Annotated in this window: 189 protein-coding genes, 3 tRNA genes and 3 pseudogenes (2 of these 195 only partly in view); 100 read left to right on the forward strand and 95 right to left on the reverse strand. The window is 66.0% G+C overall.

Annotated elements, in window-relative coordinates:
- On the reverse strand, positions 1 to 34 hold the 5' end (the start) of the coding sequence (locus tag ACSQ3N_RS11800) for a PAS and helix-turn-helix domain-containing protein (protein WP_056168618.1). 512 nt of this gene lie to the left of the window's left edge; 34 of the gene's 546 nt are visible here — the first part of the coding sequence; it begins with the start codon at positions 32 to 34; its stop codon lies beyond the left edge, outside the window.
- Between the two features lie 76 nt (positions 35 to 110).
- Here ACSQ3N_RS11800 and ACSQ3N_RS11805 point away from each other — a divergent pair, with 76 nt between their 5' ends.
- The 6 genes from ACSQ3N_RS11805 (at position 111) to ACSQ3N_RS11830 (ending at position 7,360) form a co-directional block, all read left to right on the forward strand.
- Positions 111 to 848, forward strand: a complete 738-nt coding sequence (locus tag ACSQ3N_RS11805) for a CoA transferase subunit A (RefSeq protein ID WP_056168621.1) — start codon at positions 111 to 113, stop codon at positions 846 to 848.
- Positions 849 to 850: 2 nt separating this feature from the next.
- Positions 851 to 1,489, forward strand: coding sequence for a 3-oxoacid CoA-transferase subunit B (locus tag ACSQ3N_RS11810; protein WP_436146347.1), 639 nt, complete (start codon positions 851 to 853; stop codon positions 1,487 to 1,489).
- A 249-nt stretch (positions 1,490 to 1,738) separates the two neighbouring features.
- The gene (locus ACSQ3N_RS11815; RefSeq protein WP_436146348.1) at positions 1,739 to 2,338 is read left to right on the forward strand and encodes an ECF-type sigma factor; all 600 of its coding nucleotides are present in this window, start codon (positions 1,739 to 1,741) and stop codon (positions 2,336 to 2,338) included.
- Positions 2,335 to 5,028 carry a protein kinase domain-containing protein gene (locus ACSQ3N_RS11820; RefSeq protein ID WP_436146349.1) on the forward strand — a complete coding sequence of 898 codons (2,694 nt, stop codon included), beginning with the start codon at positions 2,335 to 2,337 and terminating at the stop codon, positions 5,026 to 5,028. The genes ACSQ3N_RS11815 and ACSQ3N_RS11820 overlap by 4 nt, the downstream gene beginning before the upstream one ends.
- A gap of 203 nt (positions 5,029 to 5,231) precedes the next feature.
- A complete protein-coding gene (locus ACSQ3N_RS11825; protein ID WP_436146350.1) occupies positions 5,232 to 6,257 on the forward strand; it encodes a glycoside hydrolase family 5 protein in 1,026 nt (341 codons plus the stop codon).
- A 2-nt stretch (positions 6,258 to 6,259) separates the two neighbouring features.
- On the forward strand, positions 6,260 to 7,360 hold the full coding sequence (locus tag ACSQ3N_RS11830; protein WP_436146351.1) for a glycoside hydrolase family 5 protein: 1,101 nt from the start codon (positions 6,260 to 6,262) through the stop codon (positions 7,358 to 7,360).
- Positions 7,361 to 7,433: 73 nt separating this feature from the next.
- Here ACSQ3N_RS11830 and ACSQ3N_RS11835 read toward each other — a convergent pair whose 3' ends face one another.
- From ACSQ3N_RS11835 to ACSQ3N_RS11845, 3 genes are all read right to left on the reverse strand, one after another.
- Positions 7,434 to 8,015, reverse strand: coding sequence for a hypothetical protein (locus ACSQ3N_RS11835; protein ID WP_436146352.1), 582 nt, complete (start codon positions 8,013 to 8,015; stop codon positions 7,434 to 7,436).
- Between the two features lie 160 nt (positions 8,016 to 8,175).
- Positions 8,176 to 8,469 carry a DUF4148 domain-containing protein gene (locus ACSQ3N_RS11840; protein ID WP_396505370.1) on the reverse strand — a complete coding sequence of 98 codons (294 nt, stop codon included), beginning with the start codon at positions 8,467 to 8,469 and terminating at the stop codon, positions 8,176 to 8,178.
- A gap of 76 nt (positions 8,470 to 8,545) precedes the next feature.
- On the reverse strand, positions 8,546 to 8,833 hold the full coding sequence (locus ACSQ3N_RS11845) for a hypothetical protein (RefSeq protein ID WP_056168637.1): 288 nt from the start codon (positions 8,831 to 8,833) through the stop codon (positions 8,546 to 8,548).
- A 499-nt stretch (positions 8,834 to 9,332) separates the two neighbouring features.
- Here ACSQ3N_RS11845 and ACSQ3N_RS11850 point away from each other — a divergent pair, with 499 nt between their 5' ends.
- From ACSQ3N_RS11850 to ACSQ3N_RS11870, 5 genes are all read left to right on the forward strand, one after another.
- On the forward strand, positions 9,333 to 10,637 hold the full coding sequence (locus tag ACSQ3N_RS11850; RefSeq protein ID WP_056168648.1) for an HD-GYP domain-containing protein: 1,305 nt from the start codon (positions 9,333 to 9,335) through the stop codon (positions 10,635 to 10,637).
- 123 nt (positions 10,638 to 10,760) lie between these two features.
- Positions 10,761 to 11,165 (forward strand): VOC family protein, encoded by a 405-nt coding sequence (locus ACSQ3N_RS11855; protein ID WP_056168651.1) that lies wholly within the window; start codon positions 10,761 to 10,763, stop codon positions 11,163 to 11,165.
- Positions 11,166 to 11,297: 132 nt separating this feature from the next.
- Positions 11,298 to 12,188 (forward strand): translesion DNA synthesis-associated protein ImuA, encoded by an 891-nt coding sequence (imuA, locus tag ACSQ3N_RS11860; RefSeq protein ID WP_156372082.1) that lies wholly within the window; start codon positions 11,298 to 11,300, stop codon positions 12,186 to 12,188.
- Positions 12,148 to 13,656: a Y-family DNA polymerase gene (locus tag ACSQ3N_RS11865; protein ID WP_056168653.1), complete on the forward strand. Its 1,509-nt coding sequence runs from the start codon at positions 12,148 to 12,150 to the stop codon at positions 13,654 to 13,656. Before imuA ends, ACSQ3N_RS11865 begins: the two co-directional genes overlap by 41 nt.
- A 174-nt stretch (positions 13,657 to 13,830) precedes the next feature.
- Positions 13,831 to 17,124, forward strand: a complete 3,294-nt coding sequence (locus tag ACSQ3N_RS11870) for an error-prone DNA polymerase (protein ID WP_056168655.1) — start codon at positions 13,831 to 13,833, stop codon at positions 17,122 to 17,124.
- A 28-nt stretch (positions 17,125 to 17,152) separates the two neighbouring features.
- Here ACSQ3N_RS11870 and ACSQ3N_RS11875 read toward each other — a convergent pair whose 3' ends face one another.
- Together ACSQ3N_RS11875 and ACSQ3N_RS11880 are read right to left on the reverse strand one after the other, a co-directional pair.
- Positions 17,153 to 17,668 (reverse strand): M23 family metallopeptidase, encoded by a 516-nt coding sequence (locus ACSQ3N_RS11875; RefSeq protein WP_056168663.1) that lies wholly within the window; start codon positions 17,666 to 17,668, stop codon positions 17,153 to 17,155.
- 133 nt (positions 17,669 to 17,801) lie between these two features.
- The gene (locus ACSQ3N_RS11880) at positions 17,802 to 20,174 is read right to left on the reverse strand and encodes an AsmA family protein (protein WP_436146353.1); all 2,373 of its coding nucleotides are present in this window, start codon (positions 20,172 to 20,174) and stop codon (positions 17,802 to 17,804) included.
- A gap of 217 nt (positions 20,175 to 20,391) precedes the next feature.
- Between ACSQ3N_RS11880 and ACSQ3N_RS11885 the strand changes: the two genes are divergently transcribed.
- A complete protein-coding gene (locus ACSQ3N_RS11885) occupies positions 20,392 to 21,300 on the forward strand; it encodes a pseudouridine synthase (RefSeq protein WP_436146354.1) in 909 nt (302 codons plus the stop codon).
- A 185-nt stretch (positions 21,301 to 21,485) separates the two neighbouring features.
- Positions 21,486 to 23,504, forward strand: coding sequence for a Cache 3/Cache 2 fusion domain-containing protein (locus ACSQ3N_RS11890; protein WP_436146355.1), 2,019 nt, complete (start codon positions 21,486 to 21,488; stop codon positions 23,502 to 23,504).
- 24 nt (positions 23,505 to 23,528) lie between these two features.
- On the opposite strand, the gene ACSQ3N_RS11895 is transcribed toward ACSQ3N_RS11890, so the two are convergent.
- Positions 23,529 to 24,407 carry a helix-turn-helix transcriptional regulator gene (locus ACSQ3N_RS11895; RefSeq protein WP_056168670.1) on the reverse strand — a complete coding sequence of 293 codons (879 nt, stop codon included), beginning with the start codon at positions 24,405 to 24,407 and terminating at the stop codon, positions 23,529 to 23,531.
- Positions 24,408 to 24,501: 94 nt separating this feature from the next.
- Here ACSQ3N_RS11895 and ACSQ3N_RS11900 point away from each other — a divergent pair, with 94 nt between their 5' ends.
- Positions 24,502 to 25,233, forward strand: a complete 732-nt coding sequence (locus tag ACSQ3N_RS11900; protein WP_056169339.1) for an aspartate/glutamate racemase family protein — start codon at positions 24,502 to 24,504, stop codon at positions 25,231 to 25,233.
- A gap of 134 nt (positions 25,234 to 25,367) precedes the next feature.
- Complete coding sequence (locus tag ACSQ3N_RS11905) at positions 25,368 to 28,049, forward strand: excinuclease ABC subunit A (RefSeq protein WP_436146356.1); 2,682 nt, start codon at positions 25,368 to 25,370, stop codon at positions 28,047 to 28,049.
- A 195-nt stretch (positions 28,050 to 28,244) separates the two neighbouring features.
- Here the strand turns inward: ACSQ3N_RS11905 and ACSQ3N_RS11910 are convergent.
- A tRNA-Gly gene (locus ACSQ3N_RS11910) sits at positions 28,245 to 28,318 on the reverse strand.
- Positions 28,319 to 28,567: 249 nt separating this feature from the next.
- Between ACSQ3N_RS11910 and ACSQ3N_RS11915 the strand changes: the two genes are divergently transcribed.
- The 3 genes from ACSQ3N_RS11915 (at position 28,568) to ACSQ3N_RS11925 (ending at position 32,169) form a co-directional block, all read left to right on the forward strand.
- Positions 28,568 to 29,461 (forward strand): sulfurtransferase, encoded by an 894-nt coding sequence (locus tag ACSQ3N_RS11915; RefSeq protein ID WP_436147947.1) that lies wholly within the window; start codon positions 28,568 to 28,570, stop codon positions 29,459 to 29,461.
- Between the two features lie 184 nt (positions 29,462 to 29,645).
- Positions 29,646 to 30,857, forward strand: a complete 1,212-nt coding sequence (locus ACSQ3N_RS11920; protein WP_436146357.1) for a YeeE/YedE family protein — start codon at positions 29,646 to 29,648, stop codon at positions 30,855 to 30,857.
- 166 nt (positions 30,858 to 31,023) lie between these two features.
- Positions 31,024 to 32,169 (forward strand): ROK family protein, encoded by a 1,146-nt coding sequence (locus ACSQ3N_RS11925; protein WP_436146358.1) that lies wholly within the window; start codon positions 31,024 to 31,026, stop codon positions 32,167 to 32,169.
- 107 nt (positions 32,170 to 32,276) lie between these two features.
- Here ACSQ3N_RS11925 and ACSQ3N_RS11930 read toward each other — a convergent pair whose 3' ends face one another.
- From ACSQ3N_RS11930 to ACSQ3N_RS11965, 8 genes are all read right to left on the reverse strand, one after another.
- Complete coding sequence (locus tag ACSQ3N_RS11930; RefSeq protein WP_436146359.1) at positions 32,277 to 33,767, reverse strand: NAD-dependent succinate-semialdehyde dehydrogenase; 1,491 nt, start codon at positions 33,765 to 33,767, stop codon at positions 32,277 to 32,279.
- Positions 33,768 to 34,125: 358 nt separating this feature from the next.
- Positions 34,126 to 34,800 carry a GntR family transcriptional regulator gene (locus ACSQ3N_RS11935; protein ID WP_056168681.1) on the reverse strand — a complete coding sequence of 225 codons (675 nt, stop codon included), beginning with the start codon at positions 34,798 to 34,800 and terminating at the stop codon, positions 34,126 to 34,128.
- Positions 34,801 to 34,972: 172 nt separating this feature from the next.
- Positions 34,973 to 36,367, reverse strand: a complete 1,395-nt coding sequence (locus ACSQ3N_RS11940; RefSeq protein ID WP_436146360.1) for an FAD-dependent oxidoreductase — start codon at positions 36,365 to 36,367, stop codon at positions 34,973 to 34,975.
- Positions 36,364 to 36,642, reverse strand: a complete 279-nt coding sequence (locus tag ACSQ3N_RS11945) for a 2Fe-2S iron-sulfur cluster-binding protein (protein WP_056168687.1) — start codon at positions 36,640 to 36,642, stop codon at positions 36,364 to 36,366. Before ACSQ3N_RS11945 ends, ACSQ3N_RS11940 begins: the two co-directional genes overlap by 4 nt.
- On the reverse strand, positions 36,639 to 37,760 hold the full coding sequence (locus ACSQ3N_RS11950) for an NAD(P)/FAD-dependent oxidoreductase (protein WP_056168691.1): 1,122 nt from the start codon (positions 37,758 to 37,760) through the stop codon (positions 36,639 to 36,641). The genes ACSQ3N_RS11945 and ACSQ3N_RS11950 overlap by 4 nt, the downstream gene beginning before the upstream one ends.
- Positions 37,761 to 37,935: 175 nt before the next feature.
- Complete coding sequence (locus ACSQ3N_RS11955; protein ID WP_056168694.1) at positions 37,936 to 38,889, reverse strand: 4-hydroxyproline epimerase; 954 nt, start codon at positions 38,887 to 38,889, stop codon at positions 37,936 to 37,938.
- Between the two features lie 166 nt (positions 38,890 to 39,055).
- A complete protein-coding gene (locus ACSQ3N_RS11960) occupies positions 39,056 to 40,204 on the reverse strand; it encodes a branched-chain amino acid ABC transporter substrate-binding protein (RefSeq protein WP_056168697.1) in 1,149 nt (382 codons plus the stop codon).
- A gap of 113 nt (positions 40,205 to 40,317) precedes the next feature.
- Positions 40,318 to 41,235 carry a dihydrodipicolinate synthase family protein gene (locus ACSQ3N_RS11965; protein ID WP_056168700.1) on the reverse strand — a complete coding sequence of 306 codons (918 nt, stop codon included), beginning with the start codon at positions 41,233 to 41,235 and terminating at the stop codon, positions 40,318 to 40,320.
- A 343-nt stretch (positions 41,236 to 41,578) separates the two neighbouring features.
- Between ACSQ3N_RS11965 and alaS the strand changes: the two genes are divergently transcribed.
- The gene (gene alaS / locus ACSQ3N_RS11970; protein ID WP_436146361.1) at positions 41,579 to 44,206 is read left to right on the forward strand and encodes an alanine--tRNA ligase; all 2,628 of its coding nucleotides are present in this window, start codon (positions 41,579 to 41,581) and stop codon (positions 44,204 to 44,206) included.
- Between the two features lie 411 nt (positions 44,207 to 44,617).
- Complete coding sequence (locus ACSQ3N_RS11975) at positions 44,618 to 47,623, forward strand: HD domain-containing phosphohydrolase (RefSeq protein WP_436146362.1); 3,006 nt, start codon at positions 44,618 to 44,620, stop codon at positions 47,621 to 47,623.
- Positions 47,624 to 47,699: 76 nt separating this feature from the next.
- On the opposite strand, the gene ACSQ3N_RS11980 is transcribed toward ACSQ3N_RS11975, so the two are convergent.
- From ACSQ3N_RS11980 to ACSQ3N_RS12000, 5 genes are all read right to left on the reverse strand, one after another.
- Positions 47,700 to 48,749, reverse strand: coding sequence for a GGDEF domain-containing protein (locus ACSQ3N_RS11980; RefSeq protein WP_056168709.1), 1,050 nt, complete (start codon positions 48,747 to 48,749; stop codon positions 47,700 to 47,702).
- Positions 48,750 to 48,783: 34 nt separating this feature from the next.
- Positions 48,784 to 49,542: a tRNA (guanosine(46)-N7)-methyltransferase TrmB gene (gene trmB, locus ACSQ3N_RS11985; protein ID WP_235507388.1), complete on the reverse strand. Its 759-nt coding sequence runs from the start codon at positions 49,540 to 49,542 to the stop codon at positions 48,784 to 48,786.
- Positions 49,539 to 50,552: a tRNA glutamyl-Q(34) synthetase GluQRS gene (gene gluQRS / locus ACSQ3N_RS11990; RefSeq protein ID WP_082516942.1), complete on the reverse strand. Its 1,014-nt coding sequence runs from the start codon at positions 50,550 to 50,552 to the stop codon at positions 49,539 to 49,541. Before gluQRS ends, trmB begins: the two co-directional genes overlap by 4 nt.
- A complete protein-coding gene (locus tag ACSQ3N_RS11995) occupies positions 50,549 to 51,691 on the reverse strand; it encodes an NAD(P)/FAD-dependent oxidoreductase (RefSeq protein WP_156372083.1) in 1,143 nt (380 codons plus the stop codon). Before ACSQ3N_RS11995 ends, gluQRS begins: the two co-directional genes overlap by 4 nt.
- Before the next feature lie 111 nt (positions 51,692 to 51,802).
- Positions 51,803 to 52,741, reverse strand: coding sequence for a LysR family transcriptional regulator (locus ACSQ3N_RS12000; RefSeq protein WP_056168716.1), 939 nt, complete (start codon positions 52,739 to 52,741; stop codon positions 51,803 to 51,805).
- A gap of 105 nt (positions 52,742 to 52,846) precedes the next feature.
- Here ACSQ3N_RS12000 and ACSQ3N_RS12005 point away from each other — a divergent pair, with 105 nt between their 5' ends.
- The 5 genes from ACSQ3N_RS12005 (at position 52,847) to ACSQ3N_RS12025 (ending at position 56,221) form a co-directional block, all read left to right on the forward strand.
- Positions 52,847 to 53,548: a pirin family protein gene (locus tag ACSQ3N_RS12005; protein WP_056168719.1), complete on the forward strand. Its 702-nt coding sequence runs from the start codon at positions 52,847 to 52,849 to the stop codon at positions 53,546 to 53,548.
- A gap of 79 nt (positions 53,549 to 53,627) precedes the next feature.
- The gene (locus ACSQ3N_RS12010) at positions 53,628 to 54,041 is read left to right on the forward strand and encodes a DoxX family protein (protein WP_056168722.1); all 414 of its coding nucleotides are present in this window, start codon (positions 53,628 to 53,630) and stop codon (positions 54,039 to 54,041) included.
- A gap of 180 nt (positions 54,042 to 54,221) precedes the next feature.
- Positions 54,222 to 54,776: a flavodoxin family protein gene (locus tag ACSQ3N_RS12015; protein ID WP_056168725.1), complete on the forward strand. Its 555-nt coding sequence runs from the start codon at positions 54,222 to 54,224 to the stop codon at positions 54,774 to 54,776.
- 85 nt (positions 54,777 to 54,861) lie between these two features.
- Positions 54,862 to 55,269, forward strand: a complete 408-nt coding sequence (locus ACSQ3N_RS12020) for an OsmC family protein (protein ID WP_056168728.1) — start codon at positions 54,862 to 54,864, stop codon at positions 55,267 to 55,269.
- Between the two features lie 61 nt (positions 55,270 to 55,330).
- The gene (locus ACSQ3N_RS12025; protein WP_056168731.1) at positions 55,331 to 56,221 is read left to right on the forward strand and encodes a pirin family protein; all 891 of its coding nucleotides are present in this window, start codon (positions 55,331 to 55,333) and stop codon (positions 56,219 to 56,221) included.
- Positions 56,222 to 56,398: 177 nt separating this feature from the next.
- On the opposite strand, the gene ACSQ3N_RS12030 is transcribed toward ACSQ3N_RS12025, so the two are convergent.
- The 4 genes from ACSQ3N_RS12030 to ACSQ3N_RS12045 form a co-directional block, all read right to left on the reverse strand.
- The gene (locus tag ACSQ3N_RS12030; protein ID WP_082516943.1) at positions 56,399 to 57,241 is read right to left on the reverse strand and encodes a sulfurtransferase; all 843 of its coding nucleotides are present in this window, start codon (positions 57,239 to 57,241) and stop codon (positions 56,399 to 56,401) included.
- A 174-nt stretch (positions 57,242 to 57,415) separates the two neighbouring features.
- A complete protein-coding gene (locus ACSQ3N_RS12035) occupies positions 57,416 to 58,270 on the reverse strand; it encodes a MinD/ParA family protein (RefSeq protein ID WP_056168733.1) in 855 nt (284 codons plus the stop codon).
- Between the two features lie 10 nt (positions 58,271 to 58,280).
- The gene (locus ACSQ3N_RS12040; RefSeq protein WP_056168736.1) at positions 58,281 to 59,051 is read right to left on the reverse strand and encodes a GGDEF domain-containing protein; all 771 of its coding nucleotides are present in this window, start codon (positions 59,049 to 59,051) and stop codon (positions 58,281 to 58,283) included.
- An 83-nt stretch (positions 59,052 to 59,134) separates the two neighbouring features.
- A complete protein-coding gene (locus ACSQ3N_RS12045) occupies positions 59,135 to 60,820 on the reverse strand; it encodes a SulP family inorganic anion transporter (RefSeq protein WP_436146363.1) in 1,686 nt (561 codons plus the stop codon).
- Between the two features lie 145 nt (positions 60,821 to 60,965).
- On the opposite strand from ACSQ3N_RS12045, the gene ACSQ3N_RS12050 reads away from it, so the two are divergent.
- The 4 genes from ACSQ3N_RS12050 to ACSQ3N_RS12065 all read left to right on the forward strand — a co-directional run bounded on the left by ACSQ3N_RS12050 (position 60,966) and on the right by ACSQ3N_RS12065 (position 64,215).
- A complete protein-coding gene (locus ACSQ3N_RS12050; RefSeq protein WP_056168741.1) occupies positions 60,966 to 61,457 on the forward strand; it encodes a BON domain-containing protein in 492 nt (163 codons plus the stop codon).
- 93 nt (positions 61,458 to 61,550) lie between these two features.
- Entirely contained in the window at positions 61,551 to 62,786 is a 1,236-nt protein-coding gene (locus ACSQ3N_RS12055) for a PLP-dependent transferase (protein ID WP_436146364.1), read from the forward strand.
- Positions 62,787 to 62,882: 96 nt separating this feature from the next.
- On the forward strand, positions 62,883 to 63,779 hold the full coding sequence (locus tag ACSQ3N_RS12060; protein ID WP_436146365.1) for a DUF2189 domain-containing protein: 897 nt from the start codon (positions 62,883 to 62,885) through the stop codon (positions 63,777 to 63,779).
- A 247-nt stretch (positions 63,780 to 64,026) separates the two neighbouring features.
- Positions 64,027 to 64,215: a hypothetical protein gene (locus ACSQ3N_RS12065; RefSeq protein WP_056168746.1), complete on the forward strand. Its 189-nt coding sequence runs from the start codon at positions 64,027 to 64,029 to the stop codon at positions 64,213 to 64,215.
- A gap of 2 nt (positions 64,216 to 64,217) precedes the next feature.
- Here ACSQ3N_RS12065 and ACSQ3N_RS12070 read toward each other — a convergent pair whose 3' ends face one another.
- Positions 64,218 to 64,946, reverse strand: coding sequence for an arylesterase (locus ACSQ3N_RS12070; RefSeq protein ID WP_436146366.1), 729 nt, complete (start codon positions 64,944 to 64,946; stop codon positions 64,218 to 64,220).
- A gap of 73 nt (positions 64,947 to 65,019) precedes the next feature.
- Between ACSQ3N_RS12070 and ACSQ3N_RS12075 the strand changes: the two genes are divergently transcribed.
- The 4 genes from ACSQ3N_RS12075 to ACSQ3N_RS12090 all read left to right on the forward strand — a co-directional run bounded on the left by ACSQ3N_RS12075 (position 65,020) and on the right by ACSQ3N_RS12090 (position 69,051).
- Positions 65,020 to 65,733 carry an ABC transporter ATP-binding protein gene (locus tag ACSQ3N_RS12075; RefSeq protein WP_436146367.1) on the forward strand — a complete coding sequence of 238 codons (714 nt, stop codon included), beginning with the start codon at positions 65,020 to 65,022 and terminating at the stop codon, positions 65,731 to 65,733.
- 247 nt (positions 65,734 to 65,980) lie between these two features.
- A complete protein-coding gene (gene rlmB / locus ACSQ3N_RS12080; protein WP_056168752.1) occupies positions 65,981 to 66,727 on the forward strand; it encodes a 23S rRNA (guanosine(2251)-2'-O)-methyltransferase RlmB in 747 nt (248 codons plus the stop codon).
- A 162-nt stretch (positions 66,728 to 66,889) separates the two neighbouring features.
- Entirely contained in the window at positions 66,890 to 67,615 is a 726-nt protein-coding gene (locus ACSQ3N_RS12085; RefSeq protein ID WP_436146368.1) for an SIR2 family NAD-dependent protein deacylase, read from the forward strand.
- Positions 67,616 to 67,884: 269 nt separating this feature from the next.
- Positions 67,885 to 69,051: an ABC transporter substrate-binding protein gene (locus ACSQ3N_RS12090; RefSeq protein ID WP_436146369.1), complete on the forward strand. Its 1,167-nt coding sequence runs from the start codon at positions 67,885 to 67,887 to the stop codon at positions 69,049 to 69,051.
- 131 nt (positions 69,052 to 69,182) lie between these two features.
- Here ACSQ3N_RS12090 and ACSQ3N_RS12095 read toward each other — a convergent pair whose 3' ends face one another.
- The 5 genes from ACSQ3N_RS12095 to ACSQ3N_RS12115 form a co-directional block, all read right to left on the reverse strand.
- Positions 69,183 to 70,139: an aldo/keto reductase gene (locus tag ACSQ3N_RS12095; protein WP_436146370.1), complete on the reverse strand. Its 957-nt coding sequence runs from the start codon at positions 70,137 to 70,139 to the stop codon at positions 69,183 to 69,185.
- Positions 70,140 to 70,262: 123 nt separating this feature from the next.
- A complete protein-coding gene (locus ACSQ3N_RS12100) occupies positions 70,263 to 70,901 on the reverse strand; it encodes a chromate transporter (RefSeq protein ID WP_436146371.1) in 639 nt (212 codons plus the stop codon).
- On the reverse strand, positions 70,898 to 71,506 hold the full coding sequence (locus ACSQ3N_RS12105) for a chromate transporter (RefSeq protein ID WP_056168768.1): 609 nt from the start codon (positions 71,504 to 71,506) through the stop codon (positions 70,898 to 70,900). The genes ACSQ3N_RS12100 and ACSQ3N_RS12105 overlap by 4 nt, the downstream gene beginning before the upstream one ends.
- Before the next feature lie 355 nt (positions 71,507 to 71,861).
- A complete protein-coding gene (locus ACSQ3N_RS12110; protein WP_436146372.1) occupies positions 71,862 to 72,146 on the reverse strand; it encodes a DUF6150 family protein in 285 nt (94 codons plus the stop codon).
- A gap of 106 nt (positions 72,147 to 72,252) precedes the next feature.
- The gene (locus ACSQ3N_RS12115) at positions 72,253 to 73,587 is read right to left on the reverse strand and encodes a DUF2254 domain-containing protein (protein WP_082516945.1); all 1,335 of its coding nucleotides are present in this window, start codon (positions 73,585 to 73,587) and stop codon (positions 72,253 to 72,255) included.
- 679 nt (positions 73,588 to 74,266) lie between these two features.
- Between ACSQ3N_RS12115 and ACSQ3N_RS12120 the strand changes: the two genes are divergently transcribed.
- Positions 74,267 to 74,758, forward strand: coding sequence for a GAF domain-containing protein (locus ACSQ3N_RS12120; protein ID WP_056168772.1), 492 nt, complete (start codon positions 74,267 to 74,269; stop codon positions 74,756 to 74,758).
- Positions 74,759 to 74,862: 104 nt separating this feature from the next.
- On the opposite strand, the gene ACSQ3N_RS12125 is transcribed toward ACSQ3N_RS12120, so the two are convergent.
- The 4 genes from ACSQ3N_RS12125 to ACSQ3N_RS12140 all read right to left on the reverse strand — a co-directional run bounded on the left by ACSQ3N_RS12125 (position 74,863) and on the right by ACSQ3N_RS12140 (position 81,774).
- On the reverse strand, positions 74,863 to 75,888 hold the full coding sequence (locus ACSQ3N_RS12125; RefSeq protein WP_436146373.1) for an IPTL-CTERM sorting domain-containing protein: 1,026 nt from the start codon (positions 75,886 to 75,888) through the stop codon (positions 74,863 to 74,865).
- Between the two features lie 169 nt (positions 75,889 to 76,057).
- On the reverse strand, positions 76,058 to 79,102 hold the full coding sequence (locus ACSQ3N_RS12130; RefSeq protein WP_436146374.1) for a beta strand repeat-containing protein: 3,045 nt from the start codon (positions 79,100 to 79,102) through the stop codon (positions 76,058 to 76,060).
- Positions 79,103 to 79,546: 444 nt separating this feature from the next.
- Positions 79,547 to 81,184: an ATP-binding response regulator gene (locus ACSQ3N_RS12135; RefSeq protein ID WP_436146375.1), complete on the reverse strand. Its 1,638-nt coding sequence runs from the start codon at positions 81,182 to 81,184 to the stop codon at positions 79,547 to 79,549.
- Positions 81,181 to 81,774: a response regulator gene (locus ACSQ3N_RS12140; protein WP_056168795.1), complete on the reverse strand. Its 594-nt coding sequence runs from the start codon at positions 81,772 to 81,774 to the stop codon at positions 81,181 to 81,183. The genes ACSQ3N_RS12135 and ACSQ3N_RS12140 overlap by 4 nt, the downstream gene beginning before the upstream one ends.
- A 432-nt stretch (positions 81,775 to 82,206) precedes the next feature.
- Here ACSQ3N_RS12140 and ACSQ3N_RS12145 point away from each other — a divergent pair, with 432 nt between their 5' ends.
- The 3 genes from ACSQ3N_RS12145 (at position 82,207) to ACSQ3N_RS12155 (ending at position 88,485) form a co-directional block, all read left to right on the forward strand.
- The gene (locus tag ACSQ3N_RS12145) at positions 82,207 to 84,039 is read left to right on the forward strand and encodes an FG-GAP repeat protein (RefSeq protein ID WP_436146376.1); all 1,833 of its coding nucleotides are present in this window, start codon (positions 82,207 to 82,209) and stop codon (positions 84,037 to 84,039) included.
- The gene (locus tag ACSQ3N_RS12150; protein ID WP_082516946.1) at positions 84,030 to 84,752 is read left to right on the forward strand and encodes an FG-GAP repeat protein; all 723 of its coding nucleotides are present in this window, start codon (positions 84,030 to 84,032) and stop codon (positions 84,750 to 84,752) included. The genes ACSQ3N_RS12145 and ACSQ3N_RS12150 overlap by 10 nt, the downstream gene beginning before the upstream one ends.
- A gap of 541 nt (positions 84,753 to 85,293) precedes the next feature.
- Complete coding sequence (locus ACSQ3N_RS12155; RefSeq protein ID WP_436146377.1) at positions 85,294 to 88,485, forward strand: IPTL-CTERM sorting domain-containing protein; 3,192 nt, start codon at positions 85,294 to 85,296, stop codon at positions 88,483 to 88,485.
- Positions 88,486 to 88,503: 18 nt separating this feature from the next.
- Here ACSQ3N_RS12155 and ACSQ3N_RS12160 read toward each other — a convergent pair whose 3' ends face one another.
- The gene (locus ACSQ3N_RS12160) at positions 88,504 to 89,475 is read right to left on the reverse strand and encodes a LysR substrate-binding domain-containing protein (RefSeq protein ID WP_436146378.1); all 972 of its coding nucleotides are present in this window, start codon (positions 89,473 to 89,475) and stop codon (positions 88,504 to 88,506) included.
- A gap of 153 nt (positions 89,476 to 89,628) precedes the next feature.
- On the opposite strand from ACSQ3N_RS12160, the gene ACSQ3N_RS12165 reads away from it, so the two are divergent.
- The 4 genes and pseudogenes from ACSQ3N_RS12165 (at position 89,629) to ACSQ3N_RS12180 (ending at position 94,927) form a co-directional block, all read left to right on the forward strand.
- Positions 89,629 to 91,002, forward strand: a complete 1,374-nt coding sequence (locus ACSQ3N_RS12165; protein WP_056169355.1) for a D-serine ammonia-lyase — start codon at positions 89,629 to 89,631, stop codon at positions 91,000 to 91,002.
- 100 nt (positions 91,003 to 91,102) lie between these two features.
- Positions 91,103 to 92,085 (forward strand): annotated as a pseudogene (locus ACSQ3N_RS12170) (Bug family tripartite tricarboxylate transporter substrate binding protein).
- Positions 92,086 to 92,137: 52 nt separating this feature from the next.
- Entirely contained in the window at positions 92,138 to 93,721 is a 1,584-nt protein-coding gene (locus tag ACSQ3N_RS12175; protein ID WP_056168815.1) for an amidase, read from the forward strand.
- A gap of 42 nt (positions 93,722 to 93,763) precedes the next feature.
- Positions 93,764 to 94,927 (forward strand): NAD(P)/FAD-dependent oxidoreductase, encoded by a 1,164-nt coding sequence (locus ACSQ3N_RS12180; RefSeq protein ID WP_056169359.1) that lies wholly within the window; start codon positions 93,764 to 93,766, stop codon positions 94,925 to 94,927.
- A gap of 121 nt (positions 94,928 to 95,048) precedes the next feature.
- On the opposite strand, the gene ACSQ3N_RS12185 is transcribed toward ACSQ3N_RS12180, so the two are convergent.
- From ACSQ3N_RS12185 to ACSQ3N_RS12195, 3 genes are all read right to left on the reverse strand, one after another.
- On the reverse strand, positions 95,049 to 95,264 hold the full coding sequence (locus ACSQ3N_RS12185) for a YjfB family protein (protein WP_056168820.1): 216 nt from the start codon (positions 95,262 to 95,264) through the stop codon (positions 95,049 to 95,051).
- A 168-nt stretch (positions 95,265 to 95,432) separates the two neighbouring features.
- On the reverse strand, positions 95,433 to 96,848 hold the full coding sequence (locus ACSQ3N_RS12190) for a dihydrolipoyl dehydrogenase (protein ID WP_056168823.1): 1,416 nt from the start codon (positions 96,846 to 96,848) through the stop codon (positions 95,433 to 95,435).
- Between the two features lie 86 nt (positions 96,849 to 96,934).
- Positions 96,935 to 97,522 (reverse strand): IMPACT family protein, encoded by a 588-nt coding sequence (locus tag ACSQ3N_RS12195; RefSeq protein WP_056168827.1) that lies wholly within the window; start codon positions 97,520 to 97,522, stop codon positions 96,935 to 96,937.
- A gap of 336 nt (positions 97,523 to 97,858) precedes the next feature.
- On the opposite strand from ACSQ3N_RS12195, the gene ACSQ3N_RS12200 reads away from it, so the two are divergent.
- Positions 97,859 to 98,050 (forward strand): hypothetical protein, encoded by a 192-nt coding sequence (locus ACSQ3N_RS12200; RefSeq protein WP_056168829.1) that lies wholly within the window; start codon positions 97,859 to 97,861, stop codon positions 98,048 to 98,050.
- A gap of 37 nt (positions 98,051 to 98,087) precedes the next feature.
- Here ACSQ3N_RS12200 and ACSQ3N_RS12205 read toward each other — a convergent pair whose 3' ends face one another.
- Positions 98,088 to 98,612 (reverse strand): GNAT family N-acetyltransferase, encoded by a 525-nt coding sequence (locus ACSQ3N_RS12205; RefSeq protein ID WP_056168832.1) that lies wholly within the window; start codon positions 98,610 to 98,612, stop codon positions 98,088 to 98,090.
- Positions 98,613 to 98,687: 75 nt separating this feature from the next.
- Positions 98,688 to 99,617 carry a bifunctional helix-turn-helix transcriptional regulator/GNAT family N-acetyltransferase gene (locus ACSQ3N_RS12210; RefSeq protein WP_056168835.1) on the reverse strand — a complete coding sequence of 310 codons (930 nt, stop codon included), beginning with the start codon at positions 99,615 to 99,617 and terminating at the stop codon, positions 98,688 to 98,690.
- Between the two features lie 259 nt (positions 99,618 to 99,876).
- Between ACSQ3N_RS12210 and ACSQ3N_RS12215 the strand changes: the two genes are divergently transcribed.
- The gene (locus ACSQ3N_RS12215; RefSeq protein WP_056168838.1) at positions 99,877 to 102,300 is read left to right on the forward strand and encodes a YgiQ family radical SAM protein; all 2,424 of its coding nucleotides are present in this window, start codon (positions 99,877 to 99,879) and stop codon (positions 102,298 to 102,300) included.
- Here ACSQ3N_RS12215 and ACSQ3N_RS12220 read toward each other — a convergent pair.
- The 4 genes from ACSQ3N_RS12220 to ACSQ3N_RS12235 form a co-directional block, all read right to left on the reverse strand.
- Positions 102,284 to 104,797: an EAL domain-containing protein gene (locus ACSQ3N_RS12220; RefSeq protein ID WP_436146379.1), complete on the reverse strand. Its 2,514-nt coding sequence runs from the start codon at positions 104,795 to 104,797 to the stop codon at positions 102,284 to 102,286. The genes ACSQ3N_RS12215 and ACSQ3N_RS12220 overlap by 17 nt on opposite strands.
- Before the next feature lie 314 nt (positions 104,798 to 105,111).
- Positions 105,112 to 105,579 (reverse strand): hypothetical protein, encoded by a 468-nt coding sequence (locus tag ACSQ3N_RS12225; protein ID WP_056169365.1) that lies wholly within the window; start codon positions 105,577 to 105,579, stop codon positions 105,112 to 105,114.
- Between the two features lie 186 nt (positions 105,580 to 105,765).
- Positions 105,766 to 106,491, reverse strand: coding sequence for a DUF1294 domain-containing protein (locus ACSQ3N_RS12230; protein ID WP_056168840.1), 726 nt, complete (start codon positions 106,489 to 106,491; stop codon positions 105,766 to 105,768).
- A 14-nt stretch (positions 106,492 to 106,505) separates the two neighbouring features.
- Positions 106,506 to 107,420, reverse strand: coding sequence for a CoA transferase (locus tag ACSQ3N_RS12235; protein WP_056168844.1), 915 nt, complete (start codon positions 107,418 to 107,420; stop codon positions 106,506 to 106,508).
- Positions 107,421 to 107,577: 157 nt separating this feature from the next.
- Here ACSQ3N_RS12235 and ygiD point away from each other — a divergent pair, with 157 nt between their 5' ends.
- Positions 107,578 to 108,483, forward strand: a complete 906-nt coding sequence (ygiD, locus tag ACSQ3N_RS12240; RefSeq protein ID WP_056168847.1) for a 4,5-DOPA dioxygenase extradiol — start codon at positions 107,578 to 107,580, stop codon at positions 108,481 to 108,483.
- A 470-nt stretch (positions 108,484 to 108,953) separates the two neighbouring features.
- Complete coding sequence (locus ACSQ3N_RS12245) at positions 108,954 to 109,808, forward strand: CHASE3 domain-containing protein (RefSeq protein ID WP_436146380.1); 855 nt, start codon at positions 108,954 to 108,956, stop codon at positions 109,806 to 109,808.
- A gap of 32 nt (positions 109,809 to 109,840) precedes the next feature.
- Here the strand turns inward: ACSQ3N_RS12245 and ACSQ3N_RS12250 are convergent, their stop codons facing one another.
- Entirely contained in the window at positions 109,841 to 110,428 is a 588-nt protein-coding gene (locus tag ACSQ3N_RS12250; protein ID WP_235507390.1) for a nucleotidyltransferase family protein, read from the reverse strand.
- A gap of 34 nt (positions 110,429 to 110,462) precedes the next feature.
- Entirely contained in the window at positions 110,463 to 111,659 is a 1,197-nt protein-coding gene (locus ACSQ3N_RS12255; protein ID WP_056168856.1) for an amino acid aminotransferase, read from the reverse strand.
- A gap of 105 nt (positions 111,660 to 111,764) precedes the next feature.
- On the opposite strand from ACSQ3N_RS12255, the gene uvrB reads away from it, so the two are divergent.
- From uvrB to ACSQ3N_RS12335, 16 genes are all read left to right on the forward strand, one after another.
- Positions 111,765 to 113,855 carry an excinuclease ABC subunit UvrB gene (gene uvrB / locus ACSQ3N_RS12260; RefSeq protein WP_056168858.1) on the forward strand — a complete coding sequence of 697 codons (2,091 nt, stop codon included), beginning with the start codon at positions 111,765 to 111,767 and terminating at the stop codon, positions 113,853 to 113,855.
- Positions 113,856 to 114,107: 252 nt separating this feature from the next.
- Positions 114,108 to 114,644, forward strand: coding sequence for a Fe-S cluster assembly transcriptional regulator IscR (gene iscR / locus ACSQ3N_RS12265; protein WP_007851285.1), 537 nt, complete (start codon positions 114,108 to 114,110; stop codon positions 114,642 to 114,644).
- A gap of 108 nt (positions 114,645 to 114,752) precedes the next feature.
- Positions 114,753 to 115,973 carry an IscS subfamily cysteine desulfurase gene (locus tag ACSQ3N_RS12270; RefSeq protein ID WP_056168861.1) on the forward strand — a complete coding sequence of 407 codons (1,221 nt, stop codon included), beginning with the start codon at positions 114,753 to 114,755 and terminating at the stop codon, positions 115,971 to 115,973.
- Between the two features lie 34 nt (positions 115,974 to 116,007).
- Complete coding sequence (iscU, locus tag ACSQ3N_RS12275; protein WP_056168864.1) at positions 116,008 to 116,412, forward strand: Fe-S cluster assembly scaffold IscU; 405 nt, start codon at positions 116,008 to 116,010, stop codon at positions 116,410 to 116,412.
- Positions 116,413 to 116,434: 22 nt separating this feature from the next.
- The gene (iscA, locus tag ACSQ3N_RS12280; RefSeq protein ID WP_056168867.1) at positions 116,435 to 116,758 is read left to right on the forward strand and encodes an iron-sulfur cluster assembly protein IscA; all 324 of its coding nucleotides are present in this window, start codon (positions 116,435 to 116,437) and stop codon (positions 116,756 to 116,758) included.
- Positions 116,759 to 116,858: 100 nt separating this feature from the next.
- Positions 116,859 to 117,377: a Fe-S protein assembly co-chaperone HscB gene (hscB, locus tag ACSQ3N_RS12285; RefSeq protein WP_056168870.1), complete on the forward strand. Its 519-nt coding sequence runs from the start codon at positions 116,859 to 116,861 to the stop codon at positions 117,375 to 117,377.
- A gap of 78 nt (positions 117,378 to 117,455) precedes the next feature.
- A complete protein-coding gene (hscA, locus tag ACSQ3N_RS12290; RefSeq protein WP_436146381.1) occupies positions 117,456 to 119,327 on the forward strand; it encodes a Fe-S protein assembly chaperone HscA in 1,872 nt (623 codons plus the stop codon).
- Positions 119,328 to 119,408: 81 nt separating this feature from the next.
- Positions 119,409 to 119,747, forward strand: a complete 339-nt coding sequence (fdx, locus tag ACSQ3N_RS12295; RefSeq protein ID WP_056168874.1) for an ISC system 2Fe-2S type ferredoxin — start codon at positions 119,409 to 119,411, stop codon at positions 119,745 to 119,747.
- An 85-nt stretch (positions 119,748 to 119,832) separates the two neighbouring features.
- Positions 119,833 to 120,546 carry a DNA polymerase III subunit epsilon gene (dnaQ, locus tag ACSQ3N_RS12300; protein ID WP_056168877.1) on the forward strand — a complete coding sequence of 238 codons (714 nt, stop codon included), beginning with the start codon at positions 119,833 to 119,835 and terminating at the stop codon, positions 120,544 to 120,546.
- A 37-nt stretch (positions 120,547 to 120,583) separates the two neighbouring features.
- Positions 120,584 to 120,658: transfer RNA gene (locus tag ACSQ3N_RS12305), tRNA-Val, on the forward strand.
- 52 nt (positions 120,659 to 120,710) lie between these two features.
- Positions 120,711 to 120,785: transfer RNA gene (locus ACSQ3N_RS12310), tRNA-Val, on the forward strand.
- A 246-nt stretch (positions 120,786 to 121,031) separates the two neighbouring features.
- On the forward strand, positions 121,032 to 122,069 hold the full coding sequence (locus ACSQ3N_RS12315) for a histone deacetylase family protein (RefSeq protein ID WP_056168880.1): 1,038 nt from the start codon (positions 121,032 to 121,034) through the stop codon (positions 122,067 to 122,069).
- A gap of 50 nt (positions 122,070 to 122,119) precedes the next feature.
- Entirely contained in the window at positions 122,120 to 123,217 is a 1,098-nt protein-coding gene (locus ACSQ3N_RS12320; protein WP_056168884.1) for an NAD(P)/FAD-dependent oxidoreductase, read from the forward strand.
- A 137-nt stretch (positions 123,218 to 123,354) separates the two neighbouring features.
- Positions 123,355 to 123,660, forward strand: a complete 306-nt coding sequence (locus ACSQ3N_RS12325) for a DUF883 family protein (RefSeq protein WP_056168886.1) — start codon at positions 123,355 to 123,357, stop codon at positions 123,658 to 123,660.
- A gap of 42 nt (positions 123,661 to 123,702) precedes the next feature.
- A complete protein-coding gene (locus ACSQ3N_RS12330) occupies positions 123,703 to 124,098 on the forward strand; it encodes a phage holin family protein (RefSeq protein ID WP_056168890.1) in 396 nt (131 codons plus the stop codon).
- Positions 124,098 to 124,430: a hypothetical protein gene (locus tag ACSQ3N_RS12335; RefSeq protein WP_056168891.1), complete on the forward strand. Its 333-nt coding sequence runs from the start codon at positions 124,098 to 124,100 to the stop codon at positions 124,428 to 124,430. Before ACSQ3N_RS12330 ends, ACSQ3N_RS12335 begins: the two co-directional genes overlap by 1 nt.
- 116 nt (positions 124,431 to 124,546) lie before the next feature.
- Here ACSQ3N_RS12335 and ACSQ3N_RS12340 read toward each other — a convergent pair whose 3' ends face one another.
- Positions 124,547 to 125,602 carry a quinone-dependent dihydroorotate dehydrogenase gene (locus ACSQ3N_RS12340; RefSeq protein WP_056168894.1) on the reverse strand — a complete coding sequence of 352 codons (1,056 nt, stop codon included), beginning with the start codon at positions 125,600 to 125,602 and terminating at the stop codon, positions 124,547 to 124,549.
- Between the two features lie 47 nt (positions 125,603 to 125,649).
- Between ACSQ3N_RS12340 and rpiA the strand changes: the two genes are divergently transcribed.
- Positions 125,650 to 126,339, forward strand: a complete 690-nt coding sequence (gene rpiA / locus ACSQ3N_RS12345) for a ribose-5-phosphate isomerase RpiA (RefSeq protein ID WP_056168897.1) — start codon at positions 125,650 to 125,652, stop codon at positions 126,337 to 126,339.
- Between the two features lie 108 nt (positions 126,340 to 126,447).
- Here rpiA and ACSQ3N_RS12350 read toward each other — a convergent pair whose 3' ends face one another.
- The 5 genes from ACSQ3N_RS12350 to ACSQ3N_RS12370 form a co-directional block, all read right to left on the reverse strand.
- The gene (locus tag ACSQ3N_RS12350; protein WP_082516952.1) at positions 126,448 to 127,101 is read right to left on the reverse strand and encodes a glutaredoxin family protein; all 654 of its coding nucleotides are present in this window, start codon (positions 127,099 to 127,101) and stop codon (positions 126,448 to 126,450) included.
- An 86-nt stretch (positions 127,102 to 127,187) separates the two neighbouring features.
- Positions 127,188 to 129,233: a M3 family metallopeptidase gene (locus ACSQ3N_RS12355; protein WP_056168900.1), complete on the reverse strand. Its 2,046-nt coding sequence runs from the start codon at positions 129,231 to 129,233 to the stop codon at positions 127,188 to 127,190.
- 116 nt (positions 129,234 to 129,349) lie between these two features.
- Complete coding sequence (folD, locus tag ACSQ3N_RS12360; protein WP_436146382.1) at positions 129,350 to 130,204, reverse strand: bifunctional methylenetetrahydrofolate dehydrogenase/methenyltetrahydrofolate cyclohydrolase FolD; 855 nt, start codon at positions 130,202 to 130,204, stop codon at positions 129,350 to 129,352.
- A gap of 88 nt (positions 130,205 to 130,292) precedes the next feature.
- Positions 130,293 to 130,919, reverse strand: coding sequence for a response regulator transcription factor (locus ACSQ3N_RS12365; protein ID WP_056168907.1), 627 nt, complete (start codon positions 130,917 to 130,919; stop codon positions 130,293 to 130,295).
- Positions 130,916 to 133,468: a PAS domain S-box protein gene (locus tag ACSQ3N_RS12370; RefSeq protein ID WP_369817158.1), complete on the reverse strand. Its 2,553-nt coding sequence runs from the start codon at positions 133,466 to 133,468 to the stop codon at positions 130,916 to 130,918. The genes ACSQ3N_RS12365 and ACSQ3N_RS12370 overlap by 4 nt, the downstream gene beginning before the upstream one ends.
- A gap of 176 nt (positions 133,469 to 133,644) precedes the next feature.
- Between ACSQ3N_RS12370 and aceE the strand changes: the two genes are divergently transcribed.
- From aceE to lpdA, 3 genes are read left to right on the forward strand one after another with little or no spacing between them, the layout of a single operon-like run.
- On the forward strand, positions 133,645 to 136,362 hold the full coding sequence (aceE, locus tag ACSQ3N_RS12375) for a pyruvate dehydrogenase (acetyl-transferring), homodimeric type (protein ID WP_436146383.1): 2,718 nt from the start codon (positions 133,645 to 133,647) through the stop codon (positions 136,360 to 136,362).
- An 18-nt stretch (positions 136,363 to 136,380) separates the two neighbouring features.
- A complete protein-coding gene (aceF, locus tag ACSQ3N_RS12380) occupies positions 136,381 to 138,078 on the forward strand; it encodes a dihydrolipoyllysine-residue acetyltransferase (RefSeq protein WP_436146384.1) in 1,698 nt (565 codons plus the stop codon).
- A gap of 15 nt (positions 138,079 to 138,093) precedes the next feature.
- Complete coding sequence (lpdA, locus tag ACSQ3N_RS12385; protein WP_436146385.1) at positions 138,094 to 139,977, forward strand: dihydrolipoyl dehydrogenase; 1,884 nt, start codon at positions 138,094 to 138,096, stop codon at positions 139,975 to 139,977.
- 125 nt (positions 139,978 to 140,102) lie between these two features.
- Here the strand turns inward: lpdA and ACSQ3N_RS12390 are convergent, their stop codons facing one another.
- A complete protein-coding gene (locus tag ACSQ3N_RS12390; RefSeq protein ID WP_436146386.1) occupies positions 140,103 to 141,053 on the reverse strand; it encodes a hypothetical protein in 951 nt (316 codons plus the stop codon).
- A 366-nt stretch (positions 141,054 to 141,419) separates the two neighbouring features.
- Between ACSQ3N_RS12390 and ACSQ3N_RS12395 the strand changes: the two genes are divergently transcribed.
- Positions 141,420 to 142,841, forward strand: a complete 1,422-nt coding sequence (locus ACSQ3N_RS12395) for an aspartate kinase (RefSeq protein WP_056421489.1) — start codon at positions 141,420 to 141,422, stop codon at positions 142,839 to 142,841.
- Positions 142,842 to 143,172: 331 nt separating this feature from the next.
- Here the strand turns inward: ACSQ3N_RS12395 and ACSQ3N_RS12400 are convergent, their stop codons facing one another.
- The 7 genes from ACSQ3N_RS12400 to ACSQ3N_RS12430 all read right to left on the reverse strand — a co-directional run bounded on the left by ACSQ3N_RS12400 (position 143,173) and on the right by ACSQ3N_RS12430 (position 150,021).
- Entirely contained in the window at positions 143,173 to 144,528 is a 1,356-nt protein-coding gene (locus tag ACSQ3N_RS12400; RefSeq protein ID WP_436146387.1) for a four-carbon acid sugar kinase family protein, read from the reverse strand.
- Positions 144,529 to 144,531: 3 nt separating this feature from the next.
- The gene (locus ACSQ3N_RS12405) at positions 144,532 to 145,809 is read right to left on the reverse strand and encodes a ribulose-bisphosphate carboxylase large subunit family protein (protein ID WP_436146388.1); all 1,278 of its coding nucleotides are present in this window, start codon (positions 145,807 to 145,809) and stop codon (positions 144,532 to 144,534) included.
- 247 nt (positions 145,810 to 146,056) lie between these two features.
- On the reverse strand, positions 146,057 to 146,599 hold the full coding sequence (locus ACSQ3N_RS12410; protein WP_056168930.1) for a VOC family protein: 543 nt from the start codon (positions 146,597 to 146,599) through the stop codon (positions 146,057 to 146,059).
- Between the two features lie 146 nt (positions 146,600 to 146,745).
- The gene (locus ACSQ3N_RS12415; protein WP_436146389.1) at positions 146,746 to 147,540 is read right to left on the reverse strand and encodes a transporter substrate-binding domain-containing protein; all 795 of its coding nucleotides are present in this window, start codon (positions 147,538 to 147,540) and stop codon (positions 146,746 to 146,748) included.
- Positions 147,541 to 147,594: 54 nt separating this feature from the next.
- Positions 147,595 to 148,422 carry an amino acid ABC transporter ATP-binding protein gene (locus tag ACSQ3N_RS12420; protein WP_436146390.1) on the reverse strand — a complete coding sequence of 276 codons (828 nt, stop codon included), beginning with the start codon at positions 148,420 to 148,422 and terminating at the stop codon, positions 147,595 to 147,597.
- A gap of 14 nt (positions 148,423 to 148,436) precedes the next feature.
- Positions 148,437 to 149,108 carry an amino acid ABC transporter permease gene (locus ACSQ3N_RS12425; RefSeq protein ID WP_200926918.1) on the reverse strand — a complete coding sequence of 224 codons (672 nt, stop codon included), beginning with the start codon at positions 149,106 to 149,108 and terminating at the stop codon, positions 148,437 to 148,439.
- Positions 149,109 to 149,316: 208 nt separating this feature from the next.
- The gene (locus ACSQ3N_RS12430; RefSeq protein WP_436146391.1) at positions 149,317 to 150,021 is read right to left on the reverse strand and encodes an amino acid ABC transporter permease; all 705 of its coding nucleotides are present in this window, start codon (positions 150,019 to 150,021) and stop codon (positions 149,317 to 149,319) included.
- A 276-nt stretch (positions 150,022 to 150,297) separates the two neighbouring features.
- Here ACSQ3N_RS12430 and ACSQ3N_RS12435 point away from each other — a divergent pair, with 276 nt between their 5' ends.
- Positions 150,298 to 151,374, forward strand: a complete 1,077-nt coding sequence (locus tag ACSQ3N_RS12435) for a LacI family DNA-binding transcriptional regulator (protein WP_121508696.1) — start codon at positions 150,298 to 150,300, stop codon at positions 151,372 to 151,374.
- Positions 151,375 to 151,413: 39 nt separating this feature from the next.
- On the opposite strand, the gene ACSQ3N_RS12440 is transcribed toward ACSQ3N_RS12435, so the two are convergent.
- On the reverse strand, positions 151,414 to 155,988 hold the full coding sequence (locus ACSQ3N_RS12440) for an AAA family ATPase (RefSeq protein WP_436146392.1): 4,575 nt from the start codon (positions 155,986 to 155,988) through the stop codon (positions 151,414 to 151,416).
- 648 nt (positions 155,989 to 156,636) lie between these two features.
- On the opposite strand from ACSQ3N_RS12440, the gene ACSQ3N_RS12445 reads away from it, so the two are divergent.
- Both ACSQ3N_RS12445 and ACSQ3N_RS12450 read left to right on the forward strand, forming a co-directional pair.
- Complete coding sequence (locus ACSQ3N_RS12445; RefSeq protein WP_436146393.1) at positions 156,637 to 157,782, forward strand: RDD family protein; 1,146 nt, start codon at positions 156,637 to 156,639, stop codon at positions 157,780 to 157,782.
- 67 nt (positions 157,783 to 157,849) lie between these two features.
- On the forward strand, positions 157,850 to 159,454 hold the full coding sequence (locus ACSQ3N_RS12450) for a hypothetical protein (protein ID WP_436146394.1): 1,605 nt from the start codon (positions 157,850 to 157,852) through the stop codon (positions 159,452 to 159,454).
- 47 nt (positions 159,455 to 159,501) lie between these two features.
- On the opposite strand, the gene ACSQ3N_RS12455 is transcribed toward ACSQ3N_RS12450, so the two are convergent.
- Positions 159,502 to 160,485, reverse strand: coding sequence for a DMT family transporter (locus ACSQ3N_RS12455; protein ID WP_436146395.1), 984 nt, complete (start codon positions 160,483 to 160,485; stop codon positions 159,502 to 159,504).
- 175 nt (positions 160,486 to 160,660) lie between these two features.
- Here ACSQ3N_RS12455 and ACSQ3N_RS12460 point away from each other — a divergent pair, with 175 nt between their 5' ends.
- Positions 160,661 to 161,551 carry a LysR family transcriptional regulator gene (locus ACSQ3N_RS12460; protein ID WP_436146396.1) on the forward strand — a complete coding sequence of 297 codons (891 nt, stop codon included), beginning with the start codon at positions 160,661 to 160,663 and terminating at the stop codon, positions 161,549 to 161,551.
- Between the two features lie 108 nt (positions 161,552 to 161,659).
- Here ACSQ3N_RS12460 and ACSQ3N_RS12465 read toward each other — a convergent pair whose 3' ends face one another.
- Complete coding sequence (locus ACSQ3N_RS12465; RefSeq protein ID WP_436146397.1) at positions 161,660 to 162,127, reverse strand: RidA family protein; 468 nt, start codon at positions 162,125 to 162,127, stop codon at positions 161,660 to 161,662.
- A 180-nt stretch (positions 162,128 to 162,307) separates the two neighbouring features.
- Here ACSQ3N_RS12465 and ACSQ3N_RS12470 point away from each other — a divergent pair, with 180 nt between their 5' ends.
- Positions 162,308 to 163,246, forward strand: coding sequence for a LysR substrate-binding domain-containing protein (locus ACSQ3N_RS12470; protein WP_436146398.1), 939 nt, complete (start codon positions 162,308 to 162,310; stop codon positions 163,244 to 163,246).
- A 40-nt stretch (positions 163,247 to 163,286) separates the two neighbouring features.
- On the opposite strand, the gene ACSQ3N_RS12475 is transcribed toward ACSQ3N_RS12470, so the two are convergent.
- Positions 163,287 to 164,048 carry a DeoR/GlpR family DNA-binding transcription regulator gene (locus ACSQ3N_RS12475; RefSeq protein WP_436146399.1) on the reverse strand — a complete coding sequence of 254 codons (762 nt, stop codon included), beginning with the start codon at positions 164,046 to 164,048 and terminating at the stop codon, positions 163,287 to 163,289.
- A 97-nt stretch (positions 164,049 to 164,145) separates the two neighbouring features.
- Between ACSQ3N_RS12475 and ACSQ3N_RS12480 the strand changes: the two genes are divergently transcribed.
- Together ACSQ3N_RS12480 and ACSQ3N_RS12485 are read left to right on the forward strand one after the other, a co-directional pair.
- Entirely contained in the window at positions 164,146 to 164,568 is a 423-nt protein-coding gene (locus ACSQ3N_RS12480; RefSeq protein ID WP_056169379.1) for a hypothetical protein, read from the forward strand.
- Positions 164,569 to 164,588: 20 nt separating this feature from the next.
- Positions 164,589 to 165,185: an NUDIX domain-containing protein gene (locus ACSQ3N_RS12485; protein ID WP_056169382.1), complete on the forward strand. Its 597-nt coding sequence runs from the start codon at positions 164,589 to 164,591 to the stop codon at positions 165,183 to 165,185.
- Positions 165,186 to 165,286: 101 nt separating this feature from the next.
- Here ACSQ3N_RS12485 and ACSQ3N_RS12490 read toward each other — a convergent pair whose 3' ends face one another.
- Complete coding sequence (locus tag ACSQ3N_RS12490) at positions 165,287 to 165,538, reverse strand: GlsB/YeaQ/YmgE family stress response membrane protein (protein WP_056168968.1); 252 nt, start codon at positions 165,536 to 165,538, stop codon at positions 165,287 to 165,289.
- 334 nt (positions 165,539 to 165,872) lie between these two features.
- On the opposite strand from ACSQ3N_RS12490, the gene ACSQ3N_RS12495 reads away from it, so the two are divergent.
- Complete coding sequence (locus ACSQ3N_RS12495; protein ID WP_436146400.1) at positions 165,873 to 166,859, forward strand: class I SAM-dependent methyltransferase; 987 nt, start codon at positions 165,873 to 165,875, stop codon at positions 166,857 to 166,859.
- Here ACSQ3N_RS12495 and ACSQ3N_RS12500 read toward each other — a convergent pair.
- The 3 genes and pseudogenes from ACSQ3N_RS12500 to ACSQ3N_RS12510 form a co-directional block, all read right to left on the reverse strand.
- Entirely contained in the window at positions 166,846 to 167,070 is a 225-nt protein-coding gene (locus ACSQ3N_RS12500; RefSeq protein ID WP_056421354.1) for a DUF2798 domain-containing protein, read from the reverse strand. The genes ACSQ3N_RS12495 and ACSQ3N_RS12500 overlap by 14 nt on opposite strands.
- Positions 167,067 to 167,642 (reverse strand): annotated as a pseudogene (locus ACSQ3N_RS12505) (flavodoxin family protein); the annotation flags it as partial. The pseudogene ACSQ3N_RS12505 and the gene ACSQ3N_RS12500, both read right to left, overlap by 4 nt.
- A gap of 82 nt (positions 167,643 to 167,724) precedes the next feature.
- Positions 167,725 to 168,225: a DUF2938 domain-containing protein gene (locus ACSQ3N_RS12510; protein ID WP_436146401.1), complete on the reverse strand. Its 501-nt coding sequence runs from the start codon at positions 168,223 to 168,225 to the stop codon at positions 167,725 to 167,727.
- Between the two features lie 87 nt (positions 168,226 to 168,312).
- Between ACSQ3N_RS12510 and ACSQ3N_RS12515 the strand changes: the two genes are divergently transcribed.
- A complete protein-coding gene (locus tag ACSQ3N_RS12515; RefSeq protein WP_436146402.1) occupies positions 168,313 to 168,738 on the forward strand; it encodes a helix-turn-helix domain-containing protein in 426 nt (141 codons plus the stop codon).
- 109 nt (positions 168,739 to 168,847) lie between these two features.
- Here ACSQ3N_RS12515 and ACSQ3N_RS12520 read toward each other — a convergent pair whose 3' ends face one another.
- From ACSQ3N_RS12520 to ada, 6 genes are all read right to left on the reverse strand, one after another.
- A complete protein-coding gene (locus ACSQ3N_RS12520) occupies positions 168,848 to 169,345 on the reverse strand; it encodes an EVE domain-containing protein (RefSeq protein WP_056168988.1) in 498 nt (165 codons plus the stop codon).
- Positions 169,346 to 169,636: 291 nt separating this feature from the next.
- The gene (locus ACSQ3N_RS12525) at positions 169,637 to 170,431 is read right to left on the reverse strand and encodes an ankyrin repeat domain-containing protein (protein WP_156372089.1); all 795 of its coding nucleotides are present in this window, start codon (positions 170,429 to 170,431) and stop codon (positions 169,637 to 169,639) included.
- Positions 170,432 to 170,433: 2 nt separating this feature from the next.
- A complete protein-coding gene (locus ACSQ3N_RS12530) occupies positions 170,434 to 171,324 on the reverse strand; it encodes a hypothetical protein (protein WP_156372090.1) in 891 nt (296 codons plus the stop codon).
- Between the two features lie 367 nt (positions 171,325 to 171,691).
- Positions 171,692 to 172,342, reverse strand: coding sequence for a DNA oxidative demethylase AlkB (alkB, locus tag ACSQ3N_RS12535; RefSeq protein ID WP_056168993.1), 651 nt, complete (start codon positions 172,340 to 172,342; stop codon positions 171,692 to 171,694).
- A 162-nt stretch (positions 172,343 to 172,504) separates the two neighbouring features.
- Positions 172,505 to 173,260: a 2OG-Fe(II) oxygenase gene (locus tag ACSQ3N_RS12540; protein WP_056168996.1), complete on the reverse strand. Its 756-nt coding sequence runs from the start codon at positions 173,258 to 173,260 to the stop codon at positions 172,505 to 172,507.
- Complete coding sequence (ada, locus tag ACSQ3N_RS12545) at positions 173,257 to 174,423, reverse strand: bifunctional DNA-binding transcriptional regulator/O6-methylguanine-DNA methyltransferase Ada (protein ID WP_156372109.1); 1,167 nt, start codon at positions 174,421 to 174,423, stop codon at positions 173,257 to 173,259. Before ada ends, ACSQ3N_RS12540 begins: the two co-directional genes overlap by 4 nt.
- Before the next feature lie 369 nt (positions 174,424 to 174,792).
- On the opposite strand from ada, the gene ACSQ3N_RS12550 reads away from it, so the two are divergent.
- A complete protein-coding gene (locus ACSQ3N_RS12550) occupies positions 174,793 to 175,305 on the forward strand; it encodes a DUF3592 domain-containing protein (RefSeq protein ID WP_056168999.1) in 513 nt (170 codons plus the stop codon).
- Between the two features lie 103 nt (positions 175,306 to 175,408).
- Here ACSQ3N_RS12550 and ACSQ3N_RS12555 read toward each other — a convergent pair whose 3' ends face one another.
- A complete protein-coding gene (locus ACSQ3N_RS12555) occupies positions 175,409 to 178,243 on the reverse strand; it encodes a DEAD/DEAH box helicase (RefSeq protein WP_056169002.1) in 2,835 nt (944 codons plus the stop codon).
- A gap of 142 nt (positions 178,244 to 178,385) precedes the next feature.
- On the reverse strand, positions 178,386 to 179,324 hold the full coding sequence (locus ACSQ3N_RS12560; protein WP_200926909.1) for a helix-turn-helix transcriptional regulator: 939 nt from the start codon (positions 179,322 to 179,324) through the stop codon (positions 178,386 to 178,388).
- A 148-nt stretch (positions 179,325 to 179,472) separates the two neighbouring features.
- Between ACSQ3N_RS12560 and ACSQ3N_RS12565 the strand changes: the two genes are divergently transcribed.
- The 3 genes from ACSQ3N_RS12565 to ACSQ3N_RS12575 all read left to right on the forward strand — a co-directional run bounded on the left by ACSQ3N_RS12565 (position 179,473) and on the right by ACSQ3N_RS12575 (position 182,951).
- A complete protein-coding gene (locus ACSQ3N_RS12565; protein WP_056169004.1) occupies positions 179,473 to 179,949 on the forward strand; it encodes a DUF3237 domain-containing protein in 477 nt (158 codons plus the stop codon).
- 87 nt (positions 179,950 to 180,036) lie between these two features.
- Entirely contained in the window at positions 180,037 to 181,059 is a 1,023-nt protein-coding gene (locus ACSQ3N_RS12570; RefSeq protein ID WP_056169006.1) for a Bug family tripartite tricarboxylate transporter substrate binding protein, read from the forward strand.
- A gap of 182 nt (positions 181,060 to 181,241) precedes the next feature.
- Positions 181,242 to 182,951, forward strand: a complete 1,710-nt coding sequence (locus ACSQ3N_RS12575; protein ID WP_082516960.1) for a DUF6351 family protein — start codon at positions 181,242 to 181,244, stop codon at positions 182,949 to 182,951.
- 98 nt (positions 182,952 to 183,049) lie between these two features.
- Here the strand turns inward: ACSQ3N_RS12575 and ACSQ3N_RS12580 are convergent, their stop codons facing one another.
- The 3 genes from ACSQ3N_RS12580 to ACSQ3N_RS12590 all read right to left on the reverse strand — a co-directional run bounded on the left by ACSQ3N_RS12580 (position 183,050) and on the right by ACSQ3N_RS12590 (position 184,674).
- Positions 183,050 to 183,565 (reverse strand): hypothetical protein, encoded by a 516-nt coding sequence (locus tag ACSQ3N_RS12580; protein ID WP_056169011.1) that lies wholly within the window; start codon positions 183,563 to 183,565, stop codon positions 183,050 to 183,052.
- Between the two features lie 71 nt (positions 183,566 to 183,636).
- Entirely contained in the window at positions 183,637 to 183,888 is a 252-nt protein-coding gene (locus ACSQ3N_RS12585; protein WP_056169392.1) for a GlsB/YeaQ/YmgE family stress response membrane protein, read from the reverse strand.
- A 120-nt stretch (positions 183,889 to 184,008) separates the two neighbouring features.
- On the reverse strand, positions 184,009 to 184,674 hold the full coding sequence (locus ACSQ3N_RS12590; protein ID WP_056169014.1) for an adenylate/guanylate cyclase domain-containing protein: 666 nt from the start codon (positions 184,672 to 184,674) through the stop codon (positions 184,009 to 184,011).
- A gap of 103 nt (positions 184,675 to 184,777) precedes the next feature.
- Here ACSQ3N_RS12590 and ACSQ3N_RS12595 point away from each other — a divergent pair, with 103 nt between their 5' ends.
- Positions 184,778 to 185,167, forward strand: a complete 390-nt coding sequence (locus tag ACSQ3N_RS12595; RefSeq protein ID WP_056169395.1) for a hypothetical protein — start codon at positions 184,778 to 184,780, stop codon at positions 185,165 to 185,167.
- 105 nt (positions 185,168 to 185,272) lie between these two features.
- Here ACSQ3N_RS12595 and ACSQ3N_RS12600 read toward each other — a convergent pair whose 3' ends face one another.
- Complete coding sequence (locus ACSQ3N_RS12600; protein WP_056169017.1) at positions 185,273 to 185,845, reverse strand: C40 family peptidase; 573 nt, start codon at positions 185,843 to 185,845, stop codon at positions 185,273 to 185,275.
- A gap of 205 nt (positions 185,846 to 186,050) precedes the next feature.
- Between ACSQ3N_RS12600 and ACSQ3N_RS12605 the strand changes: the two genes are divergently transcribed.
- Both ACSQ3N_RS12605 and ACSQ3N_RS12610 read left to right on the forward strand, forming a co-directional pair.
- Entirely contained in the window at positions 186,051 to 187,211 is a 1,161-nt protein-coding gene (locus tag ACSQ3N_RS12605) for a PQQ-dependent sugar dehydrogenase (RefSeq protein WP_082516961.1), read from the forward strand.
- A 144-nt stretch (positions 187,212 to 187,355) separates the two neighbouring features.
- A complete protein-coding gene (locus ACSQ3N_RS12610) occupies positions 187,356 to 187,958 on the forward strand; it encodes an isochorismatase family protein (protein ID WP_056169020.1) in 603 nt (200 codons plus the stop codon).
- 260 nt (positions 187,959 to 188,218) lie between these two features.
- Here ACSQ3N_RS12610 and ACSQ3N_RS12615 read toward each other — a convergent pair whose 3' ends face one another.
- Positions 188,219 to 189,040, reverse strand: coding sequence for an MmyB family transcriptional regulator (locus tag ACSQ3N_RS12615; RefSeq protein ID WP_436146403.1), 822 nt, complete (start codon positions 189,038 to 189,040; stop codon positions 188,219 to 188,221).
- Between the two features lie 112 nt (positions 189,041 to 189,152).
- On the opposite strand from ACSQ3N_RS12615, the gene ACSQ3N_RS12620 reads away from it, so the two are divergent.
- A complete protein-coding gene (locus ACSQ3N_RS12620; protein ID WP_056169025.1) occupies positions 189,153 to 189,614 on the forward strand; it encodes a hypothetical protein in 462 nt (153 codons plus the stop codon).
- 15 nt (positions 189,615 to 189,629) lie between these two features.
- On the opposite strand, the gene ACSQ3N_RS12625 is transcribed toward ACSQ3N_RS12620, so the two are convergent.
- Both ACSQ3N_RS12625 and chrA read right to left on the reverse strand, forming a co-directional pair.
- A complete protein-coding gene (locus tag ACSQ3N_RS12625) occupies positions 189,630 to 190,823 on the reverse strand; it encodes a sensor histidine kinase (RefSeq protein WP_056169027.1) in 1,194 nt (397 codons plus the stop codon).
- Positions 190,824 to 191,093: 270 nt separating this feature from the next.
- Positions 191,094 to 192,482: a chromate efflux transporter gene (chrA, locus tag ACSQ3N_RS12630; RefSeq protein ID WP_436146404.1), complete on the reverse strand. Its 1,389-nt coding sequence runs from the start codon at positions 192,480 to 192,482 to the stop codon at positions 191,094 to 191,096.
- A gap of 524 nt (positions 192,483 to 193,006) precedes the next feature.
- On the opposite strand from chrA, the gene ACSQ3N_RS12635 reads away from it, so the two are divergent.
- Complete coding sequence (locus tag ACSQ3N_RS12635; RefSeq protein ID WP_436146405.1) at positions 193,007 to 194,968, forward strand: propionate--CoA ligase; 1,962 nt, start codon at positions 193,007 to 193,009, stop codon at positions 194,966 to 194,968.
- 780 nt (positions 194,969 to 195,748) lie between these two features.
- Here the strand turns inward: ACSQ3N_RS12635 and ACSQ3N_RS12640 are convergent.
- Entirely contained in the window at positions 195,749 to 196,843 is a 1,095-nt protein-coding gene (locus tag ACSQ3N_RS12640; protein ID WP_436147948.1) for an IS5 family transposase, read from the reverse strand.
- 314 nt (positions 196,844 to 197,157) lie between these two features.
- On the opposite strand from ACSQ3N_RS12640, the pseudogene ACSQ3N_RS12645 reads away from it, so the two are divergent.
- The 3 genes and pseudogenes from ACSQ3N_RS12645 to ACSQ3N_RS12655 all read left to right on the forward strand — a co-directional run.
- Positions 197,158 to 198,324: pseudogene (locus ACSQ3N_RS12645) on the forward strand (pyridoxal phosphate-dependent aminotransferase); the annotation flags it as partial.
- An 84-nt stretch (positions 198,325 to 198,408) separates the two neighbouring features.
- Entirely contained in the window at positions 198,409 to 199,125 is a 717-nt protein-coding gene (locus tag ACSQ3N_RS12650; protein ID WP_156372024.1) for a hypothetical protein, read from the forward strand.
- A gap of 62 nt (positions 199,126 to 199,187) precedes the next feature.
- Entirely contained in the window at positions 199,188 to 199,778 is a 591-nt protein-coding gene (locus ACSQ3N_RS12655) for a MalM family protein (RefSeq protein WP_082516852.1), read from the forward strand.
- Positions 199,779 to 199,855: 77 nt separating this feature from the next.
- Here ACSQ3N_RS12655 and ACSQ3N_RS12660 read toward each other — a convergent pair whose 3' ends face one another.
- The 4 genes from ACSQ3N_RS12660 to ACSQ3N_RS12675 all read right to left on the reverse strand — a co-directional run bounded on the left by ACSQ3N_RS12660 (position 199,856) and on the right by ACSQ3N_RS12675 (position 207,083).
- Positions 199,856 to 203,713, reverse strand: a complete 3,858-nt coding sequence (locus tag ACSQ3N_RS12660; protein WP_436146406.1) for a sensor domain-containing protein — start codon at positions 203,711 to 203,713, stop codon at positions 199,856 to 199,858.
- Positions 203,714 to 203,870: 157 nt separating this feature from the next.
- Positions 203,871 to 204,797 (reverse strand): DMT family transporter, encoded by a 927-nt coding sequence (locus ACSQ3N_RS12665; protein WP_056166400.1) that lies wholly within the window; start codon positions 204,795 to 204,797, stop codon positions 203,871 to 203,873.
- Entirely contained in the window at positions 204,794 to 205,393 is a 600-nt protein-coding gene (locus ACSQ3N_RS12670) for a methylated-DNA--[protein]-cysteine S-methyltransferase (protein ID WP_436146407.1), read from the reverse strand. The genes ACSQ3N_RS12665 and ACSQ3N_RS12670 overlap by 4 nt, the downstream gene beginning before the upstream one ends.
- A gap of 64 nt (positions 205,394 to 205,457) precedes the next feature.
- Positions 205,458 to 207,083 carry a DNA-3-methyladenine glycosylase 2 family protein gene (locus ACSQ3N_RS12675; RefSeq protein ID WP_235507332.1) on the reverse strand — a complete coding sequence of 542 codons (1,626 nt, stop codon included), beginning with the start codon at positions 207,081 to 207,083 and terminating at the stop codon, positions 205,458 to 205,460.
- 158 nt (positions 207,084 to 207,241) lie between these two features.
- On the opposite strand from ACSQ3N_RS12675, the gene ACSQ3N_RS12680 reads away from it, so the two are divergent.
- The 3 genes from ACSQ3N_RS12680 (at position 207,242) to ACSQ3N_RS12690 (ending at position 210,873) form a co-directional block, all read left to right on the forward strand.
- Positions 207,242 to 208,630, forward strand: coding sequence for a phosphomannomutase/phosphoglucomutase (locus ACSQ3N_RS12680; RefSeq protein ID WP_056166396.1), 1,389 nt, complete (start codon positions 207,242 to 207,244; stop codon positions 208,628 to 208,630).
- A 72-nt stretch (positions 208,631 to 208,702) separates the two neighbouring features.
- Positions 208,703 to 209,494 (forward strand): carbon-nitrogen hydrolase family protein, encoded by a 792-nt coding sequence (locus tag ACSQ3N_RS12685; RefSeq protein WP_056166394.1) that lies wholly within the window; start codon positions 208,703 to 208,705, stop codon positions 209,492 to 209,494.
- On the forward strand, positions 209,491 to 210,873 hold the full coding sequence (locus ACSQ3N_RS12690) for a 3-deoxy-D-manno-octulosonic acid transferase (RefSeq protein ID WP_056166389.1): 1,383 nt from the start codon (positions 209,491 to 209,493) through the stop codon (positions 210,871 to 210,873). Before ACSQ3N_RS12685 ends, ACSQ3N_RS12690 begins: the two co-directional genes overlap by 4 nt.
- Before the next feature lie 112 nt (positions 210,874 to 210,985).
- On the opposite strand, the gene ACSQ3N_RS12695 is transcribed toward ACSQ3N_RS12690, so the two are convergent.
- The 6 genes from ACSQ3N_RS12695 to ACSQ3N_RS12720 form a co-directional block, all read right to left on the reverse strand.
- Positions 210,986 to 212,293 carry a TolC family outer membrane protein gene (locus ACSQ3N_RS12695; RefSeq protein WP_235507331.1) on the reverse strand — a complete coding sequence of 436 codons (1,308 nt, stop codon included), beginning with the start codon at positions 212,291 to 212,293 and terminating at the stop codon, positions 210,986 to 210,988.
- 126 nt (positions 212,294 to 212,419) lie between these two features.
- On the reverse strand, positions 212,420 to 212,761 hold the full coding sequence (locus ACSQ3N_RS12700) for a rhodanese-like domain-containing protein (RefSeq protein ID WP_056166381.1): 342 nt from the start codon (positions 212,759 to 212,761) through the stop codon (positions 212,420 to 212,422).
- Positions 212,762 to 212,796: 35 nt separating this feature from the next.
- Positions 212,797 to 213,510, reverse strand: a complete 714-nt coding sequence (locus ACSQ3N_RS12705; protein ID WP_056166378.1) for a protein-L-isoaspartate O-methyltransferase family protein — start codon at positions 213,508 to 213,510, stop codon at positions 212,797 to 212,799.
- Positions 213,511 to 213,551: 41 nt separating this feature from the next.
- On the reverse strand, positions 213,552 to 216,746 hold the full coding sequence (locus tag ACSQ3N_RS12710; RefSeq protein WP_056166373.1) for an efflux RND transporter permease subunit: 3,195 nt from the start codon (positions 216,744 to 216,746) through the stop codon (positions 213,552 to 213,554).
- A 15-nt stretch (positions 216,747 to 216,761) separates the two neighbouring features.
- Positions 216,762 to 217,937, reverse strand: a complete 1,176-nt coding sequence (locus tag ACSQ3N_RS12715; protein WP_056166370.1) for an efflux RND transporter periplasmic adaptor subunit — start codon at positions 217,935 to 217,937, stop codon at positions 216,762 to 216,764.
- A 2-nt stretch (positions 217,938 to 217,939) separates the two neighbouring features.
- A complete protein-coding gene (locus ACSQ3N_RS12720) occupies positions 217,940 to 218,650 on the reverse strand; it encodes a TetR/AcrR family transcriptional regulator (RefSeq protein ID WP_436146408.1) in 711 nt (236 codons plus the stop codon).
- A 348-nt stretch (positions 218,651 to 218,998) separates the two neighbouring features.
- On the opposite strand from ACSQ3N_RS12720, the gene ACSQ3N_RS12725 reads away from it, so the two are divergent.
- The 10 genes from ACSQ3N_RS12725 to ACSQ3N_RS12770 form a co-directional block, all read left to right on the forward strand.
- Positions 218,999 to 219,799: a GntR family transcriptional regulator gene (locus ACSQ3N_RS12725; RefSeq protein WP_436146409.1), complete on the forward strand. Its 801-nt coding sequence runs from the start codon at positions 218,999 to 219,001 to the stop codon at positions 219,797 to 219,799.
- 49 nt (positions 219,800 to 219,848) lie between these two features.
- Entirely contained in the window at positions 219,849 to 221,051 is a 1,203-nt protein-coding gene (locus tag ACSQ3N_RS12730) for an ABC transporter substrate-binding protein (RefSeq protein WP_436146410.1), read from the forward strand.
- Positions 221,052 to 221,149: 98 nt separating this feature from the next.
- On the forward strand, positions 221,150 to 222,022 hold the full coding sequence (locus ACSQ3N_RS12735; protein WP_436146411.1) for a branched-chain amino acid ABC transporter permease: 873 nt from the start codon (positions 221,150 to 221,152) through the stop codon (positions 222,020 to 222,022).
- Positions 222,019 to 222,990: a branched-chain amino acid ABC transporter permease gene (locus ACSQ3N_RS12740; RefSeq protein WP_436146412.1), complete on the forward strand. Its 972-nt coding sequence runs from the start codon at positions 222,019 to 222,021 to the stop codon at positions 222,988 to 222,990. The genes ACSQ3N_RS12735 and ACSQ3N_RS12740 overlap by 4 nt, the downstream gene beginning before the upstream one ends.
- Positions 222,980 to 223,750: an ABC transporter ATP-binding protein gene (locus ACSQ3N_RS12745; RefSeq protein WP_436146413.1), complete on the forward strand. Its 771-nt coding sequence runs from the start codon at positions 222,980 to 222,982 to the stop codon at positions 223,748 to 223,750. Before ACSQ3N_RS12740 ends, ACSQ3N_RS12745 begins: the two co-directional genes overlap by 11 nt.
- Positions 223,747 to 224,463, forward strand: coding sequence for an ABC transporter ATP-binding protein (locus tag ACSQ3N_RS12750; RefSeq protein ID WP_436146414.1), 717 nt, complete (start codon positions 223,747 to 223,749; stop codon positions 224,461 to 224,463). The genes ACSQ3N_RS12745 and ACSQ3N_RS12750 overlap by 4 nt, the downstream gene beginning before the upstream one ends.
- 21 nt (positions 224,464 to 224,484) lie before the next feature.
- Positions 224,485 to 225,435: a tripartite tricarboxylate transporter substrate binding protein gene (locus ACSQ3N_RS12755; protein ID WP_436147949.1), complete on the forward strand. Its 951-nt coding sequence runs from the start codon at positions 224,485 to 224,487 to the stop codon at positions 225,433 to 225,435.
- Entirely contained in the window at positions 225,432 to 226,709 is a 1,278-nt protein-coding gene (locus tag ACSQ3N_RS12760) for a 3-isopropylmalate dehydratase large subunit (RefSeq protein ID WP_436146415.1), read from the forward strand. Before ACSQ3N_RS12755 ends, ACSQ3N_RS12760 begins: the two co-directional genes overlap by 4 nt.
- Entirely contained in the window at positions 226,706 to 227,209 is a 504-nt protein-coding gene (locus ACSQ3N_RS12765) for a 3-isopropylmalate dehydratase (protein WP_436146416.1), read from the forward strand. Before ACSQ3N_RS12760 ends, ACSQ3N_RS12765 begins: the two co-directional genes overlap by 4 nt.
- Positions 227,202 to 228,271, forward strand: the 5' portion of a protein-coding gene (locus ACSQ3N_RS12770; protein WP_436146417.1) for a hydantoinase B/oxoprolinase family protein. Its footprint extends 643 nt past the window's final position; the window shows 1,070 of its 1,713 coding nt (coding positions 1-1,070); its start codon is at positions 227,202 to 227,204; its stop codon lies beyond the right edge, outside the window. Before ACSQ3N_RS12765 ends, ACSQ3N_RS12770 begins: the two co-directional genes overlap by 8 nt.

The following is a 228,271-nucleotide window of genomic DNA, read 5'->3' on the forward strand; positions in this document are numbered from 1 at the left end:
CCATGTCGAAAGCCAGACGGTAATCAACGTCCATGGTACAAGTCTTTACGAGAAACTACTTATGCAGATACGTAGTATCGTAGCGCATCCCAATTCATAAGGAGATCGTGGTGAACAAGATATTCCCCTCGGCTGCCGAAGCCCTCAAAGGCGTGGTGGCAGATGGCCAACTGATGGCTGTCGGTGGCTTCGGGCTGTGCGGTATTCCGGAGGCCCTGATCGATGCGCTGCGCGATTCTGGCGCCAAGGATCTCACCGTGATCTCCAACAATGCCGGTGTCGACGGCTTCGGCCTGGGCAAGCTGCTCGAGACGCGCCAGATCAAGAAAATGATCTCGTCCTATGTGGGCGAGAACAAGGAGTTCGAGCGCCAGTACCTGGCCGGCGAGCTGGAACTGGAATTCACGCCCCAGGGCACGCTGGCCGAAAAGCTGCGCGCGGGCGGCGCGGGCATTCCGGCCTTTTTCACCAAAACGGGCGTGGGCACCATCGTGGCCGACGGCAAGGAACTGCGCGAGTTCGATGGCGAAACCTATGTGATGGAGCGCGCCCTGGTGCCCGAGGTCTCCCTGGTCAAGGCCGACGTGGCCGACAAGTCGGGCAACCTGCGCTTCAACCTCACCGCGCGCAACTTCAACCCCGCAGCCGCCACTGCCGGCAAGGTCTGCATCGTCGAGGTGGAAAAGATCGTGGAAGTGGGCGAACTGGCCCCCGACGACATCCACCTGCCCGGCATCTACGTGCACCGCATCGTGCTCAATGCCAACCCCGAAAAGCGCATCGAAAAACGCACCATCACCGAAGCGCCGCGCGACCCCGCGGCTCAGACAGAGAAAGCAGGAGCCTGACCATGCCGTGGACCCAAGACCAGATGGCCGCCCGTGCGGCGCAAGAACTCGAAGACGGCTTCTACGTGAACCTGGGCATCGGCATCCCCACGCTGGTGGCCAACTTCACCGGCGACAAGGAGGTGTGGCTGCAGTCTGAAAACGGGATGCTGGGCATCGGCCCCTTTCCGACCGACGACAAGGTGGACCCGGACCTCATCAACGCCGGCAAGCAGACGGTGACGACCATCAAGGGCTCGTCCATCTTTGGCAGCGACCAGTCGTTTGCCATGATCCGTGGCGGCAAGATCAACCTGTCCATCCTGGGCGCCATGCAGGTCAGCGAAAAGGGCGACCTGGCCAACTGGATGATTCCCGGCAAGATGGTCAAGGGCATGGGGGGGGCGATGGACCTGGTGGCCGGCGTCAAGCGCGTGATCGTACTGATGGAGCACGTTGCCAAGAAGAAGGACGGCACCGAAGACCTGAAGATCCTGCCCAGCTGCACGCTGCCGTTGACCGGCGTGGGCGTGGTGGACCGCATCATCACCGACCTGGCGGTGCTGGATGTGACGCCCGAGGGGCTGAAGGTGGTGGAACTGGCACCCGGCGTTGCGTTCGACGCGCTGCAGGCCAAGACGGGTGTGAAGTTGATCGCTTGATCTCTTGATCTCTTGACCATGTGATCGTGTGATCGTGTGATCCCAGCGAGCGGGCCATGTCCCGCAGTGCTGTATGCAAGGCCGGGCACCCGTGGGTGCGCCGGCCTTTGTTGTTGCTGGGGAAAAGGTCCGTGGGCCAGGCCGCGCCTGCGCGCCCTTTGTGTCAAAACGTAGGAACACGGCGGGCACTGCACGTTCGCCCCTATGATCGCGCCGAACCAATCCGGGCGCCCCATGTCATCGCTTGCCTTGTCCCCACTCTCCCTGTCCCAGCCTCCCATCACGCAGCTGCTCAATGCCTGGTCTGAAGGCAAGGACCAGGCGCTCGAGCGGTTGATACCGCTGGTTTATGGCGATCTCCAGCGCATCGCCCAGTTCCATATGCGGGGTGAGCGCGACGACCATGTGCTGCAGCGGACAGCGCTGGTCCACGAGGCCTTCATGCGCCTGGGCGAGCAGCGCGGCAACGTGTGGGCCTCGCGCAGCCAGTTCTTCGGCTGGATGTCCACGCTGATGCGCCGCATCCTGGTGGACCACGCCAGAAACCGCGATGCAGTCAAACGCGGCCGCGGCGCCACCGACAAGAGCCTGGATGCCTTGCAGGAGGACGCGCCCGAGGACATGCTGGCGTGCGCATCCAGCGAGCAGTGGCAAAGCCTGCTGCACCTCGACCAGGCCCTGGCCCGCCTGGAGCAGCTCGATGCACGGCAGGGCAGGGTGGTCGAACTGCGATTCTTCGGGGGGTTGTCGGTAGAGCAGACCGCCGAAGCGCTCAAGGTGTCCGAGGCCACCGTCAAGCGGGAATGGGCCACCGCCCGCGCCTGGCTGCTGCGCGAACTGAACCCGTGACTGGCACAGCCAGCCCGGACAACGCCGCGCAGGCAGCGCGCTGGCAGCGGCTCAAGCGCATCCTGGCCGACGCGCTGGAGATGCCGGCCGAGCAGCAGCAGGCCTTCCTCGCGCAGCACGCGCACGACGCCCATGAGCTGCACGAGTTGCTGTCGCTGCAGGCCGCAGGTCAGTCTCAGAGCCCGCTGCTGGATGCCGGATCTGGCGCCATGCTGGCCGAGGCCGTGTCGGCCCGGTTCGGTGCCGACTGGTTGGGGCGAGAGCTGGGCAGCTACCGGCTGGTAGAGCTGATCGCCCGCGGCGGAATGGGGCAGGTGTACCGCGCCGAGCGCCTGGACGGCGCGCCCGGCGGCGACGTTGCCATCAAGCTGGTGCGGGACGGCTTGGGGAGCGGGGCTCTGGCCTCGCGCTTTTTTGCAGAGCGCGAGATATTGGCCAGACTGCAGCATCCGAACCTGGCGCGGTTGCTCGATGGCGGGGTGGCCGACGGCGTGCCCTACCTGGTGATGGAGCTGGTGCATGGGGAGCCCATCGACACGTACTGCCAGCGCAATGCGCTCACGCTCGAGCAACGCATCGCACTGTTTCAGACCCTGTGCGGCGTGGTGCACTACGCGCACGGCGAAGGCATCGTGCACCGTGACCTGAAGCCGGACAACGTGCTCGTCACACACCACGGCGACGTGAAGCTGGTTGATTTCGGCATCGCCAAGAGCCTGGGCAACCAGCCCCAGGCCGGCACCGCCACCACGGTGCGGGTGATGACCCTGGCATGCGCCAGCCCCGAGCAGGTGCGGGGGCAGCCGATCACCCCGGCCAGCGACGTGTATTCGCTGGGTGTGCTGCTGTACCAGTTGCTGACCGGCCAGGCGCCCTACCGGCTGGACGCAGCCAGCGACGACCTGGAGGTGCGCAAGGCCATCTGCGAAACCACGCCCGTGCGCCCGAGCCGGGTGGTCACCGGCGCCGCGCGCCAGGCGCTGGGCCAGGGCGTGGATGCGGTCGTGATGAAGGCGCTGAGCAAGGAGCCCGGGCAACGGCAATCGAGTGCGCTGGCGTTGTCGCAAGAGTTGAGCGCGTGCAGGCATCGCCTGGCGCAGGGCCAGCGCAAGACCTGGGCTGGCGCGGCGGTGGCATTCGTTCGCCAGCGACGAGCCCCTGCAGGCGCGGTGGTGGGGGCCGGCGTGCTCGCCCTTGCGGCCCTGGCCGTTGTGGCATGGGGGTGGCATGCGCGGGAAGTCTCCAGCCAGCAGGCGCACCAGTTGCAACAGGTGCAACAGGTGCATCAACTGCAGCAGCTACAGCAGTCGCTGGAGTCTTCACTGGCGGAAATCGAGGCTGGGCAAGAGTCCCTGGTGCCGGCCAGCCAGCAGCGCGCATCCATCGCGCATGGGGTTGCGCGGCTCGCAGAGCTGAAAGATTGGATGGCCACGAACGGCCTCAGCGCCCAGCCGGCGCTGCACATGGGCATCGGAATGGCCTATGTGCGCATTGCACAGGTACAAGGCGGTCCGCAGGGAATTCATCTGAACGACACTGCAGGCGCCATGGGCAACTACGCCCTGGCGGTGGCGGCGCTCGACACGGCCCTGAATCACCAGCCCGACGGGGACACTGCGCGCCGTGCCCGCCAGGCCAAAGCCATGGCGCACAGCGGCTGGGCTCGCTTGCTGCAGTGGGAGGGCCAGTACGACGAGGCGAAATCCATGGCCGCAGAGGCGGTGGCAGACGCGGCGGGCATCGCCCAAGCCGACGTGGCGGATGAGCAAGGGCGCCTGCTGTTGGCCCGCGTGCAGCTGGACTTTGCCCACGTGCTCGCGAGCCAGCAGAAAGAGGCCGAAGCGCAAGCGGCGCTGCACGCTGCGCTAGCCCTGCTGGAGGCCGTGTCGCCAAAGCACCCCATGGACCCGAGCGTGGCCGAGGTGCTGGCGGACGCCCATGTGTTGCGTGGGCAGCGGTGGATGCACGCAGGCTCTGGCACGGCCTCCCAGGCAGGACATGCCGTGGACCCGGGGCACGTCGGACAGGTTGCACAGGCTGTACAGACCGTACATACCATACAGACTTCTCGCAGCGCAGAAGAGGCAGCCAAGGCGTTCCAGCAAGCAGAAGACGGGCTCGAGCCTGCCGTGCAGGCACAACCGCGCAGCGTCCGATTGCAGTGGCGGCTGGCGCTGGTGCGGCGCGATGGGGGCGTAGCGCTGTGGCGCTTAGGCCGTGAACGCGAGGCCCTGGCAAACATCCAGCGGGCACAGCAGCAGCTGCAGGCGCTGCACCAGACGGCACCCGATCAGCCATTGCTGCAGCTCGGCGTGGCCGAGGTGTCGCTGGCGTTGGGAGACATCCTGCTGGCAACCGGGACTGCCGATGCGGCTGTGCAGGCCCTCGCGCCCGCGGTGGCGCTGTGGACAGACCTGGCACCGTGGCCTTCCTCCGACAGGCGGGCACAGCTTCGGCATGCGCAGGCGCTTTATGCCTTGGGCAAGGCGCTGCTGGCGCGGGCACCCGTGTCGTCGAACACGCTGAACGAGCCCATTCCGGCTGACTGGCTGCAGGCCTGCGAGAGCTTTGGCCGCAGCCTGAAGCTTCTTGCGCCCATGCAGCCGCGCTGGCCCGGTGATCCGCTGGTGCCCGATGCAGCCCGTGTGCTGGAAATGCGGCAGGTGCTTCGCACCTGCCCGACCGCGTGATGCCGGGAGGCCCGCTGGGCGGGGATCGCGTCGCGCAGCGCTGGCCTTGGTGTGCGCAGGCGCTGGTTTTGTGGTTCGTGCCACTGCCACTGCCACTGCCGCTGCTATTGATACGGATATCGATGGCGATATTGGTACCGCTGCTTTTGCTGAGTGCAGGCATGCGGCAGGCCCAGGCGCAAAACTCGCCATCGGCCGCTGTAATGGCCCCTGTCGCCAGCCAGCCCATGGGCGCCGGGTCTGGTGCATCGCGCAAGGCGTGGGCCACGTCGGCGGCGTTGTCACGTGGCATCAACCTGACGGTGTATGCCGCGCCGCGCGAGGGAGACTGGGGCCTGCGCATGGACGACCAGTGGATCGACACCCTGGCCCAGGCAGGCTTTCGCAGCGTGCGGCTGTCGGTGCGCTGGAGCAACCACGCTGCCGCAAGCCCCGATGCGCTGCTCGACGAAGCCTTTGCCCGGCGCATCGACCGGGTGGTGGATGCCCTGCTCGCCCGCGACTTGCGGGTGGTCATGAACATGAGTTTTTACAGCCAGCTCAGCGGCTGGCCGCTGGACGAAGGCGAGGCTCCCGTCGCCGCCCGCGTCGTGCGCACGCGCTTCATCAACATTTGGCGGCAGTTGGCCCGGCGCCATGCGCATCGCTCGGATCGCCTGGTGTTCGAGCTGTACAACGCGCCGCAGGGCCCGCCGCAGCAGTGGAACAGCCTGGCCGCAGCGGCGCTGGCAGGCATCCGGCAGAGCAACCCCGTGCGCATCGTCGTCATTGCGCCCCTGCGCAATGAAGCCAGCCACCTGGCGGATTTGTCATTGCCCCGCGACCCGCATCTGGTGGTTGCCATTCACAACCGGGAGCCACGCACGTTCACGAACCAGGGCCTGCCCTGGTTTGCCGGTTCCGACAAATGGCTGGGTACGCACTGTTGCGACGAGGCTCAGCGCGTGTCGCTCGAACGCAATCTCGACCTGGCCAAGGCGTGGTCTGATGCGCATCGCTATCCCCTGTGGCTCGGGTCTTTTGGCGCAGCCAGCACGGCGCCCATGGAGTCGCGGGCCCGGTATCTTCGCCTGATGCGCGAGGCTGCCGAAGCGCGTGGCATGGCCTGGGCCCATGCGGATTTTGCGGCCAACTTCAATGTGCGCGACCCGCCGCTGGACTCGGGCATCTACGACGTCGTGAAGCGGCAATGGCACCGCCCGTTGCTCGACGCGCTGCTCGGGCCATGAGGATGAAGATGCGCTGTGGCACGGGCTCGTGCTTGGCGGCCGTGGGCCTGTGGCTGGCCCTGCTGTGGGGTGGTGCAAGTGCGCAGGCCCAGGCGCTGCCATCGCCACCATCTACTCCATTGACGTCATCGCCACTACTGGGCGCTGCGTCCGGGGCTTCACGGCAGGCATGGGCCGCGGCTGCCGGGTTGTCGCGCGGCATCGGGCTGGTGGCGGCGCTGGAGTCCTCCACGCCACTGTCGGAAGGCAGAGAGATCGCCGACACCCTGGCGCAGGCGGGCTTTCGGTCCGTGCGGCTGACGGTGCCGCAGGCCTCCTTGCGCGCATTGGCCGGGCTGCAGAACCGCGAGCAGGCGGCGCGCCTGACGGTGCTCGATGCCATGGTCGATGCGCTCCTTGCGCGTGGGCTGTCGGTGGTGCTGGCGCTGCGCGACGAGCCGGGGCATGGGGCCGCCGCTTCGGCCGTGCAAGACAAAGGCGGGTCTGTGGGCCCGGCAAGGCATCGTGAAGCGATGGTGATCTGGCAGCACCTCGCGCAGCGTTATGCCACGCGGCCTCAGCGTTTGTTGTTCGAGGTGTCTCTGGTGCCGGGCGGGACTGGGGCGGTCAAGAACCAGCGCATGTCCTCGCTCTTGAAGGCCATCCGCCAGAGCGATGCCACGCGGGTCGTGGTGGTGGGGTGGAGCGAGGCTGTCGGCGTGTCGGAGCTACGTGTGCCTGCCGACAGGCATCTCATCGTTGGCATCACGCATGCAGAGCCTTTCCGGTTCATCCGCCAGGGCGCGCCGGGCGTTTCCGGGTCCGACCTATGGCGCGGCAGCACGTGTTGCAGCCCACAGGAAAAGCAGTTGATGGCATTGCCGCTGGACATCGTGCACGCCTGGTCGCTGGAGCACCGCTACCCCGTGTGGGTGCAGGAGTTCAGCTCCTACCAAAATATTCCTGCCGAACTGCGCGCCCGCCATGCCCGCCTGGTGCGCCAGGCCGCGGAGGAGCGTGGGTTGCCGTGGGCGTACGGAGATTGGTCCGGCGAGTTCGGTGTGTACGACCCCGTACGCCGCGAATGGGAGCCTTCGATGCTGCGCGCCTTGACGGGGCCTTGATCGGGCCTTTATCGGTTCTTGAAGCCAGGGTGCCTTCAGGCCGGCGGATTCTCACTGCACCGGGTGCCGTGTGTCAGGACACCCACCAGTCCTGTACCAGGAAAGGCGCGCTCTGCCCAGGCACTGACACCATGATGTGCCCGCGGCCACACAGCGGGCCGCAGCGGGTTCCCAGGTAGCGGATGGCCACCGCAGCGGCAGGGCGCTTGTCGCCCGCCACGAGCACGGTGGCCGAACCCGCCTCCAGAGCCGCCAGCAGTGTGTACTGCGCCTGGGCATCCAGCGTGGTGACCGTGTGCGAGCAGCCGTGAGCGGTGGCGGTGGCAGTTGCCGCGGCCAGCAACGCAGCGGCACGCTGGCCTTCGATCAATGCCATGCGTTCGGACTCGGTCGTCCATTGCGCAGGCCGCGCGGCAGCCCTGGCCGCCAGTTCCTGCGGGTCGAGCAGCACGGTCACGCGGCCCAGCGGGACTGCAATGCACGGCTGGGGTGGTGCAGTGCGTTGGCTGACCATGCGGGTCTCGTCCACGTCCGTGCCAGAAGGAGGGCGGACGACCGGGGCTGCAGTGAGGGCCGTGGAGACAAGCATCAGGGCGATGGAAAACAGCGTGCTGCGGTACCGCGGATACGCCGATGGGGGCAGGGTCTCTGGCATGGGCAGCAGCGGGGTGGCCGAATGGGGGATGTGAAGCGCCTGTGATGGCCGCTGTGCATTGTGCAAAGGCCTGGACCAGGAGTCTACCGTCGGCAAACGCGGCGCCCCAAGCAAAACGGGCTCCGAATGGAGCCCGTTGAGGGTGGCAGTCAGCCGCGAATTACATCGCGCTGATTTCGCCCGAAGGGATCGTGCCGGTGCGCACGGCTTCAGCAGCCTGGGCGCGCACTGCAGCGCGGTCAGCCGTGGACTTGTAGGTCACCACGCGCGAACCTGCGGGCTCGATGCTGCGGGTCTGGGCGACGGTGGAGGCTTCGGCAGCCACTTCAGCGCGGGTGCGGTTCGTTTCAAACTTGGTGGCGAATTGCGAAGCGTCGGCTTCGTCAGCGTGGGCGCCGAAGGCAGCGAAAGCGGACACAGCGGCGATGGAGAGGAAACGTGCGGTCTTGTTCATGATGAAAGTCCAGTGTATTTTTTAGAAATCAGGTTTTTATAAAGAGAGTCAGGAAGCTGAATCCGTCGGATTCAGATCAGCCTTGCTCACCCGAAGGGATCTGGCCGGTGCGCACAGCGTCAGCAGCCTGGGCACGCACAGCAGCGCGGTCAGCGGTGGACTTGTAGGTCACAACGCGCGAACCTGCTGGCTCGATGCTGCGGGTCTGAGCAACGCTCGAAGCTTCTGCAGCCACTTCAGCGCGGGTGCGGTTGGTTTCGAACTTGGACACATATTGCGAAGCATCGGCCTCGTCGGCTTGTGCACCGAAGGAAGCGAAAGCGGCAACGGCGGCGATGGAGAGGAAGCGTGCGGTGTTGTTCATGATGGAAGTCCTTGAATTAAATGAGCGTCTCAAAAAAACCGGAGAGAAGACAAACAGGTCGATGCTTCCTGCCGGGTTCGGTGAGTCGCCTTGCGGGTTCGGCTCATCGATGGGTTGAACTGTACGCGGATGGACGCTCAAGAAAAACCACCGAGTCGCGAACTAACTGTTCCAGTATTGGAAACAATCGGCGCGGAACTTTTCAGGGTTTACCCGCCACATACCGCTGGTGGGGGCTTTTCAGGGGTACCTATGGTGGAAACCCCTTATGCGATTTCGGGACAGTGAAATCGTACAGAACATGCTGTTTTCTGGCGGTGTCGGCTGGCAGAAGGCCTGCAAAGCGCCGGGTCTCCTACCTCCCATCTCTTGCCATCCCCTGCCATCTCTTCCCATTTGCACTTGATGCATCTCAAGGCTTCAAAGGCTGCGGCATCTTTGTGGTCCTGGCAGGCGGGCGAAGGTCTTATATTCGAAGGCCACCATTTGTGCCCTTTGCATGACCGAACCTTCCGTACCGGCAGACATCGATACCGCAGACAGTCCCCACTACCTGCGTGCCCTGACCGACATGGCCGACCGGCGCACCGTGGTGGCCGATGCAGCCATCTACACCGACAACGGCATCAAGCTGGTGGAGAAGGGCACGCGCATCGACAGCCGGCTGTACGACCGGCTGGTGCAGCACAAGCTGCGTGAGCCCATCGATCGGCACTTGTCCATCGAGAACCCTGTGGATGTGCCGGCCCTGATGGCCGCAGCCCAGGCGCTGGTCGAGCAGGAATCACTGCCCAACATGCTGGCCCAGGCCCTGGGCTCTGGTGCGCGGCTGCTGTCGCCGCTGCGAGCGGTACCGCTGCCGGCCCCCATGGCCTGCAAGCTCACGGTGATGCGCGAGCAGCGGCCGGAGTTGTTCCAGCACAGCCTGCAGATGATGACGGTGGCGCTGTTCCTGGGGTTCAAGACCGGCCTGGGAGAGCGCGACTGCGCCACCCTGGCCGCCGCCGCCTTGCTGCACGACCTGGGGGTGCTGCACATGGACCCGGCCTGGAGCGACCCGGACCACAAGGTGGTCGGCGTGCAGCGCAAACACCTGGTGGCGCACCCCATCACGGCCATGCTGATGATCCGGGACACCCGGGCGTATGCCAAGGCGGCTGAAGTGGCCGTGCTGGAGCACCACGAGCGCATGGACGGCAGCGGCTACCCGCGGGGCCTGGCGGGTGGGGACATCACGCCGCTGGGGCGCATTTTGTTGCTGGCCGAGGTGGTGGCCGCCTTCTACGAAAAATACGAGGACATGCCGGCGCAGCGGCTGTCGCTGGTGCTCAGGCTCAACCACCGCAAGTTTCCGGCGGCGCTGGTGGCCTGCATCCTGCCCCTGCTGCAGGAAGAAGTGGCCCGTGAATCGTCGCTCATGCCGCTGGGCAACGATGCCCCACGCCAGATCGAACTACTGGCCGAGGCCTTTGCCTACTGGGACAGTCTCAAGGCCGCAGTGCCGGGCGGTGCCAAGGCTTTGCCCGGCAGCGCTTTTGCATTTGCCGACGCCCGTCTGCTGGCCTTGCAGAAGACCTTGCTCGAATCGGGCTCCCATCCGCGGCAGCAAAGCGAACTCATGGCCCAGCTCGACGGCGATGCCATCGGTCTGGCCGAGGTGGCCCTGGTAGGCCGTGAAGCGCTGTGGCAGCTGGAAAGCATCCTGAACGCCTGCCACCGCCGCTGGCCCCAGTTGGCCGACCGTGCCACAGCAGAAGACACGGCCGTGGCCGACTGGTGCGACTGGGCTGTCCGCAGGCTGTAGTGGGCAGGACGCGCGAACATGCGCGCACAGGTGGCGAGGACACGTGGCCGTAGCGCGGCAGGCGGGTGGCGTTGGCCCGCGCGGATTTCATGCACATCGGAGATCTGAGATAGGAGGCTTGAAATGATCGACCACACAGGCATCACCGTTTCGCAACTCGGGCGCAGCCGGCAGTTCTATGAGTCCGTGCTGTCCACGCTGGGCTACGGCGTGACGCTGGCGCTGGAGGATGCCGTGGGCTTTGGTGCCCGGGCCCTCAAGCCCGGGGATGATCCGGGAGGGGATTTCTGGATCTCCGCCGGTCCACCATTCACGCCCCGCTCGCACATTGCGTTTCGCGCAGACAGCGAGGCCCAGGTGGTCGCATTCCACCAGGCGGCGCTGGCTGCGGGCGGCAGCGACAACGGCGCACCGGGCCTGAGACCCCGGTACCACGCGCAATATTTCGCTGCCTTTGTGCTCGACCCGGACGGCTACAACATCGAGGCCGTTTTTCATGGTGGGAGCGCTGCGCCCACCACGTCTTAGAGCAGCAGGTTCGTGCAGGCGCAGTCTTCCGCTGCGGTCAGGCGCCTGAAACAATCTGCTGAATTTTTGGGAGGTGCGGCAAAATACTGTGTATATTTACAGTATTGATGTTGTTGAAAGACGCCCCTTCCCATGTCTGCGCTGCCCATTCCCCGCCGGATGGTCGCATCCGATCTGCCGTCCGCCGTACCCGGCGTATGGCATGCGGATTCGCTGGGCGCGAGCTTGCAGCAGACCCAGCCGTCGGGCTATGCGCTGCTGGATGAGCAGCTGCCAGGCGGGGGGTGGCCGGTGGGTGCGCTGAGTGAGGTGCTGCAGCCTTTGCCCGGTTTGCACGAATGGCAGCTGGTGCTGCCAGCCCTGGCGCAGGCCGTGGCCGCGCGCACCGGCGCTGTGGTGGGCGTGGCGCCGCCGTATGAACCCTTTGGCCCGGTGCTGCAGGCCCGCGGGCTGGCTGCCCAGCGGTTGTGCCTGGTGCAGGCCGAGGGCGCCTCTGCGCTGTGGGCCGCAGAGCAGGCATTGCGATGCCGCGACGTGCTGGCCGTGATGGCGTGGCTGCCCCAGGTGCAGCCTGCCGCACTGCGCAGGCTGCAGTTGGCGGCCGCCCAGCATCAGCAACTTTTGTGGGTCTTCCGGCCTTTGGCGGCGGCTCCGCAGGCGTCGCCGGCCTTGCTGCGGCTGCAAGTGCAAACACCGACCCCGCAGTCAGGGCGCGGGCAGGGGGCGCAGGGCGATGCCTCTGCATTCCCTGCGATGCAGGTGCAGATCCTCAAGCGCAGAGGTCCCCCGCTGATGCAAGACCTCTACCTGCCCGGATGCCACCCCAGGCTGGCCCACGAACTACACGCCCAGGCCGCGCGCCGGCGGGCCCTTCATGAGGCCGCACACGGCATGGCTGTGTCCGCACCATCCCCGGCAGCTGCAGGGCTGCGCAGTGCGGACGTGGCGTGGGTGTCCCAAGCCGGCCCAGAGAGGAGGGGGCATGCACTGGATCGCACTGCCTTTGCCACGGTGGCAGGCTGATGCGCCCGCTGCCCTGGCAGACGCCACCGCCGTGGGCTGGTGGGCGCTGCGCTTTACCCCCCGGGTGGCGCTGGTGGATGGTGATGCCTTGCTGCTCGAAGTCTCCACCACCGAGCGGCTCTGGGGCGGGCGCGAGACCTTGCTGAGACAGGTGTGCGAGGCCTGGGCGCTGGCGGCTGAGGCGGCTGTCGATGCCGGTGCTGGTGCTGGTACTGAGGGCCTGCCGCCGCCTGGCCCCTCGCTCGTCTGGGGTTGCGGCCCTACCGCGCTGCTCGCGCAGGCGGTGCTGCGGATGGCGCTGGCCGGGCGGGCGCTGCCTGCCCGCATGCCGCAGGGCCTGCCCCTGCACACCCTGACGGCGCTGCGCCCCCATGTGGCCAGCCTGGAGCGCATGGGTTGTCGCACCTGGGGCGCCTTGCAGTCCCTGCCGCGCGCAGGGGTAGCGCGGCGCTTTGGTGCTGCCGTACTGCAGGTGCTGGACCAGGCCCTGGGCGATGCCCCCCAGGCGCACAGCTGGCTGGAGCTGCCCGAGGCATTCGTGCTGACGGCCGAGCTGCCCGCCTTGGCCGAGTCGGCCGATGCGCTGCTGTGGAGCGCGGGCCGCTGTCTCACGGTGCTGCAGGGCTGGCTGCAGGCGCGCCAGCAGGGCGCGCTGGGGCTGGAGCTGGCCTGGCGGCACGACCTGCGCCGCATCGACGGCGTGGCGATAGCGCCCACGTGTGCACTGCAGGTGCGCACGGCGCAGGGCACCCAGGACATGGCGCACCTGCGGCGCCTGCTGTCAGAAAACCTGACGCGCACCCAGCTGGCCGCGCCCGCCAACCAGATCACGCTGCGCCTTCTGGAGTCCGCACCGCTGCAGCAGCGCAGCGCCAGCCTGCTGCCCCCGGATGACCGCCGGGGCGGTGACGATGCCGCGGGCGCATCGGCCGAGGCCCTGCACCAGCTGCTCGAGCGCCTGTCCGCCCGCCTGGGCACCGACCGCGTGCTGGCCCCGGTGCTGCAGGCCGACCACCGCCCTGAGCACATGCAGCAGTGGCGCCCGGCGGCAGAGGTGCTTCGCGTGGCAGTGGCCACAGGCCGCTCTGCGTCCAGGGCGGCGCCCATCCATGCTGCAGATGCCGCCCTCGATGCCACGCCCGATGCCTTGCTGCAACCCACCTGGCTGCTGAACCCGCCGCGGCGCCTGGCGGTGCAGGGCAACCGGCCGTGCCACCACGGGCGGCTGCGCCTGCTGGACGGACCCCACCGGTTCGAGGCGGGTTGGTGGTGCACGGCCGAACAGGAAAAGGAAAAAGACCCGACCCACCCTGGCACCGGTCTGGCACTGCGCGACTACTTCGTGGCCTACAACGATGTGGCAGGGCTGGTGTGGGTGTTTCGGGAGCGCCTGGCACCGATGGCCGACGGCGCGCAAGCGGTGGTGGTGCGCCCGCACCGCTGGTTTCTGCACGGCATTTTTGCTTGATGCGGCAAGGGCTACTTCGGTGGGATCGGTCTCTTCATCTTTCAACGCGGTGGCGGCAGCGGCTGATGCTGCTTGTCCCATCGCTGTTGTCCCCGTGTGTGCAGCGGCCCTGGTTTTTGCCCGTGCCTTTGTTGCTGCCTTCGTCTTTTGCCTTGTCGCCGCGGGGATTTCCCCATGAGCAAGCCGGTGCCCCCAACCCCCAACGGCGCTGGCTCTGGTCGCTTGCCCGACTACGCCGAGCTGCACTGCCTGTCCAACTTCAGCTTCCAGCGGGGGGCGTCGCACCCGCAGGAGCTGGTCGAGCGGGCAGTGAAGCTGGGCTACCGGGCATTGGCACTGACCGACGAGTGCTCGGTGGCCGGCGTGGTGCGGGCGAAAGGGAAGGCGGAGGAACTGGGCCTGCATCTCATCGTCGGCAGCGAGTTCCTGTGGGGGGACCTGCGTCTGGTGGCGCTGGCGCGCGATGCCGAGGGCTGGGGCAATCTGTGCGAGTTCATCACCGCAGCGCGCGCCGCCGCACCCAAGGGCCAATACCACGTGGGCCCGGGCAGCCCGTTTGGTTTGCTGCAGGGTTGCGAGCTGCTGCTGGCGCCCATCAGGTCGCGCTTTGATGCTTCTGATTTGATAGCTGTCAGCGCTTGTGTAGCAAGCGGTAGGGCACAATTTGACGCTGGTTTTGAAGGCCATGTCTGGCTGGCTGCCGAGCTGCACCTGGCGGCGGACGATGGAATGTGGCTGGCTGCGCTGCAGCAGGTGGGGGCCGAGCTGAACCTGCCGCTGGTGGCCGCAGGCGACGTGCACATGCACGCCCGCTCCCGCAAGCCGCTGCAGGATGTGATCACCGCCGTGCGCCTGGGTTGCACCGTGGCCGAATGCGGCTTTGCGCTGCAGGCCAACGCCGAGCGCCACCTGCGCCGGCGCGTACGGCTGGCGGGCCTGTACCCGCCGGACCTGCTGGCCGCTACGCTCACCGTGGCGGGGCGCTGCACCTTCAGCCTCAACGATGTCAAGTACCAGTACCCGCTGGAGACCGTGCCCGAAGGCATGACACCGGCGCAAGCGCTGTCCTGGCTGGTGGAGTCGGGCGTGCAAGGTCATTACCCGGGGGGCGCACCCGACGCCGTGCTGGCGCAGATCCGCAAGGAGCTGGACCTGATCGCGTTCTGCAAGTACGAGATGTACTTCCTCACGGTGCACGACATCGTGCGCTACGCGCGCGGCGAGGGCATCCTGTGCCAGGGGCGCGGCTCGGCGGCGAACTCCGTGGTCTGCTACGTGCTGGGCATCACCGCAGTGCCGCCCGAAAACACCAATCTGCTGTTCGAGCGCTTCATCAGCAAGGAGCGCAAGGAGCCGCCCGACATCGATGTGGACTTCGAGCACGACCGCCGCGAAGAGGTGATCCAGTATATCTATGGCAAATACGGACGCGACCGCGCTGCCATTGCCGCCGTGGTCACCTGCTACCGCACCCGCAGCGCCTTGCGCGACGTGGGCAAGGCGCTGGGCGTGGGGCCTGCGCTGGTGGATGCGTTTGCCAAGGACCACCACTGGTTCGACGAAGAGATTGCCACCGACCGGCTGCAGGAGCTGGCCGAGGCCGTGGGCACGCCGCTGCACCGGCGCACGGCCCAGCTCTGGCTGGACCTTGCGGCCGAGCTCATCGACTTTCCGCGCCACCTGAGCCAGCACGTGGGCGGCTTCGTGCTCACGCAGGGCAAGCTCACGCGGCTGGTGCCGGTGGAGCCTGCGAGCATGGACAACCGCTCCGTCATCCAGTGGGACAAGGACGACCTGGATGACATGGGCCTGCTCAAGGTGGACGTGTTGGCGCTGGGCATGCTCAGCGCACTGCGCCGCTGCTTGAACCTGCGCGCAGTTTTGCGCGGCGAGCGCTGGGGCCTCAAGGACATCCCGCACGCCGACCCCGCCACCTACGACATGATCTGCGCTGCCGATACGGTGGGCGTCTTCCAGATCGAGAGCCGCGCGCAGATGAGCATGCTGCCGCGCCTGCAGCCGCGCGAGTTCTATGACCTGGTGGTGGAAGTTGCCATCGTGCGTCCGGGCCCCATCCAGGGCGGCATGGTGCACCCGTACCTGAAGGCACGAGAGCGCAGGCGCAGGGGCGAGCCGCTGCAGCTTGAAAAGCCCGAGCTCGAAACCGCGCTGGCGCGCACGCTGGGCGTGCCGATCTTTCAAGAGCAGGTGATGCAGATCGCCATGGTGGCCGCAGGCTTCAGTGCCGGCATGGCCGACGACCTGCGCCGATCCATGGCGGCATGGAAGCGCCGGGGCGGCGTGCACCGCTTCGAGCGCCCGCTCGTCGGCGGCATGGAGGCGCGTGGCTACCGCACGGAGTTTGCCCAGGCCATCTTCCAGCAGATGCTGGGCTTCGGCGAATACGGCTTTCCGGAAAGCCATGCCTACAGTTTTGCCCTGCTGGCCTACGCCAGCAGCTGGCTCAAGTGCCACGAGCCCGCGGCCTTTCTGGCGGCACTGCTCAACTCGTTGCCCATGGGGTTCTACACCGCATCGCAATTGGTGCAGGACGCGCGCCGCCACGGCGTGCGGGTGCTGCCCATCGACGTGACCCAGAGCGATCTCGACTGCACGCTGGAGGGCGACCTGGAGCACCTGCGGCCCCACAAGGGGCTGCAGGCGCCGCCCCTGCCGCAACCGGCGGTGCGGCTGGGCCTGCGCCTGGTGGCCAGCCTGCAGGGAGATGCTGCCGAGCGCCTGGTGCAGACGCGCCTGGCAGGCCCCGCCTTTGCCAACACCGAAGACCTGGCCCTGCGCGCGCAGCTGAGCCAGCAGGACCTGCAGGCGCTGGCCGCGGCCGATGCACTGGCCAGCCTGTCGGGCCACCGGCGCCAGCAGATGTGGGAGGCTGCTGCCCAGCATGCCGCGCCGGCCCTGCTGCGCGATGTGCCGGTGCACGAGGCGCCGCTCGCGCTGCCCGCCGCACCGGAAGGCGAAGAGATTCTGTTCGACTACGCCGCCACCGGCTTCACCCTGCGCCGCCACCCGCTGGCCCTGCTGCGCCCGCGCCTGGAGCGCTGGCGGCTGCTGAGCGCGCTGCAATTGAACGCCATGCCCCACGGCCGCAAGGTGCGCGCATGCGGCATCGTCACCGTGCGCCAACGCCCGGGCACGGCCAAGGGCACGATGTTCGTCACGCTCGAAGACGAGACCGGCCCGGTCAACGTGATCGTGTGGCCGTCGCTGGTGGACGCCTGGCGCAACGCGCTGCTGCGCTCACAGCTGCTGGCGGTGGAGGGGATGTGGCAATGCAGCGTGCCGGAAGGTGGTGCTCCAGGGCAGGGCCATGGCCCGTCTTCATCATCGCCATCGCAGGGCCCGGCACCGATGGTGGTGCGCCATCTGGTGGCCCAACGCTTCAAGGACATGACTCCGCTGCTCGGGCGCATGGCCCAGGCCCTGCAGGGCAGCCGGGATTTTCATTGAGGCGCCTGTGCACTGGCCCCGTGGAAACTCACCGCTCCAGCAGGTAGGTGTGCGGGTCGATAAAAAACGCCTTCTTGTAGCCCTGCGTGGAGCCATCGGCCTTCCACGGCGCGGGCAGCATCCGCACGATGGAATAGTGCAGGTGGGGCGGCTTGCCCTGCGCGTTGCCGCTGGCGCCCAGCGTACCGATGGCGCTGCCGGACGCCACCACAGACAAGGCCCCGGTCTGGATCGAGTCCAGGTGCGCAAAGTAATGCAGCCGCCAGCGGGGCCCCAGCACCAGCACGACCTTGCCGCCTTTGGAGATCTCGCCCGTATACAGCACGATGCCATCCGTGGTGCTCAGCACGGGCGTGCCCACCTTGCCGAAGATGTCGATCCCCTTGTGCACACCCGAGGTGCCCCAGGGCTCGAACCAGAATGATTGGGGGTTCCAGTCCCGGGCCGATGCTCCGGCCACGGGGATGCGGATGCGCTCAGGGAGCAGCAGGCCGACCACCAGCACAGCCAGCAGACCCAGGCACAGGTTTCTTGCAATTTTCATGAACGGGCAACGCGAATGCGCCGGGGCGCGAGAGCGCGATTATTCCGCGTGGCAGGGGGAGGGCAGGAGTTGGGTCGCTGTAGCGCAGGGCAGGGCTGTGCGTGCGGCCCATGCCCTGGCCCCCCTGTGGGGCTCAGCGTGCGGTCGCTGCCTTGCTGGCCGCTTGCCGCGCAGGTTGCGACGCAGTCCCCGCTGCACCCTGGGCGCCCGGCTTCACGGGCTGCTTGCCCAGATCCAGCAGCGGCTTGCAGTGCGTGTCATCGTCGGCCGCCGGCACAGTCACCGGGATCAGCGCCAGCGCCACAGGGGCCACGGCCGCGGCCACCACCGCAGCGCCCGCGCGCAGCAGCAGCGGGCCGGCTTCCACGCCGACGTCGGGGTTTCCGAAGGTGCCCTTCACGTACAGCGGCGAGCGCAGCGAGAAGAACTTCCACTCCAGCGACTCGGGCTTGATGCGCAGGTTCAGCTCCTCGGTGCCCAGGTTGATGGTGCCGGTGGCCTCGATGATGGCGTCGTCGGTGCTCATCTTCACCACGCGCGTGGTGGCCAGGCCCTCCACCACCGTGAAGTCGGCCACCGCGCAGCGCAGGTGCACCTCCTTGGTGTCGCCAAAAAGTTTGCCCACCACAATGCTGCCCACGTTCAGCGCGGCCAGGTCCAGCATCTGCTTGCTCAACGTGCCCTCGCGCACATACAGCCGCATCTCGCCAGTGCCCTTGCCCAGCAGGCCGGCCACACTGTTGCCGGTGCTTTCCAGGGCGATGGCGCCATCCATGCGGCCAAAGCTCTTTTTCATGAGCTGCACCTTGGGGAACAGGGCCGACAGCTGCAGGCCCTGCACGGTGCCCCGTATCTGGGCCTTGAGCGGCGCAGCGCGCCCGTCGATGCTCACCTGCGACTCGATCTTGCCCTCGGCCACGCCGAAGGTCAGCGGCGCGAGCTTGAGCTGTGCGTTCTCCATCACGGCATGCACGCTCAGGTCTTGCAGCGGCAGGCTCTCGGGGCGGATGATGTGCCGGCCCTTGAACACGATGTCCATGTCCATGGCGTTCCAGCGCTCGGCCGCAAATTTCGAGTCTGGCAGTACCTTGCCCTTGCCCACCCGTTCGCGGCCGCGGTTGGTGTTGTCGGGCTTGCTGGTGCCGATGGTGGGACCCAGGTCCGCCAGGCGCAGCTGGTTGGACGTCATCGTGCCGGTCAGGCGCGGGCGTGGCTTGCCCGATGTGTACTTGAGCGATCCGTGCAGATCGCTCTGGCCCACCTTGCCGTCGAAGTTGTCGTACTGCCACACGGCGCGTTCAGGCTCCAGGCTACCGGTCAGGCGGCCATCGGTCTCGAACGGCGGCGTATTGGGCAGCACCAGCCCTGTCACTTCGTACAGGTCGGCCATGCTGTCGGCCTTGAGCAGCACCTGAAAGTCCAGCCCCGACAGGGCGCCCGGATTGGCCAGAATCCCTTCGGCCGACAGCGCCACGCTGCCTGCGCTCGCGTCGATCTGCAGCGGGTAGTTGACCACCTTGTTGCGCAGGCTGATCACCTGGCCCGCGCGTCCCTGGCCCTTGATCTGGGCCTTCATGTAGCGGCCTTCCAGTTCGAACCGCAGACCGTAGGGGACAGCCTCTGTGCTGCCGACGGCGGTGTTGCCCGCGGCGCTACTGCCTGGGGCCGATGCAGCGGCAACCGATGGCGCGGCGGCCTCCGACGACGCGCGGGCGGGTGCAGAAGCCTTGGCAGAAGCCGCTTTGGCGGACGAAGCCGTGCTGCCCTGGGCAGCGCGCCGCTTAGGAAGCTCTGGCGCGGTGGTATCCAGCCGGGCACGCACGTCCAGGTCTTTCATCCCGTCCGCATAGGCGAGAACCCCCTGGTGCACGATGAGGCGGTCCACATCGAAGGACCATCCGCTGCTCGGCCCATCCTTGCGCTTGAAGGTCCAGTTGTTGCTGCCGTCGGCCGTGCGGGCGAAGGCGATGTCCGGGCCCGCGAGGTCCACGGTGTCGATGGCCACATGCTGGCCCAGCAGCGGCCACAGGCTCAGCGTGGCGGTGGCACTGCCGATGCGGGCCATGTGGGTGCGGGCTTCGGCTTCCTGGGTCGATGGACCTGCCTTGCCGGCTGCTGCCTTGCCATCGGTGCGCCGAAATGGCGGAACGAATGCATCGGGGTTGTCCATCACGAGGTTGTCCGCCTTGACGGTGACACCGGGCAACCAGCGCTGCCATCCATCCTCCAGCGGCTGGGGCCAGCGCCAGGCGACCGACAAATCCCCTTCAATCGCAAAGTGCCGCCCCGTGGCCTCGCTCACCTTCGCGTTCACCCACGGCTTGGCGCGGTTCCAGTCCATGACGGCGACCAGGATGGCCAACACCACCAGCACGGCGAGCAGCAGACCCAGCAGCCACAGGCCCCAGATCGCCACGCGTTGCACAGGGCTGCGCGCCGTGCGCCGGGCAGCTGTGTCCGAAGCTGACGGGCGGGCGGGAGAAGGATGGATGGAGTCGGAAGGCATGCAGCGAAGGGTGATGGAGAAATGGTTGCGTGGGGGTCATGCGCCTGGGCGAACGGCGATGCGGCTGCGCAGGCCGGCCACTGGGGCCCGGTGCCCAGGGGCTGCACCATGTACGCGATGCTAGACCGCATCGCCGCAGACTGCGGCCCTGCGCTGCCAACTGCCGCCGTTGTCCTACAGTCCAGGCTTTGCTGCCGCCGCACCTAGAATGCGCGCCATGCACAACCCCCGCCACGCCTATGTCCCGCCCCCGCGCGACGGTGTAGGGGCCAGTTGCGTGGTGCTGCCCAGCCATGGTGTGGGCAGCATGCTCGACTTTCTTGCGCAGCGGCTGCAGGTCGTCTCGCGCACGGAATGGCTGCGGCGCCTGCAGGCGGGCGATGTGGTGGATGAGCGCGGGCAGACCGTGCAGCCCGACCGGCCCTTCGAGAGCGGCCTGCGGGTGTACTACTACCGCAGTCTGGACGACGAGCCCGCGCTGCCGTTCACAGAAACCGTGCTGTACCAGGACGAGCACCTGGTGGTGGCCGACAAGCCGCATTTCATGCCGGTCACTCCTTCGGGCCGCTACCTGCACGAGACGCTGCTGGTGCGCCTGAAGCACCGGCTGGGCTTCCCAGAGCTGTCGCCGCTGCACCGCATCGACCGCGACACTGCGGGCCTGGTGCTGCTGTCGGTGCAGCAGCACACCCGGGGCGCCTACCAGGCCTTGTTCAGAGACCGGCAGATCACCAAGCACTACGATGCCATTGCCCCCTGGCGCGCCGACATCGGCTTTCCCCGCGAGCACGCCAGCCGGCTGGAAGAAAGCGCGCAGTTCTTTCGCATGCAGGAGGTGCCGGGCGAGCCCAACAGCCTGACCCGTATCGAAGTGCTGGAAGTGGCCGAGCCCTGGGCGCGCTACCGGCTGTCGCCAGTGACCGGCAAGCGCCACCAGCTGCGCGTGCACATGGCGGCCCTGGGTTTGCCTCTGCGCAACGACCCGTTCTACCCCGTCGTGAATGACCCGCCCGAGGGTGACTACTCCCATCCCTTGCAGCTGCTGGCGCGGTCGCTGGAGTTCTGCGACCCAGTCACGGGCGGGATGCGCAGGTTTGAGACGGCTCAGTCACTGCCGCTGGGCTGAGCCGCGATCGGGGGAGGCGCATGCCCGGGCCAAGCGGAGGGCTGCCCGATGGCGCCCAGCAATACAAGGGTTTTCCCTATGTGCTAAAGGCCATTACGCGGTGTGTGGTTTTGTGTTTTGCAGTAGATGCGGTACTTTTAGCGGCCCCGATGCACATCGCTGCATAAATTACAGAAAAGCACAAGATGACTTCATCAAACATCCGCCATTCCGTGGCTTTCAAGCTGTCCCTGACAGCATTGCTCAGCCTGCTTGTGGTGTTGCTGGTGACCATGGGCCTGGTCAGCGTGCTCTTGTGGAAGGATTTCGGGCGGCTCTCACGCGACGACGGCGTGCAGTACGCGGCCCAGGTGCGCACCCTCGTGCAGTCGTTCGATGAAACGGCGCAAGAGCAGGCCAAGCGCGACTTCGGACTGTTCAAGTCCAGCCTCTCAGGCAAATTCGAAGTCAGCGAAACACCGGGGGCCGACGGCAAACCCGAAGCAGTGCTGTCGTTTGAAGGCGCAGCCCTGAACGGCGACTTCCAGGCCGTGGACAAGTTCACCAAGGACAGCATGGGCGGCGTGGCCACCATCTTCGCGCGCTCTGGCGAGGACTTCATCCGCGTCACGACCTCGCTCAAGAAGCAGGATGGAGACCGTGCCTACAAGACGCTGCTGGACCGCAAGCACCCTGCCTACGCGCTGATGAACGAAGGCAAGACCTACATCGGCCGTGCCAACCTGTTCGGCCGCGACTACATGACGGTGTACGAGCCCATCCGCGAAGGCAACCGCACCATCGGCATCTTGTTCATCGGCTCGGACATGGGCCCCATCCTGACGAAACTCAATGCCGTGATGGCCGGGCAAAAGCTTTACACCACCGGCGCGGTCTACTCGGTCAGCCTGGCGGCGGGCCCATCACGGGGCAATGTGTTCGGTCTGGCAGGTGCGCCGGTCAAGCTCGACGAGAAAGACAGCGACGCCAAGGCCTGGATGGCATCGCTGGAAGGCATCGAGCAAACAGGCTCGTTCGAGTCGACTTGGTCGCCCCGCCGCACCGGCGCGGGGGACACCGCTCAGCGCTTCGTGGCGGTGGAGCGCTACAAGCCCTGGAACCTGGCCATCGTGGCCGAGGCGCCATTGACCGAAATGATGCAAGAGGCGCGCACCGTGCTTACCTGGCTGTGGCTGGGCGTGCTGGTGGCGCTGGTGCTGCTGGCCGCAGTGCTGGTGTTCGTCACGCGGCGCCTGGTGGGGGCCCCGGTGCAGCAGCTGAGCACCGCCTTGGGCTACCTCGCCCAGGGCGACTTGTCACACGCGGTGTCGGTGCGGTCCCGCGACGAGATCGGCACGCTGGCCGAGGCCATGGAGGGCTTTCGCCGGCGCCTGGTCGAGAGCCTGAGCACCGTGCGCACCAGTGCCGACAGCGTCTCTGCCGCCAGCACCGAAATCGCCCAGGGCAACCAGGACTTGTCGGGCCGCACCGAAAGCCAGGCCAGCTCGCTGGAGCAGACTGCCGCCAGCATGGAGCAATTGGGCGCCACCATCCGGCACAACGCAGACAACGCGAGCCAGGCCAACCAGCTCGCGGTGGGTGCCAGCCAGGTGGCCACGCGCGGCGGCGAGGTCGTCTCGCAGGTGGTGTCCACCATGAAGGACATCCATGCCAGCAGCAACCGCATCAGCGACATCATCGGCGTGATCGATGGCATCGCCTTCCAGACCAACATCCTGGCGCTGAACGCCGCCGTGGAAGCCGCCCGTGCCGGCGACCAGGGCCGGGGTTTTGCGGTGGTGGCTGCCGAAGTGCGCAACCTGGCCCAGCGCACCGCGGCGGAGGCCAAGTCGATCAAGGAACTGATCGGCGCCAGCAGCGCCATGGTGCAGCAGGGCTCTGCCCTGGCCGACCAGGCGGGCACCACCATGCAGGAGGTGGTCGGCGCCATCCGCCGCGTGGCCGACATGGTGGCCGAGATCAGCTCTGCCAGCCGCGAGCAGACCGCGGGCGTGGGGCAGGTGGGCGAGGCGGTGACCCAGCTGGACCAGACCACGCAGCAGAACGCCGCCCTGGTCGAAGAAATGGCCGCTGCCGCCAGCAGCCTGCGCACGCAGGCGCAGCACATGGTGTCGGCGGTGGCGCAGTTCAATCTGGGCGGGGCAGGGCATGCGGGCGGCTCGCCATCGCTGTCGCTGCCGTCGTCCGCGCCGGCGCAGCGCTGAGCGGCGCCCGGCCCCACCCCGGGGTCAACCCCGCACGGCGGTGGCCTTTGAGGCTGCCGCGTATTGCCCGGGCGTTTGCCCCAGCACCTTGCGAAACGCCGTCCCCATGTGCGACTGGTGGGTGAAGCCGCAGTCCAGTGCGATGGACGCCAGCGGCTCGGTGCCGCGCCGTAGCAAGGCGCGGGCGGCCTGCACGCGCGTCTCGACGATGAAGGCATGGGGTGTCATGCCCACAAGCTGCGTGAATTCACGCAGGAAACGCAGGGGCGCCTTGCCCTCGGCCTGCGCCAGTTGCGCAATCGTCAAGGGCTGGGCGTGGTCGCTGGCAATGCGGTCCAGAACGCGTCCGTAGACGGTGCGCAATGGCCGGTCGGCGCCGCTCTTCCTGCCAGAGCGCTTGGCCCAGCCGTCGATTCCATCCAGTCCATCCAACCCCGCTAGGCCCGTTGAGCCCACTCGCCCTGCCAGTCCAACAAAATCCAAAGTCGCCTGCTCGACGGCCAGCGCATCAGGCGCAGGTTCCAGCAACAGCCGCCGCAGATGCTGAGCCGCCAGCAGCGCCTGGGCATGCCCCGTCCCCTCAATACGGCGGTATGCACCGCGGTGCCCGCCAGGCTCCTCTACAACACCGCCGGACCAGCGCACCACCAGGTACTCGCCACCCGTCGCGGATTCAGAGAAAACATCTACGCCGGGCGGTGTGTATGCCAGCGTGCCGGGCCAGGTGTCGAAGTCCTTCCGGCGGTCGGAGCCGATGGCGTGCACGCCCCGCTGGCGCTCCAGCGCCATGCCCACGGAATGCGTTCGCACCGGGTCGCTGGCGCTGTAGGGACTGCGGCTCAGCAGCGCCACCTGCAAGTCTTGCAGGGCGTTGGCATCCAGAATGAGGGGGTGGTCTGGCATCACGGGGCCGGGGCAACGGGGCAACGGGGCAACGGAGTAGCGGGGCTGAAATTTCATGATATCCGCCCGCCACATGCCCATCGATACTGCCCGCATGAACACCCCCGCACACCAGGGCACCGAGAGCGCCCGCACCATCGGCCTTATCGGCGGCATGAGCTGGGAATCCAGCGCCGAATACTACAAACTCATCAACCAGGATGTGCGCAGCCGCCTGGGGCCGCTGCGCTCGGCCCGCCTGCTGATGTTCAGCGTCGACTTCGGGCCCATCGAGCAGGCGCAACACGCAGGTCGGTGGGACGACCTGGCCGGCATGCTGGAGGGCGCCGCCAGGCGTTTGCACCGCGGCGGCGCGGACTGCGTGGTGCTGTGTACCAACACCATGCACAAGGTGGCAGACCGTATCGCGGCGGCGGTGCCCATTCCCTTCCTGCACATCGCCGACCCGGTGGGGCGCGAGGCCGCACGCACCGGGGCGCAAGTGCTGGGCCTGCTGGGCACGCGCTTCACCATGGAGCAGCCCTTCATGCGCGAGCGCCTCGCGCACGACCACGGCCTGCAGGTGCTGGTGCCGGATGAGCCGGACCGCGCCGAGGTGCACCGCATCATTTATGAAGAGCTCTGCACGGGCGTGGTCCGCGATGCGTCCCGCAAGACCTACCAGCGCATCATCGAGTCGCTGGCGCAGCGCGGCGCGCAGGCCGTGGTGCTGGGCTGTACCGAGATCACGCTCTTGATCCAGCCGCAGGACAGCGTGCTGCCCGTGCTGGACACCACGCGGCTGCACTCGCAGGCGGCGGTGGACTTTGCGCTCGGTGGCCGCTGATCCATCACCGCCATCCGCACAGGGGCCGGGTGTCCACCACATGAAGATGCGGCGAACGCCTGCACGAAGAGGCTGTGTCGTAGGCAATGATCCGGGGTTCATTCACCTTCCACAGCCTCGTGCTGCAGCGCCCCATGCCCAAATCCTCGCCCATTGCAACGGACCCTTCTGCTCGCGGCATGGTGCGCGTGCGCGGAGCCCGTGAGCACAACCTCAAGGACGTGGATGTGGACATCCCGCGCGATGCGCTCGTGGTATTCACGGGCGTGTCGGGATCGGGCAAGTCATCGCTGGCCTTTGGCACCCTGTTCGCCGAGGCGCAGCGGCGCTACCTGGAGTCCGTGGCGCCCTACGCACGCCGCCTGATCGTGCAGGCCGGCGTGCCACAGGTCGACAGCATCGAGGGCCTTCCCCCTGCGGTGGCGCTGCAGCAGCAACGGGGCACACCCAGCACGCGGTCTTCAGTGGGCAGCGTCACGGGCATATCGACCCCGCTGCGCATGCTGTACTCGCGCGCCGGCCGCTACCCTGCAGGCCAGCCCATGCTGTATGCGGAGGATTTTTCGCCCAACACGCCGCAGGGCGCCTGCCCGCATTGCCATGGCCAGGGGCGCGTGTACGAGGTGACCGAGCAATCGATGGTGCCCGACGATTCGCTGACCATCCGCGAGCGCGCTGTGGCCGCGTGGCCCACCGCGTGGCAAGGGCAGAACCTGCGCGACATCCTGACCACGCTGGGCCACGACGTGGACACGCCCTGGCGCGACCTGCCCAAGAAGCTGCGCCACTGGATCCTCTTCACCGACGAGCAGCCCACCGTGCCGGTGTACGCAGGCTTCAACGTGGCCGAAGTCAAGGATGCGATCCGCCGCAAGCTCACCCCCAGCTACATGGGCACCTTCACCGGGGCGCGCCGCTACGTGATGCACACCTTCGCCCACAGCCAGAGCGCGCTGATGAAAAAGCGGGTAGCGCAGTACATGGTGGGCACGCTGTGTCCGGTGTGCCATGGCAAGCGGCTCAAGACCGAGGCGCTGTCGGTCACTTTTGCCGGGCACGACATCGCCGCGCTGGCACAGCTGCCGCTCAAGGCGCTGGCCGACCTGCTCCGGCCCGCCGCAGAAGGCAGGCTGGGCGAAGGTGAGCCAGAACTGAGCGGCCGCGCCACCCGGGCACGCAAAAAGCGCACTGCCCCTGGCGATGCGCATGCGGCGGCGCCCGACGTGCACCGCACGCACTGGCTGTCTGAAGAAAAGGTGATGGCTGCGCAGCGCCTGGCTGCAGAGGTGCACCGGCGCGTGCTGGCGCTGATCGACCTCGGCCTGGGGTACCTGTCGCTCGACAGGTCCACGCCCACGCTGTCGCCGGGCGAGCTGCAGCGGCTGCGCTTGGCGTCGCAGCTGTCATCACACCTGTTCGGCGTGGTCTACGTGCTGGACGAGCCCTCGGCCGGCCTGCACCCTGCGGACGGCGAGGCGCTGCTGTCGGCCTTGCAAAACCTCAAAGCCGGCGGCAACTCGCTGTTCGTGGTCGAGCACGACCTGGCCACCATGCAGCGCGCCGACTGGCTGGTGGACGTGGGCCCCGCCGCTGGCGAAGGCGGTGGCGAGGTGCTCTACAGCGGCCCGCCCGCCGGCTTGGCGAAGATCGAGCGGTCGCAAACCCGGCGCTATCTGTTTGGCGACGGCCATGCCGGTGTTGGCGGTGGTGCTGCCCCGGTGCACGCGCCGCGCCAGGCCCAGGACTGGCTGCAGCTTGAAGGCATCACGCGCAACAACCTGCAGGACCTGGATGTGGCTTTCCCCCTGCAGTGCATGACGGCGGTGACCGGTGTTTCCGGCTGCGGAAAATCCAGCCTGGTCAGCCAGGCCCTGCTGGAGCTGGTGTCGGCGCACCTGGGCCGCCCGGTGGTGGCAGACCCAGAGGACGATGCAGCCGACGCATCGGCTGCAGACGGCGCAGCCTTTGGCTCCATCCCGCTGGTAACAGCCGCTGCCACGGTGGGCCGCCTGATCGCTGGCAGCGAAGGCATCAAACGCCTAGTGCAGGTGGACCAGAAACCCATCGGGCGCACGCCGCGCTCCAACCTGGCCACCTACACCGGCCTGTTCGACACCGTGCGCAAACTCTTCGCCGCCACACCCGCTGCGCGCAAGCGGCGCTACGACGCGGGGCGGTTTTCATTCAACGTGGCCAAGGGGCGCTGCGAGACCTGCGAGGGCGAAGGCTTCGTGAGCGTGGAGCTGCTCTTCATGCCCAGCGTGTATGCACCATGCCCCGCATGCCATGGCGCCCGGTACAACGCCGCCACGCTGGAGATTGTGTGGAACGGCCTGTCCATCGCCGATGTGTTGGGCCTCACGGTCGATGCGGCGTGCGACGTCTTTGCCAACGAGCCGCAAGTGCTGCGCCCGCTGGCCGTGCTGCGCGACATCGGCCTCGGCTACCTGCGCCTGGGCCAGCCCGCCACGGAGCTCAGCGGTGGCGAGGCGCAACGCATCAAGCTGGCCACGGAGCTGCAGCGCCAGCAGCAGCGCGGCGGAACGCTGTACGTGCTCGATGAGCCCACCACCGGGCTGCACCCGGCCGACGTGGACCGCCTGCTCGCGCAGCTCGATGGCCTGGTTGAAGCGGGCAACACGGTCGTCCTGGTAGAGCATGAGATGCGCGTGGTGGCCGCCTGCGACTGGGTGATCGACCTGGGCCCCGGTGCGGGTGATGAGGGCGGGCGCATCGTGGCGCAGGGCACTCCCCAGGCCGTGGCATCCAGCCATGGCAGTCGCACGGCTCCGTATCTTTCCAAGGCCTTGGTTTGATACCTCGCAAGTGGCACTGAAAGGTTGCACGTGGTCAGGTGCCGGCCCCAAGTTAACGCATCGTCCAGCGGCAGCAACGGCCGCGGCACAAAAACAAAGAGCCTGTCACGTCATTCCCATTTTCAAGCGGGTATGCATGGCAGGCTCTGGGCGAATCGCTGACGATACAGTCGCCAGCGATCAGGGCGAGAAATCTGGAGCGGGTGAAGGGAATCGAACCCTCGTATGAAGCTTGGGAAGCTGCCGTTCTACCATTGAACTACACCCGCGAAGGCTGCAATTATAGGCAGCATCTGCCGGGGTCCAGAACCCCCGTCCACCCAAGCGCGCAAAACGCATATTCATAGCCGATCTTGTTGGTTGGGCAGATGGGCTGTGCGCCCTAAATTCCTTTCACCTGCTGCACACCGGCGCAGGTTCTCTTCACAGACTTGGAAAGGACGCCCATGACAGCCCCACGCAACCCTTCAACACGTTCCACCTGGAGCGCCTGGCTTCGCACCTGTGTGGCGGGCAGCATGGTGGTGTGGGGCGGGGCTGTGCTGGCTGCCACGCCCATCCCGGCCGGCCCGCTGGTCAGCACCGAATGGCTGGCGCAGAACCTGGACAACCAGCAGGTGCGCATTGTCGAGGTGAGCGTGAACCCGGGCCTGTACGAGCGCGGCCACGTGCCCGGCGCCGTCAACTTCTCGTGGCACCAGGACCTGAACGACCGCGTGCGCCGCGACATCGTCAGCAAGGAGGGCTTTGAAGCCCTGCTGTCCAAGGCCGGCGTGTCGCCCGACACCACCGTGGTGCTGTACGGCGACACCAACAACTGGTTTGCCGCCTGGGGCGCGTGGGTGTTCGACATCTATGGCGTGAAGAACGTCAAGCTGCTCGACGGTGGCCGCAAGAGGTGGGAGGCGGAGAACCAGCCGCTCAACAACCGCGTGCCTGAGTTCGCCGCCACCAGCTACAAGGTCGGCCCGGTCAACACCCAGCTGCGCGCCCGTTTGTCGGACGCACTGGCCGCTGCCGAGGGCAAGACCAACGCCAAGCTGGTGGACATCCGCTCGGCCGATGAATACAGCGGCAAGATTTTTGCGCCTGCTGGTGTGCCCGAACTGAGCATCCGTGCCGGCCACATCCCCGGTGCGGCCAACGTGCCCTGGGGCCAGGCCGTGAAGGAAGACGGCACCTTCAAGTCTGCGGATGACCTCAAGAAGCTCTACGCCAGTGCTGGCGTGGACGGCAGCCGGCCCATCATCACGTACTGCCGCATCGGCGAGCGCTCCAGCCACACCTGGTTCGCGCTGTCCAAGATCCTGGGCTACAACGTGAAGAACTACGACGGCTCCTGGACGGAATACGGCAACTCGGTCGGGGTGCCCATCAACAACCCGGCAGGCACCGTTTGGGCGGCCAAGTGAATTGGAGAGAGTGAAGCGACGATCGAGAGACAGCGAAAGTCTGCGACCAGTCCACGGCTTTTGGTAGGGGGTCTCTTTTACAGCCCGCTTCGTGCGGGCTTTTTTTTGTGTGTACCTGGGGCCTGCGTTTGTCGGGCATCCATTCACATCGTCTCACCGGCCCCGTTGATCCATCCACTGACCTATGCGCTCTTCATTCCGATTTCCCCCGGGCACGGCGTGGCTGGCCTTGACCCAGCTGGCCGCCCTGGTCGCCGGCGCCCAGTGGCTGCAGGGCCAGGCGGGCGGGCGCACTCTGGTGTTCGCACTGGCGTGTGGTGCGGTGCTGGGCATCGTGCTGCAGCGATCGCGCTTTTGCTTTTACTGCCACGCGCGCGACTGGTTCGAGGACCGCAACCCGCGGGGGCTGCTGGCCATCGTGCTGGCGCTGGCCGTGGGCGTGGTGGGCTACACCGTGGTGCTGGGCAGCTGGCTGCCCGTGCCGCAGCCCGGCAAGCTGCCGCCGGACATGCACATCGGCCCGGTGAGCTGGGTGCTGGTGGCGGCGGGGCTGTCGTTCGGCGCGGGCATGGTGGTGTCGGGTTCGTGCATCAGTGCGCACTGGTACCGGCTGGCCGAGGGTTCTGTGGTGTCGCCCTTTGCGCTGGTGGGGTCGGGGCTCGGATTCATCCTCGGCTTCAAGACCTGGAACGGCCTGTACAGCGCCAGCGTGGCCGATGCGCCGGTGGTGTGGCTGCCGGCGCACCTGGGGTACGGCGGCGCCCTGCTGGTGCAACTGGGCGTGCTCGCGCTGGTGGCTGCGTGGCTATGGCGCGGCTTTGCGCGTGAGGCTGGCGGGCCGCGTGCGGGCGGCGTCCCTCCGTTGCCCGAGGTGTGGCGCAGCCTCTGGACGGGGCGCTGGCACTACTGGGTGGGCGGGCTTGCCGTGGGCCTGATCGGCGCGTTCGCCATCGTGCGCATGCGGCCCCTGGGCGTGACGGCCACGCTGGGCGGTGCGGCACGGCAATGGGCGCAAGGGCAGGGGTGGATACCGGCCCGGCTGGACGGGCTCGACGGCTTTGCGGGCTGCGCCACGCTGCCGCCGTCCACCTGGCTCACGCCCAATGCGCTGCTGTTGGCCGGGCTGGTGGCCGGGGCCTTCGTGGCGGCGTTGGCCAGCCGCCAGTTCGCGCCGCGCTGGCCCACTTGGCGCGATGCGGCGCGGGGCCTGTCGGGTGGGGTGCTGCTGGGGTGGGGTGCGATGACGGGGCTGGGCTGCACCATCGGCACCTTGCTGTCGGGTGGCATGGCGGGGGCGCTGTCGGGCTGGGTGTTTGGCGCTGCGGTGTTCTTTGCGGTGTGGGCGGGGCTTTGGGGCCAGCGTGTGGTCCGGCAGCGGGGTTTTGGCGCGCGTTGAGCCTGTTCGCCCAGGTCCTCCCGGGGCCTTAGTCCATGGCCTTCCTAGGGCCATTGCGGCCTGCGGTCCCGTGCGCGGTCACGGCGTTGGCTGACGCGCGAATACCGGTCACTGCGGCACGATGCCTGCTCGGCCCCGCGTGAGGGCCCACCGCGAGAGGGCATGAATGGCTTCGAAGGACACTGGCAGCAAGGAACCCCGCACCGGCAAGGGGAGCGAAAAGCAGGACGACAAGGACTCCAAGGCCCAGCGCGAGCTGGGCATCCTCGGCCCTCACGGCGACATGAGGCTGGCGTCCGTCATCATCAATGGCTACAGCCTGGAGCTGCGCGACCGCGAAAGCGACGGGTTCGTGGGCGACGTGGCCAGCGGCACCGCGTTTCGCCACATGCTCGATGCCTGGCGAAAGCTCGTCACCTCCATGTCAGGCAAGGACCCCTTCGGCAGCAAGGCCACGCGCGACTTCTCCAAGAAGCAACTGGACAAGCTGGCCGACAAGAACGACGACGCGGCGCACGCCCTGGAGCAGGCCGCCGAAGACTACGCACTGCAGCTTGCCGGCGTGGTGCAGCGCTTCATGAAGCAGCCCACCTGGCGCGATGTGGAGCGCGTCATCCTGGGCGGGGGCTTTCACCAAAGCGAGTTCGGCAGCCGCGCCATCGACCGGGTGCGCGACATCCTCAAGGCCGACAAGACCCCGGTGGAGCTGCACACGCTGCACCACCACGCCGACGAGGGCGGCCTGATCGGCTGGGTGCACCTGGCGCCACCGGCGCTGCTGCAAAGCTACGACGCGATCCTGGCGGTGGACATCGGTGGCACCAACGTGCGCTGCGGCATCGTGCAGACCCACCTGCACCGCGCGCCCGACATGTCGCTGGCCGAGGTGGTGCGCCGCGAAAAATGGACGCACAAGGACGACAGCCCGCGGCGCGATGAACTGGTCGAAGGCATCGCCGAGCGGCTGGAAGACCTGATCGCCCATGCCGAGAAAAAGAAGATCGCGCTCGCACCCTACATCGGCGTGGCCTGCCCCGGCCTGATCGTGGAAGACGGCTCCATCGCCGGGGGCACGCAGAACCTGCCCGGCAACTGGGAGAGCACCCGCTTTCACCTGCCGCGCGACCTGTGCGAACGCCTGCCCACCATCGGCCACGGCCGCACCCAGGTGTGCCTGCACAACGATGCGGTGGTGCAGGGCCTGTCGCAGCTGCCCTTCACGCAGGACGTGAGGCGCTGGGCGGTGCTGACCGTGGGCACGGGGCTGGGCAATGCAAGCTACACCAACCGGTCACCGGTCGGTGATGAGTGACAATTTGAATAACAAATGCCGCTCGCGCCCGGTGCGCAAGCGGCAGTAGCTATCGAAATGATAGTGATCGGCGCAGGGCACACGGCCCTACGCTGACGCGGCCGGCGTTACTGCTGGATGTCCCCCAGGCACAGGTACTTGATCTCCACGTAGTCGTCCATGCCGTGGTGCGAGCCCTCACGGCCCAGGCCGGACTGCTTGACGCCGCCGAACGGCACATGCTCGGTGGCCAGCAGGCCCACGTTGACGCCCACCATGCCGTACTCCAGCGCCTCGCCCACGCGGAAGATGCGGCTCACGTCGCGGCTGTAGAAGTAGCTGGCCAGGCCGAACTCGGTGTTGTTGGCGGCGTCGATGGCCTCCTGCTCGGTCTTGAACTTGAAGACCGGCGCGAACGGGCCGAAGGTCTCTTCGCGTGCACACAGCATGTCGGGCGTGGCGTCGGCCACCACGGTGGGCTCGAAGAACTGGCCCGAACCCAGGCTTTGCAGTCGCTGGCCGCCGGCCACCACCTTGCCGCCCTTGGCCAGCGCATCCTGAACGTGGCGCTGCACCTTCACGAGCGCGGCTTCCTCGATCAGCGGGCCCTGGTTCACGCCGGCCTCGAAGCCGTTGCCCACCTTGGCGGTTTTGACCTTGGCCGCGAACTTGGCCACGAACTCGTCGTACACGCCTTCCTGCACGTAAAAGCGGTTGGTGCAGACGCAGGTCTGGCCGGCGTTGCGGTACTTGCTGGCGAAGGCTCCTTCGACCGCGCTGTCGATGTCGGCATCGTCGAACACGATGAAGGGCGCGTTGCCACCCAGCTCCAGCGACATCTTCTTGACCGTGGGGGCGGACTGCGCCATCAGAATGCGGCCCACCTCGGTGCTGCCGGTGAAGCTGATGTGGCGTACCACGTCGCTCGCGCACAGCACCTTGCCGATGGCAATCGAGTTGTCGCTGTCGGCGGGCAGGATGTTGAACACGCCCGGCGGAATGCCCGCGCGGATGGCCAGCTCGGCCGCGGCCAGGGCGGTGAGCGGGGTGAGCTCGGCCGGCTTGATGACCACGGGGCAGCCTGCGGCCAGCGCGGGCGCGACCTTGCGGGTGATCATGGCCAGCGGGAAGTTCCAGGGCGTGATCGCGGCGCACACGCCGATGGGCTGCTTGAGCACCATCAGGCGGCGGGTGTTGTCGAACTGTGGCAGGATCTCGCCGTTCACGCGCTTGGCCTCTTCGGCAAACCATTCCACAAAGCTCGCGCCGTAGGCGACCTCGCCCTTGGCCTCGGCCAGCGGCTTGCCTTGCTCGGCGGTCATGAGGCGGCCCAGGTCGTCCTGGTTCGCCATGAGCAGGTCGAACCACTTGCGCAGGATGATGCTGCGCTCCTTGGCGGTCTTGCGCTTCCAGAGGCCCCAGGCCTTGTTGGCGGCGGCAATGGCCGCCTCGGCGTCGGCCGGGCCCAGGTTGGCCACGTCGGCGAGCTTCAGGCCCGTGGCCGGGTCGTTCACGTCGAAGCGGCTGCTGCCCGCCACCCATTGGCCGTCGATGAGGCCGTCGGTCTTGAGCAGGCTGGGGTCGTTGAGCTGGGCGAGGGGGGATGTCTTCATGTCCATGGGAATGCTTCCGGATAGGCGAAGGATTGGGGCACAGAGTGCGCGGACTACGGGTGTCGTAGGTGGCGGCCAGAGCCTCTGCTGCGTGGGTAAAGGCTAGCACGGAGCGACGTCGCGGTTGTCACCCATGCGGCACTGGCATGAGCGACTGGGCCGGTGAGGACGGCTGGAACGGTGGGGGCGGATATACCTGCCTACTGCTGGTGCGGCCGCGCCAGCCGCAGCGAGGACAGATGAGGTGGCGGTGCCGCCAACTGGGCTGCAGCGCTTGTTGGTTAAGCGTAAGATGCTATGAAAAAAGTAGTAAAGACGTACCAGGCACAGTAGACTTGTCATCCGCCTGCCCGCAATGCAAGCTTCACCGGTCGATGATGTGCCGCGCAAACCGCTCCAGGTAGTCCAGCAACTGCTCGGCACCGGCCACGGCGTGCGCTTCGTCACCGCTGGCGATGCCCTGGGCCAGGTGCATGTGGGCGCGGGCCCCTTCGGACACCTCGCCCTCGTGCTGGTAGGCGTACCAGAACCGCCGGCACTGCACGATGAGCGGCTGCACGCTTTTGACGGCGGAATGGTTCTGGCAGGCCTGGTGCACCACCACGTCCAGCGCGTGGTCGGCCTGCATGTAGTCGTCCAGGTGGCCGCGCGCCGCGGCATCCACCATTTTCTCGGCGCACAGCACGATGGCCTGGCGCTGCGGCGCGGTGGCGCGGCGGGCGGCGCAGGCGGCGATCAGGCGTTCCAGCACACGGCGCGTCTGGATCACGTCCAGGTGGTCCGCCAGGTCGATGTGCGACACCAGCAGCCCGCGCCGCGGCTGCTGCGCGATCAGGCCGATGGACACCATGCGCAGCAGCGCCTCGCGCACGGGAGTGCGGCCCAGGCCGGTGCGTTCCACGATCTCGGCCTCGACCACCGGTGAGCCGGGCAGCAGTTGCAGCGTGGAGATCATGGTCTCGATGACGTCATAGGCCACGTCGGCCGCGCGCCGCTTGAGGGCCGGGTCTCGCTGGGTGGGGGCGCTGCGGATGGTCATGGAGGGCGTGTCCGGTGTTGTAAGTGTTGTGTTTGGAACGGAATCTTAGTGGCCTCAGGGTATGACCCCGCGGGCGCCACGGCAAGCAGCGCGTGTGCGCGGGGGGGGGCTGATGTTGCTCGATGGCAGTGGAGGCGCGAAAGGGGACCAGCCACCGCGCAGTGGCGCCTTGTCAACCGGTGTGCCGCGGGGCCTCGTCGGCACGGATGCCCGTTGCTGCCAGCGTGCCGATGCGCACGGGCGCCAGCAGGTGCCGCGGCGGGGCGGGCGTCCACCCCAGCAGGTGGTGCGTGGCTGCGCCGCAGATGCGGCCCTGGCAGGCGCCCATGCCGCAGCGGGTGTGCAGCTTGGCGTCGATCCAGCCGGTGCGCTGGGCAAGGTCGGCGTAGCGCACGTCTTCGCAGCGGCACACCAGCGTGTCCGGCTCGGCCAGCCGGCGCAGCGCGGGCTGCAGCGCAAAGTGCCGGTGCAGCGCGTCCGCAAAGGCATGCCAGCGGGCGCGCTCGGCGTGCAGTGCGCGGGCGGCGGCGATATCGCCCACAGCGATGTGGCCGGCAATGGCACCTTCGGCGCGCGAGCGCTCGCTGCCGCCAAAGCCGGTGCACTCCCCCGCGGCCAGCAGGCCCGGCACAGGATCGACGGGGTGTGGTTCGCCGGGGCCGTGGGCGGCGCCACCGCGCAGCAGTCGCTGGTCCGCATCGACCGCCAGGCCCTGGCGCTCGCTCACGCGCCCGCCAAGCATCTGGCCGAGTTCGGTGTTGGGCACCAGGCCAAAGCCGCAGGCCAGGCGGTCGCAGGCGACCTGACGCTCCTGCCCGCCCTGGCGGAGCGTGACCGACTGCACCGCGCTGTGTAGGTTGTGGGCGCCGTGGGCGCGCACCACATGGCTGTCGGCGCGGTACACCGCGGGCAGCAAGGCTGCGGCCTGTACGGCCTTGCCCGGCCAGCGCACCAGGCTGGCACCAAAGCGGGCCAGCGCAGTCCAGGGGGCCTGCTCGGCCACGGCGACGACCTGTGCGCCGGCTTGGCGGGCGGTGCGCGCAGCCGCCAGCAGCAGCGGGCCGCTGCCCGCCACCACGATGCGCTGGCCGGCCACCGGCAGGCCGCCCTTGATGAGGGCCTGCAAGCCGCCGGCGCCGGTCACGCCCGGCAGCGTCCAGCCGGGGAAGGGCAGCAGCAGTTCGCGCGCGCCGGTGCACAGGATGATCTGGCGGGCGTGCTGCACCCAGCCGCCCTGTGCGTCTTCGAGCCACAGCGCATGCAGGCCCGCGCTGCGCGCCGTCTGCTCGGCCAGGCCCACCACGCGCGTGCCGCAGCGCAACTGCACATGGGCGTGGCGCTCCAGCGCTTTGCGTTGCTGCCGGGCGGCGGGGGGCAGCGTGACGCCCGGGCCGTCGCGCCAGATCTGGCCGCCAGGGGCAGGGTTGTCGTCCAGCAGCACGATGCGTGCGCCGCTGGGCGCAGCCGCCAGCGCGGCGGCCAGCCCGGCAGGGCCTGCGCCCACGATGAGCAGGTCGCAGGTGGAGGGTGGGGCGTCGGGGGATGCGGTGGGAGTGGCGGTGGTCATGGTGGGCTGCTGTTCGCGGTCTGCAAGCCGGTGGCCACCTGCATGCCGTCGCGGCACAGCGTCTGGCAGGCCAGGCGGCGCACGCCGTCGATCTGCACGCGGCATTCGTGGCAGATACCCATGCCGCACAGCGGGGCGCGCACCTCGCCGCGCACCGAGCGGCGCGTGGCGCCCGGCGGCTGCGCTTGCGCCAGGGCCGCGGCCACGGTGGTGCCGGGGCGCACCTGCACGGAATGGCCGTCCAGCGACAGGGTGATGGTGGCGGGGTCGGTCATGCCTGCAGCGATGCGAAACGGTGGGCTGCGAAGGGCGCAGCGTCGAGCGGCAGCGGGGTGCCCGTGATCTGCGCAGCCAGCAACTGCGCCGTGGCCGGTGCGGTGGTCACGCCCAGCCCCTCGTGGCCCACGGCCAGCCAGAGGTGCGGGCGGTGCGGGTGCGCGCCGATGATGGGCAGGCCATCGGGCGTGGCCGCGCGAAAGCCTGTCCAGGTGCGGATGGCGTTCAGGTCGGCCAGGCCCGGCAGGTACTCCAGCGCGCGCTGCAGCATGCGCGCCAGCACGGCGTCGTTGACCGCCGGGTCGGTGGTGTCGAATTCGCGCGACGAGCCGATCAGCAGCTGCCCCGTAGGCCGCGGCTGCACGTTGAAGGCCACCGACGTGCCGTCGCTGTGGTGCGCGCTGGTGATGTAGCCCAGCTCCACCAGCTGGTGGTGCACGGTGCCGGGGTAGCGGTCGGTGATGAGCAGGTGGCCCTTCTTGGGGCGCAGGGGCAGGCCGGGGCACAGCGCGGCGGCGTGGATGCCGCTGGCCAGCACGATGGCGCCCGCCTGGCGCGTGCTGCCGTCCCGCAGCGTGGCGCACTGGCCGTCGATGTGCACGACCTCGGCCTCTTCGATGCACAGACGGCCAGGGCCGCCGTGCAGGGCGGCGTCGTCCAGCAGCCACTGCGCGGCGCGCGGGGCGTACACCACGCTGTCAGCAGCAACGCGCAGGGCACCGGCCATGCCGGGGCGCAGTGCCGGCTCGGCGCGCGCCAGGGCGGCAGCGTCGAGCAGTTCGCAGTCCACGCCGTGGGCTTGCAACGTGGCGCGCTTGTCCTGTGCGGCCTGCAGCTCGGCGTCATTGGCGGCCAGCCACAGCGTGCCGCAGGCGCTGAAGGCGCAGCCCGCATCCATGCGCGGCGCCCAGGTGTGCCAGAGGTTCAGCGACGCTTGGCTGAGCGCGAGCTCCGCCGGGTTGTCGTCCATCAGCACCAGGTGCCCCATTCCGGCCGCAGTGGCGCCGCCCAGGCGCGCGTCGACGATGCGCACCGACAGCCCGGCCTGCACCAGCGCGTGCGCGCAGGCCGCGCCGATGATGCCGGCGCCGATCACGAGGACATCGGTGTGCTGCATGGCAGAAAAGTACGCAGTGCGCTGGGGGATGGATTGCAGGCGTTCACGCCGTTTCGTGTCGCCAACTGCCGGTGGACAGCGCGCGCTCCGAGCGCGTGGACGGCCAGCAACGGCCGCCCTGCAACACAGGCCGTTGTCCCCCTGGGGGGAAGGCGCGCAGCGACACCGGGGGCCTTCACAGCTTGATGCCCCAACCGAAAGGGTCGTTGTCTTCGATGAGCAGCGTGGCCTCGGCGCTCATGTGGGCACGGCCGCGCAGGGTGGGGATGACCTTGCCGCCGCCGTCAACGGCCAGCGTGTAGCTGGCCTCGAACTCGCTGCCGATGATGCTGGCCTGCCGCCACACCTGGCCCGGCTGCAGCTTGCCGTCGGCTGCGAGACATGCCACCTTGGCGCTGGTGCCGGTGCCGCAGGGCGAGCGGTCGTAGGCCTTGCCGGGGCACAGCACGAAGTTGCGGCTGTCGGCCGGGTCATCGGTGCGGTCGTCGTCGGCAAAGAGTTCGATGTGGTCGATCTCGCCGCCGTTGTCGCCGCGGATGCCCTGGTCCTTCAATGCCTGCTGGACTGCGAAGGTGTAGGCCGTCAGGGCATCGAGGTTGTCGCTGGCCACGCGCTGGCCGTGGTCCGCCACCAGAAAGAACCAGTTGCCGCCCCAGGCCACGTCGCCCACCACGCGCCCATAGCCCGGCACGTCGACTGCCAACTGGTGGTGCAGGCGGTACGCCGGCACGTTGCGCACGCTGACCGAGCCGTCATCGTGCAGCGTGGTGGTGACGGTGCCCACGGGCGTCTCGATGCGGTGCTCGCCCGGCGTGATGCGGCCCAGGTAGGCCAGCGACGCGACGAGGCCGATGGTGCCGTGGCCGCACATGCCCAGGTAGCCGGTGTTGTTGAAGAAGATCACGCCCGCCGCGTTGGCAGGGTCTTGCGGAGCGCAGAGCAGGGCCCCCACGATCACGTCGTTGCCGCGCGGCTCAAGCACCGTGGCCGCCCGCCATGCATCGTGCTGGCTGGCCAGCAGCGCGCGGCGCTCGGCCATGCTGCCTGCACCCAGGTCGGGAAAGCCGCCAACGATAAGCCGCGTGGGCTCGCCGCCGGTGTGGGAGTCGATGATCTGGATGCGTTTCATGGTGGCGAGTCGATGAGGGTTGTGAGGTTCTGGACGAATTCGAAATCGTAGCGGGCGCAAGATAGCGCGCCGGCCAATACCAGTGCCCCCGCGCAAGGGCCGCCCCGCCGCGCTGGGGGCGTCCCCCCTCGGGGGGGAAGGCGCCGCAGGCGACTCAGGGGGGGCTTCAATAACTCGCCAAGGGAAAGGGCGCAGCGTTGCGGAAGGTCAGCACCGTGATGGGCGCCTGCTTCAGATTGCCCTTGTCATCGTAGGCATAGGTGCCGGCCACGCCCTGGTAGCTGGCGCTGTACATCTGCGCGCCCACCTTCGCGGGCTGGGTGGAGTTGGCCTTTTGCATCGACTCGCCCATGAACATCACCTGGTCGTAGTAAGACGCCGCATACGCGTCGGCATCCAGCTTGAAGCGCGCCTTGTACTTGGCCTTGAAGGCCGGGCCGTTGGCGGCTTTGTCGAGCATGGTGCCGCCCTGTGCGCAGAACACGGTGTCGTTGACGGCGTCGCCGCCGAGCTTGCCGACCTCGGGGCTGCACAGGGTGTCGCCGCCCAGCAGCTTGGCGGTCAGGCCCAGCTGCTTCATCTGCCGCGCCATGGGGGCCGCCTGCGGGGCATAGCCGCCAAAGAAGATCGCCTGCGGCTGCTTGCCCTTGAGGCTGGTGAGGATGGACAGGAAGTCCGTGGACTTGTCGGTGGTGAACTCCTGGCCCACCACGGTCAGGCCCTGCTTCTTGGCCTCTTTGGTGAACTGGTCGGCCACGCCCTGGCCGAAGGCGGTGCGGTCGTCGATCACGGCCACCTGCTTGACCTTCATCACCTGGGCGGCGTACACGGCCATGTTGGAGCCGATCTGCGTGTCGCTGGCGATGATGCGAAACAGGTTCTTGTAGCCGCTCTCCGTCACCTTGGGGTTGGTGCCCACGGTGGACACCATCGCACCGCCGTCGCTGTACACCCGCGACGCCGGGATGGCCACGCCCGAGCAGTACGGGCCCATGACGAACTTCACGCCGCTGTCCACCAGCTTTTGCGCCACGCTGACGCCGGTGCGGGCGTCGCACTGGTCGTCTTCGGACACCAGCTCGAACTTCAGCACCTTGCCTTCGACGGTGATTTTTTTGGCGTTGAGCTCCTCGACGGCCAGGCGCACGCCGTTCTCGTTGTCCTTGCCCGCAAAGGCATTGGGGCCCGAGAGCGGGCCGCTGTGGCCGATCTTCACCACCTGCTCCTGGGCGCTGGCGTGGTGGGCGTGGCCGGCCAGCATCAGCGCGGCGATGGCGGCAGGGGTCAGGGCGCGAAATCCGAAAGTACGTGTCATGGGAAACCTTCTGAACAGGAGCCACCTTGTGGGTGTGCGGTGAGGGAAAAGGCCGCTGTCGTCTGGGACCCGGCGGTGCGGCCCGGCGGTGCGGTCTGGCAGGTCGGGCCTGCTCAGGCCACGGACTGGTACTGGGTGGGGCGGGTGTCGAGCGCCTTCTTCACCACGCTTTCGACGAACGCGCGCTCTTCGCCCACCAACGGCAGGCGGGGGCGGCGCATGTGCTCGGTGCCCACGCCGACGAGTGCGTCGATGAGCTTGAGGTTTTGCACCAGCTTGTTCGATACATCGAGGTGCAGCATCGGCGTCATCCACTGGTACAGCGGCAGCGCCTCGGCAAACTTGCCGGCCTTCATCAGGTCGTACAGCGCCACGGTCTCGCGCGGGAAGGCGCAGCCCACGCCAGCCAGCAAGCCGTCGCAGCCCAGTGCCAGGCCTTCGTAGGCCAGGTCGTCCACGCCCAAAAAGAGCTGGTAGCGGTCGCCCACGGTGTTGCGCAGGTCGGTGATGCGGCGGATGTCGCCCGTGCTTTCCTTGATGGCGGCGATCCACTCGCAGTCGGCCAGCTCGACCATGTGCTCGGGCTTGAGGTCCACGCGGTAGGCCACGGGGTTGTTGTAGACCATCAGGGGGCGCTGGGCGGCGCCCGCCATGGCGCGCACATTGGCCATGGCCTCGCGGGCATCGGCGACGTAGATCACCGAGGGCATGACCATGTAGCCGGCCACGCCGAGCTTGTTGGCGCCGTCGATGTAGCGCAGGGCCTCGCGGGTGCTGGTCTCGGACACGTTGGCCAGCACCGGGATGCGGCCGTCGGCGGCGTCGAGCGCGATCTTGGCGACCTGGAGCTTTTCTTCCAGGCTGAGCGTGCTGGCTTCGCCCAGCGAGCCGCAGGTCACCAGGCCATGGATGCCGTTGCGGATCTGAAAGTCGATGTGCCGGGCCGTGCCCTCGGCGTCGATGGACTCGTCGGCGTGGAACTTGGTGGTGATGGCGGGGAAGATGCCTTGCCAGCGGGGTTGGGGGTTCACGGATGCTCCTTCAGGGGTGAGGTTGAAGCGCTGCTGCTTCGGTGGATTTATAAATATATTAACAACATATCTAAAATTCACAAGCGGGATTTTCAGCAGGGCAGGAGGGGGACTGCAGCGCCAGGGCACACCCGCAGAAGTCCGTGGATTCAGTGATGGGGAGTCATCGCCTTGGTTGAGGGCGGAGGGTTTTTGGACCCTGATGGCTTGAGGTGCCCGCCTGTCGCTGCCCAACCACGGCCCCCATGGAGAGCAAACCTATAATGAAAGGTTGGTCCCGATGGGCGGCCCGCAGGCATTGGCCTGCAGGGCGGCCTGCTGTGTGAAACCACTCCTACACACCATGAGCACTCCCACTTTTTCCGTCGCAGACATCCGCAAGTCCTTCCTGGACTTCTTTGCCTCCAAGGGCCACACCATCGTGGCGTCGAGCCCGCTGGTGCCCGGCAACGACCCCACGCTGATGTTCACCAACTCGGGCATGGTGCAGTTCAAGGACGTGTTCCTGGGCACCGACAAGCGCCCGTACAACCGGGCCGTTTCCGTGCAGGCCTGCCTGCGGGCCGGCGGCAAGCACAACGACCTGGAGAACGTGGGCTACACCGCCCGCCACCACACCTTCTTCGAGATGCTGGGCAACTGGTCGTTCGGCGACTACTTCAAGCGCGAGTCGCTCAAGTGGGCCTGGGAGCTGCTGACCGAGGTCTACAAGCTGCCCAAGGAGCGCCTGCTGGCCACCGTCTACCAGGAAGACGACGAGGCCTATGACATCTGGACCAAGGAAATCGGGCTGCCGCCCGAGCGCGTGATCCGCATCGGCGACAACAAGGGCGGCCGCTACAAGTCCGACAACTTCTGGATGATGGCCGACACCGGCCCCTGCGGCCCCTGCTCGGAAATCTTCTACGACCACGGCGACCACATCCCCGGCGGCCCGCCCGGCAGCCCCGATGAGGACGGCGACCGCTTCATCGAGATCTGGAACAACGTGTTCATGCAGTTCGACATGGCCGCCGACGGCTCGGTCACGCCGCTGCCCGCGCCCTGCGTGGACACCGGCATGGGCCTGGAGCGCCTGGCCGCCATCCTGCAGCACGTGCACAGCAACTACGAGATCGACCTGTTCGACGCACTGATCAAGGCCGCTGGCCGCGAAACCGGCGTGACGGACCTGGACAACAAGAGCCTGCGCGTGATTGCCGACCACATCCGCGCCACCGCCTTTTTGGTGAGCGACGGCGTGATCCCGAGCAACGAAGGCCGCGGCTACGTGCAGCGCCGAATCGTGCGTCGCGCCATCCGCCACGGCTACAAGCTGGGCAAGAAGACGCCGTTCTTCCACAAGCTGGTGGCCGACCTGGTGCGCCTGATGGGCGATGCCTACCCCAAACTGCGCGAGCAGGAGCAGCGCATCACCGAGGTGCTCAAGGCCGAGGAAGAGCGCTTCTTCGAGACGCTGGCCAACGGCATGGAAATCCTGGACGCCGCCCTGGCCGGTGGCGCCAAGGTGCTGCCCGGCGATGTGGCCTTCAAGCTGCACGACACCTATGGCTTTCCGCTGGACCTGACCAACGACGTGTGCCGTGAACGTGACGTCGAAGTGGACGAGGCTGGCTTCAAGGCCGCCATGGAAAAGCAGAAGGCCCAGGCCCGCGCTGCCGGCAAGTTCAAGATGGACAAGGCGCTGGATTACACCGGCAACGCCAACCAGTTCACCGGCTACGACCAGCTGGCCGAAACCGCAAAAATCGTCGCCATCTACGTGGACGGGACCAGCGCTGCGGCCCTGAAGACCGGCCAGACCGGCGTGGTGGTGCTCGACACCACACCCTTCTACGCTGAAAGCGGCGGCCAGGTGGGTGACGAAGGCACCATCACCAGCGGCTCGGCCCGCTTTGCGGTGGGCGACACGCTCAAGGTGAAGGCCGACGTGTACGGCCACCACGGCACGCTGGAAGAAGGCACGCTGAACGTGGGCGACACGGTGCAGGCCGAGGTGAACACGGCCCTGCGCGCCGCCACGGTGCGCAACCACTCGGCCACCCACCTCATGCACAAGGCCCTGCGCGAAGTGCTGGGCAGCCACGTGCAGCAAAAGGGCAGCCTGGTGAACGCCGAGCGCACCCGCTTCGACTTCGCACACAACGCCCCGGTGACGGATGCGCAGGTGCGCGAGATCGAGCGCCTGGTGAACGAGGAAATCCTGGCCAACCACCCCACGCAGGCCCGCGTGATGGACATCGAATCGGCCCAGAAGACCGGCGCGATGATGCTGTTCGGCGAGAAGTACGGCGAGACCGTGCGCGTGCTGGACATCGGCTCCAGCCGCGAGCTGTGCGGCGGCACCCACGTGCAGCGCACGGGCGACATCGGCCTGTTCAAGGTCGTGGCCGAAGGCGGCGTGGCCGCGGGCGTGCGCCGCATCGAGGCCGTGACCGGCATCAATGCGCTGGCCTACCTGCAGCAGCTTGAAAGCACCGTCAACCAGGCGGCCGGCACGCTCAAGACATCGGCGACCGAGCTCAATGGCCGCATCGGCCAGGCGCTCGACAACGTGCGTGCGCTGGAGAAGGAAGTGGCGGCCTTGAAGGGCAAGCTGGCCTCTAGCCAGGGCGACGAGTTGGTGAACCAGGCGGTGGAGATCAAGGGCCTGAAGGTCCTGGCCGCTGCGCTGCCGGGCGCCGATGCGAAGACCCTGCGCGACACCATGGACAAGCTCAAGGACAAGCTCAAGACCGCCGCCATCGTGCTGGCAGCCGTGGACGGCGACAAGGTCCAGATCGCTGCGGGCGTGACGGCCGACAGCGTGGGCAAGCTCAAGGCCGGCGAGCTGGTCAACTTTGTGGCCCAGCAAGTGGGCGGCAAGGGCGGCGGCAAGCCTGACATGGCCATGGCCGGTGGCACGGATGCGTCCAAGCTGCCTGCAGCGCTGGCATCGGTGACGGGCTGGGTGACGCAGCAGCTGGGCTGATCGGCGGGTTCTGGACCACGTGGCCGGGCTGACGTCTGGCCGAGGTGGTCCGAGTGGTCCAGAGACCGATCCAGGCGTTGGCGCAACGAAAGAAGTCGTCACGCTGGTGGTCGGTGGGGCTGAGGCGTTTGCCGAGCACATCACGGGAAAAGGGGCACTGCCCCTTTTTTTGCGCCTGGCCGATGCGCCAGTGCCCGACCGAATCGCGCCGAGTCCTACCGAGTCCTACTGACAGTGAATGAGTTCGGAGGAGTTTGACTGCGCTCGACAGCACCTGTTTGCGCGTCACCTTGGTTGCTGCTGTTGTGCGGGTCTGACTGCGAAGGGGGATGTGTCACGGCAGGCCATCGCACTCTGCCCATGCCAAAAAGAGAGTGACGCACTACAGCCTTTCGCCCTACATTGCGGCGGATGGACTCACCGCGCCCGTCCCAGTCCCAGCCGCTGCCGCCGGGCACCGGTGCGCGTCAAGCCCGCCCCGCCAGGGCGGCAGACGAGCTGCCCTGGTGGCGCCGCATCACCGTCCCTTTCGAGGTGCTCATCGCCTCGGTCGTGGTGCTGGCCATGCTGCTGCTCACGGCGCTGCTGGTGTATCAGGTCGGCACCGGTGCGCGGCAGGCCATGATCGATGCGTCCGATGAGAACGCGCAGCACATCAGCCAGTTGATCAGCGAGCGGGTGCACCGCATCGTGGACCCTGCGGACGCCACCATCCGCCTGCTGGCTTTCGACCCCATCGCTGCGGCCGCCAGTTTGCCCGCACGCCTGCTGCGCCTGCCGGTGCTGGCCAGCCTGCTGGAGCAGAACAAGCTCTTGTCCGCCGTGTTCATCGGCTACCCCGACGGGCAGTTTCTGCTGCTGCGCCCCATCCGCAATGCGGCCCTGCGCGCACGGCTGGAGGCCCCTGCCGAGGCCGCGTACCTGCTGCAGTCGATGGCGCGGGAGCGCGGCGGTGCCAGCACCGTGGGCCGCTGGAGCTACTACGACGCAAAGCTGCGCCTGATCGATTCGGCCGTGCGGCCCGAATACCGGTACGACCCGCGCAGCCGGCCCTGGTATGCCGACGCGGCGGTGCAGAAGGCGCAGGTGCTCACGGCCCCCTATGTGTTCTTCACCACCCAGGAGGTGGGCGTGACCCTGAGCCAGCCCACCGACGATGGGCGCGCGGTGCTCGGCTTGGACGTGGCCCTGACCGACCTGGGCACCGAGATCGGCAGCCTGCGCCTGATGCCGCGCACCGAAATCGCCGTGGTGGACCCCGATTTGCGCGTGCTGGCCTACCCCGACATGGCCCGCGTGCTGGTGCGCAGCGAAGACGCTGGCTCGCCCCGGCTGGAGCTGCGCACGCTCAGCGCGCTGGGCGTGCCCAGCCTGCAGGCCCTCCAGGCGATGGGGCTCAAGGCCGGGCCGTCCCACCGCTTCATGGCCGACGGCGAGGAGTGGCTGGCCAAGGTGCTGCCACTCACCTCGCCCCGCCGGCAGGGCCTGCAGGTCCTGATGGCGATCCCGACCCGGGAATTGCTCTCGGGCGTGAACGACAACCTGCGCCGCCAGGTCTGGCTGTCGCTGGGCTTGATCGCGCTCATGTTGCCGCTGGGATGGCTGGCCGGGCGCAGGGTGGGGCGCAGCCTGTCGGGCTTGGCCATTCAGGCCCAGGCGCTGGCAAGGTTCGACTTTCGCCGGGCGGCGGTGCGACGGTCGCCGGTGCGCGAGGTGCGGGCGCTGGGCCAGGTGATGGACCGCATGTCGGAGACCATTCAGGAGTTTCTGGACATTACCCACCACATCAGCGCTGAGTCGCGGCTGGACCTGATGCTGTCGAGCGTGCTGTTCGAGCTGGTGCGCGCCACCAGCTGCACCGGCGGGGCCGTGTACCTGGTGGAGCCGCAGCGCGCCGGGTTGCTGCGCACGGCCCGCTATTGCGAAGACCCGGACCACCAGTCGCGCTACCCGGACCACCTGCCGATGGGCCACTTCATCAACCATGGCGAGCCGCAGCCCGGCGATGAGCACGAAGACGACGATGCCGAGACCGCCAGCCACCACCGCGTGCTGCGGGTGCAGCTGCGCACGCGCGACGGGCAGCCGCTGGGCCTGCTGGTGCTGCGCTACCGGGTAACGCAGGGGCGTGAAGAGGGGCGGGAAGAGGACGTGCACTTTAGGGCGTTTGTCGAGAAGCTCTCGGGCACGCTGTCGGTGGCCATCGAGACGCGCAGCCTGATCGAGGGGCAAAAGAAGCTGTTCGACGCCGTCATCCGCCTGATGGCCGATGCCATCGATGCCAAGAGCCCCTACACCGGCGGCCACTGCGACCGGGTGCCGCAGCTGGCCGAGTCGCTGATGCAGCGCCTGTGCGATGCGACCGAGGGGCCGTTCGCCCCTGTGGCGATGACCGATGCCGAGCGGTATGAATTCCGCCTGGGAGCCTGGCTGCACGACTGCGGCAAAGTCACGAGCCCCGAGCACATCATCGACAAGGCCACCAAGCTCGAAACCCTGCACAACCGCATCCACGAGGTGCGCATGCGCTTCGAGGTGCTGTGGCGCGATGCGGAGCTGGATTACTGGAAGCAGCAGGTGGCGGGCGTGGACCCGGTGCGACTGCAGCGCGAGCTCTTGCAGCGGCGCGACCGGCTGCAGGAGGAGTTTGCGTTTGTGGCCCGGTGCAACGTGGGTGGCGAGTTCATGGACGATGCCGACGTGCACCGCCTGGCAGCCATTGCGCGGCAGGTGTGGCAGCGGCACTTCGATGATCGGCTGGGCCTGTCGAAGGCCGAGACGGCGCGCCTGGCCAAGGTGCCCGTGCGGCCCCTGCCGGCCAACGAGCCCTTGCTGGCCGACCGGCCGGAGCACATCGTGCCCTGGGGTGACCGGCGCCCGCCGGTCGAGGCGGGCAACCCGGCCAACCGGTGGGGCTTTGACATGACGCTGCCCGCGCAGCAGGCGCACCTGGGCGAGCTGCACAACCTGTCCATCCGGCGCGGCACGCTCACGGCGGAAGACCGTTTCAGGATCAACGACCACATCGTGCAGACCATCGTGATGCTCAGCGGCCTGCCGTTTCCGCCGCACCTGGCGCGCGTGCCCAGCATTGCCGGGTCGCACCATGAAAAGCTCGATGGCACGGGCTACCCGCGCCGCCTGGCAGCGGCCGACCTCACGCTGGCCGACCGCGTGATGACGCTGGCCGATATCTTCGAGGCCCTGACCGCCGCCGACAGGCCCTACAAGCCGCCCAAGACGCTGTCCGAGTCACTGAAGATCATGGCCCACATGGTGCGGGACCGGCACATCGATCCGGAGGTGTTCCGCTTCTTTCTGGAGAGTGGTGCGTGGCGCGACTATGCGCTGCAGTTCCTGCCCGAGGCGCAGCGCGATGCGGTGGATGTGGAGGCGATCCTCGCGTCGCTGGAGTGAGTGTGGCAACCCGAGCCGGGCGCTACGGGTGGTGCAGCTCGGTTGCGGGCTTGCACCCCTTCAAGCAGCCCAGCGGTCAGAACAGCTCGACGTCGTCGTTGGCGACCTTGGCCGCCAGCTGGCCGCTGGACACCAGGTCGTCGTAGAAGCACACCTGGTTGCGGCCGTGTTCCTTGGCGTAGTAAAGCGCCTGGTCGGCCTGGCCCAGAATTTCGACCGGCGAGCCCTGCGAAGTGCTCACGAACCCCAGGCTCACCGTCACGGTGCCTACCTGCGGGAAGTTGTACTCCTGCACCGCCATGCGAAAGCGGTTGAACACGCGGTGCGCCGTGCTGAGCGTGGTGGAGCGCAGCAGCACCACGAACTCCTCGCCACCGAAGCGGAAGATGCGGTCGTGGCTGCGGAACGAGGTGCGCAGGATGTTGGCGATCAGGATCAGCACCTCGTCGCCGTACAGGTGGCCGAAGCGGTCGTTGACCTGCTTGAAGTGGTCGATGTCCACCACGGCCAGCCATTGCTGCACGGGCTCGCTGGGCAGGGGGCCTTCTTCGGGCGCAAAGGATTCGCTGATGGCCGCTGCATTGGCGCTGGCCAGCGCGGTGGCATGGCGCGAGAACTGTTCGTCGAAGGTCTTGCGGTTGAACAGGCCGGTCAGCGCGTCGCGCTCGCTATAGTCCAGCAGGCTCTGGTAGTTCTGGTAGACCTGGAACACGCCCTTGAGCACGTCGAGCTTGTGGGCCGAGAACGGGCGGGACTGCGTGATCTCAAGGCACGTGCTGACCTTGTCCTGCATCCACACCGGCAGCCACAGCACGTACCGGCCCCTGCGGGGCGATGCCAGCGCGCTGTCGCCGTGGTTGGCCACGCATTCGCGCAGGGCGGGGTATTGGTCCAGGGCTTCGCGGCGCGGGTCGGCGGCGGCTTCGGAGTCGGTGGACACCAGGTTGCCGTTGTCGACCCAGGTGCGCGGCCTCACGTGCGGCACGCCGGCGTGGGTGAAAAGCTCCAGGGCCCTCACCTCGACGATGCTGCTGAGCTTTTGCAACGTGGACAACACCGACACTTCCAACCGCAAGTGATCGCGGTGGCCGGTCATCTCAACCAGATTCTGGAGAATGGGCTTCATCGGGGATGTACGTTGGGCCAGCGAGGACACGTTGTCAATGGCGTCTTATGAACACAACATCCCACACACCGTGCCCGAGCCGCAATCCGCGGTTTTCGAACTTGGTGAGGGGTCGGTAGTCGGGCTGTGGGGCAAAGGCTTCTGCAGTGTTCTGCAGCAGCGGCTCGGCGCTCAGCACCTGCAGTATCTGTTCGGCATAGGGCTGCCAGTCTGTGGCGCAGTGCAGATAGCCGCCGGGCTTGAGGCGCGCAGCCAGCTTGGCCACCAGCGGCGACTGGATCAGGCGCCGCTTGTTGTGCTTGGTCTTGTGCCAGGGGTCCGGAAAGAAGATGTGCACGCCGTCAAGGCTGCCCTCGGGCAGCATGTGGTCGATGACTTCGACCGCGTCGTGCTGCAGGATGCGGATGTTGGTGAGCTCCTGCTCGCGGATGCGCTTGAGCAACGCGCCCACGCCAGGCTCGTGCACTTCGCAGCACAGGAAGTTGTCGTCGGGCCGCACCCGGGCGATGTGGGCCGTGGCCTCGCCCATGCCAAAGCCGATCTCCAGCACCAGGGGCGCGCTGCGGCCGAAGGTGGCGGTGGCGTCGATGGGGGCTGCGGTGTAGGGCAGCACGAAGCGCGGGCCGAGATCTTCAAAGGCCTTGGCCTGGCCGGTGGTCGTGCGACCGGCGCGGCGCACAAAGCTCTTGATGGTCTTTGGGTGGGTCACACCGGCGGGAATGCCACTGGTGGTGGCGGGGGCGACGGCAGGGGCTGCGTCGGCGGGGGCTAAGGCGGTGTTCTGTTCAATCACGGTGCGCCATTGTAGTTTCGTCGCCACGCTGAAACCCATGCTTGTAACGCGTCTGAAATGCAACCAGTGTTTGCATCCAACACACCGGGCAGTCCCAGCACGCTGGCCGCTTGTACCGAGGCCTGCGCCGGGCTGCTCAGGTCGAGGGCTTGGGCGCCATTTTGCTTGGACAGCTTTTCGCCGTTCTCGCCACACACCAGGGCCGTATGCAGGTAGCGGGGCGTGGGTACGCCCAGGGCCTGCTGCAGCAGGATCTGGCGCGGGGTGTTGTCGGCCAGGTCTTCGCCCCGCACCACGTCGGTGATGCCTTGCGCAGCGTCATCGACCACCACGGCCAGCTGGTAGGCCCACAGGCCGTCGGCCCGGCGCAGCACGAAGTCGCCCACGGTATCGGCCACGTTCTGCTGCTGGGGGCCCAGGCGGCGGTCTTGCCAGTGCAGTGCGCTGGTTGCTATTGAATTAATAGCTGCTTGCGCTTGCCCATCAGGCGGTAGAGGCCTTTTTTGCTTGAAATCGTGCACATTGAACCGCCATGAGCGCGCCGTGCGGCCCCCCAGGCCATGGCGGCAGGTGCCGGGGTAGGGCAGCGCCGCATGCCGCTCACGCGCATGGCCCAGGGCTGCCTGGGCGTCCTCGATGTCTTTGCGGGAACAGGCGCAGGGGTAGGCGTCGCCTTGCGCGATCAGCTGGTCCAATGCCTTTTGGTAGAGATCGCTCCGCGCGGACTGCCACACGGGCGGTGCGTCCGGCACGAGGCCACAGGCCGCCAATTGCTGCAGGATGAAGGTGTCGGCGCCGGGGATGCAGCGGGGGGTGTCCACATCCTCGATGCGCACCAGCCACTGGCCGCCGTGCGCCCGCGCGTCCAGCCAGCTGGCCAGCGCCGCTACCAGCGAGCCCGCATGCAGCGGGCCGGTGGGCGACGGCGCAAAGCGGCCGATGTAGCCGTCGATACTGCGGCCGACATGGCCGCCGAGTTGCAGGCCCCCCGGGGGCGGGCCAGCCGTCATGCCACGGCGAGTGCCAGCTCCAGGCCCGACACGAAGGCGTCTTCCACACGGTGCCCCAGGCACCAGTCGCCGCAGGCACCCAGGCCCATGCCGGCGTCCCACAGATGGGTCTTGCCCAGGGGGTGGGTGGTCTGGGCATAGCGCCAGCGGCGCGTGTCCGCATGCGCAGGCTGCGCGCGGATGCCGGTCACTTCGGAGAAGGCCTTGAGGAGCTTGGCCTGCACGCGGGCTTCGTCGTCTTCCAGGTGTTCGGCCGACCAGGCGGGGCTGGCCTGCACGGTCCAGCGCTCCACCACGTTTCGGCCGGGCTTGGAGGATTCGCGGGCCAGCCAGGCGATGCGGTGGTGGGTGCTGCGTGCGGCGTTCCACTGCGGGCCGAGCGTCGTGAGGCCGGGGCGCACGGCCTGCGGGTAGGCCAGCATCAGCGTCCAGCAGGGGGCGATGGCGACGGTGGACAACGGGTCGGACAGGGGCGTGTCGATGGCGGAGCTGGCCAGCAGGGCCTGCGCGGGCACGGCCGGCTGGGCCAGCAGCACGGCGTCGAAACCGGCATAGACGTGCTGCGTACCACCGGCGCCTTCGGTGCGCAACTGCCAGCCGGAAGCGTTGACGGCGTCGCGCTCGATGCGCGAAACGCGGGTGTCGGTGATCAGCTGGCCCGCCAGGCGCAGCGGCTCGGCCCAGGTGGCCACCAGCGACTGCATGCCGGGGCTGGCCACCCAGTGCGCCTCGCGGTGCGGCAGCCCTACGGCGGCCACGCGGCCTGCGGCGTCGAGCACCTGCACGGAGTTGGCGCTCCAGCGCTTGCATACGCCGGGCACGGTGTCGATGGCGCGTGCAAAGCGCGGGTCGCGCACGGTGAAGTACTGCGCGCCCGCGTCAAAGTTGCCAAAGGGGCTGTCGATGGTGGCGGTGCGGCCACCGGCGCGGGAGGATTTCTCGAACACCGTCACGCGGTGGCCGGCCTGCACCAGGGTGCGTGCGCAGGCAATACCGGCCATGCCGGCGCCGATGATGGCGAAGTGGCGCTGGGGCTTGCCAGACGCGGTAGTGGGGGCTGCAGGCGCTGCCTGCGGGGTGGAAGCGGGGGCGCTGGTGCGTCGGAGCCGTTTGGCGGGGAGGGGATCAGGTTTGCTCATGGAAGGCCTTTCGGTGACGGTCGACAGGTGAAATGCAATGCAAAACCAACAGGACAAAACCAACAGGAACCACTCTACACGCGGCGCTGCCTGCCTGGCGGCTTGATCGGGTCAGAAGTGATGGTGGTTTTCCAGCAGTGCGCGGCGGGTGGCGGCGCTTTGCAGCTGGGCCAGCCACCACTGCAGCGCGCGGCCCGGTGCGGTAAAGCCGGGGCCGCCCCAGGCATAGTGCACGCGCACGTTGCGCTCGGGGCGCGCCACCTGGCGAGCGACCAGGCGGCCGGCCTCCAGGTAGGGGCGCACCATGGGCTCGGGCAGAAACCCCCCGCCCAGGCCGCGCAGCTGCACGCGCACTTTGGCCTGCATGGTGTCCACGGTGAGCACGTCCTGCCCGCCCAGCAGCCCCATGGTGGCGCCGCCGCGCGTGGCCGAGTCCGCCACGGCCACGGCGCGGTGCTGCAGCAAGGTAGCGTCGGTGATCGGCTCGGGCACCGTGGCCAGCGGGTGGTGCGGCGCCACCACGTAGATGAAAAGCACGTCGCCCAGCGGTGCCTGCTGCAGGCCGGCGATGCTGGCGCCAGGTACAGACACGCCGATGGCCAGGTCCGCGCGGCCCGATGTCAGCGCCTCCAGCGTGCCGGTCATGATGCCGTCGCGCAGCTTCAGGCGTGTGGGCGGCGCCATGGCGTAGAACGCGTCCACCAGCTCCAGCATGGTGTGGGGCGAGATGATGCCGTCGACCGAGATGGTGAGTTGGGGTTCCCAGCCCGTGGCCACGCGGCGTACGCGGTGGGCGACGGCGTCGATGTCCTGCAGCAGCCGACCGCCTTCGCGCAGCAGTTCCACGCCGGCCTCTGTGGGCTTGGCCTGGCGCGCGCTGCGGTCGAACAGCAGCACGTCCAGCGCATCCTCGATCTGCCGCACGCGGTAGGTCAGAGCGCTGGGCACCAGGCCCAGTTGCCGCGCCGCGGCGGCAAAGCTGCCGGCCTCGGCAATCACCTGCAGCATGGCGAGCGCATCGGGGGTGAGGACATCGCGTGCGTTTTGCATGGTCACGCCATGGTAATTCAATTTTTTTGAACATTGCCATCAATCCAGCAGCGCCTGCGTGGCCACCCGCAGTTCTACAGTGGGGACTTGAAAGGAGCACACACCATGCTGACTGTTCGCAAATCCCAGGACCGCGGCTACGCCGACCACGGCTGGCTCCAGTCGTTCCACAGCTTTTCGTTCGCGGGCTACTACGACCCCGAGCACATGGGCTTTGGCAACCTGCGCGTGATCAACGAAGACCGCATCGCTGCCGGCAAAGGCTTTGGCGAGCATGGCCACCGCGACATGGAAATCATCAGCTACGTGCTGTCGGGCGAACTGGCCCACCGGGACAGCATGGGCAACGTGAAGGCGATCCCGCCGGGCGACGTGCAGCGCATGAGCGCGGGCTCGGGCGTGATGCACAGCGAGTTCAACCATGCCGACGGCCGCAGCACGCACTTTTTGCAGATCTGGATCGAGCCCAACGTGCGCGGCATCGCACCGGGCTACGAGCAAAAGAGCTTTGCCGACGCCGACAAGCGCGGTGCGCTGCGCCTGGTGGCATCGCCCGATGGCGCGCAGGACTCCGTGCGCATCCATGCCGATGCGGCGGTGTACGCGGGCTTGCTCGACGCGCAAGAGGCCGTCACACTGGCGCTGAACCCCGCACGCAAGACCTATGTGCACCTGATCCGCGGTGTACTCGAGGTCAACGGACAGCCCCTGTCGGGCGGCGATGCCGCGCTGATGGAAAACGAAACCGCCTTGTCGTTGACCCATGGCCACGACGCCGAGGTGCTGGTGTTTGACCTGGCCGCCTGAATTTTTAACCTCTCTCTCGCTCCGTTCTTTCGCACCGATTTTTTCTTTTCATTCACACCGTCAACCTGAGGAATCCACCATGCTCCCAAATCTGCAAAACCCTTTCGCCCTGGCGTCCCGCTTTCTGCTCGCTGCATTGTTCCTGCCTGCAGGCATCGGCAAGATCACCGGCTTTGCCGGCACGGTCGGCTACATCACGTCGGTGGGCCTGCCCATGCCCACGGTGGCGGCCGCTGTGGCCGCCGCGGTCGAGGTGCTGGGCAGCCTGGCGCTGATCTTCGGCTTTGGCACGCGCTTTGCGGCCCTGGCGCTGGCGGTGTTCACCCTGGTGGCCAGCTTCTTCTTCCATGCGTACTGGAGCCTGCCAGCCGATAAGCAAATGATGCAGCAGCTCATGTTCTTCAAGAACGTGGCGGTGAGCGGTGGCCTGCTGGCGCTGGTGGCCTTCGGCGCTGGGGGCTGGAGCCTGGACGCACGCCGCGGTGTCCGTTGATATTGGTGTGATGTGATGCGACCCCTTTGCCGCGCGCAGCCCCTGCGGCTGCGGCGACGGGGTTGCCGAATTGGGTGAGCCAACGCGCGTGCAGCATGCGCCGTTTCGCTTCGCTCGGCCCTTTCGTTGGCCTGCCTGACCGGCGTCCCTTCTTTCGCAGACCCTTTGAGGAGTTTTTCCATGGCACAGATCGCAGTTGTTTACCACTCGGGCTACGGCCACACGCAACGCCTGGCCCAGGCCGTGGCGGACGGCGCAGGCGCCGATCTCATCGCCATCGATGCCGACGGCAACCTGGCCGAAGGCGGCTGGGAGACGCTGGCCGCTGCCAGCGCGATCATCTTCGGCACGCCCACCTACATGGCAGGCCCGAGCTGGCAGTTCAAGAAGTTTGCCGACGCATCGTCCAAGGCGTGGTTCGGCCAGGCCTGGAAGGACAAGCTGTTTGCCGGCTTCACCAACAGCGGCAGCATCAATGGCGACAAGCAGATCACGCTGGACTACCTGTACCACCTGGCCATGCAGCACGGTGGCCTGTGGGTGGGCAACGGCATGATGCCGGCCAACTCCAAGGCTGCCACGCGCAACGATGTGAACTGGATGGGCTCCTTCAGCGGCGCGATGTCGCAGTCGCCCTCCGATGCATCGGCGGCCGAGATGTTCCCCGGCGACCTGGAAACCGGCCGCCAGTTCGGCCAGCGCGTGGCCGCCGCAGCGCAGCGCTGGGCGCGCTGAACCAGCACCGCGACGGCACTGAGCCTGCGCAGGATGGCGCTACAGTGCCAGCGACCTGACAACTACAAAGGCCCACAAGGAACCTATGGCAATCGATCTGCAGCGCATCCCCGGCGCGCCCATGGCCCAGGCCGTTCACATCCGCAGCCATGAATTCGTGGCAGATGGCAGCGTGGACGAGGGAGGGGCCGACGGCGGCCCCAGCCCGCACGACCTCTACGACGCGGCACTGGGCGCCTGCAAGGCGCTCACCGTGCTGTGGTACGCCCGGCGCAAGGGCCTGCCGGTGGAGGATGTGAAGACCGTGATCGAGCGCGACGCTTCTGCCGAGCGCGCCGGCACCTACCGCCTCACGGCACGCCTGCAGATCAGCGGCGACCTGACCGACGCGCAGATCGCCGAGCTGGAAACCGTGGCGCACAAGTGCCCGGTGCACAAGCTCATGACCACGGTCACCACCGAGATCGACACCACGGTGGAGCGCATGGCATGAGCGCCGTGCCCAGCCACCGGACACCCACCCGCACCGCCGCGTGCCGCACGGAGATTCACCCATGAGCGATGCCATCCTGCAACTGAAGGGCCAGGCCAAGGACCTGGGCGGCGGCTTCACCGTGCGCCGCTTGCTGCCGGCCGTGCAGCGCCAGGCGGTCGGGCCGTTTTTGTTCTTCGACCACTTCGGCCCCGTGACCGTGGTGCCGGGCGACAGCCACGATGTGCGCCCGCACCCGCACATCGGGCTGGCAACGGTCACGTACCTGTTCTCGGGCGCCATCATGCACCGCGACAGCCTGGGCTATGTGCAGCAGATCGAGCCCGGGGCCATCAACTGGATGACCGCTGGCCGCGGCATCGTGCACTCCGAACGCCGCCCCGAAAGCCTGGTGGACAAGACCTATGTGAACCACGGCATCCAGCTGTGGACCGCGCTGCCCGTGGCGCATGAAGAAGCCGAGCCGTCGTTCGTGCACACGCCGTCGGCAGACATCCCGGAAGTGCGGGTGGGCGATGCCACGGTGCGCGTGCTGATCGGCAGCGCGTTCGGTCAGACATCACCGGTAGCGACCCTTGCGCCCACGGTGTACCTGGATGTGCAGCTCCCGGCCGGTGCCACGCTGGAGATACCCGCGCTGGCGCAGGAGATGGCGGTGTACACCGTGGACAGCCCGGTGCAGCTCAACGGCGAGGCCGTGGGGCCGCAGCTACTGGCGGTGATGGATGCTGGCCAGGCCATGCACCTGTCGGTGCCCGGCGAGTCTGCAGCACGCCTCATGGTGATTGGCGGCGACGCGCTGGAGGCCCCGCGCCACATGTGGTGGAACTTCGTCTCCAGCCGCAAGGAGCGCATCGTGCAGGCGGCGGCCGACTGGGAAGCCCAGACCATGGGCCAGGTACCGGGCGAGGTGGAGTGGATTCCGCTGCCGGAGCGGCGCTTCAAGGCCTGACAGGGCGCGGCGCGGGCGGGTGCCGGGGCCTACAGGCACCCGGCATTCGTCGGCGTGAATCAGATCAAAAAAGCCCCTGCCGCGCGCTGGTAGGGCGCTGAATGCTCATTTTTCAATAGCAACAGTATTTGCGCATATTGTTGCGCTGCCCACTGCGTGCGCTGCGGCGTTGGCGCTTCACGCTGCGCCGGTGGCTGGTGGCAGTGCCGTGGACACTGCGGCAGCGTCACTGGCACCGGTGCCTGCAGCCTTGCTGGCGATGTCGCGCACATGGGTGGTCGCATCGGCCGACAGGTCACTGGTCAGCACCGCCCGCTCATCGAACACGAAGCAGCCGCCGTGGTAGTGCGCCCCATCGGTCAGTTCGAAGTACTTGAGGATGCCGCCTTCCAGCTGGTAGACATGCGGCAGGCCTTCCTCGTGCATCAGGATGGCGGCCTTTTCGCAGCGGATGCCGCCGGTGCAAAAGCTCACCACGGTCTTGTCCCGCAGTTCCTCCTTGTGCGCACGCAGGGCCGGGGGGAACTCGGTGAACTTGTCAATGCGCCAGTCGATGGCGTTGTCGAAGGTGCCCTGGTCCACCTCGAAGGCGTTGCGCGTGTCCAGGGTCACCACTTCGCGGCCCGCGTCATCGTGCCCCTGGTCCAGCCAGCGGCGCAGCGTGGCGGGGTCCACCGAAGGCGCGCGGCCCGCGGCGGGCTGGATGGTGGGGTGATCCATGCGGATGATCTCGCGCTTGACCTTGACCAGCATCTTGCGAAACGGCACGATGGCAGACCAGCTTTCCTTCGGGTCTACGTCAGCAAAGCGCGCGTCGGTACGCAGCGCATCGACAAAGCCGCGCACCGCATCGGCACGCCCGGCCAGGAAGAAGTTGATGCCTTCTTCTGCGAGCAGGATGGTGCCTTTGAGCCCGCCTTCCGTGGCGCGGGCGTGCAGCAGGTCGCGCAACGCTGCCGCATCGGGCAGGGGCACGAACTTGTAGCAGGAGATGTTGAGGATGGTGTCGGTGGAGTTCACGGCAAATAGGGCATTGCGGCTGCGCTGAATGCGCCGGGCTGTATAAGCTGTGCGGCGTGTGACTGTACGGTCGCTGCGATCGCTGGGCGGGCGCCGCCCATCAAACGGCAGGGAGTGCGCATAACCACAGCGCCTCGCGACCGCGGCTGAGCGCGTGCGGGCGGCGCGGCGCTGTCAGGTCACGGGCGTCAGCAGCGCGCCTTCGATCTTGTTGGCCAGCTGGGCAATCGCCAAAGCGGCCGGGCAGCCGGGGGTTTGCAGCAGCAGCAACTGGCGGCGCATCACGGCGTCGCGCACGGACGGGTCGGCCGGAATGTCGCCCATGTGGATCAGGCGCATCGGGCGGCCGGACTCGGTGGTCACGAAGCGGTCCAGCACCTGCTGCAACTGGCTGGCAATGGCGCGGCCATCGCCGGCGCGCGCCGCCTGGTTGATGACCATGCGCACGTGCTGGCGCTTTTGCTGCATGGCCAGCACCTTGATGGCGGCGTAGGCGTCGGTCAGCGAGGTGGGCTCGGGCGTGGCCACGACCAGCACCTCGGAGGCGAGCGAAATGGAGAACAGCACCACGTCGGAAATGCCGGCACCGGTGTCCAGCAGCACCACGTCGTACTGCGGGGTCAGCGCCTGGATGACGCTCAGGAACTGGCCGCGCACCTCCGGTGTGAGGCGCGAATACTCCACCATGCCGGAGCCTGCCAGCAGCACATTGAAGCCGCCGGGCGCCTGGATGACGGCCTGGTCGAGCGTGGCTTTGCCTGTGAAGACGTCGTGCAGGGTGATCTTGGGGTGCAGGTTCAGCACCACGTCGAGGTTGGCCAGCCCGAGGTCGGCGTCAAGCACCAGCACACGGTGGCCGCGGCGGGTCAGGGCGGCTGCCAGGTTGGCCGATACGAAGGTCTTGCCGACGCCACCCTTGCCGCTGGTGATGGCGATGATGCGGGCGCCGCCGGGCGTCTGGGCCTGGGGCGTGGCGTGGCCGGCAGGGGCTGCCGGCGAAGGGGGTTGGGGGGACAGCGCGTCGCTCATCTTCTAACTTTCAGTAGGCGCTGCCTGTTGGTGGGTCCAGTGGGGGCAGGTCGCCCCAGCCCGAGGGAGTGTAGAGCGGGCCGAACAACAGGCTTTTCTCTTCGGCACTGACGGTGCTGTCAGGTTGCTCCTCGATGCTAATGCGGTTGCGGCCCCCGGCCTTGGCTTCGTAGAGCTGCTGGTCGGCGCGGTCGGTCCACAGCAGCGTGGTGGATCTGATCCACTGCATCGCAAACGCGCCGCCGATGCTCACGGTGATGTTGAGCTCGACCGAGCCCGACACCCGGATGGGCGTGTTGGCCACCGCGCGGCGAATGCGCTCGGCCACCACGCTGCCGAAGCCGGCCTGGCAGGCGGGCAGCACCACGGCAAATTCTTCGCCGCCGTAGCGGGCCAGGGTGTCCATGGGGCGCACGCAGGCGTCCAGGGTGCGGGCCACCGACTGCAGCACGATGTCGCCAGCCAGGTGGCCGTGGGTGTCGTTCACCTTCTTGAAGTGGTCGATGTCCAGCATGAGCAGCAGCGCGGCTTCGCCGGATCGGGTCACACGGTCGATCTCGCGTTCGAGCACCGCCCGAAAGTGCCGGCGATTCGCCAGCCCGGTGAGCGGGTCTTTCAGGGAGAGTTCGCACAGCCCGTCGATGAGGCTTTGCAGATAGCTTGACGGAACGTCCTGGCGCAAGGCCGCTTCGCTGCCGCCAGCCTGTGCTACCAGCGCGTGTGCAGTATCCAGGCGGAGGTCGCGCAGATCTACAAGATGGGAGGCTGCAGGATCAGACACAAATCGGAGCAAAAAGAGTTTGCGGAGTGTACCAGCGCCCCAGCAAGAAGAGGGCCAGCCGCCGGCATAGGTTTAAACCCGAATCAGGCACCGCCGGCCGGCCGGTACAACTGCTGCAAGGCCATCAGCGCTTCGGTGTCGGTGCGGTACATCGCCAAGCCCGAGCCAGGCTCCAGCAGGCCTGCCTGGCGCAGCACTTTCTCGGCGGGGAGTTTGAGCCCGCTCAGGTGCAGCGTGCCTCCGCGGGCGCGCATCAGCGCCAGCAGTTGCGCAAAAGTTTCCACACCGGTCACATCGACGCGGTTGATGGGCTGGGCCAGCAGGCACAGGTGGGCGACGTCCGGGTGGGCGGCCATGTGCTCGGTCACCCACCGCTCCAGCGCGCTGGCAGAAGCAAAATCCAGTTCCGCGTCCATGCGCAGGGCCAGCAACTGCGGCGCGAGCGGCGGCAGGTGCCACAGGTGGCGGTCGCGCAGGCTGCCGTCCGGATGCAGGCCCACCTCGATGATGCGCGGGTGCAGCCGCTGGTACAGAAAGTGGCTCAGGTTCATCAGCAGCCCCACCAGCACGCCCCAGTACATGCGGGGCGCCGTGGCCAGGGTGAGGGCGAAGGTCACGCCACCGATCACCGCCTCCACCCGCGATACGCGCCAAAGTCGCAGCAAAGTGCCGGGCTTGATGAGGCTGGTGACGGCCGTTACCACCACCGCGGCCAGCACCGACTGGGGCACGTGGTACAGCGCCGGCGTGAGCCACAGCAGCACCACCAGCACCAGCGCAATGGCGAACAGCGTGGCCCAGCCGCTCTTGGCGCCGGCATACAGGTTGATGGCCGAGCGCGAGAACGAGGCGCTGGTGGCAAAGCTGCCGCACAGCCCGCTGCTGATCTTGGCCAGGCCCTGGCCGATGAGGTCTTGGTTCTCGTTCCAGCGCTCGCCCGAACGCTGGCTTTCGACCTTGGCGCTGGAGGCGGTCTCCAGAAAGCTCACCAGCGTGACCACCAGCACCGGCATCACCAGCGCGCTGAACCCCGACCACGGCAGCATGCCCGGCCAGTACGGCGCGGGCAGGCCGGATGGCAGCGCCCCTACCACCGCGCCGCCCGCATCGGCGTAGCCCAGCGCCCAGCTCAGCGCCCCCGCGGCACCCACGATGACGATGGCGGCCGGAAAGTTGGGCCGCCAGCGCCGCGCCAGTATCAGCAGTGCCAGGCTACCCAGCCCGAAGGCCGCCGCCGTGAGGTCGAACAGCCCCGGCGACGGCGTGGCAAACAGCGCGCCCCAGTCTGCCCGCAGGCCCGTGAGCGACGCGAGTTGCGAGCCCAGGATCAGCAACGCGGCGGCCTGCGTGAACCCGCTGAGCACCGGCGAGGTAACGAGGTTGAGCAGCCAGCCGAAGCGTGCGAGACCCATGATCAGTTGCAGCAGGCCGGACAGCAGCGCCATCCAGGCGGCCATGGCCACCCACTGGGCGCTGCCTGGTTCGGCCAAGCCGGTCAGCGACGCACCGATGAGCAAACTGGTCAGCGCCGTAGGCCCCACGCCCAGCCGCGTGGACGAACTGAATAACACCGCGACCAGCGCAGGGATGAGCGACGCGTAAATGCCGGTGATCAGGGGCATGCCGGCCAGCGCCGCGTAGGCGACTCCCTGCGGCACCAGCATCAGCCCCACCGTCATGCCGGCCCAGAACTCCCCCTTGATCAGATGGCGGTCAGGGCGGGGCCAGGAGAGAAACGGAAGCCAGCGGGCCAGGGAAGTGGGCGACATGCCCCGATTGTCGTGCCTGGCGGCGGCAGTCTTGGCCTGCGGACGCAGGCGCGAGCGTCCTACACAGGCTTCGGTACCGTCCGACCCGGTGCGCGCGGGGGCGTGCCTACAGTTCGATCCATACCTCAACCCAAGGAGTCTGACCATGAACACATCCGCGATTACCCTCCGTCCCGCCCACCGTATCGCCAGCATCCTGGCCGTGAGCGCCCTGGCCCTGGGCCTGTCGGCCTGCGGCAAGAATGAAGAGCCCACCGTGGGCCAGCGCCTGGATTCCGCCGTCGAAAAGACCGAACAGGCCGCCACGGACGCACGCATCAAGGCTGAAGCCGCGATGAAGAACACCGAAAACAAGGTCGAGCAAAGCGCTGCCAACGCAGAAGCCTCTGCCAAGGACGCAGCCACCAATGCCAAGGGCGCCATCGATGACGCCACCATCACCGCCAAGGTCAACGCTGACCTGGCCCGTGACCCCGACCTGAGCGCATTGAAGATCAATGTCGACACCGTGAACGGCAAGGTCACCCTGAACGGCCCCGCACCCACGACCGTGGCCCGCGACCGCGCTGAAACCATCGCCAAGGCTGTGGACGGCGTGACCGCCGTGAACAACCAGCTGGTGGTCAGCGCCAGCTAAGCTGGTTGACCCTGAGCGAGCGCCTGAGGCGCTCGGCGAAGACTGCGCGCCGCGCGGGGTTTGAGGCCCCGCGCGGCGCGCTACCATGGCCGGATGAAAGACGCACATTCCGATCAGTTGGCGACCCGCATCGTCCACCATGACTATCTTCCTCCCGGCGACTTCGTCTCGCCCCAGCCGGGGGTCTTCAAGGCTTCCACCGTTATCTTCCCCAACGTGGCTGCGATGCGGTCGCGGGAATGGAAGGACAAGAGCGGCTACACCTATGGCCTGCACGGCACCCCTACGACCTTCATCCTGGAAGAGCGCTTGTGCACGCTTGAGGGCGGCCTGCAGTGCCTGCTGGTCCCGAGCGGCCTGGCGGCCATCGCCAATGTCGCCCTGGCGCTGCTCAAGCCCGGCGACGAGGTCCTGATCCCTGACAACGCTTACGGCCCCAACAAAGACCTCGCCAATGGCGAACTGCGCCGCTTCGGCATCACCCATGCCTTCTACGACGCGCTCGACCCGGCCGACTTGGCCGCGCGCATCACGCCCGCCACCAAGCTGGTGTGGCTGGAGGCCGCGGGCTCGGTGACGCTGGAGTTTCCGGACCTGTGCGAGCAGGTGCGCATCTGCCGCGCGCGCGGCGTGACCACGGCGCTGGACAACACCTGGGGCGCGGGCCTGGCGTTTGCGCCGTTCGATCTTCTGGGCGACGGCACCCTGGGCGTGGACATCTCGGCCCACGCCTTGACCAAGTACCCCAGCGGCGGCGGCGACGTGCTCATGGGCAGCGTGATCACCCGCGATGCGGGGCTGCACATGAAGCTCAAGCTCACCCACATGCGCCTGGGCCTCGGGGTAGCTGGTAACGACGCCGAGGCCGTGCTGCGCGCGCTGCCCAGCATCGGCCTGCGCTATCGCGCCCACGACGAGGCGACCCGCCAGCTGGCGCGCTGGATGCAGCAGCAGCCCGCGGTAGCCCAGGTTTTGCACCCGGCGCTCGAAGGATCGCCCGGCCACGCGCACTGGAAGGCCCTGTGCGGCAGTGCCAACGGCGGCCAGGGGGCTGCTGCCGGGCTGTTCAGCGTGCTGTTCGACGCGCGCCACACTCAGGCGCAGGTGGATGCTTTCTGCGACGGCCTGCGCTGGTTCAAGCTCGGCTACAGCTGGGGCGGGCCGATGAGCCTGGTGGTGCCCTACGAGCTGCCCAGCATGCGCAGCCAGAGCACGCAGCACCTGCGGCAGGGCACGCTGGTGCGCTTCTCGATAGGACTCGAGTCAGCGCAAGACCTGCAGCGGGACCTGCAACAGGCCATGAACCGCGCGTTTACCTTGTTCACGTAGTTCACGCAGTGGTGCCCTCCCTCGGCGCGGTGGAGTTGGGGCAGGGTGGTAGTTTCCTCAGTGGCGCCCCGGCGCTGGCGGGCTTAGTGTGGCGGCATGACCGCAACCTCCCCTGCGCCAGTGCCAGCCGCGCCCCCGCCATCGCAAGCCCAAGGTGCCGAGGCGATTGCGGAACGCGTACTGCGGGAGACGACCCAGCCTGTGGCGCTGCAGCGCCTGCACGGGGGTGACCCCTTTCGCTGGCTGCTGAGCGGCTGGCAGGACGTGCGGGCCGCGCCGGGCATCGCGGCGTTCTACGGCCTGTGCTTCTGGGGCATGGCGGTGCTGCTGGGCTGGGTGTTCCGCACCCGGCCTGAGTACACCATGTCCCTGGCCAGCGGCTGCTTGCTGCTCGGCCCCTTTCTGGCGATGGGCTTGTATGACACCAGTCGCCGCCGCGAGTCGGGCCAGCGGCCGCAGCTGGGCGAATCGCTGACATGCTGGGACAGCCACATGGGGAGCATGGGCATGCTCGTGCTGGTGCTCGTAGTGCTGGAGCTGTTGTGGGGCCGCGCCTCGCTCGTGGTGTTTGCGGTGTTTTTCAATACCGGCATGCCATCGACCACGGGCGTGCTTGACGCCGTGTTCAACCCGCAGAACTGGGGCTTCGTGGCGGTCTATACGGTGGTGGGCGGCGTGTTCGCCGCGCTGGTGTTTTCTACCTCCGTCGTCTCCATCCCGATGATTCTGGACCGCGACACCGACGCCCTCACTGCCTGCATCACCAGCCTGCGTGTGGTGCTGGAGAACACGGGGGTTATGCTGCTGTGGGGGCTGCTCATCACGGCCATCGTTGCGGTGTCGCTGTGGCTCTGGGGGGTGCCCCTGCTGCTGACAGCGCCGTTGCTTGGCCACGCAAGCTGGTACGCCTACCGCGCGTCGGTGGCGCCGGCACGGCCTGCAGACTCTGCCGCGGGCGCAGTGCCAGAGCGCGTGGGTGTGCCGTTGCCATGATGGGGCGTGCTCGGCCTTCCACAGGCACTCACGCTCAGCAGCGCAGCCGCGCGCTTGAACTGCATGGTTTTTGCGTCGTTTGCGCCATCCCGGTCGGCACGATCTGCCGGCTGACCGCTGCGTCTGGCATCCGGTTCCGGCGGGGCGCCTGCGCGAGCCCGCAGGACATTGGACGGCTTCTTGGTGGCATGAATCCCAGCCCAGGTCATGCTGTTACAGTGGGCCATTACTTCAGGAAGCAACTACCTTGGCAACACCCAACTACGGATACGAAAAGCGCCAGCGCGAACTCGCCAAAAAACAGAAAAAGGAAGAGAAGCTGAGGGCCAAGTCCCAGCGCAGGCCGGGAGACCCGCCAGAGGATGACTCCAGCGAGGGCGGCCAGCCCGGTGGTGAAGCGCAAGCGCCCGCCCAGCCCGGCGGTACCGGCGCCTGACCTCAGCGCAGCAGTTTCTTCAGCTCAGGCCACACGTTGGCCAGCATCTGCGGGTGCGCTTCGGCGCGCGGGTGGATGCGGTCGGGCTGGAACAGGCGGGTCGGGTCGGCCCCATCCGCCACGCCTTTCAGAAAGAAAGGCACCACGGCCGCCTTGCGGGCCTGCGCCACGGTGGTGAACAGGCCTGCGAACTTGTTGGCGTAGTCGGTGCCGTAGTTGGGCGGCACCTGCATGCCCACCAGCAAGACCTTGGCACCGGCCTTCTGGGCTGCTTCCGTCATCACGGTCAGATTCTCTTCAGTGTTCTTGAGCGGCAAACCGCGCAGCGCGTCGTTGCCGCCCAGCTCGATCACCACGTGCGTGGGCTGGTGCTGCGCCAGGAGTGCCGTCAGGCGCGAACGCCCACCCGAGGTGGTCTCGCCGCTCACGCTGGCGTTGACCACGGTGGCCGCCAGCTTGTCCTGCGCCAGCTGTTTTTCCAGCAATGCCACCCAGCCCGTACCACGGGCCAGTCCGTACTCGGCGCTCAGCGAATCGCCCAGCACCAGGATCAGTGGCTGGGTGCGGGGTTTGGCCGTGGCAGGGGCAGCGGGGGCCTTGGCCGGGGACTGGGCCAGCGCTGTGGGCGCGCAAATCCCCACCAGCAGGCTGGTACCCGCGCTGCGGATAAAGTGGCGCCGGTGCTGATCTTGAACCAGGCTGGGCTGATGCGCGGTGGTGAAGTCAGGCACGATGCGTCTCCCTGGCGTGTGGCCGCTGGGCCATTTTTGTTTGCGTCAATCCGATCAAAGTAAAGAGCCTTTCATGTCCGAATCCCTCTCATCACCGGTAGTGCCCGCTGCGGCCGCGTCGACGACGCCGATTATTGCCGTGGAGCATGTGTTCAAGTCGGTGACGGATTCCACCGGCACGCTCGACATTCTGCGGGATATCGATTTCCGCCTGGCGCCCAGGGAAACGGCGGCCATCGTGGGGGCATCGGGTTCGGGCAAGAGCACGCTGCTGTCGATCATTGCGGGCCTGGACACGCCCACCCGCGGCACGGTGCGGCTCGACGGGCATGACCTCTTCGCGATGGACGAGGACGCCCGCGCCGCGCTGCGCGCGCAGAAGGTCGGCTTTGTGTTCCAGAGCTTTCAGCTCATGGGCAACCTCACGGCGCTCGAAAACGTGATGCTGCCGCTGGAACTGGCCAACCGCCGCGATGCGCGCAAGGCCGCCGCCGACATGCTGCAGCGCGTGGGCCTGGGCCAACGCCTGGGCCACTACCCCAAGGTGCTGTCCGGTGGCGAACAGCAGCGTGTGGCGCTGGCACGGGCCTTTGTGGTACACCCCGCCGTGCTGCTGGCCGACGAGCCCACGGGCAGCCTGGACTTTGCGACCGGCGAAACCATCATGCAGCTGATGTTCGACCTGAACCGCGAGCAGGGCACGACGCTGGTGCTGGTCACGCACGACCGCGCCATCGCCGCGCAGTGCGAGCGGCGCATCACCATCGAAGCGGGCCGCGTGGTGTAGGACCCGCAACGCAACGCAACGCAACGCAACGCAACGCAACGCAGCGCACCATGGCGAATGGCCTCGCCATGCACCGCACCGAGCGCGCGGCAGGGCCGCACACCGCGTGCATTGCACGCACCCACAGGGCCCGTACGCACCCGATTGAGGTCTTTTTCGGACCCTCCCGCGCTTCCAGCAAGCGCGAGCAGCTATTTAATTGATAGCATCGTGACAGGCACCCCTGCTGCCAGCGGATAATCGCCCGATGTCCAGCCCCAAAGTTCTCTTCGGCTTTCACGCCGTGGGCGTGCGTTTGAAGACCGCGCCGAAATCCGTCATCGAGATTTACTACGAAGTCACGCGGCGCGATGCCCGCATGCGCCAGTTTCTTGACCGTGCCCGCGAGGCCGGTGCCCGCCTGATCGAAGCCGACAGCGAGCGCATCGCCAAGCTGGCCGGCAGCCACGGCCACCAGGGCGTGGCCGCGCGGGTCGAGCCCGTGGCCCAGATCACCTCGCTCGATGAGCTGCTCGAGAACCTCGAAGCCGCAGGCATCGAACAGCCCTTGCTGCTGGTGCTCGACGGCGTGACCGACCCGCACAACCTGGGCGCCTGCCTGCGCGTGGCCGACGGCGCCGGCGCGCACGCGGTGATCGCCCCCAAGGACCACGCGGTGGGCATCAACGCCACCGTGGCCAAGGTGGCCAGCGGCGCGGCCGAGACCATGCCGTACTTCATGGTGACCAACCTGTCGCGCACGCTGAACGAGCTCAAGGAGCGCAACATCTGGTGCATCGGCACCAGCGACGATGCGCCCAAGACCATCTACCAGGTGGACCTGAAGGGCCCTGTGGCCCTGGTGCTGGGTGCCGAAGGCGACGGCATGCGCCAGCTCACGCGCAAAAACTGCGACGAGCTGGTCAGCATCCCCATGAAGGGCGCGGTCGAGAGCCTGAACGTCTCGGTCGCCAGCGGTGTGTGCCTGTACGAGGCGCTGCGCCAGCGCACATGACGCGCCCACCGAGCCGCGGTGCGTCGTCCGCCTCGCCTGTGGCGGGGCAGGGGCACGCATGCGGTGGTTCGGTGACTCACGTGACTGAAGTGCCGAAGGAGCAGCGGTTCATCCACATCGCCAGCGTCCTGCCAGTGGCGCGTCGCGCTTTGGGCCGCTGACATGCTCGACATCGCCAGATCCTGGGTGCAGCAGTCGCAGCGCATTGCGGTGCTGACCGGGGCGGGCGTGAGTGCGGAGTCCGGAGTGCCCACCTTCCGCGATGCGCAAACCGGCTATTGGGCGCAGTTTCGCGCCGAAGAGATGGCCACGGAAGAGGGCTTTCGCAACCACCCGGAGCGCGTGTGGAAGTGGTACCAGTACCGCCGCGACCTGTTGGCCAGCGTGCAGCCCAATGCGGCGCACGGGGCACTGGCCGACTTCGAGCAGCACCATCCGGGCCGGCTCACCCTGATCACCCAGAACGTCGACGGATTGCACCAGCGGGCGGGCAGCAGCGGCGTGCTGTGCCTGCACGGCGACATCCTGGAGAACCGATGGCTCGACACCCCGCGCGCGTGCTGCCACATCGCCGATGCGGTCAAGGGAGAGCCACCGTACTGCGACCGCTGTGGCAACCTGGTGCGGCCCGGCGTGGTGTGGTTCGGCGAGGCCTTGCCCCATGACACGTTCGCCGCTGCACAACTTGCCGTCCATCAGTGCGCGTTGATGCTGGTCATCGGCACGGCAGGCGCCGTGTACCCGGCTGCGGGGCTGGCGCGCCAGGCACGGTCTGCCGGGGCGCGGGTGGTGGTGCTCAACCCGGCGCCGAGCGAGCTCGATGATGCTGCGCATGCCGTACTGCGCGGCGCGGCGGGCAGCTTGCTGCCGCAGTTGCTGGCGGTGTGACCCACGCCACGGTCGCTCAGTCTGTCTTCCAGGCCACAGGCCGTGAACCGCTGCACAGCGCGCAACGGCCACGTTCTCCTTCGCACTTTTCGGCTGCCTGGCCGGCCGGCTGCTGATCGCCTCTAGCCGCGGTAGAGAGCTGCCCCTAGCGGTTTCGTTGCAGGAATGCGGCGTCGTGTCGCACAGCGGACACCGGCCGGGCTGGCACAGCCTGTAGCCTGCGCCACCTTTCACATTTTGTTTCCGTTACCTTTGGGGCGTTCCACACCATGAGCCGTCGTCACTTTCTTCTGCGCGCCACCCAGGTCGCTGCTGCCACCGGGCTTCCCGCATGGGCCCACACCGCGATAGCGGCTGAAGAGGCGCTCACGGCCAAGTCGGTGACGCTGGGCTGCTCCATCGCGCTGACTGGCCCGCTGGGCCAGGCCGGCATCGAGCAGCTGGCGGGCATGAAGGCCGCGTTTGCCGAGGTGAACGCCGCTGGCGGCGTGCACGGCCGCGAGATTCGCATGGAGGTGAAGGACGATGCCTATGTGGCCGCCCGCACCCTGAAGAACGTGACGGACATGGTGGACGCCCAATCGGTGTTCGCGCTGATCTCGCCGCTGGGTACGGCCAATACCGCGTCCATCCTGCCGCTGGTTGAGTCCAAGGGCATCCCGACCGTGGGGCCGGTGACCGGAGCCACCTCGCTGCGCGCCGCTGGCAACCGCCACGTGTTCTTCCTGCGCCCCACCTACCGCGAAGAAACGCAGCGCCTGGTCAAGCAGATCGTGGACATGGGCCTCAAGCGCATTGCCGTGGTGTACCTGGACAACCCTTTCGGCAAGGAAGTGCTCAAGGACATGTCCGCCGCGCTGGATGAGATCAAGGTCGAGCGCGGTGGAGAATTTGCGCTGGCGGTGGATGGCAAGAACGGTGCCGAGCTGGCCGACAAGGTCGCCGCCGAGCGCCCGGGCGCCGTGCTGCTGGCCACCACGGGCACCGCCAACACGGCGTTTGTGCAGGCGTTTCGCGCCAAGGCCCAGGGGGTGCCGCTGGCGGGCCTGTCGGTCACGGTGATCGCGTCCGAGATGCCCAAGCTCGCTGCCTCCACGCGCGGCCTGGCGCTGGTGCAGGTGTTTCCGGATGCCAACTCGCAAAAATCGGTGGCGGTGCGCAAGTTCCAGACGACCATGAAAGCCGTGGGCGCCAATGCGGCGTTCCTGAACAGCGGCAGCGCGCTCGAAGGCTGGTTCAACGGCCAGATCATGATCGAGGGCTTGAAGAACGCGGGCAAGGACCTCACGCGCGACCGCCTGCGCGCGGGCCTGGCCGGCATCCGGGCGCTGTCGTTCGGCGACTTCAACGTGGGCTTTGGCAACAAGGCACCGTACATCGGCTCGGACGCGATCTACCTGGCGGTGTACGCCGAGAACGGCCGGCGCATCAGTTGACCGGCCCCTGGTCACTCGTCGCTGATCACTGATCAATAGTTTTCAGCAACGAGCTGTCCATGGCGGGCGGCGCCCGCTGGAGCATCGCCTTTCAGGGGTGACCTGCAGTGACCAGCAGTGACCAGCAGCGATCAGCTCTGCGCGCTGGCCGCGTTGAGCTCTGCCAACGTGGCGTCGTCCAGCACCAGCTGCGCGGCCTTCACCAGCTCCTGCAACTGGCCCAGGGACGTAGCGCTGGCAATCGGCGCGACGATGGCAGGCTGGCGCATTTGCCAGGCCACCGCCACCTGCCCGGGTGTGGCGCCGTAGCGCTGTGCCACCGCATCCAGCACCGCCAGAATGCGCAGGCCCCGGTCGTTGAGGTACTTGGCGGTCGTGTTCGTGCCCCGGGCGCTCTTCGCGGCGTCTGCCGCCGTGCGGTACTTGCCCGTCAAGAAGCCTGCAGCCAGGGCGTAGAAGTTGATCACGCCCACGCCATGCTCCACGCACAGCGGCTGCAGCGCGTCTTCGAACACCGCGCGGTCGTACAGGTTGAACAGCGGCTGCAGGCTTTCGTAGCGGGGCAGGTGCAGGCGCTCGCTGGTCTGCAGGGCCTCCGCCAGCCGAGCGGCGCTGTAGTTGGACGCGCCGATGGCCCGCACCTTGCCCGCGCGAATCAGGTCGGCATACGCGCCCAGCGTGTCGGCCAGCGGCACGGTGGCATCGTCGTCGTGCGATTGGTACAGGTCGATACGGTCGGTTTGCAGGCGCCGCAGCGATGCCTCTACCGCCTGGCGGATGTACTCGGGCCGCAGGCCCACCTTGCCGTCGCCCATGTCCTTGCCGACTTTGGTGGCCAGCACGATGCGGTCGCGCTTGCCGCTGGCGCGCAGCCATTGGCCGATGACGGTTTCGGACTCGCCGCCCGCGTGCCCCGGCGCCCAGCGCGAATACACATCCGCCGTGTCGATGAAGTTGAAGCCTGCGTCGACCCAGGCATCGAGCAGCGAGAACGAGGTGGCTTGGTCGGCCGTCCAGCCGAACACGTTGCCGCCAAAGCACAGGGGCGAGACTTGCAGGCCGGAGCGGCCCAGGGGACGGAGGTTCATCGGTAGCCTTTCAATGCAGGGTGATGGAAGCTCGGGTTCAACGGATGCACTGGAGTTCAGGCGTGGTCTGACAGCGCTGGCTCGATGGGGCGTGGTGCGTGCGGAGCACAGATGGGCTGTCGCTCACACCCAGCCCATCGCGCCCAGCACCGCCCCGGCGCCCAGCATCCACAGCAAATGCAGCTTGGTGCGCCACACCAGCACCACGGTGATCACGCTCAGCAGCCACAGCGGCCAGGCCGTGGCCGGCCCGCCATGGGCGCGTGCCAGCACCCAGGAGGTGGCCAGCAGCAGACCGATCACCACCGGGGCCATGCCCTGCTTGAAGGCGCGCACGCCGCGGCGTTCGCGGTTGCGGTGGCCCCAGCGCGTGGCCATCCAGGTCAGCAGGCTGCTGGGCAGCATCACGCCCAGCATGCACACCGCCATGCCCAGGGCGCCCAGCAACCAGCCGCCCACGCCGGGGCCGCCGGCGTTGATGCCCACGTTCCAGCCCAGCAGCGCGATGAACAGCACGTTGGGGCCGGGCGCGGCCTGGGCGATGGCGATGGACGCGTTGAATTGCGGGTCGGTGAGCCAGGCATTGCGCTCGACCAGAAAGCGGTGCATGTCGGGCGCGGTGGCAATGGCGCCGCCCACCGCCAGCAGCGACAGCGACATGTAGTACAGGAAGAGGTTGAACCAGTCCGCAGGGCTGAGCGCGATCAGCGGGCCGGTCACAGCGGTGGCAAGGGTGGTGGCAGCAGCGGTGGCAGTGGTCATGGCGCAAGCTTCCTCCACGTCAGCAGGCAGGCCGCGCCGCCCACCACCGGCAGGATCCACAGCAGCGGCCAGCGCAGCACCGCCATGGTGATCACGGTCAACACCACGAAGGCCACGCACAGCGGCCGGCCCAGCGGGTGCTTCTTGATGGACACGAAAAGCTTGATGCCCACCCCGGCAATCAGGCCTGCCGCCACGGCCCCCATGCCGCGCAGCGCACCGGCCACGGCCGGGTGGCTGGAGAACTCCGCGTAGATCACGGCCAGTGCCAGCACCAGCATCAGCGGAAAGGTCAGCATGCCTGCCAGCGCCGCGAACGCACCGCGCAGGCCGAAGTACCGGTCGCCGATCATGATGCTGAGGTTGACCACGTTGGGCCCGGGCATGATCTGAGCCACGGCCCAGTCTTCGACGAACTCCTCGTTGGTCATCCAGCGCTTTTTCTCCACCAGCTCGCGCTGCACCACTGCCAGCACGCCGCCAAAGCCTTGCAGGGCCAGCCAGGTGAAGGACCAGAACAGATCGGACGGGTTGCGGGGCTGGGGCCGCGGCGGTATGCCGGGGGTGGGGGAGGGCAGATCGGTGGGATCGGTGGCGGGGGCCATGTCGAAATAGGAGTAAAAATGGCTGCTACCGCTTGTCTGGCAAGCGGTGGTAGCTATCAAATCAGGAGTATTGCGGCGGAGCGGCCGGCAGCGGCGCGCCCACGCGCCATGTTACGCGCGCTGCAGGTGGGGTGAGGGCGGGGCGCTCGGCGCAGGCGTCGCGTTGCGGCAAGGCTGGGTGTGCCATTTGCGTCCGCGCACACTGCGTCGTGGGCAGACGGGCGGCAGGGCAGGCCCGGTCAAGGCAATGGGTGGTGAGAAGTGGGTCTGAAGGCCGGCGCTGCGCGTGGCTGCGGTATGCACAGTGACCGTGTCACTCGGTGAGCGCCACCCCGGCACTCTGCGGGCGACTGCCCTACCCCAGCTTGCCGCGCAAGAGATGGTCCTTGTTGCGCCACCCGGCGGCTTCGGGCGTGTCGACCTTGAAGAGCTTGATGTCAGCCTGGCTCGCATGCTTGACGCGAAACACCTTGAAGCTGGCTTGGTTGGCATAGGGCACGAAGAACCAGATGGCGTCGCCGCTGGCCTGCGTGGGGTAGGCCACCTCATGCCAGCATAGGTCGGCCATGCTTTGCTGGGCCACCTCGCACACACAGGCGTCGGCCTGGTGCTCGTATTTCACTTCGAGGATCTTGGCCATGGGCGTCCTTGTTCCTTGTGATGGGTTTGGCGGAAATCGGCAGGGCATGCGTCTTGCCACGCCCCTTCATGTCACTTGCGTCCGGTGTCAGGTGCCTGAGCACTGTTCATTGTGAAGATGCATTCGCAGCGGCGTGTTGGTGGTTGTACCCGGTCCCCTCCGCGTGGCTGCCGTTGCTGTTGCTGCTCCCGCACGCTGCAGATTCCCGGCGCAGCATCGCCATCTCCCGATCGATCAGGTTGGAGTGGCTCGCCTTCTCCAGCGCATAGCGCGACAGTTCTTCGACCTCTGCATTGAACCCGGGGTGGTCCAGCCGCCGCAATGACGCCAGCGCCCGCTGAAGTGCAATGCCCACCTCGACCGCGGGCGCGCCGTAGCGCACCAGGGGCGTCCACACGTCCTCCAGCAAGCCCGCCTCGCGCAACCCCGGGGCGGTGACCCGGTCGAACTCCACCGCGGCGTCGTGTTGCGCAGCGGTCTGGCGCCCGGTGTCCACCCAGAAGATGAGGGTGCGCACCGCCGCAGCGATCACGTCGAGGGCTGTCCCCGGGTCGTTGACAGAGGCAGACATCGCGCGCGCCGCGATCTCGCCCATCACCACCATCCCGAAGCGTGGGTCATGGTCGAAGCTGCGCCCCGCGCCGATCAATACGGCATCGGCAATGGCCTGCTGGTCATTGACCGCCAAGTCGGCATCGCAACTGGCCAGCACCACCGAAGGCTCGACGAATGCACCGGGCAAGACGTGCAGATGCAGCGTCGTGCCCAGCGCCTCGGCCCGGGCCTGCAGGATGTCCATCGAAATGTGCTGCACGAAGCCTGTGGCGGGCGCCCGCACCGCGTGGCGTCCTTGGGCGCCAGGTGGCTGCCGCTTGCCGCCCAGAAAAGGTTTTTGCAGGCGCTGTGCCATGGCGGCCATGGTGGCAGCCTCGACCCGCCGGATGGTCTCGCCAAGGCGGCCCAGCACGGACAGATAGTCGATCCAGCGCAGCAGCACCACCACGACCAGCACCAAAATGACCAGCGTGAAGCCAAAGAGCACCAGCCGCCCTCCGTCGCCGTACAGGTGCGCATGCAGCCCGACCAGGGCGATCACGCTGTACAAAAACGTCCCGACAAAAGCCGCCAGCGTGTTCTGCACCGTGGAGTCTTCGATCAGCAACTGCGACGCGCGGGGTGTGGCGCTGTTCGACACGGCACCGAAAGAGCCCACCATGGTGCTGGCCGAGAAGATGGCCACCGTGAGCATGCTGGAGGCCAGGATGCCCAGCAGGCTGCCGATGGAATCCGACCCCAGCTTGATCGCCACGCTCTCTGGTATGTAGGGCCCGATCAGAGCGGACGACGCCACCGCCATCAACGCGAACAGCGAGAAGAGCGCGCAGCGGCTCCAGGTCTTGCGGGTCAGCCGCAGCAATTGATAGCGAAGTTTTTCAGACATGCGCATCAGTATCCGAGCGCTGGGGCTGGCGGGTCTGAAGGACGGCACCGCCAGATGACCACTGCCTCAAGGGCCTCTTGTGTTTTGCCCCCATACGACGGGATGGCCACGATTCAATCCCAGTGGATCTTGGAACCGCTCGACCAGTAGGCTCGCGAAAATCGGCGCGACACCTGGGCATATCTATGGGTCGCGTGCCGTTTCGGCGACGCGTGCCACATCCGGATCTGAAGTCGGCTGCATGCTTCAGATAAAAAAACCGGACACGTCGACGATGTACATAGCTTCAGTTTCCACTTGGCCAAATTGACACCTGAAAAAAGCCACGGATGACCGTCAGACTTATCAACACCGCAATTTGCCATTGGGATTTCCCGCTGAAGCCATGACCCTGTCAGTCAAGGCAAATGATGTGGCGTTGAATGCTGCCATTCCCGAAGTGCGAGCCGGTAGCCAAACCGTGCAGTGCCAGCGCCGCAGCTGGTGTGCTGGCCATGCGGACACGCCATCGCATCGACGTCCTGCTCACGGGCGTGGGCGTGCCACAACGTCCCGTGATCTTCATCAACGGGCTAATCGGAGGTGGATCTGTTTCGGGCAGTGGTCCTACAGTTTCGCGCCATATGGTCACGAGGGCGGCGCACCATTTCAGCTCTGTGCAATGCAAAATTCTTGGTCTATGCCCAAGCAACCATCCAGCAGTGCCACTTTCGCCGATTTCGCTCTGACGGCTCAATCCAAATCCGTGCGTGACGCGCTGGCAAAGCTGCTGGCACTGACCGACTTTCGGTACATTGGTATATGGCGTTTTAAGGACGGAATGGCCACCGCGGCCGTGCACTTCGACCGCCAAGATCCAACCGCCATCGCCTCGGGCATAGTGCCTCAAACCGCTACCTACTGCTGCTATGTCCGCGAGAGTGGCGTTCCCTTCAAGACACCTCAGGCGCTGCTCGATGAACGCCTGGCGTCCCATCCTGCCAGAGAGACCGTCGCGTCCTATGTCGGGGTGCCTGTGATGGACTCGAACGGATCCATTGTCGGTACGTTGTGCCATTACGATTTGGTGCCACGGGATGTGGAGCAGGTCGACACGAAGTTGATGCTGCTGGTGGCCAGTTACTTGACCATGAACAATCTGGTACCACCCTATCCCGAAAGTACCGTCTAAGTCGTCGCGCAATGCTCTGGAAAAAGGCGAGCCATTCCAATCTGATTGGTCGAGAGATGGGCATGCTGCGCCGTAAATCATTCAATGACAAGCGCAACCTGGAGTCAAAGGCGTCTCACGCGCGCCAGTCCGAACAAAGCCATGATGGACGCCAGCCCAACAAGGGCCCACTCCGACAGCGTGGGAATGGCTGCCGCTGCAACCACCGGTACAGCGGCTACTGTGAAGCTTGTGGGGTTGGCCGCACCCGCTACAGCCGGGTCATCAGTCTGGTTGGTCGCGTCGTTCGTACCATCCCCGTCGGAGTCGTAAGCAACGCTCCCATGGTTGGAAACCACGGTGCCGGCAGCGGCTGGGTTGACAGTGGCTGTGACGGTGAGGGTCACCGTGCCGCTGGAAGGAATGCTCCCGTTCCATGTCACGGTGTTGGTGCCTACGGTAGCTACGGCAGTGCCGCTGGAGGCGGTGGCACTTACTAGCGTCACGCCCGCGGGTAAAACGTTTGTGAACTCATTGCCAGGGTTGTTAGCCTGCGCGGCAGGCCCGTTGTTTGTGAGCACGACTGTGTAGGTGGCTGTACTGCCTGGGATGAACGTGCCTGCGACGGTCTGGGTTGCTGTGACATAGGGCGCTGGTGCGAGCGACACCCGCAGGGTGAACGAATCAGCGTTCAGGCCTGCACCCCAGGCCCACACATAGGTGCCAGGCGTCGCGCCAAGACCTGCGAGGGTGGTTGCGTTCCAAATAGCACCACCGGAAAGGGGCGACCCCGAGACGTAGCCCTGCGGAACGAACAAGAAGCCTGAAGTGCCGCTGAGAGCCACACGCTGGCCAGACGAACTGGAGGCAAAAACAAGAGTCCCCGATCCATACGAGGCGGGTCCAGTAAAGCCTGTAAATCTGTCAGCATTGACCGTTGTACCGTAGGCAACAGAACCCACTGCAGGCCGCATCTGCGACGAGAAACCGAAGACAGGTCCAGCAACAGTTAGCGCTGTTGTATTCAACGGGCCGCTGCCGGTCACTTCCACGTTCGGTCCGTTCTCGTACATGAAAGCAACGTGTGCCGCGTGTGATGCCCCCGTACAGGTCACCAAGGCGGCCGCTGCCGCAAGTCGCGTGATTTTCATGGAGCTTTGTCTGCCCTTTTTTAGGAGATCGAGAAGGACGCCCTTATTGCTACCGACATGTTCCGAGCGTCATGTTTGTTGGCCAAGCTTTGCCAAGGGATAAACGATACCGGATTTTCTTACCGAGGGACGTGCGCCTGCCACGACCCAACGGCGGATCGACTTGCTGTTAAGGCAGATATTCGATGGTTATGGATCCATCGCCGCCCGCTGCAGACGAATTGCCGCCATTCGTCGACACGGAGTACGAGGACCCGGAGGGGCCAGTGCTGCCGCCTCCGCCACCTCCGCCCCATCCACTCGTGCCGGAAATGGATGCACTGCCGCCTCCCCCTCCATAGCCTCCGCCGCCTCCGGAGCCAAAAAGTCCGCCGCCGTTGCCGCCGTTACCACCACCGTTGCCTGCACCGCCAACCGCATAGGTGTTGCTTCCTCCACCGCCACCGTTGCCAGCCCCTCCGCTCGACCCGTTCCAAAATCCGTATGGGTCTGTGCCACCTGCGCCACCGATGCCTGCTCCCCCTCCAGATGCTGCACCCGGGCCGCTGCCAGCCTCGCCTGCGCCCGTACCAGCACCACCGCCGTTTCCGCCCCTACCGCCGATGACGCCTCCACCTCCGCCCCCGCCCGCTATGATCTGATCGGCAGTGCCTGCACGAAAGCTGCTCGCACCGCCACCACCTCCTCCACCGTAGCTGTTGTTTGAGTAAGTAGATGCTTGGCCACCTCCGCCAACGATCAGGGCGAAGGTATCGCCGCTATTGACTGTAAGAACTGCCGTGACGCGGCCGCCGTGGCCGCCTGGGGAAGTGTTAGATCCATGAGAACGGGAGCTGGCCCCTCCCCCACCCGTCGCGACGATCCGGACCCTGGTCACGCCAGAAGGTACGGTCCAAGTCGCGGCTCCTGGTATCGCAAAAGTCGCACCCGGTCGTACTGTGAGGGGCGAAGTAGGGTTGGCGCTGACGCTCCCCAGCGTTGCAGAAATGTTCGTGCTTCCGGCAGCGAGCGTCGTTGCCAGTCCTTGGCTACCCGGGGTATTGCTGATGGTTGCCACGGTCGCGGCGTCCGACGTCCAGTTGACGGACGTTGTGATGTTCTGGGTGGAGCCGTCCGTGTATCGGCCTGTCGCTGTGTACTGCTGCGTGCCTCCGGCCACGACGTCTGCACTCCCGGGCGAGATGACTATGGAGGCCAGTGCCGCGGCGCTCACCGTCATCGTCGCTGCCGGGGAAGAAATCGCGCTCTGGGTCGCTCTGATGGAGCTTGTTCCGCTGGCAAGCGCCGTTGCGCGGCCATTGGACCCGGGCGCGTTGCTGATAGAAGCGACAGAGGCGTTGCTGGATGACCAACTCACCTGCGTCGTCACATCCTGCGTACTGCCGTCGGTGTAACTGGCGATCGCCGTGAACTGCTGGGACAAACCTTTGGGCACACTAGGTGAGGTGGGTGTCACGGCAATGGAAACCAGCGTTGCGGGCACAACTATAAGGGTGGTAGCCGGGGATGTGACGGCACCCAGTGATGCAGTGATGGCACTGGTGCCGGTAGTCAAAGTAGTGGCCTCACCGTTCGTACCTGCTGCATTGCTGATCGTCGCTACGGATGTGCTGCTGGACGTCCAGGTCACCTGCGTGGTGAGCACCTGCATCGACTGATCGGTGTAGGTGCCTGTGGCCGTGAACTGCTGCGTTCTGCCTTTGGGTACGCTGGGTGAACTCGGTGTCACGGCGATGGAAAGCAACGTGGCCGGTGTGACCGTCAGCGTGGTAGGCGCAGACGAGACGCTCCCCAGCGAGGCCGTGATCGATGTGGCGCCGGTGCCCAGTGTGGTGGCCTGACCGTTGGTGCCCGCCGCGTTGCTGATCGTTGCCACTGCTGGACTACTCGATGCCCAAGTCACCTGTGCCGTGAGCGTCTGCGTCGTCTGGTCGGTATAGATGCCTGTCGCCGTGAACTGTTGCGGCATGCCTTTGGGAACGCTGGGCGATTTGGGTGTCACGTCGATAGACACCAGCTTGGCCGCCGTCACTGTCAGGTTGACCGGCTGTGAGCTCAGGTTGCCGATCCTTGCTGTGATAGCGGCGGTGCCACTGGCCAATGTCGAAGCTCGGCCGGTCGTTCCCGCAGCGTTGCTGATCGTTGCCACAGCTGGATTGCTCGACGACCAGGTGACCTGGTTGGTGAGCACCTGTGTTGTCTGATCGTCATACGTGCCTGTGGCTGTGAACTGCTGCGGCAAGCCGACTGCCACCGACGCCAAGCCAGGCGATATGGAAATGGACACGAGTGATGCAGGTGCCGCGGTCAGCGACGCGGCTGGCGAGGACACCGATGCCAGGGTGGCCGTGATGCCCGTAGTGCCAGTGCCGCGAGCCATCGCGACGCCTTGCGCGTCGATGCTGGCCACGCCGGTCGCGGTGGAAGTCCAGTTCACCTGCGTGCTCAGGTTTTGCGTGCTGCCGTCGCTGTAGGTGCCGGTGGCCATGAATTGCTGTACAGCGCCCAGCGCAACGGCTGATGTCGTCGGCGTGACTGCAATGGACACCAAACTGGCGGCAGTGACGTTCAGCGTGGCCGTCGAGCTGAGGCTACCGCACAAGCTCGCGTTCTGGCATTTCGCCATGACCGATGCGCCTCCTGGGGCCATTGCGGTGGCGAGGCCGGACGTGTCGACCTTCACCCGTGTGACATCAGACGTTCTCCAGCGCACCGCTGCGCCAAGATCGTGCGTGGTGCCATCGCTGAAAGTGCCGATGGCCGAGAACTGCGTCGTGGTGCCGGCGGGCAGGGTGCTGATGCTGGGGGTCACTGCGATGCCGGTCACCGTGGCCGCAGTGACTGTCAGAACCGTAGTCCCTGATTTTCCATTCAGGGTAGCGCTAAGCGACACGGCACCAGGAGCGATGGCAGTGACCAGGCCGGTCGATGGGCTGACGGTGGCCACCGCCGTGTTGGCAGAAGCCCAAGCCACCTGCGACGTGACGTCTTGATGGCTGTTGTCAGAGTAGATGGCCGTCGCTGCCAAACGCACCGTTGTGCCTGCTGCGATGCTCGGGCTGGCTGAGGTGACTTCGATAGTGCTCAGGGTCGGCGCAGACGGTCCGTCACTGGCACCACCACCACTGCCTCCGCATGCGCTGAGCACTATCAGGATCAATATCGTGAACAACCGAAGGAGCGAGAACGAACTAATGCGGTGTGCTGTTTGCATCAAGTTTGACAAGGAATGTTGGCGACTCGCCAAGTGGTTGATTGGCGGGGATGCGTGCATTCGCTGTGTCATGCACAGAACTGAATACTCAGTACCAGGTTCAAACCTGGGAGGGTGCTGCTACGGCTTGATTAGTAGCTGCAACAAACGCATCGCCTGTTCAAACTGAATGTAAGCAGTGCGCCACCCTGTGCATATAGTCCATTCGGACCGGTGTTGCAGAGAAGCCCTACCCAGTACACCGACGCATTTGCTCAGTGCGTCAGTGAAGCGTCCGACAACATGGCGTTCAGCGTTGCCCAGAACTCTCTGGGTGCAACCGGCTTGTGCAATAGAGCGACGTCACTGTTGAGCGCCTCGCGCAGCCGTTCTGGGGCAGTGTCTCCGGTGATGAAAAGCGCAGGCACCGACCTGCCATAGTGATTTCGCAAGTACCGGATCACCTCAGCCCCGTTTTTGACCGTCTCGTAGCCTGTAGTCACTCACGATAGCGTCCGGCTGAAATTCGCGCAGCGCCAAAGCCTCCTGCAAACCCTCGACAGCCATCGCCAAGCAGCCCCAGGTTTCCAGCAGCGTCAGCATTGCCAAGCGGACGGTTTCGTCGTCGTCGACTACCAACACCTGGCGACCAGCCAAGATCGGCGATGGCAACGCATGCCACGGCTGCAACGCGGCAGGCCTTTCACCTTCGGCGGAAAGGGGAACGCTGACCCTAAACACACTGCCGCGCCCCGGCTTGGAGGACAGCGTCAACGGTATGTCCAATGAGCGGCACAGGCCATCCGCGATAGCCAGTCCCAGGCCCAGCCCTTTGCGGCGATCACGTTCTGGGTTGCCCAGCTGATGAAACTCGCGAAAGATCTCGCGCTGCTGGTGTTGGGCGATGCCCACGCCCGTATCGAACACCTCGATGGAAAGACGCTCGCCGCGCTGGCGACAGCCGATGAGGATGCCGCCCCGCTCGGTGTAGCGAATGGCGTTGCTGATGACGTTGCGAAGTATCAGCTCCAACAGCGCACCGTCCGTGAGGACCACCGCGCGACAGTCCCTGGAGCGGTAGAGCAAGCCCTTGGCGTCTGCCTGCGGCGCGAGCTCTTCTTCCAACTTGTGCAGCATTTTCTGTACGCAATGGCTTGAGAGCGTTGGCCGTATGACGCCCGCCTCAATGCGCGAAAAATCCAGCAGCGTATCCAGCATCTCCCTGGACGCAACGCTCGCTGCCTTGGCATGGTCGAGCACCGGCTTTTGCGAGGGCGCTAACGGGCCTGACGACAGCGCCTCCAGGAAAAAACCCATGGCATGAACGGGCTGACGCAAGTCATGGCTTGCCGCAGCCAGGAAGCGGGACTTGGCTTGGTTTGCCTGCTCAGCGCGTTCTCTTTCGTCGTTGGCAGTTTGCTTTTCTACCTCAAGCCTCTTGATGAGATCGAGGTTTTCAAAACGCAGTCTGATCGACTCCTTCAAACCGCGTCCGATGAGTTTGGCTTGGCCGTACTGACTGAGCACGTAGATCATGCAGCAAGCTCCCATCGCCTGGTACATCAAGCCGTCCATGACGAGGAAGCGGCTCCCTGTGACCAGCAGCATGGGCATGATCAACGCGATGAATAAAAGTTGCACGGGGGAAAGCAGGGGAACGGCATTGCTGCTGATGGCGGCCATCGTTCCCAGCAGCATGGCGGTAGACGCAGGTGACGACCCCTCTTGCACCACAATCCAGCCCAGGCATCCCCAGATGACGCCTTCCAGTGCCTTCCCTACAGCCAATTGCCCTGTGATGCGTGGCATTTGCTCAAAGCTGAACCCGTACTTCAGCGTACGCCGGCAATACACCACCATGGTGATGCGGCACACGAGTGTGATCACGTACCAAAAAGCCAGCCAAGCGTTGTTGATGGACGGTGCAAGCACGCGGATTTTTTCACCGGTCGCTTCGGATACGAAGGTGTGCTGCGCTCCGCTGGTCACGTTGAATACCACGACCAACAGGGTGGCGAGCAGGAAGCCGATAGGAAGCGACTGGCCAATGCCGCCTATAACCAGCTTGAGCTGCGCGGCATAGATTTGATCGTCGTCGTTCACAAAATAAGTCCTTGTCGCCGCGCGACGAATACCGCCTCGGAGCGGCTCGATGCCGACAGGGCCGCCAGGGTGGCCTGCACGTGCCCCCGCACGGTATGTTCCGACAGCGATAGGCGCCGCCCAATCATCTTGTTGGACAGTCCCTGACTGAGAAGATCCAGAACCTCCAGCTGTCGCGGCGTCAGGGAGGCAGGGTTTTTTGTGCCGGTCACTTCCACCGATGCAGCCCCATCGCGCAACAGCATCTGCACGTTCTGCAAAAGCCGCTCGGGATTTTCTGTTTTGGAGAGGAAAACGACAGCTCCCCGCTCGCGGGCCTGTTCTATGCGATCGGGCATGTCGTATGCCGACACCACAACGATGCGCGTGTTTGGCCACTTGCGCAGCAGCAGGCCGATGCCCTCCAGCCCGCTCAATCCCTGGAGTTGAACGTCAAGCAGGATGAGCGTGGGCGCGATCTCTGAGAGGCGCAGCGCCTGCTCTAAAGATGCTGCTTGGTGGATCTCTACATCTTGCAGGCCATTGGCCAAGACCATAGCGATTCCAGCCCGAAAGAGGCTGTGATCGTCGATGAGCAGAATTGCCTTCATGCAGGCAATGTAACCAGTCCTGAGAATGCTCTGTCATTTACTCGCCACACCAGTCCGAATGGACTATATGCACCGAGGTGGCCATTGCTTATATTGATCCGGCACAGGCACGCATGTCGATGTAATCCGGCTTAAATTGGCGCTACCACCTCTGCACCTCGCGGCATGATTAATTATTTCATGCGTCAAATAAAGCATTAAATGCTGTCAGTCGGTAGGGGGCACTTTTGGCTGACGTGAGTGCAAGCAATTTTCCATTTGAGACTGACTATGAAGCTTTCACTGCTTGCAAAAGCCGTGTGCCCCGCATAGGCCAACTTATTTCACTCTAAGGTTCAGGTAAAGCGCTGGAAATTTCTGCAGCGCGCATTCACCTATGGCTCGGTAGCTCTGTTGACAGCCTGCGGCGGAGGAGGCGGCGATAGCACTCCATTGCCTCCGGAACCTGCACAGGTTACCTACAGCGTCGGTGGGCAACTGTCCGGCCTGGGCACAGGCAAGACGGTCGTCATTGCAGACGCCAGCGGCCCTAGCGCGTCCCTGTCCACCAATGGCAGCTATAGCCTGCGCCTGGCCGCGGGAACGGTCTACAGCTTGCGGGTGCAGGCACAACCCACTGGTCAGACCTGCAACCTCACCAACGGCAGCGGCACGGCCACGGCCGATGTGAACAACGTGACCATGACCTGCCTGGACAACGAGGTGCCTGCCCAGGCGCAGACCGTCACGGGTTCGGTTGCAGGGCTCCAAGCGGGCAGCAGCGTTGTATTGCGCTTGATCAGCGCCAACAACTCCACTCAAGACCCCACCGTGCGTGCCGATGGCAGGTTCGCATTTGCGCAGCCTGTGCTGGGCGCGTACAGCATTACGGTACTCACCCAGCCCAGCGGGCAATCCTGCGCTGTGGCCAACGGCCAGGGACAGGTGCAGCCCGGTTCGCCCTCGGCAAGCGTCGTAGTGACCTGTGCCACCAGCGCCTACAAACTGTCAGGCAGGCTGCGAGGCAGCCTGGGCCAAGTCGTGCTGCGCAACAGCGTCAACGCAGACACCCTCACGCTCAACAGCAACGGCGACTTCACCTTTGCACAGCCTGTCTTGCATGGGGGTCGCTACGCCGTCTCGGCGATCTCGTCGGGCGCCAGCCAAATGTGCACCGCGTCGTCGGGTACCGGCACGGCAGTGGCAGACGTCACCCAGCTCACGGTGGACTGCGAGGACACTTCGCCGCCTCCACCGCCCCCCGCACCGGTGGCGATCCCAGCGGTGCCCACGCTCACACTGGGCTACGACGTGAAGACCTTCAAACTCAGTTGGACGACCGTGTCCGCGCCCACTGGCGGTGGCGCTGTGAGCTACAAGGTCACGGAAGATCCCGATGGTGCAGGCCCCCAGACGGACACACAGCTCGCAACGGGCCTGAGCACCACCAGCTATGACCGGGTGGTCACCGGGCTGTTGCACACCCGGCTGAACGCCACATACCGGGTGAGCGCCTGCAACAGCGCAGGCTGCAGCGCCTGGTCTGCTGCCCAGACCGTGGACTTGACGCGCGCCATTGGGTATTTCAAAGCCGGTAATACAGGCGACAGTGACGAGTTTGGCTACAGCATGTCCATGTCAGGCGACGGGAACACTCTGGCGGTGGGAGCCATCTACGAGGACAGCAATGCCACAGGCATCAACGGCGACCAAACCAACAATGCCGCCGGTGATTCTGGCGCGGTGTATATCTTTTCGCGCAGCGGCAGCATGTGGATCCAGCAAGCCTACGTGAAGGCCAGCAACACGGAGAGCGATGACCGGTTTGGCTTCAGCGTGTCTCTCTCCGGCGATGGGAACACCTTGGCGGTGGGGGCGATATTGGAAGACAGCAACGCCACGGGAGCCAATGGCGATCAAACCAGCAACTCAATGGTCAACTCCGGCGCCGTGTACATCTATGCGCGCAGCGGTAGCACTTGGAGCCAACAAGCCTACATAAAGGCCAGCAATCCAGGCCCTGTCGACTTTTTTGGTCGCAGCGTATCTCTCTCGGGCGATGGCAGCACTTTGGCAGTGGGCGCAGATTGGGAGAGCAGCAACGCCACAGGCATCAACGGTGACCAGACCAACAATGCGAGCGGCGCCTCCGGCGCTGTGTACGTCTTCACACGCAGTGGCAGCACCTGGAGCCAACAGGCCTACGTGAAAGCCAGCAACACAGGGGCGAACGACAAGTTTGGCTACAGCGTGTCGCTTCAGCCGACGGCAGCACCATGGCTGTAGGTGCGGTCTTTGAGGCCAGCAACGCCACAGGTATCAATGGCAACCAAGCCGACAATTCAGCCGGTGATTCTGGGGCAGTCTATGTCTTTACTCGCAGTGGCAGCGCCTGGAGTCAGCAAGCCTATTTGAAGGCTAGCAATACAGGGCCACTCGACCAGTTTGGCAGTAGCGTGACTCTTTCAAGCGATGGCAATACCCTCGCTGTCGCAGCGCCGACAGAGGACAGCAATGCGACGGGCGTCAACGGCGACCAAGCCAATAATGCCGCCGGCGATTCTGGCGCTGTGTACGTGTTCACGCGCACCGGCAGCACGTGGAGCCATCAAGCCTATGTGAAGTCGAGCAATACTGCTGCGGGTAGCCGGTTTGGCAGCAGCATCGCTTTGTCAGGCGACGGCAACACGCTGGCGGTGGGGGCGGCTCGGGAGAGAAGCAACGCCACAGGCATCAACGGCGACCAAGCCAGCACTGCAGCTGCCAACTCCGGAGCGGTGTACGTCTTCAAACGCACCGCAAGCACCTGGACTCAGCAGTCCTACGTCAAAGCCAGCAACACGGCGTCGAATTACGATTTTGGCTGGAGCGTGGCGCTGTCGAGCGATGGCAGCACCCTGGCAGTGGGTGCGAAATCCGAAGACAGCAACGCCGTGGGCATCAACGGCGACCAAGTCAACAACGCATCCAACAATTCTGGTGCGGTGTACATCTACTAATCCGACGGAAGGCTTACGAAGGCTGCCGCTCGCGCGCGAGACAGCGCGAGCACAGCCCATACAGGTCCGCTGTAATGGGTCGGTCGCGACGATTTTATTTGACAATCAATTCACACTGGTAATTTGAAATTTGATTGTGGAAATATTCGCCGAATAGATTTAAATGCCGAACGGCTGCTCCGAGATTCAGGCAGCCCCGTCCCCGGACTAAATCTATTTGGCATTAAAAATATTTCTTTTTAGGACAAGTGTTGTGAGCGCACGGGTTTAATAACCGAGCTGCAATAGTCACTCTCAATTTCCCTTCTGTTGTTTTTGGGCAGCTTCGAACGACTGTTTGGTCAGTCCAAATGGACTGATTTAGTGCTTCGGGTGGAAGGCCATTAGGTCTTCAAAGCTAGCATCGCACCGTACTAATCCAAATGCATCCCAGTCCGGTATTGCCTTTAGGAAAAAGCGTGCGGTATCAAGTCGCCCGGAAACCACCATGTCAACGCCAATCTCGAACATCTTTTCCCCGCTCGGACACGGCAGCCGCGTCATGCACATGCCAGCTTGGCTGGACAAATGCTTAGGCGAAGCCTTCTGGCTGGTGGCCTGTGTGCTGTGGATGGCTCTGACGGCACCGGGGGTGTGGGCCAACACAGCTACGCGCAGCACCGCCACGGATGCCATTGCCAGCGAAGTGTCGGCAGGTGATCAGCACACTTGCGCGGTCGTGGCCAGTGGCGCAGTGCAGTGCTGGGGCGGCAATATCAAGGGCCAAAGCAACGTGCCCGCGGCGCTGCAAGTAGGCGGGGCGGTGTCGGTGGCTGCGGGCGCTTCGCACACCTGTGCGGTGACCATGGGCGGTGCAGTTCAGTGCTGGGGCGACAACGAACGGGGCCAAACCGGCGTACCGGCCGCGCTGCAAGGCGGTGGGGCGGTGTTCGTGGCTGCGGGCCTTTACCACACCTGTGCAGTAGCAACAGGGGGCGCCGTGCAGTGCTGGGGCAGCAACGACGCGGGTCAAACCAGCGTTCCGGCCGCGTTGCTAAGCGGCGGGGCGGTGTCTGTCACCACAGGCAATTACCACACCTGTGCGGTGACCATGGCCGGTGCCGTGCAGTGCTGGGGCGGCAATGTCGAGGGCCAATCCAGCGCACCGGCCGCTCTGCAAGGCGGCGGGGCAGTGTCTGTGGTTGCGGCAGGTAACCACACCTGCGCAGTGACAACGGGGGGTGCCGTGCAGTGCTGGGGCCGCAACAATGAAGGTCAAACCAACGTGCCAACCACACTGCAAGGCAGTGGGGCGGTGGCATCTGTGGATGCGGGCGCTTTTCACACCTGTGCGGTGACCACTGGCGGTGCCGTGCAATGCTGGGGCAACAACGGCAGTGGCCAAGCCAGTGTGCCGGCGGCGCTGCAAGGCGGCGGGGCGGTCTCGGTGGCTGCGGGTGGTTATCACACCTGCGCGGTGACCACGGGCGGCGCCGCGCAGTGTTGGGGCAACAACGGCAATGGCCAATCCAGCGTGCCGGCGGCGCTGCAAGGCGGCGGGGTGGTGTCGGTGGCTGGGGGCGGTTACCACACCTGCGTACTGACCACAGGCGGTGCCGCGCAGTGCTGGGGCAACAACGGCAGTGGTCAAACCAGCGTGCCGGCGGCGCTGCAAGGCGGCGGATCGGTGTCCGTGGCGGCGGGCTATATGCACACCTGCGCGGTGGCCACGGCCGGCACTGTGCAGTGCTGGGGCGACAACGGCAGTGGCCGAACCAGCGTGCCAGCCGCGTTGCAAGGTGGCGGGGCGATGGCCGTGTCCGCGGGTGGTTCGCATACCTGTGCGGTGACCACAGTCGGCGCCGTGCAGTGCTGGGGCGACAACGATAGTGGTCAAACCGTCGTGCCGGTCATGCTGCGAGGCGGCGGGGCGGTGTCCGTGTCTGGGGGCGGTTACCACACCTGCGCGCTGACCACTGGCGGCGAGGTGCAGTGCTGGGGCCGCAACATTGAAGGACAAACCAACGTGCCGGCGGCCCTGCAAGGGAGTAGGGCAGTGTCCGTGGCCGCTGGCGCTTTTCACACCTGTGCGGTGATCACGGGCGGTGCCGTGCGATGCTGGGGCAAGAACGTCAACGACCAAACCAGCGTGCCGGTAACGCTGCAAGGCGGCGGGGCGGTGTCCGTGGATGCGGGTGGTTATCACACCTGTGCTCTAACCACGGGCGGCGCTGTGCAGTGCTGGGGCTACAACAGCCGCGGCCAGACCAGCGTGCCGACGGCGCTGCAAAGCGGCGGGGTGGCGTCCATCGCTACGGCTCATGAACACACCTGTGCAGTGACCACCGACGACACTGTGCAGTGCTGGGGCTCCAACGGCTACGCGCAGGCACCCGCATTGCGTGCCTCTCCTCGCCAGTCGATCACCTTTACCCAGGTAGCCTCGCCGCGGGCTGGCGCCAGCAGTTCGCTCATGGCCAGCGCCAGCAGTGGCCTGGCGGTCAGTTTCGATACCTGGACGCCTGATGTCTGCAGCGTAGCTGGCAGCACCGTGACCCTTCTGCCCGGCAAGACGGGCCACCTGTGCGGCGTGCGGGCCTCGCAGCCCGGTGGCACGGATGCGAGCAACTTCCGCTACGCTGCCGCGCCAGTGCGCTCGCAAGTGTTGGTCGTGCAGGCTGACCTGCCATCGGCGCCCACGGGCCTGCAGGCAACGCCGGGAGACCGCGCCGTCTCCCTCGCCTGGGCTGCGGCCAGCGACAACGGCAATCCCATCACCGGCTACACCGTGACCGGCGTGCCGAGCGGCGGCGGCATCAGTGTGGGCTGCAACACAATCGGCACTTTAACCTGCGTGGTTCTGAACCTCGCCAACGGCACGGCCTACACGTTCAACGTCACTGCGACCAACAGCGCAGGCACCGGCCCAGCATCGAGCCCGCCGGTTTCCGCCACACCCAAGGGCCTCCAAACCATCACGTTCACTCATCCGGGCAACCGAACCTTCGGCACCTCGCCCACCCTGGTAGCCACTTCCACCAACGCGACTCCACCTCCCAGCTTCAGTTCCGGCTCGACCGGTGTCTGCACGGTCACCCCGGGCGGTGCACTCACCTTTCTGGCTGTCGGCAGCTGCACCATCCACGCAGACCAGGCGGGCACCACCGCCTTCGACGCAGCACCGCGCGTGAGCCAGACCTTCGCAGTCACCGCGCAGCTATCGGTATCGGGCACCGTGCCGGGCATGGCGGGCACCGCCACGGCCAGCCTGACGGGCGGCGGTGCGGGCTGCACGTTTGCCAGCGGCACCGGTTTCGCTCCGCCAGGCAGCTCCCCCAGCGGCTACATCTTGCCCCACGGTGGTTTTGCCTTTGCGGCCACAGGGTGCACGGGTGGCAGCAGCGTCACTCTTACGCTGACCTACCCGCAGGCCCTGCCTGCCGGCGTGCAGTTCTGGAAGTTCGGTCCGGCCACGGCGGGGGGCACCACGTCCACCTGGTTCCAGTGGGCGGGTGCCACGCTGAGCCCGGACCGCCGCACGGTGACCTACACCGTGACCGACAACGGCATTGGGGATGCCGACGCGACCCTGGGCACGATCCGCGACCCGTTCGCGCCGGTGCTGGCTGCGGCGCCGGCTGGGGTGGCTTCGATTCCGACGCTCAGTGAGTGGGGCTTGATCCTTACCTCGCTCATGGCAGCGGGGATGGGCATGTTGGTGCTGCGCCGCCGTCCGACCGGCCTCACGGCTTGATGTGCGCGCAATACGCTCCTACCGCTCGCCCATATTGATTTTTATGCTATTAAAAGTGGAGCGACGCTCCTCGCAAAACCGCTGCGCCTCGTCGACTAGCCACTCCCGCACCTTGTCCATCGCCGGGCTGGGGTGTGCGGTGGTCACAAACGAATATGCCGCACGCGACAACACGCTCTGGGCCAACACAGGCACCAGACGCCCGGCCTTCACGTCCTGCACCACCAGCGCGGCTCGGCCCATCGCGATGCCTTGGCCGGCCAGGGCCGCGCCCAGCGCCAGCTGCGACAGGTTGAACTGCTGACCGCCCGCCCAGGACGGCGGCGTGGCGCCCACTTGGGTGAACCAGTGCTGCCATTCCTCGTACGTGTCCGCGCCGTCCCAGGCGCTGCTGTCGTGCAGCAGCCAGTCGCCCTGCAGGTCCCCTGGCGTGGTGATGGGCGGGTGGCGGGCCAGGAAGGCGGGGCTGGCCACCGGGATGAGCCATTCGTCCAGGAACACGGTGGCGCTCAGGTCGCGGTAGCCACCCAGGTCGAAGCGCACGGCAGCCTCGATGCCGTCTCGCACCATGCGGGTGCGGTCCAGCGTGTGGAACTCCCCGAAAACGCGCAGACCCAGGCTCGGATACTGCCGAAAGAACTCACCCAGCCGGGGTGTGAGCCAGCTCATGGCGAACGACGGCGAGCAGCTGAGCGTGGCGGTGGCGGACTCCGGCGGCTGGCGCATCTGGGCGAGGGTGCTTTCGATGGCGGTGAAGCTCTCGCGCAGCACTACGGCCAGCCATTGGCCCTCGGGCGTGGGCACCAGGGCGCGCGGGGTGCGCAGGAATAGCGGGCGGCGCAGCCAGTCTTCGAGCTGCTTGACCTGCTGGCTGACCGCCCCCTGGGTGATGCACAGCTCTGCCGCCGCCTTGGTAAAGCTGCCGTGGCGGGCGGCTGCATCAAAGCTGCGCAGCCAGGCGAGCAGAGAGGGAGAAAGTCGAATGTCCATTACTTTGGCTAATGTCTTCGTCACTATAAATGCGTTGTGACAAGCGAGTGACAGGCGAAGAATGCTGCAGTGCGTGGGCCCGGGGTGCGACAAGCACCTGCCCGCCCACGGTGTGCCACTGCCGCCCAAACATCTATGTCCGAAACCGAATACATGGTCGAACCGTCAGTCCTAAAGGGAATCGATCCGCTGCTATCGACCCACCTGCGCCAGGCCCAGCCTTGCCTGTGGACCAACCCGGTGCGGCTGTTGCAGGCGCCTGCATCCCTTCAGGCACTGGGTCGCACCATTAGTTTGAATGATACGCGGGAGGCTGCGGCGCGGTTCCATCGCTTCGAAGGTTTGCTGGCGCAGGTGTTTCCCGAGTTGGCAGGCACGGGCGGGGTCGTTGAATCTGCCGTGCTGCCTGCCGCAGCGCTGCAGCCAGCATTGGGCATTGGGCCTGACCAAGGTCGGTTGTTCATCAAGGCGGACCACAGTTTGCCGGTGGCCGGATCGATCAAGGCCCGGGGAGGCATGCACGAGGTGCTGGAGTTTGCGGAGGGGCTGGCGCTGCAGCACGGCCTGGTGCAGCCGGGTGGTGACTACTGCGCGCTGGCCACCCCGCAGGCGCGCGCGGTGCTGGGCCGCTACCAGGTGGCGGTGGGCTCCACCGGCAACCTGGGGCTGAGCATTGGCGTGGTGGCGTCGGCCTTGGGCTTCAGGGCCGCGGTGCACATGTCGGCCGATGCCAAGGAATGGAAGAAAGAGCGCCTGCGCCAACGTGGCGTGCAGGTGGTGGAGCATGCCGGCGACTACGAGCGCGCCGTGGCTGTCGGCCGTGCGCAGGCGGGCAGCGACCCGCTGTGCCACTTTGTCGACGACGAGCAATCTTTCTCGCTGCTGCTGGGCTACAGCGCAGCGGCCCTGCACCTGCCCGCGCAACTGGCAGAGCAGGGCATCGTGGTGGACGCCGGGCACCCGCTCATCGTGTACCTGCCTTGCGGCGTGGGCGGCGCTCCTGCAGGGATTGCGTTTGGCCTGCGGCAGGTGCTGGGGCCGCATGTGCATTGTTACTTTGCCGAGCCGGTGCAGTCGCCGTGCTTCATGGTGCAGATGCTGGCGGATCAGGCCACGCAGTCGGTTGGTGGCCAGGCGCACCCCTCGGTCTACGACTGGGGCCTCACCAACCAGACCGAGGCCGACGGCCTGGCCGTGCCCCGCGCGTCCCTGCTGGCGGCGCAGTTGATGGGGCCGCTGCTGTCGGGCGTGTTTACCGTGGCAGACGACACCTTGTTTGCCCACCTGGTGCAGGTGCTGGATGCACTGGGCGAGCGGATCGAGCCCTCGGCGGCAGCGGGCTTCAGTGGCCCGGGCATGTTGACCGGCACCGACGCGGGCCAGGCCTGGCTGCACCGCACAGGCGTGGGCGCAGCGCTGCCCAACGCCACCCATCTGGTCTGGACGACGGGCGGGCTGCTGGTGCCCGATGCGCAGTACCAGGGCTTTGTGCAGCGCGGGCGGGCCCTGCTGGCCGCCCGTGGCTGACGCTGTTCGCGCCCGCCCATTGCACTGACATCCCGCCTTCGCACCCCATCGAATCCGTCCCGACAACCCCTTGAATCCCTTGACCTTTGAAGAGAACGCCATGAACCGCAAGAAGCTGCTTTTGTCTGCCGTGATCTGTGCCCTGGGGGCGCTGCGTGGGCCCCCGCCATGGCGCAAGACGGTCCTTTCCCTGCCAAGCCGATCACGCTCGTGATCCCGTTTCCGCCGGGTGGCGCCACCGACGTGCTGGGCCGGCTGATCGGCAAGAAGATGGGCGACCTGCTGGGGCAAAGCGTGGTCATCGACAACCGCGCGGGGGCCGGCACCACCATCGGTGCCAGTGCCGTGGCCAAGGCGGCGCCCGACGGCTACACGCTGCTGATGAGCTCGGGCACCACCTTCACCGTGAACCCCGCGGTGCGCCCCAAGCTGCCGTACGACCCGGTCAAGAGCTTCGAGCCCATCGGCATCGCCGGGCGCACCAGCCTGATCCTGCTGGCCAACAAGGACGTGCCGGCGGCGGACGTGAAGCAGTTCGTGGCGCTGGTCAAGGCCGCGCCCGACAAGTATTCGTACGGCTCGTTCGGCGCAGGCACCACCTCGCAGTTTGCGGGTGAGATGTTCTTCCACGCGGCGGCGCTCAAGATCCAGCACGTGCCCTACAAGGGCAGCGCACCGGCCATGACGGACCTGATGGGCGGGCAGATTCCGCTCACGGTCGACACCGTGTCGGCCGCGCTGCCGCAGCTCAAGGACGGCAAGATCAAGGCCATTGCCGTCACCGCCGGCAAGCGGTCGGCCCTGCTGCCCAAGGTGCCCACGCTGGCCGAAAGCGGCTACCCAGGCCTGGAGATGGACACATGGCTGGCCATGGTGGCACCGCGGGGCCTGCCGCCCGCGGTCAAATCGCGGCTGGAGCTGACCCTGGCGCAGGTCGGGTCAGACCCGGACACCCGCAACCGGATGATCGCCGTGGGGTTCGAACCCGCCTATGCTTCGTCCAAGGCGGTGGCTGAGCTGATCGACAAGGAGCTGCCGCTGATGCGGGCCATTGCCCAGCGCGCCAGCATCACCGCAGACTGAACCTGCCCCTCAAAGAGTCAACAGATCAACAAGTCAAGGAGACAAGCCTGACATGACCCCCCAGAGCACCCACACCCCCCAGCGCACCCAGAGCACCCTGGTCGAGCTGACCGCCAACGAACTGCGCCACCGCATCGGCACCCGCGAGGTATCGCCCGTCGAGCTGCTCGATGCCTGCATCGAGCGCATCGAGGCCCTCAACCCCCATGTGAACGCCATCACCGCCACCTGCTACGACCGTGCCCGCACCGAGGCCCAGGCCGCCGAGCAGGCCGTGCTGCGCGGCGAGCCGCTGGGCCTGCTGCACGGCCTGCCGCTGGGCGTGAAGGACCTGGAGGCCACGGCCGGGCTGCTGACAACCTACGGATCGGAGATCTACCGCAGCAACATCCCGGCCGAAGACAATGTGCTGGTGGCCCGGCTGCGCGCGGCGGGCGCCATCGTCACCGGCAAGACCAACATCCCGGAAATGGGTGCGGGCGCCAATTCGCGCAACACGGTGTGGGGTGCCACCGGCAACCCGTTCAACCCCAACCTGAACGCAGGCGGCTCCTCGGGCGGCTCGGCCGCGGCGCTGGCCTGCGACATGCTGCCCGTGTGCACGGGGTCGGACACAGGGGGCTCGCTGCGCATTCCGGCGGCCAAATGCGGCGTGGTGGGTTTTCGGCCATCGCCCGGCGTGGTGCCCAGCTCGCGCAAGCTGTTGGCCTTCACGCCCATCTCGGTGGTGGGCCCCATGGGCCGCACGGTCGAAGAGGCCTGCCTGCAGCTGGCCGCCACGGCCGGGCTGTCGGCCGGCGACCCGCTGACCTACCCGCTCGACCCGATGAGCTTTCTGCTGCCCGAAGGTGTGGACCTGGGCGGCTTGCGCGTGGCGTACACCGAAGACTTCGGCGCCTGCGCCGTGGACGACGGCATTCGCGCCGTGTTCCGCCGCAAGGTGCAGGCCATGAAGCACTTGTTTGGCAGATGCGACGCCATTGATGTGGACCTGGGCGACGTGCACCGCTGCTTCGACGTGCTGCGCGCCGAGGCTTTCGTGGCCAGCACGCGCGAGGCGTATGAGCGCGACCCCGCCAGCCTGGGACCCAACACCCGCGCCAACTACGAACTGGGCGCCACCATGACGCTGCTCGACAGCGCCTGGGCCCAGGCCGAGCAGACGCGCATCCTGGCGCGGTTCCAGAAGCTGTACGAGCACTACGATGTAATTCTGGCGCCGACAACGCCGGTGTCGCCGTTTGCGTGGACCCATCTGTACGCGAGCCACATCAACGGCGAGCCGCAGGCCAACTACTACCGCTGGCTGGCGCTGACCTATGTGACCACGCTGACCACCCACCCGGCGCTCAGCCTGCCATGCGGGCTGGACGACGCGGGCATGCCGTTCGGCCTGCAGATCGTCGGGCGTTTCAGGGCAGACCGGCACACGCTGGGCGTGGGGCACGCGCTGGAGCAGGCGTTCAAGGGTATCCCGGGGTTGGCGCGGCCGCGCCCCGACCTGTTCAAGCTGCAGGGCGCGCAGGCCGAGCCCGCGCTGACTTCCATCGTGACCGGTGCGCCCGACCCGCGGGACGCGCGCAGCCTGCCGCGCGAAGACCGGGTGGCGTCACAGGGCGCGGTGTCGGCTGTGTGACCAGCGCCAGTGCACCAGGATGAAGGCAACGAAGGACAGGCCATGGACTCTGTGACATACGACCATGTGGTGATCGGTGCGGGCATTGCCGGTGCCTCCGTGGCCTGGCAACTGGCGGCCGCGGCCACCAGCGCAGGCGATGCGGACGCGGCAACCCGTGTGCTGCTGCTGGAGCGCGAATCGCAGCCCGGCTACCACACCACCGGGCGGTCGGCCGCGCTGTACATGGCGACTTACGGCACGCCCAACATCCAGGCGCTGACCCGCGCGAGCCGCGGGTTCTACGACGCGCCGCCGCCCGAGTTTGGCGACACGCCCATCCTGTCGCCGCGGGGCGTGGTGTACGTTGCGGGGCCCGGACAGCTCGACCTGCTGCAGCAGGCCTACGACGACGCCCGCGCAGCGTCGCCCAATGTCGAGTGGGTCGACCACGCGGCGCTGATGGCGCTGCTGCCCTGTTTGAAGCCGGACGCCGTGGCGGCCGGCATGAGCGAGCCCGAAGCGGCCGACATCGACGTGCACGCCCTGCACCGGGGCTACCTGCGCGGCCTGCGCCAGCGCGGCGGGCAGGTGCTGACAAGCGCCGAAGTCACGGCCCTGGCCTGGGTGGGCGAGATCTGGCACATCACCCTGGCCGATGGCCGCACGCTGCAAGCCCGAGCCATCGTGAACGCCGCCGGGGCCTGGGCCGATGTGGTGGCCGCTCTGGCGGGCGTGCCGCCCATCGGCCTGGAGCCGCGCCGCCGCACGGCTTTCACCTTTGCCGTGCCAGAGGGCATGGACGCCAGCAACTGGCCTGCGGTGATCGGTATCGACGAAAGCTTTTACTTCAAGCCCGACGCCGGCCAACTGCTGGGCTCGCCTGCCAATGCCGACCCCACGCACCCGCACGATGTGGTGCCCGAAGAGCTGGACGTCGCCACCGGCATCTATCACATCGAAGAAATGACACGGTTCCAGATTCGCCGCCCGTCGCACACCTGGGCGGGCTTGCGCTCGTTCGTGCCGGACGGCGACATGGTGATCGGCTGGGACAACCACGTGCCGCGCTTCTTCTGGCTGGCAGGGCAGGGCGGCTACGGCATCCAGAGCGCGGCGGGCGCATCGCTGCTGGCGTGCCAGCTGCTGCGCGGGGAGCCGCTGGGCGATGAATTGGTGCGTGAGGGGGTGGTGCCGGAGGCGCTGTCGCCTGCGCGGCTGCGGTAGCGAAGGACCGGGGGCCGGGCGCGTTTGGCGCTAGCTCAGGCAGCGGGCGCCCCGGGCTGTGCACAGCGCCCTACCGGCCGCATTGCGCCGAAAACCCGCAGCGGCCGACTGCTGCCAGCGCTCAGGCGAAGGTATTGACCTGCGTGCCCAGCGTGCCAGATGTGGCCAGCGTCGGCTGGGGCATGGACTGCTGCATGGCGTCCAGCAGCGTGGAGGCGGATACGGCCTGTATGTCCAGCGCTTTCTTCAGCACCACCATGTTCAGGGCGTCCGATGTCTTGGCACTGGCCAGGGAGGTGGCGGTGCTGACGATGCTGTTGGCGAGTGCGACGTCCATGGCGGTTCCTTCGGTTGATGGTTCCGTATCGGCAGGTCAGGCCGAGACTTGAGGCCTGTTACCTTGTGTGACACCCTGGCCCCGCAGCTTGGAGCGGATAACAAAACTCAGCGAAGCGGTTCTTGCCAGGCGCTGCGTCGCAGGCACTAATAATTTTGTGAGCCCCTCTCAGTCGAGCGCAGGCACGCCCAGACCGCCACATGTGGCCAGGTCGGACGCCGATCCGTCCGGCAACTGGCGCGCCACATCCCGCAGGGCCGTGCGCAGGCCTTCCTCCAGCGTGGGGTGATAGATAGGCATCCCCAGTAGGCACTGCACGGTGAGCTCCCGATGGATGGCGAGCGCCAGCAGGTGTGCCAGGTGCTCGCCGTCGGGTGCGCACAGCTCGGCACCCAGCAGGCGGCCGGTGATCTTGTCGGCATGGACGAGCAGCCGCCCGTGGTTGTGCAGGGCAGCCCGGGCGCGGCCCTGGTCGGCAAAGCCCACGGTGCCCGTCACGGTGTGGGTTGGGTCGAGGTCTTCCAGGCGCTGGCCCACAGTGGCAATGTTAGGGTCGCAGAACACGATGGCCAGCGGGGTGCGGCGCTGGAACCGCGTGGGCGTGTCGGCCATGGTGTTCATGCCGGCGATGTGGCCTTCGTCCGCGGCCTCGTGCAGCAGCGGAACCTGCGTGTTGGCGTCGCCGGGCATGAACACCCGCAGGCTGCCGACCTGCAGCGTTTTCGGGTCGACCTGCGGCAGGCCGCGCTTGTCGAGCGGTACCCCCAGGGTATCCAGCCCCAGGTGTTCGATGTTGGGAGTGCGCCCCATGGCGGCTATCACCTGGTCCACCACCACCCGGTTCGGGCCGCTGGACACCTCGATGCCGCCGGCCACCTCGCGCAACTGAGCGGGTTCGCCGGTGTGCAGCACCATGTCTTTCTTGAGTAGCGCGGCCAGTTCTTCATTGAGGCCGGGGTCGCTCAGCCCCGCCAGCGTGTCGCCCGTGCTGAATGCGGCCACCTGCAGGCCCAGCCGCGCCAGCGCCTGCGACAGCTCCACGCCGATGGCTCCCATGCCGACCACGGCGATCCGCGGGCCCAGTGTGGCTTGTTCGAACAGCGTGTCGGTGGTCAGCATGCGGTCGCCGAAGGCGAGCCATTCCTCGGGTACCTTGGGGCGCGATCCGGTGGCGATGACGATGCTCTTGGCCTGGTAGACCTTGCCGTCGATGTCCACCGTGCCGGGCCCCAGCAGCGTGGCGCGGCCCGAGATGCTGGCGTGGCCCAGGTTGTCGGTGGCTTTCATCACGCCGGCCACGAAGTCGTCGCGCAGGGCGCGCACACGCTGCAATACGGCGGGAATGTCGGCGCTCAGCGCATCGCCACCGCGTATCCCGAATTCTTCGAACGCATGGCGGCGGTGGAAGGCGTTGGCGGCTTCGATGAGGGTCTTGGACGGCATGCACCCCACGCGGGCACAAGTGGTGCCCCAGGGGCCGTCGTTCACGATGAGGTAGCGGCTCGTGCGTTTGCGCACTTCGCGCAGGGCAGCCAGGCCGGCGGTACCGGCGCCAATGATGATGGTGTCGAGCGGTTCGCTCATGGGGTGGGCTCCTTGGCAAACCTTGGTGCGGGGAGTGTGCGGTAGTGTGACGCCGGTGGGTGTAGGAGCACAGGCATTTGTGGCGCTTACGCGTCCAGCCATCCCACGCGGCCTTGGCCGATGTCGTTGATGCGCCGCACAAAGGCGGCTGCCTGTATCTCCGGCAGCCGCAACTGCAGGGTGACCAGCGAGCCGTGGCCGACCTCGCCCAGCTCGGCGGCTGCGGCCTCGATCTCGCGGCGCAGCAGGCCTTCGAGTGCATAGGGCACCTGGCACTGCAGCGTCGCCATGCGCTGCAACGGCACCTTGGGCGCAGTGAGCAGAGCCTGTGCTACAGCATCGGTGTAGGCCCGTACGAGGCCGCCAGCGCCCAGCTTCACGCCGCCGAAGTAACGCACCACGGTGGCCAGCACGCCCTCCAGGTCCTGGTGGCGCAACACGTCCAGCATGGGGCGCCCGGCGGTGCCGCTCGGCTCGCCGTCATCCACCGCGGCAGACTGCCCGCCCGCCAGCAGCGCCCAGCAGATGTGCGCCGCGCCGGGATGTTGCTGCCACAGGGCATTCACGGCGGCCTGCGCGCTGGCCCGGTCGGCCATCGGTTGCACGCACCCGATGAAGCGGCTTTTCTTGATGGTGATGTCGCTGTGCGTAGGCGAAGCCAGGGTGTAAGGCATGGGGCGCCGAGTTTACGGCGCGGGGGGCCGCGCCGCTTCCCCGACGAGCGACCGACCTGCGCCGACCCACGCCGACCTGTGCGCGTTTGTGGAACGGACGCAACACCCAAGCGCCTGTTCGGCCTTGCTGGTAACACAGAGCCACGGAGTGTGCGTTTGGTCACACGGGAATATGGCGTCTGTTCCTACACTTTGTTTTTGTGGCGGCGATCTAAGCTCGCGCTACAGTTTCGAAGCAGTCACACTTAGTTCTCAACTTTCAACGTTGCTTGACGAAAGCGGATATGTCGACCTCGGTGTCGGCACTCAGCCCACCGACGGAACAAAGGAACCGCCATGTTCGCCATTCCCCTCATCGCCCCTTTGCACGAAACCCTGACCAGCCATGTGTTCGGCAGGTTCATGTCTCGCTCCGCGCAAAGCGCTGCTAGCGATGCGGTCATGGCATCACCCCTGGTGGGCGAGTCGGTGTTCGACGACACGGTGCCCGATCTGGCCCAACGGGTGCGCGAAACCGGCGAGTGGTAAGCCGATGGTCGGTGCATGTGCCGCCGTGGCTTCGCGCCTAAGCACCCTCGGCCAGCGTGCGTGACATCACCACGCTGGTGTAGTTGGTCAGCGGCCTCCAGTCGCACTCGCCCACCACGCGGTAGCCCCAAGATTCATACATCGCAATCAGTGTCGAAGCAGGCTGGGCCGTATCCAGGCCCATGACGCTGGCACCTGCCTGCTGCGCAAACGCGGTGGCGTAGGTGTGCAATTGCTTGCCATACCCCCGTCCCTTGGCGTCGGGCGAAATGCAGAACTGGCAAAACGTCCAGACACCGGGATCGCGGTACAGCGCCACCGGCGACTCCCGCTGCGGTGGCCGCAAGGTGATGGTCCCTACGTACTTGTTTCCTTCCAGCATCACCAATCCGCGGCCGGACGCATAGCGCTTGGCCGTGTCCTCCACCGACTGGTGCGTGCCCCAGTAGCGCAGACCCTGCGCGCCGTGGGGCGCATAGGCCGAGTGGATGAGGTGGGTCAGTTGCTGCAGGTCATCGCTGGCGCTGACGGGGCGGATGAGGATTTCAGTGCTGGCGGTCATTGGGTGAAAGGGCGGAAAGCCTTGGCGCGATGATGGCATGCGGCTGGCGGGCACAAGCCGCGACCCAGCCTTGGCTCAGAGCTTGAGCTCCCAATGCTCCCCGACCAACTGCTGCCCGAACCCTTCGTAGGGCTCTGACTTGACCCGCGTGAAGCCGCGTTTGCCGTAAATGCCACGGGCCGCTGCGAGGCAGCTGTTGGTCCACAGCACCATCTTCTTGTAGCCCTTGGCGCGGGCAAAGGCAATGCACTCGTCGGTCAGGCGTGCGCCCAGGCCCAGCCCGCGGGCCTGGGGCGACAGGATCAGCATGCGCAGCTGCGCCACGGTAGGGGACTTGCGCACCACGAACACGGCGCCCACGCGCTCGCCGTCGAGCTCGGCGATCCAGCAGCGCTCCCACTGGGGCTGGAACTTGGTCACGAACTGCGCGGCGATGTCGGCCACCAGTGCCTCGAAGCGGGCGTCCCAGCCGTACTCGCGCCAGTAGATATCGCCATGCTGTTGCACCACCCAGCCCATGTCGCCCGGCACGGGGTCGCGCAGGACGACCACCTTGGCGGCGGGGGCGCTGCTGGTTGGTTCCAGCACGGCCTCGATGCGCTGCATGGCGTCGACCACCTCCTGGCGCCGGGCCGGGGGCAGGGGGGCGAGCAGGGCGGCGGCTTCGTCACGCGATCGCTGCTGCAGCGGCTCGAAGGCATCGCGCCCTGCGGCAGTCAAGACCAACACGCTCTGGCGCGCGTCCCGGGCGCTGGGGCTGCGGCTGATCCAGCCCGCCGCTTCAAAACGACGCAGGATGCGGCTCAGGTAGCCCCCGTCCAGGCCCAGGTCCCGCGCCAGTTCGCTGGCCACCAGGCCATCGCGGTGGGCCAGCTCGTACAGCACGCGCACATCGGTCAGCGACAGGTCGCTGCCCAGGAAGGGGTCCAGCACACCCACGCGGCGGGTAAAAAACCGGTTGAACCGGCGCACGGCTTTCACGGCCTCCGGGCCTACCGGGGGCATGGTTGCGGCAGGCGGCGTGGGCGCAGCACCTGCAGAAGAGGTGCCTGCCTTGGACGTATTTGCGCTCATGGTTGCCTTTGTCATTTAATTGATTGACTGAGGCAAGTATATGCCTGATGTAGATCAAGCCTGTCAGCGCCAGGGGGAAGTGCTTTCAGGGCGACAAAAAGTGCCCACTCACGTAAAATCGCGGGTTACCCACCACAGCCGCGCCCCACGAGGCCCCATCGCACATGGGCTGGCCGCGCTCCCCATCTGAATGAACGCCCCCGTCGACGTCTCCTTTTTTGCGCGCGCCGCAAAGCCATTGACCAGCTACCGCCCGTACTGGGCCAAGCGCTTTGGCACGGCCCCGTTCTTGCCGATGAGCCGCGCCGAGATGGACAAGCTGGGCTGGGACAGCTGCGACATCATCCTCGTCACGGGCGACGCATATGTCGACCACCCGAGCTTCGGCATGTCCGTCATCGGCCGCACGCTGGAGGCCCAGGGCTTTCGCGTGGGCATCATCGCCCAGCCTGATTGGCAGAGCGCCGAGCCCTTCAAGGTGCTGGGCAAACCCAACCTGTTCTGGGGCGTGACGGCAGGCAACATGGATTCGATGATCAACCGGTACACCGCCGACCGGAAGATCCGCAGCGACGACGCCTACACCCCCGGCGACATCGGCGGCAAGCGTCCCGACCGCGCCGCCATCGTGTACAGCCAGCGCTGCCGCGAGGCCTACAAGGACGTGCCCATCATCCTGGGCGGCATCGAAGGCAGCCTGCGCCGGATTGCCCACTACGACTACTGGAGCGACAAGGTCCGCCGCTCCATCGTGGTGGACGCCAAGTGCGACCTGCTGCTGTACGGCAACGCCGAGCGCGCCCTGGTCGAAGTGGCGCACCGCATCGCGGCGCGCGAGCCGGTCGAGACCATCACCGACGTGCGTGGCACCGCCTTCGTGCGCCGGCCTGACGACGAGACGGGCAAGGGCTGGTTCGAGATCGACTCCACCAGCGTGGACGAACCCGGCCGCGTGGAGGCGCACGTCAACCCCTACATGACGACCAGCGAGCAGGCCGCCGCGCAGGGCAGCACCTGCAGCAAGGACGATGCTCCTGATTCGATAGCTGCTGGCGCAGGCGCAGCAAGCGGTAGCGGCCAAAACAGCCCCAATCCTGCGATCCAGCCCATCCAGTTCGTCGCCAACCCGGCGCTCAAGGCCAAGCTCAAGGTGCCGCCGCGCGACAAGAGCGTGATCCGCCTGCCCAGCTACGAGCAGGTCAAGAGCGACCCGGTGCTGTACGCCCACGCCAACCGCGTGTTGCACCTGGAGACCAACCCCGGCAACGCCCGTGCCCTGGTGCAGGCCCATGGCGAGGGCGTGACCGCCCGCGACGTATGGATCAACCCGCCGCCCATCCCGCTGACCACGGCCGAGATGGACTACGTGTTCGACCTGCACTACGCGCGCGGCCCGCACCCGAGCTACGCCGACGAGAACGGCAGCCACGACCACGGCACCAAGATCCCCGCGTGGGAGATGATCCGCTTCAGCGTGAACATCATGCGCGGCTGCTTTGGCGGCTGCACCTTCTGCTCCATCACCGAGCATGAAGGCCGCATCATCCAAAGCCGCTCCGAGGATTCCATCATCCAGGAGATCGAGGACATCCGCGACAAGGTGAGCGGCTTCACCGGCACCATCAGCGATCTGGGCGGCCCCACGGCCAACATGTACCGCCTGGGCTGCAAGAGCCCCGAGATCGAGGCCGCCTGCCGCAAGCCCAGCTGCGTGTACCCCGGCATCTGCTCCAACCTGGGCACCAACCACGACCCGCTGATCAAGATCTACCGCCGCGGCCGTGCCTTGAAGGGCATCAAAAAGATCCTGATCGGCTCGGGCCTGCGCTACGACCTGGCCGTGAAGAGTCCCGAGTACGTGAAGGAGCTGGTGCAGCACCACGTGGGCGGCTACCTCAAGATCGCGCCCGAGCACACCGAGCAGGGCCCGCTCACCAAGATGATGAAGCCGGGCATCGGCAGCTATGACAAGTTCAAGCAGATGTTCGAGAAGTTCAGCGAAGAGGCGGGCAAGAAGCAGTTCCTGATCCCGTACTTCATCGCCGCGCACCCGGGCACCAGCGACGAGGACATGATGAACCTCGCCATCTGGCTCAAAAAGAACGGTTTCCGCGCCGACCAGGTGCAGACCTTCTACCCGAGCCCCATGGCCACGGCCACAGCCATGTACCACAGCAACAAGAACCCGCTGCGCAAGATCACGCGCGACAGCGAGGCGGTGGACATCGTGCGTGGCGACAAGCGCCGCCGCCTGCACAAGGCCTTTTTGCGCTACCACGACCCGAACAACTGGCCCCTGCTGCGCGATGCGCTCAAAGCCATGGGCCGGGCCGATTTGATCGGCAATGGCAAGCACCATTTGATCCCGACCTTCCAGCCGCTGACTGATGGCGGCTACCAGAGCGCCCGCCGCAAGAATTCGACCCCCACCGGCGCCAAGGCTGCCGTGGTGCCCGCATCGCGCAGCGTGCAGCAGCCGACCAAGGGCCGCATTCTGACGCAGCACACGGGCCTGCCGCCGCGTGTGACGGGCTCTGGTACGGCGCCCGCAGGCCGGCCTGCACCCTCTGGTGCAGGCAAGGGCAACGGCAAGGCATTCAAGAAAGCCCGGTAGGCGCCGCCGTCCCCAGCAATTGCTCCAGCGGCACGGGCTTGGCCACCGCGTAGCCCTGGGCATAGTCCACGCCGATGGTGCGCAACGCATCCACGATGGCGTCGGACTCGGCAAACTCGGCAATCGTCTCTTTGCCCATCACGTGGCCGATGCGGTGGACCATCTCCACCATGGCGCGGCTGGTCGGGTCGTGCAGCAGGTCCTTCACGAAGGCACCGTCGATCTTGAGGTAGTTGACCGGCAGGTGCTTGAGGTAGGTGAACGACGACATGCCGGCACCAAAATCATCCAGTGCGAACCGGCACCCGAGCTGCTGCAGCTCTTTCATCAGGCGCACTGCGTTGGGCAGGTGCGATATGGCGCTGGTTTCGGTGATCTCAAAGCACAGCAGCGCGGGGTCGAGCCCCGACTCGGTGAGGGCGGTGCGGATGTACTTAAGCAGGCTGTCGTCCCCCAGGCTGGTGCCTGAGAGGTTGATGGCGCAGGTGTGCAGCGCCCGCGCACCGGGCGTGCGCTGGTGGCGGGCCAGTGCCTGCAGCGTGTGGCGGATGACCCAGCGGTCGATGGACGGCATCATCCCGTAGTGCTCGGCGGCCGGAATGAAGGTGCCTGGCGACACCAGCTCGCCGTTTTCTTCGCGCAGGCGCAGCAGCACCTCCATGTGCAAGCCTTCGTCGCCCCGGGTCTGCAGCGCACGGATGGTCTGGGCGTGCAACTGGAATTGCCCATGCTCCAGTGCCAGGCGCAGGCGCCTCACCCAGTCCATGTCGCCTTCGCGCCGGGTCATCTCGATGTCTTCGGGCTGGTAGATAAACACGCGGTTGCGCCCGCCTTCCTTGGCGCGGTAGCAGGCCATGTCGGCCACGCGCATGGCCTCCTGGATGGAGGTGAGCGCAGGGATGAGTTGCACCATGCCGATGGACAGGCCGGTGGTCAGTTGCTCGCCCTCCCACGTCAGGCGCAGGTCCTGGCCGGCCTGGCGCAGCTGTTCGGCAATGCGTGCCGAGGGCCCCGCGGGGCAGTCTTTCAGCAGGATGCCGAACTCGTCGCCACCCAGCCTTGCGAGGGTGTCGCCATCGCGCAGGTGGCTTTGCAGCATGCGGCAGACCTCCCGCAGCATCTCGTCGCCGGCCTGGTGGCCGCAGGTGTCGTTGATGAGCTTGAATTGGTCCATGTCTACGTACAGCAGCGACCCCTCGCGGCCCGGCTGGCGTGGGCGGTGGAGCAGGGCTTCCAGGCGCAGTTCGAACTCGCGCCGGTTCACCAAGCCGGTCAGTGCGTCGTGGCTCGCCTGCCAGGACAGTTGCTCCACGTACTGCTGCTCGCGCGTGACGTCGTGCAGCACCAGCACTGCGCCGGTCACCGTGCCATGCTGGCGCAAGGCAGAGGCCATGAGCTTGGTGGGCACCACCGTCTGGTCGGGCCGCACGATGGTGTGGTGGTGGGAGGGGTCTTGCAGGGGGCCATGGGTGCCTTCGCTGGCGTCCCCGCCATCGTCGCTATGTCTATTGCGGTAGTCGTTTCCGTAGTCGTTGCTGGGGGTGGCCAGGATGTCTGCTACCAAGGTGGCGGCAGTCGCCGCGCTGCGCCCGTCGCTGTCGAATTTCAGGACATCTTCGAGTGGCCGCCCGGCAGCCTGCGATGCAGCATGCCCCAGCAGATGTTCCGCCGCGGGGTTCATGTAGACGATTTGGCCATGGACGTTGGTGGTGATCACTGCGTCGCCGATGGCCGTGAGCGTGGTGCGCGCCTGTTCGCGCTCGGCGCTCAGGGCGCGCTCGGCGCGGCGGCGCTGGGTGAGCAGGGTGTGGGTGTGCCATAGCGTCAACACAATCAACGTGGCCGCCATGCCGCCGTTGAGCCACATCAGCAGCAGCACGATGCGGCGCGAGCTGTTGCCCAGCGCCTCGCTGAACCCGCGGGCAACGGGGGTCACGCCGGCGTTGATGTCGCGGATCGTGGCTTGCCAGTGCACCCGGGTGATCTCGTCCACCTGGCCCAGCTCGGTCTCGTGGCGGATCTCGTGCGACAAATCGCGCAGCGCGCTGATGTATTCGTCGCCCACCAGCCAGAACGCCAACGGCTTTTGCACGATGTCGAATTGGTGGAAGTACCGCAGCAGCCAGATCAGGCTGTCGATATCGTCCGGGTGGTTGCCGCCGCGCGCAAAACCTTCGCGTGCCAACGCCACCTGCACCTGTCCCGGCTGCAAGGCCAGGCGGGCCGCGCGATCACCCAAAGGGACTTCCATCGCCTGCGTGAAGCTGTCGAAAGCATGGGGCGATCCGTTGGCGGCGTATTGACCCAGGTAGTAGATGGCATCTTTTTGCCCTTTGGTCCACAGGCTCTCGCCAGCCACGAAGGCCCGCACGGTGGACAGCACATACAGGCTGGCCGTGGCGCAGGCGGCCAGCAGCAGCACCATCGCAATGAAGGGCCAGTTCAGCCGCAACGTCAGCTGCAGGGGACTTCGCTCACCGGACTGCAATGCATCCATCGATTGATCTCCCACCGGGTGCCAAGGCGCCTAGGCTTTTGTGCGGCCACCTCGCGCGAGGGGCCTGGGCCATGCAGGCGCCACCTTCCGAAGGCTCACTGGCGCAAGGGCACCGCCAGGAGGTATCAACGCACTATATAGCGATCATCCGGCAAATGCATGCAAAGCGTGGCGCCGGCCAGCGTGATCTGCGCGCAGCCGAGGCAACGCGTGGGGGCCCAAAGAAAAAGCCCAGGGCAGGTTGTCTGCGCTGGGCCGGTGCGTGAGGTTTGAAAGCGCTTGCCTTCGCCCCACGGGGTGGAATGCAATAAGTCTTACGGCGACGGCGAAGCGGCGCGCGTGCCCACCACCACGGACTGCTGGTCATCCGGCAGGGCCGGCGTGACCAGGTCTTCGATGATGAACGTGCGGTAGTAAAAGGCAGCCACCGCGCCCTCCGGGGTGATGGCGGACACCAGCGCATCTGCGTTGTCCTTGTCGTCCATTTTCACCAGCATGCCGTGGTGGCCGGTGCCGGCCAGGTCGGCAATGCGGCGGACCATGTCGCCTTCGGCGCCGACGGAGGGCAGGGGTGCATCGGCTGTGCCCAGGGTGCGCACGATGTCCTGCAGGATGACATCGGGGCTCGCATAGGCTGCATCGCCCGTATGGCCAGCAGCCTGCAAGGCCGCAGCAGCCTGGCGCACGCAGTCCTCGTCTGGGAACAGCGCAAATACGTGGCCGGTGGGGTAGAAGGTACCGCCCATGTTGGTCATGGACGAATCAAGAATCAGAGGTTTCATGGCCATCTCCCGGTGGTGTTGGAACTCTCTGGATTGAAACCGGGCGCGGGTGCAGGCCGTGTAGGTCGGTGGGCCTTTTTGCCGTCAGCAGGCTGTTTTTTGAGATGAAAATCGCCTCTCCCGCTTGATGTGTAAGCGCCAGCAGCTATTAATTGTGTAGCAATGCACCACGGCACACGGTGGCAGCTAGCGTCCTACCCCGGCGATCCATGCCACCAGTGCCGCGCAGTGCACCACCACGGTCACCCAGTAGACGGCGCGGAAATCCTGCTTGCTCGACTTGTGCCGCATGGCCTGTTGGGCCAGCCACGCGGCAGGCCAACCACCCGCCAGGCCGAGCAGGTGCAGGTGGCTTTCCGCGGTGCGCCAGCGCCCGTCGATGGCTGCGCTCTTGTCGGCTGCGTAGGCCCAGAATGTGATGGCGTTGACTGCCACCGCAGCGGCCAGCGTCGGTGCCAGTGGCAGCTGGCGCGTCCAGATACCCCAGGCCAGCAGGGCAAGCCATCCGAAGGTCAGCAGTAGCGCCAGGCTGCCGGATGCCGGGCTGCCCGCAGCCTCCCGTGGTCGGCGTCGCCGTGGGCTCCGAGGGGCCCGCGCTGTGTGGCCCACATGGCTGCGCTGATGTTGATGTTGCTGCTGATGCGGTGCGGCGCGGCCGCGGGATGGCTCGTCGCGCGCAGTGCGGGCGCTCGCAGCCCATGGCTCCGTCGCTGTCGGTTGTACCGCCATGGCCCGCGGTCCCTTGCCGCCGACGTGGATCTCTTCGTACTGGACGGCCAGGCCTTCACGGGGTGGAGCGCTGCCACGAAAGTCGCGCACATGAAAGAACACATCGGCCGACGTACCGGGGCTGCGGATGAAGCCGAAAGCGCGCGTGGCGTCCCAGCGGATGACGGTGCCTTGCTTTTGCATCGGGTGTCGGTGCCTCAGGCCAGGGTGTGCAGCGGAATGTCCTGCGCAGCCGCCAGCGTATCGAGCTGCGCACGCGTCTGGCTGAGCAGGAACCGGGCTACCGCCTGGTGCGTAGCTGCGGCGCGCAGCACGTCGGCATCGCCCATCGCGGGCAGGCCTGCGGCGGCACACAGGCGGGCGGCAAAGTGTGGCTCCAGCGCAGCCACTGCCACGCGGCCATCGGCACAGGGGTAGATGCGGTAGCCCGCGTGGTGGCCGCCCACGTCACCGTCAGGCGTGGTCAGCCCCCAGTCGCGGGGTTGGGCCAGCCATGCGGCAGCGTCGGCCAGCGCGACTTCGATGCACACGCCGCTGCCGGTGTGGGCGCGCTCCAGCAGTGCCTGCAGCACGGCTTCGCTGGCCATTAGCGCACCGCCCATGTCGGCGTAGAGGGTGGGGGGCATCTCGGTGCCTGTCACCAGCCCGGCGTCGGCCAGGTAGGTGAGGTCGTGGCCCGGCTCCTCGGCCCGTTCGGCCGCGGCGCCCACGATGCGCACCAGCGACAGGCGCGGGTAGCGCGCCTGCAGCGCATCCCATGCCAAGCCCAGCTTGGCCAGCGCCGACGGCCGAAAGGAGGTGATCAGCACATCGGTGCGCACCAGCTCTTCATGCAGCGCTGCCTGCCCTTCAGGCGTCTTGAGGTGGGCCTGCACCACCCGCACGCCCGCATGCAGCGTGGCGTAGGCGGCGGGGCTGTAGATGCCCATGGGGTCGGCGCTGGGTTGGCCGGGCGCGGGAGGTGGTTCCAGCTTGGTGCACTCTGCGCCCAGGTGGGCGCAGCGCATCAGTGCAGCGGGGCCGGGAAGGTTGAGCGCCAGGCTCAGGATGCGGGTGTTGCGAAGCGGCTGGGGCCGGGTGGCGGCCTGTGGCGTCACGGTGGAAACAGTCATGGATGGCATGGCGGTAGCGTTGGGTGGCACAGGGCGCCGGCGGTGGGGCAGGGCACCCCAGGCCGAAACCGGTTGGAACTTTTGGCAGCGGCAAGCGCTCCCTCCAGCGTTATACATAATTTGTTACGCTTCCTGACCCATGCAACGCAGAACTTCAATGGCCGCCCTGGCCGGCCTGGCCACATTTCCGGGAGCTTTCTCCATGACATCTTTGAGCCATGCCGCCGCATTGCCCCAGTTGCAGGCCTTGAAGCCGTCGCCACGCATGCCCGTGCTGTTCGTAGGCCACGGAAGCCCCATGAATGCAATCGAAGACAACGCCTGGCGCCGCAGCTGGCAGGCCACGGGCACTGAGCTGATGGCGCGCGCGGTGCAGCCGCAGCTCATTCTGTGCGTGTCGGCCCACTGGCTCACGCGGGGCGGCTGGCAGGTCACCGGCATGGCGCAGCCCAAGACGATTCATGATTTCGGCGGCTTTCCGCAGGCGCTGTTCGACCAGCAGTACCCCGCACCGGGTGCGCCTGTGGTGGCGCGCAGTATTGCCCAAGAGTTGAAGTCGCCGGCCACGGGCGCAGCGCTGGGTGTGGACGAGGGCGAATGGGGGCTCGACCACGGCACGTGGTCAGTCCTCAAGCCCATGTTCCCCAAAGCGAACATTCCGGTGCTGCAGCTGTCCATGGACTACAGCCGAGCTCCGGCCGAGCACTACGCGCTGGGCCAGCAACTCAAAGGCCTGCGCGACCGCGGCGTGTTGATTGTCGGCAGCGGCAACATCGTGCACAACCTGCGCGCATCGCGCCGCGGCTCTGCCGCCAACGAGGCCTACGACTGGGCCACCGAATTCGACACGGTGGTGCAGGACCAGATCAGGAAGGGCCAGCTGGGAGCCCTGCAGGACTTTCAGAAGCTGGGCGCTGTGGCCCAGCAGGCGCACCCTACGCACGAGCACTATCTGCCTCTGCTGTACGCAGCGGGCGCGGTGGAGTCCAGCGAGATGCCGCGGTTTTTCAACACGGGCTACCAGTCGGCGTCGATCTCGATGCGGTCGGTGTGGTGGGGTTGAGCGGTCAGGTGCGTAGGGGCGGGCGGCGTGGCGCGCAACCGCCCAGGGCGACGGTCTTCGAAGCCTGGCTGTAGCGAGCGCTGCGTACGTCCCATGCTGAAGGGCAACGCCTTCCATCGGCACTGAGGCTCAGAACCCGGGGTGGATGGCTGTCCAATTGCCCTGGCGGGCAATACCATCATTGACGCCTCGAACTTGGCTCTACGGACGTTGCCGAGGCGTCCATATAGCCAGAACGCAGTACGGGCACGGGCTCGCTCGGCTGGGCTCGGTTCGGCTCCATATCCAGCTTTCAACCGTTCGTTCAGATCACGCGTTCCCCAGGGCCCCGCTTTCACATCTGCACGCTAGGACTCCATGCCTCCCGGTCATCGGCAAAGCACATTGAGCTACCGGTCCATGGCTACGCTGCCGGGACTACAAGGCGTCAGGTTGACAGCCGACCCGCCGGCCCTGCGGGCCGCCATATCGTGCATTCAGCAGTGTTGATCTGCAGCGTCGAATGGATGGCTGCGGACCTTGGCGTCACCCTTTTCTTTGCCTTTACCTCTACCGATCACGCCATGCCTCTTCAGCTGCCACAGTCTTCCGCAGTGCGTGGCCTGGCACGTTCGTTGATGCGTTCATTCGCCAAGCCCTTGCGCAAACTTGGCAGCTTGCGCAGCCGCCGCCTCAAGGTTCCTCCCCGCCGCGTGATGGTGTGGTCGGTTTTCTCGGCATTGCCGATGACCATGGTGGTGCTGCTGGGAACCTACCTTTCCTATCATTTCCACGAGCAATTGGTGCAGAGCCGTTCTCAGGTGGACTACACCCACAGGGTCCTGGGCGAGGTCAACCAGCTGTTCATCCTGCTGCAGGACGCCGAGACCGGCCAGCGCGGCTTCGTCATCACAGGAGACGACAGTTATCTCGATCCCTACCAACAGGCGGTCGAGGCCGCCGGGCCGACGTTTGCGCGCCTCAGACAGCTGCTGGTGGGCAGCGCGATTCAGAACTCTCAGATGGACCGGCTCGAGGTGTTGATCGATGACAAGCTCGGTGAACTGCGCGAGGTGATCGCACTGCGTCGCCAGGATGGCTTTGCCTCCGCAGGAACGAGGATCGCCATGGGCCAAGGCAAGCAGCTCATGGACGCCGTGCGCGCTGAAGTACAGGAAGTAGTGCGCACCGAAAAGTCGCTGCTGAACCAACGGCAGGAGGTCGCCAAGCTGCGGGAGCGTGAGTTGATGAAGGTGGGCATGTATGTGGCCGCCCTGTCCATCTTGATGCGCATTGTGCTGGCCATCACGTTGGTGCAGTTGCGCAAGCGCCGCGTGCTGGCCTGATCAGCGCCCTGGAAAGGGCTTGCGTTGCCGGATCATGGAGCGCCCTTGCTGGCTGCGGTGGACTTGGCTGCCGTGCCTTGAATGGTAAGCCAATGCCACCGGTCGCGGTAGCTTGAGGCCTTGGCTTCAAAAAGCGGCAGGTGCGGACACAGAGGGTTGGGCCGCAAAGTGCCCGCGTAAAGTTCCGCCAGCCCATAGGGCGCATACAGCATCGGCAAGGCTGGCGTTGCGCCCGGTTGCAGGCCCACACAGGTGCACGGCACCAGAAACCGCTCGATGCCGGCGCGCGACGACTGCAGTGCGTCGTAGGGAAACCCGAACCATTGCTCGTACCAAAGATGCACCCGGGCCTGGTTCTTGGCTTCCACCGTGATCGGCAGGTCCGAAAACAGGGCAGTGACGCGGGCCTGCACGCTATGTTCCGCGTCCTCCGACAGGTCTGCAGCGTCGAAGTAGAACAGGTCGTAGTCCTTGATGTGCGCAGTGGACGCCCACCCGGAGCGCAGGTTCCATACCGTCTGGAACAGGCAGCCCGCGACCAGCCAGGCATCCGGCAGGCCCAGAAGTGGCAAACGCTCCAGAATGGCCGCGTTGTGCGGGTTCTGGAGCGCTTCGGTCACAAAGCGGCGCTCGAGCGCCGCTCCCGTATCCAACTCAGACCACCTTGGCAATCGACTGGCAGACGTAGTCGATGTTCTTGCTGTTCAGCGCAGCCACGCACATGCGGCCGGTATCGGTACCGTACACGCCGAACTCATTGCGCAGGCGGACCATCTGGTCCTTGGAGAGGCCCGAGTAACTGAACATGCCTATTTGCGTTGTGATGAAGCTCATGTCCTGCTTCACGCCGGCGGCCTTCAGGCCGTCGACCAGCTTCTGGCGCATGGCCTTGATGCGCACGCGCATTTCGGACAGTTCTTTCTCCCACAGTGCGCGCAACTCGGGGTTGTTCAGGACCGCAGCCACCACCGCACCACCGTGGATGGGTGGGTTGGAGTAGTTGGTGCGGATGACGATCTTGAGCTGGCTCAGCACGCGGGAGGCTTCTTCCTTGTCCGTGCACAGCACCGACAGGCCGCCCACGCGCTCGCCGTACAGGCTGAAGCTCTTGGAGAACGAGGTGGACACGAAGAACGTGAGGCCGGCGGCTACGAACTTCTGGATCACGGCGCCGTCTTCGGCAATGCCGTGGCCAAAGCCCTGGTAGGCCATGTCGAGGAATGGCGTGAGGTTCTTGGCCTTGACGGCGGCAACCACTTGGTCCCACTGCTCGGGGGTGATGTCGTAGCCGGTGGGGTTGTGGCAGCAGGCGTGCAGCACGACGATGGTGCCGGCAGCGGCGGCGTTCAGGCTGGCCAGGAAGCCTTCGAAGTTCACGCCGCGCTTGGCAGCGTCGTAGTAAGCGTAGGTGTCAACTTCGAAGCCGGCGTTGGTGAACAGGGCGCGGTGGTTTTCCCAGCTGGGGTCGGAAATCAGTACCTTGGCGTTGGGGCTGACCTTCTTCAAGAAGTCAGCGCCGATCTTCAGGCCGCCGGTGCCGCCGATGGCCTGCACGGTGGCCACGCGGCCGGACGTGACTGGTTCGCTGTCGGCGCCGAACACCAGGCTCTTGACGGCGTTGTCATACGCCACGATGCCGTCGATGGGCAGGTAGCCGCGGGCGGTGGGGGCGGACATCATGGTCTTTTCTGCGGCCTGCACGCACTGCAGCAGGGGCAGCTTGCCGTTGTCGTCGAAATAAACGCCGACGCCCAGGTTGACCTTGTTGGGGTTGGTGTCAGCGTTGAATTGCTCGTTGAGGCCCAGGATGGGGTCGCGGGGGGCCATTTCGACGGCGGTGAACAGAGACATGAAAATCCTTGAAAGGTTGTCAGTAGCGAAGAATCCAGGCGTGGTGTACTGTGCCGGGTTCCGCCGATTTTAACGGCCTGCCCACACTACTCGTTGACTGCACCCATGCCGGATATCACACAGGTCATAACGGAAAAGCAAGACGGCGAATTCGTCAGCTTTCCCGATTCACCCTTCGAGCTGTTCCAGCCGTACCCGCCTGCGGGCGACCAGCCCGAGGCCATTGCCAAGCTGGTCGAGGGCCTGAACGACGGCGAAGCCTTCCAGACCCTGCTGGGCGTGACGGGCTCGGGCAAGACTTTCACCATGGCCAACGTCATCGCCCGTATGGGGCGCCCGGCCATCATCTTTGCGCCCAACAAGACGCTGGCCGCGCAGTTGTACAGCGAGTTTCGCGAGTTCTTCCCCAAGAACGCCGTCGAGTACTTCGTGAGCTACTACGACTACTACCAGCCCGAAGCTTACGTGCCGCAGCGCGACCTGTTCATCGAGAAGGACAGCGCGATCAACGAGCACATCGAGCAGATGCGGCTGTCTTGCACCAAGAGCCTGATGGAGCGGCGCGATGTGGTCATCGTGGCCACTGTGTCGGCCATCTACGGCATCGGCGAGCCCGAGAGCTACCACCGCATGGTGATGACGCTGCGCGTGGGCGACAAGCTGGGCCAGCGCGACGTGATCGCGCAGCTGATCCGCATGCAGTACCAGCGCAACGAGGCCGATTTTTCACGCGGCAAGTTCCGCGTGCGGGGCGACACGATCGACGTGTTTCCGGCCGAGCACTCCGAGCTGGCGATCCGGATCGAGCTTTTTGACGACGAAGTGGAGAGCCTGCAGCTGTTCGACCCCTTGACCGGCCGCGTCAAGCAAAAGATACCGCGCTTCACGGTGTATCCCAGCAGCCACTACGTCACACCACGTGACAAGGTGCTCACCGCTGTGGAGACCATCAAGCTGGAGCTGGCCGAACGCCTGCAGCAACTGTTGGCCGACGGCAAGCTGGTGGAGGCGCAGCGGCTGGAGCAGCGTACCCGGTTCGATCTGGAGATGCTCAGCGAAGTAGGGCACTGCAAGGGCATCGAGAACTACACGCGCCATTTGTCCGGCTCGCCGCCGGGCAGCCCGCCCAGCACGCTGACGGACTACATGCCCAAGGATGCGCTGATGTTTCTGGACGAGAGCCACCAGATGATCGGGCAGCTCAACGCCATGTACAGCGGCGACCGGTCGCGCAAGACCACGCTGGTGGAGTATGGCTTTCGGCTTCCGTCGGCTCTGGACAACCGGCCGCTCAAGTTCGAGGAATTCGAGCAGCGCATGCGCCAGGCGATCTTTGTGACGGCCACTCCCGCGGAGTACGAACGCACGCATTCCGGGCAGATCGTGGACCAGGTGGTGCGTCCGACCGGGCTGGTGGACCCGCAGGTCGAAGTGCGCCCGGCCACCCACCAAGTGGATGATGTGCTGCAAGAAATACGCATTCGCGTCGAAAAGCGTGAAAGAGTACTCATCACCACGCTGACCAAGCGGATGGCGGAGCAGCTGACGGACTACCTGACCGACAACGGCGTGAAGGTGCGCTACCTGCACAGCGATGTGGACACGGTCGAGCGCGTCGAGATCATCCGGGACCTGCGCCTGGGCGCTTTCGACGTGCTGGTGGGCATCAACCTGCTGCGGGAGGGGCTGGACATCCCGGAGGTGTCTCTGGTGGCCATTCTGGATGCCGACAAGGAAGGGTTCTTGCGTGCCGAGCGCAGCCTGATCCAGACCATCGGCCGCGCAGCGCGCAATTTGAACGGCAGAGCCATCCTGTATGCCGACCGAATCACCGAGTCCATGAAAAAAGCCATGGGCGAGACGGAACGACGCCGCATCAAGCAGATCGCACACAACGAGGAACACGGAATCACTCCGCGCAGCATTGTCAAGCGGGTAAGAGACCTGATTGACGGCGTGTACAGCGAAAAAGCCGGCAAGGATGCCGAGCGGCTGGAGCAGGAAGCCATGCGGCGCGCGCAGGTGGAGGACATGTCCGAGAAGGACGTGGCGCGCGAGATCAAGCGGCTGGAAAAGCTCATGCTGGAGCACGCGCGCAACCTGGAATTCGAGCAAGCTGCCCGCGTGCGGGACCAGCTCACGAAGCTCAAGGACCAGGCATTTGGTGCGCACGGGAACGATTCGGTGGCCTTGTGAATGGGCGTTGAAAGCGCCGGGTAAGACATCACTGATCAAATTGCGACCAGTTGGTTTTTTATCCCGACCAATTCGATAGGGATTTGTGTTATACTTGCACAAAATACTCAAGAAAACAGCCCAGCGATGAAGGGCTCCTTGCACGCCTTTGCAGGCGACCGCACGGAGAAGGGGCGGAGACGGTGCCTCATTGGCCATCAGCCAATGGCGGCGGTTTCTACAACGAACAAGCCTTAGCACAAGGAGCTTGCGATGCGTCTCACAACCAAAGGCCGTTTTGCGGTCACCGCCATGATCGATTTGGCCCTGCGCCAGAACAATGGCCCCGTCACGCTGGCTGCGATCAGCCAGCGGCAGCAAATTTCTTTGTCGTACCTCGAGCAGCTGTTCGGCAAACTGCGCCGCCACGAACTGGTGGAGTCCACCCGTGGCCCCGGTGGCGGTTACACCCTGGCCCGCAAGGCCGGTGATATCACCGTGGCAGACATCATCGTGTCGGTGGATGAGCCCATCGACGCGACCCAGTGCGGCGGCAAGGAAAACTGCCTGGGCGAAGCTGGTCGGTGCATGACGCACGAGCTGTGGGCGTCCCTGAACCAGCGCATGGTGGAGTTCCTCGATTCCGTCACGCTGCAAAAGCTGGTGGAAGAACAACTCGCCAAGGGTGTGCAGATCGAAGACAAGCCTGTGGTGCGCCGCGCGATCTCCACGACGCCGGTGGTCAAGCCCATCCGCGTGAACGCCCCGAACTCCGTTTTTGCCCTGGGCAACGTTTTCGCGAAGTCTTGAGCTTCGGTGCGCTGTGCTGACCCTGGGGTCGGCACCGCCCTGAACGTTATTTGAACATCGACCTTCTTCCTGCAAATCTGCCAGCCAGAAACTTCTACTGAGCCAGCCATGGACATGACCCCGCACTTCCCCATCTATCTCGACTACGGCGCCACCACCCCGGTGGACCCGCGCGTGGTGGACGCCATGATCCCGTGGCTGCGTGAGCACTTTGGCAACGCGGCTTCGCGCAGCCACGCCTGGGGCTGGGAAGCGGAAGCGGCGATCGAAAACGCACGTGGCCAAGTGGCCGACCTCATCGGTGCCGACCCGCGCGAGATCGTCTGGACCAGCGGCGCCACCGAGTCGATCAACCTCGCCTTGAAGGGCGCTGCGCAGTTCTACAAGGGCAAGGGCAAGCATCTCATCACGCTCAAGACCGAGCACAAGGCGGTGCTGGACACCGTGCGCGAGCTGGAGCGCCAAGGCTTCGAGGCAACCTACCTCGACGTGCAGGAAGACGGGCTCGTGAACATGGACGCCCTCAAGGCGGCCATCCGCCCCGACACCATCCTCATCAGTGTGCTTTTCGTGAACAACGAGATCGGCGTGATCCAGGACATTCCGGCCATCGGCGCGTTGTGCCGTGAAAAAGGCATTCTGTTCCACGTCGATGCCGCACAGGCCACCGGCCGTGTGGCCATCGACATGGCGACGCTGCCCGTCGACCTGATGAGCATGACGGCTCACAAGACTTACGGCCCCAAGGGCGTTGGCGCCCTGTACGTGCGCCGCAAGCCCCGCGTCCGTCTGGAAGCCCAGATGCACGGCGGCGGCCATGAGCGCGGCATGCGCTCTGGCACCTTGCCCACCCACCAGATCGTGGGCATGGGCGAGGCGTTTCGCATTGCCAAGGAAGAAATGGCCGAAAGCAATGCCAAGGCGCATGCCTTGCAGCAGCGCCTGCTCGACGGCCTGAAGGACATCGAACAGGTGTTCATCAACGGCAGCATGGAGCACCGCGTACCTCAGAACCTGAACATGAGCTTCAACTACGTCGAAGGCGAGTCGCTCATCATGGGCATCAAGGGTCTTGCGGTGTCGTCCGGCTCCGCCTGCACGTCTGCCAGCCTGGAGCCCAGCTACGTGCTGCGCGCCCTGGGCCGCAGCGACGAGCTGGCGCACAGCAGCCTGCGCATGACCATCGGCCGCTTCACCACGGAAGAAGAGATCGACTACGCGATCTCCACCATCCGCGAGAACGTGGCCCGCCTGCGCGAGCTGAGCCCGCTGTGGGAGATGTACAAGGACGGCATCGATATCAGCACCATCCAGTGGGCTGCGCACTGACCCCCAATTTCTGAAGATTCAAGAGGTACACATCATGGCTTACTCAGACAAAGTGGTTGACCACTACGAAAACCCCCGCAACGTCGGCTCGTTCGACAAGGGTGATGATTCGGTGGGCACCGGCATGGTCGGCGCGCCTGCCTGCGGCGACGTGATGAAGCTGCAGATCAAGGTGAACCCCGCCACGGGCGTGATCGAAGACGCTCGCTTCAAGACCTACGGCTGTGGCTCTGCCATTGCGTCGTCGTCGCTCGTGACCGAATGGGTCAAAGGCAAGACGCTGGACGAAGCGGCTGCGCTCAAGAACAGTGAAATCGCCGAAGAACTGGCACTGCCACCGGTGAAGGTGCACTGCTCCATCCTCGCCGAAGACGCGATCAAGGCCGCCGTGCTGGACTACAAGACCAAGCACGCAGCCACGGCCACCGCTGCTGCCTGAGTTGATCCACAAAGAGAGAGATATGGCCATCACGCTGACAGAAGCCGCTGCCCGGCATGTGAACCGTTACCTGTCCCGCAGGGGTAAGGGACTGGGCGTGCGCCTGGGTGTCAAGACGACGGGGTGCTCCGGGCTGGCGTACAAGCTGGAGTACGTCGATGACTCCGCGCCTGAAGACATCGTGTTCGAGAACCACGGCGTCAAGGTGCTCATCGACCCCAAGAGCCTGGCGTACATCGACGGCACCGAGCTCGACTTCGTGCGTGAGGGCCTCAACGAGGGCTTCAAGTTCAACAACCCCAACGAACGCGATCGCTGCGGCTGTGGAGAGAGCTTCCGCGTCTGAGCCGGCTCTGGCCGAGTGCCTGCCAAACCGCCACCGCGCACCTTGCGTACTGGCGGTTTTTTGTTGACCTGCCCATTCGATATCCGACGACGAACCGCGCATGAACCTGCAATCTGACGACTTTGAACTCTTTGGCCTGGCGCGTGGCTTCGCGCAGGATCGAAGCGCCATTGATGCGCGCTGGAAGGAATTGCAGCGGGAGGCCCACCCCGACAAATTTGCGGCCCAGGGCGCCGCGGCCCAGCGCGTGGCCATGCAGTGGTCGGTGCGCATCAACGAGGCCTACCAGCGCCTGAAGGACCCGATGCGCCGTGCCGCCTACTTGTGCGAGCTCCACGGTGCGCCCATCCGTGCTGAGGACAACACCGCGATGCCCACCGCGTTCCTCATGCAGCAGATGGAATGGCGTGAGGCCTTGGAAGAGGCCGAGGCGGAGCCCGAACTGGATGCGCTGGACGACACCGTGGCGCAAGCCCGCCGGGAGGCGCTTGCCGAATGCGAAGCGCTGATCGATCGCCAGCACGACTATGCGGGTGCTTCCCAGCAGGTCAGAGCCCTCATGTTCATTGCGCGATTTGCCGACGACATCGAGCGCCGGCGAGAGCAACTGGGACAATAGCCCCTGTTCCTCGTGTTCCCCATTCAGAGGCAGGCCGTGACCCTGGTCTGCTTTCTTCGTTAGAGATACCGAATTCCCATGGCGCTTTTGCAGATTTCCGAGCCCGGCCAGTCCCCCGACCCGCACCAGCGGCGCATTGCCGTGGGCATTGATTTGGGCACCACGCATTCGTTGGTCGCTGCCGTGCGCAATGGCGTCGCAGAATGCCTGCCCGACGCGCAGGGCAGGGTGCTGCTGCCGTCGGTAGTGCGTTACCTGTCCAATGGCGGCCGCCAGATCGGCCATGACGCTGTGGCTGCGCAGACGCAGGATGCCCGCAACACGATTGCATCGGTCAAACGCTTCATGGGCCGTGGCCTGCGCGATGTGGTGGGCGCCGACAAGCTGCCCTACGAGTTCGTCTCGGGCAGCGAGCCACAGTCCGAAGGCATGGTCAGCTTGGCCACCGCCGATGGCGTCAAGTCGCCCGTCGAGGTCAGCGCCGAAATTCTGGCCACGCTCCGCTACCGGGCCGAAGACACCTTCAACGACGACCTGTACGGCGCGGTCATTACCGTGCCTGCGTATTTCGACGATGCCCAGCGCCAGGCTACCAAAGACGCTGCCAAGTTGGCCGGCATCAATCTGCTGCGCCTCATCAACGAACCCACTGCCGCGGCCATCGCCTATGGGCTGGACAACGCGAGCGAGGGTGTCTATGCCGTGTACGACCTGGGCGGCGGTACGTTCGACATCTCTATCCTGCGTCTCACGCAGGGCGTGTTCGAGGTGATAGCGACCGGCGGCGACTCGGCTCTTGGCGGGGACGACTACGACGCAGCCCTGGCGGACTGGGTGCTGGGCCAACTGAACCTTCAGGTGGACACCCCAGCCGACAAGGCGGCCGTGCGGATGGCGGCGCGGGCCTGCAAGGAAGCTCTGACTGCTACGGATTTGATAGCTTTCAGCGCCCAGCTGTCGAGCGGTAGCGTGCATTTTGATGTCAAGAAATCAGAATTTGAGGCCGCGACGGCCGAGTTGACCGCGCGCTCCATAGCTGCCGTGCGCCGCGCTCTGCGCGATGCGCATCTGGCCCGCGACGAGGTGCAGGGCGTGGTGATGGTGGGTGGCTCCACCCGCATGCCGCAGGTGCAGCGCGCCGTGGCGGAGTTCTTTGGCAAGGAGCCGCTGAACAACCTGAACCCCGACGAGGTGGTGGCCCTGGGCGCATCCGTGCAGGCCAACCAGTTGGCGGGCAACGACACCGCGGGCGACCTGCTGCTGCTGGATGTGACGCCGCTGTCGCTGGGCATCGAAACCATGGGCGGTTTGGTAGAGCGCATCGTGGCGCGCAACGAAACCATTCCCACGGCCAAGGCGCAGGACTTCACCACCTACAAGGACGGCCAGACCGCGCTGGCCATCCACGTGTTGCAGGGCGAGCGCGACCTGGTGCAGGACTGCCGCAGCCTGGCGCGCTTCGAGCTGCGCGGCATTCCGCCCATGGCGGCCGGTGCCGCCCGCATCAGGGTGACCTTCACTGTGGATGCCGACGGCCTGTTGAGCGTGAGCGCCAAGGAGCAGGGCAGCGGCGTGGAAGCGCGCATCGATGTGAAGCCTTCGTACGGCCTGTCTGACGACGAGATCGCCCGCATGTTGCAGGATGGCTTTGCCACCGCCGCGCAGGACATGAAGGCCCGTGCCGTGGTGGAAGCCCGTGTGGATGCCGACCGCATGCTCATTGCCACCGAAAGCGCGCTGAATGCCGATGGCGATGTGCTGCTGGCCGGGGAGCGTGCCCGCATCGATGCATTGATGGAGGCGCTGCGCCAGCAACGTGATGCAGACGATGCTGCCGTGATCGAGGCCGCCACCGAAGCCCTGGCCAAGGGCACCGAAGCCTTTGCAGCACAGCGCATGAACCGCGGTATTCAGCAGGCGCTGGCGGGCAAGAACGTGCAGGCGCTCTGAGCGACCACGCCCCGCCACCGACGCAACACGCACTGCGACCCCAGCACAACGACACCGCAAGACGACAAGAAGAACCGACCCATGCCCGTCATCAAGATCCTTCCCCACCCTGAATACTGCCCAACCGGCACTGAGATCACGGCGCCCGCGGGCACGTCGATCTGCGAGGCGCTGCTCGAGAACCACATCAACATCGAGCATGCCTGCGACATGAGCTGCGCCTGCACCACCTGCCACGTCATCGTGCGCCAGGGGATCAATTCGCTCAACGAGGCCGAAGAAGAAGAGGAAGACCTGCTGGACCGCGCATGGGGTCTGGAGCCACAATCGCGCCTGTCTTGCCAGGCCATCCTGGCGCAGCAGGACCTGGTGGTGGAGATTCCCAAGTACACCATCAACCACGCCAAGGAGAACCACTGATGAACGCAGCGTCGGGCCCCTCCAGCCAAGCTCGCGCCCCCTTTGCGGGCAGCGAAGCCACGAAGTGCCGTGCGTGGGGGCGCGTATGACCCGCCAGATCGTTCTCGACACCGAAACCACCGGGCTGTCGGCCGACAGTGGCGACCGCATCATCGAACTCGGTTGCGTCGAGCTGCTCAACCGCAAGCTCACGGGCAACAACCTGCACTTGTACTTCAACCCGGGCCGCGACAGCCATGAAGACGCGCTCAAGGTGCACGGCATCAGCAACGAGTTCCTGAAGGACAAGCCCAAGTTTGCCGAGGTGGCGGACGAGATCCTGCAGTACCTGCAGGGCGCCGAGATCATCATCCACAACGCTGCGTTCGACGTGGGCTTCCTGAACAAGGAGCTGGAGCTGACAGGCCGGCCCGGGTTTCGCACCTATGTGGAGAGCGTGACCGACACGTTGGCCATGGCCAAGGAGATGTATCCTGGCAAGCGCAATTCGCTGGACGCCCTGTGCGACCGTCTGGGCGTGGACAACTCCAGCCGCACCTTGCACGGCGCGCTGCTGGACGCCGAGCTGCTGGCCGATGTGTACATCAACCTCACGCGCGGCCAGGATGCGCTACTCATCGCAGACGACTCGCAGGAAGGTGCGGATGGCCTTGCGATACCTGCTGTGGACCTGCGCACGTTCAGCTTGCCGATCCTCACTGCCAGCGATGCTGAAAACGTGGCCCACGAAGAGGTGCTGGTGCAGATCGACAAGGCCAGCGGAAGCAAAACTATTTGGCGAATTGCCCAGGCTGCTTGAAAAGCTGTGCCATAATCGAAGGCTGTCGCAGCGACAAGGGTGATTAGCTCAGCGGTAGAGCACTGCCTTCACACGGCAGGGGTCACATGTTCGATCCATGTATCACCCACCACGCTTGCACAGACTTTCGTCCTCGCATCCGGTTCATCCGATGTGCTGGCGACGGGTGATTAGCTCAGCGGTAGAGCACTGCCTTCACACGGCAGGGGTCACATGTTCGATCCATGTATCACCCACCAATTCAAACCCCTGCAGGCTGCGGCCTTCAGGGGTTTTTTCATGGCCGGCCAAGGTGTGATGACCGCAGCATGGATCGCGCCGCCGTGTGTAGGCTGCAGCACAGGTGCCGTCCACGCACGGCCTCACATCGCGCACGCTGCACACACTGGCAAGTGCCGATCTCGTGCAAAAAGGCCCGGCGTGCCGCTAAAGTGTCAGGCGTTGCCGACTGCGCAACATGCCTCCAATGACGCGCCACCTTCGCCATGATCACCTTTCACAACCCCTTGCACCAAGGCCACGCGCCTGTCCATGAGTTCTACCGCGGCGAGCGCGTGCCGTGTTTTGAGAAACCCGCGCGCGTCGACTACGTGGAAGAGGCGCTGCGCCTGCGCGGCCATGACCTCGCCGCGCCGGATGTCGACAGCGCTGCGGTTCTGTCAGAGGTGCATTCACAGCGCTACCTCGCGTTCCTGCAAACGGCGTGGCAGCAGTGGGTGAGCGTTGATCCAGCCAATGCGGCAGTGCAGCCCTTTCCTTCGGTCTGGCCCGTGCGCACTTTGCGCAGCGATGTGGAGCCCGACAACTTTGTGGCGCGCCTGGGGCTGTACTCCATGGACAACGGCACGCCGATGGCTGCCGGCACCTGGGCTGCAGCCAAGGCCGGGGCTGACGCCGCTGCCAGTGCCGCGGCGCGTGTCGCTCAAGGGGCTCGCGCTTCTTTTTGCTGCACCCGCCCTCCGGGCCACCACGCCGGCCCTGACTTCATGGGAGGCTATTGCTTTTTGAACAATGCCGCCGTGGCTGCACAGGTGTTGCGCAACCAGGGTGCGGGCCGGGTCGCGCTGCTGGACGTGGACTACCACCACGGAAACGGCACCCAGAGCATCTTCTACGAGCGCTCCGACGTGCTGTTCATCAGCATCCACGGCGACCCGCGCACCGAGTACCCCTTCTATCTGGGTCATGCGGACGAGACCGGGGCGGGGCAGGGGGCGGGCTTCAATCTCAACCTGCCGCTGCCAGCGGGCACCAGCGCAGCCACCTGGTTCAGCGCGCTCGAAGCGGCGTGCCAGCGCATTGCATCCAGCGGTGCAGATGCGCTGGTGATTTCACTGGGCCTCGATGCTTTCGAGGGCGACCCTATTTCACGCTTCGCGTTGGCCTCCGAGGATTTCACGCGGTTGGGCAAGCGGCTCGCGCGCCTGGGTTTGCCCACGGTCTTCGTGCTGGAGGGCGGCTACGCCGCGGCCGAACTGGGCACCAACGCCGTCAACGTGCTGGATGGCTTCGAGCAGGCGTAAATGCAGATCTGCCCCATGGCGCTGACGCCAACAAATACTCAGGAATACGAATGACCGACAAGGTGGATTGCGTGGTGATCGGTGCGGGCGTGGTCGGGCTGGCAGTGGGTCGCGCCCTGGCCTTGAAGGGGCACGAGGTGTTGGTGCTGGAGGCTGCGGATGCCATCGGCACCCAAACCAGTTCGCGCAATAGCGAGGTGATCCATGCGGGCCTGTATTACCCCACTGGCTCGCTGAAGGCGCAGCTGTGCGTGCGGGGTCGCGACATGCTCTATGCCTACTGTGCAGAGCGCGCAGTGCCCTTTCGCCGCTGCGGCAAGCTTCTGGTGGCCACGTCCGACGCCCAGCTGCCGGGCCTGGAATCGATTCGCGCGCGTGCGTTGGCCAACGGTGTTCCGGAACTGCAGTGGCTCACCCGCGAAGAAGCCCAGGCGCTGGAGCCCGCCCTGCAATGTGTGGCGGCCCTGCATTCGCCCAACACGGGCATCGTCGACAGCCATGCGCTGATGCTCGCGCTGCAGGGCGACCTGGAGCACGCTGGTGGAATCGTGGCCCTGAATTCGCCCCTGGCGCGCGCTGAGTGCGCGCAAGATGCTATTTATTTGATAGCTGAAGACGGAACACGGCTTCAGGCGCGCACGGTGATCAACGCGGCCGGTCTGTATGCGCCCGGACTGGCTGCACGCTTTGCCGGACTTGACGCCGCCCACGTGCCCATCGCCCATTACGCCAAAGGCAACTATTTCACCCTGGCAGGCAGGGCGCCCTTCAGCCGTCTGATCTATCCCGTTCCTGAAGCAGCTGGCCTGGGGGTGCACCTGACGCTGGATCTTGGTGGCCAGGCCAAGTTCGGCCCGGACGTGCAATGGGTCGATTCCCCCGACGACCTGCTGGTGGACGCGGCCCGCGGAGATGCTTTTTATGCGGAGGTGCGCAAGTACTGGCCTGGCCTGCGCGACGGCGCACTGGCGCCTGGCTATGCCGGCATTCGTCCCAAGATCCACGGCGCCGATGCGCCCGCTGCAGATTTCGTCATCCAGGGGCCTTCGGTGCACGGAGTGGCCGGCCTCGTCAATTTGTTTGGCATCGAATCGCCCGGCTTGACAAGTGCCCTGGCCATTGCGGACCATGTGGCGGCACTGGTTTGATCCAAGGCAAGCTGCTTTCAATCGGTAACCTCTTGGGCCCCTGTCCTACGAAGGGCTTTCAAGCAGTTGGCTAAGATGAAACTTGATTCTCCAGCAGGGGAAACACCCGTTTTTTGTTGTTCTTAAGAAAGGCTTGTATGACTGTTTCCGACACCATCAATACCACCCAGGGCGAACTGGAAAAGTTGGTTTCCGATCTGCGCGGACTGCTGGCCAGCAAGGACCTCGACACCTTGCCTGAAATCAAGGTTCTGCGCCAAAAGCTGGACGACGGCCTGCAAAACGCACGCGAGTCTGCCGTCCGTGCCGCACAGGACGCCGCACGCCAAGCCAAGGATGCAGCTCTGGCTGCAGACCGTTACGCCCACGACGAACCATGGCGCGTAGCAGGTGCGGCCTTGGCAATCGGCGCGCTCGTGGGCTTTCTGTTGTCCCGCCGTTAAACAAGGCGTGCAAGGTATGAAGCTCAGGTTCGGAGGCCGCGCATGAACTGGCTGTCCATTTTGGGGCTGGAAACCTTGGTGTCCCGGTGGCGTGCCAACGTCATCGAAGCCGCCATCGCTGCCGAGGACCGCATGGACCTGGCTCGCCTGGAGTGGCAGGATCAGAAGCAACGCTTGCAGCAGATGCTGGTGTTGACCATTCTGGTCGCCGGTTTGACTGTTGTGGCTTTGATCATGCTGTCGTTGGCCGTGCTCGTGCATTTCTGGGACACACCGCAGCGTACGCTCGTCGCGTGGATCGTTGCAGGCGTCTGGGTCGCTGGATGGGCGGCTACGCTGCTCTCGCTGGTGGCTGTTGCCAAGCGCGCCAGCGACGGGTTTGCATTGACCCGCCGCGAACTCGCACAGGACTGGCGTGACATCAAGGAGCGTTTGTAATGGCCACTGCATCTCCATCCACTGCCATCGATAGCGCTGCGGACCTACCGCAGCCTACCGACGTGCAACAGAAGGTGCTCGACCGCATTGCCACTCAGCGAGCCCGCCTGCGCGCTCGCCGTGCTGCGCGTGCGCAGTCCCTGGCGCTGACTCAACAGCGAGATGGGTCGGGGGGCATCGATGAGTCGGTAGCTCTGCGCGCTATCGGATTTGCCCGAGAGCACCCCATTGCCTTGGTGGCGCTGGCAGGGGTCGGGCTCTTGGCGGGGCCACGGCGGTTGATCCGCTGGACTGGTGTGGTGTTGCCGCTGTTGCTGCGCCTGCGGCGCTGATAGCGCCCCTCGCGCTGCTGCGCTGTTGGGCTCGCTCACAAAAAAGCCGCTGTACTTCAGCGGCTTTTTTGCGTCTCAGCGGTTCACAATCGCGATTAAAAAGCTACGCGGCGTGACTATTGCGCCATGGCCTTGATGGCCTTGGCTGCCTTGACGACCAATGCGGGGCCCTCGTAGATAAGGCCGGTGTAGATCTGAACCACGTCCGCACCCGCCTGTATCTTGCTCACGGCATCGTCCGCGCTCATGACCCCGCCGACGCCGATGATCGGAAACCCTGGCCCCAGAGCGGCGCGCAGCTGCCGGATGACCTGGTTGCTGGCCTGCAGCACCGGCGCGCCACTGAGGCCACCGGTTTCTTCCGCATGCCGCATGCCTTGTACGGCGGTACGCACGATGGTGGTGTTGGTGGCGATCACGCCGTCCATGCCGTGGCGCTGCAACGTTGCCGCAATGACGGCCACCTGGGCTTCGTCCAGGTCGGGTGCAATCTTCACGAACACGGGCACGCGCTTGGCATGCCGATGGGCCAGCGCTTCGCGGCGATCTGCGATGGCAGCCAGCAACGCGTCCAGCGCAGCATCACTTTGCAGCGCGCGCAGGTTCTGGGTGTTGGGCGAGCTGATGTTGACCGTGACGTAGTCCGCATGGGAGTACACGCCTTCCAGGCAGGTCAGGTAGTCGCTGGTGGCGTTCTCGATGGGGGTGGTGGCATTCTTGCCGATGTTCAGGCCCAGCAGCATCGGGTGGCGGCGTGCCTGGGTGCGAAATTTTGCCTGCTGCACGTTGTGCAAGAAGGCGTCCAGGCCTTCGTTATTGAAGCCCAACCGGTTGATGAGCGCTCGCGCCTCGGGCAGGCGGAACATGCGTGGCTTGGGGTTGCCGGGCTGCGCCTTCGGGGTGACGGTGCCTACCTCCACAAAACCGAAGCCCATCGCTCCCAGCGCATCGATGCAGCGGGCGTTCTTGTCGAGCCCGGCAGCCATGCCGACACGGTTCGGAAAGGTCAGGCCGGCCAGTTGTACCGGGTCGTCCACCGTCTCGTTGCACCAGGCCCATTGCAGCGGCGTGCGTTGCCCGCGGGCCAGCATGTCCATGGTGAGTTCATGCGCAGCCTCGGCATCCAGGCCGAAGAGGAAAGGGCGGGTCAGGGCGTAGGGGATCAGGGACATGGGGGTGTGGCGGGGGATAATTGCGCAATAACCTCTGATTTTCTCTCATGACGACCTCCACCCCTCTCACCCAAGACGAACTCAAGACCCTGGTAGGCCAAGCCGCGTTGCAATACGTGGTGCGCGGCGAGATTGTGGGGGTGGGAACGGGCTCCACCGTCAACAAATTCATCGATGCGCTGGCCGGCATCAAGGGCGACATCAAGGGCGCGGTATCGAGCTCCGTGGCCAGTACCGAACGTCTGAAGGCGCTGGGCATACCGGTGTTCGATGCCAACGAGGTCGACTCCCTGGCGGTGTACATCGACGGCGCCGACGAGATCGATGGCAACGGTCACATGGTCAAGGGCGGCGGTGCGGCGCTCACCCGCGAGAAAATTGTGGCGGCACTCGCGGCCCGTTTTGTGTGCATCGCTGACGAGTCGAAGCTGGTGGCGGCTTTGGGCGCTTTTCCTCTGCCGGTCGAAGTGATCCCGATGGCCACGCAGCAAATCACCCGCCGCTTTGCAGCGATGGGCGGCAAGGCCACAGTGCGCTTGAAGGAAGGTCAGCCGCTGGTCACCGACAATGGTCAGCACATTCTGGATGTGACAGGCCTGTCCATCGCAGACCCGTTGGCTTTTGAGTCCGAAATCAACCAGTGGCCGGGCGTAGTGACGGTGGGCGTCTTTGCCCATCAAAAGGCATCGGTATGCCTGCTCGGTACTGCGCAGGGTGTGAATACAGTGACTTACTGAGAAAAAACCAACCGGTTTCGCCAAAAACAAAGGGCCGTGAGGCCCTGTGTTGTTTGACGGCGCCATGAGTGTGTGCTGCCCAACGATGCCACCCAGCGCAGTTCACTATCAGAAACGAATGCCTGCCGGATTGCTGGGCGAGGCGCCCTCGTTGACTGGCGCAGCGGGGCGAGCCCGGGGGTTGGCCGCTGGCGACGCTGGGTTTGATGCGGGCGCGGCTGTTGGCTCCGCAGCCTTGACGGCGACAAGTGGCGTAGGCGCTGGGGGGCGATAGTTGCGCGGCAGTTGCGATTGCGGCGGATACCCGGCCGTATCGAGATACTGTGCCCATTCGCCTTCCGAAAACCCGATGAGGTGCTGGGACCCGACGGTGCCGAAGGGAAGGCTCGTGTTGTTGCTCAGCTTCTGCAGTGCAGCAATATCTTCATTGCTGTTCACCGTGCGCTCGGTGAACGGAATGCCGCGGGCAGTCAGAAAGCTGCGGGCCGAGGTGCAGGGCGTGCAGTCATTGCCGGTGTACAGCGTGACTGGGAAGCGACCGGCAACCTGGCGCAGCGCCACAGGCAGGGTGTCATTGGCAGATGCAGGGGCGGCGCCGGTCGTACGCGTGGGCTGCGCATTGCCTTCTGCGGGCGGGCGGTCCGAGAACGTGACCTTGCCGTCTGGCCCGACGATGCGGTAGACGCCTTGCGCGTGGGCTCCGGCACACGCCAGCGTCATCAACAAAGACGCCAGCAGGGGGGCGGTCAGGGGCTTGTGCATGCTCAATTCTCCTCACTCATTCGGGTCTGATCTGTGGCCTGGATGCATTACACCGCAATGGCTTCGGGCTCAGTGTCTTCTCTTCTTCACGCGGCGGACGTTTCGGCCATGCCCTGGTGGCGCAGCAGCGCATCCAGGTTGGGCTCGCGGCCTCTGAACGCCTTGAAGGACTCCATAGCAGGGCGGCTTCCGCCAGCCTCCAGAATCGCCTCGCGGTAGCGGCGGCCTGTTTCGGTGCTGGGCAGGCCGTCGGTGCCTGCGGTTTCTTCAAAAGCGGCATAAGCGTCCGCGCTCAGCACCTCGGCCCACTTGTAGCTGTAGTAGCCCGCGGCGTAGCCGCCTGCAAAGATGTGGCTGAAGGTGTGGGCCGTGCGGCTGAAGGCCGGGGGCGTCAGCACCGATACCTCGGCGCGCACTTGGTTGAGCAGGGGCATGAAATCCTGTGCCGGGTCGTGTTCGGTGTGCAGCAGCATGTCGAACAGCGAGAACTCGATCTGGCGCAGCGTCTGCATGCCGCTCTGGAAGTTCTTGGCCGCGATCATCTTGTCGAACAGCGCGCGCGGCAGCGGGGCACCCGTGTCCACATGGGCAGTCATGTGCTTGAGCACGTCCCATTCCCAGCAGAAATTTTCCATGAACTGGCTGGGCAGCTCGACCGCGTCCCATTCCACGCCGCCGATGCCCGACACATCGCGCTCGTTCACCTGGGTGAGCATGTGGTGCAGGCCGTGGCCGAACTCGTGGAACAGGGTGATCACGTCGTCGTGCGTGAGCAGGGGCGGCTTGCCGTCCACGCCACTCGCAAAGTTGCACACCAGATGCGCCACCGGGGTCTGCAGCGCGCCGGTGTCGGGGCGCAGCCAGCGGGTGCGCACGTCGTCCATCCAGGCGCCGCCGCGCTTTCCGGTGCGGGCGGGTTGGTCCAGGTAGAACTGGCCCACCAGCGTGTCGCCGCGCTCGATGCGGTAGAACTCCACGGCGGGGTTCCATACCGGAGCGCTGTCGCGGCGAATCGCCACCTCGAACAAGGTCTCGATGATCTTGAACAGGCCAGCCAGCACCTTGGGTGCCGTGAAGTATTCCTTGACCTCTTGCTCGCTGAAGGCATAGCGCGCCTCCTTGAGCTTCTCGGAGATATAAGGCCAATCCCAGGGCTGAGGGTCCGCGAGCGAGAGCTTCTCGGCCGCAAAGGCGCGGAGGTCGGCCACGTCCTTGAGGGCGTAGGGCCGGGCGCGGCGGGCCAGGTCGCGCAGGAAGCCGATCACCTCGTCGGGCGACTGGGCCATCTTGGGCACCACGGACACCTCGCCAAAATTGGCGTACCCGAGCAATTGAGCCTCTTCGCGGCGCAGCGCAAGGATCTCGCTGATCAGCGCGGTGTTGTCGAACTTGCGCGCATCGCCCTCGGCCTGGTCGGAGGCGCGGGTGACATAGGCGCGGTACAGCTTCTCGCGCAGGTCGCTGCGCGTGGCGAACTGCATCACCGGCAGGTAGCACGGCATTTTCAGGGTGAGCTTGTAGCCGTCCTTGCCGTCGGCCTGCGCTGCAGCCAGCGCTGCCTGCTGCACATCGGACGGAATGCCTTCCAGCTCGTCGGCCGTGGCGTAGTAGGCGTAGGCGTCGGTGGCGTCCAGTGCGTTCTCGCTGAACTTTTGGGACAGCTCGGCCTGGCGCTCCTGGATCTGGGCAAAGCGCTCCTTGGCTGCACCGATCAGCTCTGCACCGCTCAGCACGAAGTTGCGTACGGCATTGCGGTGGGCCTGGCGCTGTTCGGTCGAGAGCGCGGCAGGGTCGATGGCCTTGTACTTGGCATACAGCCGCTCGTCGGCGCCCAGGCGCGTCCAGAATTCGGTGACGCGGGGCAAGGCGGCGTTGTACGCGGCCCGCAGCTCTGGCGTGTCGGCCACGCTGTTGAGGTGACTCACCGCGCCCCAGGCCATGCCCAGCCGCTCGGTCGCCACGTCCAGCACCTTGGCGATCGCATCCCAGCGGGCCGGGAAGTCGGGTGCCGTGACGGTTTCCAGGGCCGCACTGGCCCGCTCGAGCAGCACATCCATGGCGGGCGCCACGTCGTCGGGACGGATGCTGTCAAAGGGTGGGAGGCCGGAGAATTCGAGAAGGGCGTTGCTCATGCGGAGGTAGATGACGCCGAAAGGCGTAGGTTCAAGTTGCAAGGCAGCCAGCGCAATCGCCGGTCGTCGTCAGGGCTCTTGGTCCATTTGACGCATTTGGCCCGTTTGGCCCGCGCTCAGTGGGCCGCGGTGCGTTCGGCTGCCTCGATGGTGTTCACCAGCAGCATGGTAATGGTCATGGGCCCAACCCCGCCAGGGACGGGGGTGATCCAGCCGGCCACTTCCTTGACACCGTCGAAGTCGACATCGCCGCAGAGCTTGCCTTCATCGTTGCGGTTCATGCCCACGTCGATCACCACGGCACCCGGCTTGACCATGTCGGCAGTCAGCACGTTGCGCTTGCCCACGGCCGCCACGATCACGTCGGTCTGCAGCGTCTGGGCTTTCAGGTCCTGGGTGGCGCTGTGGCACACAGTGACTGTGGCGTTCTGGCCCAGCAGCATCAGCGCCATGGGCTTGCCCACGATGTTGCTGCGTCCGATGACCACAGCGTGTTTGCCCTTGAGGTCGTAGCCGATGCTTTCCAGCATCTTCATGCAGCCGTAGGGTGTGCATGGCCAGAAGCCAGGCATGCCCGTCATCAGGGCGCCAGCGCTGGCGATGTGAAAGCCATCGACGTCCTTGGCGGGCGAGATGGCCTCGATCACTTTCTGCGCATCGATGTGCTTGGGCAAAGGCAGCTGCACCAGAATGCCGTGAATGGCCGGGTCGTTATTGAGTGCTTCGACGCGCGCCAGCAATGCGGCTTCCGTCATGTCGGCGTCGTACTTCTCCAGCACCGAATGCAGGCCGCCGTCTTCGCAGGCTTTGACCTTGTTGCGCACGTAAACCTGGCTGGCCGGGTTGTCGCCCACCAGCACCACAGCCAGCCCAGGCGTAACACCACGGGCCTTGAGTGCTGCTGCGCGTTGCGCCACATCGGCGCGCAATTGTCGGGAGAGGGCGTTGCCGTCGATGAGCTGTGCTGTCATGTCAAAAATACCGAATCAAAATGGCCGCTACCGCTTGTCTTTAGAGCGCAGGCAGCTATAAAAATGTGAGCAATGCAGTTTGTTCAGCTCAACCCTTGGGTGCGTTCTGCCCCAGCGCGATCTTGAGCAGGTCAGCCACGGTGTTGGCGTTGAGCTTTTCCATGATGTTGGCGCGGTGCGCCTCCACCGTCTTGATGCTGATGCCCAGGTCGTCGGCGATCTGCTTGTTCAGGCGGCCGGCCACGATGCGTTCGAGCACCTGGGCTTCGCGGCTGGTGAGCTTGGAGAGCAGGGCGTCGCGGCTGGCGGCCTGCTGGTAGCCGGCGAAGGCTTCGCGGGCGTGGTCCAGCATGCGCTCGACCAGGCCCACCAGTTCTTCTTCATTGAAAGGTTTCTGGATGAAATCCAGCGCGCCCTTCTTCATGGTGTTCACCGCCATGGGCACGTCGCCGTGGCCGGTGATGAAGACGATGGGCAGGGGGGACTTGCGCTCGATCAGGCGGTCCTGCAGCTCCAGGCCGGTCATGCCGCCCATGCGGATGTCGACGATCAGGCAGGCCACCTCGCGCGGGTCGTAGCGCGAGAGAAAGGTCTCGGCCGAATCAAAGCAGCGTACCCGGTAGTCCTTGCCTTCCAGCAGCCACTGCAGGGAGTCGCGAACCGCCTCGTCGTCATCCACAACGTAGACGGTGCCTTTTTTCGGAATCAAGCTCATGCAGTTGTCCTTGGGTTTTGTATGTTTGCTACAGAATTTGTAGTGGCATCCGCAGGTTTGGCAAGCGGCAGCCAGAAGAAGAACCTGCAGCCAATGACCTCTGTTCCATTGTAGAGGTTCTCCGCCTGCATCCGGCCCTGGTGCGACTCGACGATGCTGCGGCACAGGTTCAGCCCCATGCCCATGCCTTCGGCCTTGGTGGAGAAGAACGCTTCGAACAGGCGCTCCAGCACCTCGGGCGCGAGGCCCTTGCCGGTGTCCTGCACCGAGAATTCAACGCCTTGACGGTCCTCGATGGTCTTGGGCACCACCCGCAGCTCCACGCTGCGGCCTGCCACCGGGCGGTCGGCGTGCTGGATGGATTCGGCGCCGTTTTTCATCAGGTTGACCAGCACCTGCTCGATCAGGATCGTGTCGGCCATCACCGGCGGCAGGCGGGCCGCCACGTAGTGCGTCAGGCGCACGTTGTGGCGGCGCAGCTCGATGTCGGCCAGCTCCACCGCCTCGTTCACCATCGAATGCACGTCCGCCAGCGTGCGGTTGGGCTCGCTCTTCTTCACAAAGGCGCGGATGCGCTGGATGATCTGGCCCGCCCGCTGGGCCTGGTGGGCCGTCTTCTGCAGCGCGGTCAGCAGGGCCTCTTCGGTCAACTGCCCGCTCTGGATGCGCGAGACCATGCCGCTGCAGTAGTTGTTGATGGCCGTGAGCGGCTGGTTCAGCTCGTGGGCCACGCTGGACGCCATCTCGCCCATGGTGATCAGGCGGCTGACCGACTGGGCGCGCTCGGCCTGGCGCGAGGCCTGCTCTTCAGCCTGGCGGCGCGGCGTGATGTCGGTGGCAATCACCATCTGCGCGAGGCGCCCGTCCACCCAGTTCAGGTAGCGCGACCGCACTTCCAGCCACTTGCCCAGGTCGGGCAGATAGATTTCGGCGTTTTCGGTGCGAGCGCTGGTGAGTGGGTCGGTCGGCAGCCCCATCAGGCCGTCCTCGTCGTCCATGCCGGTGTTGCTGGTGCCTGCCACGGGCACCACACCAGCCTGCGCCACCAGTTGCAGATGCCCGCCGGTCTGCGAGCCAAACCATTGCCGGTACAGCTTATTGGCAAACAGCAGCTCCTCGCTGCCCAGCGGAGCGACGGATACCGAAGCGTCCAGCGACTCGAGCACGATGGTGAAGCGTTCGTGCGATGCCGACAGCTGCTCGCGGATGCGGTTGGGCTCGGTGATGTCGGTCATCGACGTCATCCAGCCGGTCTGATGGCCGCGCGCGTCGATCAGCGGCGACACGTACAGCCGCGCATCGAACAAGGTGCCGCTCTTGCGCCGCACCCGCACCTGAAAGCCACCCACGATGGTCTTGCCCGACAGCTCGTCGCGCAGCTTGGCGTGCAGGGCTTCGTGGTCGGAATCGGGCCAGTAGGGGAAGGGCGCCTTCAGGCCCACCAGCTCGGCCTCGCTCCAGCCGGTCATCTGGCAGAAAGCGGCGTTCACGTACGTGATGCGGCCTTCCATGTCCAGCGCGCGCATGCCGGTCAGTATGGAGTTCTCCATCGCACGGCGGAAGTTGGTCTCGGCCACCAGGGCCTGCTGCGCCTGCATGCGCCGGCGCGTGTGGCGCCAGGTGGCGATCAGCATCCAGGCCGTCATGGCCGACAGCGTGCCCACCAGCCAGAAAAGCCCGCTGCCCACCACGCCCAGCGATGTGCGGTAGGCCTGCGCTTTCAGCACCAGGCCGTTGCCTACGGGCGAGACGGGCACCTCGTATTCATTGGCCCGCGGCGCCCACGGCAGCAGCTGCGTGGCGGTGTTGCGCGGCCCCAGCGGCGTGCCCGCCAGTACCTGGTTCTTGCCGTCCAGCAGCGTCACGGCATAGCGCGCCAGCACCTCGGTGGGCGTGCCGTAGCGCAGCAGGCTGTCGATGGAATATTCGCCCAATACCACACCGCTGAACTTGCCTTGGTTGTTCAGCGGCACCTGCAGTTGCAGCAGCGGTGTGGCGTCTCCCGCGGTGACCGCGGGCTGGGCGTACACGGGCTGCTGCAGGTCGCGTGCCAGGCCGAAAGTGTCCGCTGTGTCGCCAGGCTTGAGCACCTCGCCGGCAATGCGCAGCTCGCTGCTTGCCAGGGTGGGGGCGGCGTGGCTGGCGCGGATGCGGCGGCGCTCGTCGATCCAGGTGATGGCCTGCAGTTCGGGGTATTGGCTGATCAGGGTCTCGGCGCGGCTCACGAATTCGGAGCGCTCCAGCTCCTGGTTCGACAGGTCGCGCGCAATGCGCATGAGCTGTTCCTGCCGTTCCAGCAGGCGCAGTCGCACACGCTGCTGGGCGTATTCCACATCACGGCGCAGGGCTTCCTGTTCCCGTTCGGCCTCTTCCGCCCTCAAATACCAGAACGCCGCCACGATAGCCGCCAGAAACATCAGCACCGCGGCCAGAGGGGCCAACGCCGCAAAACGGTCCTGCCGGGTGGGCGACAGCCCACGCCACCACTTGCGCCACCAGCGAAGGGGCGCGACCACGGGGGACGCCGTGGGAGGGGAGGCGGAGGGCATCGAGTCCATCCTCCGAGTGTAGGGGAGGCTTGTGCCCACACTGTCTTCGCTATTTTGTGCGTTTGCAGCATTTTCTTGCAATGTGAAATGCATAAGCACCATTTGAAATTGGCAAAAAATATGCGAAACTAGAGCCAACGACCTAAATTTGCTGCCACATCTACAGGAGACAAAACATGTCAGCTCAGCCCGACCAAACGGCCGGTTTCGGCATCGGCACGGACGCCGACCAGCAGGAAACCCGTGAATGGATGGACGCCCTGTCCGCCGTCATCGACAAGGAGGGCCCTGAGCGTGCCCATTTCCTGTTGGAGCAGCTTTTAGAACACGCCCGCCAGAGCAGCATCGACATGCCGTTCTCTGCCAACACGGGCTACGTGAACACCATCGAAGTCGACCAGGAAGCCCATTGCCCTGGCAACATTGCGATCGAAAAGCGCCTGCGCGCCTACATGCGATGGAACGCCATGGCCATGGTCGTGCGGGCCAACCGCCTGAACCCGGCCGACGGTGGCGACCTGGGCGGTCACATCGGCTCGTTCGCGTCCGTCGCCAGCATGTTCGGCGCTGGTTTCAACCACTTCTGGCACGCCGCCAGTGAAGACCACGGCGGCGACCTGCTGTACATCCAGGGCCACAGCTCGCCCGGCATCTACGCCCGCGCCTACCTCGAAGGCCGCCTGACCGAAGAGCAGCTCGACAGCTTCCGCCAGGAAGTGGACGGCAAGGGCCTCTCGAGCTACCCGCACCCCAAGCTGATGCCCGAGTTCTGGCAGTTCCCCACGGTGTCGATGGGCCTCGGCCCGCTGATGGCCATCTACCAGGCGCGCTTTCTCAAGTACCTGCACGCCCGCGGCATTGCCGACACGGCCAAGCGCAAGGTCTGGGTCTTCTGCGGCGACGGCGAAATGGACGAGCCCGAATCGCTGGGCGCCATCGGCCTGGCCGCGCGTGAAAACCTGGACAACCTGGTCTTTGTCGTCAACTGCAATCTGCAGCGCCTGGACGGCCCGGTGCGCGGCAACGGCAAGATCGTGCAAGAGCTCGAAAGCGAGTTCCGCGGCAGCGGCTGGAACGTCATCAAGCTTCTGTGGGGCAATGGCTGGGACACCCTGCTGGCGCGCGACAAGACCGGCAAGCTCAAACAGCTGATGATGGAGACGCTGGACGGCGACTACCAGGCCATGAAGGCCAACGACGGCGCCTTCGTGCGCAAGAACTTCTTCGGCAAGTACCCCGAAACGGCCAAGCTGGTCGAGCACATGAGCGACGAAGAGATCTTCGAGCTGCGCCGCGGTGGCCACGAGCCCGCCAAGGTGTACGCCGCTTTCCACGCCGCCAACGAGCACAAGAACCAGCCCACGGTGCTGCTGGTCAAGACCGTCAAGGGTTATGGCATGGGCAAGGCCGGTGAAGGCAAGAACACCGTGCACCAGACCAAGAAGCTGTCGGACGAAGACATCAAGTACATCCGCGACCGCTTCAACATCCCGATTCCGGACAGCCAGCTGGCCGACATCCCCTACTACAAGCCGGCCGACGACACGCCGGAAATGCAGTACCTGCAAGAGCGCCGCAAGGCTCTGGGCGGCTACCTGCCCAAGCGCCTGCCCAAGGCCGAAGAGAGCTTCACCGTGCCCTCGCTCGACACCTTCAAGGCTGTGCTGGAGCCCACCGCCGAAGGCCGTGAAATCTCCACCACCCAGGCGTATGTGCGCTTCTTGACGCAGCTGCTGCGCGACCAGGCCCTGGGCCCGCGCGTCGTGCCCATCCTGGTGGACGAGGCCCGCACCTTCGGCATGGAAGGCCTGTTCCGCCAGATCGGCATCTACAACCCCAAGGGCCAGCTGTACACCCCGGTCGACCGCGACCAAGTGATGTACTACAAGGAAGACAAGGCCGGCCAGATCCTGCAGGAAGGCATCAACGAAGCCGGCGGCATGGCCAGCTGGATCGCCGCGGCCACCAGCTACAGCACGAACAACCGGATCATGATCCCGTTCTACGTGTACTACTCGATGTTCGGCTTCCAGCGCATCGGCGACCTCGCCTGGGCGGCGGGTGACATGCAGGCCCGCGGCTTCCTGCTGGGCGGCACGTCCGGACGCACCACGCTCAACGGCGAAGGCCTGCAGCACGAAGACGGCCACAGCCACATCCTGGCCGGCACCATCCCCAACTGCGTGAGCTACGACCCGACCTTCGCCCACGAAGTCGGCGTGATCATGCACCACGGTCTGAAGCGCATGGTCGAGCGCCAGGAAAACGTCTTCTACTACCTGACGCTGCTCAACGAAAACTACCCCATGCCCGGCCTGCAGCCCGGCACGGAAGAGCAGATCATCAAGGGCATGTACCTGTGCAAGCAGGCGCCCGCCCTGGCGGCAGACGCACCCACCGTGCAACTGCTGGGCAGCGGCACCATCCTGCGCGAATCCTTCTTCGCCCAGGAACTGCTCGAAAAGGAATGGGGCGTGGCCGCCAGCATCTGGAGCTGCCCCAGCTTCAACGAACTGGCCCGCGACGGCCAGGACGTGGAGCGCTGGAACCTGCTGCACCCCACGGAAACCCCACGCACGTCCTTCGTGGCCGAGCAACTGGGCAAGACCACGGGCCCCGTGGTCGCATCCACCGACTACATGAAGAACTATGCGGACCAGATCCGCTCGTTCATCCCGGCCGGCCGTACCTACAAGGTGCTGGGCACCGACGGCTTTGGGCGCAGCGACTTCCGCAGCAAGCTGCGTGAGCACTTCGAGATCAACCGCCACTACATTGTCGTGGCCGCTCTGAAGGCGCTGTCCGAAGAAGGCAAGGTGCCCGTGGCCAAGGTGGCCGAGGCCATCGCCAAGTACAACATCCAGGCCGACAAGGTCAACCCGCTCTACGCATAAATCGAACCGGAGACAACAATGGCATTGGTAGACATTCAAGTTCCGGACATCGGAGACTTCGACGAAGTCGGCGTGATCGAGTTGCTCGTGAAACCCGGCGACACGGTCAAGGCAGAGCAGTCGCTCATCACCGTCGAATCCGACAAGGCATCGATGGAAATCCCTTCGAGCCACGCCGGCGTGATCAAGGAGATCAAGATCGCCGTGGGCGACAAGGTCAAGCAGGGCTCCGTCATCGTCGTGCTCGAATCGGCCGACGCTGGCGCAGCGGCTCCAGCACCGGCCGCAGCTTCTGCACCCGCTGCAGCAGCAGCACCGGCTGCGGCGCCTGCAGCTGCGGCTCCTGCACCTGCTGCAGCGCCTGCTGCGTCCGGCCCAGTGGAAGTGCGCGTTCCCGACATCGGCGACTTCAAGGACGTGGCCATCATCGAGATGCTGGTCAAGGTCGGCGACACGGTCAAGGTCGAGCAGTCGCTCTTCACCGTGGAGTCCGACAAGGCGTCGATGGAGATCCCTTCGCCCGCCGCCGGCGTGCTCAAGGAACTCAAGGTCAAGATCGGCGACACCGTGAACATCGGCGACCTGGTCGCGGTGCTGGAAGGTGCAGCCGCGCCTGCGGCATCTACGCCGGCACCTGCAGCCGCCCCGGTTGTTGCTGCTGCTGCGCCTGCAGCCCAGGCAGCCGCCCCAGCGCCGGCTCCGGCCCAGGCCGCTGCGGCAGCACCTGCCCCGGCAGCGGCGGCCGTGCCCGCCCACCAGCCCGGCACGCCCACCCCCGGCCTGCCGCACGCATCGCCCTCCGTGCGCAAGTTCGCCCGCGAACTCGGCGTACCGCTCGACGAGGTCAAGGGCACCGGCCCCAAGGGCCGCATCAGCCAGGACGACGTGCAGGCCTTCACCAAGCAGGTGATGAGCGGCGCCACCCAGACCAAGGCCCAGGCCGCCAAGGCGCCCGCGGGCGGCAGCGGTGGCTCCGGCGCAGGCCTCGATCTGCTGCCCTGGCCCAAGGTCGACTTCACCAAGTTCGGCACTGTGGAGCGCAAGGACCTGTCGCGCATCAAGAAGATCAGCGGCGCCAACCTGCACCGCAACTGGGTGATGATCCCCCACGTCACCAACAACGACGAGGCCGACATCACCGAACTCGAAGCCTTCCGCGTCTCCACCAACAAGGAGAACGAGAAGAGCGGCGTCAAGGTGACCATGCTCGCCTTCGTGATCAAGGCCGTGGTGGCCGCGCTCAAGAAATTCCCTGAGTTCAACACCAGCCTGGACGGCGACACACTCGTCTACAAGCAGTACTACCACATCGGCTTTGCGGCCGACACGCCCAACGGCCTCGTGGTGCCCGTGCTCAAGGACGCCGACAAGAAGGGCATCATCCAGATCAGCCAGGAGATGGGTGAGCTGGCCAAGAAGGCCCGCGACGGCAAGCTCGGCGCTGCCGACATGCAGGGCGGCTGCATGTCCATCAGCTCGCTGGGCGGCATCGGCGGCACGCACTTCACCCCCATCATCAACGCACCCGAAGTGGCCATCCTGGGCCTGTCCAAGGGCCAGACCAAGCCCGTGTGGGACGGCAAGCAGTTCGTGCCGCGCCTGGTGCTGCCGCTGTCGCTGTCGTACGACCACCGCGTCATCGACGGTGCATCGGCTGCGCGCTTTAACGCCTATCTGGGCCAGGTGCTGGCGGACTACCGCCGCATCCTGCTGTAACAAGGAGACCCTGGTATGGCAATCATTGATATCAAGGTTCCGGACATCGGCGACTTCGCCGAAGTGGCGATCATCGAAGTGCTGGTCAAGCCCGGCGACACCATCAAGGCCGAGCAGAGCCTGGTCACCGTGGAGTCCGACAAGGCCTCCATGGAGATCCCCTCCAGCCACGCCGGTGTGGTCAAGGAGCTGAAGGTCAAGCTCGGCGACAAGATCGCCGAAGGCTCGGTGGTGCTCACGCTCGAAACGTCGGATGCGGCCGCTGCACCGGCGCCTGCGCCTGCGCCTGCGGCTGCGGCTGCGGCTGCTCCAGCCGCGGCATCTGCACCCGCAAGTTCTGAGCAAAAAGCTGCTCCAGCGCCCGCGGCACAAGCGCCAGCTGCTCCTAAAATCGAAGCATCCAGCTTCGGCGGCACGGCCGACCTGGACTGCGACGTTGTCGTGCTCGGTGGCGGCCCCGGCGGCTACAGCGCCGCCTTCCGCGCGGCCGACCTGGGCCTCAAGGTCGTCATCGTCGAGCGTTACGCCACCCTGGGCGGCGTGTGCCTGAACGTGGGCTGCATCCCCTCCAAGGCGCTGCTGCACGTTGCCGCCGTGATCGATGAAGTCAGCCACCTCAAGGCGGCCGGCATCGACTTCGGCGCACCGCAGGTCAACATCGACACGCTGCGCGGCCACAAGGACAAGGTCATCGGCAAGCTCACCGGCGGCCTGGCCGCCATGGCCAAGATGCGCAAGGTGACCACCGTGCGCGGCTACGGCAGCTTCGTCGGCGCCAACCACCTCGAGGTGGAAGAGACCAGCGGCACCGCGCAGGAGAAGACGGGCACCAAGAAGGTCATCGCCTTCAAGAAGGCCATCATCGCCGCCGGCAGCCAGGCCGTGCGCCTGCCCTTCATGCCCGACGATCCACGCGTGGTCGACTCTACCGGCGCCCTGGCGCTCAAGGAAGTCCCCAAGCGCATGCTCATCCTGGGCGGCGGCATCATCGGCCTCGAAATGGGCACCGTGTACAGCACGCTGGGCGCACGCCTGGACGTGGTCGAGATGATGGACGGCCTGATGCAAGGCGCCGACCGCGACCTCGTCAAGATCTGGCAGAAGATGAACGCGCCGCGCTTCGACAACATCATGCTCAAGACCAAGACGGTGGGGGCCAAGGCCACGCCCGAAGGCATCGAGGTGACGTTTGCCGCAGCGGAAGAGGGCGGCACCGCGCCCGCGCCGCAGACCTACGACCTGGTCCTGCAGGCCGTGGGCCGCACGCCCAACGGCAAGAAGATCGCCGCCGACAAGGCCGGCGTGGCCGTGACGGACCGCGGCTTCATCAACGTCGACATCCAGATGCGCACCAACGTGCCGCACATCTTCGCCATCGGCGACATCGTGGGCCAGCCCATGCTGGCGCACAAGGCGGTGCATGAAGCGCACGTGGCAGCCGAAGTCATCGCTGGTGAACTGCAAGGCAACAAGGAACTGGCCAGCGCCGCCTTCAACGCCCGCGTGATCCCGAGCGTGGCCTACACCGACCCCGAAGTGGCATGGGTGGGCCTGACCGAAGACCAGGCCAAGGCGCAAGGCATCAAGGTCAAGAAGGGCCTGTTCCCGTGGAATGCTTCCGGCCGCGCCATCGCCAACGGCCGCGATGAGGGCGTGACCAAGCTGCTGTTCGACGACTCGCCAGAGGCCCACGGCCACGGCAAGATCCTGGGCGGCGGCATCGTGGGCACCCACGCTGGCGACATGATCGGCGAGATCGCTTTGGCCATCGAGATGGGCGCGGACGCAGTCGACATCGGCAAGACCATCCACCCGCACCCCACGCTGGGCGAAAGCATCGGCATGGCGGCGGAGATCGCCCACGGCAGCTGCACGGATGTGCCGCCGCAGAAGAAGTAATCGCATCAGCCATTGCGCAAAACAGCCCAGGCAGTTCGCTGCCTGGGCTTTTTTTCGTCTGCCCAAGGGGTTGCTGGGCCGTTGTCAGCCTGATCAGGACCGGAGCCCGATGCAAGCCACCCTCGTCACTTGTGCGGAATCGCAATCGGGCGTTTGCGCGGTGGTTTGGTCACCGGCTTGTTCTCTCCGAAGGCCACCTTCTCGCTGCGCTCCGAGTTCATCAGTGCGATGAAGAAGGGCTTGAGCGGCACAAAATCGAAGTTCTTTTCCACCACCAGGTACCGTGACAAAGGGCCGATATCGGCAAAGCCCGACGCTCCCGATTGCACCTGCCGAAACCGGCGGTTGGCCCCCTGTGCCAGGCCCCGGCGCTCGCGCAATGAAAGGTCCGCCAGCGGCTGCACGAAGGCGCTGCGCGCGCTGAAGCGCACCCAGGTCTGGCCGCCGGGGGGAATCGCTGTGGAGTTGACGCTGACGGTTTCTGCCGCCGTGCCAAGAGGGCTGGCCGGGGAGGGCGGGCCCATCACGGTCAGGCGCAGCTCCAGTTGCAGCGATTGTTCAGTGCCCTGGTTCTTGACCAGAACGTCAAGCTGACGCTTGCTACCCGGCACCGCCTTGAAGTCGATGAACTTCAGGTTGGAAAACGGGCTGGGGTCGCCTTCTTTCCACTTCGGCGCCAACGGGGGCACTTGCGCCTTTTCCCACAACACCACGTTGTCGTTCTCGTTCGACTCGATCACGTCGCCATAACCATCGGCGGTGATCCGGAAACCATGCTTGGACCCGAACTGATCCTTGGTGATGTTCTTGGGCAGCTGCATCGAGAAGCCGATCATGCAGTCCCCGCTGCCCGGATACCCGCCCAGCTTGTCGATGTCGTGGCCCACCGCGTACATGGGGCCATCCGCTTGAGTCGGCCCGGCAAATACCTCGAACCGCACATAGAACAGCCCGGTTTCCCCCGTCGGACTCTTGGGGTCGAGGAAGGCGTCCGGTGGGCTCAGGTCGGTGCGGTAGTTGGCATTGAGCACGGTCACGTGGGCAAACCACGGCTGTGCGGGGTCGTAACAGGGCATGTCAGGCGTCGCCTGCTCGATTCCATCAAAACGGACATGCAAATTGGGTAGTGCCATGGTGCTTCGTACCGGTTGTTGTGGATGAACAAAAGCGGTGGATGCCTTGCAAGGGCCTCAGGCAAGCGCGCGCGGGCAAAGTATGTCACTGAACCTCGAAAATGGTCTCGCAATTTGTGCCGGTGTCTGTCGCAGCGCCCGCGCGCCTTCCGTCGCCGCAAAGCCCTTGTGGCGTTCCACTGGCCCCACTCGTGGCCGCGCCAGAGTGCCGCGCCAAAAGTGGTGGAAAATACCGGGTTTGCTGCCGCATGCCTTTCGGGCAGCGCTGCGGTCCGGTTTTTTTACTTGTTTGCTCCCTTGAGCCTGTCCATGCAAGACGTTCAAAACTCCAAGATCTCTGTCGAGAAGATCGGCGGCACTTCCATGACCGCCTTTGGCGATGTGCTGCGCCACATCGTGCTGCACGATCCCAAGCGCATCAACGGCCGGATCTACGTGGTCTCCGCGTACTCGGGCGTGACCAACCAGCTGCTGGAGCACAAGAAGACGGGCGAGCGCGGCATCTACGCGCTGTTTGCCGAAGGCAAGGGCTACCAGGATGCCTTGACCCAGCTGGCCGTCAGCCTGAAAAAGCTCAACGCAGGTTACGCCGATATTGGCCTGCCGCTCGATGTGGCGGATGCCTTCATCGACCAGCGCATCGGCCAGGCACGCGAGTACCTGGGCGCCATGCAGCACGTGCTGGCCAGCGGTTACCTGAGCCGCCACGACGTTCTGCTGGCTGCGCGCGAGGTGCTGGCCTCCATCGGCGAGTCGCACAGCGCCTTCAACTCGGTCGAGATCCTCAAGGCCAACGGCGTGAATGCCATCCTGATGGATCTGGCCGGCTTTGAAGACAACGAAGCCTGGACCATCGACGAGCGCATCGCGCAAAGCTTCAAGGGCCTCAACCTGAGCGACAAGGTGGTCGTGGCCACCGGCTACACCAAGGGCACCGAAGGCATCATGCGCGAGTTCGACCGCGGCTATTCCGAGGTCACGTTCAGCAAGATCGCGGTGGAAGTGCGCCCGGCCGAGGCGGTGATCCACAAGGAATTCCATCTGTCGTCTGCCGACCCCAACCTGGTCGGCCTGGAAAACGCCATCGTGGTCGGCGCCACCAACTACGACGTGGCCGACCAACTGGCCGACGTCGGCATGGAGGCCATCCACCCCAAGGCCGCCAAGCCCATGGAGCTGGCCGGCATTCCGATCCGCCTGAAGAACACGTTCGAGCCCGACCACCCCGGCACGCTGATCACCAAGGACTTCGTGGGCGAGCGCGCCCGCGTGGAGATCGTCACCGGCACCGACAAGGTCACGCTGATCGAGATCCACGACCCCAGCATGGTGGGCACGGTGGGCTTCGATGCCGGCCTGATGAACGTGTTCTGCAAGCACGGCGTGAGCTACATCCTGAAGGCGACGAACGCCAACTCGATCGCCCACCTGGTGTGGGACAACCAGCTCACGCCCGCCATGGTGGCCGAGCTGCAGCGGGACTACCAGATCGTGACGATCAAGCCCAGCGCCATCGTGTGCGCCATCGGCTCCAACATCAGCATTCCCGGTGTGCTGGCCAAGGCGGCGCAGGCGCTGGCCGATGCAGAGGTCAACGTCAACTGCGTGTCGCAGACGCTGCGCCAGGTGAACATGCAGTTCGTGATCGAACGCGAAGACTACAAGACGGCGGTCAAGGCGTTGAACTTGGCGCTGTGCGTGAACTCCGGCGCGCCGGTGCCCCGCGTGTGATGACGTGGCGGCAGGGGTATGGCCTGCCGCGATGCCGGTGCATAAAAGCAGATGCAGAGAGCCGATGCAGGAAGCCTGCGATGGATGACCGAGAGCCCGCCTTGCGCGGGCTTTTTGTCGTCTGGGTGGACGTGAACGGGTGTGGGCAAATTTGAGGGTGTCCGCCCCACGGGTTTGCGTTCAGTCTCGTGGTGTGCCAGGCCGATCCCAGGCGGTTTGGGCTGGGCCCTGCGAGGTGCTCAGGGGAGGTGGTTCGACGAGTTGTGCCGCGCTTCGACAGGCTCAGCGTGAACGGTTTGCTGGTCTGGAGAACACGTGGGCATTGCTGGCGTTACCCATGGCCGAGCAGCCTTTCGAACAGATCCGCTCCCCCCATCTGTCCACCCTTGAGCATCAACTCCAGCCCGTGGCGCGACGGGTCTGCGCTGTGTGCGCTGCTCAGCGTGACGCCCGGACAGACCGTGGTCTTGTACGACAGCCCCCACAACTGCAGCGCCTGGACTGCGTGGCTGGACGTGTCACCGCCCGCGATGCCGATGCGGCGCAGTGGCGCGCCGTGTTCTGCGCGGGCTTGCACCACGCGGGCGATCAGATGGGCGCTGGCCTGGGCGACATGGGTGGACGAGGCCCCAGCGGCCAGGGGCGCGCCGTCCGCGGGGCCGGTGAAGGCCAGCACGTTTTGTCCGCTGTTCAGCCCCGTGCAGATGGCGTCCTGCAGACCCTGCGCGTAGGCCGTGTCACTGCACAGCCGTTGGGCATCCACGGCAATGCGGTGGTATGCGGTGGCGGCCTTCACCTGCGCGGCGGTCAGAGGGGACAAGCTGCCCGCCCAGGCCAACACCGGCCCGTCGGCGGGCGCCAGCGGTGCAGCGGCCGTGGACGCGGGCTTGCCCCAGTGGGCGACCAGCGCCTGGGCCACGGCGCTGGAGCCCACGGCCAGCAACCGGGCGTGTTGAGACTGCTGCCACAGCAGGCGGCCTACCGTGGCCAACTGGCCGGGCGTGGTCAGGTCCAGCAAGGTAGGCGCCATGGCGTGGGACGCTGCGCCATGTGCCAGCAGGGCCTGCAGGGCGGCGTCCAGGGCGTCGGTGGTGGTGGTGTCGGTGTCGGTGGTGGCGTCGTACAGCGGGTAGTGCAGGGCGGTGATGCCGTCGAGCCCCTGGCGCGCCAGATGGAGCCGGAGGTCGGCCTCGCCCATGGGCGTGACCGGGTGCTGGCGCATGGTGGGGTGGCGGTCTATGCGGTGCACGGCGCCGCCCGTGCCCGCAGCAGCGAACAGGTTGCTGAACGCGCAGTAGCGCCCCAGGCTGGGCTGCCCACCCACGATGGGCACCCAGCGGTTGTTCACAAACGGGTGCAGGGTCTGAATGCCGCAAGCGATGTTGCCGACATGCGGGGCGCTGTCGAAGGTGGAGCACACCTTGTAGTGCAGCACCGGCGGCGCCAGCTTTTCGAAGAAGCGGCCTACAGCGGACATCTCGGCCCGCATGGCCTCTGGCGGCATGGCGCGCGCAGCACCGGCAATGCCCACCGCATCGAGCGGCCCGGCAGCGGCCAGCGCCTCGGCGCTGGGCACGCCCATGAACAGCATTGAGCGCAGGCCGGCCTGGGCCAGCACGGCCAGGGTGTCGGTGGCGCCGGTGAAATCGTCGCCGTACCAGCCGTACAGGGGGGCACTCGTCGTCATCGCTTATTTCTTGCCGAAGAATTCGATCGCACGGCGCAGCTCGGAGGCGTGAGTGGCGCGCTGGCTCAGGGTCTCGCCCTTTTGCACCGCGTCCCAGGCCTGCTGCAGGCTGGCCACGCCCGCAGCGGGGCCGTTGGGGTGGGCCAGAATGCCGCCGCCGGACATGAACAGCAGGTCGTTGGACCGGATGCTGTCCCACGTGGCGGGCACGGTGCCGGCCCACTGGCCATTGGAAAACGCTGGCAGCACGCGGTCGTCCAGCCCTTCGCACAGCGGCGCCAGCGTGTCGTGGGCCGACTCGATGACTTCTTCATCGGTCTGCGAGAACTTGCCCTGCAGGCCGTGCACATGCATGTGGTCCACGCCCGCCAGGCGCCACAGCGTTTGCCAGGCGTTGAATGAAAAGCCTAGCAACGGGTGGCGCGACAGCGCGCCGTAGCCGTTGCGGTGGCCATGCAGCGCCAGCGGGCTGTGGCGGCGCAGGGTTTGCACGGCCGAGTAGCCGCACCAGTTCAGGCTCACCATCACGCAGCTGCCACCTTCGGCGGCAATCAGGTCGGCGTGGCGGCGCATGGCGTCGGTCTCGTCGGTGATGTTGAAGGCCACCATGACCAGCTTGCCGGTCTTGTCCTGGTGGGCGCGCACCCGGCGCATCACGGCTTTGACGCGGTCGGCCAGCGGTGCGTGAACCGGGTTGGCGCAGACTTCGTCGTCCTTGATGAAGTCCACCCCCGCAGCGCACAGGCGGCCGGCCAGGTCGCCGGTTTCTTCCGCCGACAAGCCCACGTTGGGTTTGATGATGGTGCCGATCAGCGGGCGGCCCTGCACGCCGGTCAGCGCGCGGGTGCCGGCGATGCCGTGTCGGGGCATGTCGAACTGGGCGCGGTAGCTGCTCGGCAGCTTCATCGACTCCAGGCGCAGGCCGGTGACCTCGCCCAGGTCGTACAGATTGCCCGACACCGTGGCGGCCAGCGTCGGCAGGTTGGGGCCGATGTTGTCGCACGGAAAGCTCACCCGCAGCCGGGCCCGCTGCCAGGTCTGCGGCGTGTCGAACATGCCGCGCCGCTGCATCCAGCCGTTGGGCAGCGAAGGGGCGGGTGCCACGTCCAGCAGCTCGACCGACTCGACCGTGGCGCGCGCACGTTCGCGCAGCGCGTCGGTCTCTCCCTCCACCCGGGTGAAGGTGCCGCACGACTGCTCGCCCGCCAGCACTTCGGCCACGTGGGCGGGGTCTAGCGGGGTCTCGATCAGGTAGGTGGCTTGAAAGCGGTCTGGGGACATGGTTAGCTTTACTACTGTTTTGATAGCTGCTAGCGCTTATGGATCAAGCGGTAGAGGCCTATTTGGCTTGAAAATTGCACGCACTCAACGCGTTGCCCGCGGTCGCAGTCAGCCTGACGAAGGGCTTGCCGTGCGCGCAGAAGCTTCGACAAGCTCAGCCTGAACGGTGAGGCGGACTTGGCTCATGCGCACGGCTTCGACAGGCTCAGCCCGAACGGTTGGGGTAGAGATGGATGGCCCTTAAAAATCAAATCTTCGACAGATCAGGAAAAGGCCGCACCGGGTCCGTCACGCCATCCCATGTTTCCGACTCTGCACGGATCAGGTCGAACATCCGCCCCTTGGGGCCGGCCACTTCCGACAGCTCGATCACGGTGCCGGGGTGGTATTCGGTATCGAAGTAGACGAAGCGGCCTTTTTCACCCACCTCGCCGCTCATCACCGTCTTGAAGCCCTGGGCCGTCAAGCGCGCCAGGTCGGCGTCGTAGTCGCTTGTCCAGTACGCCACGTGCTGCAGCCCAGTGCGCCCGGCCTGCAGAAAGTCGCGGTACATCGACGGCACGTCGTTGCGCGTCTGGATTAGCTCGACCTGCACATAGCCCGAGTTGGCCAGCGCCACCGAGTTGTGCGGCTCGTAGGACTCGCCCTGGTACACGTAGTTCTTGATCGGAACCTTGGGGTTGTAGAACCATGGGCCCACGCCCAAGGTCTTGCTCCAGTAGTCCATGGCGGCTTCGATGTCGTGGACCACATAGCCAAGTTGGCGGATGGCGCCGAAATGACGACTCATAAAAATTTCCTTTGGTGGTAACGGTCGGATCGGATCGAGTCAGGTCGGGGCAGGGCGCTGCCGGGCGGGGTGGCTTTACCCACCGCCCATTACGTGCCGCCCCTTCGCAGGCTTGGCTTGGCTGGTCTTGTTGGCTGCTTGCTTGCTTACTTCGCGCCGTCGATGATTTCTTTGGGGATCGGCACGCCCGCGTACTTCAGGTGGATGTCGTTGAGCTTGCCGTTGGCCAGGTTGGTCTTGATCCAGCCGTTGACGGCGGCCATCAGCTCGGGCTGGCCCTTGCGCATGGCCACGCCCAGTTGGTACGACTGCAGGATGAACTTGGTCTCGAAGTCGCGCGACGGGTTCTTCTTGGCGATGGCCGCGATGATCGGCGGCGTGATGGCCACGATGTCGGCCTGGCCAGTGGCGGCCGCGGTGATGGATGCGGACTCGTCGTCGAACCGCACCACCTTGGCCTGCGGTGCGCGCTCGGTCACGATCTTGTCCTGCGGGCCACCGCGCGTCACGGCCACGGTCTTGCCGGCCAGGTCTTCAATGCTGGTGAGCTTCAGGCCCTTGGGCGCGCCCACTGCCGCCTGGATGGCGCCGTAGGGGATGGAGAAGTCCACCGCCTTCTGGCGCTCGGGCGTGATCGACAGCGACGAGATGATCAGGTCCACCTTGTTGGACAGCAGGTTGGGGATGCGCGACGAGTTGGTCGTGTTCACGATCTCCAGCGTCAGGCCCAGGTCCTTGGCCAGCAGCTCGGCCGCTTCCACGTCCGAACCCACGGGCTTCATCTTGTCGTCTACGTAGCCGTAGAACGGCGCACCAAAGTCGATGCCCACGCGCAGCTTGCCGGCGGTTTTGATGTCGGCCAGCTCGGCCATGGCGGGCACGCACAGGGCGGCGGCGCTGATGGCCAGCAGGGTGCGGCGGAGGATGTGGGAAGTGGTCATGGTGTTGTCTCCTGGTGGTTTTTGAATAGGAAATCGGAAAGGGGAGGGCTTCAGTCACAGCCCATGGGACAGAAAGTCGCGCAGCTCGGCGGTCTGCGGGTTCTTGAGCATGTCGCCCGGGCCCGTCTCCCACACCTTGCCTTCGTGCATGTAGATGATGGTGTCGGCCACGCGGGCGGCAAACTCCATCTCGTGGGTGACCAGCACCATGGTCATGCCGCCCTGGGCCAGGGCTTCGATCACGCGCAGCACCTCGCCGGTGAGTTGCGGGTCGAGGGCAGAGGTCACTTCGTCGAACAGCATCACCTGCGGCTCCATCGCCAGCGACCGGGCAATGGCCACGCGCTGCTGCTGCCCGCCCGACAGTTGCTCGGGGTAGGCCTGTGCCCTATCCGCCAAGCCCACCTGCTGCAGCGTGCGGGCGGCAATCTCACGCGCCTTGGCCGTGGGCATGTTCTTCACGGCCTTGGGGGCCAGGGTGATGTTCTGCTCCACCGTCAGGTGAGGGAAGAGGTTGTAGCTCTGGAAAACGATGCCCACGTCCTGGCGCAACTGGCGCAGGTCGATGGCCGGGTCGTGCACCGCGTGGCCGCAGACGTGGATCGTGCCGCTGTCGATGATCTCCAGCCGGTCGATGCAGCGCAGCGCCGTGCTCTTGCCCGAGCCGCTCTTGCCGATGATGGCCACTACCTGGCCCCGTGGAATGGCAAACGACACGCCCTTGAGCACCTGGTTGCTGCCAAAGCTTTTGTGGACGTCTTTCAGTTCCACCACGGGCTTTTGTGACTGTGACTGTGGTTGTGGCTGTTGTTGAAGCGGTGGTTGTGCAGACAGCGCAGCTTGCGCAGAAGCTTGCATGGCAGCGTCTTGGGCCAGGTTCATGGTGTCGTCTCGTTTCATGCGGTGGTCACAGGCACAGTGGCTGGGCCACGGTTTCCAAACTGCTGGCGCTGCTCCAGCTTGCGGCTCCAGACCGACAGCGGGTAGCACATCGCAAAGTAGACGATGGCGATCAGCAGGTACACGGTGAAGGGCTGAAAGATCGAGTTGTTGATAAGCTGCCCGGCACGCACCAGCTCGATGAACCCCACGATGGACGCGAGCGAAGTGTTCTTCACGATCTGCACCATGAAGCCCACCGTGGGCGGCGTGGCAATGCGCACGGCCTGCGGCAGCACCACCAGCCGCATGCGCTGGGTGCGCGACAGGGCCAGGCACTCGGCCGCCTCCCACTGCGTGCGCGGCACCGACTCGATGCACCCGCGCCAGATCTCGCCCAGATACGCGCTGACGTAAACAATCATCGCAATGCTGGCCGCCACGATGGCCGGCAGCTCCAGCCCAGCGATGGACAGGCCGAAGTAGCACAGGAACAGCACCACCAGCAGCGGCGTGCCCTGGATGATCTGAATCCACGCAATGGTTGCCCAGCGCACCGCCTTGATCGGGCTGACGCGGCACAGCGCAATCACGCCCCCGGCCAGACCACCGCCCACAAACGCAATCAGCGACAGGCCGACGGTCCACAGCGCGCCCCACAGCAGGTACTGCAGGTGATAAGAGTTCAGTCCGCCATCAATCACAGGCGCACCTCCATAGGGTTGTTGCTTTTGTTTTGGCTGTAGCCGTTGTCGTTGTTGTCGTCGTCGTTACTGAGCTGGCAACTGAGCGGACGGGCTCGAACCACAAACCCCCGTTCAGGCTGAGCTTGTCGAAGCCTCACGCAGCGCCTGGGCAAGCCCATCGTGAACGGATGGCGACCGAACGAACCCGGTGTCAGTGGCCCGCTAATCGCACGCCCCCAGAGGCGCCGAGCCTGCGCTTGCGCGTGAACACCATCTGCCCGAACACCCACAGCCCCAGCCGCATCAGCAGCGACAGCGCCAGGTACGCCACCGCCACCAGGATGTAAGCCTCGAACGGGCGAAAGGTTTCGGACTGCACCCGCGCCGCCACGGCGGTGAGTTCCTCCACCGAGATCTGCGAGGTGATGGACGACGCCAGCATCAACAGCACAAACTGGCTGGTGAGCGCGGGGTACACCTTCTCCATCGCCGGGCGCAGCACCACGTGCCAGTACACCTGCCGGCGCGTGAGGCCCAGGCACTCGGCTGCTTCGATCTGGCCCTTGTGGATCGAATCCATGCCCGCCCGCATGATTTCGCAGGTGTAGGCCGCCACGTTGATCACCAGCGTCAGCAACGCCGCAGCAAACGCCGACACCTTGAAGCCCAGGCTGGCCAAGCCGAAGAACACCAAAAACACCTGCACCAGCAGCGGCGTGTTGCGCAGCACCTCCACATAGGCTCCGCAGGCCTTGACCAGCCAGCGCTGGTCGCTGCGCCGGCCAATGGCCAGCAGCGTGCCGCCCACAAAACCGATCACCGTGGCCGGGAAGGACAGCAAGATAGTCATCCACGCCCCCTCCAGAAACTGGGGCCAGTTGGCCAGCACGCTGGCAAAGTCGAACTCGTACGTCATGGGTAGGTCAGCCGTGCGCGTCAATCAACGTGTGCGGGCGCGGCGGCCAAAAGCTGGCGGCTTGCCCTGTGGGCGCAGGCGAGCGTGAACGTGAGCGGAAATACCAGGCATGTCTTTGTCTCCTGCGTGATCGGCCTGGCACGCGTGCCAGTCGTCACAACCTAGGGTTTGTACTGATGGTTTCTGATGCCTTTGAGCATCGAACGCCGAGTGATAGTATCCGCAGAATCCATCAAATACCAGCAAGCTGGATGATGGTTTTTGATTGAATCGCACATGGCCCAAACCCCGCCCAACCCCAGCAACCCCAGCAGTCCACGCAGCCCGCGCATCCCCGACATCGCCCAGCTGTCCGGCGTCTCCACCGCCACGGTCGACAGGGTGCTGAACCAGCGGTCGGGCGTGCGCAACGCCACCGCGCAGCGGGTGCTGCAGGCCGCTGCCACCCTGGGCTACCTGCCGCAGGCCGAGCTGCACGCAGCACTGCAGCCGCAGCCCCTGCGCCTGATGGTGCTGATCCCCGAGGGCAGCAACCGCTTTCTGCAAATGCTGGGCGACGTGATCGGCTACGCGCAAGACCACTGGGCACCGTTCAACGTGCGCTGCCAGGCGGCGTACATCGAAAGCTTCAACCCCGACGCGCTGGCCAAAGCGCTGCTGCACTACGGCAAGCGCTGCGACGGCATCGCCTTCATGGCGCTGGAGCACCCCGTGGTGCGCGAGGCCGTGGCCCAGCTGGCAGAGCAGGGCGTGCCCACGGTCACGCTGATATCGGACTTGTCCAACTCGCGCCGCGTGGCCTACGTGGGCCTGGACAACCGCGCCGCTGGCCGCACCGCCGCCTATTTGATCGCCCGCTTCATGGGCCCCCTGGCTCACAGCCGCAAGGCGCACGTAGCGATGATTGTGGGATCACTGCGCTACCGCGCCCATGAGGAGCGCGAGGCGGGTTTCCTTCACCTGTTCGAAGAACAGTTCCCCCTGGTGCAGGTGGTGGGCGTGCGCGAAGGCCAGGACGACGCCGAACGCAACTACCGCCAGGCCCGCGCGCTGCTGGAGCAGCACGACGACCTGGCGGGCATCTACAACATCGGCGGAGGGGCAGAAGGCATCGGCCGGGCGCTGAAAGAGGCGGGTGCCGACCGCAAGATCGTGTTCATCGGCCATGGGCTCACGCCGGATACGCGTGCGCTGCTGATTGACGGGACGATGGACGCGGTGATCACGCAGAACCCGCAAGGGGCGGTGATGAACTGCGTGCGGATATTTGCGAATCTGCGGGATGGAAGGGAGCCGACGAGCGGGGTGGAGACTACGCGGAGTCAGGTGATATTTCGGGAGAATTTGCCGTAGCGGGGAGGGCTGTCGGCTCTCTGGGGGCCGGACAGGAAGTCACTGTCTTTCTGCCGCCTTCAGCCATTCACTGACGCCATTCACGCCGATGGCAAGTAATTTGTCTTGGAGCGCTACAACGCGCTGAATCATGGCCCCTCCATCTGACTCCTCAACCTCTTCTGCATGGGCAAAAAGATGTGTCAGCAGTTGAGTAAGGTTGTTTTCGTGGTCGTACAGGTAAGGCCTTGTACGTTGCGCGAACTCCAGGAAGATTTCGCTAACTGCCAGCGCCACTACTGGTTCCCGTTGAGACACCGCATTTAGCCAGGCATCAAACCCGTAGAGTTCCGGCCGATTGGCTTCGGTTTCCTTTTCGAGAAGCTCAAAACAGCGTTTGATTAGCGATTGGGGTACGACCACCAACGATGAAGTCTCCCCGAGCAGGTGCCGCAACTTGCGGGCAACAGTGGCTGCGTTTAGATTCTCTGGAGACATGCCAACTTCAAGACCAAAGCAACATTGCTTTGAATGACTTTGGTAATTCTCGGGATGGCTCCACACACTGGCGGCGCCTCGCCAAGCCTCAACCATATTCACGATTTTTAGCTGTTCAAGCAACAGGTTGAAATCAAACTTACTGCTTAGTGCCGCGAGCGCTGTAATACGACCCCAGGTTTCCAGATCTTTGTCAATGCCAGTGGCAGCCAGCTGGGAAAGCCAAGGCTTGACCATCTCAAACCTCTGGTGATACGCGTAGTACAAACAAGGTTCAGCCATCGTCCACAGCCCAGGAGTGGCCTGTTGCATGGCGATGTCAAACAGTTGCCACCCAAACTCTGGAGCAAGACTTTGCAAATAGGGCAAGCGCCGAAGCATGACTGCCCGAACTGCGGGGTGAGCATCGTCCGCAAAGCTGCTTAGAGTCGGCGCTAGAAGTTGGGGCCATGAGGCGTTGTTTTCTTGAAGAGTAGTAGCCAAAATCATCAGGGCATCGACAGCATTGCCTTTTGCCATATTGATGCCAATGGTTAATAAGTTAACTGAATCCCCCGAAACGGATTCTTTCTCAACCATTTCGAGAAATCCAGTTGTTAATGCCACCAGCCTTTCTGCTGTCAATGTATCGCGAACTACATGAGCGCAAGCTTCCAAAGCCTTTGCCGCCTCACGGGTGTGATGCCATTGTTCAGGGTGTTTTTCGAGCGTACCTAGCATGGATTGAATCAGCATCGATGCATCAGCTTCTTCTACGGGTGCCCAAGTTCCACTGGGCTGCAAATTGCCATAACGGATCGAAAGGTAGTTTGCAACTCCGTCCACAACGCTCTCGCGGAATTTCTTTGGTATTTTTTCCCAATAGCTAAGTAAAAAGGTGATGAACCGGCGTGGATCACGGGATGCGGCTTCTTGAAGTTGAACTCCGACCTCTCGTTCCCCACCAATCAAAAATTCATCGAAGGTGTTTTTTTGGTGGCCGTCATAGTGGGTGAGTAGTTTTTGTACAGCCAAGTCACTGCAATTCAATAAAACTTCATAGGTAAACGGTGGTGCAACCCACCCACCACTAGAGCCAATGCGTGCCTGCCTTAAAAGAGGCCATGTCAAGCATTCGGCTTTATTCACCACGGCTTGGCTTGCAGGGCTTCGGAGGTACCCAGGGATGGGAAGAATCAATTGGGCTTGGTGGTGCAGTCGCCAATTTGTTTGCTCCGTTTCGCTGGAATCTTCATGGGGGATACCCAAAATGCGCGCCTCGACTGCGTCCTGGATGCCTGAATCCAACTCGACGAAAGTTGTCTGTATCAGCGTTCCAAGTTCGAAGGTCAACTCGGATTCAAGAAGTTCTGCATCGCACAACATATGGCCAATCACATCGAGATTGGTGGTTGGTGTTGTTGTACAAGCCAATATGGCGAAGTATCGGAGGGAACCTTCTGCATTGGAGCAAAGGCGTTGGCGGTTCTGTTGCCACCAATCCGAGTTGAGCGCAGCATGGTCGATAACCGCTGCTTCGATGGCATCCATAAAGACCCTTCCGCTGCCAACATGCCTCAGGCCGGTTTGACTATGAGTGTTCTCATAGGACGTTTCACGCAAGAAGCTCGTCCGAAAGCTCCGATGTCCACCGTAACGCGATGCCTGAATTTGGCTCCACTGCTCCAACGCTTCCACCGCCAAGTTCAGCAGGGACACAGAAGCCAGCATTCGCCGACGCAAGAAGTGATCATTCGAATTGCCAAATTCATGCGGCTCGCAATGTAGGTTCTTGTCCCATTGGTATCCAATCAAATCATCGTTGCTGACCTCCCCTGCGATGTACTTCCACAGTACTTCGTCGTCGAGCCCTCCTGCGGTAATACAACGGGCTAAAGCCTTGCCGAGAACGCTGCGTTTTCCCCTCGGCATGCTCAGCAAGGATTTCAACAATGAAGACATCTGGCCTGCATGCATTTGATCCATGCTTTCGATGGCAAAGGTCAATTGATCAGCCAAGTGCGTGCGGTCTGCCCAATCCGTCGCTAGCGCTTCTGTCCAGAAGTCCACTACTCCTGCCACATCATCATTTTTCCAAGCTGAGACTCGATGGACGTGCCGCGTCATTGCCTCGCTGTCGCGCTGATATTTCAGCATGGGCACCAGATGCTTCATCCAAAAATAATGCCATTCCAAGCGAAAAGCTTGGGTGTAGATGACCTGAAAGACTTCGGGATGTAGGGCGCGTAAATCGCGAATCAGCGGCCAATCGTCGTCCTGGGGTACTTGCTCGGCCAGGCACTCCGCTACCAAGCGGCGGATATGAAATGCGTGGTTCTCGGTGAGTGCGGTACGCAATTGGCTGCGGAATGTTTTTCTATCTCCGGCGGCCAGTTGAGCTACAAAACTGCGGATGCTGGGCCGCACAAAAGGCACAGGCGGCAAGTCCTGAATAAAAGCACTCAATGTCTTGCCCTGCCGTAGGGCATCACTGATAACCAGCACATCCAGCAAGGTTTGGTGCCCAAAGGTCAGTTTTTCATCCTGGGTTAACTGCAATACGTTGTGACTCAGTAGAGACCGACGGACTAAATCAGAAGTTGCCAACCGCTGCGGAGGTACTGACAGGCTGCGACGCCTCAGCATATCTGTTGCGATGGCTTCGATGGCCTGCATGGCGGGATCACCCAATGCATCGTTGGCTTGAACAATGGTGTGCAGGTACCTCTGAGCCAATGCTTGGCTGGTCACCACGTTGAAGCTACCGCGTTGGCCCGCCAGTTCCACGTATAAGGCCAGCTCACGCGGGTTCTGAATCAGCAGCCGAGTGGCCTCATCCAAGCTGGACGTGTCGATGCCTTTTCTGGCGAGCAGAGGCGCAATATTCGTCTCCCAGTTTAACGGTTGGCATTTGAATTCGTTGCTCCATTTCCGTTGAGCAATCCGTCTGTCATATTGACGGTCAAAGTCGCGGCAAGCGGTTATGACCGTGACATTGGGCAGCCTCAGCAGGCGATCCATCTGAGCAAGAAAATAGTCCAGCACCTTGTGTTCGCGGGCGATGGAAAGCACATCGAGCGAATCAATGACCACCACTACATGGGTTTCTTCAGCCATGCGTGCCGTGCGCTCAACCCAGTCTTGTGGCAGCCCTTGCGCCTGGCGATCTTGCGCAGTGTCCAGGTCCGCAAACTCGCGGGATTGGATGAAGATGGGAAAAAGATCTGAACGGGATTGGGTTTGCAGCTCAAGCGTTTCCTGCAAAGCCAGCATCACGCATGTTTTGCCAGAACCTGGCTGGCCGGTCAGCAAAATTGATGAGGGCTTGGAGTCAATCGCAGCCAGGATTTCAGCGACCAAGGGTGTTGAAACGGTTTCGCCAGCAATATCTCGGCGCCACTTTCTGCCGATGGAGGATGTGCTTTCGAATGCAGAGCGAACTTCCGTCACATCCATAGGCAATGCCAGCATGGAACCTGCAGCATGAACGATGGACTGCAGGTCGGCTTTGGTCAGTCGGTGTTGTACCGCGACGTTTTGTCCGTTCTGACCGTCAGCACGCAAGCCGAGCCGGTCAAGGCGCGTCCAAAGGGCATTGAATGCAGCATCTGAGTTGCTTGCCAACCGACGCAGGCGCTCAAGGAGCAGTGCTTCCATGCGATCCAGCTCTGGACTGGATTCAAATGTGGTGCGACGAAGAAAGTCGTAGGTGGAAAGTGTCGGCGTGTGATGCGCAAGCTGGGTTTTCAGTTTTACATCTGTCGTCCTCCCGGCTTGACCTAAGTTTGCTTGGTAATTGGCCTCGTCGGGATAGTTGGTGCTGTACTCCCGCAAGGCTGCCAATTCCCCGAAGGGACTTCGGGAATAGAAACGTACAGATGTCTTCGGGTCACTGGCAAGCATGAGGCTGGCTTTTTGAAGTTCGCCAGCCAGATCGGCCACTGACCATGCCTGATGCTGTGTTTGGTTCTTTTTGCATTGGCAGCAAATCTTTGAGCCGTCTTTCTTGCCAATGACTACGTCATCAACCAGTAGCGTTGCGGCATCGACCTCAAGCCATTCAAAGGTTGGATCATCGAGAACGGTCAGTGCCCATTCAAAAGCAACCAACGTCTGATAGCCATCGCCACGATTGGATTGAATACCTGCCTTGCTCATTGAGGGCTTTCTGTCTGACGTTGGTCTTTGCACATAGCCCCGTGTGATGGGGGCTCCACATTGTCGCCGTCGACAAATGGGTGGTGCTGATCACAGGACGAGGTGCAGCAGGAGCCGAGTAGCGAGAAGGACAAGAGCTTGCTGCAGGCGATCGAGGCCGCGCGAGATGCGGTCAACGCCAAACCGGGCACGCCTAGAGTGGCAAATCTGTTTGTGAGCAAGGTGGGACTGGACCCGCGCCGGCCGTGCGTCTGCACCACCCGCACGCCCAGTGCTTCAGCGCGGCGCGCCTCGTGTTCCATTGCAGCACACAGTTCAGACTGGAACTCGCTCGGTCGGGGTGGGGCGGTTTCGTCCAAGGGCTCCATCGACGCGTTGGGCGATGCGCCGTAGAAGCCTACAGCCGATGGGCTGGCCAGCACGCGCGGTACCTTTTGCAGGCGCCGCGTCCAGGCAGGCGACGACTCGGTTATCCCTATGAGTGGTTCCGAAGGTACGCAGAGAAAACCGTCTTTGCAAAATTCCGTACGGCGGCATGATGGGAAAATCTCGCATTCAGCCTAGAAGTGATGTGGTGGCGCCTGCAAGAGCCAAGAAGCGCTGGCAGTCATCTCCCGCCGCGCCCGTTTTCCCCGCCTTCCCATCCCCATGAAATGTCCAACATGCCAGTGGCACAACCCCGGCGAAGCAACCCAATGCGTGATGTGCCGCGCCCCGCTGGTCAGCGGCGGTGAGCCTGACTTCACTACAGCCTTCCCGCAGCAGCCAACCCCCGCCGCAGCGGCCACACCGGTCGCCGTCTTTCTGGCCACCGACCTGAGCCGCACCGTCGCCACGGTGATCGATGGCCTCCAGATGCTCGTCTCTGCCGCGGTGTGGCTGGTGGTGGTGTGGGATATGTCCTGGTCCATCTGGCCCAAGCTGCTGGGTGCCGTGGTGCTGTTTTTTCTGCCAGCGTTGCTCGACGCAGGACCTGGTTCGCTGGGCAAGCGGTGCCTGAAGATTCAGGTGGTGACGACACGTGGTGAAAAGCCGTCGTTCGCCATCAGCATCTGGCGCCACTTCATCAAGTACGTGTTGCACATCGCGCTGCCCGTCGTGTGGAAGCTGATCGAGCCGTGGCTGACTGGCGGGCGTCACCTTCACGATGTGTGGGCGGGCACCACGGTGATCGAGCGCTTGCCTGCCAGTGCCCGTGCGGCCCGCGCTGCGCCGGAGCTGTTTCATGAAGCGTTGATCGCGCAGGCCCACGGCGTGCAGACCAGCGCAGCGCCACAGGCCCCGGTGCGGGCCGATGTGAAGAACGCTAGGCAGCAAGTCACGCGGGCGTCCAGGGCGTTCGATGTGTTCAAGAGCCTGCTGGCGTGGTGCATCGCGGGTGCGTTGCTGTGGCTGTTTGTACCGGCGGTGTGGTCTCTGTACAAGGAGTCGCAGGACCCCACCATGTCCGCCGTATCAGACGCCAAGGCCGCCACCAAAAAGCTCACGCACCTGCTCAGCCAGCGATTCGAACAAGGCCAAAGCCTGGAGCTCGACTGGAGCGACCCCGCGTTGGCAGCGCTGGAGGCAGAGATGGGCGCAGTGTTCACCAGCATCACCACCGAGCCCCGCGGGCCCGTCACGCTGCAGATCAAGAGCGGGCCGGTGGCGGGCAAACACATCGTGCTGGCGCCGGAGTACAACTTCGGCAAGAAGGCCATCAAGAAATGGACCTGCGGCAGCCCTGACATCGAACGGGCCCAGTTGCCCACTGGCTGCAAGGCCACGCTGAGCACCGCGCCCACCACCCCTTGAATTGAATGGTGGCCGCCATTTCGGCGCGGCACCGATTGCACCCAGACACTTATCAAGCTATCAACCGATGACGACTGCTTTGTCCCAGCACCAACACCTTCTCGACCCTGCCGTTCTCAACCACCCCCAACGGCAATTTGCCTTGAAGGTGGTGGACCTGCTCAAGACCCGGCAGTTCGACGCGCTCGAAGCCCTGCTGGCGCCCAGCTGGGCGGCCTTCGAGTCGGGTGCTTTGTCCGACCTGGGGCTGTCGCGCACGTGGTCCCACATGGGCCTGCAGCGGGCCGATCTGATCGAACCCGCCCAGGCGTGGGTGCAGGCGTACCCCCACAGCTTTGCGGCACTGCTGTTCGCGGCGCAGTTGCACTGCGTCGTGGCCTGGCAAGCGCGCGGTACTTGCACGGTCGATGCCACCAGCGAAAAGCAGTTTGCGGTGATGCAGCAGTACTTCGATGCGGCGTTTCCGTACCTGCACCGCGCCATGGCGGCGGCCGCGCGGCCCACGCTGGCCATCGCGGTCGGGATCACGATGGCGCGTGCGGGCAGCGATGACCCGGAGCACGACTACATCGCGCTGGCCCAGCCCCACTTGCCGCACAGCCCGGCGCTGTATGGCCGCCTGATGTGGGCGCTGAACCCCAAGTGGGGCGGGTCGCTGGCAGAGGTCGACGCGTTGTTCCGCTCCGCACAGCAGTGGAGTGCCTCGTGGCCTGAAGAGGAGCGCAAACGTGTGCACGCCACCCACCGGTCAGAACTGGCAGACGTCGAGGAGTGCAACGGTGATTCGGATCGCGCCATCGCCTTGCTCAACGGCATCCTGCACGAAGCGCCCGACTTCGACGCAGCGCATTCCCAACTGGCCAGCCAATACCGTTACCAGGACCAGATGCAGCTGGCCGTGGACCACCTGCTGCTCGCCGTGCGCATCACGCCGGTGGCGGACCGGTTCGACCGGCTGGGCGACTACTACGAAGCGCTGGGCCAACAAGACGTCGCCATGGCGTATTTTGAAGAGGCCATGCTGTGGGGCAGTGGCAGCGCGGCGGGCTCCGTGGCGAATTGGCTGAGCGACCAGCTCAAGACCGCACGCGCCGACCAGCGCCCCGCGATCGAAGAGCAACTGGGGCGGGTGGCCTCCTACGGCATGCAGCAGTTTTCACCCAGAACCATGTTCGTGATGGGCGCCATCGAGTTCTTTCAGCGCGGCGACGATGCCGCCAAGTTGCGCGCGTACGACTGGTGGCGCGAAGCCGCGCGATGGGGCAATGCCGGTGCCATGTTCAACCTGGGCATCGCGCACTTCGACGGCGAAGACGGGCAGACGTTGAACAAGGCTTTGGCCATGCAGTACTGGGCACGGTCGGCTGCGCTGGGTCACCTGTCATCCCATGAGCGCCTGGGCAAGGCGCTGCTCACCGGCGACGGCATAGCGCAAGACCTGGAAAGCGCTGCCTACCACCTGGAGATCGCGGCCGATGGAGACAACGTCTATGCCATGCGCGACTGGATTTGTTGCCTGTGGTTCGGCCGCGGCACGCCGCAAGACCGGGGCACTGCCAAGCAGTTGCTGCAACGCCTGAAGGCATTGAGCCCTGACATGTACGCGTCGGCCCGCGAGCGCATCGGCCTGGGCGCCACCATCAAGAACTTTGTCGGCAAGCTGTTCGGCTAACCCGTCGGACGCCAAGGCCTGCCGCCTGCGCTGACTGCATAGCCACGTCAGGCCGAATGGCGGGTGGCTGCAGCCTGCGAGGGGCCTTCGCTGGCGTTGCCCTGGCGCGGCGCCACTTTGCTGCCCCGCTTGCTGATCAGCAACACCCCCGCCAGCACCAGCCCAGCCCCCGCCATTTGCTGCCAGGACAGCGGCTCGTCCAGCAGCCAGCAACCGAAGAAGATCGTGAGGATGGGGCCCAGCGTGCCCACCAGCGCGGTTTGGGCTGCGCCGATGCGGCGGATGGCTGCGGATGTCATGAACACCGGCAGCACGGTGGAAAACACCGCCATGCCCAGCGCATGCAGGTAGACCGGTGCCGGTTGAACCAAGGCGCCCACCGGTTGCGACACCATGAAGTGCAGCAGCGTTGCGCCGGTGGAGACCAGCATGGCCAGCGCGGTGAAGCGCGCCGCGCCCAGTCTGCGGATGGCGGGCTCGCTGCCGGCCTGGTAGAACGCGTACGACACCGCCGAGCCGAACACGAAGCCTGCGCCCAGGAACACGGCGCGGGTGTCGCCCGCGATCTGCAGGTCGTGCGCAAAGGCCAGGCCGATGCCGGCGTAGGACAGCAGCAGCGCCCCCATCTCTCGGCGGGATGCCCGCTTGCCCATGAAGAGCACGCCGATCACGATGGTGAGCGTGGGGTAGGTGAACAGGATCAGCCGCTCCAGGCTGGCAGTGATGTACTGCAGGCCGATGAAGTCGAGGATGCTGGCGCCGTAGTAGCCCAGCAGCCCCAGCGCGACGATGGCCAGCCAGTCGCGCCCGCTCAGGGGCGCGAGCTGCCGGCTGGCACGCCAGCCGACCCAGGCGAACACGGGCACGGAAAACGCCATGCGCAGGCACAGCAAGGTGACCGAATCCACGGGGACGGCCTGCGGCACGGCGTAGGCCAGCTTCACAAAGATGGCCTTGAACGAAAAGCCCAGTGCGGCCAGGATGGCTAGGGCAAGACCAAGGCGTTCGGCGGACCAGTTCTTCCAGGGCATGGGGGATTTGTGCGGCAAGGCAGTGCGTCAGATCGTGTGAAATTTTCGAACGCTGTGTGTGCTTTGCATCGGCATGGAGTGATAAGGGGTTGCATGGTGCCCTGGCAAGCAGTCATGCACAATTGACAATCCCACAACGCTGCGTTCGTTGCAGACGAACGATGCCAGGCCGCCCTTGAACTACGACCTCACCGATCTGCGCCTCTTCGTGGCCATGGCCGAGGAGCGCAACCTCACACGCGGCGCCGCACGCGCCTATCTGGCGCCGTCGTCCGCCAGCCACCGGCTGCGGCGGCTGGAAGAGGCGCTGAACACCACGCTGTTCGAGCGCCAGACGCGGGGCCTGGCTCTCACCCGCGCGGGCGAGGCGCTGCTGCGCAATGCGCGCCAGGTGCTGGCCAGCATCGAGCAGATGCACGCCAATCTGTCGCCCTTTGCCACCGGCATCCGCGGCCATGTGAGCCTGTGGGCCAACACGCACGCCACCCACACCTTTCTGCCGGATGACCTGGCGGGTTTTCTGAAGCGGCATCCGCAGGTCAGCGTGAGCCTGGAGGAGCGCACCAGCGCAGAAATCGTGGTCGCGGTGGCCAGCGGCGAGATCGAAGTGGGGGTGCTGGCCGACAGCGGCACGGGCGCGGGGGTGGATCTGGCCCCGTACCGGCAGGACCGCCTGGTGCTCATCGTACCCGCAGGCCACGCACTGGCCGCGCGCGCCAAGGTGGGGTTTGCGGAGGTGCTGGACCACGCGTTCGTCATGCTGCACGCCGGCTCGGCCATCCACACTTTCACCATGAATGCAGCGGCCGCCCTGGGCCGGCACCTGGATGTGCGCATTCAGGTGCGCAGCTTCGAGGCCGTGTGCCGCATGGTGGGGGCGGGCGTGGGCATTGGCCTGGTGCCCCGCGGTGCGGTGCCGGCCGCGGGCCTGAGCGAGCCGCCCGTGGTGGTCGAGATGGACGAGCCCTGGGCCCAGCGCGACCTGCAGATCTGCGTGCGCCGCGGTGTAGTGCTGTCGGGCTTTGCGCAGGCGCTGGTGGATGCGCTGCGCGCTGGGTCGCACTGATTCGGCGTGGCTCGGACGGCATCACTCTGACAGAGCCTGCCGGAGCGGATGCTCAGCGTTCCGCGCTCAGCGTTCCGCGCTCAGCGGTCCGCGCTCAGCGGTCCGCGCTCAGCGGTCCGCAGCTTCGGGCAGCTTGGCGATCACCTTGATCTCGAACTGAAAGCCATACAACCACGTTACGCCGATGCCGGTAAGCGTGGGGTGCGGTGCCTGGCCCCAGTATTCGCCGACCACTTCCCATGCGGTCTCGAAGTGCTTTTCGGGGTCCACCATGAACACCGTCACATCGATCACGTCGTCGAAGGTGCAGCCTGCGGCCTGCAGGATGGCGTTCAGGTTGTCGAAAGCCAGCCGCACCTGGGCCTGGTAGTCGGGCTCGGGCGAGCCGTCGGGGCGGCTACCGACCTGGCCGGAGACGAACAGGAAGCCGTTGGAGCGGATGGCTGGTGAGTAGCGGTTCTTCTCATAGAGTGCCTGGCGCCCGGGCGGGAACACGACGTCGCGCGGGGATGGCGGTGTTGATCCCGTCGTCGTTTTTGCTGTTGCTATTGCTATTGCTGTTGCTGCTGTAGTCATGACTGAGTTCCTGTGTGAAGGGTTGGCCTGGGCGGCAGATGAGACGTACCGGCCTTGCAGTGGGTGGGCGATGCATGGAATTTATCGACGCACCGGCTGGGGATAAACCAGCAAGCTTGTCCATCACTGTTTGTAAACTCCAAACAATCGTTGGCCAATCTTGGGCAAGACAGGAGCGCTATGGACCGGTTCGATGCAATGCAGGCCTTCGTGCGGGTGGTCGAATCGGGCAGCTTCACCAAGGCGGCGGACACCCTGCACGTCAGCAAGACCACCGTCACGCAGCTGGTGCAGCAGCTGGAGGCGCGGCTGCGGGTGAAGCTGCTGCACCGCACCACGCGCCGGGTGCAGGTCACCGCCGATGGCGCTGCGTACTACGACCGCGCGGTGCGGCTGCTGGCCGACCTGGATGATGCAGAGACCAGCCTGTCGAGCGCGTCGGCCGCGCCCCGGGGGCGGCTGCGGGTGGACGTGCCCAGCCCGCTGGCCCGGCTGATCCTGGTGCCGGCCCTGCCGCAGTTCCATGCGCAGTACCCCGACATCCAGCTCGACATGGGCGTGAGCGACCGCATGGTCGACCTCATCGGCGACAACGTGGATTGCGTGGTGCGCGGGGGCGAGATCCAGGACCAGTCGCTCATCGCGCGGCGTGTGGGCGACCTGCAGCTTGGGGTGTATGCGGCCCCCGGATATTTGGAGCGCGCCGGGATGCCAGCGCACCCGAAGGACCTGGAGGACACGCACCACCGCGTGGTGGGATTCCTGTGGTCGCGCTCGGGCAGGACATTTCCTTATGCGATGCGGCGCGGCGCAGAGGACGTGCAGGTGCAGGGCCGTTATGTGCTGGCGGTGGACGACGGCAATGCCTACCAGGCCGCGGGGCTGGCGGGCATGGGCATCCTGTGGTTGCCGCATTACATCGCCCAGCCGCACCTGGGCACTGGCGAGCTGGTGCCTTTGTTCCAGGACTGGGCGCTGGACACCATGCCGCTGTACGTGGCCTACCCACCCAACCGCCACGTGAGCGCCAAGGCGCGGGTGTTCATCGACTGGGTGGCTGCACTGTTGGCGCAGCATGCCCCGCTGGTGGGGCCGGGCGGCGGCTTGCCCCGGCCCTGAGTCAAGCCCTCGCGCCTTCTGCGCCCGAGTTCACCCAGGATCAAGCGGGTGCCAGGGTCACGGGCGCTCCGGCCGCCTTCAACGCATTGCGCACGCGTGCGGGCGTGTTGGCAGGCACCACCAGGCCCGCCAGGGCCTTGAGCGGCGCAACCGTGAAGGCCGATGCTGCCCCCAGCTTGTCGGCAGAGGCCAGCACCACCGTTTCGGCCGCGCGCTGGAGCAGGGCGCGTTTGACGGCGGCCTCCTCGAAGTCTCCCGTGGTCAGGCCCGCGTCCGCATGCACCCCGGTCACGCCCATGAGGTACAGGTCCGCGCGCAGCTGGGCCGCAGCCTCGACCACGCTGGCGCCCACGTTCACCATCGAGTGGCGGAACAGGCGGCCTCCCAGCACCAGAACTTCCAGCTCTGTATGCCCCGCCAGCGCGACGGCTACGGCCGGACTGTGCGTGACGATGGTGGCGCGCAGCTGCAGCGGCAGGTGCTGCACAACCTGCAGCGACGTGGTGCCGCCGTCCAGGATCACCACCTGGCCGGGCTGCGCCAGCGCCGCCCCGGCGCGGCCCAGGGCGCGCTTGTCTTCGGGGGCCAGTTGCTCGCGCACCTGCAGGCTGCCCACGGCGGCCGAGGCGGGCAGGGCGCCGCCGTGCACGCGCTGCAGCAGACCGTCGGCCGCCAGCTCGCGCAGGTCGCGGCGCACCGTGTCTTCGGAGATGCCGAGTTCGTCGCTCAGGGCTTTGGCCACGACCTGGCCGTGCTGCCGAAGGCGTTCCAGGATGAGTTGCTTGCGGTGGGTGGTCAGCATGGGAGGAAACTGGCGTTGACAAACGGGTACGGCATTACGGTTGCGTGAATTTGCATGTTTGTGCATGATATTGCACGAATCACGATTGTGCAAAAACATGTCCACCTCGATCCCCCACGACCTCCCGCTGCTGGTGCTCATCGCTGGGCCGTATCTCTCGGGCACCGATGGCGATCCCGAAAAAATCGCCGCTAACCGCGCCCGCCTGGAGGCCGCGGCGCTGCCCATTTACGAGCGCGGGCACCTGCCGATGCTGGGCGAATGGCTGGCGCTGCCCATCATCCACGCGGCGGGTGGGCGTGAGCCGGGCGATGCGGTGTTCCACGCTTACCAGTACCCGGTGGCCGAGCGGCTGCTCGCCCGCTGTGACGCGGTGCTGCGCCTGCCCGGCGAGTCCCGTGGTGCCGACATGGATGTGGCCCGGGCCCGTGCACGCGGTTTGCCGGTGGTGCACGACGTGGACGAGCTTCCACTGCGGCAGCTCGCTGTTACCGACGCGGCGCATGGGGTTCAACTGTGAGCCGCCCCGTGCCCGCCCCGGTGCCGGCCAGCACCGATCAGGTCAAGCTATTGGCGGTGGATATCCTGTCCGACCACTGGTACACGCTGCGCAAGGTCACCTTCGACCTGCGCCGCAGTGACGGCCAGTGGCAGACCTTGAGCCGCGAAGCGTATGACCGGGGCAATGGCGCGGCGCTGCTGCTGTTCGACCCGCGCCGGCAAATGGTGGTGCTGACGCGCCAGTTCCGCCTGCCGGCGTTTCTGAACGGCAGCGCCGATGGCATTCTGGTCGAGACCTGCGCGGGCCTGCTCGACGGTGACGACCCCGAAACCTGCATCCGCCGCGAAGCCGAGGAAGAAACCGGCTACCGCGTGCGCCAGCCGCGCAAGGTGTTCGAGGCCTACATGAGCCCGGGCTCCGTCACTGAAAAGCTCCACTTCTTCGTGGCCGAATACGAGCCGGCAGACCGCATCCGCAGCGGGGGCGGGCTGGCCGACGAAGGGGAGGACATCGAGGTCATCGAGATGCCGCTGGCCGAAGCCCTGGCTGGCATTGGCACCGGTGCCATCGAGGATGGCAAGACGGTGATGCTGCTGCAGCATGTGGCGTTGATGCTGCAGAGCGCGGCGGGGTAGGGACGCGCGAGGGAATCAGGTGGGGAAACTCGCGGTGGGGTCGCGGTGCTCCGCTTTCAGGGCGCTGCCCACCCATTGCAGCCCACAGCCCCTGCCGAAGGTCAGGCCTTCTTCTTGATCAGCCCGTAGATCACCAGCAGCACGATGGCGCCGATGATCGATGCGATCCAGCCCACCGGCGCTTCGGGTGCATACCAGCCCATCGCCACACCCACATAGCGCGCGACAAACGCCCCTGCGATGCCCAGCAACGTGGTCATGATCAAGCCCAGCTTGTCGTCGCCCGGCTTCAGGGCCCGCGCGATCAGTCCCACGATGAAGCCGACGATGATGGTTCCGATGATTGAAAACATGAGGTTCCTTGGTTGAGGTCTTTGGCTGAAGTTGAGGCCGTGCCATGCCTTGGCAGCGAATGTAATGGCATTTGCTGCCAGGCCTTGGGTGGGCGATCGATAGCCCATTGGTTTGAGCTTTGGTCACGGCCGAACATCGTCGCACTGGTCGATGACGGTGGCTGTAGGTGGATGCTGAATCGCGAGTGAAGGGAAACCGCCGAGTGCACGCCTGCACCACCGCCCCGCGCGCGATAATCCGGTGCTATTGATTCCGTAGCTGTCCGCGCGCATCCATCCAGCGGTAGCGGCTGTTTTTATCATCTCCCCGGTTGTTCCTCACCTCAACGCTCCCATGCAAGCCCTGCTCGACGCCATTGCCTCCATGCCCCTGCCGACCGAAGCCGGGCGCGTCTTTCATGGCCGCGGCGGTTTGCACCCCGGCTGCGAACAATGGGCGATGGATGCTTACCCGCCGGTCTTCGTGCTGACCAGCTTTGCGCCCGCGACCGAAGAAGAGCTGGCCGCCATCGGCGCGGCCCTGCAGGCACGCTGGGCGCAGATCGCCCCGGCTGGCGAGCCGCTCAACTGGGTGTTCCAGCACCGGGGCGAGTCGCTGCGCATCGAGGGCCGCAGCGAGACCCGCCTGATGGCCGGCGCCGTGCCCGACCCGCACACGGTGACCGAAGCCGGCGCTCGTTACCGCGTGCACGTGCTGCGCGGCCAGAACCACGGCCTGTTCCTCGACATGGCCGCAGGCCGCCGGTGGGTGCACGACTACGCGGCCGCCCGCAGCGCCGACCGCTACGGGCTCAAGGTGCTCAACCTGTTTGCGTACACCTGCGCGTTTTCTGTGGTGGCGCTGCAGGCGGGCGCCCGGCAGGTGGTCAATGTGGACATGAGCCACGGCGCCATCGGCATCGGGCAGCAGAACCACCAGCTCAACGGCATCACCACCGGCGCCGCGTTTTTGCCGCACGACATCTTCAGCAGCTGGGGCAAGATCACGCGCGGCGGGCCCTACGGCCTCATCATCGTGGACCCGCCCAGCTACCAGAAGGGCAGCTTCGTGGCCACCAAGGACTATGCGCGCCTGATGCGCCGCCTGCCCGATCTGCTGGCGCCGGGCGGCCACGCGCTGCTGTGCCTGAATGCGCCGGAGCTGGGCGCGGCTTTTCTGCAGGACCAGATGCGCGAGTTGGCGCCGGAGCTCGCCTTTGTGGAGCGCGTGGCCAACCCGGCCGTGTTTGCCGACGCCGATGCAGACCGGGCGCTCAAGGTGCTGGTGTACCGCGCGCCTGACCTGGTGGCCCCGGACACCGCCAGCGCTACGGCGACGTAAGCCGCGCCACCCAGCGCCGCGCCAACGGGGCCGCCACCAGCACGCAAGGGAACGCAAAAGCCCAGGCCGTGAGCCAGGCCCCAGCCCACACGCCGACGAATTCGGCCGACCAGCCGCGCGCGTGCAGCGTGGAGATGCCCGACACCAGCAGCGACATCAGACCCGACAGGATGAAGCCGAACAGCACCGGCGCAAAGCGCTGCGGGATCATGCTGCGGCCTCGGCTGCGTCGGCCACCATGCCCTGCACGGTGTGTGGCGCAAAGCCGTGCACCTTGCGCGCAAAGTTCTGACCGAACAGGTGGGCCGTCCTGATGTCGCCGGGCGCAAACGCATCGGGTGCAGACGCATGCCCCGCCTGCGCCATCAGGCCCGACCACGAACCCAGCCGGTTGGCCGCCTCGTCATAGGGCGTGCCGCTGTGCTGCTCGGGCAGGATGGGGTTGCCCACCCAGACCATCCCGTGCTGCATGGAGAACACGAACATCGACTGCAGCGTGGACTGCTTGTCGCCCGCAGGCAGCGACGACACGGTAAATCCCGCCGCCAGCCGCCCTTGCAGTTGCTGTCGGCGCCACAGGCCGCCGGTCGCGTCCATGAAGGTCTTGAACACGCCCGACACCCCGCCCAGGTAGGTGGGCGACCCCCACACCAAGCCGTCGAATTCTTGCAGCACATCAGGCGCCGGGGTCAGGCTGGCGGCTTCGATCAATTGCACCTGTGTGCCGCCCACGTTGCGCGCGCCGTGCGCGACGTGCTGGGCGATGTGCTCGGTGTGGCCGTGGGCGCTGTGGAAACCACCGCGATCTTCTTGCTTGTCGTCATGTCAAAAGCTCCATTCAAAAACAGGGATAGGTAAAAAAGGGTCAGGCCGCAATGCAGCGGCTCCACGCCCAGGCGGCGAGGTACAGGCCCAGGCCGAACACCGCGTGGTTGGCCAGGCTGCGCAGCCGGTTGCGCCACGGCGTGGCGGTGCGGGACGCCGCGATGCCGCTGCCCATGGCGGGCTGCATCACGAACCAGGGCGCCACCACGGTGGCAATGCCGATGGCCAGCGCCGGCAGTGGCGCGGGCTCTGCAGCCCAGGCGCGGCCGTTCACCAGCACAGCCAGGGCCGCAAACCCGATGCCGACTGCGTAGTGCACGGTCCAGCCGGCCACGCGTTCACCACGCACCGGCGTGGACTTGGCAATGGCGTCGTGAAACCACCGTCCACGCAGCAGGTGCCCCGCCCAGCGTCCGATCAGCGCAAACGGCTGCGTGGGCACGCCCAGACGCCGGAGCGCAGCCAGCCACACGTCCATCACCGCCGTGGCGCCGACGCCAATCCAGAGCACGTGGAGCGGCTCGTGGGTCCATTCATTCATAGGTTCCTCGTTTCTTTCACAGTTGACTGAGCACCGGTGTCTGGGTACTGTACGAATTCAAGTCAACTTGAAGTCAAGAGGTTTTTTGTGATCGACATCGGCGAAGTTGCCAGGCGCTCAGGCGTGGCCGCGTCCACCCTGCGGTACTACGAAGAAAAGGGTTTGATCGCCTCCACCGGCCGCCACGGCCTGCGGCGGCTGTTCGACGCGCGGGTGCTCGATCAGCTCGCTTTGATCGCGCTGGGGCGCGTGGCGGGTTTCTCGCTGGACGAGATCGCCACCATGTTTGCGAGCGACGGCCAGCCCGACATCGATCGCGCCATGCTGACGGCCAAGGCGGACCAGATCGATGAGATGGTGCGGCGCCTGGAAGCCATGAGCGCCAGCCTGCGCCATGCCGCCGTGTGCACGGCGCCGAGCCACATGGAGTGCCCTTCGTTCCGCAAGCTGCTGCAGTCCGCAGCGTCGGGCGACATGGCGCCGCGAGAGCTCATGCCCCGGCGGCGGGGGTGAGTGTGTGGGCCGCGACCGGGCCGTGGGGCGGTGGCCGTTGCTGCGGTATGGCTGCCCTGGAGAGCGATACCGCAGCGATGCGGCAGTATTGCGAAAGCGATGAGCCCCGTCAGCCCGCCTGCAAGGCGCTGACGATGGCCGCCCACTCGGCCGGGGCGACGGGCGTGATGGACAGGCGGCTTCCCTTTTGCAGCACGCGCATCTCGGTCAAGGCGGGGTGCTCCCGCATTTCAGCCAGGGGCATCAGCCGCGTCTTCTTCACCGCCTGCACGTCCAGCAGCAGCCAGCGCGGCTTGTCTGCGGGTGACTTGGGGTCGTGGTAGGGCGATGCGGGGTCGAACTGGGTCGGGTCCGGCCGCGTGCCCGAGGCCACGCGCGCGATGCCGACGATGCCGGGTTCGGGGCAGCTCGAGTGGTAGAACAGTACGCCGTCGCCCACCTGCATGTCGTCACGCATGAAGTTGCGGGCCTGGTAGTTGCGCACGCCGGTCCACGGCACTGTGGCGGCCGGGGCGGCCAGGGCGTCGTCGATGGAGCATTCTTCGGGCTCGGACTTCATGAGCCAGTAGTGCGGCGTGCGGCCAAGTGGGGCGGTGGGCGTGGTCATGGCGGCATTTTGGCAAAGCCGGGGCCGCATGGGGGACGGTGCGCTTCTGGCCCCGAGGCGGCGTGGACGCCTGAGGGCTATTGAATGCATAGCTGCTGGCGCTTGTCCATCCAGCGGTAGAGCACAAAAATAGCCAGATAAAGAGCCAGCGCGCGAACGTGACGACTTCATTGCCCCGCTGAGCATTAGCAGCAAAAACTCTTGAAGAACCGCTCCGGCCATGATGAGTGGATAGCGCTTTAAATCAATGCAGTGATCTGGTATGAAATATCAATAACCCAAAGCAATTCTTTATTTCCGATTTTTTCCATTTCTTGCTTTTGTGGAATTCTGTTTTTCCTTCGCTGCCGTCAATAGTTCAATAACTTCGGGATTGTTTTTCTTTTTTGCCATATCCCAAACTGTCAAACCATTTTTTTTTGAAATATCAAGACGTGCGCCGTGTTTTAAAAGCACTTTAATGACGGGTATGTTTGAAAGAGAAACTGCCCCCATCAGAGGGGTTGCCAAAGGATTGCCCATGCTGTTTACATCAAATCCATTTTCAATCATGTATTCGACAAAAATGGCCGCATCCTCCTGTGGAGAGAATGTAGATAGCTGAGCAGTACTGAATATTCTATTTCTATCTGTTTTTGAGGTGGGAAACTTTGCATGATTTTGAATCAATTTGCATGCAATGGAGTACTTTGAGGTGATGAGGGCTGCCTCCAGTGGAGTAATTGAAATATCTGCCCTTCTGATATTTATGTTTGATCCGATATCTATCAAAAATTTTGCAGCAGGCCAATTGCCGACAGCCGAGGCTGCGATGAGGGGAGTGATGCCAGGTGGAACTACGATCTTGTCCGGATCATTGCCTGACAGGATTGACGCTATTGTTGAAGCATCTGCGCCCATTTCAATGGCGTGGTAAAGGGGGTGCGGATTGGGAGATGCTGTTGATGTGGGCAGCGGCACAAAGGGTGTAGTTTCCGCTGCCTTACACAAAGACTTCATTTCTGGTGAAAATTCTTTTGCATAAGATGAGAAATTCAACGAAAAAAATAGGCAAAAGAATAAGTAAACTAGTTTTCTCTTTTTCATTTTTATCCCGTTAATTCGCTTTGTCGGCGGACTGCAGCTTCCTTGATAATATTTCTGGCGGCTTCCCAATCTTTGCCAGCCAAATGTCGAGTTAAATAATACTTTTCCTCGGGCCAAAGAATTATCCCTTTTTTTTGAAGATCTTTTTCTATGGCTGCAGTACCGAGAAGCGCTGAGAACCCGGCGTATGCAGAGGGCTCCAGCGCACCAATCATCGCGTCCAATACGGGTCCCCCAACTCGTGTGGCAGCCGTACCTGCAGAAGTTAACACAGGCCGCCCAGAAACAGCCGTCTGCGCTGCCTTGGATGCCTTTGCGAGTCTCTCACTCTCTTTTTGTGACCATTGCCCCAGGCGCGTATTGCTGTAGGTGGGTATCTTTTCAGGCAAGGTTGTTGCCTTGTTTCCCAAGACACTGCCAGGAATGAAGCCATCTTTCTTCATGTAGTCTGTCAAGGTTTTTTCGGCGTACGTAGCAGCCGTCCCTGTGCTGGAGCGGCCTGCAAACAGATCACCCAAAACTGACGTACCAGCATCCAGCATATTGGAGAGCCGCTGGTGTGGCTGAAGGGGCTGAAAAATACGGGCTTGCGTCAACTTGACAAAGGTTTTTGGGTCATTCTTTTTAATATCCATCATATATTGATGATAGCGTACGGGATTATTTTTTCTTAAGTACTCTACGTAGTCAATGTAGGCAATTGTTTTTGGAATATGCTTGCGTGCATCGGCAATGTATCCCTTGGCTTCATCATGCGGGCTTTTGGGTGCAGACTCTGTTTTTACCACGATACCGTTCAATGTGACGGTGACCGGTGAAGTTGTTTCGTTTGGAGATGGCATTCGGTCTGAATAGACTGGATGCCCATTTTTATCTTTGTAGAAGTACATCATTTATCAGTTTCCCAAGCTATTTCATGTTGATGAAAAGGCGGTATCTCGACTTCGATATTGCTATCATCAAGAGACGATTGGGAACTATAGCGAGAGTAAGTTTGACCAGCTGCAACGAACAGAAACGATATAGATTTGTGCATAATTCAAATTAAAACTATGCATTTATTCTTCGCAGGGGATGCTGAGCACAGAAATATGCTGTTTAGAGGCGCCGTGCGCTTGTACAAACGCAAGATTGCCGATCTGGGTGAGCACCAGACCATCGCCCAAAAAATCGATCTCGCAGAGTTTGGCTGTGCTGGTCTATGGGATGCTTGGATGGAGCGATGGCCGCACCGGCGGGGCGAGCGCAATCTGTGGTCTGTCAGCCGGCCTTGCGAAAGGTGAGGTTGATGCGCACCGGCCCCGTCATCGCATGCTCCCCCACGGCCAGCGGTAATACGCCATGGAACCGCAGCCGCGCCGGCCCGCCCCACACCACCACGTCGCCATGCCACAGGCCCACGCGCCGGGCCTGGTCGGCGCGCGCTGCGCCGCCCCACAGGAAGACCGCCGGAATGCCGAGCGAGACGGACACGATGGGGTGGTCGTAGTTGCCCTCGTCGCGGTCCTGGTGCAGCGACAGCCGCGTGCCGGGCTCGTAGCGGTTGATGAGGCAGGCGTCGGGCGTAAAGCCGGGGTAGCCCGCTGCATCGGCGGCATTGAGGGCCAATTGCCGAAATGCAGCGGGCATGGGCGGCCAGCGCTTGCCGGTGTCTGGGTCCACAGGGCCATACCGGTACCCGCTGCGATCGCTGATCCACCCCAAAGGTCCGCAATTGGTCATGGCGACCGACATGCGCTTGCCGCCGGGCGTGATGAGGTGCCTGAAGGGCGCGCTGCCCGCAATGGCGTCGACGGCGTGCAGCAGCTCGGCCGCCTGCTCCAAGGCAAAGCCGCGCAGCACCACGGCACCCGGCTCCAGCAATTCGGGCTCGTGGGGTGTTGGCAAATGTTCGAACAGATCCAGTGTCATCGTGTGCAAATCCCTGCCGTTGCGCCAACACGCGGTCGCAGCAACTGGCGCGGCCGAGGCCAGTGCACCCGTGGAACTGGCTCTGCCAGGCCACCGGGTGCGTCCCCCTCCCGCGCAGCGAGAGAGGGGGAAGGCGCCGCAGGCGACTCAGGGGGAGAAAGTTTATTCAGCATCATGAAAGATGATCCCCGCCGTGTGCCGCTGCCCTGACCGCACACGGCTCACACCGTGCCGCAGGTTCACTCGGTACACGCCCCGCGTGCCCTGCACCGGGCGGTGGTGCACGGCGAACGCCACGGCATCGCCCTGGCGCAGGGGCACCACCTCGGCGCGCGACTGCATGCGGGGGCGTTGTTCGGTCAGCACGAACTCGCCCCCGGTGAAGTCCCGACCGGGCTCGGACAGCAGGATGGCGACCTGCAGCGGAAACACATGCTCGCCGTACAGATCCTGGTGCAGGCAGTTGTAGTCGCCGGGCGCGTACTGCAGCAGCAGCGGTGTGGGGCGCAACTGGCCGGCCGCATGGCAGCGCGCAATGAAGTCGGCATGCCGCGCGGGGTAGCGCACCTCGATGCCCATGGCGGCGTTCCAGTGGTTGGCGATGGGCTGCAGGTGCGGGTACAGCGCATCGCGCAGCCCGGCCACCACGTCCGGCAGCGGGTAGCTGAAGTACTGGTATTCGCCCAGGCCGAAACCGTGGCGCTGCATGACGACGCGGCTGCGGAACACGGGCGGGCCGGCCTGGCGGTACAGCCCGGCCAGCGCCATGCACTCATCGGGGCCGAGCAGTTGCTGCAGCACCGCGTGGCCCTGGGTGTGCAGGTCGTCGGTGGCCTGGGCCCAGTCGATGGCGGCAGTGCGACGAGGCCAGGTGCCCTGGCTCGGGCTTGTCGTCGGGGTGCGGGGCAGTGCGCTCATGCTGCTGCCTTCTTTGTGGCTGCTGGGGCTGCGGCCTCGGCCTCGCGTTCCAGCAGCACGCGCTTGCGCTCCACGCCCCAGCGGTAGCCCGACAACGCGCCGTCGCTCCGCACCACCCGGTGGCAGGGGATGGCTACGGCCAGCGCATTGGCGCCGCAGGCCTGTGCCACGGCGCGCGTGGCGGTGGGCGCGCCGATGCGCTGGGCGATCTCGGCATAGCTGGCGGTCTGCCCGGCCGGGATGGTGCGCAGCGCCTGCCACACCCGCTGCTGGAAGGCGGTACCCTGCACGTCCAGCGGCAAGGCCAGGCCCACGCCGGGGGCCTCGACAAAGCCCACCACCTGGGCGACCAGCGCTTCGAAGTCGGTATCGCCGCCCACCAGCTGGGCCTGGGCGAAGCGGTCCTGCAGGTCGCGGACCAAGGCGTCGGGGTCGTCGCCGAGCAGGATGGCGCACAGGCCCTGGCCGCTGTGCGCCACCACGATTGCGCCCAGCGAGCACTGCGCCACCGCAAAGCGGATGCGCTGCGTGGCTCCGCCCGCTCGATAGTGCGTGGGTGTCATGCCCAGCACCTGGTGCGACTTTTCATAGAAGCGGCTGCTGGACTGGTAGCCCGCGCTGTAGATGGCGTCGGTGACCGAGTCGGCCGGTTGCTCCAGCGCGCTGCGCACGCGCTGCTCGCGCCGGGCGGCGGCATAGGCCTTGGGCGTGAGGCCTGTGGCCTGCTTGAAGATGCGGTGAAAGTGCGATGGGCTCAGGCCCGCGCTGGCTGCCAGCGCATCCACAGAGGGCGCACCGTCGGCTGCGGCGTTGTCGATGGTGCGGCAGGCGTCGGTCACCAGCGCCGCATGGTGGGCCAGCGCCGTGGGCTGCCGGGGCCTGCAGCGCTGGCAGGGGCGAAACCCGGCGCCTTCCGCGTCGGCACAGCTGGCATGGAACCGCACGTTCTCGGGCCGGGGCGTGCGCGCTGCACAGCTGGGGCGGCAATACACGCCGGTGGTCTGCACCGAGTACCAGAAACTGCCGTCGGCCTGGGCGTCGCGCGCCACCACCGCTGCCCAGCGCGGGTCGGCCTGGGTGGCCGCTGCGTGTGCGGCCTGGTCGGCCTGGCGAGAGGTCGGGGTGCGGGGCATGGCGGGGCGGTGGGTGGCTAGGGTGTTCATCTGCATGGTGGATGGCTCACAAATTGGTTGCGATGCCATGCACTCTAGGGACGGGGTGTGCGGGGCGCACTCCGAAGTCTGCTTTTGAATTCTGCGCCACTGCGGCGGATGGTTCTAGACTTCATGCCGTCTTTCCGTTTCCATCGTCACCGTCCACAGCCTGTCACACGCTGGCGGGCAACAGTCACCCATGCCACCTCGCACCGCGTTTGTCCGCCTTGTTGTTTCCATTGCCACCGCGCCGCCGACCGTATCGCGCAGCGATGCTGCCAGGGTCACTGCGTAGTGGGCAAGTCCAGCACGCGCAAACGGCAGCGCCGACGCGACACACCGCCCGGTGGCGCCAACGCGCGACCCATCGGTTCGGGGATGTGGTCGCAGGTCGCGCTGGCGGTGGTCGCCTTGATGCTGCTGGCCACCAGCCTGGGCTTGCTGTTCTTCGGCGTGGGCCCCACGCTGGTGGACTGGTCTCGCATGCGCCACTGGCAAGCGGTGCCAGCGCAGGTGGAGTCCGCGCGGTTGCACCAGGGTGGCACGGCGCGTGGCGGCACCTACTACCAGGCCCTGGTGCGCCATCGCTACATCGTGGACGGCACGCACTACACCGGCCAGCGCGCGGTGATCGACACCGCTGGCGACGGCGGGCGCCGCTATCACGAGCAGCTGGTGGCGCAGTGGCAGGCCGCGCAGCGCACGGGGGCGCCGATACAGGTGTGGGTCAACCCTGACAAACCGGCGGAATCGGTGGCGGACCGCAGCCTGCGCGTGGGTTCGCTGCTGTGGGACCTGGTGACGGTGGTGTTCACCGGTGCCGGCGGGCTGCTGTTGCTGCGCTTGTCGGTCTGCACGATCCGGCGAGAGCGCAGGTTGCGAAAGCCATAGACCGCCTGGCGCCGGGTGCTGCGCTGTGTTGGTGTGCACTGCGGGGATGTGCTACTTATTTGATAGCTGCTAGCGCTTTCCTATCCAGCGGTAGAGGCACTTTTTATTCGTTTTCAGGCGGCTGCAGGGGCCTGGGCCGGCGCTTGCCCGTGCCGCCCCACCGCCGCGCATCCTCACCCGGAATGGCCAGCGGGTTGTTGGCCGGCTCGGCCAGCGGCGCCAGCAGTGCCGTCAGGTCGGCCTCGCTGAATTTCACCGCGCCGGCTTCGTCATGCCCCAGCACGCCTTCGGCCAGGGCCGCCTTGCGGGCCTGCAGCTCCAGCATGCGCTCTTCGATGCTGCCTTCCACCACCAGCTTGTAGACGAACACCGGCTGGTCCTGCCCGATGCGGTGGGCCCGGGCGGTGGCCTGTTCTTCCACGGCAGGGTTCCACCAGGGGTCGAAGTGGATGACGGTGTCTGCCGCGGTGAGGTTCAGGCCCGTGCCGCCGGCCTTGAGGCTGACCAGCAGGATGGGCGCACTCGCCGCGTCCTGGGCCTGAAAGCGCTGGACCACGGCGCCGCGCTGGCCGGGCGGCGTCTGGCCGGTGAGCGTGGCGTAGGGCAGGGCCAGCGCATCCAGACGTTCGGCGGCCAGCATCAGCAGTTCGGTGAACTGCGAGAACACCAGCACGCGGCGGCCTTCATCGACCAGCGCGGGCAGCATGTCGGCCAGCAGGTCGAGCTTGGCGCGCTCGGTGCCGGGGTGGACGGTGGCGCCTTTGACCAGGTGCGGATCGCAGCACACCTGGCGCAGCTTGAGCAGCGCATCCAGGATGGTGATCTGCGAGCCTTCGAAGCTCTGGCGCTCCAGCGCGCGGCGCACCTGCTTGTCGGCCGTGGTGCGCACGGCTTCGTACAGCTCGCGCTGTTTGCCCTGCAGTTGCACGCGCTGGATGACCTCGGTGCGCGGCGGCAGCTCGGTGGCCACGTCCTGCTTGCGCCGGCGCAGGATGAAGGGCCGCACGCGCTGGGCCAGCAGCTGGGCACGCAGGGTTTCGCCGTTCTCCTCGATGGGCTTGCGCCAGCGGGCGTTGAAGCTGCGCACATCGCCCAGAAAGCCGGGCATCAGAAAGTCGAACTGCGCCCACAGCTCGCCCAGGTGGTTCTCCAGCGGGGTGCCGGTCAGGCACAGCAGGTGCGGCGCCTGCAGCTTGCGCAGCGCCCGGGCGCTGCGGCTGCCGGCGTTCTTGACCATCTGGGCTTCGTCCAGGATGAGCAGATGAAAAGGCCCGGCCGCGAGGGCATCGACGTCGCGCCAGAGCAAGGGATAGGTGGTCAGCACCAGGTCGTGCTGCGCGATTTGCAGGAACCGCCGGCCCCGGTCAGGCCCGTGCAGGCTCAGCACGCGCAGGCTGGGCGCCATGCGCGCGGCTTCGGCCTGCCAGTTGAAGAGCAGCGACGTGGGCACCACCACCAGGGCGGGGCGGACGAGTCGGCCGGCATCTTTTTCGGCCAGCACATGGGCCAGGGCTTGTGCCGTCTTGCCCAGCCCCATGTCGTCCGCCAGGATGCCGCCCAGGCCCTGGGCCCGCAGGTACTGCAGCCACGCCAGGCCTTCGAGCTGGTAGGGGCGCAGCTGTATCTGCAGCCCGGCGGGGGCGTCCACGGGCTGCGGCGCACCGATGCGGCGCAGCCGCCGGGCCAGGTGCGCCAGGCCCCGGTCGCCCTGCAGTTGCCAGCTGTTGTCCCACCCGTTGACCGTGCCCACGCGGTGCGCCTGCACCAGCCCTGCGCGCAGCGCCTCGATGCGGCGTGTCTCCCAGGCGCCCAGGCGCAGCGGGTCGCCGTCCTGCAGTTGTTTGCGCGTGGGGTCGGTGAGCAGGTCCACCATGGCGCCCACGATGGCCTTGAGCGGGCCGGCGGGCGCGTCGATGCGCCGCCCGCCGGGCGCGCGCAGCGAGATGACGGCGATGTCGTCGATGGCCGCCATCTGCCGCGCGTTGAGCCAGCGCACGTCGCGGCGCAGCAGGTCGGCCAGCATGGGCGCCAGGTCCAGCATGACGCCGTCGATCTCGATCCCCAGGCTCAGCAGCCAGGCGCCTTCGCGGTCGGGCAGGTGCAGCTTTTGCACCGGGCGCTCGCGTGGGCCCAGCGGGCCGTCGACTTCCCGGGCCAGCAGCTCGCCGGTGTCCGGGGCGATGACGAGCTTCCAGCGCTGCACGGGCACGCTTTCGTGCGCGAAGCCAGGGCGCACCACCACGCTCCAGCCTTCGGCGCGCAACGGCGGGATCTGGTCGGCCCAGAAGTCGCCGAAGTGCGCCTCCTGCGGCAGGGTCCACACGGGGCCCAGCGTGGCGGCGGCTTCGCGGTGGCGCCATTGCAGGTGCTTGGGGTCCACGGGCACCAGGCCCAGGTCCCACACCCGGTCCATGGCGTCGGCCTCGGCCGCCAGGCTGCGTTGCATGCGCACCACGGGGCCGCCGGTGTCGTACAGGTCCTGAACGGGGGCAGGGCGGGCGTTGAGCACCGAGGTGGGCGCCGCGGTCTCCCAGCGGGCTCCGCTGTCGGTGCGGTAGGTCCAGTCGATCTGCGCCAGGGTCACGTTCTCGCCACGCGGGCCCAGTTTGCCCTGGGGTGCCATGCCCAGCAGTCCGTCGCCCCGGCCCAGTGTCATGAGGGTGATGCGCGGGCGAAAGTGCCCCGGCACCAGGCCCGATGCCGGCGGGGTGGGCGCGGACGGGGCGGCGGTTGCGGCGGCTGGAGGGGCTCCGTCTGCAGTTCCCTCGCGCAGCAGTGCCATCACGCGCGCGGCCTCGGCATCGGTCAGCGGAGCCAGTGCCTGCAGCGCGGCGGCATCGGCGCGCTGGCGCAGCGCGCGGGCCCAGGCGGCGATCAGGGCGTCGCGGTTGGAGCGGGGCGGTTCGGGGTGGGCGGCGACTGGGCCTGCGGCGGGCATAGGCCGCCGATTGTGCCGTGCCGGGCGGGCTCAGGCCGGGCGCGCCGGGGTACCTGCTGGTGTGGGGGCGGGCCTGTGGCCGTGCCGGTTCATTGTGGAGGTGCAGGCCATCGGTCTGCGACCCTCGCGCCGGTGGGGCGCTTCAGCCGCCCAGCACCCGCGCAAACAGCTCGTTGCGAAAGTGGATGCCCAGGCGTGCGAAGGCGCGGTTGCGGTAGGTCTTGACGGTGGGCACGCTCAGGCCCAGGTCGCTCGCGATGCCCTCGTGCGTCATGCCCTGCAGCAGCCGGGCGCAGACATCGAGCTCGCGGTCGGTCAGCTCGGCCTGCAGCCGCATCAGGCGCATGCGCAGCGCTGGCAGCGCGTCTGCAGCCAGCGGACCGAGCGCCGCGTCGGCCGCCGGCAGGGCCGGGGCGGCGTGCGGGCCGGGCTGATCGTGCCCAGGGGCCAGCGGGCTGCCGCCCGGCCCCTCCAGCCACAGCATGGGCGAAGAGGGCGCACAGGCGTGCGACAGCAGGATGTGCTTGCGGGTGAGCGCCAGCAGCACGGGCGCGACGGATTCGAAGGCTGCGATCTGCCGGTCGCTGAACGCGCGCTGGTGCTGGTGGCGGTAGAAGTTGACGGCGAAAACCGAGCCATCGCTTTCGTATTCGACCACCGATACGCGCTCGGCCACGCCATGGGCCTCGTACACACGGGCGCGGTGCTCGCCCTCGACCTCGGTGGCGGTCACATGGCACAGGCGGGTTTCGGGCTGGGCGAACGGCGCCTCGTCGAACGAGCGTCCCCAGGTGCGGTCGCTGCGGTACGGGCCCGACAGGTACGCCCACCAGCAGTCCTGCGTGGTGTCCGGTACGCCCCGGCTGGCCGACATGAAGAGCGTGGGCTTGCAGCGGTGGCCCGTGCGGTACACCGACCAGGACGCCGCAGGCAACACCGGCTCCAGGTCCTGCAGCAGGCCCGGTGCAAAGCCGTTGTCGCCCAGGCGGTGCACCATGCCGGCGAGCGTCTGGCTCGCGGCACTGTGCAGCACCTGCCGGCCGGGCGCTGTCTGCGAGGAAGGGGGGAGCCACTGCCGCATGGGAAAGTCTGAATGGGGGAGGTGATGCCGGCTGAAATCGGGAAGTGTGCGTCAAAACCGCCGGGCCAGCCGCCGCCGGACAGTCGGGTTATCCCGTCATCCTCTGGGATGACAGGCATGCTTGGCAACGGGACTTACGCTAGGGCCCATGTCTGACCTCATCCCCTTGCCCGACCCGCAATTCCGATTTTTTGCCGACCTGCGCGTGGAGGTCGGCACCCCGCAGGAGGTGGGCCACACCGTGCACGGGCTGCGCCGGCTGATCCCCATCCTGGGCGGCAGTGCCACCGGCGACGGCTGGAGCGCCCGGGTGCTGCCCGGTGGCGCGGATTTTCAGCTCATCGTGAACGACCGGCTGTCGGAGCTGGACGCACGCTACGTGCTGGAGACAGATGGCGGCGATCTCATCTATGTGCAGAACCGGGCGGTGCGCTCCGGCCCGGCCGAGCTGATCGCCCGCCTGGTGCGCGGCGAGCCGGTGGACCCGGCGCAGATCTATTTCCGCTGCAGCCCGAGCTTCGAGACCGCGTCCCCGGCGCTGGCCTGGATCGCCGAGCGCATGTTCGTCGGCACCGGCGCGCGCTACCCGGACGCCGTGGCGATGCGCTTTTTCGAGCTGCGGTAGCCGGCGGCTGCCCGTGTTGAACCCACCCACCGTTTGCCTTTGCGTTTTTTGACCCTGACCGACCCACAAGAATTTCTGGAGACAACCATGAAGACCACCGCCCAGCCTCGTTCCTCCCTGACCACCACACCCCTCCGCGCCCTCGTGGCCGCCGCCTTGCTGGCCGGGCTCATGCCCTGGGCCGGCGCCCATGCGCAGGGGGCTGCTACCTACCCGAACAAGCCGGTGCGCATCATCGTGGGCTTTCCGGCCGGCACCGGGCCGGACATCGTGGCGCGCCTGCTGGCGCAAAAGCTGTCCGAAGGCTGGGGCAATGCCGGCGTGATCGTGGACAACAAGCCCGGCGCCGGCGGCCTGATCGCCGCCAGCGAAGCCGCGCGCGCCGTGCCCGACGGCTACACGCTGATGCTGGGCGAAACGGGCCAGCTCAGCATTGCCCCCAGCAGCTACAACAAGCTGCCCTACGACCCGGCCAAGGACTTCACGGCCGTGAGCCAGGTGGTCACCTCCGACTTCGTGCTGCTGGTCAACCCGCAAAAGGTGCCGGCGCGCAACGTGAAGGAGTTCGTCGACTGGACCAAGCAGCAAAAGGGCCTGTTCCTCGCCACCTTCGGCGCGGGCACGCCCGGGCACTTTGGCGCCTTCATGTTCGGCGATGCGGTCAAGCTCAAGCCAGAGCCGGTGCACTACAAGAACACGGCCGATGCATTGGGCGGCCTTTTCAGCGGTGACGTCCAGGGCGTGTTCGCCAGCGTGGGCCTGGCCGCCCCCAACGTGAAGGCCGGCAAGCTGGCCGCGCTGGGCACCACGGGCGCCACCCGCACCAACACGCTGCCGGACGTACCCACCATCAAGGAACAGGGCTACGCCAACCTGGAGTTCTCGTCGTGGTTCGGCATCGTGGCGCCGGCCAAGACGCCGCCGGAGATCATTGCCAAGCTCAATGCCGACATCGTCAAGGCGGTGCAGTCGCCCGAAGGCAAGGCCAAGATGGAAGAGGCCGGCTTTCGCGTGACGGGCACCAGCCAGCAGGACTTTGCCCGCACCATCGCGGCCGACACCGTGACCTGGGGCAAGGCCGTGGCTGCCACGGGCTTCAAGGCAGATTGACAGACTGCCTACGGCGCTGCGGGGCCATCGAGCCGCCGGGCGGTTGAAGGGTTGAGCAGTTGACGCCGCTCAGCACCTGCCAATTCATTTCCACAAGACCTGCATCTGCGAAAGCAGGCGGCGGGAGCCTGGGCGCAGCCGTGCCCTCGGCGACACCACGACAACCTCAGGAGACAAACGCCATGCCTTTTGCCCATGCCTTGCGGGCCCTGCCGCCCGCTGCCCACAGTGCGCGCTCATCCGGATTGCGCCGCAAAGTCATGCCGGCCGCTCTCGCCATGCCCTTGCTGATGGCTGCGTGCGGCGGCGGCAACGGCGATGCGTCGGCGCAGCAGGCCACGCCGGCCGCGGCCTGCGCCGAACTGCCGGCCAAGGCCGGCTTGGCCGCCACCTCGCTCACCACCAGCTACGTGGCCGCAGACACCAAGCGCCCCGGCGGCGCCGCCACCGGCAGCTTTTTGCCGGGCCACTGCGTGGTCACCGGTGCCATCAACCCGCGTGTGGGCGTGGATGGCAAGAACTACGCCATCGGTTTTCAGCTGAGCATGCCGGACAACTGGAACGGGCGCTTCCTGTTCATCGGCGGCGGCGGCAACGACGGCATCCTGCGCGACACGTCGCTTAGCTCCAGCATTTCGGTCGGAACCCCGTCCCCGCTGGGCCAGGGGTTCGCGGTGGTGTCCACCGATGCGGGCCACAGCGGCACGTCGGCCAGCTTCGGCGCCGACCCGCAGGCCCGTATCGACCATGCCTACAACTCCTACGACAAGACGGCCGTGGCCGCCAAGTCGCTGATCGCCACGCGTTACGGACGCAAGCCCGACCACTCGTACTTTTCGGGCTGCTCCGGCGGCGGGCGGCAGGGCATGATGTTCTCGCAGCGGTTCCCGGACTATTTCGACGCCATCACTGCGGGCGCGCCGGCCATGCGGGTATCGAGCGGCGCGACGGTGGCGGCGATGTGGAACACCATCCAGTTCAACGCCATCGCCCCGCAGGACGGCGCAGGCAAGCGCATCCTGTCGCAAGCCTTCAGCAATGCGGACCTCAACCTGGTGGCCAACGGCGTCAAAGCATCGTGCGATGCCGCAGACGGTGTGGCCGATGGCCTGGTGAGCAACGTCAAGGCCTGCCAGTTCGACCCGGCCGTGCTGCAGTGCAGCGGCGCCAAGGGTGCCGACTGCCTGAGCAGCGCCCAGGTGGGTGCGCTCAAGAGCGTGTTCGCTGGCCCGCGCAACTCGGCAGGCCAGGCGCTGTATGCCGGCCAGCCGTGGGACCCGGGCCTGGCCGCCCCCGGCTGGCGCACCTGGACGCTGGGCAGCTCCACCACTGCCACACCGGATGCGCGCTACATCACGCTGATGGTGGACGCCCTGGTCAACGAGTTCTTCACCCCGCCGGACCTCACGTTCAACCCGCTGACGTTCAACTTCGACACCGACCCGGCCCGCATGGAGGCGTATTCGGCCATCTATGACACCTACCGGGACGACAAGCTCGCGGCCTTCAAGCAGCGCGGCGGCAAGATGCTGTTCATCCACGGCATGTCAGACCCGATCTTCTCGGCAAACGACACCATGGACTACTACGAACGTTTGGCGGCCAACAACGGCGGTATCGCCGCCACGAAGGGTTTTGCGCGCACCTTCCTGGTCCCCGGCATGAACCACTGCTCCGGTGGCCCGGCCACGGACAACTTCGATTCGATTCAGGCCATGGTGGATTGGGTGGAGAAGGGCGTGGCGCCCGACACCATCGCCGCCAAGGCGCTACCCACCAACACCGACATGCCCAACCGCACCCGGCCGCTGTGTGCCTACCCGCAATTCGCCAAGTACAAGGGGTCGGGCAATGTGGAAGACGCCAGTAGCTTCGTCTGCTCGGCGGAGTAGGCCGCACAGCGGCGGTTGGGTTGGATGATTGCGCTCCGGGCTTGGCTCTGGGGCGCAGCTCTGCAACCGCCTTACCGCCTTACGCTTGCTCTACCGCGCTATTTGCGTGGTTTGGAAGGGGATGCGGGCGCGGGCAGTTGCAGTTGGGCCTCCTGCACCACGCGCACGCAGTCGCGCAGATGCTGCTCGCCCAGAAAGCGCAGCGTGGCATATCCGATGCCAGCGGCTACCGCCTGCCCCGCCAGCGGCACGTACTTGGCCACCTGCTTGGTGGTCAAGCGCATGCCCACGCTCTGGGTCGCGCGCAGCACCAGTTCGCGCGTCACCAGTTTGCCGATCAGCACCGAGCCGACCAGGCTCACCGCCTTTTGCACCTGTTCGCGCTTTTGCGGGTCGAGCTGGTCGATCTGCTGGGCCGACAGGCCGAACTCGGTATTGATCTGGGGCAGCAGGCGCGAGAGCAGGGCGGCGTCCACTGCCCAGTCGAGTCCGGGTATGGGCATGGCACTGGCCGCCGCAGCCACCAGGGCGCGACGGTGCAACAACTGGCGGCTGCGCTGTACGGCGGCCTGCAGGGCCGGATTGCCGGCGGCCATCTGAAAGGAGGTGGGCATGTGTGCGTTGCCTATATAAAACTGTGCGTATGCGCCTGTGGTGGGGGGCGGGTTATGGCTTGGAGGTGCGATCAAAACTTGTTTCTGACCAGCCCGAACAGTGCCAGCAGCATCATGGCGCCGATCACCGAGGCGATCCAGCCCGCAGCCTCGCCCTGTTCGTACCAGCCCATGGCCAGTCCCACGTACGTCGCCAGAAACGCCCCCACCACGCCCAGCAGCGCGGTCATGATCCAGCCAAGGTGGTCCCGCCCAGGCTTGAAGGCGCGTGCCAGCAACCCCACGACCAAGCCCACCAGCAGTGTCCCTATCAGTGCCGTCATGATCATCCCCTTTAGTTATGTCCGTTGAGGATGAATGTAGGGATGGGGCTGCGCGGGACCTGTCGGACAACAGGCTTTATAAACGTCCCGGCATTGAGCCCGCAGCTTGCGGGGTGAAGGCTAGGTGCGGGCGAGCGGCCTGTCGTACAGGCACCGCTCGAACCGGTGCGAGGGCAGGGCCAGCCCTGAAATCTCGTGCTGGCCCGCCGCACAGTCATAACGGCCGGCGGGGAGGGCCGCGTGGGCGGCCTGGGTGAGCAGGATTTCGCCGGGGCCGGCAATGTCTTCGCCCAGCTTGCACGCACAGTTCATCTCGGGGCCGTAGAGGTCCTCATGGGCGATCACCAGGGTCGGCCCATACCCGATGCCGGCGCTGACAGCCAGCGCGCGTTCGGGCGGCAGCACTGCGTTCATCGCCTCCAGTGCGCGCAGGGTGTCCAGCGCAGCCTCCAGTGCGTGCTCGGCGCTCGAGAACACCGCAAACAGGTTGTCGGCCTCCTGCTTGATGACCACGCCGCCGTTGCCCTCGATGGCAGGGCGTGCGGCCTGCTCCATCTGGTGGATCATGCCCAGGAAGTGGATGATGCCGTGCCGGGCGGTGATGCGCGAGAAGCCGCACATGTCCAGCACCAGAATGCCCACGTCGCGCACGAAGGCCGCTTCGATGGCCGCGTCCACCTCGGAAGCGGTATCAGGCTGCTGGTTGCGCTGCGACAGCAGGCGTCGCAGGTAGTTTTTGTCGTGCGGCGTGTCCGGTGCCGTGGGCGAAGGGGTGGTGGAGGTCATGGCAGGCCTGTGGGAGGTGTCCGACATGGTAGCGCGGCAGGTACTGGCGGTGGAGCTTGGAGGGCGCGCCTACATTGACTCGTCTGCACTGGAAGAGAAGACCATGAAAAGAACCTTCAAGACCCGCTCACTCCCCCTGGTGTTCGTTGCCGTACTGGCTATGGGTGCCTCGTTGGCCGGCCCAGGCGCTGCCCGCGCGCAAGTTGGCGACGATGCGTCGCTCGCCCGCGGCGCGGTGGCTGACGCCACTCCCCAACAGCGTTACCAGACCGCCATCCGCGAAGCGGGCGGTGGGCTCAAAGTCAGCCTGGAAGAATGCCGCAGCATGGGCGCGGGTGACCGCAAAAGCTGCGAATCACAGGCCCGCGCACGCTATCAATCCGACATGGCCAAGGCCAAAGGCATCCTGCGTGGAGATCCTTCTGCCGGACCCGTGAATGTGGTGGGGGGACCGATCCGCAGTACCGAGACGGTCTACGAGATCAAAAGGTAATCACGCGTAACGCTCGCCAGTCCAATGCAGATGCCAGTCGCAACCCAGAAGCCGCACAGCGCCCTACACCAGCGGCGCAAGGCTGGCGGTTTGCCATGCAGCCGGTCACTTGGCGGACGCGACGTCCTTATTTTCGGTGGCAACGCGACGGGCACCGTTGAAGCGGCGGGCCCAGTACGATACGCCCATGTCCTCGACGCGCACTTCACTGCCGCTGCGTGGGGAATGGATGAATTTGTTGTCGCCCACGTAAATGCCCACGTGGCTGAAATTGCGGCGCATGGTGTTGAAGAACACCAGATCGCCAGGCTGCAGGTCTTTCTTGTCGATGACCTGGGTAGCAGCTGCTTGCTGGTCCGCACGGCGGGGTAGCAGCAGGCCTACCGTTTGCTCGTACATGGCGCGCACAAAGCCGCTGCAGTCAAAACCGGTTTCTGCGCTGTTACCGCCACGTTTGTAAGGCACGCCGAGAAAACCCATGGCGTGAATCGCCAGGTTCGAAGCGTTGTCGGCCACCGTGTGCGCCTTGTCTGCTACGCGCTGGGTGACGTCTTCAAGCCGCGTTAGCAGGCCTTTATCCGCAATGAAGCGGTCCATCTCGTCAGAGTTGGCCCCTTGGGGCGCCGCCTGGGCGGTGGTGGCGCAGGCCACCAGGAGGATGCAAAGCCATCTGGACATGGGGACGGAGGGTAACACGTACCTTTGCTTATAAGAAATAATCAACCCTGCAAGCCGTTGATTACGTTCACGTAAATCAGCCGTTACGCTGTAGGAGAAGGCGCCGTGAGCGGTTTCGCCTGCTCCGCAGCGTGCGGGTAAAGCTTGATTTAAATTCAGGGTTATTCGCGGTTGGAGCCAACCGCATCGCGAGGAGCGTCAGTTCATGAATGGCAAGAAAAACGAGTGGTTGAGGCTGACACGGCCCGCGGCGCAAGCCTTGGCAGCTATAGTTTTGGGTGCCAGCGGGTGGGATACCGCTTTGGCGCAGACGGGATCGCCCGCCGTGGCGCTGGCCCCGGTGGCCACCGGTCTGGTCAATCCGTGGGCTGTTGCTTTTTTACCCGACGGGCAATTTCTGGTGACGGAGCGGCCCGGCCGCATGCGTGTCGTCCAGGCGACAGGGCAGGTCGGACCGGCTCTGGCCGGCGTGCCGTCGGTGGCGGCCAGCGGGCAGGGTGGCCTGCTCGATGTGATCACTGACGCGAACTTCGCACGCAACCGCCGCATCTTCTTTTGCTTCTCCGAACCCGCGGCAGCGGGAGCCTCAGGCAACAGCACGGCGCTGGCGCGTGCCACCCTGTCGGCCGATGCACGCAGCCTGCAGGACGTGAAAGTGATCTTCAGCCAGCGCCCCAAGGTGGACAGCGCCTTGCACTTCGGCTGCCGTATCGTGCAGGCGGCCGACGGCAACCTGTTCCTGACACTGGGCGAGCGTTACCAGCGCAAGGACGACGCCCAAAAGCTCGACAACCACCATGGCAAGATCGTGCGCATCATGCCCGATGGCGCCGTGCCCGCAGACAACCCATTTCGTCAGCGCGCTAGTGCCTTGCCCGAGATATGGAGCTACGGCCACCGCAATCCACAAGGCGCCGCGCTGGCGCCGGACGGCACTCTGTGGATGCACGAGCACGGCCCGCAGGGCGGTGACGAGATCAACGTGCCGCAACCGGGCCGCAACTACGGCTGGCCGGTGATCACGTACGGAGAGAACTACGGCGGCGGCAAGATGGGCGAGGGCACGGCCAAGGCGGGCATGGAGCAGCCGCTGCACTACTGGGTGCCTTCCATCGCGCCGTCGGGCATGGCCTTCCTCACTAGCACGCGCTACGGCGACGCCTGGAAGGGCAGCCTGTTCATCGGATCGCTCAAGTTCGGCACGCTGCACCGGCTGGAGGTGACGCAGGGCAAGGTGCAGCGCGAAGAAAAACTGCTGCAGGGCAACGGCGAGCGCATCCGCGACGTGCGGCAGGGGCCGGACGGCCTGCTGTACCTGCTGACTGACAGCCCGCAGGGCCGCTTGGTGCGACTGCAGCCCTCTTGAAGCTGCGCCGGCTGCCCGGTCCTTGGAAGGGGCGAGGAGGCAGAGTCAGCGCCGCAGCATCGCCAGCACAAGGCGCAAGGTGCGGCAGGGCTGCGACAATGCGCCCATCCATCGAGAACCGGCCGCCCCGAGTGGCCCACACCCATGCTGCTTGACGCTACAGAATCCCAACTCGTCCTGGTCGACTACCAGGAACGCCTGATGCCCGCCATCTTCGAGGGCCCCGCCGTGCTGGCCAACGCCCGCCGCCTGGCCCAGATCGCGGCGATGCTGGACGTGCCCGTGTGGGGCACGGAGCAAAATCCATCGCGCCTGGGCGCCAACGACCCCGCGCTGCGCGCCCTGTGCCAGAAGACCCTGGCCAAGATGAATTTCAGCGCCACCGAAGAAGGCCTGGGTGAGTGGCTGCGCCCGCCGGCCCGGCCCCAGGGGGGCAACGCACGCAGCCTGCCCAAGCACCTGCAAAAGCCTGCCCAGCAAGAGGCTGAGCGCGGCACCATCGTCATCGCCGGCTGTGAAGCCCATGTGTGCCTGCTGCAGACGGCGCTGCAACTCATCGAGGATGAGTTCGACGTCTGGGTGGTGACCGATGCCTGCGGCTCCCGCACCGAGCGCAACCGCGACGCGGCCTTCGACCGGCTGGCCGGCGCAGGCGCCGAACTGGTGACGACCGAGATGGTGGCTTTCGAGTGGCTGGGCAGCTGCGAACACCCAGCCTTCAAGGATGTGCTGGCGCTTATCAAGTAGCCTGCTCAGTCGGTGAAGAGGAGGGGCGCCGCACCAAGCCAAGGGGCGGCAGTGCTCGGCGCCGAAGCCTCTGAAAAGCGCGCTGCCTATTCGTGACATTTGGCAGTTGCGTTTCCATGTTGGACCTAGGGCACATCACCGCCTTGTCCTATCGAATTGTTTTTCTGCCCTCGCGCTTGCTGGTCGGGCGCATGCAGCTATTGAAAATATAGCAGCCGCAAACCGCGGACTACGGAATGCCGCCTGCAAATGTCCGCCTGCTACCCCAGGGCACGCTCCAGCGCCTCTCGGGTACTGACGTCCGCCGGCAGCAGGTGGTCGATGCGCAGTGAATCCAGCGTCACGTCCATCGGCGATCCCAGCGTGGTGTAGGCCGACATGAAGCTGAGCACGCCCGCACCAGACTGCAGTTGAAGCAGCAGCACCGGCGAATGGGGCCGGGGCGTTACCGCCAGGGTGGCGGCGGTCCGGTGTTTGGCCGAAGGCATGGCTTGCAGACGCGCGGCCAGGGCCGGGTTGAAAGGTGCCTCTGCTTCGGCGCGCTGCCGCACGGCCTGGGCCACACCCGGGGCGTCGATCAGCCAGCGCTGCAGCCCGTCGGGCCGCAGCAAAAGGTCGAGCAAATTCAGGGGCTCGCCCGGTGTCGCAGGGCCCGGCACAAAACCGATGAGCCGCATCAGCGCGGGCACGGCGGCGTTGGTCTCCAGCAGGTTCCATTGGGCATCGAGCAGCATCGCGGGCGCTGGCTCGTGGGCCTTCAGCAGGCGGCGCAGGGCATCTCGCACCTGCAGCAGCGCCTGGGCATCCCAGTCACTGCGCGGGTAATGCGGTGCAAACCCCGCGGCCATCAGGGCCTGGTTGCGTTCTGCCAGCGGTACCCCCAGCGCATCCATCAGCGCCAGCAGCATGGCCTGGCTCGGCTGGGCCTTGCCGGTTTCCAGGCAGCTCAGGTGCCGCTGCGACACGCCCGTGTGCAGGGCCAGCGCCAGTTGGCTATACCCCCGGCGCACACGAAGCGCCCGCAGCAGCGGGCCGATGCGGGGCGGTAGGTGGCCGGTGGGGGAGGGGTCGGCAAAAGACATGGCGACGCATGGTGGCACAAGTCGGCTGCGGTTCTATGACCTCCGAGGTGATTGCGCCGATGACGCGCCGACCCGAGCATGCGGGCTTCTTTCCAACTCCTGAAAACCAGCCATGCAAGAACCTACGTCTCCCCAGTCCAGCACCACCCACGCGCACGCCGCCGCAGCCCACACCCTGGCTGCGTGGCGCGCCCTGTTCGACGCCGGTGATTTTGCTGCGATGCCCAGCCTGCTGCACCCGGACGTGGTGCTGCGGTCACCGCTGGACGACCAGCCGCTGTGCGGCGCGGGCGCCGTGGGCATGGTGCTCGGCCTCGCGTTCAGCCTGTATGGCCGCTTTGTCTACGGCGACGCCTTGTGGAGCGACTGCGGCCGGGAACTCGCCTTGAGCTTCGACGGCAATCTTGGGCCCCATGCCGTGAGGGGCATCGACCGCCTGCAGTTCGATGCGCAGGGCCGTGTCGTTGTCGTGGAGGTCTTCATCAGGCCCTTGCCCGCGCTGGCCTGGCTGGCGCACGCGGTGCAGCAGCGCATGGCCCAGGCCAGCACGCCCACCGATGGCGTGGCGGCTTGACCTGAAGGTCAGCGGTCAGCGGCCGGCGCTCGACGGCCAGCGCATCGCAAACCGGGTTCCGGCAGATGCATCCGAGCTGGCGCTGAGCGTGCCGCCATGTGCCGACGCGATCAGTTGGCAGATGTGCAGCCCCAGGCCCAAGCTGGTGTCCTCGCACAAGGCGCTGTCGCGCGTGTAGGCCGCAAAAATGCAGTCGATGCGGTCCGGGGCGATGGTGTTGCCCCAGTTGGTCACGGCCACCGTGGCCTCGCCGTCCTGCACGGTGCCCTGCACCACGATCTGCGAGTCTGCGGCGCTGTAGGTGACTGCGTTGCCGAGCAGGTTGGACACCAGCTGCTGAAGCCGCGCCGGATCGCACCATACCGGGCCGCCCAACTGGAGGTCCGAGCGGATGTTCCGGGTGGGGTGGATGTCCCTGATCTCCTGCACCACCGGCTCCAGGATGGCGTCAAGGTCGTGGCAGGCCGACATGCGGATGGGCATGGCAGAGCCCGCCCGCCCACGTGCAAAGTCCACCAGGTCGTCCACCAGCCCCGTCATCCGGGCGGCGCTGCCGCGCAGGCGTTTGCCGATGCGGCCCATGGCGGCGTCAGGACTTCGGGTCAAGAGCTCGCTGGCCACATGCATGGTCGCCAGGGGGTTGCGAAGGTCGTGCGCCACCACGGCCAGAAACTGCTCGCGCGAGAAGCCCGCGGCTTTTTCCTCGTTCAGTGCCTGCAGGGTGGCGCCATGCGCAAAGCTCTCGTCGAGCAGCCGCCCCACCAGCGCTGCCATGCCTTCCAGCATGCCGATGTTGCGCTCGTTGTTGACGACCACCGGATCAGGATCGAGCACACACAGCGACCCGAAATAGCTGCCGTCGTTCAGGCGGATCGCCGCCGACATGTGGCTTTTGAACCCGTACAGCTGCGGCGCCGGGTGGCTGCGGTAGATGGGGTCTGCGTCGGCATCGTCAAAAACGACGGTGTCCGGCCCGTTCAGTTGCGCCTTGCAGATGGTGGTGTGGACATCGAGTTCGTCGCCGGGCACCAGCCCGAACCCGCCCTCGTCGAGCACTGCGCAGGTGATCCAGCGGTCTGGGGTGACGCGGGCCAGGCCCACGAAACGCATGCCGGTCTGGTCACGCAGCAGCTTCAAAATCGCCGAAATGCCGGGGATCTTGGCCACCACTTCCAGTTGCCTGCCAATGTCTTCGATATGCAGCGCCATCCCAATTCGCTCCTGTGGCGACCTACCATACCGGTAGAAAAGTTGATCTGCCTGCTGCAACGGCCGCGGGGGCGGGCACAGCCACCAGCCAGCGTGATGCTGGGGGTATCCCCGCATTATCGAGCAGACGGCGTATGTCAAAAGACGCAGCGCAGTCAGCCACCCGAGCGCCGCGAAGCCTCAGTCTGGCCTGTGTGATGCAGCTTCTGAACGGCTCATTCGGGCTGAGCAGCCACAGTCCAAAGGTCATGGGGCCACCGGGTCGAACAGTCACGCTAGCCAAGGTCTGAGGAGCACCACCGCCAGCCCCACCAGACCGCAACCTCCCAGCAGGGTCAGCACGCCGATCTTGAACCGGAACAGCGCCACACCTGCCGCCACCGCAATCAGGGCAGACACTGCGTCAAACGGGCCGCCGAAGCCTTTGGGCCACAGCAGGTGGTAGGCAAAAAACAGCGCCAGGTTCAGGATCACCCCCACCACCGCAGCCGTGATGGCCGACAGCGGCGCGGTGAAGCCGAGCTTGCCGTGTGTGGCTTCCACCAGCGGGCCGCCCGCCAGGATGAAGATAAACGAAGGCAAGAACGTGACGAAGGTCACCACCACCGCACCGGCAGCCGCGCCGGCAAACAGTGCATCGGCGCCCCACACCTGCTGCAGCCATGCGCCCACGAAGCCAACGAACGCCACCACCATGATCAGCGGGCCGGGGGTGGTCTCCCCCAGTGCCAGCCCGTCGATCATCTGCGGCCCGCTGAGCCACTGGTAGTGTTCCACCGCGCCCTGGTACACATACGGCAGCACGGCATAGGCGCCGCCGAAGGTCAACATGGCCGCCTTGGTGAAGAACCAGCCCATCTGCGTGAGCGTGCCCTGCCATCCCTGCGTGGCCACCAGCAGCGCCATGGCCGCCAGCCACAGCGCCAGGCCGGCCGCGAGCACTTTGGCCAGATGGATGCGCGAAAACCGGGCGTGTGCGGGTGTGGGCGTGTCGTCGTCGATGAGCGCCGAGCCGTAGCCCTGGTGTGCCTTGGCGTGCCCACCCCCCAGCGCAAACACCGCGGGCCAGCGCTGCGCACCGAAGTAGCCCACCAAGCCCGCAGCCAGCACGATGGCGGGGAAGGGCGTGTCGAACGCGAAGATCGCGACGAACGACGCTGCGGCAATGCCCCACATCCAGCCGTTCTTGAGCGCCCGCGTGCCGATGCGGTGCGCTGCATGCAGCACCAGCGCCGTCACGGCGGGCTTGATGCCATAGAAAATGCCCGCAACCACCGGCACATCGCCAAAGCGCAAGTACACCCACGACAGCGCAATCAGGATGAACAGCGACGGCAGCACGAACAGCGCGCCCGCCACGATGCCGCCCCAGGTGCGGTGCAGCAGCCAGCCGATGTAGGTGGCCAACTGCTGGGCCTCCGGGCCGGGCAGCAGCATGCAGTAGTTGAGCGCGTGCAGAAAGCGCGTCTCGCTGATCCAGCGGCGGCGCTCCACCAGCTCGGCATGCATGATCGCGATCTGCCCGGCCGGACCGCCGAAGCTGATGAAACCCAGCTTGAGCCAGAACCGGAAGGCTTCGCCGAAGGTGACGGGGGCAGGGCGCTGCTGCGCAGCCGGGTCTTGGGCGGACGCGTGCGTGGCGACGGGGGATGTGCTCATGGTGAGGCTGTGGACTGTGAAGCGGACGGGCTGCGTTGATTGGACGGCGGCTGGTGGAAGGCGTGAAACGGGCGCTGTGGTCCCTGGACTCGGAATGTAGGTGTTGTGGGGGGCGCGTTGGATATTTCGATTTCAACTATCCACATGCGGGTCGTGATGGATCGCCTGGCTTGCAATGGCGGATGTGACCTTTGGCCGTGGCAAGTTGGCAAGTTCGCAACTGCCCCGTGAAATGCCATTGGCGACAGGCAACCCAGATACAGGGAGTCCGCCCTGGGACATAGCAGGGTCAGCTTCGCTGCAGTCCCTCACGGCCGAATGACACGAAAACAGGTACCAGACTGGAAAACGATACTGGTCGCCGCAGGCATCCGAACCTGTACAGGATCTGCGCAAACCAAAGTGATGCTGAAGACCCCGGGCGCCCAAACCCTGCGTCAGCTTGCCGCAAGGCCGTCATGAATAATTATGAATTCAAAACCAGCCATCAGGCAGGCACCCGAGATGCCGAGGAGACACACACCATGAGCCGCTACGCCGACTTCTATCGTCAGTCCATCGACCAGCGCGACGCCTTCTGGGCTGAACAAGCCCAGCTGATCGACTGGCAGACCCCGCATCAGCAGGTGTGCGACTACAGCAACCCTCCGTTTGCCAAGTGGTTCGTGGGCGGCACCACCAACCTGTGCCACAACGCGGTAGATCGGCACCTCGCCGGGCTGGCGACGCAACCTGCACTGGTGGCGATCTCTACCGAAACCGACACCGAGCGCAGCTACACCTTTGCCGAGCTGCATGCCGAGGTGCAGCGCATGGCCGCGGTGCTGAAGGCGCTGGGCGTCAAGAAGGGCGACCGTGTGCTCATCTACATGCCCATGATTGCCGAGGCGGCCTTTGCCATGCTGGCCTGTGTGCGCATCGGCGCGCTGCACTCGGTAGTATTCGGCGGCTTTGCGGCGGGCTCGCTGGCGTCGCGCATCGAAGATGCCGAGCCCGTGGCCGTGGTCAGCGCCGATGCGGGGTCGCGCAACGGCAAGGTAGTGCCGTACAAGCCGCTGCTGGACGAAGCGATTGCGCTGTCAAAGCACAAGCCCTCGGCGGTGCTGCTGGTGAACCGGGGCCTGGCCCCCATGCACCTGCAGCCTGGCCGTGACCACGACTGGGCGTCGCTGCGTGAACAGCACCTGGACACCGTGGTGCCCTGCGAATGGGTCGAATCCACTCACCCCAGCTACACGCTGTACACCAGCGGCACCACCGGCAAGCCCAAGGGCGTGCAGCGCGACACCGGCGGATACGCGGTGGCGCTGGCTGCGAGCATGAAGCACATCTTTGATGCCGGGCCGCGCGCAGGTGACAGCGCGGCCCCCTTGAGTGACAGCGACGGACCTGGCACGCGTGAGACGCGCGGCGCGGGGGTCTTTTTCGCGACCAGCGACATCGGCTGGGTGGTGGGGCACAGCTACATCGTCTACGGCCCGCTCATCGCCGGCATGACCACCATCATGTACGAGGGCCTGCCCACGCGGCCCGACGCGGGCGTGTGGTGGAGCATCGTCGAGAAGTACCAGGTGACGCACATGTTCTCGGCCCCCACGGCGGTGCGGGTGCTCAAGAAGCAGGACCCGGCCTACCTTGCCCAGTACAACGTCAAAAGCCTCAAGGCCCTATGGCTGGCGGGCGAGCCGCTGGATGAGCCCACTGCGCAGTGGATCAGCCACGCCCTGCAGGTGCCCATCATCGACAACTACTGGCAGACCGAGACCGGCTGGCCCATCCTGACCCTGGCCAACGGCGTGGAACCGCAGACCACCCGTTTTGGCAGCCCGGGCAAGGCGATGTACGGCTACGACGTGAAGCTGATCGACGAGTCCACGGGGCAAGAGCTGACGGGCCCCGATCAAAAGGGCGTGGTCGCCATCGAAGGCCCCTTGCCCCCCGGCTGCATGCAGACCGTGTGGCGCGACGATGCGCGCTTCGTCAATACCTACTGGAAGAGCATTCCTGGCCGGCTGATCTACAGCACGTTCGACTGGGGGATTCGGGATGCCGATGGATACCACTTCATTCTGGGCCGTACGGATGACGTGATCAACGTCGCAGGGCACCGCCTGGGCACGCGGGAGATCGAGGAGAGCATTTCTGCGCACCCCAATATTGCCGAGGTGGCGGTGGTGGGGATTGCCGATGCGCTCAAGGGCCAGGTGGCGATCGCGTTTGCGGTGGCGCGGGATGCGTCTGCGTTGGTGGACGACGCTGCGCGGCTGAGGCTGGAGGGCGAGGTGATGAAGCAGGTGGATGGCCTGCTGGGTGCGGTGGCGCGGCCGGCGCGGGTGTATTTTGTGACGGTGCTGCCCAAGACGCGCAGTGGGAAGTTGCTGCGGCGGGCGTTGCAGGCGGTGGCGGAGCGGAGGGATCCGGGGGATTTGACGACGATGGAGGATCCGGCGGCGTTGCAGCAGGTGAAGGAGTTGGTGGGGGAGTGAGGGGCTGGTTGCTTTTGGCTTGGTTTGCTTCTTATCCGCCGTTGGGGCTGAGCCTGTCGAAGCCTGTGCCTATAAATCGCCCGCTTTCCGTTCGGGTTGAGCTTGTCGAAACCTGGGCGCTGCTCGCTAGCTCGCTGATTTGGCGGCATGCCTGTGCTGAGGGCGGGAGCCGGGGTGCGCGCCCGGCGGCGCGGTAACTTTCTTTCGCGTCGCCGAAAGAAAGTCACCAAAGAAAGGGCGACCCCCAGTCTGCGACCCCTTCGCTGCGCTACGGGGCAGACCTGCGTCGGGGCGGTTGCGGGGTGCGCCGTGGAACTCACTGCGCGCCGGCGGCGCTACGTTCAGACAGCCACGGCGAGCTAGATGACTAAGCATGCGCGCTTCGACGCGCATGCTCACCCCGCAACCGCCCCGACGCAGGCGCAGCCACAGGGGGTGGGAGCCGAACATCCCAACAGCCGAACAGCCACACGGGCCATCGCGTTGCTCGGCCTCGAACGCGCGGGCGCAAGCGCCACGCGCTGCGCAGGCGGGCCGAGCGCAGCGATGGCCCGTGTGGATGTCCTCTCCCCCATCCCTTCAGGATGCGCCGAGGAGCGCAGCGGCCAGCGGATAAGGGCTCGCGATTGTCTGAGCGCAACGCAGTGAAGCGAGTTGGAGCGAGACCCCGCTGGACGCGAGCACCGCAGGTTGCCCCAATCGCCCAACGGGCGAGTGGGGACGCAGGCTGTAGGGTCGCCCTTTCTTTGGTGACTTTCTTTCGGAGGGTGTAGAAGAAATCTACTTCAGCCGGCTCAACAGCATCCTGGACTGCGCGAGCCATACCCATGCCTGCGCATAAAACGGCTTGCGATCATGGTGCATCACAAGCCTTCGGTTGCGCTCCAGCCATGCGTGGGTGCGCTCCACCACCCAGCGCTTCTTAGGCATGACTACCGGTTTCTCTTCGCTCCACAACGATTGCTGCGCGTCATCCCAACGGTGCCGTGCGCTGTGGCGCACGATCTGAACCCGCACACTGTGCGCCTTTTCGATCTCTTGAGCACATTGCTCAGCGTACGCGCTGTCGGCCCACAAAACCTTCAACGAGCCGCCCGTGCGTGCGCATGCCTGTGCCACTGCCTGCCCAGCCGCTGCCCGGTCCTGTACAGCGGCACTGGTAACCACCACGGCCAGCAGCAAGCCCAGCGTATCCACCACCAAGTGGCGCTTACGCCCTCGGACCTTCTTGCCAGCATCAAAGCCCAGCGTTCCGCCTTGAGGGCTGCCACGGTTGGACTGGGAGTCGATCACGCCTTCGCTCGGTTGTGCGGCACGCTCCACACGTAGGCGCCACTGCTGGCGCAGGCGCTCGTGCAGCGCTTCAAACTTGCCCTGCCGAGCCCAGCGTACAAATGCCTTCTGCACCGATTGCCAAGGCGGATAGATCTGGGTGGGCAGGTTGCGCCAGGAAGAGCCTGTACGCAGCACATAGCAACACGCTTCGACAACGCTACGCCGGCTGTAGGTTGCGGGCCTTCCGCGCAAGCCTGGCTCTGGCTCGAACAGGTCCTGGGCCAGCGCCCATTCGGCGTCGGTGAGCGCACCCGCCATGCCCGAGGAACTGCCGGGGCGATGTTGGGCGGTGTAGCCGTAACGCGTGCCCAACTGTTGGGGCTGGGCGCGAGCGAGCTGTTGCTTGGGTCGTGTCCGTTGCAAACCAGCAGCCTTCAAAGCAGCGCGCATGGTCACAGTGCTGGGGGCATTGCGGCCCATGCGCTCACCCCACGCCAGAGCCAGTTCGGGAAGGGTCGCCTGCGAGTTATCGCGCACCACTTCTCGCAGGGCTGCGTACTCCCCAGGAGATATCACTGGGGGCCGGCCAGTCTTTGCCATCGTATTGCTCCTGTGGAATCGGCACGATGGGATCATAATTTATTTCTTCTACACCCTCTTGGCGACGCGAAAGAAAGTTACTCGCACGCCGGGCGACTCCCGGCCTCCGCCCTCAACAAGGGCATGCGGCCAATCAGCGAGCCTGCGAGCAGCGCCCAGGTTTCGACAGGCTCAACCCAAACGGCCGTGGGTCCAAGTACGCAGGTTTCGACAAGCTCAACCTAAACGGTTGGGATCGGCAGGCGCCAAGGCGCCATTCCCATCGCACCTGAAGCTATGCTCAACCATCCTCCTCCCCCAGCCCGCCCAAGGACCCCTCCATGCGCCCAGCCGTACAAAACCTAGAAGCCTCCAAAATCCGCGAAGTCGCCAACGCCGGCATGGGCCGCGCCGATGTCCTGGCCTTCTGGTTCGGCGAGAGCGACGAAGTCACCCCTGAACCCATCCGCCAAGCTGCTATCGAATCCCTGCAACGCGGCGAAACCTTCTACTCCCACAACCTCGGCCTGCCCGACCTGCGCCAGGCCATAGCCAGCTATGCCAGCACATTGCACGGCCCCATCACTGCAGACCGTATCGCAGTGACCTCCGGCGGAGTCAGCGCGCTGATGATCGCCATGCAGGCGCTACTCGATGCGGGCGACGAGGTGGTGGCCGTCACACCCGTGTGGCCCAACCTCACCGCTCAGCCCGCCGTGCTGGGTGCGCGTGTGCATTGCGTGCCACTGCGGGCCGAAAGCGGTGCGTGGACGCTGGATCTGCAGACGCTGCTCGACGCCATCACACCCGCCACTCGGCTGCTCATCGTCAACGCGCCCAACAACCCCACGGGCTGGACGCTCACTCGGGCGGAGCAGCAGGACATCCTGGACCACTGCCGCCGCACCGGCACCTGGATCCTGGCCGACGAGGTGTACGAGCGCCTGTACTACGAGCCCACGCCCAACGGCTGCGCGCCGAGCTTTCTGGACGTTTCTGACGCCGAAGATCGGCTGATCGTGGTGCAGAGCTTTTCCAAAAGCTTCCTCATGACCGGCTGGCGTCTTGGCTGGCTGGTGCTGCCGCCCACGCTGGTGGATGCCGTGGGCAAGCTGATCGAGTTCAACACCTCCTGCTCCAGCGTGTTCACCCAGCGCGCGGGCCTGGCGGCACTGGAGCACGCGGGCGAGATCACGCCGCCCCTGGTGGCTCACATGCGCCGCTGCCGCGACACGCTGCTGCCCCGGCTGGCTGCACTGCCGCAGGTAGAGGTGGCAAGCCCGCTGGGCGGGATGTATGCCTTCTTCCGCCTGCACGGCTTCGATGATTCGCTGGCAGTGGCGCAGCGGTTGGTCAGCGAGGCCGGGCTGGGCCTGGCGCCCGGCAACGCGTTCGCCCCGGAAGCCCAGGGTTGGCTGCGCTGGTGTTTTGCGTCCAAGGAACCGGCGCGACTGGAGGCCGGTGTGCAGCGCTTGCAGGGTTGGCTTCAGTCCCAAACGTGACTTGTTAAGGCACCTAAATCGACATTTTGTGCTTGCAATTTGCAATACAATAATTATTTGGTTTCAAATAAGAGAGGGGTTCGCGTGTTCAGAAAAATCAGCGTAGCAGGTTTGGTTTTGGTAGCCACGTTATTAACAGGTTGTATTCAGGCGCCAAAAAAGACGGCTTTCAATCAGGCAATGGCCACTAATTTGAAGACGGTCCTCATTGTTCGCGATCCTGATCAAGACCGGTATGAAGCAGTCATGATTGGCCACCCGGGTGCGGGCTTCGGCCTGATAGGCGCACTGGTCGCCACGGCGGACATGCATGCGAAAGGTTCACGATTGACTGAAGCGATCGACGTCAACAAGACAACCCTCAGAGATCGTTTCGAAAAGGTTCTGGCCGAAAAACTGCAAGCACAGGGCTACACCACTGCACGTTTGGTCTTGCCGAAAGACGTAAAAGAAGAGGATATGCTGGCCACGGCACGGAAAATGGGCGTTCAAGCAGATGCTGTTTTATGTTTTCGCTTGAATGGAGGATATGTGGCTGCGGGACCCACTTCTGATTATTTTCCATCTGTAGGTGTAAAGGTTGTCCTCTCCGATCAACTCGATAAAGAGCTTTATGCCGATACCTTCAGCTATGGGTACACTGCGCCCCAATCCAAGGCGATTCATTTCACTTCGGACGAACAGTATCGGTTCTCCAACATAGATACTTTGATCAGCGATCCCCAAAAAACGCGGCAAGGTCTTATCGCAGGGCTTGATGTGCTGGCAACGCAAATCTCCCTGGATCTGAAGCGGCCGTGATACACCAGAAAAGTCGCCTTGTAACCGCTGGCATTGCGTTGTCTCTGGCGGGCTGCCAGACCATGCAGACCGGCGAAAAGATTGTGAGCGATGGCGTTGCTGCCTTGGACAAAACGCCGTTGTGTTGTTCCGATCTGAGTGAAGCCAAGCGAATTCCGCTTCCGCTATTGCCCACGGATATTGCTGTGGATGCAAAATCTCAGGCCCGCAAGTTTGATGGCACAAAAGCATTCTTCGTGCTTTTGGAACTTCCAGTTTATGAAAAGCCCTATGCCCTCACACTGACCAGCAGTGCAAAAGGTGTGGTCAACGACAACGCACTTTTTATTCCCCGAGTGACGGTGTATGACGCTGAGTACACAGCGACTAGAACCTTTGATGAAAAAAGCTTGCGTAATCGAGGTAATGACTTAGAGCGAACCATCTTCATCAATCCGCAGAACAACAGCGAACGATACATCGCCATTTACGGATCGGATCTTTCTGCCTCCATCGTGCGGCCATACTCCGAAGTGACCTACAACACCGTGGTTGTCGGGACGATCATGTTCAATGTCGTTGGCGGTCGTGATGGAAAATCAACGCTACGCTCTTCGCCCACCGGAAGCCTGCACATAGAGGTTTCGGGGCTCGACAAGCCCCAGAAAAAATGAGCGACAGAATCCAGCCAGCCCCAGCCGCTTAACAACAAGCGATGAGGTGGCTGGGTTATCCACTTACCCGTGCCACGTCAGGGTTGAACGAGACGATGCCGCTGCCACCCTGGAGGCGGCTGCCACTCCGACGCCCAGCTCAGAAAATCGCCCAGCGGCATTGGCCGCGCAATACAGTACCCCTGCGCCTGTGTGCAGCCCAGCTGCAGCAGCATCTGTCCCTGCTCGACGGTTTCCACGCCTTCGGCGATCACGCGATAGCCGAAGGAGCGGGCGAGGCCGATCACGCCTTGCACGATGGCCAGGTCGCCGGGGTCGCCCATCATGCCGTGCACGAAGCTCTGGTCGATCTTGAGCGTGTCCATGGGCAGGCGGCGCAGGTAGGTGAGGGACGAGTAGCCGGTGCCGAAGTCGTCGAGCGACACTGCCATCCCCAGGGCGCGCACTGCGTGCAGGGTGTGCGCCACGGCGGCCAGGTCGTACAGCGCGGCGCTTTCGGTGATTTCGATCTCGACCAGGCGGCCGGGCACGCTGGGGTGACGCTCCAGGCATTCGGCCATCCATTCCGCAAACCGCGGGTGCTGCAGGTGCTGTGCGGCGATGTTCACGCTGATGGGCAGGCCTGGCGGGTTCTTGCGGGCCTGCATCTGTTCGAGCACCTGGAAGGCGGCTTCGATGACCCATTCCCCAAAGCCGATCTCAAGCTCGGTGCCTTCCAGCATGGGCAGGAACTCGCCGGGCGAGACCACGCCGCGTTGGGGGTGCTGCCACCGGGTGAGCGCTTCGGCACCCACCACGGTGCCGCTTTTCATGTCGACCTTGGGCTGCAGGTACAGCGTGAACTGGGCGTCCGCCAGCGCGCCTTGCAGGTGGCGCCCCTGTTCGCGCAGCAGCTGCAGCGCGCGCTCCTGGGCGGCGTCGAACTGGTGGAAGCGGTTGCGCCCGGCCTGCTTGGCCGCGTACATGGCCTGGTCGGCGTGGCGCAGCAAGGTGTCGGCGTCGGCGTCGTCCTGCGGGAACAGGGTGTAGCCGATGCTGGCGGTGACCACCACGCGCTCGGTGTCCAGCGTGTAGGGGGCCGAGATGCTGTCCATCACCTGGCGCAGCATGCGTTCGCAGTGCTGCACGGACTCCAGCTGGGGCATCAGGATCACGAACTCATCGCCGCCCAGCCGGGCCACCGTGTCCAGCGGGCGCAGTGCGCGCGTCAGCCGGCCGGACACCACCACCAGCAGGCGGTCGCCCGCGCCGTGACCCAGGCGGTCGTTCACGGGCTTGAATCCGTCCAGGTCGAGGTAGGCCACGCCCAGCTGGGTGCCGCCGCGGCGTGCCTGGACCATGGCGTCCTGCAGCTTGCGCGCCAGCAGCACGCGGTTGGGCAGGCCGGTGAGCGCATCGAACAGCGCCAGCCGCTGCAGCAACACCTCTTGCTCGCGCTGCGGGGTGACGTCGATGGCCACGCCCAGCATGCGGTCGGGGCGGCCGGTGGCATCCACGCCGACGATCTTGCCCAGGCTGCGCACCCAGCGCACGGCGTCGCCCGCTTGGTTCACGCGCCAGGTGGCGTCGAACGGTGTGCCGGGGTGGGCGATGTGGCGCGCCATCTCGGCGGTGATGCGGTCGATGTCGTCGGGGGCGATGCCGCTCGTCCACTGGATGGTGGCTGGCGTCGCTTCGTGGGATTCGAGCGGGGGCAGCCCGCGCATGGAGCGCCAGCGGTCGTCGCCGCTCACGGTGCCGGTCGGCAGGTTCCAGTCCCACAGGCCCAGCGATGCGGCCGAGATGGTGAGCGACAGCAGCTCCTCGCGCTCGCGCACCTGCTCTTCGCTCTTCTTGCGGTCGGTGATGTCGTGCACCGAAAACAGCCAGCAGGGCTCGCCGTCGAACTCGGTCGCGCGCATGGACTGCAGCACGGTGCGGGGCGTGCCGCCGCGCACTTTCAGCGTGATTTCGTGGCTGCTCAGGTGCCCGGTGCCACCCTCGGCCTCCAGCAGGCGCGCGCGGTCGGCTTCGGTGAAGATGCCCAGCTCGATGGCGGTGCGGCCGATGGCTTCTGCGCGCGGTATGCCCAGCATGTCGACCCACGCGGGGTTGATGTCCACATACCGCCCGTCGCTTCGGTGCGACAGGCCCATGGGGTAGGGCATGAGGTGAAAAATGCGCGAGAAACGCTCTTCGGACTGCCGCAGGCGCTGGTCGGACCGCTTGGCCTCGTCGATGTCCTGCATCACGCCGCGCACGCGGGCGACGCGGCCGTTCTCGACCACCGGCTCGCCGCGCGCGCGCACCCAAACCAAGCGGCCGTCGGTGTGCAGCACTTCCATCTCCATGCTCCACTCGGTGCGCTCAAGGATGCTCTGGCGGATGCGCTCGCGCAGCGGCTCGCGGTAGTCGGGTGCCACCAGGCGGTCGATGTAGTCGTGCGGCAGCGGCGAGCCCGGGGGCAGTCCGTGGATGTCAAAGCACACGTCCGACCAGTAGACGAGGCCTTGGCCGCGTTCGTCCTCCCAGGCGCCCAGGCGCGCCATGCGGCCGGCCTGCTGCAGCAGGCTGTTGAGCGCCCGCAGCTCGTCGCTGGTGCGATGGGCTTCGGTCATGTCGTGGAAGATGAAAACAAAGCAGTTCTCGCCATCCACAAGCACGGAGCGTGCCGACATCAGCCCCGGGATGCGCGCACCCCGGCCCTGGGCCACCAGCGGCAGCCGGTCCACCCGGCCGTCGCGCCGAAAGGTGTCGACCAGCCGGGCGCGCTCCTTGTCCGAGGCCCAGATGTCGAGCTCGGTGGATGTGCGGCCGATCACGTCCTCGCGCGGGCGGCCCAGCACCTCGCAGAACGCCGGGTTCACGTCGATGTAGCGCCCGTCCGAGATGCGCGAGATGCCTGCCGGGTCGGGCAGCGTCTGGTAGAAGGTCGTGTACTTGGCCTCGGACGAGCGCAGGGCGTCTTCCACCTCGCGGTGGGCGGTGATGTCCACGTCCATGCCGATCAGGGCAGTAGGCTTGCCCTCGGCGTCGCGCCGGGCCACGGTGCCGCGCGACATCAGCCAGCGCCAGCGGCCGTTGGTGTCCAACACGCGGAATTCGGCCTCGTAGGTTTCGTCCAGCCCGTCCATGGCGCGGGCCAGCCGGGCGGCATTGCGTTCGGCGTCCAGCGGGTGGCGGCGCTGGTACCAGCGTTCCCACAGCCCCTGGGCATCGGCCTCGTCGCAGCTCACGCCGAAGGCCTCGTAGAACTTGCCGTGGCAGCGGAACTGGCGCTCCACCACGTCCCATTCCCACCGACCTCCGCCCAGGGAGTCCATGGCCAGTTGCAGCTGCTGCTCGCGCTGCACAAGTGCCTCCTGGGTGCTGGTGCGCGCCAGCTCTGCCCGGGCCTTGCCGGCCAGCAGCAGGCGGCCCACGCCCAGCATCAAAAAGCCCGCGCCGTGGTGCCAGGGCAGGGTGGTGGGCCACGGCCCCAAGGTGGCGGGCGCCTGGTTGGCTAGCCACAGGCAGGCCGATACCGTCACCGGCAGCGTCACGGTCATGCCCGCCAGCGATATCCACGCCGCAGAGCGCAGCGGCAGCCGCCGTGACGTCCGCCGCCAAGCCCAGGCCAGCGCCCATGTGGCGCCCAGCACCATCACCGCGGGCGGTGTGGCCGCCGGCGCCATCAGCACAACGGCCAGCAGCGCCGCCAGGGCCGTGATGGCCGCAGGCAGACCGCCAAAGTACATGCCCATGAACGCGACGACGGTGGGGTAGGCGACGATTCCCAGCTCGGGTGCGTTCCAGTGCAGGGCGGTGAACGCCGTTGCCGACACCGCGCCGCCTGCGGCGCCCAGCAGCCAGAGCGATCGGCGCGAGGGGCGCAGGGCCTCTTTGGGCGGCAGCCACTCCAGCACCAGCAGGAGCGTCATCAGCACCGTGCCCGCCATCAGGGTGTTGTTACCCATGGCGGTATGCGGTGGTGTGGCAGATCGGGAGGGAGCAGATGGCTGTGCCGGCTGTCAGGGCCGGTGGCCTGGGGCAGCCTGCGTCGGCGCCGCAGCCTGCGCTGTCAAGCACAGGGGTCGGATCGCAGCAGCCCAAAGAAAAAACCATTCCCCGAGTTTATGGCCGTTCCGGCTGGGCGCGCCCGGGGCGCAGCGTCCTGATAAGCCCCGTTGACAGCAGCGTGCCGCAAACGATCACCAGCGCGCAGCCCACCATCCACGGCGTGATGCGCTCGCCCAGGAAGACGGAGCCGTACAGCACGGCAAACACCGGCGCGATGAAGGTCACCGCCAGCGCCCGGCTGGGGCCTGCACTCGCGATGAGGCGGAAGTACAGGATGTACGCAATGCCGGTGCACAGCACCGCCATGGCCACGATGGCGCCCCAGGCGCGCAGGCCTGGCAGTTGCGCCGGCCACAGCCACAGCGTGGGCAGCGCCAGGCCCAGCGCCGCGCCGAGCTGGCTGCCGGTGGCCGTGGCCAGCGGCGGGATGCCGGTGAGGTGGCGCCGCGCGAAGCTGGCCGACACCCCATAGAAGCACGACGCCAGTAGGCAGGCGGCAATGGCCCATTCAGCGCTGTCGGTCTTGAAGCCCGTGCCCGCCGGCGCGCGCCAGGCCAGCAGCGCAACGCCCACGAAGCCGAGCGCCAGGCCCGCCCATCGCAGCCGGTTGATGCGGTCACCCAGCCAGGCCCAGGCGATCAACGCGCCGAAGAGCGGCACCGTGGCGTTCAGGATGGACGACAGCCCGGTGGCGATGTGCAGCACCGCCCAGGAGAACAGCGCGAACGGGATCGCCGAGTTGATGACGCCCGCGAACATGATGGGCCGCCAGTGCTGGCGGAAGGCGGGCCAGTGGCCCTGGCGCAGCATGATGGGCCACAGGAACACCGTGGCCAGCGCCACGCGCAGCCCGGCGGTGGGCAGCGGGCCGAACTCCGAGGCGCCCAGGCGCATGAAGAGGAAGGATGACCCCCACAGCGCCGCCAGCAGAGTGAATTCGCCGATCCAGGCGGTGACGGGTTGGGTTCCCGGGCTGTTCATGCGTGCTCTTTCAGGGTTTGAATGTCGTGGTCGTCCGGCAGCCAAGGCTGCTGCCGCAGGTGCAGTGGCTGCGGGTGGTCGTGCCGGTGCGGCGCATGTTCCAGCGCCAGCAGGGCCGTTTTGCGGTCCAGCCCTCCAGCGTAACCGGTCAGGCTGCCGTCTGCACCGAGCACGCGGTGGCACGGCACGATCACGCTGACCGGATTGCGCCCCACGGCCGCGCCCACGGCGCGCACCGCCAGCGGCCGGCCCAGTTGCTGGCCGAGGCGCCCGTAGCTGGTGGTGCCACCGCGGCCGATGACCAGCAGCGCGCGCCATACGTCCCGCTGAAACGCCGTGCCGCCCGACAGGTCGAGCGGCAGGTCGAAGCCGTCGCGCTCGCCCCGCAGGTACTGCTGCAGCTGGCCTGCGGCCTCTTGCAGCAGGGTGTGGCCGGCCGCCTCGGCCCAGGCGCGATCGCCGTGCAGCAGGTGGACGGGCTCGTGCCGCTGGCCCTCGAACCAGACGCCGCACAGGCCCGCGGGCGACGCGGCTAGGCGCACCAGCCCGAGCGCTGTGCTGGCACGTGCCTGCACGGTGTGGGGATGAAAGAGCATGGGGTTGATCCGATAAGTTCTGAAGAAAATAGGCCGCTACCGCTTGCCAGGTGAGCGACAGTAGCTATTGTTTTGGTAGCGTTTCGATGGAGGCGCCAGCCACGGGTTGCGGCATCTGCGCGGTGGTGCCTGCCGACCAGGCCCGAAGCACCGCATAGCTGCGCCAGGGGCGCCACGCCTCCGACGCCCCGCTGGCTGCGCGTGCCGGATTCTTTTGGCCCTGCACGTTGAGCGCCTTGTGCAGCGCCACATCACCGGCAGGGAAGGCATCCGGCCAGCGCAGCACGCGCATGGCGATGTACTGCGCCGTCCAGTCGCCGATGCCGGGCAGGGCGCACAGCGCGGCGGTGGTAGCGGCCACGTCGGCGCCCGCCTGCAGCGCCAGGCCCCCGCCGTCCACCGCGCGGGCCAGCGCCACGATGGCGGCCTGCCGCTGGCGCACGATGCCCAGTTGGCCCAGGGTGTCGCCATCGGCCATGGCGAGCGTGGCGGCGGTGGGGAACAGCCGGTTCAGCGCAGGCCAGGGCGTGTCGATGGGCTCGCCCAGCCGCTCCACCAGGCGCTGCCCCAGCGTGCGCGCCGCGGCCACGGTGATCTGCTGGCCCAGCACGGCGCGCACGGCCAGCTCGAAGCCGTCGAACGCGCCGGGCACGCGCAGGCCGTCGCCGTCCGGAAAGTGCGGGTGCAGCACCGCGTTGATGGCGGCCGGGTCGGCATCCAGGTCCAGCATGGCGCGCACGCGGCGGATGACGAGCGGCAACACCGGGTACAGGCTGTCGCTGGTCTGCAGCAGCACGTGGTGGCGGGCTGCGTCGAAGCGTGCGCTGAACCAGCCGGTGGTCTCCTGCGCCATGCCGGTGCAGGCGGCCGGCAGCCGCACGGTGCGCCGCAGCGTGGCCTCGTGGGGCAGCACCCATTCGACGCCATGGAACTGCCGCCGCTCGAAGAACGCCAGCAGAGCCGCCACATCGAACGGCGGGCGCCAGGCCAGGCGCAGTGTGCTGCCTGCGCCGTGTGACCCGGTTGTGCCTCCCTTGCTGGCTGGTGTGCCGCTGCGCCGCAACTGGGTGGGGTTGAGCCCGTAGTGCCCCACAAAGGCCGCATTGAAGCGGCGCACGCTGGCAAAGCCGCTGGCCAGCGCCACCTGGGTCACGGGCATGCAGGTGTCGGTGAGCAACTGCTTGGCGGTCAGCAGGCGGCGGGTCTGCAGGTACTGCAGGGGCGACACGCCCAGGGCGGCTTCGAAAATGCGGCGCAGGTGCCGGTCGCTCACGCCCAGCCGCTCGGCCAGGCGGGCCACCGTGGCGCCGCTGTCGGCTTGGGTGGTGGTTGCGGGCTGGGCGGGCCAGAGGTCCGGCGCATCCAGCAGCCTTACCGCCTGCTGCACCAGGATGCTGCTCGCATCCTGCACCGACCACACCAGGGCCTGGGGCGCCAGCTCGGGCCGGCAGCGCAGGCAGGGGCGAAAGCCCGCATGCTCGGCCTGGGCGGCCAGTGCGAAAAAGCGGCAGTTCTCGCGCCGCGGCGTGCGCACCGCGCACACCGGGCGGCAGTAGATGCCGGTGGAGGTCACGCCGGTAAAAAAATGCCCGTCGAAACGCGCATCCCGCGCCATCACCGCCAGGTAGCGGCCTTCGTCCAGGGCGGGATCGGCGGCGGCAGCAACTGAGGGCGGGGCAGGGGAGGTCATGGGCCCGATCATAGGCAGTGGGCGCGTGCGCACTGGCCGTTTTCGGACATGTGCCTCCCGGGGCGGTTTTGGGGCGTGGGGGTGATTACCCTAGGGCACGGAATGCCCCGCCTACAATGTGTCGGACTCCCTCTTATCCCTTCGCGAAAGGCCCTTACGTGCAACCCACGCCCGCCATTTTCAAAGCCTACGACATCCGCGGCATCGTGCCGTCCACCTTGAATGAAGAAGTGGCCCTGGGCCTGGGCCGGGCCTTTGGCACCGCCGCCCGCGCCGAAGGCCAGACCACGGTGGCCGTGGGCCGCGACGGGCGCCTGTCGGGCCCCGCCATGTCGGCCGCGCTGATCCAGGGGCTGGTGGAAGCGGGCATCGAGGTGATCGACGTGGGCCTGGTGACCACGCCGCTTTTGTACTTTGCGGCCAGCACGCTGTGCCACAGCGGCATCCAGGTCACGGGCAGCCACAACCCCAAGGACTACAACGGCTTCAAGATGGTGCTCAACGGCCGCGCCATCTACGGTGAAGAGATCCAGGGCCTGCGCCGCACCATGGAGCAGGAAAGCTGGCAACTCCAGGCCGGCGGCTCCGTGCGGCACGTGGACGTGCTGCCGGCGTACACCGAGCGCATCGTGGGCGACATCAAGCTGGCCCGCCCGCTCAAGGTGGTGGTGGACTGCGGCAACGGCATTGCCGGCGCGTCGGCCCCCGGCATCTTCCGTGCGCTGGGCTGCGAGGTGGTCGAGCTGTTCTCCGAGGTGGACGGCAACTTCCCCAACCACCACCCAGACCCCAGCAAGCCCGAGAACCTGCGCGACCTGATCGAGGCCCTGAAGACCAGCGACGCCGAACTGGGCCTGGCCTTCGACGGCGACGGCGACCGACTGGGCATCGTGACCAAGGACGGCACCAACATCTTCCCCGACCGCCAGATGATGCTGTTCGCCCAGGACGTGCTCTCGCGCGTACCCGGCGGCGAGATCATCTTCGACGTGAAGTGCACCCAGCGCCTGGCGCCCGCCATTGCGGCGGCCGGCGGCGTGCCGGTGATGTTCAAGACCGGCCACTCGCTCATCAAGGCCCGCATGAAGGAGACGAATTCTCCGCTGGGCGGCGAGATGAGCGGCCACATCTTCTTCAAGGAGCGCTGGTACGGCTTCGACGACGGCACCTACGCGGGCTGCCGCCTGCTGGAGATTCTGAGCAGGTCGCAAGACCCGAGCGCCGTGCTCAACGCCCTGCCCACCAGCTTCTCCACGCCCGAGCTCAATGTCTCGTGCGCCGAGGGCGAGCCGCACCGCCTGACGGCCGAGCTGCAGGGCCTGGCTGCAGGTACCTTCTCGGCGCCCGCCACGGTGAGCACCATCGACGGCCTGCGGGTCGACTGGCCAGACGGCTTTGGCCTGATCCGCGCCAGCAACACCACGCCGGTCCTGGTGCTGCGCTTTGAGGGACATACCGAAGAGGCGCTGGCGCGCATCGAGGCGGCCATGCTGGCGCTGCTGCACAGGGTCAAGCCCGACGCCCATGTGGGCGCTGCCAGCCATTGATGGGCACCCTGGCTGTGGCTTTCACTGCCACTGCCACCTTCTTTCACCGTTGATTTTTAGCGAGTTGCCTGCGTGAACCCACAGTTTTCGACCCCCTTACGCGTTGCCGCCGCACAGTCGCCGTCCGTCCCTGGAGACGTGGCGCGCAACGTGCAGACCCACCTGGCCTTTGTGCGGGTGGCGGCGAGCCAGGGGGTGCAGGTGCTGGTGTTTCCGGAGCTCTCGCTCACCGGCTACGAGCCGTCCGTGCTGGCCGCCAACGTGCTGCATGCCGACCACGCGGCGCTGGCGCCCCTGCGCCAGGCTGCACGCGACCATGGCATGGCCCTGGTGGTGGGCGGCCCTGCCGCGCCGGTGCAGGACGGCGCACTGCCCGCCATCGGCGCCTGGGTGCTGAATGGGGACGGCAGTACCGCGCTGTACCGTAAGCGCCACCTGCATGCCAGCGAAGAGTCCTTTGCCAGCCCGGGCACCGACGACGCGCAGGTGCACCTGCTGGCGGGCGAGCCCACGGGCATGGCGGTGTGCGCCGACATCACCCACCCCGAGCACGCCCGTGCCGCGCACGCTGCCGGTGCCACGCTGTACGCCGCCGGGGCGCTGGTCAGCCACCAGGGCTACGGCCCTGAATCCGAGCTGCTGCAGGGCTATGCGCGCGACCACAGCATGGCCGTGCTGCTGGCCAACTACAGCGGGCCGTCCGGCGGCTACGTCAGCGCGGGCGGCAGTGCCTTCTGGGAGGCGGGTGGCCGCTGCGTGGTGGCGGCCGATGGCGATGTGCCCTGCATCGTGTGGGCGGCACGCGGCGACAGCGGCTGGAGCGGCGGTGTGGTGTCGGTCGACCTGCACCTCGCCGCGGCATGAACCCCGCCCGCGCGCTCTATTCAGTGGTCACCTGGGGCGCACAGCCCCTGCTGCGCCGCAAGCTGCGCCGCCGCGCCCAGGCCGAGCCCGGCTACGGCCACGCGATCGGCGAGCGCTTTGGCCGCTACCCGGCGCCCATCGACAGCCTCATGCCGCACAGCAGCTCCGACCCGCTGGGCCGGTTCGTGTGGATCCATGCCGTCTCGCTGGGCGAAACCCGCGCCGCCGCCATCCTGCTGGCCGCGCTGCGCCAGGAGCTGCCCGGCATGCGCCTGTTGCTCACGCACGGCACAGCCACCGGCCGCGCCGAGGGCGAAAAGCTGCTGCTGCCCGGCGACGTGCAGGTCTGGCAGCCCTGGGACACGCCCGGCGCGGTGGCGCGATTTCTGCGCAGGTTCCGCCCGGCCATCGGCATCCTCATGGAAACCGAGGTCTGGCCCAACCTGGTGGCCGGCTGCCGCCGGCGCGGCGTGCCGCTGGTGCTGGCCAATGCCAGGCTGAACGCCAAGTCGCTGCGCAACGCCCAGCGCCTAGCCCCGCTGGCGCGCCCCGCCTACGCAGGCCTGACGGCGGTGTGGGCCCAGACCGAGGACGACGCCGACCGCCTGCGCGCCATCGGCGCCAAGGTGCGCGGCGTGTTCGGCAACCTGAAGTTCGACGTGGTGCCAGACGCCCGGCAGCTCTCGCAAGGCCGCACCTGGCGCGACCAGGCCGCGCGCCCGGTCGTCATGCTGGCCAGCAGCCGCGAGGGCGAGGAAGCCATGTGGCTGGAGAATTTCAAGCAAAAAACGGCGCTACCGCTGGCTGGGAAAGCGCAAGGCGCTATCAATAATGAAGCATCGGGCGATGGTGACGCCACCGCCCGCAGCGTGCAGTGGCTCATCGTGCCGCGCCACCCGCAGCGCTTTGACGAGGTGCACCAGTTGTTGCTGCACGCTGGCCTGACTGTGTCCCGCCGCAGCACCTGGGCAGGTGCCCCCCCGGCCGCCGACGTGTGGCTGGGAGACTCACTGGGCGAGATGACGCTGTACTACGGCCTGGCCCACGTGGCGATGCTGGGCGGCAGCTACGCGCCGCTCGGTGGGCAAAACCTCATCGAAGCCGCCGCCTGCGGCTGCCCGGTGGTGCTGGGCCCGCACACCTTCAATTTTGCGCAAGCGGCAGAGCAGGCATGCGCAGCAGGTGCTGCCCGCCGGGTGCCGGACATGGCTGGCGGCGTGGCACAAGCAGTTGAGCTGGCGCTCGACCCCGAGCTGCAAAAGAGCGCCAGCTACCGCGCCAGCCGCTTTGCCGACGACCACCGGGGCGGGGCGTTGGCCACGGCGCAGGCCGTGCTGGGCATCGTGTTGCCCGCCAGGTCCGTGGCCGCTGGCGGCTGACACGACCGTGCGCGCCACCGCTGTGGCTGTCGCTGCCGGCTGCTGCCGGTGCCTGCCCGTGAAGACGATCTTCGGCGGGCGACGCGGCGGCTTGACTTATGCGACCAGCGACTTAGCGGACCAGCAACGCGTTGATCGCCTCGACATCCTGCTGCGTCAGCGTGCCGGCCGCCTGGCGCAGCTTCAGTGTGCCCAGCAGCACGTTGTAGCGGGCCTGGGCCAGGTCGCGCTTGGTCTGGAACAGCTGGCTTTGGGCGTTCAGCACGTCGATGTTGATGCGCACCCCCACCTGGTAGCCCAGCTTGTTGGCGTCCAGCGCGCTCTGGCTGGAGGCCTCGGCGGCTTCGAGCGCCTGCACCTGGCCCTGGCCGGACTGCACGCCGAAGAACGCTGCGCGCGTGGCCTGGGCCACGTTGCGGCGGGTGGTTTCCAGGTCGGCGGCGGCCTTGTCTTCCAGCGCCAGGGTTTCACGGATGCGGTTTTGCACCGAGAAGCCCGCGAACAGCGGCAAATTGAACGCCACGCCCACGCTGGCACTGTTGGTGCGGCTGTTCACGCCCGGAGAGGTGACCGTACCGTTGGGGTTGCGCGTGACGTTGTAGCCCGCCTGCAGGTCCACCGTGGGCAGGTGGCCGGTCTCGGCCTTTTTGGTCTCCAGCCGCGCGATGTCGAGCGCGATGACCGCCTGGCGCACGCCGGGCTGCTGGTCGCGGGCCGTGTCCACCCACAGGGCGACGTTGTCCGGTTGCACGGTGGGCAGCGGTGCGGGCAGGGCCAGCGGCTTGGGGGTGGTGCCGGCTATGCCGACGAGCTGGTCGAGCGCCAGGCGCTTGACGCGCAGGTCGTTCTCAGCCGCGATCTCCTGCGCGATCACCAGGTCGTAACGGGCCTGGGCTTCGCGTGAATCGGTGACGGTGGTGGTGCCCACCTCGAAATTGCGCTTGGCAGACGCCAGTTGCTCGGACACGGCGGCTTTTTGCGCCTGCACGAAGGTCAGCGTGTCCTGTGCGGCCAGCACGTCGAAGTACGCCTGGCTCACGCGCACCAGCAGGTCCTGCGTGGCGGCGTCGAGCTGCGCCTGCGCCACATCGATACCGCGCTGGCTCTGCTGCAGGTTGATGCGGTTGGCGGGGCGGAACAAGGGCTGCGATGCCTGCACACCCAGCGTTTGCTGGGTGCCGGTGTTCTCGACCGGGGGCCGGTTCAGTTCCACATTGGCCCGGTTCAGGCCGGCCGTCAGCCCGGCGGTGGGCAGCAGGCCCGCGCGCGCCTGGTCGGCACGGCGCGCTGCCGCGTCCAGCTGCGCACGGGCCGACTGCCAGGCCGTGTCGTACGTGCGGGCCGACTCCACCACTTCCAGCAGGCTCTGGGCGTGCACGGGTGCACACAGGGCCGTAACCAGCAAGGTTCCCAGCGCCATGGACAGGGGTGACAGAGGATGTGGCCGTAGCGGGGTCGTCATGAAAGTCCTTCGGAGATAGAAGTCTGCGGATCGATGGGTGGGAGACGGAACAAACAGGGAGCGTCGGTGCGGTGGCAGCGGGCTTCAGTACCGGGGCACAGCCGGGTCGGCTTCATGCGACCACACGTCGATGCCGCCCGTGATGTTGGCCAGGCGCTCGAACCCGTGGTGCTCCAGAAAGGCCGCCACGCGCAGGCTGCGGGCGCCGTGGTGGCACAGGCAGGCAATGGGGCGCGTGGGGTCCAGTTCGTCCAGGCGTCCGGTCAGCTCACCCATGGGGATGGCGACCAGCTCGAATCCATCGGCGCGCACGCTCGCGGTTTGCAGCTCCCACGGCTCGCGCACGTCCAGCACCACGGGCTGGCTGCCTTCGGGGGCCGAGGCGAACCAGGCAGACAGCTGGGCGGGGCGGACGTGGTCGATCATGCAGAACTCCGAAAGGAAAAATCAGACGCTGAAAATCAGAACGTGAAGCCGGATGGCTCGGGGAAGCCGACCAAGCGCGGCGCGATGGTGTCCCAGGGCGACGTGGTCTCGAACCGGTCACCGGTGCGGCGCGTCAGGGTGAAGCGCATCACGGGCTCGCTGCCCACGATGGCGCCCAGGCGGCCGCCGTCGCGCAGTTGGGAGAGCAGGGCGGCAGGCACTTCGGCCACGGAGCCGCTGAGCACGATCACATCGAACGGGCCATCAGGGATGGGGTCGCGGGCGCCGTCGGCCTGGCGCACGTCGGCGTTCTGGATACCGGCATCGCGCAGGTTCTCGCGGGCCATCTCGGCCAGCTCTGCGTTGATTTCGAGCGACACCACGCGCTCGGCGCGGTGGGCCAGAAGGGCGGCCATGTAGCCCGAACCTGTGCCGATCTCCAGCACGCGGTCGGTCGGCTTGATCTGGAGGTCCTGCAGGATGCGGGCTTCCACGCGGGGCTGCAGCATGCTGTGGCCCAGGCGCACCGCCTCTTCTGCGTCGTTGCCCAGCAAGGGCACTTCGATGTCCATGAACGCCATGCTGCTGTAGGCCGGCGGCACGAACTGTTCGCGGCGCACCACGGCCAGCAGCTCCAGCACGTCGAAGTCGAGCACGTTCCACGGACGGATCTGCTGCTCGATCATGTTGTAGCGGGCCTGGGCGACGGGGTCGCTGATGTTGGCAGAGGTGTTCAGGGGCATGTTCATGGGATTTCTCCGTGGGGCGGGTGCAGGGCCGATCGGAACGATCAGGACAAACCCTCGATTTTAGGGGGCGTTGCGCGGGCGTTGCCGAATTTGCGGCGTGCCCAGCCTGCGAGGTCGTCCATGTAGCAATAAACCACCGGCACCACCACCAGCGTGAGCAGCGACGAGGTGATGACACCGCCGATCACCGCCTGGCCCATGGGGGCACGCTGCTCGGAGCCCTCGGACAGCGCAAATGCCAGCGGCACCATGCCGAAGATCATGGCCAGCGTGGTCATGAGGATGGGGCGCAGCCGCACGCGGGCGGCCAGCAGCAGGGCGTCTGCACGGGGCAGGCCAGGCACGGTGCGGCCCTCGTCGTTCACGTGTTCCTCGCGGGCACGGATCGCAAAGTCCACCAGCAGGATGGCGTTCTTGGTCACCAGGCCCATCAGCATCACCACGCCGATGATGGAGAACATCGACAGCGTGGAGCGGAACATCAGGAGCGCCAGCACCACGCCGATCAGCGTGAGCGGCAGCGAGGTCATGAGCGCCAGCGGCTGCAGGAAGCTCTTGAACTGGCTCGCCAGGATCATGTAGATGAAGATGATGGCCATGGCCAGGGCCGAGATCGCGTAGCCGAACGATTCGGCCATGTTCTTGGTGGAGCCGCCGAACTGGTAGCGGTAGCCGGGCGGAAAGCTCACGCCCTCCAGCGCTTTCTTGATGTCGTTCGACACTTCGCCGGCCGAGCGCTGTGACACGTTGGCGTTCACCGCCACCTCGCGGGTCAGGTCGCGCCGGTTGATCTGGTTGGCGCCGGTGGATTCGGTCACGCTGGCCACCTGGTTCAGGCGCACGATGCGCGTGGTGCCGTCGGCGTTGGCCAGGGCGAACGGCAGTCGCTCCAGGTCCTGCGGGGCGGTGCGGGCCTCCGGGGCCAGGCGCACGTTCACGTCGTAGGTCTGGTCGTCCGGCGCGCGCCAGTTGCCCACGGTGGTGCCGGCCACCAGCGTGCGCAGCGATGCGGCCATCTGCGCCACCGACAGGCCCAGGTCCGACGCCGCATCGCGTCGCACGTCGAGGGCGATGACCGGCTTGTTGGGCTTGGCGCTGGTGTCCAGGTCCACCAGGCCGGGGATGTCGCGGATCTTCTCGGTGACCACCTTGGTCAGGCGCTCCAGCTCCTGCAGGTCCGGGCCCTGCAGCGAGAACTCCACCTGTTTTTGCCCGCCCACGGCGTCCAGCAGGCCCACGTGGGTGATGGTGATGCCAGGCACGGTCTTCAGGCGCTCGCGCAGCACGTCGGACATCTGGTCCACGCTGCGGCTGCGGTCCTTGCGGTCCACCAGGCGCACGTAGATGTTGGCGTAGATCTTGCCCTGCGCGCTGCCGGTGTTGATGGTGGACAGCGTGTAGCGCACCTCGGGCATCTCGCGCAGGATGCCTTCCACCTGCCGTGCCTTGGCCTCGGTGGCTTCCAGCGACGAGCCGACGGGCGTGTAGAAGTTGAGCGAGGTTTCGGAGAAATCGGCCTTGGGCACGAACTCGGTGCCCAGCAGCGGCACCATGAAGATGCTCAGCACGAAGACGGCCAGCGCTATGGCCATCGTCGCCACCTTGTGCACCAGCGACCAGCGCAGGATGCGCTGGTAACCCTCGGCCAGCGACTCGGTGGCACGGTCGAACCAGCCGGTGACGCGGCCGATGGTCTTGTCGTAGAAGGTGACGGGCCCGGTCTTGTGGCCATGCCCGTGGATGCTGGGGTCGTGCCAGATGCTCGACAGCATCGGGTCGAGCGTGAAGCTCACGAACATCGAGATCATCACCGCCGCGACGATGGTGATGCCGAACTCGTGGAAGAACTTGCCGATGATGCCGCCCATGAACCCGATGGGCATGAACACCGCCACGATGGACAGCGTGGTGGCCAGCACCGCCAGGCCAATCTCCTGCGTGCCGTCCATGGCCGCGTTGTAGGCCGACTTGCCCATCTGCACGTGCCGCACGATGTTCTCGCGCACCACGATGGCGTCGTCGATCAACAGGCCCACGCACAGGCTCAGCGCCATCAGCGTGATCATGTTGATGGTGAAGCCGAACATGTTCATGAACAGGAACGTGCCGATCAGCGCGATCGGCAGCGTGAGCCCGGTGATCACGGTGGAGCGCCAGGAGTTCAGGAACAAAAAGACGATCAGCACCGTGAGGATGGCGCCCTCGATCAGCGTCTGGCGCACGTTGTTCACCGCCACGCGGATGGGGCGGGCGCTGTCGCCGATGGTCTCCAGGCGCACGCCGGGTGGCAGCTGGTTCTTGAGCTCTGCCACCGCCGCGGTGAGGCCGTCCACCACCTCGATGGTGTTCTCGCCCTGCGACTTCTGCACCGACAGCAGCAGCGTGCGCTGGCCGTTGTACAGGGCGAGACTCTCCACTTCCTGGGCGCCATCGTTGACCCGGGCGACCTGGTCCAGCCGCACGGGGGCACCGTTCTTGCGGGCGACGATGATCTTGCCGAAGTCTTCGGGCCGCTCCATGCGCGCGTCGATCTGCACCACGCGGTCCTGCGCCAGCGACCGGATGGAGCCCACGGGCAGGTCCTGGTTCTCGTTATGCACGGCCTGGGCCACCTGGTCGGGCGTCACGCCGAAGGCTTCGAGCGCCTGCGGGTTCAGGTAGATGTTGATCTCGCGCTTGGTAGCGCCCACCAGGTTCACCGCGCCCACGCCGCGCACGTTCTCCAGGCGCTTTTTCAGCACCTGCTCGGACCAGGTGGTCAGCTCCACCGCACTGCGCTGCGTGCCGCCCGCCTTGTCATCGGGCAGCACGGCCAACGACCACACGGCGCGGCTGGCGGGGTCGAAGCGCAGCACGCGCGGCTCCTTGACCTCGGTGCGCAGCAAGGGGCGCACGGTGGCCACCTTCTCACGCACGTCCTCGGCGGCCTTGCGGCCGTCGATGTGCAGCTGGAACTCGATGATGACCACCGCAGTGCCTTCGTAGCTGCGCGAGGTCAGGGCGTTGATGCCGGCGATCGAGTTGACGCCTTCCTCGATCTTCTTCGTGACCTCGCTCTCCACGATCTCGGGCGATGCACCGGGGTAGTCCACGGTGACCACCACCACGGGGAAGTCGATGTTGGGAAATTGATCAACCTTGAGGCGCTGGTACGAAAAGAGACCCAGCACCACGATGGCGAGCATCACCATGGTGGCGAACACAGGGTTCTTGAGGCTGACTTGGGTGAACCACATGGCGGTGCGGGCGGGTCAGGGAGCAGCGCGGGGCGCCGATGCGGGCGCGCCCGCCGGGGCGGCTGCGGCAGTGGTCACCGTCGTGCCTTCACGCAGTTGCCCGATGCGCCCGTCGATCACCGGCGTGCCTTCTGCCACGCCCTGGACGGCGACCCAGGTCTGGCCGTTGACCACCGACCGCGCGCCGGTCTTGACCTCGGCGTAGGCGATACGGCCGTCCTTGAGCGTCTGCAGATAGGGCGCGGGCTTGTCGGTGCGCACGGCGTCGAGCGGCACGGTCAGCACTTCGGCGCGGCCAGTGTCGAGCGTGCCCTGCACGAACAGGCCCTGGCGCAGCGGCGTGTCGCCCTTGGCCTGGTCCACCCGCAGGTACACCGGCACGGTGCGGCTGCCCGCCTGGGCGCTGGGGCTGATGCGTGCCACGGTGGCAGGCACCGGGGTCGCTGTGCCGTCGACGGTCAGCAGCGCCTTCTGGCCCACGCGCACGGCCAGCGAATCGGCCGGGGTGAGCAGTGCTTCCAGTTCCAGCCGCGACAGGTCCACCACTTCGATGATGCGGGCGTCCACGGCCACGCGCTCGCCCGGCTGGGCCAGGCGCTGGGCCACCAGGCCGGTGATGGGACTCTTGAGCACGGTGTCGTCCAGCGACTTGCGCGCCACGTCGGCGGCCGACACGGCGGCCTGGTAGCTCGACTGCGCGGATTCGAGGCTGGCCTGCGATGTGACCAGCGCGGTGGGCGAGATGAAGCCCTGGTCCACCAGCGCGCGGTTGTTGGTGTACTGGCGCTGGTTGATGTCCACCTGCGACTTGGCCGCGTCGGCCTGCTGCTGCGCCTGTCGCAGGCGGGCCCGGGCCTCGGTGGGGTCGATGCGGGCCACTTCCTGCCCGGCCTTGACGCTGTCGCCCTCGCGCAGCGTCAGGCCTTGCAGCTCGCCGCCCACGCGCGCCTTGACCATGGCGGAGTCGACCGCACGGAGCGATCCGGACACGGGCACGCCCAGCATCAGGTTCTGGCGCCGCACGGTGATGATCTCGTCGGCAGCCAGTTGAAGCGGTGCCTGCGCTTTTTGCGCCGTGGTCTCGCTCAGCGCCTTTTGCTGCGCCTGGCGGGCCGCCATGGCACGCCACACGCCGCCGCCGAGCAACACGATGACGATGGCTGCGGCCACCCAGGGAATCCAGCGTTTCATGGTCAGGCGCCGCGTCGGGGCGATGCAGAGAAAGAGGAGGGGGAGGGGGCAGGGGGTGTATCGGGCCGCGTCAGCAGCCCGTGCAGCACGTTGTCGATCTGCGCTTCGATGAATTTCTCGGGGTCGAGGTCCATGCCTTCAGGAATGCAGACCGACACCGAGTGCTTCCACATCATGAGGAAGATCATCGGCGCCAGCACCACATGCACGATGTAGTCGAGCGACACAGGGCGGAACTCGCCGCGCTCGATGCCGCGCTCGATGATGCGGCGCACCAGCCCCTGGCCGGGCAGGATCACCTCCTGCCGGTAGAACTGCATGATCTCCGGGAAGTTCTGCGCCTCGCTGAACATCAGCTTGGTGATGCCCGATGCCTTGGTGGAGCCGATGCGCTCCCACCAGACCTGGTAGCAGTAGCGCAGCAGATCAGTGGTGCTGCCCTCGAAGGTTTCGAGCTCCTGCGTCCACTCTTCGAAGCGGCCCGCGATGTTCTGGCGCACCACGGCCTTGAAAAGTTCTTCCTTGCTGGGGAAGTACAGAAACAGCGTGCCCTTGGACACCCCGGCCCGCGCCGCGACCTCGTCCACACGGGTGGCGGCAAATCCTTTTTCGACGAAAAGGTCCAGCGCTGCCTCCAGCAATTCGCCGGGGCGGGCTTCCTTGCGGCGCTCGCGTTTGGTTCCGGCAGAGGGGGGTGGGGAGGCTGAGGTCAAAGGGGGTATGTAGTTAATGACTGACTGGTTAGTAATGTAGCAAGGGTGTGTGCTGGCGTCAATTCGTTGGTGTCCGCCAGACCGTAAAACCGGCACGCGAGCGACACCCGCGGGTAAACCCCGAGCATGCGGATTTTGGGCGATGAAGGCGTAACTACTGTGGCTTTTATCGACGCCCTGCGGTGGTGCGTCGCACCGCTGCAGGCCCCGTGTTAGTGCAAAAGCTTGCTCCAAAAAAGGGAGCGCTTTGCGGGCTGTGGCTCTCGGGCGCAAATGTCCTTAAAACAGGACCAAACGACCCTAAATGTCTTATTGACAGGACATTACCGATGCTTGACGATGAACCCCATGTCGCCCAATCTGCCACTGCCCAAGTACCACCAGATCTACCTGGTGCTGCGCGAGCAATTGCAGGAGGGCCACTTCGCCGCGGGCCTGCCGGGCGAGCTGGCGCTGATGGAGCAGTTCTCCGTCGCCCGCGTCACCGTGCGCCGCGCGCTGGAGCTGCTGCAGGGCGAAGGCCTGATCTCGCGCCAGCCCGGTCGCGGCACCCGGCCCGTGCTGCAGCCCGACGCTGGGCAGGGCAGTGCGGACGGCTCCCACCACAGCAACCGCGCGCAACTGACGGGCCTGCTCGAAAACCTGGTCAGCATGGGCCTTCGCACCTCGGTCAAGGTACTCGATGTGGAGACGGTGACCGCATCGCGCGCCGTGGCGGGTGCCTTGCAGATCGCCGTGGGCGACTCGGTGCAGAAGGCGGTGCGGGTGCGCAGCACGCGTGAAGGCCCGCTGTCGCACATCACCACCTATGTGCCCGCCGACATCGCCCGCCAGTTCGGCCGCCGCGAGCTGGCCCGCAAGCCCATACTGGTGCTGTTGGAGGAATCCGGCGTGAAGGTGGGCCGCGCCCACCAGACGATTTCCGCCAAGCTGGCCGACGCAGTGGTGGCGCGCCACCTGGATGTGGCGGTGGGCTCGGCCCTGCTGGCCGTGCGCCGGCTGATCCTGGACGACCAGGAGCGCCCGGTGCAATGGCTGCACGGCCTGTACCGGCCGGACCGCTATGAATACGAGATGCAGCTGTCCCGCGTGGGCAGCATCGACGCCAAGGTCTGGGTCAGCAAAGAGCTGTCGGCCCAGTTCCATTGAATACAACAACGATTTCCCCCACCGCAACCCCCTCAGCAGGAGCACGCCCATGAGTAACCGCCGCCATTTCCTATCCCAGTCGGCCGCCGCCGCGTCGGCACTGGCCTTCCCCTTGGTGGGCGGTGCGCAGGCCAAGGCCATCAAGGTGGGTGTGCTGCACCCGGTGACGGGCGCGCTGGCGTACTCGGGCCAGCAGTGCCGCGAGGGCGCGATGATGGCCATCGAAGACATCAACAAGGCCGGTGGCATCAAGTCCCTGGGCGGCGCCAAGCTCGAGGCCCTGCTGGGCGACGCGCAGTCGCAGCCCCAGGCCGGCGCGGCCGAGGTCGAGAAGATGAACGAGGCAGGCGTGTCCGCCGTGGTCGGGGCGTTTGCGTCGGCCATCTGCCTGGCCACCACGCAGGCCGCCGCCAAGTACAACCTGCCGCACATCGTGGACGTGGGCGTGGCCGACCAGATCGTGGAGCGGGGCCTCAAGAACACCTTCCGCTTCGGCCCGGGCTACAAGAAGTGCACCGAGACGGCCATGGCCAACCTGCACGTGCTCAATACCGCCGCCGGCAAGCCCGCCAAGACGGTGATGATCATCCACGAGGAGTCGCTGTTCGGCTCCGGCACGGCCCAGCTGCTGTCGCGCGAGCTGCCGGGCTATGGATACGAGGTCAAGGAAGTCGTCAAGCACGCCAACCCCACGCGCGACTTCAACAACATCGTGCTGCGCATGAAGGCGGTCAACCCCGACATCGTGATCCCCGCCAACTACTACAACGAGTACGCGCTGCTGGTGCGCACCATGCAGCAGCAAAAGGTCACGCCCAAGGCCATCTACTCGGTGCTGGGCGGCGCCGCGTCGAGCTACAAGTTCGTGAAGGAATTTCCGGACGCGGCCAACGGCATCATCGACTGCAACCACTGGTTCAACCCCAAGGATAAGCGTGCGCAGGACCTGAAGAAACGCGTGGAGGCCAAGGGCCTGTTCTTCAGCTACGAGCTGTTCATGACCTACACGTCCATGTGGCTGCTGGCCGACGCGCTGGAGCGCGCCAAGTCCGTGGACCGCGCCGCGCTGATCGACGCGCTGGAAAAGAGCACGTTCTCCGATCACATCATGCCGTACGGCCCCACCAAGTTCGTCGCCGGGCAGAACCAGGGTGCCCAGCCGCTCATGACCCAGGTGCTGAACAAGGACATCAAGGTCATCATCCCGCGCGACTACCGCGAAGCGGACCCACTCTTCCCCCTGAAGGCCTGAGAAACCCACCTCCGGCCATGCCTGCAACGGCCAGCGCGGCGCCAGAGCACCTGGTGCCAGGCCGCGCCTTTGCCTGAACAGCCGGACACACCACACCCATGTTCGATCTCAGCATCCTCTTCCCCTCGGTCCTGAACGGCCTGACGACCGGCGCGGTCTACGCGCTGATCGCCCTGGGCCTGACACTGATCTACGGCGTGCTGCACATCATCAACTTCGCGCACGGCGCGTCGCTGATGCTGGCGCTGTACGCCGTCTACCTGCTCAAGCAGCACTGGGGCATCGACCCCTACCTGGCGCTGCCCATCCTCGTGCCCGGCATGTTCGCCCTGGGCTATGTGCTGCAGCGCGTGGTCATCAACCGCGCGAGCCACGGCAAGGACGAAAACATCCTGCTCGTCACGCTGGGCATCTCCATCGTCATGGAGAACCTGGCGCTGCTGTTCTTCAAGTCCGACACGCGCACCATCGAGACCAGCTACACCCTCACCACCGTGGCCATCGGCCCGGCGATGATCGCGCTGCCCAAGCTCGTGTCCTTTGCTGGCGCGCTGGTCGTATCGGGCCTGCTGCTGTGGATCGTGGGGCGCACCGACCTGGGCCGTGCCATCCGCGCGGTGGCGCGCGAGAAGCACGGCGCCAAGCTCATGGGCATCCATGTGGACCATGTGTACGCCATGAGCTTCGGCATCGGCCTGGCCTGCCTGGGCGCGGCCGCGTGCTTCTTGCTGCCGGCCTACTACGTCAACCCGCAGGTGGGCAGCGGCTTCGTGCTGGTGGCCTTCACCATCGTGGTGCTGGGCGGCATGGGCAGCTTCACCGGTGCGCTGGTGGGCGGGCTGCTGATCGGCGTCGTGGAGTCGCTGGGCGGTCTGTACCTGGGCGAATCGCTGGGGCAGATCGGCATCTTCGCCATCTTCATCGCCGTGCTGCTGTTTCGCCCGCAGGGCCTTTTTGGAGCCCGGCAATGAAGCAACTCGCGACCATCGCTCTTTTCGTGCTGGCCGTGTCGGCCATCACCCTCGCGTCCGACTCCGGCGTGCTGCTCAATTTCATCATGATGACCCTGTACGCCGCGCTGATGGCGCAGGCCTGGAACATCCTGGGCGGCTTCGGCGGGCAGTTCTCGTTCGGCCATGCGCTGTTCTTCGGCACGGGCGCCTACATCCAGGCCATTGCGCAGATGCAGGGCGGCATCAACGCCTGGGTGGCGCTGCCCATGGCCGTGGGCGGCAGCGCGCTGGTGGGGCTGTTCGTGGGCGGGCTGTCGTTCCGCTACGGGCTCAAGGGCTCGTACTTCGCGCTGGTCACGCTGGCGTTTGCCGAGGTGTTCCGCATTCTGGCGCTGTCGGTGCCGTTCACCGGCGCGGGCGTGGGCCTGATGCTGCCGCTCAAGGAATCGCTCTCCAACATGCAGTTCGGCTCGCGCAAGGGCTATGTCTTCCTGATCCTTGCGCTGGTCACGCTGGCACTGCTGGCCAGCTGGTGGATCAAGAACTCGCGCTTCGGAGCCTGGCTGCAGGCCGTGCGCGACAACGAGGACGCCGCCCGCGCCGTGGGCGTCAACCCCTTCGGCGTGAAGATGGGTGCCATCGCGCTGTCCGGCGGCTTGATGGGTGCGGCTGGCGCGTTCTACGTGCAGGTGTTCCAGTACATCGACCCGGGCATTGGCTTTGGCTCGGCGACCTCGGTCGAGGCGCTGGTGGCCGCCATCGTGGGCGGCATCGGCACCGTCTGGGGGCCGCTGTTGGGCGCGCTGGTGCTGCATGTGCTGGCCGACCTCACGCGCAACCTGTTCGGCCAGTTGCCGGGCATCAACATGGTGATCTACGGCACGGTGCTGGTGGTCATCGTGATGTTCTTGCCGCGCGGCATTGCGGGGCTGGGGCAGTCGGTGGTGCAACTGTGGAAACGATCGGGAGGCCGCCATGGCCAATGAACTGCTGACCCTGACCGGGCTGGGCAAGTCCTTCGGCGGCTTGAAGGCCGTGCAGAACGTGAGCCTGACGGTGCCCGAAGGCTCGCTCACCGCACTGATCGGCCCCAACGGCGCGGGCAAGACCACGCTGTTCGCGCTGATGACCGGCTTTGTGAAGCCCGACACCGGCAGCGTGCGCTTTGCCGGGCAGGACATCACCGGCCAGGCGCCGCACCTGAACGCCCGGCTGGGCATGGCGCGCACCTTCCAGATCGTGCAGCCCTTTGCCGCCCAGACCGTGCGCGAGAACATCGCCGTGGGGGCGCACCTGCATGAGCCGCGCCGCGCGGCCGCCCTGGCGCTGGCCACCGATGTGGCGGCGCGCGTGGGCCTGACGGCGCAGCTGGACAAGCCCGCGTCGGACCTGACCGTGGCCGGGCGCAAGCGGCTGGAGCTGGCGCGCGCGCTGGCCACCCGGCCGCGCCTCTTGCTGCTGGACGAAGTGCTGGCCGGCCTCAACCCCCAGGAGATTGCAGAGATGATTCCCGTGGTGCGCGGTATCGCGCAGGGCGGCGTGACGGTGCTGATGATCGAGCACGTCATGCAGGCCGTGATGAACCTGGCCGAGCACGTTTGGGTGCTGGCGCAGGGCCAGTTGATCGCTGAGGGCAGCCCGGGCGTGGTGACGTCGGATGAGCGCGTGATCGAGGCGTACCTTGGCCACGGCACCGCAGCTCGCCTGCGCGCTGCTGCCGCCTCCTCCTCGAAGGAGGCCGCATGAGCACGGGTCCACTGCTGGATATCGCGGGCCTGCGCGGCGGCTATGGCCGCGTGGAGGTGCTGCGCGGAGTCGACCTGCATGTGAACCCTGGCGAAACCGTGGCCCTGCTGGGCAGCAACGGCGCCGGCAAGTCCACGCTCAACAACGTTGTCTGCGGCATCTACAAGGCCTGGGCGGGCAAGGTGGCCTTTGGCGGCGCCGACCTGAGCGGCGCGCACTACACGGCGGTCGTCAAGGCCGGGCTGATCCAGGTGCCCGAGGGGCGCAAGATCTTCCCGAACCTGAGCGTGCTCGAGAACCTGTCGCTCGGCAGCTTCTCGCGCGCCCGGGAGCGCCGCGCCGAGAACATCGACAAGGTGTTCGCCACCTTTCCGCGGCTGAAGGAGCGCACCGCACAGCTGGCCGGCACCATGAGCGGCGGCGAACAGCAGATGCTGGCCATCGGCCGCGGCCTGATGGCCGAGCCGCGCCTGTTGATCCTGGACGAGCCCTCGCTGGGCCTGTCGCCCCTGCTGGTCGAAGAGATGTTCGGCCTGATCCGCCAGTTGCGCTCCACGGGCCTGGCGGTGCTGCTGGTCGAACAGAACGTAGGCCAGTCGCTGGAGATCGCCGACCGTGCCTACGTGATGGAAAACGGGAGCATCCGCTTTTCCGGCGCGCCCGACGAACTGCTGCGCAGCGACGAACTGCGCCGGGCCTATCTGGGCCTTTGAGAAGGAGACAACCACATGACCATTCCACGCCGAAAACTGCTGCTGGCTGTGCCCGCGGTGCTGCCGTTCGAGCAGGCCCTGGCGCAGAACGCGCCCATCCGCATCCTGGTGGGTGCACCCGCTGGCGGCTCCACCGACACGCTGGCGCGCAACCTGGCCACCGAGATGGGCCGCCAGCTCGGCCGCACCGTGGTGGTGGAAAACCGCCCGGGCGCGGGTGGCAACATCGCGGCCGACGCCGTGGCCAAGGCCGCTCCGGACGGCAACACGCTGCTGATGAGCTTCACCAGCCACGCGATCAACGCCAGCCTGTACCCGTCGCTGCCGTTCGACCCCATCAAGGACTTCACGCCACTGACCTGCGTGGCGACCTCGCCGTCCATCCTGGTGGCCAACCCCGCGGTGCCGGCCAAGGATGTGCGCGAGCTGATCGCGCTGGCCAAGGCCAAACCGGGCCAGCTCAACTTCGCCATCGGCGCCGTGGGCTCGTCGCTGCACCTGGCGGGTGACGCTTTCAAGATGCAGTCGGGCGCCTACATCGTCAACATCCCCTACCGCGGCACCGCGCCCGCGCTGCAGGACGTGCTGGCAGGGCAGGTGGAGCTGATGTTCGCCGCGGTGGGCAATGCCCAGTCGCAGATCCGCGCGGGCAAGCTCAAGGCCCTGGGTGTGACCAGCGCCAAGCGGCTGCCGGCCTTCCCCGACGTGCCCGCCATCGCCGAGGTGCTGCCCGGTTATGAGTCCAGCGCCTGGTTCGGCCTGTTCGGGCCCGGCAACATGAACCCCGAGCTGGCCAAGAAGTTGAGCGACGCGGCCCGCCAGGCCATTGCCACGCCCGAGGTCAAAAAGCGCCTGGAGACCGAGGGCGCCGTGCCCGTGGGCAACAGCCCTGAGGAATTCGCGCGCTTCGTGCAGGCCGAGATCCCGCGCTGGGCCAAGGTCGTGCGTTTTGCCGGAGCCAAGCCCGAATGACCACCGCACCCAGCACCCTGGCGCAAAAGCTGGTGGCCCGCGCCAGCAGCCGCAGTACTGTCACGCCCGGGGAGATCGTCAATTGCCAGGTCGACTTGGCCATGTTCCACGACTCGTCCGGTCCCCGGCGCCTCAAGCCCATGCTCGACGAGCTGGGCGCGAGCATCTGGGACAAGTCGCGCGTGGTGCTGGTCATGGACCACTACCTGCCCGAGCGCGATGACGAATCGCGCCGCATCGTGCGCATCGCCCGCGACTGGGCCAAGGAGCAGGCACTGCCCCACGTCTACGACGGCCAGGGCATCTGCCACGTGGTGGTGCCGCAGCACGGCCACATCCGCCCGGGCATGTTCTGCGTGGGGGGCGACTCGCACTCGCCCACCGGCGGGGCGTTTGGTGCCTACATGTTCGGCATCGGCAGCACCGAGATGCTGGGCGTGGTGGTCACCGGCGAGATCTGGCTGCGCGTGCCGCACACCCTCCAGATGCACTGGACCGGGCGCCTGGCCCCCGGCGTTACCGCCAAGGACATGATGCTGCACATGATCGGCCGCTTCGGCATGAACGGCGGCCAGTACCAGGCCGTCGAATTCGCTGGCGCCGCCGTACAGGCCCTGTCGATGCAGGAGCGCATGACCCTCTCCAACATGAGCGCCGAGCTGGGCGCACAGGCCGGCCTGATCGCCCCCGACGCGACCACACACGACTGGCTGGCAGTCCACGGCGTGCCCGAAGCCGACCTGCAAGGGCTGGACGGCTGGGTGACCGACCCCGGCGCGCCGCTGACCCGGCACGACTTCGACGCCTACACCCTGGCGCCCCAGGTAGCCGCACCCCACAGCCCCGCCAATACCGGTGCCGTGGGCCAGCATGCCGGCACGCGCATCGACGTGGCCTACATCGGCGCGTGTACCGGCGCCAAACTCGACGACCTGCGCGCCGCCGCCAGCGTGCTGCGCGGCCACCGCGTGGCCCGCGGCGTGCGCCTGATGGTGGCCCCGGCCAGCCAGCAGGACCAGGCTGCGGCCCGCGCCGAAGGCGTGCTGCAGGTGCTGGAGGACGCGGGGGCCGAGCTGTTCCCCACCACCTGCGGCGCCTGCGCCGGCTATGGCGATACGGTGGGCGACGGCACCACCGTCATCTCCAGCACGGCGCGCAACTTCAAGGGCCGCATGGGCTCGGCCACGGCGCAGGTGTACCTGGCCTCGCCCTACACCGTGGCCGCTTCGGCCTTGCAGGGGCACATTGCCGACCCGCGCGAGGTGCTGGCATGAGCGCCGCAAAACACAGGGTCTGGAATCTGGGCGCCGACATCGACACCGATGTGCTGGCCCCCGGCCACGCGATGAAGCACGGCATCGACGTGCTGGCCCGCCACTGCCTCGAATCGGTACGCCCGGACTTCGTGGGCGGCGTGCGCCAGGGCGATGTGATCGTGGCCGGCCCCAACTTCGGCATCGGTTCGTCGCGCGAGCAGGCGGCTGCCGTGCTGGTGCGGCTGGGTGTTGTGGCGGTCATTGCACCGTCGTTCAGCGGCCTGTACTTTCGCAACGCCTTCAACCTGGGGTTGCTGCTGCTGACTTGCCCCGAGGCGGACAAGATGGCCGAGGGCGAGCAGATAGCGCTCGACTGGCAGGCCCCCGCCGTGATCACTGCGGATGGCACGCGCCTGGCGTGCGATCCGATTCCCCCTTTTCTCATGGACATGGTGCGCGCCGGCGGTTTGCTGAACCAGCTGCGCGCCCGATTTGGCAAGGAGGCCGTCAATGGCTGACAACAAGGTAGCGACAGCAACATCGATGGACCCGGTCACCCTGGCCGTGCTGCGCGGGCGGCTGGAGCAGGTGGCCGACGAAATGGATGCCACGCTGTACCGCAGCGCATTCAACCCCATCATCGCCGAGGCGCACGACGCCTGCCATGGCCTGTACGACGCCATCAGTGGCGACACCCTGGTGCAGGGCAAGTCGGGCCTGCCGGTGTTCGTGGGCGCCATGGCCTTTGCGGTGCGCGCGGCCATGCGCATCGCCGCAGAGCGTGGCGGCATGGCGCAGGGCGACACCTGGCTGTTCAACGACCCGTACGAGGGCGGCACGCACGCCAATGACTTCAAGCTGGTGCGACCGTTCTTTCGCGACGGCCGGCTGTACTGCTTTCTCGCGTCGGCCGCGCACTGGCACGACGTGGGTGGCAATGTGCCCGGCAACTACAACCCCGCCGCCACCGAGTGCTGGCAGGAGGCCGTGCAGATTCCACCCGTGCGCATCGTGCGCGGCGGTGCGTTGGACGAGGACGTGCTGGCCATCCTGAAAGCCAACACCCGCCTGCCCGACAGCCTGTGGGGCGACCTGAACGGACAGCTCTCCGCGCTGGACCTGGGCGAGCGCCGCCTGAACGACCTGCTGGACCAGTATGGCGATGCCGTGGTGCTGCAGGCCATGGGCGAGCTGCGCACGCGTGCCGTCAAGCTCATGCGCTCGCACATCGCGGCGCTGCCCGATGGGCGCTACAGCTTCAGCGACATGCTGGACAACGACGGCGTGAAGGACGAGGCGCTGACCATCGCCCTGGACATGACGGTCGCAGGCGACCGCCTCACGCTCGATTTTTCGCGCACCTCGCCGCAGTGCGCCGGGCCGGTGAACATCTCGCGCGCCACGGCCATCGCGGCCTGCTACGTGGCCTTGAAGCACCTGTTCCCGGACGTGCCCGCCAATGCCGGCGTGCTGGATGCGGTGGACTTCGTGCTGCCGGACGGCCTGGTGATCAGCGCCGCACGCCCACGCCCGGTGGGTGGCTACACCGAGACCATTTTGCGCATGATCGACGTGATCTT

The organism is Acidovorax sp. LjRoot194 (genome assembly GCF_964253015.1).
Lineage (GTDB): Bacteria > Pseudomonadota > Gammaproteobacteria > Burkholderiales > Burkholderiaceae_C > Acidovorax.

Coding starts and splice junctions, on each gene's coding strand:
- ACSQ3N_RS11845 (WP_056168637.1), bottom strand. CDS start 8,833: ATGAACAACACCGCACGCTTCCTCTCCATCGCCGCCGTTGCCGCTTTC.
- ACSQ3N_RS12520 (WP_056168988.1), bottom strand. CDS start 169,345: ATGACCACGCCCACCGCCCCACTTGGCCGCACGCCGCACTACTGGCTC.
- ACSQ3N_RS11960 (WP_056168697.1), bottom strand. CDS start 40,204: ATGACACGTACTTTCGGATTTCGCGCCCTGACCCCTGCCGCCATCGCC.
- ACSQ3N_RS12020 (WP_056168728.1), top strand. CDS start 54,862: ATGGCAATCGATCTGCAGCGCATCCCCGGCGCGCCCATGGCCCAGGCC.
- ACSQ3N_RS12115 (WP_082516945.1), bottom strand. CDS start 73,587: ATGTCTGAAAAACTTCGCTATCAATTGCTGCGGCTGACCCGCAAGACC.
- ACSQ3N_RS12100 (WP_436146371.1), bottom strand. CDS start 70,901: ATGACCACTGCCACCGCTGCTGCCACCACCCTTGCCACCGCTGTGACC.
- ACSQ3N_RS12140 (WP_056168795.1), bottom strand. CDS start 81,774: ATGAAGGCAATTCTGCTCATCGACGATCACAGCCTCTTTCGGGCTGGA.
- ACSQ3N_RS12180 (WP_056169359.1), top strand. CDS start 93,764: ATGGACTCTGTGACATACGACCATGTGGTGATCGGTGCGGGCATTGCC.
- ACSQ3N_RS11915 (WP_436147947.1), top strand. CDS start 28,568: ATGGTGGTGTGGGGCGGGGCTGTGCTGGCTGCCACGCCCATCCCGGCC.
- ACSQ3N_RS12765 (WP_436146416.1), top strand. CDS start 226,706: ATGAGCGCCGCAAAACACAGGGTCTGGAATCTGGGCGCCGACATCGAC.
- ACSQ3N_RS12590 (WP_056169014.1), bottom strand. CDS start 184,674: ATGACCTCCACCACCCCTTCGCCCACGGCACCGGACACGCCGCACGAC.
- ACSQ3N_RS12705 (WP_056166378.1), bottom strand. CDS start 213,510: ATGAACATGCCCCTGAACACCTCTGCCAACATCAGCGACCCCGTCGCC.
- ACSQ3N_RS12635 (WP_436146405.1), top strand. CDS start 193,007: ATGAGCCGCTACGCCGACTTCTATCGTCAGTCCATCGACCAGCGCGAC.
- ACSQ3N_RS12600 (WP_056169017.1), bottom strand. CDS start 185,845: ATGTCCAGATGGCTTTGCATCCTCCTGGTGGCCTGCGCCACCACCGCC.
- ACSQ3N_RS12205 (WP_056168832.1), bottom strand. CDS start 98,612: ATGACCGCCAGCACTGAAATCCTCATCCGCCCCGTCAGCGCCAGCGAT.
- ACSQ3N_RS12620 (WP_056169025.1), top strand. CDS start 189,153: ATGCAAGAACCTACGTCTCCCCAGTCCAGCACCACCCACGCGCACGCC.
- ACSQ3N_RS11840 (WP_396505370.1), bottom strand. CDS start 8,469: ATGAACAAGACCGCACGTTTCCTCTCCATCGCCGCTGTGTCCGCTTTC.
- ACSQ3N_RS12230 (WP_056168840.1), bottom strand. CDS start 106,491: ATGCAAAAGCAAGGCACCGTCATCCGCTGGGACGCCACGCGCGCTTTC.
- ACSQ3N_RS12075 (WP_436146367.1), top strand. CDS start 65,020: ATGTCCGAATCCCTCTCATCACCGGTAGTGCCCGCTGCGGCCGCGTCG.
- ACSQ3N_RS12440 (WP_436146392.1), bottom strand. CDS start 155,988: ATGAGCAAGGCAGGTATTCAATCCAATCGTGGCGATGGCTATCAGACG.
- ACSQ3N_RS12325 (WP_056168886.1), top strand. CDS start 123,355: ATGACTGTTTCCGACACCATCAATACCACCCAGGGCGAACTGGAAAAG.
- ACSQ3N_RS12540 (WP_056168996.1), bottom strand. CDS start 173,260: ATGAGCGCACTGCCCCGCACCCCGACGACAAGCCCGAGCCAGGGCACC.
- hscA (WP_436146381.1), top strand. CDS start 117,456: ATGGCGCTTTTGCAGATTTCCGAGCCCGGCCAGTCCCCCGACCCGCAC.
- ACSQ3N_RS12700 (WP_056166381.1), bottom strand. CDS start 212,761: ATGATCGACCACGTCCGCCCCGCCCAGCTGTCTGCCTGGTTCGCCTCG.
- ACSQ3N_RS12500 (WP_056421354.1), bottom strand. CDS start 167,070: ATGATCCCGCAGCGCTTTGCGCCGGTGCTGTTCGGCTTCATCCTGTCG.
- ACSQ3N_RS12045 (WP_436146363.1), bottom strand. CDS start 60,820: ATGTCGCCCACTTCCCTGGCCCGCTGGCTTCCGTTTCTCTCCTGGCCC.
- ACSQ3N_RS12350 (WP_082516952.1), bottom strand. CDS start 127,101: ATGCACAAGCCCCTGACCGCCCCCCTGCTGGCGTCTTTGTTGATGACG.
- ACSQ3N_RS12195 (WP_056168827.1), bottom strand. CDS start 97,522: ATGCCTTACACCCTGGCTTCGCCTACGCACAGCGACATCACCATCAAG.
- hscB (WP_056168870.1), top strand. CDS start 116,859: ATGAACCTGCAATCTGACGACTTTGAACTCTTTGGCCTGGCGCGTGGC.
- ACSQ3N_RS12560 (WP_200926909.1), bottom strand. CDS start 179,324: ATGCGGCAGTGGCTCCCCCCTTCCTCGCAGACAGCGCCCGGCCGGCAG.
- ACSQ3N_RS12585 (WP_056169392.1), bottom strand. CDS start 183,888: ATGACGGCACTGATAGGGACACTGCTGGTGGGCTTGGTCGTGGGGTTG.
- ACSQ3N_RS12110 (WP_436146372.1), bottom strand. CDS start 72,146: ATGGCCAAGATCCTCGAAGTGAAATACGAGCACCAGGCCGACGCCTGT.
- ACSQ3N_RS12565 (WP_056169004.1), top strand. CDS start 179,473: ATGTCTGACCTCATCCCCTTGCCCGACCCGCAATTCCGATTTTTTGCC.
- ACSQ3N_RS12490 (WP_056168968.1), bottom strand. CDS start 165,538: ATGTTTTCAATCATCGGAACCATCATCGTCGGCTTCATCGTGGGACTG.
- ACSQ3N_RS12495 (WP_436146400.1), top strand. CDS start 165,873: ATGCAAGCCCTGCTCGACGCCATTGCCTCCATGCCCCTGCCGACCGAA.
- ACSQ3N_RS11980 (WP_056168709.1), bottom strand. CDS start 48,749: ATGAAGCCCATTCTCCAGAATCTGGTTGAGATGACCGGCCACCGCGAT.
- ACSQ3N_RS12670 (WP_436146407.1), bottom strand. CDS start 205,393: ATGCTCTTTCATCCCCACACCGTGCAGGCACGTGCCAGCACAGCGCTC.
- ACSQ3N_RS12235 (WP_056168844.1), bottom strand. CDS start 107,420: ATGACTGTTTCCACCGTGACGCCACAGGCCGCCACCCGGCCCCAGCCG.
- ACSQ3N_RS12190 (WP_056168823.1), bottom strand. CDS start 96,848: ATGAGCGAACCGCTCGACACCATCATCATTGGCGCCGGTACCGCCGGC.
- ACSQ3N_RS12395 (WP_056421489.1), top strand. CDS start 141,420: ATGCAAGACGTTCAAAACTCCAAGATCTCTGTCGAGAAGATCGGCGGC.
- ACSQ3N_RS12035 (WP_056168733.1), bottom strand. CDS start 58,270: ATGAGCGACGCGCTGTCCCCCCAACCCCCTTCGCCGGCAGCCCCTGCC.
- rpiA (WP_056168897.1), top strand. CDS start 125,650: ATGACGACCTCCACCCCTCTCACCCAAGACGAACTCAAGACCCTGGTA.
- ACSQ3N_RS11940 (WP_436146360.1), bottom strand. CDS start 36,367: ATGACCACCGCCACTCCCACCGCATCCCCCGACGCCCCACCCTCCACC.
- ACSQ3N_RS12445 (WP_436146393.1), top strand. CDS start 156,637: ATGAAATGTCCAACATGCCAGTGGCACAACCCCGGCGAAGCAACCCAA.
- ACSQ3N_RS11870 (WP_056168655.1), top strand. CDS start 13,831: ATGAGCAAGCCGGTGCCCCCAACCCCCAACGGCGCTGGCTCTGGTCGC.
- ACSQ3N_RS12730 (WP_436146410.1), top strand. CDS start 219,849: ATGAGTAACCGCCGCCATTTCCTATCCCAGTCGGCCGCCGCCGCGTCG.
- ACSQ3N_RS12615 (WP_436146403.1), bottom strand. CDS start 189,040: ATGTCTTTTGCCGACCCCTCCCCCACCGGCCACCTACCGCCCCGCATC.
- dnaQ (WP_056168877.1), top strand. CDS start 119,833: ATGACCCGCCAGATCGTTCTCGACACCGAAACCACCGGGCTGTCGGCC.
- ACSQ3N_RS12210 (WP_056168835.1), bottom strand. CDS start 99,617: ATGCCCCCGGTAGGCCCGGAGGCCGTGAAAGCCGTGCGCCGGTTCAAC.
- aceE (WP_436146383.1), top strand. CDS start 133,645: ATGTCAGCTCAGCCCGACCAAACGGCCGGTTTCGGCATCGGCACGGAC.
- ACSQ3N_RS11880 (WP_436146353.1), bottom strand. CDS start 20,174: ATGCCTTCCGACTCCATCCATCCTTCTCCCGCCCGCCCGTCAGCTTCG.
- ACSQ3N_RS11825 (WP_436146350.1), top strand. CDS start 5,232: ATGGCCCCTGTCGCCAGCCAGCCCATGGGCGCCGGGTCTGGTGCATCG.
- ACSQ3N_RS11900 (WP_056169339.1), top strand. CDS start 24,502: ATGAACACCCCCGCACACCAGGGCACCGAGAGCGCCCGCACCATCGGC.
- ACSQ3N_RS12165 (WP_056169355.1), top strand. CDS start 89,629: ATGGTCGAACCGTCAGTCCTAAAGGGAATCGATCCGCTGCTATCGACC.
- ACSQ3N_RS12270 (WP_056168861.1), top strand. CDS start 114,753: ATGGACATGACCCCGCACTTCCCCATCTATCTCGACTACGGCGCCACC.
- ACSQ3N_RS11875 (WP_056168663.1), bottom strand. CDS start 17,668: ATGAAAATTGCAAGAAACCTGTGCCTGGGTCTGCTGGCTGTGCTGGTG.
- ACSQ3N_RS11920 (WP_436146357.1), top strand. CDS start 29,646: ATGCGCTCTTCATTCCGATTTCCCCCGGGCACGGCGTGGCTGGCCTTG.
- ACSQ3N_RS12455 (WP_436146395.1), bottom strand. CDS start 160,485: ATGCCCTGGAAGAACTGGTCCGCCGAACGCCTTGGTCTTGCCCTAGCC.
- ACSQ3N_RS12055 (WP_436146364.1), top strand. CDS start 61,551: ATGAAAGACGCACATTCCGATCAGTTGGCGACCCGCATCGTCCACCAT.
- fdx (WP_056168874.1), top strand. CDS start 119,409: ATGCCCGTCATCAAGATCCTTCCCCACCCTGAATACTGCCCAACCGGC.
- ACSQ3N_RS12690 (WP_056166389.1), top strand. CDS start 209,491: ATGAACCCCGCCCGCGCGCTCTATTCAGTGGTCACCTGGGGCGCACAG.
- ACSQ3N_RS12405 (WP_436146388.1), bottom strand. CDS start 145,809: ATGTCCCCAGACCGCTTTCAAGCCACCTACCTGATCGAGACCCCGCTA.
- ACSQ3N_RS12725 (WP_436146409.1), top strand. CDS start 218,999: ATGTCGCCCAATCTGCCACTGCCCAAGTACCACCAGATCTACCTGGTG.
- gluQRS (WP_082516942.1), bottom strand. CDS start 50,552: ATGACGGCTGGCCCGCCCCCGGGGGGCCTGCAACTCGGCGGCCATGTC.
- ACSQ3N_RS12010 (WP_056168722.1), top strand. CDS start 53,628: ATGCTCCCAAATCTGCAAAACCCTTTCGCCCTGGCGTCCCGCTTTCTG.
- ACSQ3N_RS12435 (WP_121508696.1), top strand. CDS start 150,298: ATGGCCCAAACCCCGCCCAACCCCAGCAACCCCAGCAGTCCACGCAGC.
- ACSQ3N_RS12740 (WP_436146412.1), top strand. CDS start 222,019: ATGAAGCAACTCGCGACCATCGCTCTTTTCGTGCTGGCCGTGTCGGCC.
- ACSQ3N_RS12450 (WP_436146394.1), top strand. CDS start 157,850: ATGACGACTGCTTTGTCCCAGCACCAACACCTTCTCGACCCTGCCGTT.
- ACSQ3N_RS12255 (WP_056168856.1), bottom strand. CDS start 111,659: ATGTCTCTGTTCACCGCCGTCGAAATGGCCCCCCGCGACCCCATCCTG.
- iscA (WP_056168867.1), top strand. CDS start 116,435: ATGGCCATCACGCTGACAGAAGCCGCTGCCCGGCATGTGAACCGTTAC.
- ACSQ3N_RS12695 (WP_235507331.1), bottom strand. CDS start 212,293: ATGGCGCTGGGAACCTTGCTGGTTACGGCCCTGTGTGCACCCGTGCAC.
- aceF (WP_436146384.1), top strand. CDS start 136,381: ATGGCATTGGTAGACATTCAAGTTCCGGACATCGGAGACTTCGACGAA.
- uvrB (WP_056168858.1), top strand. CDS start 111,765: ATGCCGGATATCACACAGGTCATAACGGAAAAGCAAGACGGCGAATTC.
- imuA (WP_156372082.1), top strand. CDS start 11,298: ATGTCTGCGCTGCCCATTCCCCGCCGGATGGTCGCATCCGATCTGCCG.
- ACSQ3N_RS12655 (WP_082516852.1), top strand. CDS start 199,188: ATGCAGACCGGCGAAAAGATTGTGAGCGATGGCGTTGCTGCCTTGGAC.
- ACSQ3N_RS12745 (WP_436146413.1), top strand. CDS start 222,980: ATGGCCAATGAACTGCTGACCCTGACCGGGCTGGGCAAGTCCTTCGGC.
- ACSQ3N_RS12510 (WP_436146401.1), bottom strand. CDS start 168,225: ATGAATGAATGGACCCACGAGCCGCTCCACGTGCTCTGGATTGGCGTC.
- ACSQ3N_RS12060 (WP_436146365.1), top strand. CDS start 62,883: ATGACCGCAACCTCCCCTGCGCCAGTGCCAGCCGCGCCCCCGCCATCG.
- ACSQ3N_RS12090 (WP_436146369.1), top strand. CDS start 67,885: ATGAGCCGTCGTCACTTTCTTCTGCGCGCCACCCAGGTCGCTGCTGCC.
- ACSQ3N_RS11930 (WP_436146359.1), bottom strand. CDS start 33,767: ATGGACATGAAGACATCCCCCCTCGCCCAGCTCAACGACCCCAGCCTG.
- ACSQ3N_RS12340 (WP_056168894.1), bottom strand. CDS start 125,602: ATGTCCCTGATCCCCTACGCCCTGACCCGCCCTTTCCTCTTCGGCCTG.
- rlmB (WP_056168752.1), top strand. CDS start 65,981: ATGTCCAGCCCCAAAGTTCTCTTCGGCTTTCACGCCGTGGGCGTGCGT.
- ACSQ3N_RS12640 (WP_436147948.1), bottom strand. CDS start 196,843: ATGGCAAAGACTGGCCGGCCCCCAGTGATATCTCCTGGGGAGTACGCA.
- ACSQ3N_RS12105 (WP_056168768.1), bottom strand. CDS start 71,506: ATGGCCCCCGCCACCGATCCCACCGATCTGCCCTCCCCCACCCCCGGC.
- ACSQ3N_RS12555 (WP_056169002.1), bottom strand. CDS start 178,243: ATGCCCGCCGCAGGCCCAGTCGCCGCCCACCCCGAACCGCCCCGCTCC.
- ACSQ3N_RS12215 (WP_056168838.1), top strand. CDS start 99,877: ATGAACGCCCCCGTCGACGTCTCCTTTTTTGCGCGCGCCGCAAAGCCA.
- ACSQ3N_RS12410 (WP_056168930.1), bottom strand. CDS start 146,599: ATGAGTCGTCATTTCGGCGCCATCCGCCAACTTGGCTATGTGGTCCAC.
- ACSQ3N_RS12355 (WP_056168900.1), bottom strand. CDS start 129,233: ATGAGCAACGCCCTTCTCGAATTCTCCGGCCTCCCACCCTTTGACAGC.
- ACSQ3N_RS12580 (WP_056169011.1), bottom strand. CDS start 183,565: ATGCCCACCTCCTTTCAGATGGCCGCCGGCAATCCGGCCCTGCAGGCC.
- ACSQ3N_RS12225 (WP_056169365.1), bottom strand. CDS start 105,579: ATGAAACCTCTGATTCTTGATTCGTCCATGACCAACATGGGCGGTACC.
- ACSQ3N_RS12050 (WP_056168741.1), top strand. CDS start 60,966: ATGAACACATCCGCGATTACCCTCCGTCCCGCCCACCGTATCGCCAGC.
- ACSQ3N_RS12625 (WP_056169027.1), bottom strand. CDS start 190,823: ATGGCGCTGCATATCGAAGACATTGGCAGGCAACTGGAAGTGGTGGCC.
- ACSQ3N_RS12315 (WP_056168880.1), top strand. CDS start 121,032: ATGATCACCTTTCACAACCCCTTGCACCAAGGCCACGCGCCTGTCCAT.
- ACSQ3N_RS12320 (WP_056168884.1), top strand. CDS start 122,120: ATGACCGACAAGGTGGATTGCGTGGTGATCGGTGCGGGCGTGGTCGGG.
- ACSQ3N_RS11935 (WP_056168681.1), bottom strand. CDS start 34,800: ATGACCATCCGCAGCGCCCCCACCCAGCGAGACCCGGCCCTCAAGCGG.
- ACSQ3N_RS12570 (WP_056169006.1), top strand. CDS start 180,037: ATGAAGACCACCGCCCAGCCTCGTTCCTCCCTGACCACCACACCCCTC.
- iscU (WP_056168864.1), top strand. CDS start 116,008: ATGGCTTACTCAGACAAAGTGGTTGACCACTACGAAAACCCCCGCAAC.
- chrA (WP_436146404.1), bottom strand. CDS start 192,482: ATGAGCACATCCCCCGTCGCCACGCACGCGTCCGCCCAAGACCCGGCT.
- ACSQ3N_RS12155 (WP_436146377.1), top strand. CDS start 85,294: ATGCACATGCCAGCTTGGCTGGACAAATGCTTAGGCGAAGCCTTCTGG.
- ACSQ3N_RS12200 (WP_056168829.1), top strand. CDS start 97,859: ATGTTCGCCATTCCCCTCATCGCCCCTTTGCACGAAACCCTGACCAGC.
- ACSQ3N_RS12530 (WP_156372090.1), bottom strand. CDS start 171,324: ATGATGTACTTCTACAAAGATAAAAATGGGCATCCAGTCTATTCAGAC.
- ACSQ3N_RS12760 (WP_436146415.1), top strand. CDS start 225,432: ATGACCACCGCACCCAGCACCCTGGCGCAAAAGCTGGTGGCCCGCGCC.
- ACSQ3N_RS12610 (WP_056169020.1), top strand. CDS start 187,356: ATGCTGCTTGACGCTACAGAATCCCAACTCGTCCTGGTCGACTACCAG.
- ACSQ3N_RS12415 (WP_436146389.1), bottom strand. CDS start 147,540: ATGACCACTTCCCACATCCTCCGCCGCACCCTGCTGGCCATCAGCGCC.
- ACSQ3N_RS12365 (WP_056168907.1), bottom strand. CDS start 130,919: ATGAGCTTGATTCCGAAAAAAGGCACCGTCTACGTTGTGGATGACGAC.
- ACSQ3N_RS12430 (WP_436146391.1), bottom strand. CDS start 150,021: ATGACGTACGAGTTCGACTTTGCCAGCGTGCTGGCCAACTGGCCCCAG.
- ACSQ3N_RS12750 (WP_436146414.1), top strand. CDS start 223,747: ATGAGCACGGGTCCACTGCTGGATATCGCGGGCCTGCGCGGCGGCTAT.
- ACSQ3N_RS11865 (WP_056168653.1), top strand. CDS start 12,148: ATGCACTGGATCGCACTGCCTTTGCCACGGTGGCAGGCTGATGCGCCC.
- ACSQ3N_RS12480 (WP_056169379.1), top strand. CDS start 164,146: ATGTCCACCTCGATCCCCCACGACCTCCCGCTGCTGGTGCTCATCGCT.
- ACSQ3N_RS12330 (WP_056168890.1), top strand. CDS start 123,703: ATGAACTGGCTGTCCATTTTGGGGCTGGAAACCTTGGTGTCCCGGTGG.
- ACSQ3N_RS11855 (WP_056168651.1), top strand. CDS start 10,761: ATGATCGACCACACAGGCATCACCGTTTCGCAACTCGGGCGCAGCCGG.
- ACSQ3N_RS12005 (WP_056168719.1), top strand. CDS start 52,847: ATGCTGACTGTTCGCAAATCCCAGGACCGCGGCTACGCCGACCACGGC.
- ACSQ3N_RS11830 (WP_436146351.1), top strand. CDS start 6,260: ATGAAGATGCGCTGTGGCACGGGCTCGTGCTTGGCGGCCGTGGGCCTG.
- ACSQ3N_RS12000 (WP_056168716.1), bottom strand. CDS start 52,741: ATGCAAAACGCACGCGATGTCCTCACCCCCGATGCGCTCGCCATGCTG.
- ACSQ3N_RS12470 (WP_436146398.1), top strand. CDS start 162,308: ATGGACCGGTTCGATGCAATGCAGGCCTTCGTGCGGGTGGTCGAATCG.
- ACSQ3N_RS12715 (WP_056166370.1), bottom strand. CDS start 217,937: ATGAAACGCTGGATTCCCTGGGTGGCCGCAGCCATCGTCATCGTGTTG.
- ACSQ3N_RS11975 (WP_436146362.1), top strand. CDS start 44,618: ATGGACTCACCGCGCCCGTCCCAGTCCCAGCCGCTGCCGCCGGGCACC.
- ACSQ3N_RS12710 (WP_056166373.1), bottom strand. CDS start 216,746: ATGTGGTTCACCCAAGTCAGCCTCAAGAACCCTGTGTTCGCCACCATG.
- ACSQ3N_RS12015 (WP_056168725.1), top strand. CDS start 54,222: ATGGCACAGATCGCAGTTGTTTACCACTCGGGCTACGGCCACACGCAA.
- ACSQ3N_RS11850 (WP_056168648.1), top strand. CDS start 9,333: ATGACCGAACCTTCCGTACCGGCAGACATCGATACCGCAGACAGTCCC.
- ACSQ3N_RS11835 (WP_436146352.1), bottom strand. CDS start 8,015: ATGCCAGAGACCCTGCCCCCATCGGCGTATCCGCGGTACCGCAGCACG.
- ACSQ3N_RS12475 (WP_436146399.1), bottom strand. CDS start 164,048: ATGCTGACCACCCACCGCAAGCAACTCATCCTGGAACGCCTTCGGCAG.
- ACSQ3N_RS11955 (WP_056168694.1), bottom strand. CDS start 38,889: ATGAAACGCATCCAGATCATCGACTCCCACACCGGCGGCGAGCCCACG.
- ACSQ3N_RS12420 (WP_436146390.1), bottom strand. CDS start 148,422: ATGAACCTGGCCCAAGACGCTGCCATGCAAGCTTCTGCGCAAGCTGCG.
- ACSQ3N_RS11925 (WP_436146358.1), top strand. CDS start 31,024: ATGGCTTCGAAGGACACTGGCAGCAAGGAACCCCGCACCGGCAAGGGG.
- ACSQ3N_RS12575 (WP_082516960.1), top strand. CDS start 181,242: ATGCCTTTTGCCCATGCCTTGCGGGCCCTGCCGCCCGCTGCCCACAGT.
- ACSQ3N_RS12525 (WP_156372089.1), bottom strand. CDS start 170,431: ATGAAAAAGAGAAAACTAGTTTACTTATTCTTTTGCCTATTTTTTTCG.
- ACSQ3N_RS12125 (WP_436146373.1), bottom strand. CDS start 75,888: ATGAAAATCACGCGACTTGCGGCAGCGGCCGCCTTGGTGACCTGTACG.
- ACSQ3N_RS12735 (WP_436146411.1), top strand. CDS start 221,150: ATGTTCGATCTCAGCATCCTCTTCCCCTCGGTCCTGAACGGCCTGACG.
- ACSQ3N_RS12400 (WP_436146387.1), bottom strand. CDS start 144,528: ATGACGACGAGTGCCCCCCTGTACGGCTGGTACGGCGACGATTTCACC.
- ACSQ3N_RS11895 (WP_056168670.1), bottom strand. CDS start 24,407: ATGCCAGACCACCCCCTCATTCTGGATGCCAACGCCCTGCAAGACTTG.
- ACSQ3N_RS12465 (WP_436146397.1), bottom strand. CDS start 162,127: ATGACTACAGCAGCAACAGCAATAGCAATAGCAACAGCAAAAACGACG.
- ACSQ3N_RS12335 (WP_056168891.1), top strand. CDS start 124,098: ATGGCCACTGCATCTCCATCCACTGCCATCGATAGCGCTGCGGACCTA.
- ACSQ3N_RS12675 (WP_235507332.1), bottom strand. CDS start 207,083: ATGACCTCCCCTGCCCCGCCCTCAGTTGCTGCCGCCGCCGATCCCGCC.
- alkB (WP_056168993.1), bottom strand. CDS start 172,342: ATGACACTGGATCTGTTCGAACATTTGCCAACACCCCACGAGCCCGAA.
- ACSQ3N_RS12660 (WP_436146406.1), bottom strand. CDS start 203,713: ATGGGTAACAACACCCTGATGGCGGGCACGGTGCTGATGACGCTCCTG.
- alaS (WP_436146361.1), top strand. CDS start 41,579: ATGAGCACTCCCACTTTTTCCGTCGCAGACATCCGCAAGTCCTTCCTG.
- ACSQ3N_RS12085 (WP_436146368.1), top strand. CDS start 66,890: ATGCTCGACATCGCCAGATCCTGGGTGCAGCAGTCGCAGCGCATTGCG.
- ACSQ3N_RS12665 (WP_056166400.1), bottom strand. CDS start 204,797: ATGAACAGCCCGGGAACCCAACCCGTCACCGCCTGGATCGGCGAATTC.
- ACSQ3N_RS11885 (WP_436146354.1), top strand. CDS start 20,392: ATGCACAACCCCCGCCACGCCTATGTCCCGCCCCCGCGCGACGGTGTA.
- ACSQ3N_RS12095 (WP_436146370.1), bottom strand. CDS start 70,139: ATGAACCTCCGTCCCCTGGGCCGCTCCGGCCTGCAAGTCTCGCCCCTG.
- ACSQ3N_RS12160 (WP_436146378.1), bottom strand. CDS start 89,475: ATGGACATTCGACTTTCTCCCTCTCTGCTCGCCTGGCTGCGCAGCTTT.
- ACSQ3N_RS12220 (WP_436146379.1), bottom strand. CDS start 104,797: ATGGATGCATTGCAGTCCGGTGAGCGAAGTCCCCTGCAGCTGACGTTG.
- ACSQ3N_RS11810 (WP_436146347.1), top strand. CDS start 851: ATGCCGTGGACCCAAGACCAGATGGCCGCCCGTGCGGCGCAAGAACTC.
- ACSQ3N_RS12550 (WP_056168999.1), top strand. CDS start 174,793: ATGTGGTCGCAGGTCGCGCTGGCGGTGGTCGCCTTGATGCTGCTGGCC.
- ACSQ3N_RS11945 (WP_056168687.1), bottom strand. CDS start 36,642: ATGACCGACCCCGCCACCATCACCCTGTCGCTGGACGGCCATTCCGTG.
- ACSQ3N_RS11995 (WP_156372083.1), bottom strand. CDS start 51,691: ATGAGCAAACCTGATCCCCTCCCCGCCAAACGGCTCCGACGCACCAGC.
- ACSQ3N_RS11950 (WP_056168691.1), bottom strand. CDS start 37,760: ATGCAGCACACCGATGTCCTCGTGATCGGCGCCGGCATCATCGGCGCG.
- ACSQ3N_RS12175 (WP_056168815.1), top strand. CDS start 92,138: ATGACCCCCCAGAGCACCCACACCCCCCAGCGCACCCAGAGCACCCTG.
- folD (WP_436146382.1), bottom strand. CDS start 130,204: ATGACAGCACAGCTCATCGACGGCAACGCCCTCTCCCGACAATTGCGC.
- ACSQ3N_RS12120 (WP_056168772.1), top strand. CDS start 74,267: ATGCCCAAGCAACCATCCAGCAGTGCCACTTTCGCCGATTTCGCTCTG.
- ACSQ3N_RS12185 (WP_056168820.1), bottom strand. CDS start 95,264: ATGGACGTCGCACTCGCCAACAGCATCGTCAGCACCGCCACCTCCCTG.
- ACSQ3N_RS12150 (WP_082516946.1), top strand. CDS start 84,030: ATGGCTGTAGGTGCGGTCTTTGAGGCCAGCAACGCCACAGGTATCAAT.
- iscR (WP_007851285.1), top strand. CDS start 114,108: ATGCGTCTCACAACCAAAGGCCGTTTTGCGGTCACCGCCATGATCGAT.
- ACSQ3N_RS12390 (WP_436146386.1), bottom strand. CDS start 141,053: ATGCCCTGTTACGACCCCGCACAGCCGTGGTTTGCCCACGTGACCGTG.
- ygiD (WP_056168847.1), top strand. CDS start 107,578: ATGGCCGCCCTGGCCGGCCTGGCCACATTTCCGGGAGCTTTCTCCATG.
- ACSQ3N_RS12595 (WP_056169395.1), top strand. CDS start 184,778: ATGAAAAGAACCTTCAAGACCCGCTCACTCCCCCTGGTGTTCGTTGCC.
- ada (WP_156372109.1), bottom strand. CDS start 174,423: ATGAACACCCTAGCCACCCACCGCCCCGCCATGCCCCGCACCCCGACC.
- ACSQ3N_RS11905 (WP_436146356.1), top strand. CDS start 25,368: ATGCCCAAATCCTCGCCCATTGCAACGGACCCTTCTGCTCGCGGCATG.
- ACSQ3N_RS12370 (WP_369817158.1), bottom strand. CDS start 133,468: ATGCCCTCCGCCTCCCCTCCCACGGCGTCCCCCGTGGTCGCGCCCCTT.
- ACSQ3N_RS12130 (WP_436146374.1), bottom strand. CDS start 79,102: ATGCAAACAGCACACCGCATTAGTTCGTTCTCGCTCCTTCGGTTGTTC.
- ACSQ3N_RS12025 (WP_056168731.1), top strand. CDS start 55,331: ATGAGCGATGCCATCCTGCAACTGAAGGGCCAGGCCAAGGACCTGGGC.
- ACSQ3N_RS11890 (WP_436146355.1), top strand. CDS start 21,486: ATGACTTCATCAAACATCCGCCATTCCGTGGCTTTCAAGCTGTCCCTG.
- ACSQ3N_RS12605 (WP_082516961.1), top strand. CDS start 186,051: ATGAATGGCAAGAAAAACGAGTGGTTGAGGCTGACACGGCCCGCGGCG.
- lpdA (WP_436146385.1), top strand. CDS start 138,094: ATGGCAATCATTGATATCAAGGTTCCGGACATCGGCGACTTCGCCGAA.